Here is a 230,686-nt window from a genome sequence, read left to right as displayed (position 1 = left end):
ACCGTACATACGCCTGTTCCGGCTGGACATGACAGCTTCGATGAAGGATTATTCGGAAAATATATGGGAGAATTTCCTGCAAAATTGGGAATTTCATGGCAAGACTTGATGGATTTAGGAAGAGAAAATCCCGGGACGAACGAAAAATTCTCGATGAGTGTATTCGCATGTAATACTTGTCAGGAAGTAAATGGTGTGAGTTGGTTACACGGAAAAGTTTCCCAGCACATGTTCCAGCCTATTTGGAAAGGATATGCGGCCGAAGAACTTCATGTGGGGTATGTGACTAATGGCGTGCATTTTCCTACTTGGGCAGCTACCGAATGGAAAGAGTTCTATGTCGAGAAATTTGGACAAGATTTTCTTACACATCAAGGAGACCGTAAGATGTGGGAAAAAATATACGATGTACCCGATGAGGAGATCTGGAAGCTCCGTCAGACGATGAAAAATAAATTGGTGAATTTTGTAAAAGATGATTTTCGTGAAAATTGGCTGAAAAATCAGGGAGATCCGTCTCGTATTGTTTCTGTCCTTGAGCGTATTGATCCGAATGCTCTCCTTATCGGATTTGCTCGTCGTTTTGCAACTTACAAACGTGCGCACTTACTTTTCACCGATCTTGAAAGATTATCTAAAATCGTGAACAATCCTCAATATCCGGTACAATTCCTTTTCTCAGGAAAAGCGCATCCTGCGGATGGTGCTGGACAAGATCTTATAAAACGAATTGTCGAAATTTCACGTCGTCCTGAATTTTTAGGAAAGATTATTTTCTTGGAAAATTATGATATGAAAGTTGCCAAACGCCTGATATCTGGTGTAGATATTTGGCTGAATACTCCGACACGTCCATTAGAGGCATCTGGAACATCTGGAGAAAAAGCCGAAATGAACGGAGTTCTCAATTTCTCTGTACTTGACGGTTGGTGGTATGAAGGTTATAAAGAAGGTGCAGGCTGGGCATTAACGGATAAACGGACATTCCAGGATCAAGGTCATCAAGATCAATTGGATGCTGCAACGATTTATTCTATGCTTGAAAACCAAATCGTTCCTCTTTATTTTGCTAAAAATAGCAAGGGATATTCTCCTGAATGGATTCAGTATATTAAGAATTCCATTGCGCAGATTGCCCCTGAGTTTACGATGAACCGTATGCTTCGGGATTATATAGATCGTTTTTATAGCAAGGAAGCTAAACGTTCTAAGCTTTTAGTTGCAGACAATTATAAAAAAGCGAAAGAAATAGCCGCTTGGAAACAAGAAGTCGTGGCTAAATGGGATTCGATCGAAATCAAGTCGGTCAACTTGCCCGAAGCGATACTTTACAGTCCGCATGTAGGAGAAGAATATCCCATCGAGGTGGCTATTGATCCTAAAGGACTCGGAAACTGTATTGGAGTTGAGTTGGTTGTTACTCCTGTTGAAGACGGTCAGATGAAACCTTATCAGGTATATGAACTTAATGTAATAAAAACGACTTCGGATTCTACGGTTTTCCACATCGATTACCAGTTACGGGCAGCGGGAACATATAAATATTCATTCCGCATGTATCCTAAAAATCCGGATCTTCCTCATCGTCAAGATTTTGCTTACGTGCGTTGGTTCTGATCGTAATAAATGTTATCATAGAAAATCCGGAATGATCGAGATTCCGGATTTTTTTGTTTTTGAATGTTTAAGGAATTGGGCATGTAAAGATTTATTTTAAGAATTTGTATCTTTGTTCATAAAGACTCGATATCGATGAAATTTCAAGATTTACAACAATTAAATGCGCATTATGCTGATGAACTGAAAAAAGTTGCGTCAGAAGTAATAGACTCCGGTTGGTATCTGCAAGGGAAAAGAGTAGCTGCATTCGAGAATCGGTTGAGTGATTATTTGGGATGTCGCTATACGGTATCCGTAGGCAATGGCCTGGATGCGTTAAGGTTGATATTTAAGGCTTATCTCGAGATTGGGACGATGCGACCGGGAGATGAAATTATCGTGCCGGCTAATACGTTTATTGCTACGGTATTGGCAATAACCGATAATCAGTTGAAACCGGTGTTTGTAGATCCGGATATACAGACTTTTAATCTCGATATGGAAAAAGTCGAAATGAATATAACCGAACGTACCCGAGCGATTGTTGTCGTACATCTCTATGGCCGATGTTGCTGGAATGAGAAGTTAAAACAGTTAGCGAAAAAATATAACTTGAGAATTATAGAAGATAATGCTCAGGCGATAGGGGCGGTCAGTCGGGTAGAAGGATTTAACGGGACATATAAAACAGGAACATTGGGAGATGCTGCGGGGATCAGTTTTTATCCTGCAAAGAATTTAGGGGCGTTGGGAGATGCCGGAGCTGTGACGACGAATGATCCGAAATTGGCCAAGGTGATCCGTGCATTGGCAAATTATGGTTCTGCTGAAAAATATATAAGTGTTTATCACGGGCTGAATAGCCGTATGGATGAGCTTCAGGCTGCATTTTTGTCAGTGAAGTTAAAATATCTTGATGAGGAAAATCGAGCTCGCCGCCAGATTGCTCTTTGGTATGATACTTATTTAAATCATCCGGACATTATAAAACCTTGTGTGGAGTGCTCGGAGGATCATGTATGGCATCAATATGTGATCCGGACAACACGACGGGAAGAACTTCGATCTTATCTTGAAAGGCAAGGTATTCCGACAGTGATTCATTATCCTGTCCCTCCTCATAAACAGGTCTGTTATCATCAATATAAAGATTTAGACCTTCCTGTTTCTGTATTGCTTGGCCGTGAAGTTTTAAGTCTTCCTATTTCTCCGGTAATTACGGAGTCCGATGTTATTGAAATATCTTCATGTATAGCGAGATTTTAGAATCGGTACAGATTTTACACAGGTTAGATTTTAGAGTTTCTTTCGATGATGTTTTTCAGTCACGGAATATCATGATATGAGGTTTTGCTTACGGCTTTGATTCGGGTCTGTTATATTATTTTAAGTCACGATCCGAGTCGAAAGATTTCGTTTATTTCGATAGGAGAAGATACTGGACGTTCACTTTCCCAGCATATTTCCGGAATATTATATAATAAACATCGATTTTCTATATTTGACATGTCGTTTTTATATACAGGATTTTCTAAAACAGCTTGGGATAATTGAATCTTGGGATCTTCCAACTGTTTTTTTAGTGTAGAGACAAACTCTTTTAAACGAATCTGGAATGAGAGAGACACGACGATCAAAATTCCATCGATAAAAATAGTATTTGCCGTTTCATTAAAAAAAGGAACAATTTCGATTATTTCATCTTTTTCATTTAGAAAAAGAATGTGTTTATAATATGTTTGCTCTCTATAACAAATGCAATGTGCAAAAAATCCCCGTTTCATTTTATTCTGTTACAGTAGAATCATTTTCTATTGTTATTTCCGATCGTTTTATTTCTGACTTTTTATAACGGATACGGGTGAGAGAAATACTGTCGGCATAAGTTTTTATCCAATCGGGGCGTGACGGGACAACGATGTTTCCGTATATTTTGTTGATGGCAGACGAATCGGACTCGACACGGAATGTTGCCCATCCGTTATTACGGATATCGGAACTGATGAAACGTATCGAGTCGTTTTTATGCTTCACTGCTAATGTTACACGAGGATATTGTTCGTTCCTTCTGGGCAACATATTGAATTTCAGTTTTAAAATAAAAATATCTTTTTCTTGGTAATTATCGTCTGCGGGAATATCGAAAGTTAATATACTCCGTCCGATATAAGGTTCAAAGACATAGAACCGTTCTTTCGGCCATATATTAACGGAATCTCCGGGACGGGAGAGAGGTTGGGAATTGTTTTCGGCAATCAAAACTTTTACAGCCTCATCTTCTTCTTTGAGACGAGCTATAACGTTATCGTATATCTTGATGTATTTGGGTAAATGGTGTCCGTACCACATTAAAGAAGAATCGAATAATGCTTTATCTACTCCATGTTTTTTTAATACGGCGTTGCGCACCTCTTCTTTCTGTTCTATTGAACCGTATTTTTGATAGTTTTTTTCGATAATCGCTTCTGATTTATGAATATCGATTAAGAGATCTTCCATTGCTTTAGGCTTGATAATGTGATCGGGAGTTCGGTCACAAGCCGAAAGAAAGCAAAAAATTACACTGCATAAAGCTATATAAAATAACGATCTCATAAAAGATTGTTTAGTAGTTCTTCGACACAGATGCTAAATATTTTCGATAAAAAAGCAGCAATACGATTACTCCTATAGTAATAGCCGAATCGGCTATATTAAAAACCGGTCGGAAAAATTCAAAAGAATCGCCTCCGACAAAAGGAATCCAATCAGGCCAATAAAACCGGAATAGAGGGAAATAGAGCATATCTACGACTTTTCCATGAAATAATGACTGATAACCGCCGCCTTCGGGGAATAAAGTTGCGACGAATGGAGGGGTAGGGTTGTCGAATATAATACCATAAAAAACGCTGTCTATTATATTGCCGAATGCACCGGCAAGGATGAGAGCAATGCAAACGACATATCCTTTTTTGAAAGGACGATGTACTATTTTGTACAAATAGTAACCGATAAAAATGACAGCTGCAATACGAAACAGGCTGAGAAACAATTTACTGATGATTTCTATACCGAAAGCCATTCCATTGTTTTCGATAAATAAAATGTAGAACCATTTTGTGATTTCGATATCTTCTCCCAGATACATGTGAGTTTTGACCCATATTTTAGTAAACTGGTCGATAAATAATACTAAAAATATTACCAGTATAGCTATTTTCCCGTTTGTCAGTTTCATCCTCTTTTAGACTGTGTTTGATGTTATTTCTCCATATTACGGATGTCCGATAAAGACAATTCGACGCCTGTCCCGTATGCTTTTGCATATACGTCAAGTGTCGAATTGTTGTTTGTATCTCAGATTCAAAATGACCCGATTTTATTTCTGGTCTTTTTTGGCATTGATACTGAGTGTAGCGTGAGGGACAGCCCGTAATCTTTCTTTGGGAATCAATTCCCCGGTTTCCCGGCAAATCCCGTATGTCTTATTTTCGATTCTTACCATGGCAGCTTGCAGATGTTGTATAAACTTCATCTGTCGTTGAGCTAACTGGCCGGCTTCTTCTTTCGATAATGTCGTAGCTCCCTCTTCCAATACTTTGAATGTAGGAGATGTATCGGTTGTGTCATTACCGTCAGCATTCATTACCGCCGACTTCAGCAGATCATAATCCCGGTAAGCCTTGTCGAGCTTTTCTTGTATGATCGCGCGGAATTCTTCTAATTCTGCATCTGAATATCGTGTTTTTGTACTCATAGGTTTACGGTTTTTAAGTGAATAACCTTTTTTCTTATTTACTACATAACATAGTAAATGTTATATAGTTTGCAATATGATGCGAAAATAAGGAAATTACCCCAATATACAAAATTACTGGGGTAATAATACCGAATTTATGCTTTTGTTACAGATACTTGTAATTTGAATGAATCGAAATCCAAATCTGTATAATTTTCATCGGATATGGCATTTACTATTTCTATCGAGTCTGCAAGCACTTGTTTTGCTATGTAATCTTTATATTTGTTTATTGCAGAATCTGTTTCGGAATGACTGGTCAATCTTACAGTTATTTTATCTGTAATGTCAAAGCCGTTTGCTTTTCTGATGTTCTGTATTCGGTTAACCAATTCTCGGGCTATTCCTTCAAGACGAAGTTCTTCTGTAACTGTAATATCGAGAGCTACGGTCAACCTTCCTTCGTTGGCAACTAACCATCCGGGAATATCTTCAGAAATAATTTCCACATCATTCAATTCTATCGTAGCTTGCTGAGACTCGATATCGAACGTAAATTCTCCTTCGGTTTCGAAACGAGCTATTTCTTCTTGTTCCATTGATGCGATAGCTGCGGCTAATTGCTTCATGATTTTTCCATAGCGAGGTCCGAGCTTTTTAAAATCGGGTTTGATCCGTTTTATAAGTATTCCGGCCGTATTATCTACGAAATTCAGCTCTTTTACATTTACTTCATTTAATATCAAATCTTTAACCGATTCGATCTCCTCTTTTTGTTTTTCGTCTAAAACGGGCAACATTAATGCCGTTAGAGGTTGACGTACTTTGATATTTACTTTTCTTCGCAATGCAAGTACCATAGAAGTAATATCCTGAGCTATTTGCATACGTTCTTCTAAGGTCTTGTCGATATATTCCGGATGTAAAGTCGGGAAATCGCATAGATGTACCGATTTGTCAGAGCGTCCGGTTGCGGATGTCAGATCTCTGAACAACCGGTCTGCAAAGAACGGTGCTATGGGAGCCATGAGTGCGGCGACAGTTTCCAAACATGTGTATAGAGTCTGATAAGCAGACAGTTTATCTGTATCCATCGTTCCTCCCCAGAACCGTTTCCGGTTAAGACGCACATACCAGTTGCTTAGATTATCATTAACGAAGTCGGAAATGGCACGTCCTGCACGGGTCGGTTCGAAATTATTGTAATGTTCATCGACCTCTTTTATGAGAGTATTCAACAAAGAAATAATCCAGCGGTCTATTTCAGGACGTTCTGTTACGGGAATTTCCGGTTCGGAGAATGTAAATCCGTCCACATTTGCATATAAAGCAAAAAATGAATAGGTATTGTAGAGTGTCCCGAAAAATTTTCGGCGAACTTCTTCTATACCGTCTATATCGAATTTTAAATTATCCCATGGCGATGAGTTGGTGATCATATACCAACGCAATGGGTCTGAACCGTATTTCTCGATCGTAGAGAACGGATCGACGGCATTGCCTAACCGTTTGGACATTTTATTCCCGTTTTTGTCAAGCACAAGTCCGTTTGAGATCACAGCTTTATAAGCAACGCTGCCGAAAACCATTGTGGCAATGGCATGGAGGGTAAAAAACCATCCGCGTGTCTGATCTACTCCTTCGGCAATGAAGTCTGCCGGGTACACTTCGTGACTGTCGAGCAGCTCTTTGTTTTCAAATGGGTAATGTATTTGAGCATAAGGCATTGCACCCGAGTCGAACCACACATCGATTAAGTCGCTTTCTCGTTTCATCGGTTTCCCGTTTTCCGATACTAACACGATATCATCGACGTATGGCCTGTGTAAATCGATTTTGTCGTAGTTTTCTTTTTTATATTCGCCCGGTACAAATCCCTTTTCTTTGTACGGATTCGATTTCATGAATCCTGCAGCGATGGATTTTTCTATTTCGTTATATAATTCTTCTACCGATCCGATACATTTTTCTTCTCCCTCTTCCGAACGCCAAATAGGGAGAGGTGTACCCCAGTAGCGGGAACGACTCAAGTTCCAGTCATTCAAGTTTTCCAGCCATTTTCCGAAACGTCCTGTTCCGGTAGATTCCGGTTTCCAGTTGATGGTCTTGTTCAGTTCTATCATCTGATCTTTACAAGCCGTTGATTTGATAAACCAACTGTCCAACGGATAGTATAATACCGGTTTGTCGGTACGCCAGCAGTGCGGATAATTATGTACATGTTTTTCTATCTTGAATGCCTGATTATTGATTTTCATCATCATACAGATAGAAATGTCGAGAGTTTCGTCTTTATCGGTGAGGTTCGGGTCATACGCATTTTTTACGAAACGTCCGGCGTATTCTTTGTATAAATCGACGTTTACACATTCTTTTACAAATGTGTCGTCCAACTCATCGAGTGAATAGAACTTTCCGGTAAGATCTACCATCGGACGCAGTTCACCCTTTTTATTGACCATTTGTAACGGAGGTATTCCTGCAGCTTTGGCAACTTGAGCGTCGTCAGCACCGAAGGTCGGAGCAATATGCACGATACCTGTACCGTCTTCGGTTGTTACATAATCTCCCGAAATTACGCGGAATGCTCCTTTTCCCGGATTGACCCATGGGATCAGTTGCTCATATTCCATTCCTACCAAGTCCGGACCTTTATATTCGGCGATCACTTTATAGGGAATCAGTTTGTCTCCGGGTTTGTAATCTTCTAAAGCTAAGTCTGCCGCTTTCGGATTGAAATGAGTATTCAATAAAGCCTTTGCTAAAACTACTGTGATGGGTTTTCCGCTATAAGGGTTATAAGATTGTACGGCAACATACTCTATTTTTGGACCTACGCATAACGCAGTATTTGACGGTAGTGTCCAAGGTGTCGTCGTCCATGCAAGAAAATAAGGAGTTCCCCATTCTGCCATTTCCGGTTTCGGGTTCTTCATTTTAAACTGGGCGACTACAGTCGTGTCTTTTACATCTCTGTAACATCCCGGTTGATTTAGTTCATGTGAACTTAATCCAGTTCCTGCGGCCGGAGAATAAGGTTGAATTGTATATCCTTTGTAGAGGAGTCCTTTATTATAAAGTTGTTTCAATAACCACCACAGAGTTTCGATATAACGGTTATCGTACGTGATATAAGGGTCGTTCATATCTACCCAATATCCCATTTTATGAGTAAGGTCTTCCCATTCACGGGTATATTTCATCACGTCTTTACGGCATGCAGCATTATAATCAGCTACGGAAATCGTCTTCCCTATATCTTCCTTAGTGATTCCGAGTGCTTTTTCTACACCTAATTCTACAGGTAATCCGTGAGTATCCCAGCCGGCTTTGCGTTTTACATGAAACCCTTTCATTGTTTTGTAACGGCAAAAGATATCTTTAATCGATCGAGCCATTACATGATGAATACCCGGCATTCCGTTTGCAGAAGGTGGTCCTTCATAAAATACGAAAGACGGGCAACCTTCACGGACTTCCAGACTTTTGTGGAATACATTTTCTTCATCCCATTTTTTCAGTACCTCTTTGTTTATCTCGGATAAATCGAAGTGAGAATATTCGGTAAACTTTTTACTCATATCTGATAAAATATTACTGCTTTCAAAAATCGCCCCGAAGGTACGAAAAATCAATGAAAAACAGCTTTATTGTAATGATAAAATGTATGCAGATATTATTTTATTATTGTTTTATCGGTTTTTCTGTCAAAAGCGGGATATTTCGCTATATTTGTATATTTATGTATAATTAACGACAGAGAAATGTGCAATTGGGTAAATAAGTCGGGTATTGTTACGATTGTTCTGTTTATTTTCTGTGCAGGATTTTTTTCGTGTGAAGAAATCAGTTTCGGAAAAGATCAGGATACTGCTGAGATGTTATGTAATAGGGTCTGGGTGGATTTTTATGATGAAAACGATTATACTGAATGTCGTAGAGAGCTGTCTTTTTATTTGGACGGAGGAGGAATAATACGATACGATTATTATAATATATATACAGGAGATCTTTTAGATACGTTTTCTGAATATTTTTATTGGGACTGGAGTATTTACGGACATTCTATTGATATGGAATTTTCCGATGGTTACAGTTATTTCGATGATATTATAGTTAGCGGAAATTATCTTTCCGGCATTTTGGATGGTTATAAGGTAACGTTTACCGATGGCTATTTGCTTGATTAAATAAGGTACAACATTGGAGAAGTATTTACATAAAAATCGAACGGCCTTTTCGGTTTTTTGAAAATACTTTTGTTTATATTTTGATTGTTTGGAGTATTTTATATAAATTGCCACAGGGTGTCGGTATATTGAGGAGAAGATAATCCATGAATCTTTTCTTGTATGATGAGATAACAATATATTTATTGGTCGTAAGGGGGAATAAGCCGATAACCGGATTAAACCAAATCCGTTTTTAATCAGGAACTTTTAATATATAAATGAAAAGAAATGAGAGAGAGAAAAAAAATTACCCGGAGCGTATTGCTATGCGCTTTCGTATCGGCTTTTGTCGCTTGTAGCAATAAAGTAGATTACAAGGATTCGTCACTACCTGTCGAAACTCGCGTACAAGATTTATTGGGACGTATGACAATGGAAGAAAAGGCTGCTCAGCTTGATATGTTGTCGGCAAAAGAAATTGTCATAGACGAAAACACTTTATCCGATGAACAGTTGAAGCATTTTGTAGATAGCATGTGTATAGGAGCTGTTCATGATTTATATCCTGCTCATGCTGCAGTAGCTAATCTTATACAAAAACATGCGGTGGAAAACTCGCGTTTGGGTATTCCTTTGCTTTTTATAGAAGAAGGGTTGCACGGCTATCAAGGTGTAAAGGGTACAGCTTTCCCTATTCCTATCGGTAATTCTTCAAGTTGGGACACGACCATGCTCTATTCGATAGGGAGGGTCATTGCTACAGAAGCTCGTGCTCATGGCGTGCATTTCATATTGGGTCCGAATTTGGATCTTGCTCACGAAATAAGATGGGGACGTGTTGAGGAAACTTTCGGCGAAGATCCGTATTTGACTTCTCGATTAGGGGTTAATCTTGTAAAAGGTATGCAAGGCAATGATTTGAAAGATAATAATACTGTGGCATCAGAGCCTAAACATTTCGGTATTCATGGTATTCCGGAATCGGGGACAAATGCCTCATCGGTTAATATCGGCGAACGAGAAGCCCGTTCATTCCATTTATATACTTTCGAAAAAGCGGTGAAAGAGGGACATGCTCAAGGAGTAATGGCCGCTTATCATGATATTGACGGAATTCCTTGCGTTGCGAATGAATGGCTGTTGTCTAAAATCTTACGTGAAGAGTGGGGTTTTGACGGTATTGTAGTATCGGATTTAGGAGCTATAAGAAGACAGGTAAACGATCATCATACGGCTGTGGATACTGAAGATGCTGTTGTTAAATCTCTTAAAGCAGGATTGAATATGCAGTTTTACGATTTCCCTTATGATGATTTTCAAAAAGCTGTTGTCGAAGCAGTTAAAAACGGGACGTTGGATGAAGCAGTTCTCGATAATAGGGTTGCCGATGTATTAAGACTGAAATTCCGTTTGGGATTATTCGAGAACCCTTATACGGCTGACTCTCTGGCTACTCAAGCCGAAGATAATGCGGAACATAAGGCTTTGGCTTTGAGAGCTGCTCGAGAATCGTTGATTTTGCTGAAGAATGCAAAAAATACATTGCCGTTTAAACAGAACATCAAACGTATTACTCTTGTGGGAGAACTGGCAAATCAGTCGTTGTTGGGCGGTTATTCTCCGGCTCAGGCAAGAGGGATTACGGTATATGAGGCGTTAAAAGATAAATTCGGTAATGATGTCCGTATCGATTTTATAGAAAGTCAGATAGAAGATTCTTTCAAATCTATTCCTAATTCGGTCCTATATACGGAAGCCGGCGGTAAGAATGGAGTTTATGTCGAGTTTTTTAATGGAATAGATCTGAAAGGAACTCCGGCATATAAGAGTGTAGACCCTGAGATTTCGCATTATTGGCATAATTTAAGTCCGGTTCCGGGTGTGAACAGAGATATGTTTTCAGCTCGTTGGAAAGGGGTGATAAAAGCGCCTGTAACTGGAGAGTATGAGTTCAAAATGTCTGCAGATAATTGGAGCAAATTGTATTTAGGTGGAAAGCTGGTCGTCGATCAGTGGGATAATGGTAAAAATAATGGTACATATCGTATTCGTTTACAAGCTGGACAGATACTTCCGATACAGGTGGAATATGCGGAAATCGATGATAATGCATGGACTTCTATCGAATGGAGGCTTGTCGGTAGTGCGATGTCTGCCGATGCTTTATGTAATCGTGTTCTTGCTTCGGCACGCACGTCGGATATTACCATTGTCGTTGTAGGAGAATCGATGAATCTTGTCGGAGAGGGGAAAGACCGGCAGAATTTGAATATGAATGAGCGAGATGTCAAGCTGTTGCAAGCTGTGCGTGCATCCGGATGTCCGGCAGCTACGGTATTGATGCATGGTCGTCCGTTCGTAATGACTCCGGCAGATGAATATTCCGATGCTATATTAGATGCTTGGTATCCGGGAGAGTTTGGTGGAAAAGCCGTTGTGGAGGCTCTTTTCGGAGATATCAATCCTTCGGGTAAATTGACTGTCAGTGTTCCTCGTTCACAGGGACAGTTACCGGTTACTTATCTGAAAAAACGTTCTTTCAAACATTGGTACGTAGATGGAAATACGACTCCGTTATACGCATTTGGTCATGGACTTAGTTATACGACATTTAAGTATGGAGATATGCGGTTGTCTGCTGAAGAAATAAACAAGGATGAGAATCTTACTGTTTCTTTTACTGTTGAGAATACAGGTAAAGTACGAGGTACAGAAATATGCCAGTTGTATTTGACCGATAAGATTAGTAGTGTGTCGCTTCCCGGAAAAGCTTTAAAAGGATTTTCTCGTGTAGAATTAGCTCCGGGAGAAAAGAAAACCGTAGAGATTATTTTAACTCCCGAACATTTTTCATTGATCAATGCCGATATGCAGCGAGTTGTAGAGCCCGGATTGTTCGAAATATCCGTAGGTCCTTCTTCTGCTATGGTCGAACTGAAAGAGGAAGTAACTGTTAAATAACAGTTAGTGGTTAAACAAAAATTTTAAAAGCCTGTCTGATAAAAAAGTCGGACAGGCTTTTATATGAAGTTTACAATAAATTATGTCGCCTGTTTATTATGCGTTTTTCAGTTTTGGTAGTCTGTGAAAGAAATAGATTCCGGAAATAATTGCCATAGCGATTCCGATGCTCACAGATAAATTATACGGAAGGTTGATTCCGATAGGGTCATACAGAATATAGGTGATTGTAACTGTTGTCATAAAAAGGGCTGGGATAAGAGTGACCCAATATAATTTCTTTTTTTGTGCGAGATATACAGTAATAGCCCATAATGTGAATACGGCAAGTGTTTGGTTGCACCATGCAAAATATCTCCAAATCATTTCAAAACCGTCTTTATCGGCAAGACTATAGATAAGAATTCCGATTGCAAGTATAAATAAAGGAATACAGATTATTAATCGTTTGGTAATCGACTTTTGTTCTATTTTCATAAAATCTGCAATGATAAGTCGCGCTGAACGGAATGCGGTATCTCCTGACGTTATGGGTGCGGCGATTACACCGAGAATGGCTAAAAAACCACCGATAACTCCCAGCCATCCTTCAGAAATTTTTTGTACGATGATGGCGGCGCTTCCATTTATATTATCGGCATTTTCTCCCACTTCAAATATTGATTGACCTTCAGAGCTGAAAAAGTAAGTAGCTGCCGCCGCCCATATCAGGGCAACGATACCTTCGGTAACCATAGAGCCGTAAAATATAGAACGTCCTTGATTCTCATTCGTCATACATCGTGCCATTAGTGGAGATTGAGTTGCATGGAATCCTGAAATAGCTCCGCAAGCAATGCTAATGAACATCATTGGGAAGATTGGGGAATTTGCTGCATTCGGGTGTTTGTTTTGTAATCCGTCGGTGATTTCGGGTATGGCAGGAAATTGGATGAGTAATACGGCAAGTATTCCGATAGCCATAAAGAGCAGTGCGGCAGCGAAAAAAGGATATACCCGTCCGATTATTTTGTCGATCGGGAATAGTGTAGCGATAATGTAATAGATAAATACGATATAAATCCAGAATGTAGAATCCAGAGATTCGGGAGTCAACATTGCGAGTAATTCTGCCGGACCTGCAACAAAAACAGCGCCGACCAGTATCATTAAAATTACTGTAAAACCTCGCATAATTTGTTTTGTGGTAACTCCTAAATAACGTCCGATAGTTTCCGGAAGGCTCTCTCCATTATGCCGTAAAGAAATCATCCCGGAAAGATAATCATGTACCGCTCCGGCGAATATAGTACCGAATACGATCCATAAAAAAGAAGAAGTTCCGAATTTTGCTCCCATAATAGCTCCGAAAATAGGACCGAGTCCGGCGATGTTCAGAAATTGGATCATAAATATTTTCCAACGGGGAAGAGGTACAAAATCTACTCCGTCGGGGTTCTTGACTGCCGGAGTCTTACGGTCGGGTTCGATTCCGAAAACCCTTTCAATGAATTTTCCGTAAATAAAATAACCTCCGATAAGCACTAATAAAGCGATACAAAATGTGATCATGATATGTGGTTTTTGTAAAAGTTTTACATATATTGTGCTGCTGCTTCGGCGCAGCGTTCACCATCGATTGCCGCCGAAACAATACCACCTGCGTATCCGGCGCCTTCACCGCAAGGATATAACCCCTTAATGCGAACGTGTTGCATGTTTTCTTTATATCGAGGAATTCTTACCGGAGAGGATGTCCTTGTTTCTACTCCGATCATTAGTGCTTCTCTTGTAAGAAAGCCTTTCGATATTTTGCCGAAGTAAGAAAATCCTTCTCTAAGACGTGAAGTAATGAATTCCGGCATCCAAAAGTGGAGAGGAGAGGAGATAACTCCCGGTGTATATGACGATTTAGGCAGATCGAACGATACTTTTTTATTGACGAAATCTGTCATTCGTTGGGCTGGGGCTGTTTGTTTACAATTCCCATTCACATAGCACTGATATTCAAGTTCTTCCTGAAATTTTATTCCTGACAATACTCCGTACTGGGAATATTGATCGATATCTTCCGGTCTTATTTCTACAACCATCCCCGAATTAGCCCATACTGATCCTCGATTTGAAGGAGACATTCCGTTTACAACGATTTGATTAGGTCCGCTGGCTGCCGGAACGACAAAACCTCCCGGACACATGCAGAATGAATAAACACCACGTCCGTTTACTTGAGCTACGAAATTGTATTCAGCTGCCGGAAGATATTCTCCTCTACCTTTAGGATTGTGGTACTGCAATTGATCTATCAGATGTTGCGGATGTTCCAGACGTACACCTACGGCGAAGCCTTTGCTTTCCAGTTCTATCCCTGATTCGTATAAATGATAATATACATCTCTGGCAGAATGTCCGGTTGCCAGAATAACGGGAGCATGAAACTCTTTTCCGTTTTGGGTTACTATACCGATAATTTCATCGTTTTTTATTAAAAGCTTGTCCATTCGGGTTTCGAAATGTATCTCACCGCCCGATTTTTCTATTTGCTTCCGGATATTTTCGATAACGATTGGTAATTTATCTGTACCTATATGAGGGTGAGCATCTGCTAAAATAGATGTATTTGCGCCATGTTGACAGAAAATATTTAAAATGCGATCTACCGATCCCCTTTTTTTGCTTCGAGTATATAGTTTCCCATCTGAAAAAGCTCCAGCTCCTCCTTCTCCGAAACTGTAATTCGATTCGCTGTTTACGACTTGTTCTCGGCTTATACGGGCAATATCTTTACGTCGTTCATGAACATTTTTTCCTCGTTCTATGATAATGGGGCGGCGTCCGAGTTCGATCAGGCGTAAAGCCGCGAACAAACCTGCAGGACCTGCTCCTACAATAATGACAGGAGACTTGTCCGATACATTGCCATAGTAAGTATGTATATATTCATTGTCAGTAGGTATTTCATTAATATATACTTTTAATTGCATGTTGATCATAACCTGTCTTTGGCGGGCATCTATCGAGCGTTTCAATACTCGGATCGCTTTAATCGAAGATAAATCGATGGCGTATTCCTGTGATACGGCTTGTGTTATATTATATTCCGATGAAGCCTGTTTAGGTATTACTCTTATTTTTAATTCTTTGATCATATTGTTATTTTTTACCCGAATAGTTGTCGAAAAGCTTCTTCAACTTTACGGACGGGAACAATTTCTATATTCAGTTTTTTGTCATCGAATCCTTTGAGATTATTATATGGAATCAAAATGCGTTTGAACCCCAATTTTTCTGCTTCCAATATCCTCTGTTCAATTCGGTTGACAGGTCGTATTTCTCCAGACAATCCGACCTCTCCGGCCATACAGGTATGGTTTTCGATAGCCATGTCCATATTGGATGAAAGAATAGCGCTGATAATAGATAAATCCATTGCCGGATCGTTAACTTTCAATCCTCCGGCGATATTTAAAAACACATCTTTTTGTGCAAGTTTAAATCCGACTCGTTTCTCGAGAACAGCCAAAAGCATATTCATTCTTCTTAAATCGAATCCTGTTGCCGATCGTTGTGGTGTACCGTATGCGGCAGTGCTTACTAAAGATTGTGTTTCAATCAGAAATGGACGTATTCCTTCTATGGCCGCAGCTATGGCGACCCCGCTTAATCCCTCGTGATTTTGAGATAGTAGTAGTTCGGAGGGATTACTGACTTCCCGAAGCCCGTTTTGTCTCATTTCGTATATTCCCAATTCGGCAGTGCTCCCGAATCGGTTTTTAATAGATCTGAGAATTCGGTACATATAGTGTTGGTCTCCCTCGAATTGTAGCACGGTATCAACGATATGTTCCAAAACTTTAGGTCCGGCAATACTACCTTCTTTATTTATATGTCCGATCAATAGAACGGGAGTTCCGGTTTCTTTTGCGAATTTGAGGATTGATGCAGAACATTCTCGCACCTGAGATACGCTTCCCGGAGAAGATTCGATCGTCTCGGTCGATATGGTTTGAATGGAATCTATGATAACTAAATCGGGTTGTACGTTTTTAATATGCACGAATATTTCTTCTAAAGAAGTTTCACAAACGATATAACAATCAGGATTTTCACTTTTTTGTATTCGGTCTGCTCGTAATTTCAGTTGGCGAGCACTCTCTTCTCCTGAGACATACAATGTTTTTTTCCCATGTAAACCTAAAACCGTCTGTAAAATCAGAGTCGATTTTCCTATTCCGGGTTCACCCCCGATCAAGACTAATGAGCCGGGAACCAAACCACCTCCGAGAACCCTGTTCAATTCATTGTTCTGTACATCTATACGAGGTTCTTCTGCAATATTTATTTCATTCAGTTTAAGAGGTTTCGATTTGCTGTTTTCGGTCGAGTGATACGAGCTTTTAGCTGCTGAAGGCTTCGTGTTGATAATTTCTTCTACATAGCTGTTCCATTCTCCGCAAATAGGACATTTCCCTATCCATTTCGGAGAATCAGCTCCGCAATTGGAGCATATATATACCGATTTTGTTTTTGCCATAAAAGAATTGCATATTAATAGTTACAAATATATCGTTTTTTTTCTGTATAAACAGCTAAAAATATGATGGAGATATGGCAATATATTGTGATCTTATAATGATTTATCCTTTGTTTATTTACTGTTTAATAAAATACGCCGGACGATAAACTTTTTGTCCGGCGTATTGATATTTGATTGTTACTTTTGTGAAAGATTTTTCTTTCGATGCAGACGTTTATCCTGATCCTTTTTTCTTATTTCTTTTTTCTGTTCCTGTTTCCATTGATCATAAGCTGCTTTTTGAGAAGGGGTAAGGATCGAAATAAACTCGGCTTCTTGTGCTTTTCGTTGTTCCATACGTTTTTGGCGTTCGATTTTCTCTTTTTCCTTTTGTGCTATTTGTTCTTTTATCTGTTGCAGATTCCAAGTATAAACCTTGGCCGTTTGTTCATCGTTTAATTGCAACCGAATTTTCATTGTATCCGTGCGTTTCTGTGCTATTTGTTCCGGTGTAAAATTTTTCTTTACTCTTGTTTTCTCAACAGGTTTCTGGGCAAAAGCCATTACAGACATACACATTGCTATTAAAAGCATTCCGATTTTTGTTTTCATACTTCTTTTCTTTTTAATAATTACTTAAATAAATGGTAGAAACATTTTCTTATTGGATGCAGATACAATATGAAAGTTAAATCTCATAATTGTTTTTTGCTCATTATTAGATTATTATCTGCAATATATTTAGGTTTGTCTGTAATGACCTAAACAGGAATATTTACGTTTTATCTCGGCTGATGAGACTAAGTTGTTATTTTATGAACAGATTATATTATTCTTTTATGTTTGAAATATATATTTTTAACCAAAAATAATGTTATGAAAAATTCTGTTCAGGTACTGCTTTTTTTAATACTTTTCTTTTCATGTAAAAAGTCCGATATTGAACGCTCTTTAACTTTGGCAGGGGATAATGCTGTTGAATTAAGAAAAGTTTTAGATCATTATAGTAAAAATATCGATGATAGTCTTAAATATAAAGCTGCAGTTTTTTTAATAGAAAATATGCCTGGCCATTATTCTTTTGGAGGGAAATCAGTTGATAATTTTTATAGAGCTGTTGATTCTGTGTTATTGGTGGAGAAAAATAAAGAAGTTCTGAAGCAAAAAATAGATAGTATAGCTAAAATGAATAATCTCCCGAAGAGTGCAGAAAGATTTGAAGATATTAAATGTGTAACGGCAGAGTTTCTTATTAATAATATAGAACGGGCTTTTGAAGTTTGGCCTTCGGGAGGGTATGCCCATCACTTGAATTTCGATCAGTTTTGTGAATATATATTACCGTACAGGGTACGGAATGAACCAATAGAATTTTGGCGAGACTCTTTAGCGGCTATGTATAATGATATTCGTTTACATGGTTATAATGAAGGATGGCGATATTCTGCTTTTCATGCATGTTGTGAACTGAATAACCGTTTAAGGGAAGAAACTGGAGTGTATCTTTTACCTGTTTCAACTTTTCCGATAGAAAAATATTCTGTTTTAAGAAATATGTCTATTGGAACGTGTAGTGATTATTGTGCCCGGGCTATTTTTGCAATGAGAGCAAAAGGAATTCCGGTAGTGGAGGATTTTACACCGCAATGGCCATATAGAGCATTGGGACATACGTGGAATGTCGTATTTTCTAGTAATGGGAAAGAATTTTCTTTTGGAGGTGTGGATACGAATCCGGATGTTATTCATAAGCCGGATTCAAAGCTGTCCAAAGTGTACAGAAGAACCTATGCTTTGAATAAAAATTCTTTGGCAGCTCTTTGTCATAATGAACCTATCCCTAGCAATTTGAATAATTTATTTATGAGAGATGTAACAGATAACTATACAAAAACTTTTGATGTGAAAGTTGAGACTCTTGTTTCTCCTTTACAAAAGCGGAAATTTGTCTATTTGTGTGTATTTGATAATAGGCGATGGGTACCTGTTGCGCATGCTGGGAATAAAAGGGGTAGCATAACATTTGAGAATATGGGATATGATGTTATGTATTTACCCGGATATTTTATCAATGAAGGAATACAACCCGCAAATTATCCGTTTTTGTTAGATTTTAAGGGTAGGATACATTATTATAAACCAGATACATTAGATACTTATAATTTACGTTTCAAGCGTAAATATCCTTCTACTTTCAGAGTTATAGGTGTTACCAGACATATGATAGGTGGAGAAATACAGGCTGCAGATAATCCAGAGTTTGATAATCCGCAAATAATTCATCGTATAGAAAAAAATCCGAATGGCTTTTATGTTACAATCTCTCTCGATACTTTATCTCAATGTTATAAGTATTGGAGGCATGTGTCTCCTGTTGCAGGATATGGGAATATCGCAGAATTACAATTTTTCGGTTCGAATGGAGAATTGTTAAATAATAAGGGGAAGATAATAGGAACAGATAAAACTTGGGGTAATGATCCGAAACGATCTCGGGAGTCTGCATTTGACGGGGATCCTTTGACGTTTTTTGATTCTTCATTACCTGATTCGGCATGGGTAGGTCTTGAATTTCCAGAACCTGTTTCAGTAAAAAAGATTGTTTATTTACCTCGTAATGACGGAAATAATGTAACAATAGGTGATGAGTATGAATTATTTTATTATTCGCTTTGTGGGTGGAGAAGCCTTGGTCGGAAAATAGCAAAAGATTATTTTGTTGAATTTGCAAATGTCCCGAAAAATGCTGTTTTGTGGTTGCATAATCATACACGAGGTAATGAAGAGAGAATATTTACTTTTGATGGGCGACATACATTTTGGTGGTGATTATTGACTATGATAATTTAGTATATTATTATGAGAATATCTTTTGCTTGTATCATATTATTGTTTTTGATAGCATGTCATTCCGCATCTAATAAAAAAGAGATATCACAGATTGTTGAATGGATAGGAAAAGAACTTTTTATTCCTACTGATATTCCTGCTTTTTATAGTATGACAGATTCTTTGGACCATGAAAATTCGGACATGTTATATAAGGTATTGTTATATTGTGGTTCTGAGAGTGAAGAGAATATTAAATTGGAATTAATAAAGTGGTATTCGTTGATAAAAGAAGTGGAGAATTCATTATCGGGCAAAATTCAATTTGAATTTTATATTTGTTCTGAGAAAAAAGAAAAATTTTCTTCTTTTTTTGTAGATGATAAGTTTAATTATCCAGTGTATTTTGATAAAGAGGATAATATTGGTCGATTGAATCATTTCCCGAGAAATAATCAAGATTATTGTTTTTTACTTGATAGAAGTAATAAAGTCTTGGCGATTGGAAATCCGATATATGACCAGAGTATTCGGAATCAGTATAATCAAATTTTTACTGGTAAGATAAGAACTGCAATAGAAACAACAGTATGTGTGAAGTCAAATATAATTGAGCTTACAGCTATGAAAGTTAATGAGCAATCTGAAATAATATTTGTTTTACAAAATACGGGTACTTATCCACTTGTTATAAAAGATATTGTTGTAAATTGTGGTTGTACTGTTCCAATTTGGCAAGAGTATCCGGTTAAGTCTGGATCTGAAACGGAAATAAAAGTACTTGTAAAACCGACGCATACCGGTGCATTTTTTAAGACTGTACGAGTGTATTGTAATATAAAAGATGATTATATACAATTGAGAATAAAAGGATATGTCTATTAATGTCGCGTGATTAAGTTTTGTTAGTTTGCCCTATACCCGTAAATAACGGCATAAATAAAAAGATGCCGATAAATGACATAATTAAACCTCCTATACTTCCTGCTGCTAAAGGAAACCAAAAACCTTCTTTTTCTGCTCCTATTATAAAAGGTAAAAAGCCTAATATAGTGGAGACAATGGTAAGAAATATTGGACTTATTTTGGCATTCCATGCTTTAATATAGGCTTTTATTGGTGGAATTTTTTTTGTTTTTAATATATTATTATATTCATTTAAGATGTATATACTGGCATTTACCGTAAGTCCGCATAAAATAATGAATGCTGCGAATCCTCCCTGATCGAAATTAAGTCTGAACCAATAAAAGGTAAGGAAGATGCCAATAAAGGATATTGGTATTATAAAAATGATTGTAAAGGGTTGTTTAAGGGAGTTGAATAATATGCTGGTGGTAAAGTAGATAATGATAATAATAAGTATCATTGACCAATATTGTTTATTATTTTTTTGTCCCCAACTGATTTGGTTTTGCATTCCATTTTCAATACTATATCCTAAAGGCAATATTTTTTCAAAGTTATTTATTGTTTTGAGTAAGATATTATTTCCTTGTTTGGACGGACCTATATAATCGTATTGTAGACAAAGTCGATATTGTTGATTTTCTTTGGCTATATTTTGTGGACTTTGTCCTTTCTCAATATCGGCAAGTTCAGACAGTTTATAATTATTTTTATTGATTTGTCCCGGAAAATATTTTAATTTCCAAATATCATATTCATTAGCTTGTTTTGAGAATAGTTTTATTTCTTCTGATGATGAGCCAGATTTCCAGCGTTCCACATATATATCTTTCCCAAACATAGGATTGATATTATTGTAAAGTTGCATGGGGGTTATATTCTGTTCGATGAGTTTGTCTTTTTTTAAATTGAATGAGTATTCTTGGTAATCATTTTTAAAGTAACTGAATCTAGAGTTGATCGTGAATTTTTTTATTCGTTTGTTTTGCTGCAAAGAATCTTTGAATTGTTCTGCCAAAGCATGTAGATGATCATAATTGTATCCGAGCATTTTGACCCTATATGGCCCGGCATTATCTTTTATAGAGTTGTTAAATCCGTTTCCTAAACCTTCTATATTCCATGAACCTCCTCCCTGTTCAAGAGCTTTACTTATTAATTTTGATTTTAATAAGTGTGGAAATCCGCTGTTTTGGTGTTTGGGAACAAATTTTATATTAATGCTAGCTTGTAATGTGGAGACATTCGTTTCAAATTGTTTGATCTCTTTATATTGTTGTAGATAATTTTCTATTTGTCCGATGATATAGTTCGTTTGAGTAAGAGTACTTCCGTTTGGCATTGATAATCCAATAAATAGTGTCGTTTCTTCTTTATTTGACCAATAAGATCCGTTATATACTTTTTGAATAAAAAGACGTAATGTCCCGCCGAAAGCTATATCGACTATCGGTTTTATATTTTCTTTATAAAAGTTTGATCCTAAAGTTTTATTATAACATTTAGCTGCAAAAGTAGGATGTTTATCTTTGGAAGTATCGATTTGCGACGGTAACATAAAAATAGGAAGTCCGAATAATAAAATTAATAAAATGATGATAGTTGTCCGGAAACGAGATGTTATGATAATGAATTTCTCGTATCCTTTATTGAAAGAAATATTAAACTGTTTGCGTTTTTTCAATCTTTTTGCATATTGTTTTTTTTGTTTAATGGAGGGTGTGCCTATATGCAATTTTTCAATTAGTGCGGGAACTAAAAATAGGGCTATTAGTAGTGAAATTATTAAGTTTATGATTAAGACGTTAGCAAAATCTTGTAAATTAAGACGGATCTTTTCATCCATAAAGAAAATTGTTATTAATGAGGCTATTGTCGTGAGAGTTGCTGCTAGAATAGACATAAAAGCCTTTTTATTTTTTCGTCGGATAATTTGGTCCGACATTACTATCGTATTATCTATTACTAATGTTAAAGATATAGTAATTCCTATTAAAGAATATAATTGTATTTCCAATTGGAAAAGATAATATAGTATGGCGGCTATAAAAATGTTACATAAAAGAGAGAATAAAATTAGGATTAAATATTTTATATTTCGATAAATCAAAAAAACAAAACCTAAAAGAATAAGTATTGTGAGACCAGATCTGAAGTAAATCTTATTTAACTCTTTTTGTATGTATTCAGTAGCATCATAAGCTAAATGTATTTCATAATTAGGGGGTATAATATTATCTATATTGTTTATAACATCTTTTACTTTATTACAAACAGCTAATTGGTTGGCATCTTCTTTAGCTTTTACAGAAAGATATATAGAGTTTAAACCATTGATACGATAGTAACTATAAGGCTCGCTTTCGATATATTTTGCTGAAACGATTTGATCGAGCCTGATTATTTTTTTGTCTTGAGTTTTGATATCGATTTGGGAAATATCAAATGTTTTATTCGGAGTATTAGGAACAATAGCAAGACGTATCCACTGTTTTTCTTTATCTGAATTTTCAATAGTACCGATTCCTAAAAATTCGTTTTTAAGATGTAGTTGTATGGCTTCTTTAATGTCATCGACACTTATGCCGAGATTTTGTAATTGAAAATAATCATATTCGAGTTTCCAAATCATAGGGGTAGCTCCATTGATTTCTACTTTATCTATACCTTTGATTTGTAGTAAACGGGATTTTATATGGTTTTCTGCAAACTTTTGGATCAGAATGGGGGTAGTCGGTGCATTGATTGTATAGCTGATAAAAGGCCTTTCGAAATCGTCTTCTGGACGGTTCATTGTGATGCTCGGATAACTGACTCCCGGAGGTAGAGAGGGATATAGTTGCCTTATAATCGTTGAAATTTCAAAACGTACCATATCTAAATCGGTATGTTTATTAATACGTACAGAGACGTTACCCCAACCATTACCAGAATTAGATGATATATTTTCTATGCCTTTTATTCGGCTAAGCATAGATTCTATTTTTGAGGTGACCTCCATTTCTATGATACGGGATGATTGTCCCCACATATTGAAGTTGACGGTTATTTGAGGTAAGGTTTTCGAAGGTGATAACTTAACGGGAAGCATGGGAATAAAAAATAATCCTACAATCAGCAGACATGTAAAGATTAGTATTACCGAAAAAGCAGATATGTTTCTTTTTTGAGAAGATTTTAATAGAATATCTACATTTGCTGTTTTGTATTTATGTGTTTCTTTTTCTTTCATATAACTTATTCCCTTAATCTATAAACCAGTAATCTTTTCAAAAATGATTGATAGTGTTTCTTGTTTACTGAAATCATATAAGGTTTGTTGACGTATCGTATAATAGCTTATCCAGTATTGCTTTAAGGCGTTTATGTAATTGTTACGAGCAGATGTTTGACGGTTCAGAGATAAAGTTAGGCTGTTAATATCGGCTTTTCCGATCATAAAGCGTTGTTTGGTCGTTTCGTACACTGTGTTGGCGAGGGCAAGAGCTTCTTCTGCGCTAGCGATAAGATCTTGTTGCACGTTAAAATCATTTACGGTCATTAATATGTTTTCTTCTAATTCTTGTTCTTGCTGTTCTATTGTAAGTTTAGTAATATTTAGGTTATTTCGCGCCATATTGGCTTTCCCTTTTCGTACACCCCAGTCAAGTAAAGGAACACGTATACCGATAGAAATAATGTCCTGTTCCAGCGGTTTTCGGTAAGCACCAGCGAAATTAGAGGCAACTTGATTATACCCGATACTGGCATTAAAACTGGCGTCTAAGTTTGAGGTTCGTTTGGTTTTTTCTACTTCTTGTTGGGCTTCCAGTAGTTTTTGTCGATTACTTAGAAAGTCCGGATTATTTTTTCTGGCATATTGTAATGCGAGCTCTGGAGATAAGACTATGTTTTTAGGGCGGTCTGGTAATACTATTCTAATCTGAGAATGTTGGTCTAATTTTAAAAATGAAATAAGGCTGAACATAGCACGCTTAAGTTCTATTTCAGCGTTTTTCAAAGTATTTTTGGCATTAATGGCATCAAGTTTGAGAGTTAATAAATCGGATTGGGAAATGGATGTAATTTTTTGTCGCTCACGTCCGATATGATATAACGTGTCCGTTGATTCGACATTATCTTTTGCCATATCATAATTTATTTGTGCTATAGCTAGATTAAAAAAATATTGAGTAGAGGTAACCGAAATTTGTTCTAAATCTGATATCAATGTTTTTTTTGCTTTTTCGTATTTTAAAGGTTCGATTTTCTTTTGCCATTTAAATTCGTTGAATCCCAATACTGGTTGAGAATATCCGATACGGATAGGAATTGTAGAAAATTGATTATAAGTTGTTTCACCGAATAATCGCCGATATCCTAATTCTGAATCTACATAAAAAGTACCTCCGGTAATATCAAGGTTTTGTTCCAAAGATAATCTGGCAGAACTATATAATGATTGCTGTCTACGATATACATCTAGGTCATTTTCGGAATCATATCGGCTTGTGAAATCTCTGTTGTATTGCATGGGCGTCATGTCTAGCATCAGAGATGGCAAACGAGCTGCTTTAAAGGATCGGTAAGCCCAATAACTTGACATATATACATTTTTAGCTTTGAAAGCTTGTATTGAACTATCTTGAGCTATCGCAATGACACGTTCCAGAGTTAGTTCCATAATTTGAGCTTTTGTATTTATCCATATACCACAAAGGCAGGATACAATGCATATTTGTTTTATTTTCATGACTGTTTGGTGATATTGTATTTTATCTTGTTCCGGAAATGGAGATTTTATTTTCGGTTTTATGATAGATTCTCCAATATACGACAGGAATAACTAATAAACTGATGATGGTACCTATAACCATACCTCCTATTGTAGCAATTGCTAAAGGTTTTTCCAGCTCTGAACCCATATCATGGCTGAATAGCAATGGTGCCATGCAAACAATAGAAGTTAAACTGGTCATTAGTATTGCTTTTAATCTTCTGTGTCCGGCTTCATGAATAGCTTCCATGAGAGGCATTCCTTCTTTTCGCAATTGGTTCATGACATCTAATTTCAATATAGAGTCGTTTATAATAATACCGGATGTAACGACTAATCCGATGGCGGACATTAGATTTAAGGAATGACCTGAAATATAAAGCAGACCAATAGCTGCAGCTATATCTATAGGTACTTCTAATAATACAATTAATGGCTGAAGGAAACTTTCGAATTGTGCTGCTAGTATAAAATACATTAGAAGAACAGATATTAAAAGAATTAGCATGATTTCTCCAATCATTTTCTGATTTGAGAAAAAACTTCCGGAAAAATCGATTTCCCACATATCATTTGGGTTACTTTTTTGTGCTGCTGATATGATTTCTTCGGCTTTATCAGTATGATAAAAATTCATAGGAATAAATTCTCCGGATTTTCCACCCACAATAGTTTTCAAGTCTTGTGCTGGAGTAATGGTGACGAAATTGCTTAATGATAATTTATTACGAGTACCATCTATATTTTTTGATATTTCTATTAATTCATTGTCTAATATTTCTTGGATTGTTTTTTCTTTTCCGCCTAAAATGATAGGTAAATATTGTTGATGGGAGCGAAGTGTAGCGAACTGATTTTCTTTAAATGCAGTTTTCAGAGTTTGGTATATATCGTTATAAGAAACTTGGTATAATAATAATTTTTCATGGTCGATGCATAAATTTAATTGTTGAATAAAAGGTACATTTTCGGCCTTTTCTCCTGTGAGTTTATATAGATTTAGATTGAGTTCCTGTATGGTCTCCGGATTGAGAGATGTAAACTTATTTTTTGTATAGTATTCGACCACAAGATCAGGTTCTCCGGTTGAAAATATTTTTTCAAATACTGTGCCTACAGGCTCGTAAGATACAATTGCTTCAGGATATTGTTGTGTAATAAAATCAGAAATTTTTTTTCTGATTTTAGGTAACTCTTTATAACTTTTTGCTTTTAGATAGATTTCCGATTCAGTGGATGTAAGTTCTCTGTCACGATTTAGTAAAAACTGCTGCTGTCCTATGAAACTTGAGCGTGTAAGGGTAAGGGTATCTAAGAATTGAAGTATTTCCCGAGTACGGGTTTCGTTCTCTTTTATATGTATATTTTCATTCCATTCGATATATACAATCATTTCTTGTTGTTTGATATCTGGCATTTTTTCTTTTGGTATGGCTATAAATAGCCAATAGCCTATGGGAAATATTATAATCATTGTGATTGCGGTAAGGATTTTATGTCGGAATACCCAATTGACTCCGGCATGGTACCATTGTTCTATGACCATATTCTTTTCTGATCTCATATCGGACAGGTTATTTTTTGAAATTCTTCTCCATTTTTCTAATTTCCCGAAATTTATGTTATATACTAATTTATATAAAACCGGAAGAAACATAATGCCTGTAATAAAAGATACAAGAAGACCTACGGTTACAGAAAAAGCTTGATCGAAAAAAATAGCTCCTGCAATGCCACTTAAAAAAATCAGAGGGATAAATACTGAAATTGTAGTCAATATAGAGCTGAGCATAGGTGTAATAATTTCTTCGGTACCTTTTATACAGGCGTCTGTAATAGAATAACCTCGTTGTATAAACTGTCCGATATTATCTGTTACAATGATAGAATTGTCGATCATCATTCCCAGTGCGAGAATGAGCCCTGTTAAAGAAACAATATTCAGGGATATGTGACAAAGGTAAAAAAATAGAAGACTGATTACCAGTGATATAAACATGCTGAATCCGATGATAAGAGGAGATTTGATATCTTTCATAAATATCATTGATATTAGGCAGATAAATATGAATGCAAGGATAAGGTTTTGTTTTAAGTTTGAAATCGTGTAGTCTAACAACTCGGTTTGGTTTTCCGAAATATTGAATGAAATTTGGGGATATTCTTTTTCTAAATTATCAATGACATCGTTTAATGTTTTTTGCATATTTGCCATATTTTCTTCTGACTGTTTAATGATAGATAAAGTAACGGTACGTTTATCACCAAAAAGGGCCATACCTTTTTCTTTTTCAGAGGCAAAATTTATAGTTGCTAGATCTTTCATTTGGTATATACGATCGTTTTTGCGAATATATATATTGCGAATATCATCGATGGTTCTTAAAATAGAAGAAAAGCGAATATTATATTCGTAATGGCCATCTCGAATAATCATATTTCCGGCATCGAGATTGTTCGTATTCAGTGCATTTTCGATATCATTTAAAGACATTCCGTTTATTTCTAACTTATTATTGTCTGGAATAATAACGATTTGCCGATTCATAACGCCCGTCATATCGACCATTGCAACTTGTGGAAGTTGTTCGATACGTCTTTTTATGACAGTTTCTGCAAAATCGCTTAATTCCATAAATTTTTGACTATACTCATTATCATCTCTGTTTTCATCGTTTATTGTTAGGTTGAGGTTTAAAACAGGTATATCTGACGCACTGGCTTTAATAACCTTAGGCCTTTCGGTCTCTTTAGGCATATAATTCATTGCAGCGTCTATTTTTTCGTTTACTTCGATAAATACGAGATCTGTGTTGGCTCCATATTCAAAATTAAGTCGGATAATGGCATTTCCATCCCTCGTTTCACTGTGTAAATCTTTCAACATTCTTACTTGCATCAGCTGCTCCCGAATCGGGGCAACTAATGTATTTTCTAATTCACGGGCAGAAAAGTTTTTTCCTGATATTTGGACAGTGATTTCGGGTATGGAAATATCTGGTAATAATGAGACGGGAATATTTAGGTAGGTAATTATCCCTAAAATGAAAAAAGCCGTAAACGCCATAAAAACGGCAATGGGTCTTTCGATAAGGAATCGTATCATAATTATGAGCGTTTGTTGTTGATTAATTATTTTTGTTTGATCCTGATTTCATTTTTGCTGAAACAACAGGTGTTCCGTGTGCTAAGTTGATATTTCCTTTATATATGACGCTATCTCCAACAGACAAACCCTCAGAGATTATATAATTTTCTGAATTTTCCATTCCTGTTTTTACATAATTCCATTGAGCTCTGTTATTTTTTAATGTAAATACAATTTGTTTATTGTTGCGGAGTACGACGGCTTCTTTAGGGATCTGTAAATAATTTCCCATTTCTTTTTGTACCTTGACTTTTATGTTCATCCCGTCATAAAGTTTACCCTGTTTATTGCTTATTAAAGCTTTTACTCGTACCATTCCGTTTTTGTCGATAATCGGATTTATCTCTGAAATCTTGCCTTCGACAGAATAATTTTCAATTGAGAAAGGTGAAATGACTACTTTATCCCCATTTTTTATTATCGGAAGTTCTGATTCTAAAATCATAAATATAGCTTCCGGTTTTTGATTATCTATGATGGTACAGAATGGTTCTGATCCGGAAGGTATGTTATAAGGTTTGGTGAATAGGTTTGCTACAACCCCGGAGAAAGGAGCGTACAGTGTCGAAGCTTTTAGATTATATTCAGCTTCTTTGTAATTATTCAGACTTTGGTCATAATTACTCTTAATCTTCGCTATTTTCATGATTTTAGGGGGAATCTGAGAACTGTCTGCTAAACTGAATCCTTGTCCGATAAGTATATCCTGTAGTTCTAATTTTGCTTTTTCGAGATTATCTTTGGCATGAGCTAAAGCATTCTTAAGTTTGAACTGTTCTAATACGGCCAGTTTTTGTCCTTTTGTTACATAATCGCCGTTTTTTACAAATATTTCAGAAACGATTTCCGATGTCTGGAATCTTAAATCAGCTTTACACATGGCAGAGAGTGTTCCGTTCGAAATCAGTTCATAATAAAAAGGTTTATTTTCTGATATTTTAGTCTCTACTATGGTAGGAATGTCGATAGTAGTTTTTGTGAACTCGGGCTCACTTTTTTTTCTGTTTTCATTTGAGGTATTATTGCATGCTGCAAAAATTAAAGAGCAACTTATTAAAATAAAATGTCTTTTTAAGAAGGTAATCTTTATTATATTCATATGAATGTATATACTTTTTATTGTATTTAAATTAGTAAGTATTGATTTTATTAGATTATTTATATATTTCTTTGAATTTTGTTAGATCATGATTATTTTCATTATTCATTTCTAATATTTTCTTTATTTCAGTTCTCATCTCTTTTATAGCAGTAGAGGGCACTTTAGGTTCTTTCTGCAACAGGATAGAAGCGTATTTTTTACTTTTCTTTTCGTCTCCGATTTCCTTATATAATTTGACAAGTAAATAGTAGGGATATAGACGGTTAGGCACTGTATGAATAGATTGCAGATAATATTTTTCAGCTTTGTGGTAATTTTTCATAGCTTGGTAATTTTTTCCGGCAATATTATAAAATGCTGGGTCTCCACTGATTTTTATAGCCTCTTTTATTATTTCGTTACTTTGAAAATATTGTTTTGATTTTGAAAGACATTGTGCATATTCGAATAAAAATCTTTTATTGTCTTTTAACCATGGATAGAGTCGCTGATATTCAGGTATTATATCTTCATATATTCCCGCATTAAAATAGATCTTTTGTTTTTCCCATGCTTTATATGCTGTATAACTTCCGTAACTATCTTTTACTAAATATAGAGTAGATGAGAGCATTATTATTAAAAGAATAATGGATATTGAATTTTTTTGTTTTGTTCTTTTCCATTTTGGAGAATAATTTGAGGTATTGCACCATGCAACTAAGAAAGTGTAAACGATTAGAATGGGCAGCACTGAAAAAGGATAGGAAAATAGAGCAAATGTCAATAACGCCGTGATTGCTGCTATTGCTGGGTATTTTTTTGTTTGATATGCTTTATAAAGAGAATATCCATTCAATAAAATAAAAAAGAGTAAGGATATATATCCTGATTCGATTAATATTTGTATATATTCGTTAAATGCATAATCGGGAGCACCTGCAATTTTTATTTCGGTATCATTGTGTCCTTTTTCGGAAAAGTACTCTGATTGCATTTTTCCATATGTTCCTGCAAAATTTCCAAGCCCTACACCCCATGGGTATTTTACAGAATTTGTAATCGCAATTTTCCATATTAAAATCCGTCCGTTTGCTGAGTCTTGTTTCAAAAGATATGTGTTGAAACATATTATTGCTGTTATTATTACTATTATCGATAATGTAAATTTGTGGTATTTCAGGTATTTATGATAATATTCGTTTATTTTCTTTTTCTGTACACAACAATTTGTTATAGAAACGATACATCCTACAATAGTTGATATCCATGCTGCGCGACTCATGGAGGCAGGAAGTACTGTTAATGAAAGGAGTATGGAAAGAAATGATAATGTTGAGACGAAAATGAGTATGGTATATTTTCTATTGTTTTTTATGAATGATATTAAGGATTTTAAATTGTTGATTTCTGAAAAAGTTGTTTTGGAGTATAGGATATATATTCCGAAAATGGTAAATGAAAGCGCTAAAGGGAAAATGATGGATAAGTATCCTGCATAAGGTCCTGGATTAAAAAATGATCCTGTCAGTCGGAAGAGTGCATGATTTGAAAGACTCCAACCATAAAGTTGTTTTAGTCCTATTATTGTTTCTTCAAGAGTTGTAATTATGAGAAAAGTAATAAAAAGATAATGTATGTGTCGATATCTATTTATTATAAACCGGAATGAAAAATAAAGAATGCAACATAGAAAAAACAATCGGAGTTGTGTATTTATGGAACATTTGTTAATAAAAAATGAGGAGAACGCTACCGATCCTGTAAATAAAATTATCAATCCGTCACCCCAATTTATTCGAATATTTTTTCTGGATATTATATATAACAGTACAACAGTTAGGCAAGTCCATATGCAGCAATAATAAAACCAGAAATATTTTCCAGTGACAACCCCTTTAGGAAGTTCGGGCATAATAATAAAAACGGTCGATAGTATTAAGAGAAAAGGCAGGCTGAATATAATCTGGCTTCTAGTTATTCCTATGTGTTTTATTATACCCATTTATTAAGTTTTATTTTTTTACTATGAACTGGCGGTTTTTATAATAATCTGTCGGTTTTTATGTTTATCGTTTTATATCCTCGATTCTTATTCTATTTTTTTTAAGAAGCGATCCATTCTGATTTTTTTTGTTTTAGGGTTTATGGATTTCCATATTCTTACAGCTTTCCCGATAATGTAATCTTCTGGTAAAAGTCCCCAGTAACGGGAATCTCTTGAGTTGAGAACATTATCTCCTGCCATGAAATAATAATTTTGTTTAAATGTATATTTTGATATGCAATTTTTTCCTAGAAATAAAAGAGTATCGGATACTATTTTTGCAGGTATATTATTTTCATATTCAATCAGCCGCTGATATGATCGAATATTGGAGGGGGTAATCAAAACCGTATCCCCTGATCTCGGTATATAGAGAGGCCCCATATTTTTAATATTCCATTGTTCATGTCCTTCAAATGGAAAAGCCCTGAATATGTTTTCAGGGAAAAGTGTGTCGGGTAATTGTGACATGCGTGTTTGGTTTTCATAATGACCTAAAATGTTTTTATAGCCAGATACTTTATAAAATCCGTTAACAATAGAAAGTGTGTCACCGGGAATTCCTATACAGCGTTTCATATAAAATACGTTTAAGTCCATTCCCAAGTGATCCCATTCTTTGTAAGGGTAATTAAAGACTAATATATCATTGTGTTTTATTTTTCTCCACCCTTTCAAGCGAATGGTTTCTATTTTTCCGTTTTCCATAAAATGAAAATTTTTAAAAAGTCTCGGACCGAATACAAGCTTGTTTATTATTACATAATCTCCCGGTAGGATAGATGGCTCCATAGAATCACTGGGGATTTTGAATGATGCAAGTACGAAAATACGAAGACAAATCGTGACAAGAAGAGTTATCCCTACGATGAATACCCCCATTAATATATCATGTATAGTTTTTCGTATTTTCATTTTGATATGATGAGAATTATATTTTATTAATATATTCTGCAATAATATCTAAATATTCTTTATTCCTTTTTGGAAATGTCGGAGTATATATGTATAAATGTGTTGGCAGAAGAGTGGAGTCAACCGTATAGAAATGGGATTGTATGATCTCATTTCTGTTTTTTAAATACATATAATTATCGGAAGACAGAAAAATGTATTGGTATCTGTTTTGAAAACGGTTTCGAATTATTAGGCTGTCTCTGTTGTTATTGATCGATGCAATTATAATTATGTTATCAGCGTTGATTTTGTTTTCTGCTGTTGACAATTCGGCAACGGCATTGTCGATACAACTTTCACAATATTCAGGAGCTATTCGGAAAATAAGTTTTTTATTGTTTGATAATAGATTTAATAGTTTTGCTTTGGTTTTATCGTCCGTTTTGATAGAATGCCCGCTGAAGTTTTGTTGTTGAATTTCCGTAGTAAGTATTTTTTTTATAAGTTGATTTTCTTTTTCAATATTGGATATTGAATCTGTATTGTTGTTATATAAATTAAAGGTAATTATAAACGATAATATAGCTAAAATAGTGATACCGATCCAAAATATAATGTTTTTCATTTTATCGAATTTATTTAGTTATGCAAATAACTTCTTATAATATAGAAGTTTAAATATTTTTTATAATGGTAGCCATGTTATAAAAGATTTGATTTTCATTACTTTTTTAGATGTTGAATTTCTAGAACAGGATTTGCATTTTCCGGGTCAGGTACTTTTCTCAGAATTTCCTTTATTTCTTCACTTACCATTTTTGATTCCAATATTTCAGGTATTTGGTATCCGTAAATTACATTTAATAATTTGTTGGGGTCATTAAAATGTACCTCCAGAGATGGGATACCTGTAGTCAAGTCATTATTGAATTTGAATTTTCCGAATTCTAATTTTTGAGTTTTTTTTGAATATAAAGCCTGATATGCTTTTTCTTCATTGAAATCATACCATGTCGTTAAAATATAATTCTCTTTTTCCGTGATTTCCATTATTGGAGTCATAGGGAGTGTAGATTCAAAATCAATATTGGGATAATCTGTCGGACTTTTTCTGTTTGTAATATATGATATGAAACATTTTAAAGAATCTTTTTTGAAATGAAATATTTTATTGTAATCTCCTGCGTCGATAGTAACTGTACCATCAGATAACTTATTGAAATAGGATTCTGTTGCTTTTAATAATATAGGATATTTTTCCGAATTAAAATATACTTTATCAGGATTACCTAATGAGTCTAATTTGAAAATTCCTTGATATTCAATATTTTTTGTATAATCGGGAGTATAACATAAAAAATTACCATCTGGAAGATTTATAATATCTCGGATTATAACATTTTGTCCGAACTTGTTAATTTCTTTAATATATTTACCATTTAAGGTATAATATAATAATTTTTTTGAATCGGCATCATAGATTATTAGCTGTTTTTTTAATTCATCTATTAGAAATTTACTTAATGAAATATATTCTCCAGGTCCTTGTCCTTTTTTACTAATATTATATAGATGTTTTCCTTTTTCATTAAATACATTGATAGAATTTGTTTTTATATCATGAACAAAAAGAAGAGTGTCGATTGAATGTACTCGCGCTATTCTACTGATCAAACAACTATCATTGGTTTCTAATGGAACGAAAGTTACTTGATCTATAAAATCTTTTACATGAATTAAATTTGAATCATCGAAATCAATGTCTAGTAAAATTGAATTATTTAATTCCGTTTGGGTTGAATTTTGTTGGCAACTTGTAATGAAGATAAAAAATAGAAATATAAGTGTTATTTTTGTTTGCATAGTTGAGATTTTTATGTGATGTATAATAATGGGACATATTTATGCCCCATTATTTTTATAGGCTGTAACATTCATAATCCTGTACCTCAGCATTACAGGCATTATTATCTGATGAGTTTATACAACATCTAATATATCTATATATTATAACTCCGAAAATGTCTCTGTCTGGAATTTTTACGTCTCCTATTACTTTCCCTTTTACCCATCCTGCCCATTCATCTTGAGCCATAGCTACGGTCTCTAAATTGTTCAATGAAGTGTCAATGGTTTGTTCATTAATACTTATTTTGGTATTGAATCCTAAAAAGCCTGCGAAAATAACCAAAATGATTCCGCTAATAATTTTCTTTTTCATGATAATTAATTATTTATTTAAAAAACAAAATGCTTATCTCAATCTTTTTTACATTTAATATTTCTTGTATAATATCACCTCCTCTCTTATAAATAAAATTGAAAAATATATATTATTCCCTCTTAAATCAGTAAATAATATATTAACTGTTTATGAATTATAACATAAAATTTGTTTATTCAAAAGTATGTCTTTTTAATTTTGTTTCATATCAATAATCAACCAAAATATATAAATAATGTGTCATATTATTATTAAAATAATATAGATACCCTGATGTTTTTAATATATCCGAATGCATTTAGTCGTTTTATATACCAAGAATAAAGCTGCAATTGAATTTATTTTCAGACTGCATTAATTGATAAAAAAATAGGGAAGGGAAATATTTATAATCTGTTTCAAGACAGAAAATGCAGTAGTTTACTATGAGATGGATATAATAATCCTCTTACTTTTCGGCCCGATATTAGGGCTGTAAAGTAAGAGGAGTTATCGAGAAAGTCTTAACCTATATAATGATTTAGGTTAAGACTTTTAGAATTTATTTTAGAATAGCCTTTTTATTAATTCTGAAAAGGTTATTCTTCCAGCAGAATTTCAAGTATCTGACAAGCAGACTTGGCAACAGAAGATCCCGGACCGAAAATCGCTGCGACTCCGGCTTTATATAAGAAGTCATAATCTTGTGCAGGAATTACACCGCCTGCAATGACGATGATATCTTCTCGTCCGAGTTTCTTCAACTCTTCCATAACTTGCGGAATTAATGTTTTATGCCCTGCTGCCAAGGATGAAACACCTAATACGTGAACATCATTTTCAACCGCTTGGCGGGCAGCTTCTGCCGGAGTTTGGAATAGCGGTCCCATATCCACGTCGAAGCCGCAATCGGCATATCCCGTTGCCACAACTTTTGCACCTCGGTCGTGTCCGTCCTGTCCCATTTTAGCAATCATGATACGAGGCTGGCGACCTTCTTTCTTTGCGAATTTTTCTGACAATTCTGTTGCTCGTACAAAATCCGCATCTTTTTTCGTTTCTGATGAATACACTCCTGATATAGTTCTGATAATTGCCTTATAACGGCCTACGACAGCTTCGCAGGCATCCGATATTTCTCCCAAAGTCGCACGTACTTTTGCAGCTTTTACAGCAAGGTCGAGCAAATTGCCTTTTTGGGTTTTTACGCATTCTGTAATAGCTTCCAGTGCAGCTTTTACAGCCGTTTCGTCACGATTCGCTTTCAATTCGTTTAATCGGGCAATTTGCTGTTTACGTACAGCCGTATTATCTACTTCAAGAATATCGATCGGATCTTCTTTTTCCAGACGATATTTGTTTACACCGATGATTGTTTGTTTACCTGAGTCGATACGGGCTTGAGTACGTGCAGCAGCCTCTTCGATTCTCAGTTTCGGAAGGCCGGTTTCGATAGCTTTAGCCATACCGCCGAGTTTTTCAATCTCCTGAATATGTTCCCATGCTTTATGTGCCAATTCATTAGTCAAGGATTCCACATAATAAGAACCTGCCCAAGGATCGACTTCTTTTGTTACATAAGTTTCTTCTTGAATATATATCTGAGTATTACGGGCGATACGGGCAGAGAAATCTGTCGGTAATGCGATTGCTTCATCAAGGGCATTTGTGTGTAGTGATTGAGTATGTCCTTGTGCCGCTCCCATCGCTTCGATACAAGTGCGTCCGACATTATTGAACGGATCTTGTTCGGTCAATGACCATCCTGATGTTTGCGAATGGGTACGCAATGCAAGAGATTTCGGATTCTTAGGATTAAATTGTTTTACGATTTTTGCCCACAGCATACGAGCTGCTCGCATTTTTGCGATTTCCATAAAATAATTCATCCCGATAGCCCAGAAGAAAGATAAACGAGGTGCAAAAGAGTCTATGTCCATTCCTGCATTTACTCCGGCACGAAGATATTCCAAGCCGTCAGCGAGTGTATAAGCCAGTTCGATATCGGCAGTTGCTCCTGCTTCTTGCATGTGGTATCCCGAAATAGAGATAGAATTGAACTTAGGCATATATTGGGAGGTAAATTCAAAAATATCCGCAATGATACGCATAGAGAATTCCGGTGGGTAAATATAAGTGTTACGAACCATAAATTCTTTCAGAATATCATTTTGGATGGTCCCTGCCATTTCTTCCAATTTTGCCCCTTGTTCCAGCCCGGCGTTGATGTAGAAAGCCATAATAGGAAGTACGGCCCCGTTCATAGTCATGGAAACTGACATTTTGTTTAAGGGAATACCGTCAAACAAAACTTTCATGTCTTCCAGACTGCAAATAGAAACTCCGGCTTTACCTACGTCACCAACTACTCGTTCGTGATCGGCATCATAACCTCGGTGTGTCGCCAAATCGAATGCAACGGAGAGTCCTTTTTGTCCGGCTGCAAGATTACGGCGATAAAATGCGTTCGATTCTTCAGCAGTGGAAAAACCGGCATATTGGCGGATAGTCCATGGACGCATGGCATACATGCCGCTGTACGGTCCTCTCAAGAACGGAGGAATACCGGCTACATAATTCAGGTGTTCCATGCCTTCCAGATCGGCTTGTGTATAAATAGGTTTTACCGGAATCAATTCAGGCGTAATCCATTTGTCTTCAGGATTACAGGAGATGCTTCCTTTCCCATTTTGGGCAAAAGCATCGGTTGTGATATTTATGTTTTTGAAATTAGGTCTCATAATTTTACGATTTTCTTGATACGTTTTTAACGGTTAATGAATCGATAGTTTGGCATTGAAAGCTTTCAATGTATCCAGAACGTTGCTGCGTACGTTGATAAATTGGTCGATACCCTGAGCTTTCAGTTCTTCCATACATTCGGGTGCTCCTGCTACGACCAAAATGGCCTTATCACCCAATGCGGCTTTCGCTTCGGGAGCGAGAGTTGCATATTCATCGTCGCTCGAGCAAAGCACTACGATATCGGCTTTTGCTTCAATAGCAGCGTTTACACCTTCTTGTATGGTATTGAAACCTAAATTGTCCACTATTTTATATCCGGCACATCCGAAGAAGTTCCCGGAGAATTGGGAACGGGCGAGGCGCATGGCAAGATTACCGATTGTCAGCATAAATACGATCGGTTGTTTATCCGATTTTTCAGTTGCTAAACGTAGTGTTTCGAAATCGCTGGCTCCTCGTTCGAAATGTAATGTCTCATATTCGGGCTGACATTTATGCGATTCTCCTCCGCAACATCCGCAAGACCCTTTATCTTTGATTTTATCTGCTGCTTTTTCGTTGATATTCGGGTATTGGTTAGTTCCCACCAAAATTTCTTTTCTTCGTGCAATCGCCGTATGGCGAGCTTCGGCCGAAGCATTTACGGTTTGTTGAATGAAACCTTCTTTCAGTGCGGCATAGAATCCGCCTTTATCTTCAACCTCGAGGAATAATTTCCATGCTTGTTCTGCGATAGAGATGGTCAGGTTTTCTATATAATACGAACCTGCTGCCGGATCTGTAATTTTATTGAAATGAGATTCTTCCCGAAGTAGAAGTTGTTGATTGCGGGCGATACGTTCCGAAAATTCATCCGGTTGTTTATAGGTAATGTCAAACGGTGTAACGGTCATAGAGTTTACTCCGGCAAGAGCAGCGGACATAGCCTCCGTTTGCGATCTCAACAAATTGACATGCGCATCGTAAATCGTCATGTTAAACTCGGATGTTTTTGCATGAGTTTCCATTTTTGCAGCACATTCGCAAGACGGTTTATAGGCCGATACGATTTGTGCCCATAACATGCGGGCTGCTCTGAATTTGGCTATCTCCATAAAATAGTTGGATGATATACCGAAATTGAATTTAATGCGTTTGGCTACTTCATCTGTACTCAAGCCGAGATCTGTGACACTGGCTAACCATTCGTTTCCCCAAGCCAGAGCAAATCCGAGTTCTTGGGAAATATAAGAGCCTGCATTGTTAAGCATTACGGCATCGACAGCAAGTACTCTGAATTTGGGTAAAGCGGCAGCGGCTTTTATAATTTCTGCACCTTTCTGTGCATATTCTTTAAAATCTCTTCCTCGTTTCAAAATACGTTTGAACGGATCGAAATTGATAGAACCCTTTATATTTTCGGTATTGATGTTTTGCGATTTGAAATAATCTGATAGTGCCTCGATCAGTTTTAAACTGTTTTTAATGCACGAAGTGAAATTCAATTCGACATTTTCCACATCGATACCCGACAATAATATCGCTATATTTTCGGGAGTAATATTTTCAGCTTCGAGAGCGAAACCTAACGAAGTAATACCTTTGGTAAGCAGGTCTTTTGCTTTTGCATTGGCATCTTTTACGTTTTCGACGTGAATGTCTTGACGTACCAACCACTCATTATCGCATTTAGTCCCGCGAACATAAGGATATTCTCCGGGTAAAGAATTTGTAGTTTTTATATCCGCAATATCTTCTGCGCGATACATCGGTTTTACGTTGAACCCTTCATTGGTTCTCCATACGAGTTTTTTGTTGAAGTCGGCACCTTTAAGGTCTGCCGTGACTTTTTCCATCCATTCTTCCGTAGAAACAGGAGGAAATTGGTCGAACAACTTTTCTTTACAATCTGCCATAGTGTTTATCTTGCAGTTTTGATTTAAGTTAAACATTCCTTTTCCTTAACACAATACGAACGTTTTTTATCTGCGGTAAAAAACGTCCGGCTTTGCTTTTCAGCAAAGAGCTTTTACAAAAATACAACATTCCTTTTCAATAAAGAAAATTTTCTGTAATAAAATGGATAAGTCGTGTGTGCTAAAAATATAAAATATCATGGATGATCAGTTATGTCTCATGAGATTTACTCTTTATATTTTATCCATTTTATAATTTCTGTATAACTCGTTTTTTTTCCGTACATGAGAATTCCTATTCGATAGATTCTGCCGGATATCCATATACTACATAATGCTGAAATACCTAATATTAGGAAAGATACTATTATTTCCCATAGAGGTATGCCGAAAGGGATTCTCACCATCATGACGATGGGGGAGGTAAAAGGTATCATAGAGCACCAGAAGGCTAAAGGTCCTTCAGGATTTTGGGCACTATATATTCCTGCATAAAGAGCAAATAATATAATTATTGTAATTGGTGTCATAAATTGTTGAGTGTCTGCTTCGTTATCGACTGCCGAACCTATGGCCGCGAACAAAGAAGCATATAGCATATATCCTCCGCTAAAGAAAAGAGTAAACCATATCAGAAGTTCCGCGAAAGGATAATTTTGCATTTGGTTCAAAGATTCTATATTATCGGTCGCTGTGCCAAGAGACAGTTGGGAGGTAGTCGAAAGTAAAATTATGACAGATAGAATAAGCCAAATTACGAATTGAGTGAGGCCGGCTAATCCGATCGCTGTGATTTTTCCCATCATCAGTTCGAATGGTTTTACAGAAGAGATCATAACTTCAACGATGCGATTGCTTTTTTCTTGAGTTACGCTTTGCATGACTTGTACACCGTAAAGAAGCAAAAACATGTATATGATGAACGTGCAGGCTATTCCGATGACAGACGATATTTCAGTAGAATAACGATTCTTTGTCTCGTTTTCTCCGAATCTGATTTCCGGAATGTCGAGTTTAATTTGCAAATCGGCAATTATTTCCTGAATATTCGGTATTTGACAAGATTCCAATTTTTCGTTTTCGAGATAACGTTCGGCTTGCAGCGTGATATATTCTTTAAAGTTTTGACTGATCTGTTTTTCTGAATAGATAGCTATGGCTTTAGGATTTTGCAGCAGGTTGTCCGAAATGATTATGTAGGCATATACTTTTTCTGCATTGTCCGTTGGTTCACCGGTCATCCGATAATAGAATCGATATTGAGAAGTATCGGTAAACAAGTTTTTATATGATCCGGTATAATCCAATACGATTATATCATGAGTTTCGGTATCGTTTATTTTTGACATCCAATGAGGAAATGACATTAATGCGACAAATAAAAAAGGCATTAATAAAGTCATTGCAATAAATGACCGTTTTCTTACCCGGTTTAGATACTCTTGACGTATAATCAGATGCATTTTGTTCATACCGTTTAGATTTTAGAACGTTTTTTCTCTTTCGACCGTATTGATAAATATTTCGTTCATAGAGGGTAGTATCTCTTCAAATGCGGTTAACGAAAACTTTTCGGCAAGTTGAACTATCAGATCATTTATCGGAATATCATCTGTTTTTTTGAGGATGATTTCTGTTCCGTTAAAACTCTCTTTCTCAGAAATCAGTATATAACGATTATCGAAACGAGGAAATTTCCCGGAAGAAATCTTTACCCTGAAAAGGTCCTTTTTATATTGTTCCCGAATTTTGAATACTTCTCCTTGCAATACGACTTGAGAGCGATTTATGAGTGTTATTTCATCGCATAATTCTTCGACCGAACTCATATTATGAGTAGAAAAGATAATAGTTGCTCCCCCTTTTTTCAGTTCAAGGATTTCTTGTTTCAGTAATTCCGTATTTATCGGATCGAATCCGCTGAAAGGTTCGTCGAATATCAATAAACGGGGTTCATGAATTACCGTTGTTATAAACTGTATCTTTTGCTGCATCCCTTTCGAAAGTTCTTCAATTCGGTATTTTTCCCAACGGTCTATTTCAAATCGGGTGAGCCATTTTTTCATTCGTCTTTTGGCTTCATTGCGGGCGACACCTTTTAACTGAGCTAAATAGACAATATGTTCTCCGACTTTCATCTTTTTATATAATCCTCGTTCTTCAGGCAGGTAACCTATGTGTTTTACATCTTCTGCATTTAGAGGATGGTTATCGAATAATACAGTTCCGCTATCAGGGGCTGTAATATGGTTGATGATTCGGATGAAAGTGGTTTTCCCTGCACCATTAGGTCCGAGAATTCCGTATATGCTGTTTTCCGATATTTGTACGGAAACGCAGTTCAAAGCCCTGTGCCCCTCATATTCTTTGATGATGTCGAGAGTGTCTATAAGATACATTGTCTATTTTATTTAGGACTGACGATACGCTCGCCTAATTGTTTTGCCAAAGCCGCTTTCAATGCGTACAGTCCGTTTAGTTCAGACATGAGTTGAGTCGTTCGTTCCGGATTTTTCTCTTTAGCCGTTTTTTTGATTTCTTCTCGGATATGTTTTATGTTCAGGGATGTAATGGCATCCTTTAGTTCGAATAATGCACGAGGAATCAGATCTGCTAACTTTTCTTCTTCGCTTTCTATGGTCTGGAATTTTGTGTGTATTTTACTCAATTGATACTTTTCACTTACTAAATCGACGGCCAGACGACTGATTTCCTCATCGGGGTGAGCTAAAAAATAACGGGTCAAATGTTCTCCTTCTTGTTCGAATATGTGGTTGATTTCTGCTATTATTTTTTTATACAACGGATGTTGAAATTCTATTTCATCGTTTTGCAGATCAGCGAGAATATAGGGAATTACTTTCCACGTTTCTGTTTCTCCTGTCTCTTCATTTATTTCGGAAAATAAGTCATGAAATCCGTATCGTATCATATATCTCACCAAAGTCTTTTCGAATGGATCAAGAGGAGAGGGGGCTCTTTTCTCTTGTAAAATTCCTTGAGGAATACTCTCTGTTTCCGTTGATGTTCCCGTATCATCGTTCTGGGCACTTTCTGTCTGAGAATTTTGTTTGTCGGCAGAAGTCTCCGATAACGTTTTTTTGTTAGGCAGAGTTCCGTTTTGCAGTTGGTTCAGTTTTATTTTATTGATTTCGCGGAGCAGTACCTCTTCGCTGATCTCCATGAGACGACTGCATTCTTTGGTATATACCGAACGTACGATAGTATCGGGAATAATAGCAATACTTTGTACGATGTCCGATATTAATTCTGCCCGTTTAATAGGATCATTTCCTGCACTGTCTAATAATAAGTTAGTCTTAAAACGGATAAAATCGACTTCATGATTTTTGATATATTCCGTAAAAGATGAAGCACTTTGCTTTTTAGCGAAGGAGTCGGGATCATCTCCATCAGGAAGAAGTACGACTTTGATATTCATCCCCTCTTTCAAAATGAGGTCTATTCCCCTTAAAGAGGCCTTTATCCCAGCAGCATCACCATCATAGATAACCGTAATATTATTTGTGAAACGGTGAATCAGTCTGATCTGGCCCGGAGTAAGAGATGTCCCTGAAGAAGCCACTACATTTTCTACTCCGGCCTGATGCATTGATAAAACATCAGTATAACCTTCTACTAAAAAACAGTTGTCATTTTTTACGATAGACTGTTTTGCTTGGTAGATGCCGTAAAGCACATTGCTCTTATGGTAAACTTCCGATTCCGGAGAATTAACGTATTTGGCTAATTTATCGCTTTTCTTTAATACCCGTCCTCCGAAAGCAAGGACCTTTCCGGATAGACTGAATACCGGAAAAATTACTCTACCTCGGAAACGATCGCTTATGTAACCGTTTTGACCTTCCAGACAAAGCCCGGTTTTCAATAAATACTCTTCTTTATACCCTCTTTTTTTTGCTTCAATAGCAAGTGCGTCTCGTTGCTCGAGAGAGTAACCTAATGCAAATTTGTGAATAATATCGTCTCTAAATCCTCGTTCATGGAAATAGGCAAGCCCGACCGAACGGCCTTCGGAATGTTGGAATAATATATTACTGAAATATTCTTGAGCGAAAGAATTAACGATGAGCATGCTTTCCCGGTCGCTTTTTATCTGTTTCTCTTCATCGCTGAGCTCTCGCTCTTCTATTTCGATATTATATTTTTTTGCCAGATATTTCAGGGCTTCATAATAGGAGAGTTGTTCGTGTTCCATGATAAAATGTACCGCACTACCTCCTTTTCCGCAACTGAAGCATTTACAGATACCTTTAGAAGGAGAGACACTGAAAGATGGAGTTTTTTCATCATGAAACGGACATAACCCGACATAATTGACGCCGCGTTTACGCAATGTGACAAAATCGGAAACAACTTCCAGAATATTTGCACTGTCTATTATTTTATCGACAGTTGCCTGATCTATCATGTGTTCGAGTTTTTAGTGTGGCGAAGATAACTATTTATTATAAGGGTTGCAAAACAAAATTTGTAAAAACCGATAGACTCGAATCCTCTTTTATGATTCTAATTTAACGGAAAATTTTAGAACAATCGTTTTCATCGGATTGTTATAATTTAAGGCCTGCCTGAAGATATGATTTCTGTATCGTAAAATTTAGACAGGCTTTTAATAGATTCTGATGTTTTATTTAAACAAATAAGTATGAAATTACGGACTATTTTTCGCATGATCGCGTTATCGACATTGTTTTCTTTTGCGTATATCGTTTCGATAAAGGCTTGTACCAGAGCTGTCTATTTAGGTGAGGGAGGAATGGTTGTTACCGGAAGAACGATGGATTGGAAAGAAGATCCTCAGTCGAATATTTATCTTTTTCCGAGAGGATTGCAAAAGCGGGCGGCTCTTCCCGGAAATAAAAATACCGTAACTTGGACATCGAAGTATGGGAGTGTATCTACTGCGGGGTATGATATAGGGATATGTGACGGGATGAATGAAAAAGGTTTGGTTGCCAATCTGCTTTTTTTGACAGAATCGTCTTATTATAGGCCGGATGATAATCGTCCGGTAATGGGAATTAGTATTTGGACTCAATATGTATTGGATAATTTTGCTACGGTCGAAGAGGCTGTTGCCGGACTAAAAGATGATGCTTTCAGAATCGATGCTCCCGATTTGCCGAACGGAGCAAAATCTACGTTACATTTATCTGTATCTGATGCTACGGGAAATAGTGCGATCTTTGAATACATACAAGGACGACTGATTATTCATGAAGGGAAAGATTGTCAGGTGATGACTAATTCTCCTACTTATGATCAACAGATGACGCTAAATGATTATTGGAAACAGATAGGTGGGATGGTAATGTTGCCGGGAACAAATCGAGCTTCCGACCGATTTGTCAGAGCTTCATTCTATATCAATGTTATTCCTAAAACGTCAGATTTTAAATTAGCTGTTCCCGGAGTATTTAGTGTTATGCGTAATGTATCCGTACCTTTAGGAATATCTGTTCCCGATCAGCCGAATATTGCATCTACCCGTTGGCGTACGGTTTCGGATCAAAAAAATAAAGTTTATTATTTCGAGTCGACACTTAATCCCGATGTATTTTGGATCGACTTTAAAGATCTTGATTTTAGTGTGGGTGCACCGATAAAAAAGCTTTGGCTTACTAATGGAGAGATTTATGCGGGAAATGCTGCAGAACAGTTTAAAAACTCATTGCCGCTTCAATTTTTATTTGGAATTTAGAGACTGTTTCAATTTGCTTGGGTCTGGTCTGATAATTTCTTTTTAGGCTGTTTTTTGTTTTTATGAGGATGATAGCGGGTGCTATCCGATGAATGAAAACAGACAGAAAGAAAACACAAAGAAGACTTGACCCGATTACTTTACTTGAGATGATACGAAATTTTTTTTGAGTTTTGAAAATTAAAACCGAGTCATGACCTCAAGAACGATTTTATCTTGTTCCGATTCTTTAGGTATTCCGGAAGCTGAATAAAAATATTTTTCATAATTCAGTCTAATATCTGCGACGAACGGTTTTCCGATGCTGAATGTAAGTCCACCCGTTACTCGTTGTCTTTTATAATCATTTATTTTTAGTTTACCGGTTTCTTCGTCGGCATATCCGTCGCTGTGGTCGGTCATAAAATCATAGCGGGCGAGGAAAGACATACTTTTAAAAATTCGGGGCAGTGGTAATTCGTAACTCACAAAACTATTCATGGCATGAACATCCTTAAAAGCATTTTGCTCATATTGTTTATATAAATATTCACCCTCGATCAAGAATCTTTTATATCGGTATGAAAGACCGGCATCATACATATGAATACGGATCGACTCCGGTTTGATGGTTTGTGTACTGAATTCGATATTCAATCCTTTTATAAAAAGGAGTTGAGCCTTGACGGAATAGTTCATTTCTTTGCGCCATTCTTTCTGGTTAGTTAACCCTGTTCCATTAAAAATTCCGGCTTCAATGATGAACGGGAAAACTTCTTTCAATTGATAGCATACCGTCGCACCTACGTCTCTGACATTCCCTACCTGTTTGGCAATAAAAGAACGGTTGGCGAAATATTGTTGGTGGGGAGAACGATGTGCATCGATTGTGAAAGGTACTCGCATTTGCCCGATTGTGAAATTGAGGCTTTTAATAGGAAATAATCTGGTATAGGCATCCAGCATTTTAATGCTGCCTTCGTCCGATAAATCTATTTCTGCTTTGTAAGCGACAGACGGGTGAACGTTTCCCGTCAGGCTGAACCGAGCATTTCTCACTTCGAAACGACCGGCATTAATTTCCGGTTGATATTCATACTTTGCCCGAATCGTTCCATGAATTTCAGGAATATAATCTGTTTTTTCCATTTTCTTTTTTTCGAGCTTTATACCGTCTTCATTCGTCTCGTTTTGTCCTGTTCCTCGAAAGGGAATTAAAAGCACGAAAAGTAATATTATAGCTTGTTTCATTATTATTAAAGTAAACAGATGTATATATTGAAAATTTTTGCAAAAGAAACTTTATAATGTGACAAATATATTACAAATATATGATAATATTATGAAGTACGACAGTTGTTTCAAATTTGTGTCGAAGATATTTAAATGTTTTAAAATTGTTATTTTGTGAGAATTTGAAAAAATTGTTTAGCCTTTTGTCCGAGGTGGGATACAAATGTTTTGTGATTTTCTATAAAATTCAAATGAATTTCTTGGATTAAAATATAATTAATGTTAATATCTTTGTTTTTATGTCGAAAAATTATGTTTTAAAACATGTTTGTTTGTACATTTGCAATGTGTTTTTCATGGTATTTAGATTTAAGGTTAACGAAGATTGGTTGTCGAGATGACAACCATTTCTTTTATTACTATTTTTGTATAAAAAGAATCGGAGAAAGAATCAAAATAAGCAGGCTGTTTATTTCATTGAAAAAATCATTTTTATTTTTTGTAGAAAATTTGTAGAACTGATTAGTGATCAGAATACCCGGAGTTTTTACCCGAAATGTCTCTTTTTTGACGAAAAGAGTGGAATAATTGTTGAAAAGCTCCGATAAGAAGATTTGTCTATTGTAAAAACTTAGAGTTACCTGTATTTTTACTTCAAAAAAATTTACGACAGGCTCTAAGAATTATATTCGATAAATCTTAATTATATATGAAAAAAAATGTTTTTCTCATCTGTTCGTTGATACTATCAGGTATAGTATCGGCACAAACAATTTTGAAACCAGAGATTCCGGAAATTCGGTTTTCAGTGATCGATTATGGGGCGTCGGCATCAGCTATAGATAATACTGTTGCAATTCAGAAGACAATAGATATTTGTAGTGCTGCCGGAGGAGGATCGGTAATTATTCCGGCAGGAACGTTTATGTGTGGCCCTATTGTAATGAAAAGCAATATAAATCTTGTTTTGGATGATGGATGTATTTTAAAAGCTCTTCCTTATGGGAAAGGGAACGGCATTGTTGAAGGAAGTTATCCGAATAATGGCAAACCGGATCGTTATGCTCATCTTATTTCGGGTAAACGAGTTCAAAATATTAAAGTAAGTGGAAAAGGTATAATCGAAGGTGACGGAAGTGCATGGTGGACAGCTTTTAGGGCGAATAGGTCTATAAAGAGGGGTTGTCTGATTCGTTTCGATAATTGTAAGAATGTAGAAATAAGCGGTATCCGATTACAGAATGCACCGAATGTACATATAACGTTGGGGCGAGGAAGTTCGGATATAACAGTGAGGGATATTACGATTGAAGCTCCGGATGAAGCCCCCAACAGCGATGGAATTGATGTGTGGGCTCCGAACGTTTTGATCTATAATTGTAATATCACTTGTGGAGATGATAATATTGCAATGGATTCAGGAACAAAGAATATCACGATCCGAAAATGTAATTTTGGAAATGGACACGGATGTTCTATCGGAAGTTATACTACCGGTATCGAAAATGTTCTGGTAGATAGTTGTTCTTTTAAAAATACCGAATCAGCTATCCGGATGAAAAGCAATCGTTCGAGAGGGGGTGGAGAGAAGAATATCACATATTCGAATATTACTATTGATAATGTAAGAAAACCTATATTTATTACGAGTTATTACCCGAAGACTCCGAAAGATGTTACAGAAGATTCGGCTGAAGAGGTCTCAGCCACAACACCTTCATGGAGTAATATTTTTTTACGTAATATAGAAATATATAATTGTGAGTATGCCGGTATTATATGGGGTGTGCCGGAACTTCCTATTCGAAACGTTGTATTCGATAATGTAAAAATTCGGGCAACGAAGGGTATGGAAATAAATTATGCTTCAAATGTTTCTTTTATTAACGGCTCTTCAATATCTGTAAAAAAAGGAGATGCTGTAAAAGTTTATGAATCTGCTCCGGAAGGAATCGATTTTAGTTCGGGTAAACCTGTGAGTAAATAATTTTGTTTGAAAATATCGATAAAAAAGGATGTAATACCCGATTATTACATCCTTTTTATTTCTATCTATTACAAACTCTCTTCTAATATGATTAAGGTAATAAATGTGATACCGATAATAGTCATTATAATAGTACCTGCTACCTTTTTTAACTTGTCGAATTGAGGATTTCTGTATCCCCATTCATCATATTTCGAGAATCTGGATATTAATTTTTTCATTGTTATCAATCTTTTTTACTATAATGGTTAGAGATAATTTGATAACAATTTTTTCTCAGAAAAGGTTGTATGGTTAAAGCCTATTTTATATAGAATTAAAACAAGGTACGATTTATTTACCTATATAACTATGCCCGTATTGTTCTGAAGATTTTTTATTGATAAAATTGATAAATAACTGATTTATCTCAGAGTTATCGCCTTGATTTTGAACGAAGCAGAAATCTCTTTCGATTGCGAAATCTTGAAAATCGATAATTCTGAATTCTCCGTTCATCAGTTCTTTACTGACCGAATAAATAGAGAGTAACCCGACACAATCCGAATGTCTTAAAAATGATTTTATTCCTTCTGTCGACCCCATGTGCATAAGTACGTTAAGGGAAGAATATTTTATACCGTATTTTTGCAAATTTTCTTCTATAAATTGCGTTGTGCCAGATGTATGCTCTCTAAGTATTAGTGGTAGTTCTTTGATTTTAGAAAGAGGAAACGGGCTGTCTCCCCAACGGGCTACGTTTCTTACAATCGCAACTATTTCGTCTTTCAGAAATGGCGAATATTTTAAATATGGCTTTCTCGAAGGTCCTTCAATCAGTCCGATGTCAATCTTTTGTGCATGTAGCATATTTTCTATTTCAAGAGTATTATGCATCTGTAGATCGAGAGATATATCTGGATATTCTTGACAAAATTGAGCTAAAAATGCCGGAAGAATATATTGTGCGATCGTTAGGCTTGCTCCGATATGTATTTGTCCCACCTCTTTATTATTTAACTGATGCATTTTGTAATTTAGCTTACTGTATTCAGATAGAATGGTATCGCAATGTTTTAGTAAAATAATTCCGGCTGCCGTTAGTGCAATTTTGTTTCCGATACGGTCGAATAACCGAGTATTGTAAACTGCTTCTAATTCGCGGATGTGCTTGGTTACAGCAGGTTGTGAAATTTGTAGTTCTTGGGCAGCTTTGGTAAAACTAAGATTCCATGCGACGCGTTGGAATACTTTCAATCGAAAATCATACATATCGGACATAATTACATTAAATAAGGTGTTAAATATTTAGTGAGTAGGTAACCTCCTCCTAATAACCATAAAAATAATATTGAAGCTAATATAAAAGGCTTCAATCCGGCTTTTCTGAATTTTTCTATACTGGTTTCTGCCCCGAGAGCAGTCATTGCCATAGTTAATAAAAAGGTATCTAATCCATTAATGAAATCGATAAATGGTTCGGGTAGTAAATTAAACGAATTGAAGCCTATAACGGCTAAAAATCCGAAGGCGAACCATGGAACAGCAACTTTGGATGATCGGTTTGGGTTGTGTGCGTCTATCCCGACACGTCTCCTGATTTTTGCAATTGCTCTTGACATTGAATAACTTATAAACAGTAAAACCGGAACGAGCATGATGACACGTATCATCTTGACGATAATGGCAGAATCAGAAATTTCTTTCCCCATCGAATTTCCAGCTCCGGCGACATGGGCAACCTCGTGTAAAGTTGATCCTGTATAAATTCCCATCTGTTCAGGTGTAAGATTTATAACTCCATGATTATACAATGCCGGATACAGAAACATCGAGATAGTCCCGAAGATGACGACCGTAGAAACAGCGACAGCCGTTTTATATGGTTTGCTTTTTAGAGTAGCTTCTGCACCTAATACTGCGGCTGCCCCGCATATCCCACTGCCGACTGATGTTAAAAGGGCGATACCTCGATCTATTTTTAGAAGTTTTCCGATATAAATACCTCCGTAAATAGTTACGGTAACGATAATTGCATCGATGATAATTGCCGGAAGCCCTACTTCGATGATATTTTGAAATGTGAGTCTGAAACCGTATAGAATGATACCCAATCTGAGAAGACGCTTAGAGCTGAATAAAATACCGGGAACCCATGTCTCAGGTAACTGATTACGTAAACTGTTGGCATAAAGCATGCCTAAGATAATACCTATGATTAGCGGACTGAGTGAAAGTTTTTGGATAAACGGCATATCTCCTATATAAAATGCTGCACACGAAAAGAGTGCGATCAATAAGACTCCATGTAACATACTGCCTTTTTTTTCACTTAATTTCATTTTTTCTTCGATTTTTGATTTGTTAGACAGGTGCAAATGAATAAAGTTTTATTGAAATAACAGATATACATCCGTTTATCTTGAATAACTTTTTGTTATAGCTTTAAATGTTGGAAACTTTTAGATCCTTTTATAGAATGCTAAGATAAAGATTTTGAAGAATAACGAAAACTATATCGATAACTTTTATTTATTATTGGAAAATTCTTCTTACTTCGTTTTCGAGAAAAATATTAAACAGTATTTTTTTTACAGTTTTTCTGATTTCTCGATATGTCGGTTTAGAAAGTGATATTTTCTGAATTTTAGCGGATCGAAGAATATAAAAAAGACCTGAATCAAGTAAAATCAGGTCTTTTTTTATAGCAGTTATAGTAAGTCGTCGATATAAAAAACTCAGACTTGCGTAAACTAAGGACTCACAAGTGAATGAAGTTTTTAAGATCTTGGACGAGCTTCTTTTACGATCATAGTACGGCCTTCGAATTCAGAACCGTTCAATTCTTCGATAGCTTGTTTCGCTTGGGCGTCGTTGTTCATTTCAATAAAAGCAAAACCTTTTGATTTACCGGTTTCGCGGTCTTTGATAATTTTTACGGATTCAACAGCGCCGTATTCTTCAATCACTTGTTGCAAGTCTGCTTCCTTAACACGATAGTTAAGGTTTCCAATGTAAATGTTCATAAAAATAAAAAAATAAATTAGTGAAAAAATTTGAACAGTTGCGGGTCTGGAAAATAAAGCTTGTAGTCATGCAATAAGTTACATGAGCGATTCACTAAATAGTGCAAACCAACTCTTATTCGATTACAAAGGAAAATATAAATTTCGGATATGCAAGCAATTCGTCTTTAATTTTTTGAAATACTTCATTTTATCTGTGAATTATGCTTTTACTGAAAACTTTTTGTTACAAAATTGTAAAAGAAGTTTGATTATCGGAAGAATACAGTTACTTTTGCGCTGCCAAAATGTACACGATATTATTTGATAACAGTGTAAAGTATCGCACGTTTTAGCGATATGGCAAGATTAAAAAGTAAATTTTAATAATAATAATTCGTTAGGAATGAACGTTTCACAACAAAACATTGACAAAGTATCTGCTGTAATCAAAATTGAGATTACAAAAGCTGATTATCAAGAAAAAGTTGACAAAGCTTTACGCGCTTATCGTCAGAAAGCAAATATTCCGGGATTCCGTAAAGGTATGGTTCCGATGGGGATGATACAGAAAATGTTCGGAAAATCGGTATTGGCTGAAGAATTCAATAAACTCGTTTCTGAATCATTATTTAACTATATTCGTGAGAATAAACTCAATGTTTTGGGTGAACCTATGCCGGTTGCAGATCAGCCTGAAATTAATTTTGACGGGCAAGAAGATTTTACGGTTTCGTTTGATGTGGCTTTAGCTCCTGAAATTTCTGTGAATCTGTCTAAAGAGGATTGTGTGGATTATTATAATGTGACGGTTGACGATACAATGGTCGAAAAACAATGTGAGGCATTGGCAAACCGTTTCGGTACACAAGAACCGGTGGAAGTTGCTGGGGAAAAGGATATGATTCGCGGGAAATTTATAGAGTTGGATGAAGCTGGAAATGTCAAAGACGGTGGAATCGTTGTAGAATCGGGAATTATTTCTCCTAATTATTTCAAAAATGAAGATGAGAAATCAAAGTTTGCCGGTGCAAAAGTAGGTCAAAAAGTCATCTTCAACCCGGCAAAATCATGTGATAATAATGAGGTAGAATTGGCTTCGATGCTTCATATCAAAAAAGAAGAAGCGGCGAATATGAAATCTGATTTTGAAGTAGAAGTTACTAGTATTCTCGGATTTAAACCGGCAGAAATGGGGCAGGAGCTTTTCGATAATGCATTTGGTAAAGATGTCGTAAAGACAGAAGAGGAATACAAAGCGAAAGTGCGTGAGATGATCGAAAATCAAATGAAACCGGAGAGTGATTACAAATTCGGTCTTGATGCACGTAAAGTCTTAGAGAATAAAGTCGGAGATATACAGTTGCCGGATGCTTTGTTAAAGCGTTGGTTAGTGACTACTGGAGAGAAACGTACAGCCGAATCGGTAGAGGAAGAATATCCCAAAATGGTTCCTGATTTGAAATGGCAGTTGATTAAAGAACAAATCGTTAAAGATTTCAATATAAAAGTTGAAGATGCCGACATTTTGGATATGGCACGTAAAGTTACTCGTGTGCAATTTGCTCAGTACGGAATGATGAATGTACCTGACGATTTGCTCGACAAATATGCGACCGATATGTTGAAAGATAAAAAGATGGTTAGTAACGTTGCAGAACGTGCGACAGAAGAGAAAATCATTGCGACTATTAAAGGTGCTGTAACTTTGAATGAAATCGCTGTTTCTGCTGATGAATTTTATAAAATGTTCGAGACAAAATAGGTTGAATAAAGTATGATGAGAACCCGCCCGCCATCAGACGTGGCGGGTTTCTTTTATGTTGGTATGACTATGTTTTAAATAATATTATAAAGTTCATGGTCTTTTTTAATGTTATTCCGGATAAAATAAATTTGCGGAATACATGATTTTATTTATACCTTTGTTTGAAAACTATAAATTAATCAGGAAGGAAAACGTATGACAAACGATTTTAAAAATTATGCCACAAAACATTTGGGTATGAACGGACTTGCGTTGGATAAATATATAGATATAACCAGCAGTTATATTTCTCCGACAATTATAGAAGAACGCCAGTTGAATGTTGCTCAAATGGACGTATTTTCTCGTTTGATGATGGACAGGATCATCTTTTTAGGCACTCAAGTCGATGATTATACTGCTAATGTGATTCAAGCTCAATTGCTTTATCTTGATTCTGCAGATCCGGGTAAAGATATTTCTATATATTTAAATACACCGGGAGGAAGTGTGTATGCAGGTTTGGGAATATATGATACGATGCAATATATTGCGAGTGATGTTTCTACTATTTGCACAGGTATGGCTGCGTCTATGGGGGCGGTGTTACTTGTGGCCGGAACAAAAGGAAAACGCTTTGCATTGCAGCACTCGAGAGTGATGATTCACCAACCTATGGGCGGTGCTCAGGGACAGGCTTCGGATATAGAAATTACTGCTCGGGAGATACAGAAGCTTAAAAAAGAACTTTATACGATTATTGCTGATCATTCGGGGAATACTTATGAAAGAGTAGAAAAAGATTCTGACCGGGATTATTGGATGACTGCGGCAGAAGCGAAGGAATATGGAATGATCGATGATGTGCTTACTAAAGCGAAATAACGCGAAGAACAAGAACAAGAAATAGGAAATGACGAAACAAATAAACAAATGTAGTTTTTGTGGACGTTCTGAAAAAGAAGTTGAAATATTGCTTACAGGAGCTACAGGTTTTATCTGCAATGATTGTGTCGAGCGGGCGCATGAGATGATAGAGGAAATTCTCAAAAAGAATAAGACTGTCAATTCAGGATTAGGCTTTACTAAAGAAGATCTGCCTCGTCCTCAGGAGATCAAACGATTTTTAGATCAGTATGTGATCGGACAGGATGCCGCAAAACGCTATTTGTCTGTTGCGGTATTCAATCATTATAAACGGTTGTTGCAGAATGCCGATTCGAAAAAAGAAGATGTTGAGATTGAGAAATCGAATATCATTATGGTGGGGCATACCGGTACGGGAAAAACTCTTTTGGCAAAAACAATAGCTCGCATGTTGAATGTTCCGTTTACGATTGTCGATGCCACAGTTTTAACGGAAGCCGGTTATGTAGGAGAGGATATCGAAAGTATATTGACCCGTTTATTACAGGTAGCCGATTATAACGTTGAAGCGGCAGAACGAGGGATTGTATTTATTGATGAAATCGATAAAATTGCCCGTAAAGGAGATAACCCTTCTATTACGAGAGATGTTAGTGGAGAAGGTGTGCAGCAGGGGTTGCTTAAACTTCTCGAAGGATCGGTCGTTAATGTTCCGCCTCAGGGTGGACGGAAACATCCCGACCAAAAAATGATTGCCGTAAATACTAAAAATATCCTGTATATTTGCGGTGGAGCGTTTGATGGTATAGAGAAAAAAATCGCACTTCGGCTCAATACGCAAGTAGTGGGATACGGAGCAGATAAGAAACGTCAGGAGATAGACCGCAATAATATGTTGCAGTATATATCTCCTCAGGATTTAAAGTCGTTCGGTCTTATTCCGGAAATTATAGGCAGGTTACCGTTACTTACTTATTTAGACCCGTTGGATAAAGATGCTTTACGTAGAATACTTATCGAACCGAAGAATTCTATTATTAAACAATACGTCCGTTTATTTGAAATGGATGATGTGACATTGACATTTGATGACGATGTCCTTGATTATATTGTGGAAAAAGCGATTGAATTTAAGTTGGGTGCTAGAGGATTGCGCTCTATTGCAGAAACGATTATGATGGATGCGATGTTTGATATGCCTTCGTCCGATGAAAAAACGTTGCATATTACCCGAAAGTATGCAGAGGAAAAGCTGAAAAAGGCGAATATGCATGCTTTACATTAAAAAAGATTCAAATAAATTGGTTATTTTGCAGACTTGTTTATAAATTTGTTTACGCAGTTTCTCTTAATGAGAAAATTATGATTGTCTTCTGACTGTTAATCATTACATTATATGGCAACAAGAACAAATTTGGTAGAAGAGTTGAAGAAAAATTTCGGATTTGATACCTTTAAAGGAAATCAAGAGGCGATAATTCGGAATTTGCTTGATGGTAAAGACACATTTGTGCTGATGCCTACGGGCGGAGGTAAGTCTTTATGTTATCAGTTGCCCTCGTTATTACTCGATGGCACGGCTATTGTCATATCACCCCTTATCGCCTTGATGAAAAATCAGGTGGATGCAATGCGTAATTTCAGTGAGGAAGATGGTGTGGCGCATTTTATAAACTCGTCTTTGAATAAAGCTGCAATAGATCAGGTAAAAGATGACATTATGGCGGGGCGTACCAAGTTATTGTATGTAGCTCCCGAATCTCTTACCAAAGAAGAAAATATAGAATTTCTTAAACAAGTAAAAATATCATTTTATGCTGTGGATGAGGCGCATTGTATTTCGGAATGGGGACATGACTTCAGACCTGAGTACCGGCGCATACGTCCTATAATTAATGAAATAGGTTCTCATCCGTTGATTGCCCTTACGGCAACAGCAACGCCTAAGGTACAACACGATATTCAAAAAAATCTTGGGATGATTGATGCGGAGGTCTTTAAATCTTCCTTTAATCGACCTAATCTCTATTATGAAGTGCGTCCCAAAACGCAAAACATTGATCGAGACATTATCAAATATATCAAATCCCAATCAGGTAAGTCGGGAATTATTTATTGTCTGAGCCGGAAAAAAGTCGAAGAACTTGCCGAAACATTGAAAGTTAACGGCATAAATGCGCTTCCGTACCATGCCGGTATGGACTCTACTACTCGGACTCAGAACCAAGACGCTTTTTTGCTTGAGAAGGTCGATGTAATAGTAGCTACTATCGCATTCGGTATGGGAATTGATAAACCCGATGTTCGTTTCGTTATCCATTATGATATTCCGAAAAGCCTTGAGGGATATTATCAGGAAACCGGACGTGCCGGACGAGATGGCGGCGAAGGTCAGTGTATAACGTTTTATATTAATAAAGATCTGCAGAAATTGGAGAAATTTATGCAGGGAAAGCCTATTGCTGAACAAGAAATCGGGAAGCAGTTATTGCTCGAAACAGCAGCTTATGCTGAATCATCGGTGTGCCGGAGAAAATTGTTGTTGCATTATTTCGGGGAAGAATACGGAGAAGAAAATTGTGGAAATTGTGACAATTGTTTAAACCCTAAGAAACAAGTGGAAGCTCAAGATTTACTTTGTGCAGTTTTGGAAACTGTAATAGCTCTGAAAGAAAAATTTAAAGCCGATCATGTGATCGATGTATTATTGGGAAAAGAAACGACCGAAGTCCTTTCGTATCATCAAGAAGATCTTGAGGTGTTCGGATGCGGTCAAGGTGAAGAGGAAAAAACGTGGAGTGCAGTAATACGACAGGCATTGATAGCCGGATATTTGGATAAGGATATTGAAAATTACGGGCTGCTGAAAGTTACGAAAGCCGGACACGCATTTCTGAAAAAGCCGGTATCATTCAAGATTGTGGAGGATAACGATTTTGATGATGTTGAGGAAGAAGTTCCGATGAAGGGAGGAGCTACCTGTGCCGTAGATCCTACTTTATATGCTATCTTAAAAGATTTGCGTAAGAAAATAGCCAAGAAATTGGAGTTGCCTCCTTATGTTATATTTCAGGATCCTTCGCTCGAAGCTATGGCGACGACTTATCCCGTAACTATTGAAGAATTGCAGAATATACCGGGAGTCGGGGCTGGAAAAGCCAAACGTTACGGTGAAGAATTTATTAAAGTTATAAAGACGCATTGTGACGAAAACGAAATAGAACGTCCTGAAGATTTGCGTGTGAGAACGGTTGCCAATAAGTCTAAGATGAAGGTGTCTATTATCCAGGGTATCGACCGCAAGATCGCTCTTGATGAACTGGCCGAGTCTAAAGGTCTTGAATTTACCGATCTTCTCGATGAAGTAGAAGCGATAGTGTATTCGGGAACGAAAATCAATATCGACTATTTTTTGCAAGAAGTGATGGATGACGACCATATTTATGATATATTTGAATATTTCAAAGAAGCGGACAGCGATGATCTTGAAGCGGCGATAGAAGAATTGGGACGTGATTATACCGAGGAAGAGATCCGTCTGGTTCGGATCAAATTCCTTTCCGAATTGGGAAACTAAACAAAATCAGAAAAAAGTCACAATGGCCGGAGAGTCTGTAGTCAGAATCTTCCGGTCATTGTCGTTTGAAAAAACTTATTTTTAAAAACCATTAAAAAATAAAATCTTTACGTATAAATATCCATTGAAAATATTTATCTTTGTACGCAATAAATTTTAAGCCTACCTCATTATGTCATTTATTGCAGATAAAGTTGTTATGGATGGGTTGACATTCGATGATGTTTTGTTGATCCCCGCTTATTCGGAAGTTCTTCCTCGTACAGTTCAGTTGACAACCAAGTTCTCACGGAACATTCAGTTGAATATACCTTTGGTTTCCGCCGCTATGGATACAGTTACCGAAGCTCAAATGGCTATTGCCATAGCTCGTGAAGGCGGTATAGGAGTTATACATAAGAATATGTCCATAGAGGCACAAGCCAAGCAGGTGCATAGTGTTAAGCGTGCTGAGAACGGAATGATCTATGATCCGGTAACGATCAAGAGAGGATCGACCGTAAAGGATGCATTAGCTTTGATGAAAGAGTATCATATTGGGGGTATTCCTGTTGTTGACGATGATCGCCATTTAGTAGGTATTGTCACTAATCGGGATTTACGTTTTGAACGGAATCTTTCTCGTGCCATAGATGAAGTAATGACTTGTGAAAATCTGGTAACGACAAATCAATCTACCGATTTGCAGCAAGCTGCCGATATTTTGCAGAATCATAAAATAGAAAAGTTGCCTGTTGTCGATAAAGACGGCAAATTAGTCGGGTTGGTAACATATAAAGATATAACCAAGGCGAAAGACAAGCCTTTTGCCTGCAAGGATAAATTAGGACGGTTACGTGTTGCTGCCGGAATCGGAGTGACCGGAGACTCTCTCGACCGAGCCGCTGCTTTGGTGGATGCAGGAGTCGATGCCATCGTAATTGATACGGCACATGGGCATTCCAAATATGTAATCGATGTTTTAAAACAGGTAAAGGCAAAATTTCCTCAGATAGATGTTGTTGTCGGAAATATTGCTACGGGAGAAGCCGCTAAATATTTAGTTGATGCCGGGGCGGATGGTGTAAAAGTTGGTATTGGACCGGGATCTATATGTACGACTCGCGTGATAGCAGGAGTCGGTGTGCCTCAACTCTCTGCTGTTTATGATGTTGCGAAAGCTTTGGAAGGAACAGGTATTCCGTTGATTGCAGATGGAGGAATCCGTTATTCTGGCGATATCGTCAAAGCTTTGGCTGCCGGAGGATATTCTGTTATGTTGGGCGGATTGTTGGCAGGAGTAGAAGAATCTCCGGGAGAAACGATTATTTATAACGGACGTAAATTTAAATCATATAGAGGCATGGGATCGTTAGAAGCTATGGAAAAAGGTTCAAAAGATCGTTATTTCCAAGCTGCGGAGACGGATGTAAAAAAACTTGTTCCGGAAGGTATTGCCGCCAGAGTTCCTTATAAAGGATCTCTATATGAGGTAATTTATCAAATGGTAGGAGGGTTGCGTGCCGGTATGGGATATTGCGGTGCTGCCGATATAGCAGCTTTGCATCAGGCTAAATTTACTCGAATCACAAATGCCGGAGTAGCTGAAAGTCATCCGCATGATGTGACTATTACGAGCGAATCGCCGAATTATAGTCGAGGAGAATAAAGAAGTTGAAATCATAATAGATTCAGAGCCTGTCAAATCTTGCACAGGCTCTGAATTTTTATCGTAAGCTGTTTATATATACACTAATTTGGCGGGATCAATATAATTTTCTTATATTTGAGTCGTTAAATTAGTGTATTTCTATTATTTTAAGTGTAAAATTTAAAGAGAACTCGTCACAAAAGAGTTGCTTAAATAAAAAGATGAAACGATGAAAAACAAATGGTTATTATTATCCTTGTGTGCCGGTTATTCATTTGTTCTGTGTGCACAGAATCCAGAAAATGATCCTGTATTGATGAAGGTAAACGGAAAGAGCATAAAAAAATCGGAATTCGAATACATTTATAAAAAGAATAACCAACAACAGACTGATCCTAAGTCGTTGGATGAATATGTGGAGCTGTTTAAAAATTATAAGTTGAAGGTCGCTGAGGCTGAAGCATGCGGATTGGATACTACACGTTCTTTTCGTACGGAGCTTGCCGGTTATCGTGCACAGTTGGTACAGCCGTATTTAGTAGATAGAGAAATGGATGACCGATTAGCAAAAGAGGCTTATGACCGATTAAAAGAAAATGTTGAAGTAAGTCATATTTTGTTTAGGGTAAATCCGGGAATGACAGATGTCGAAAAAGAAAAAGTTTATCAAAAAGCAAAGTCTGTTTTGGAACGTATCCGTAAAGGAGAGGATTTTGGAAAGTTGGCAAGAGAGTATTCTGAAGATCCTTCTGTAAAACAAAATGGCGGATATTTGGGATATATTGGCGGATTTATGACTGTGTATCCTTTTGAAACGGCCGCTTATACGACTCCGGTCGGGGATGTTTCCGAGCCGGTTTTGTCCCAGTTCGGTTATCATTTGGTGAAAGTTTCCGACCGTCGTCCTGATCCGGGAGAAAGACTTACGGCACATATTATGTTGATGTTGCCTTCAAATGCTTCAGATGAAGTAAAAAAAGAAAAAGAAAAGCAGATACGAGAAATATATCAGCAGATAATTCAAGGAGCTGATTTTGCCGAGTTAGCTAAAGAAAAATCTGAAGATAAAAATTCCGGTCAACGGGGAGGAGAGCTTCCTTGGATATCTACCGGACGCATTGTAAAAGAATATGAGGATGCCGCCTATGCATTGAAGAATAAAGGAGATGTATCTCAACCTGTTTTGAGCCCTTACGGATGGCATATTATTAAGTTGTTGGATACAAGGGGATTGAAGCCGTTTGAAGAATTGAAGCCCGATATTATGAGACGGATAGGGCGTGATGAAAGATCCAATAAAGGTCAAAAATCTCTGATCGAAAAGTTGAAAATTGAATATGCATTTAATATGAATGTTGGAGAGAAAGCAAAATTGGAAAAGTTTGCGGCAGAAACGAATCCTATGGATACATTGTTCTTGAATAATATCAGTAAAGACCAATCTGTGTTGTTTAGTTTGGACGGGAGAGACTGGACTGTAGCCGATTTGGGGAATTTTATGAAAAATTCGAAGTCTGCACAAGGCGCATTTCATGGTGATAATGTAGCCTATTTAAATAAACAAATAGATGCATTTGTCGATAATGAAATATTACATTACGAGGATACTAAGCTTGAGTTGAAATATCCTGAATTCAGGAATCTAATGAATGAGTACCGTGACGGAATACTTTTATTCGATATAAGTAATCGTGAAGTATGGGAAAAGGCGTCCAATGATGTTGCCGGATTACAGAAATATTTTAAAGCTCATAAAAAACAATATACTTGGGATCAGCCTCGCTATAAAGGGTATTTAGTACAATGCGATGATAAGGCTTTGGTAAAAACGATCAAGAAGAGAATTAAATCATTGCCTGCTGATTCTGTTGTTTTTTATATCAATAAAGAGTTTAATACCGACAGTATTAAACATGTAAAGATCGAGAAAGGGCTTTTCCAAAAAGGAGATAATAAAAAAGTTGATAATTTGGCATTTAAGGAAGGTGAATTATCTGTAGATGAAAAATTTCCGGTCGTTTTTATTGTTGGTAAAATGCTGAAGAAAGGTCCTGAAGCTTATACTGATATGAAAGGTCAGGTAACGGCTGATTATCAGAATTATCTTGAAAAGATATGGGTACAAAATTTGAATAAAAAATATCCGGTTGAAATAAATAAAGATGTTCTAAAAACAGTTAATGTGCAATAGAGTAAGCAGATTTCGTTGTATTTTTACCGATCAATTAGCTTTCTATGTAATGGGAAAAAACTATGTGGCATAAAATCGCTTTATCCTTATGGACTATGGCCGTCGTGTTTCTGTTCTTTTGCTGTAAAAAGAACTCTTCAGAGGAAAACGAAAAGGGTACTGTATTAGTCCGGATAGGTGATAAGGTTTTGACTCGCGGAGATTTAGAAAGGGAAATCCCTGATCGACTGAAGTCTAAGGATAGTGCTTTATTTGCAGATAATTTTATAAAGCGATGGGTAGATGATCAGTTACTTTATGAGGTTGCTTCCCGTAATATTCCGGATAAAGAGAATATCGATCGCATGGTGGAGCGTTATCGGCAGGAACTTGTGATATTTGAATATCAAAAGCATTTACTGAACGAAAAGTTAGACAAAGAGATCTCAGAGGAAGATATGAGCGTTTATTATGAGAAAAATCGTGATAAATTTAAATTGCATTCAGCGATAATCAAAGGGTTATTTTTGAAAGTTCCGGAAAATTCACCGCAGATTGCCCGTTTGAAAAAATGGTATAAATCAGTTACGCCCGAAGCGGTGGAAAATATAGAAAAGTACGGACTGCATAATGCCGTAATTTATGAATATTTTTATGATAAATGGGTATCTTTTGATGAAATAATGGATAATATTCCTTATTCTGTAGAACGTGAGGCGGATTTTCTTCGTACGCATAAGAATATCGAATTGAATCATAAGGGATATTGGTATTTTTTGAATATCAGCGATTATCAGCTCAAGGGAGGACAAATGCCCTTTGATTTTGCAAAAGCCCAGATAAAGGAAATTCTCATAAATCAGAAAAAGATGGATTTTCTTAAAGAGGTGAAAGAAGAACTATATAGGGATGCTCTTAAGGAGAAAGAGGTCGAATATTTCAATTGATGAAATAAATAAATTAATTAAAAAGAAAACGATGCGAAAATTTAGTAGTGTATTGTTGTTGACTTTGTTTTTCAGTTTGATCGGTGTTTCACTTCAAGCTCAAAATAATATAATAGACGAAGTCGTTTGGGTTGTCGGTGATGAGGCTATACTTAAATCTCAAGTCGAGGAGCAATACCGAAGCATGCAGTATGACGGACAGAAAATAGATGGAGATCCGTATTGTGTGATACCAGAGCAGATTGCGATACAAAAGCTCTTTATGCATCAGGCAAAGTTAGATAGTATAACCGTTTCCGATTCTCAGGTTTTTCAAGAAGTAGAACGTAAACTGAACTATTTTATCGCTAATATCGGATCAAAAGAAAAAGTAGAAGAATATTTCAATAAACCGATGAGCGAATTACGAGAGGAGATGGCCGAGATGGTACGAGAACAAGGAATTGTTCAGGAAATGCAGCGTCAGTTGGTCAAGGATATAAAAATAACACCTTCGGAGGTTCGCCGTTTTTTCTCCGGATTACCTTCAGATAGCATACCTTATATTCCTACTCAAGTAGAAGTGCAGATAATAACTATAAATCCGAAAATCCCACAACAAGAAATCGATAATATCAAGGCTCGTTTACGGGAGTACAGCGAACGGGTTACTAAAGGCGATACGGAATTTTCTACTTTAGCCATTCTTTATTCTGAAGATCCGGGTTCGGCGCGTATGGGTGGAGAATTAGGTTTTATGGGAAGGGCACAACTTGTACCAGAATATGCAGATGTCGCGTTTAACCTGAATGATCCGAAGAAAGTTTCTAAAATTGTAGAAACAGAATTCGGTTATCATATTATCCAATTGATAGAGAAAAGGGGTGATCGAATTAATACACGACATATATTATTGAAACCTAAAGTTTCTGAAAAGGAATTGAACAACTCGATTGTACGTCTGGATAGTTTGAGAAATGACATTACTTCCGGAAAGTTTAAATTTGAAGAAGCTGCCCAGTATTTGTCACAGGATAAAAATACACGCAATAATCAGGGATTAATGGTAAATTCTGAAAATGGAACTACAAAATTTCAGATGAGTGAATTACCTCAAGAAATTGCAAAAGTCGTAAACACGATGAATGCCGGCGATATATCCCAGCCGTTTATTATGATGGATCAGAAAAAGGGAAAAGAGGTTGCCGTTTTAGTAAAATTGAGATCCCGAGTAGAAGGGCATAAGGCTAATATGTCTGATGATTATCAGGCTTTGAAAGCAATTGTCGAACAAAATCGAAGAGAAGATTTGATAGAAAATTGGATTCGAAAAAAACAAAAAGAAACGTATATTCGTATTAAAGACGGCTGGCGGAATTGTGACTTTAAGTATGACGGCTGGATTAAGAAATAAAAATTAGAATAATAAGCCGATTGATGTTTGGTAATAGAAAATATTCATGGGTAAACAGGCATAAAATACTGATTGGTGTTTTATGCCTGTTAACTCTTTGTGTTTGGGCGGGACATCGGCCGGATGATCCCCCTATTGTCGTTAAGAAGACTCCTATAAAATCTGCCGTAGATGATCCTCAGAAAGTTTATTTGGAGTATGCGAACGAGTTGCAATTCGATAAAGATATTCATCCGGATTTTCAGATACTCAGAGGAGACGTTCGTTTTCGTCGGGGAGGAATGTATATGTTTTGTGACAGTGCTTATTTTTATGAGAAAACGAATTCTCTGGATGCTTTCGGAAATGTACGTATGGAACAAGGTGATACCTTGTTTGTATATAGCGATGTGATGTTTTATGACGGTATTGTGCAAGTTGCCCGTTTGCGCTATAATGTTCGTATGGAGAATAGGGATGTCGTATTGTTTACCGATAGCCTTAACTACGATATGCAGCCTAATATCGGTTATTATTTCGATGGCGGTAAGATTGTCGATACTGAGAATGAACTCAGTTCTATTTATGGACAGTATAGTCCGGATACGAAACAGGCGGTTTTTAATTTTGATGTACAACTGGTTAATGAGGAATATACGCTCTATTCCGATACGCTGGAATACAATACGAATACAAAAATTGCCGATATTATCGGACCTTCCGTAATGGTTTCGGATAGTAACGTTATATATTCTAAACTGGGATGGTATGATACGCATAACAATACTTCGATGCTTTTCGACCGTTCTATTATCGTAAGCAAAAGCCAACAGCTTACAGGTGATACTATTTTTTATAATCGGGCAGAAGGTTTCGGAGAAGTATTCGGGAATATGATTCTGAATGATACAATCCGAAGAATAACGATGGAGGGAAATTACGGTTTTTATGATGAAATAAAAGAAGCTTCGATGGCGACAGATTCGGCGAGGGTTATCGATTATTCCCAACCCGACACATTTTATTTACATGCCGATACGTTACGTTCCTCCGTATTATTGGACTCGACGCGTTTGATACGTGCATATTACGGAACACGTTTTTTCAGAAATGATATACAAGGTGTTTGCGATTCTATGGTGTACAAGACCAAAGATTCTGCCGTGTATATGTTTAAAAACCCGATTCTTTGGAATCTTGATTATCAAATATTCGGGGATACGATAAAGGTATATATGAATGACAGTACCGTAAGGTGGGCGCATGTACCGGCTTTTGCTTTTGCTACACAACAGAAGGATACGGCTTTTTTCGATCAACTTTCCGGGAAAGATTTGAAAGCCTTTTTTAAAGAAGGGAGATTAGACAAGGTGGATGTCAGCGGAAATGTACGGACTATTTTTTATCCTCAAGAAAGAGATTCAACATTTACAGGGCTGAATTATGCGGAAAGTAGTTTTCTTACAATGTATCTGAAGGATCAGAAGATGGATAAGCTGATTATGTATAACAAAGTGGATGGATCACTGACTCCGATACCTAAAATAACTCCGGCACAACTTTATTTGCCAGATTTTCATTGGTATGAAGAGATCCGTCCGAGAGACCCTGCAGATATATTCAGGAAGATAATTCGTAAGAAGAGTGAGATTCCGAAAAAGAAACGTCGTTTCAGTAATGAAATGTAACAGATAACAAGAAAAAGAGGTTGATATGAGTGATGTAATACAATTATTGCCAGATTCTGTTGCCAATCAAATTGCTGCGGGAGAGGTGATACAGCGTCCTGCTTCTGTTGTAAAAGAGTTGGTTGAGAATGCCATCGATGCCGGTGCTACTTTGATACAGATTATAGTCAAAGATGCCGGTCGTACCCTTATTCAGGTAATAGATAATGGTAAAGGTATGTCTGAAACAGATGCCCGGCTTTCGTTCGAACGTCATGCAACTTCTAAGATCCGCCAAGCTGGAGATTTGTTTTCTTTGCGTACAATGGGATTTCGGGGAGAAGCGTTGGCATCTATTGCTGCAATAGCTCAAGTCGAATTACGCACTCGTCGTACCGAAGATGAAGTCGGTACTGCGATTGCATTGGCTGCTTCGGTTGTAGAGTCTCAGGAGTGCGTCTCATGTCCTGTGGGGTCGAATTTTGCTGTAAAAAATATTTTTTATAATGTTCCTGCCCGACGGAAATTCTTGAAATCGAATCAAGTAGAGCTAAGTAATATTCTCTCTGAATTTGAACGTATCGCATTAATTAATCCCGAGATAGCATTCGAATTGGTTCATAATGATAATGAACTTTTTAATCTTCCGATTTCTAATTTCCGCCAACGTATCATTTCACTTTTCGGAAAGGGGATGAATCAGCAGCTTTTAACGGTAGAGGTCGAGACGTCATTGGTAAAAATATCGGGTTATATCGGTAAACCTGAAGCTTCTCGAAAACGGAATGCATTGCAGTATTTTTTTGTCAACGGGAGGTATATGCGCCATCCTTATTTTCATAAAGCCGTGATGCAAAGTTATGAGCAGTTGATACCGGTAGGAGAGATGCCTAATTATTTTATCAATTTAACTGTCGATCCGGCCTCCATAGATGTAAATATTCATCCGACGAAAACAGAAATTAAATTTGAGAATGAACAACCGATTTGGCAGATATTATCGGCTGCCGTGAAAGAGGCTCTCGGTAAGTTCAGTGCTGTACCTTCTATCGATTTTGATATGGAGGGAGCTCCTGAAATTCCGGTTTTTCATAAAGGGGATGCGGTAAAGCCTCCACAAACGGCTTTTACTCCCGGTTATAATCCGTTTAAGAGCGCTTCTTCAGCAGGAACTAAACGCCCTGATTATGATTGGAGTAAACTTTATTCAGGATTTGAATCGGCGAAAGATATACCTCGAAACTCAACAGAAGAAGAACCTCAGATATTTTCTTCGAAAGTTAATCGGTCTGTTGTTCCGGATCTGTCTTCTGCAGAAACTGTCCCTTCTGAAACAATTGCATCGAAGATAAATGATTCTGTTACTACAACCGTCGGAGGACAGTATCTTCAAGTGAAAGGTCGTTATATTATTACTTCTGTTAAATCCGGAGTTGTGATGATTGACCAGTACCGAGCCCATGTTCGTATATTATATGATCGTTATATATCGCATCTTCAATCTGGTCAAGGGGTTTCTCAACGGGTATTGTTTCCGGAGATGATTCATCTGTCCGCTTCGCAGGGAGCTATCCTTTCTGAGATTAAAGCAGATTTATATTCTTTGGGTTTCGACTTATCGGATATGGGGGGAGGTGCTTTCTCTATAAGTGGAATTCCGGGAGGAATAGAGGGTGTAGATGTCGTTGGATTATTGAATAAGATGATCGAGACCGCTTCCGAAAAAGGTGGAGATGTGAAATCAGATATTCATGAAGCTATCGCATTGACTTTAGCCGAATCTGCGGCGATTCCTTATGGGCAGGTTTTGTCACCTCTCGAAATGGAGCAGTTGGCCGATGATTTGTTCGCTTCTGCCATGCCGGGTTATACTCCCGATGGAAAAGCGACATTGACGATTTTTTCTGTCGATGAACTTCAGAAGCGTTTCAAGTAATTATTTATCGTATATCTCACAAGTTTCAAGCAATATTTTTAGAATTTCTTCCCGGAGAGATTTTGGGGCGAGGACTTCGACTGTCGGTGCGTATGATAATATTTCTTGTACCAAATCAAAAGTTATTTTTAACCTATATTGAAATACGGAGTAATTAATTCCTTTGGTTATTTCTTTTTGTGAGATGTGTAAGGGTAATTCCTTGAAATATTTTACTTGATTGCCTTTTACCTTTAACAGTACGGTCTCCGTAATACTTTCTCCGTGAATGATTCCGAAACAGTCTTTGAAATATTCTTCCGGTAAAAAATTTTGAGGAAGTTCAAATGTTTTGTCGGTCATCTGCATTACTTGTATCCGGTCGAGAGCGTAAATACGGATCATTTCGTGAAACGTAGAATATCCGATAATATACCATCTCTGTTTAAACAGTTTTACAAAATAAGGCTCTATATCAAAAGTTTCCGGTTCATTCTTGGTAAAAGACTGATAAGTAACAGAAATTCTTTTTCCATCTCGCATTGCTTCTATGATCGGAGTTAGATATTTTTGTCCAGAGGGAACATTCTCTAATAAAATACGGTTTTGTAATTTATATTTCTCATTAATGAGATTGTTGACGGTAAAAGTATTCAGCAACCAGTTTCGCAATGTTCCTTTTGAGAGTTGGTCGGCATCTTCTATGTAATACTCATGAGTACTTTTGTTACACTCGATATTGATGTCGAACAAATCTTGTATGGCTTCTCGGTGATTATGAAATGTTCGAAGAGGAATTGGCTTTCCTTCCGAAAAATCAGTTTGCATCCATTTGCCATTAATCTCTTTAAAAGACAATTTTCCGTTTCTGTATATTGTATCTACCAGCCAGATATAACGGTTAAAAAGATTCTTAGCCATTGGTCGTCAGCTTATTTGTTTTCTCTGTTTTTCATTATCATCGGCATGTTATCGGTAGCCCAGTTGACCAGACCTTCTATGTGGGGAATTAAGCTGTAGCCTCTTTCTGTCAGCATGTATTCTACTCGGGGAGGAATTTCCGCATATATTTTTCTGGAAATTAATCCGTCTGTCTCGAGAGATCGAAGAGTTACGGTAAGCATACGTTGCGAAATATCCCCGATACTTTTTTGAATATCCGAGAAACGCATGGTTTTATTTGCATTCAAAGTTATCAATATTAAAGTTGCCCACTTGCTGCTCAAATGACTTAGTATGTCTCGTATCGGGCAAATACCGGTCGGATGAAAATTTTGCATTTTTTAATATTCTCTATTCGTTTGTTTTTCAATAATTGTTACATAAATGTAACTATCTAATTTATAGGTACGTTCTTGTCCTCTTAATAGATATTGCTTATTTTTACAAAACAAAAATAATAAACTTACTAATAATAACTATTGTATTATTTATAAATATTGATGATTATGAAGAAAAAAGTTGCAGTATTAGCGGTCGATCCGGTTAATGGAGCTGGTTTGTTTCAGTATCTTGAAACTTTTTATGAAAAAGGGATTTCTTATAAGTTATTTGCCGTGTCAGATAATAAGAATATACGCACAAATTCCGGAATTACTTTATTAACCGATGATTTAATTGCTAATCTGAAAGATCATGCTGAAGAATTTGATGCATTATTGTTTTCGTGTGGTGATGCTGTTCCCGTTTTTCAGCAGAATGCAAACCAAGATTATAATATTGATTTATTATCGGTTATCCGGGAATTTTCAGATAAGAATAAGTTAATGATAGGGCATTGTGCTGCGAGTTTGATATTTGAAATAGCCGGAATTACAGAAGGAAAGAGATTAGCCGTTCATCCATTAGCCAAACCGGCAATTCAAAAAGGTATAGCTACCGATGATGCCGTAACGATTGATGGGCACTTTTATACTGCGCAAAATGAACATGCGATACCGCAGCTTATGCCGAAACTTCTTGAAGTTTTACAATAAATTTTTTCATGGTAAAGGGGAGTAGATAATCAATCTGTCTCCCCTTTGTTATTTATAACTATATTATCTGTTTGCTAAAAATAAAAAAGGACTGTCGCCGCCCGATTGCGATGAAAGTCCGCCTTTAGTTGATTGAGAATTTTTAAATTGCAGTTTCCTGCTTTTGAGTTAATACTCGGAGCTTTGCATTTAATTCTTGACATTTAGCTCCATTTTTGACCGCTTGATAGCGTTGAATTTGATATCGCAACATAGCGATTTCTTCGTTTACAGATTTCATTGTTTTCATCTTTTTTTTGTCTTTCCGGATTGAAAGACGATTTTTTATTCTAATTTCTACATTGCAAATATACGAATAATAGTTTGATAAATATGTTTTATAACATAAAAATGATAGATTTATAATATTGTTTAACAGAATTGTTTATTTATTATAAGTTTATTCATTAAGAGATAAACTCAAAAAATAGATGAATATTTTTTGTGCAAAATTTTAGATAGCTTCTAAACAAATTCTAAAATAGATATTGGTATAAAAATATATTTCTCTTTTTTATATTGTCCTAATATGAATAAATAATTACATTTTTATGGTGTAAAACTCGCTATTTATGGTATTTTATTCATATAATATGATAAAATGTATATGATAAGTTTTGAGGTTAAGATAAAATGGTTACTTTTGCACAGTTTTTAATTAAGTGTGCAAAAGTAAAAAACATTTATATGTCTAAGACTCGTGAGATGTTGGTGGATGTGGCACGTCAATTATTTGCTAAGTCGGGGTTGGAAAATACTACGATGAATGACATTGCCATTGCATCTCGTAAGGGAAGACGAACTCTTTATACGTATTTCAAGAATAAGAACGAGATTTATTGGGCAGTAGTAGAATCGGAACTCGCACATTTATTGCAACGGCTTAAAGACATTGCCAATAAAGATCTTCCTCCTGAAGAAAAACTTACTAATTATATTCTTACCAGACTTGAAGCAGTCAAGGAAACCGTTTTGCGTAATGGTACTTTGAAAGCTGAGTTTTTCAGGGATATTTGGAAAGTAGAACAAGCTCGTAAGAATATCGATATGCACGAAGTTGTGTTGCTAAAGGGGATTTTGAAGGAGGGTGTCGATAGAGGAGATTTTAGAATTACCAGTGTTTCTGCAACAGCGACGATATTGCATTATGCTCTGAAAGGTTTAGATGTGCCTTATATACGAGATAATTTTACCGAAATGGGTTTGGAAAGGCTTCGGGTAAAAGAATATATCGCAGATCTTGTGTTGTATGGAATCAAGAAATAAAGCAACAAAATTAATAAATTACTAATTTAAAATTGTATGTATATTAATGCGACCGGGTATTATATCCCTACAGAAAGAGTGTCTAACGATCATTTTTTTGAAATTAACGGGTTAACCAGTGACTGGATATTACAGCGAACGGGTATAAATACGCGATCTAAAGCCGGAGAAGGAGAAAATTCCGATACAATGGGGTTAGAAGCAATACGTGCTGCCATACCGTATCTCCCGTATGATATAACGGATGTTGATTTGATTGTTTCTGCATGCTATTCTCCTCGTGATACGGTAGCTACTTTGGCCCATGTTGCCCAACGTGAATTTAAGATAGAAAAGGCGAAAGCTTTGTATATATCATCGGCTTGTTCCTCATTCAGTAATGCACTTGAGGTTGTTGAGGGCTATTTTGCTATGGGAAAAGCAACTAAAGCTTTGATCGTTTGTTCAGAGCATAATACATATTATAGTAATGAAAGTGATCCTAAATGCGGACATTTATGGGGAGATGCTGCAGTCGCTCTTTTTGTTTCTAAAGATTTGCAGAAAGAAGGCGAAGCAGAGATAACCAGTATTTATACTCGAGGTTTGGGGCATATCGGTAAAGGCCCGGATGCTGTGCATTTAAAACCGAAAGAGGACGGAATTACAATGCCTGAAGGTCGTGATGTGTTTATGCATGCTTGTAAATATATGGTTGAAGTTCTTGAGCATTTGACTTCGGATAACCAGATGTCGATTGAAGATTTGAATTATATTATATGTCATCAGGCAAATATGCGTATCGTAGCGAATGTTGCCCACCAGTTGAAGCTCGGGGAAGACCGTTTTCTGAATAATATCCGGGAATTGGGAAATACCGGTTCGGCAAGTGCTATGCTGGTTTTGGCGCAGCATATCCATGAAATGAAAAAAGGAGATAAGGCCGCTGTCACTGTTTTTGGCGGAGGTTATTCAAGTGGCGGATTTTTAGTGAAATTTTGATTTTAATCTATTTAATAAGATAACTTATGAAATTATTACAAGGAAAAGTTGCCGTTATTACAGGTGCGGCTCGCGGAATAGGCAAAGCAATTGCCATCAAATTTGCAAATGAAGGTGCAGATATTGCATTTACCGATTTGGCTATTGATGATAATGCAAAAGCTACCGAAGCTGAAATAGCAGCTTTAGGTGTAAAGGTAAAAGGGTATGCTTCGAACGCTGCGAATTTTGAAGATACACATAATGTCGTTACTGAAATTGTAAAAGATTTTGGACGTATCGACATTTTGGTCAATAATGCAGGAATTACCCGGGATGGTTTGATGATGCGTATGTCAGAAGCTCAATGGGATATGGTGATCAATGTGAATCTGAAATCTGCATTTAATTTTATACATGCGGTTTCCCCTATTATGATGAAGCAAAAGAGCGGAAGCATTATAAACATGTCTTCTGTTGTAGGTGTATCGGGCAATGCCGGACAATGCAATTATTCGGCGTCTAAAGCCGGTATGATCGGTTTGGCTAAATCCATCGCAAAAGAACTTGGTTCTCGCGGTGTCCGTGCCAATTGTATCGCTCCGGGATTTATTATTACCGATATGACGGGTGCGTTATCTGACGAAGTGAAAGAAGCTTGGGCAAAACAAATTCCTTTACGTCGTGGTGGCACTCCTGAGGATGTTGCCAACGTATGTACTTTCCTTGCTTCCGACCTTTCTTCATACGTTACCGGACAAGTTATTCACTGTTGTGGCGGTATGAATATGTAAAGAATATTTTACAACATATATTCAGAAGGTAAAAGAATCATTACGATTCTTTTACCTTCTGTTTTTTTATCCCTATCTTTGTTTCATATCTAATGTGTATTTTTATTTTATGACAGTATTGTATGAAGATAATCATTTGATTATTGTAAATAAAACAACATCGGAGATCGTACAGGGCGATAAAACCGGTGATGTACCTTTGTCCGAAATATTGAAGTTATGGCTGAAAGAGAAATACAATAAACCCGGAAATGTATTTGTCGGTGTAACTCATCGTCTCGATCGTCCGGTGAGCGGATTAGTAGTTTTTGCCAAAACAAGCAAAGCTCTGACACGGATGAATGAGATGTTTCGCAATAATGAGGTGAAAAAAAAATATTGGGCGATAGTAAAAAATCGTCCGCCGAAAGACTCGGATGAGATTACTCATTATATTGTGAGGAATGAGAAAATAAACAAGTCGGTCGCATGGGATAGAATGAAGCCCAATGCTAAAGAAGCTGTTCTTGCATACCGGATAGTTGCTCATAGCGATAAATATTATTTATTGGAAATAGATTTGAAAACAGGAAGACACCATCAGATTCGATGCCAATTGTCTAAGATAGGGTGTCCTATAAAGGGTGATTTGAAATATGGGGCCGAGCGATCCAATCCGGACGGAGGCATTAGTCTGCATGCTCGTCATATTAAATTTATTCATCCGGTATCTAAAGTAGAAATTGATATAACAGCCCCAGTTCCGGATAATAATCTTTGGAGAGCTTTTGAAGAGTTGGCAGAATCGTCTTCAAGATAAAAAGTATACACACACTAATTATTTTATATTATGAAAACACACTTTAAATTTACGATAATGTTTTTGATTATCGTATTCTCCTTTGCCGGATTGTCGGCGCAGACCTTTATCCATCCCGGTATCGATATGTGTCGGGAAGATCTTGAGTTAATGAAAAGTAAGACATTGGTCGGAGAGCAGCCTTGGCGGAGTGCTTTTGAGCGTTTGAAAACAGAAACACCGCTTTCTTTTGAAGTTAAGACTTATGCACATGTTATCAGTGGGCCGTACGGAAAACCGGATATTGGAGGATCTGATCTTTCTAAAGGAGCTGTGATGGCTTATAACTGTGCTGTTCTGTGGTATATTACAGAAAACAAGGCATACGCTGAAAAAGCGGTGGAAATTATAGAGAAATGGTCTGAATCATTGCGTAGTCTGGATGAAAATAATGCTAAGTTGCTGGTGGCTCTTTCCGGATATAAATTTTGTAATGCGGCTGAAATTTTAAGATATACTTATCCGGGCTGGAATGAAAATCACACGGCGGCTTTTACCGAAATGATAATGAGCGTGTATTATCCGTTACTGAGATTCTATTTCCCTCAGGCAAACGGAAACTGGGATGGCGCGATTATGCATACTTTATTGTCGATCGCTGTTTTTACCAATGATCGGCCTCTTTTCGATAATGCAATTTATCATTACTTGCATGGACGAGCAAACGGCAGTTTGATTAAGTATATTTTCCCGAATGGACAATGTCAAGAGACTACTCGGGATCAAGGACACGTACAAATGGGGCTTGGAGAATTTGCCGGAGCTGCTCGTATTGCCTATACACAAGGGGTTGATCTTTTTTCTGCTGGCGATAACCGTTTGGCATTAGGGTATGAATATACTTCTCGTTTTCTTTTAGGAGAAAATATTTTCTCTTACGGAGAACCTTCTCATCGTGATAAGGACTTACGAAACGATTACGGAATAGAATATGTCTATCAGCATTATAAAGCACAGGGAATAGATATGCCTTATACTCGGACTGTCTGTGACAAAGTACGAAATAAATCTTCATTAATATTACTTACGGCTTTTCGTGCGGCTTTTCAGGGAAGAACACCCGAACAGAGACCTTTAATGTACAGTGAAGTTGCTTATCCTGCGGGAGCGTTAAGAATATCGGATACTAAAATACCGGAAGATGCGATTATCGTATCACCCGGCGATTCGTTACAACAAATATTAGATGATGAGGCAGGACATAAATGCACCATTTTTTTGAAAGCCGGAGAATACATGATAGATAAAACTTTGAGAATACATTCGGGAACACGTTTGATCGGAGAAGGAACGAAAACCGTTCTTATGTTTACATCTTCTGTACGAACTGCGGCGATTATGGCTGCAACTCCTGATATGAGCGATGTCGTTATTGAAAATTTGATAATAGAAGGTGCTCGGGAACATGATGCCGGTTTTGATCCCAATTCGGGACGTTTTGAACGGCAGAAACGTTATGCAAATAATTTGGCCGGAATTTCTTTCCGTAGTGAAAAAAATTATAAACTTTCCGGGATAACATTGAGAAATCTTTCTGTAATTAATTTTTCTCGTACGGGAGTATATATTTCAGGCGCAAAAAATGTGAAAATAGAAGCTTGTGATTTTACTGAAAACGGAACATTCGTCGTACCGGGTCCGAGACTCCAGCATAATTTATTGTTGCAGCGTGTTGAAGGTGGAATTGTGCGAGACAGTCGTTTCGATACCTCTTTGCATGGAGCTGGTGTTGTGTTGGATCATTGCCGTTCATTAGATTTGAAAGATTGTGAAGTAGCCCGGAATGCATGGCATGGAATTTTATTGTCCGAATGTTCCGGCATAGATATTTCGGGAAATTTGATAGAAGGAAATGATGGCAGTGGAGTTTTATCGGAATTTTTATATAAAGGATCGAGCAATCTCAAAATTCGGAAAAATCAGATTCGTTATAATAATGGATACGGAGTTGAGGCTTTTGCCGTTAAGAAACTTTCTGTATCAGGGAATTGCTATGATCGTAATGGTAAATCGGAAGATCAGGAACATGTATGTCCGGATCTTACTTTGCAAATGGAAAAGATTTCGGCTGATTGAATAGAAAAATGAGTATAATATATGTTTAAACAAATTTTTAAAACCCGTCTAAATTTTGCTCTGGTTAGTTTTTAGAGTTTCTTTTGAGGATGATAGTGGGCTATCTGACGAGTGAAAATGGGAAAATAATCTGGTAATATTTTTTTATTGGAGAATTTAGACAGTTTTTTTAGAATAAGTATTTAAATTTTATTGCTATGAAAAAATGTATTTATATTTTATGTAGTTTGAATTTACTGTTTAATTTAGGTTGTACTATAAGGAATGCAACAAATAAGCTTATAAAAGTACCTATTCCTGAAAGAGCAGAAGGGCAGGCAGATGTATTGGAGTTAACAGCACCTAAATTGGATACAGTTCGTGTCGGTTTTATCGGATTAGGTATGCGTGGAATAAGTGCTGTTGAGCGTTTTATCCATATTCCTGGTACAAAGATTGTTGCTTTATGCGATATTCGCCCTGAGTGTGTTGATAAGTCACAGAAAGTTTTGATTGATGCTGGACTTCCAAAAGCTGTAACTTATACAGGAAATGAAGAAGCATGGAAAAAGTTATGTGAGAGGAATGATATTGATTTGGTGTATATTGCAACCGATTGGAAACATCATGCTCCGATGGCGATCTATTCTATGGAGCAGGGAAAACATGCTGCTGTAGAAGTACCGGCAGCTATGAATATGGAAGAGATATGGGATATTATTAATACTTCTGAAAAGACACGAAAGCATTGTATTCAACTGGAAAATTGCGTTTATGATTTTTTCGAGCTTACGACATTGAATATGGCTCAGCAGGGAGTTTTTGGAGATATTCTTCATGTAGAAGGTGCTTATATCCATAATCTTGAAGAATTTTGGTCGTTGTATTGGAATAATTGGCGTTTGGATTATAATCGGAATCATAGGGGAGATGTGTATCCTACTCATGGCATGGGACCGGCTTGTCAATTACTTGATATGCATCGAGGAGATAAAATGAATATTCTTGTAGCCATGGATACAAAAGCATTTGCTGCTCCTGCATATATAGAAAGAGAATCAGGGGAAAAGGTAGAGAATTTTAAAAATGGCGACCATACGATGACGATGATACGGACAGAAAAGGGGAAAACGATTCATATACAGCATAATGTTGTTAGCCCTCGTCCATATAATCGCATGTATCAACTTACCGGAACAAAAGGATTTGCCAATAAATATCCGGTTGAGGGTTATGTGTTGGAATCGGGACAGATTCTATCGGGTGTTGTTCCGGATCATGAAGATTTTTCTGGACACAGTTTTGTTTCGGATGAAGTAAAAAATACATTGATGCAAAAATATAAACATCCTATTCAGATCGAACTTGAGAGAGTTGCCAAAAAAGTAGGTGGTCATGGAGGTATGGACTATATTATGGACTATCGTTTGATATATTGCCTTCGGAATGGCTTGCCTCTTGATATGGATGTTTATGATTTAGCTGAATGGTGTTGTTTAATTCCTTTAACTGAAATTTCCATTGAGAACAACTCTGCTCCGGTAGAAGTTCCAGACTTTACCAGAGGAGGATGGAATAAAGTGAAAGGATTTCGCCATGCTTTTGTTCGTTAAAGTTTTTTATTTGAGAAAAATAATAAATCGTTCTTGTGTTTAGTAAGATTTGTATATCTTTGAAAATTCTATTCATTTTATTAAAATTAAATAGTCATGTTAAGTAAAAAGATTGAGGAAGCTTTAAATGCTCAGGTAAATGCGGAGTTTTGGTCTGCATATCTTTATTTGTCTATGTCCACCAATTTTGCAGTAAAAGGAAATCCCGGATTTGCGAATTGGTTTGAAACTCAGTTTAAAGAAGAGCAAGATCATGCGTTGATTTTTACCAAATACATTCTTTCTCGGGGTGGAAAAGTAACATTAGCTCCTATTGCTGAGGTAAAGACCGAATGGGATACTCCTTTGTCTGCTTTTGAAGATACTCTTGCTCATGAACAGAAAGTGACTTCTATGATCAATGATTTGTATGCTTTGGCTACAGCAGAAAAGGACTATGCGACTCAAAGTATGTTGAAGTGGTTTATCGATGAACAAGTAGAAGAAGAAGAAACGGCTCAAGGTATTATTGACAGTCTTAAAATGATTAAGGACAATGGATTCGGTATCTATACTTTAGATAAGGAACTCGGTGCTCGTACTTATACACAGGCTGCTCCGTTAGCCGGGAAATGATAAATTCGGTTAGGTTATTATAAAAGGGAAACAGATTTTTGTCTGTTTCCCTTTCTGTATTTATAGTGATATTTTTCAGTTCTGATTTTCATTTAAAAGAAGATTACATACATGTGTGACGATGTACGGTTTCCATTTCGCAAGCATTTCATCATAAGTTTCATTTTCTTCGAGTAAAATATTTTGACACATGTTTTTTGTTGAGAATGGCATTGTCAATAACGAATAAAATGTGAGAAACAGAAAGCGCATGGGAACAGTTTTGAGTTTCCCTTTTTTCATTTCGTTTTGCAATCCGTTTCTTATCGTATCGAAATAGTGGACAGAGTGCATTTCAGTTATAGTTTTAGAAAAGTAATCGAAATCGCGATGCATCTCTTTCATTATAAATATAGGTAGATTAGGATTGGCTTTAAATACTTCGTAGTAAGCATCTACGACTTTTCCTATACGTTCTCCGATCGGTGTGTCTTGTTGTAATATTATATCCTGAACTTTGGGTATCAAAGATTTTACAATCGATCCGAACACGGCTTGGAACATTTTATCTTTTGTCCGGAAGTAGTAATGCACTCCGGGTCGATTTATTCCTACCTTTGTCGCAATGTCGCTCATGCTGGTCTCTGCAAAGCCATTTTCAATAAACAGCTCTTTGGCAGCTTCTATTATTCTTGTTTCCAAATCTTCGATTTTTTTATTTTCTATCATGATTGTAGTTATTTTTTTAAATTATCAATAAAAAGGAGTATTCGGTTTCTTATGTTGACATCGCTGACGCCGCTATCGAAATCTAAAGATAAAAGATTTATTTCTGGATATAAATCTTTTATTCGTTTTTCCATTCCTTTTGCCACGATATGGTTGGCAATGCAACCAAAAGGTTGTAAACTTATAACATGTTTTACTCCTTGTTTGACCATTGAGAGAATCTCTCCGGGTAGTAACCACCCTTCACCGAATTGAGCGCAAAGCGATATCACTTTGTCGGCTTCTTCTGCTTTGGAAAAAATACTTTCGAATGACGTGAAATAACGGAATTGACGACTGACGGTATTTGCTCGATCTATTTGTTTTTTTACCTTATTATATATCCAATGAATAACAATATCCGGCAAAATTTTTTTTGAAAGTTTATTGTTTTGATTGACTTTTGTGTTTACAAAACTCTGCATAAAAAAATCTGTCAGAAGCGGAGGAATTATTTCTATACCCTGTTCTGTCAGCCATGACGTAATATTCTTTTGAGCAAACGGGTTGAATTTCAGATAAATTTCACCTACTATACCTATTTGAGCCGTATCCTTTTCTAAAATGATCTTATTGAAAGCTTGAGCTGCAGATGAAAGTAGATTCCAGATTTCATTTACACTGTTTTTTCGGATAGCTTTTGTAGCTGCATTCATGTAATGGTCGAGTAGGTGAGCTGCCATTCCTTTTTCTTTTTCGCGAATAACCGATGCATAGTAAAATTTTGCCAGACAGTCGCTGTATAACAATGATGCAACAACAATCGGGAGGACTTTTACCCAATTGATTTTAAAGCCGGGTTGGTTATTATTTATACCCGAATTGGCTGTGATCGATATGACCGGGACATCTTTAAATCCGGATTCTGTCAGTGCCCTTTTAATAAGAGAAATGTAATTGGATGCTCTGCATTGTCCTCCGGTTTGAGTAATTGCAACGGCTGTATTTTGAGGGTCGTATTTCCCTGTTTTGAATGCTTTTACAATATCTCCGACAATAAGTGTAGCAGGATAACATACTTCGTTATTGGCGTATTTTAATCCCCATTCACATGATTGTGAATCACTGACAGGAAGGTTATCGACATCATAACCGGCAAGCCCCATGAGTGGAGGTATTAGTGGCGAAATAAAAGGGGTGAAAAAAGGTGCTATGATTTTTCGGTATTTATCTTTTTTTCTGAATATGGGAGTTTGCATAAATGGCAACGTCTCGTTTTCCTGTGTTTTTTGCATCGAGAGCTTTAAACTCTCTATTACCGATCGTACACGTAATTTGAGTGAGCCGAGATTGCTCACATCATCGATCTTCAGTAATGTCAGAGTCTTTCCGTGACGTTTTAACAGATTGTGTGTCTCGTCGGTTAAAAAAGCATCCGGTCCGCATCCAAAAGAGGTCATTTGCATGAATTGGATGTGCTTATCTTGTTTTGCCGCCCATTCGGCAGCTTTTAAGATACGGTTGGTATACGCCCATTGAGAAATGAAATTTACATCGTTTATTTCAATGTCGAGACCTCGTACAATGTCTTCTGTTATCACATCAGCTCCCATTGCGGAGATCATATCCGAAAGCTTGTGTTGGATCAGCGGATCGGTATGGTACGGTCTGCCGGCAAGAAGAACGGTCAGCTTTCGTTTGTCTTTATTCTGTTCCAGTATATCCCTATTATATTTTGTTATTTCTGCCTCATATTCGTTCGATGCGGCTATTGCTTTTTCAAAAGCTTTTTTGATGACGGAACGGGTTATGCCGAATTGTTCCAGATATGCGGTACACTGTTTGAAGAGCAGCTGCTTGTTTTTGAAAGTTATTACAGGAGAATCTATCGGAATATTGTCATGTTGCGCCCCTTTTATGACTTCGGTATATCCTGACACGATGGGACAATTATAACTGTTTTGTCCCCCATCAAGTTTCTCATATACGACGAAAGGCATGAAAATCCGATTGACTTTTTGGGAAATTAGATTTTTGATATGACTGTGCGTCAGTTTTGCCGGGAAGCAGATATTATCGGACATGACCTGTTTTGCGCTTGCTTCATAATCGGCAAACGTGGAAGCGTCAGAAAGTATGACATTGATATTGCAGTGTGTAAAAAGTGTATACCAAAAAGGATACTCTTCATACATATTGAGACCACGAGGTATTCCGATTGTTGTTACGGGAAGGTCGACATTGACTTTACGGTCGAAGAGCAGCTCCAGTTTGCGTGTATATGCATTGACTCCGTGTTCGGCTTTTTGTCCCTTATTTGTAAATACCTTTTCGCAACGATTTCCGGAAAAATAATGATTGCCATTATTAAAACGATATATTGTGACTAAACATCGGTTTTCGCATCCGTGACATTGTTGTTGGTATGTAGTATAGTCAGAGTTGTCGATAATTTCTTCAAGAGGTATAGCATTATCCTGTTTTTGTTGTGCATAAAGAGCACAGCCTATAGCTCCCATCAATTCAGGATGATTGCAACGAAATACTTCGTGTCCCGTCAGTTTCTCAAATGCGTGCACTACTGAGTCGTTTTTCATAGTACCTCCTTGCACCACAATATGTTTGCCGAGTTCTTCCGTACTTTTTAAACGTAGGACTTTATAGAGACAATTTTTAACTACCGAATAGGATAGTCCGGCGGCTATGTCACTTATCGTAGCTCCTTCTCGTAAAGCTTGTTTTACTTTAGAATTCATAAACACAGTACAGCGAGTGCCGAGATCATAAGGTGATGTCGCTTCACAGGCTTTTCGAGAAAACTCATCTATACTGTACCCTAATGATTTTGAAAATGTTTCGATGAAAGAGCCGCATCCTGAGGAGCAGGCCTCATTTATTTCCATACGGTTTATTACACCATCATTGATAAATATCGCTTTCATGTCTTGCCCTCCGATATCGAGAATAAAGGATACTTTGTCTGTAATATGCCGGGCAGCCATGTAATGGGCAATAGTTTCTATAATACCGTAGTCGAGATGAAATGAAGCTTTTAGCAGATCTTCACCGTAGCCCGTTGAACAACTTCCGGTTATGACGATTTCTGCCTTAGCCTCTTTACATTTATCTTGAAACAATCTTAATCCATTCTGTACGGTAGCGATCGGATTACCATCATTGTTATGATAATAATGAAAGACTATCTCGCCATGATTATTCAGTGCTACGATTTTTGTAGTTGTAGAACCCGAGTCGATACCGAGTGTTACTTCTGTTTTACCATGAACTAATGTCGCTTCTTTTATTTCGTAACAAGACATTCTTGATTTCCAAGATTTATAGTCTTCTTCATCTTTAAATATCGGCTCTAACCCTTTGGCAATCGTAACAGTATTATTCAGTCCTTTTTGTATATTTTCAATTAGTAAAGATAATTTGATCGCTTTATTTTTATCTGCAGAAAGGGCAGCTCCTAACGCAGGAATTAAATGGCTGTCTTGCGGTATGACAATGTCGGCATCTGTTATTTTAAGGTAGTCTTTAAATGCTTGTCGCAGTGCCGGTAAAAAAGTGAGTGGCCCGCCGCAAAATAATACAGGCGTTTGTATATCGCATCCATGAGCCAGTGTGACAATGACCTGTACGGCTACGGCATGAAATATAGAAGCGGCAATATCTTCTTTGTTCACGTTTTTTGCTATCAGATTTTGTATATCGGTTTTACTGAATACTCCGCAACGTGAAGCTATCGGATAAACGTTCTTTGCTTTTATTGCCAGTTGGCTCAATTCTTCAGTGGGCACTCCGAGAAGGATTGCCATTTGGTCTATAAAAGCCCCTGTTCCTCCGGCACAGTTACCGTTCATTCTTAAATCTGTCGCTTTACCTTCGTTAAAGAACACGACTTTGGCATCTTCGCCTCCGATGTCTATCATTGATTTTACATCGGGATAGTATTTTTGTACGACTTTAGTTGCCGCTATTACTTCTTGTATGAATGGAAATGAACATTTTTCAGATACTCCCATACCTACCGAACCGGTAATATTAATCGTCACTTCTACATCATCGATTTGAGATTGTAAATTCTTCATGAACGATATAAGCAAATCTTTTACTTTGGCGTTATGCCGTTCGTATGCGGAAAATATAATTTTGTCATGCTCATCGAGTACGACAATCTTGGCCGTTGTAGAGCCTATATCTATGCCAATTTTAATCATTTGTGTTTTATATATTGTTTTACACTATTGTCAAACGCAAAAGTAAAACTAATATGATGAGATTAGAAAAATAGTTGAAAATAAATAACTATTATTGATGTTCTTTAATAAAATTCGGAATGTAGCAGGACGAAAATTGATGATTGAAAGTGCTGATAATCTTTGTTTGCTGTAAAATTTAGATAAACTCTTAAAAGGATTGTATAAATACCGTTTGAAGAGAATAGAGAAAAAATTGATATTGGATTTAAAAAAGGATGGTTTTGTAATATTGGTGGAATTGTTTTATAAAAATATTACATTACATCTTATTAGTTGATTCTATTTGTAAAATATACTTTATTCATTGATTAAGTTTATTATCATTTACTTGCATATATATATAAATTTTGCGAATATTGCGTATAGATTGTACATGTAGTAATCGGGTATCAGATTTCTATTTTGTAATTTTGCCGACAGATCAATTAGGATAATTTAATTCATTTATTTTTTTATGAAGATAGAAAATGATAAAATAGATGAGAAATCTTCTTTGGATAGGAGACAGTTTATTAAGAAAACATTGTTCTCTATACCTATACTTACCTCTATATCGATAACTACGCTGCTTACTTCTTGTGAAAAGGATACAGAAGATTTAAGTTCTGGTGGAGGTGGAAGCCATCTTGGTTGTAATAATTCATGCAGCTCCTCTTGTAGCGGAGATTGTTCTTCGGGCTGTGGTGGAGACTGTTCTAATATTTGTACGGCGACATGTGGTAATAATTGCACGAGTGGATGTATTGATGCGTGTACAGCAACATGTGGTAATTCTTGTTCTAATACCGGATTAAAAAGCAGTATAGAGCAGTTTGGTTGCGGGCTACCTCCGGGATGTAGCAGTTCTTGCAGTTCAGGATGTTCTAACGCTTGTAGTAAAGCTTGTAGTGTGGGTTGTATGGGGGCATGTAGCAGTAGTTGCGGCGGCGCTTGCTCGGGGACTTGTAGTACTCAGTGTTCGGGAAGTTGCAAAGGTTCTTCTACTTCCAGCGGCTGTAGTGGATGTTCTGCCACTTGTAGTGGGACATCAAGATCCAGCACATGTTCTACTTGCGGTTCGGGATGTGCGAATAGTTGCATAGCAGGATGTGGTGCTTGTGGAAAAAGTTGTACTACCGGTTGTGATAATACGTGCCGTTCGGGATGCGATACCCAGTGTTCACTTAATTGTGCTTTTTATTAATCAGTATGGTACAGGAAGAAAGCCAACGTGAATGGATAAAAGGGAATGCCCGGCATATAACTTTTATCGTAACGGAAAATTGCCAGTTGCGCTGTAAGTATTGTTATATAACAGGAAAAAACAGCATTAAGAAAATGTCGTTTGATATTGCTGCTAAATCTGTGGATATGATACTTGATATGCCGCAGTTGGTGTTTGGAAATGAGGGTGTCGTATGGGAATTTATAGGGGGAGAGCCTCTTATGGAAATCGATCTGATCGATCGTATCTGTGATTACATCAAAATTAGAATGTTTGAAATGAATCATCCTTGGTTCAATTCTTATCGAATAAGTATATCGACTAATGGACTGTTATATAGTTCTCCCAAAGTCCAAAAATTTATAGAGAAAAATAGCAAGCATCTGAGTATAGGTATATCTATAGATGGAAATAAGGAGAAACATGACAATCAGCGAATATTTCCGAACGGTGAAGGTTCTTATGAAGAAGTGTTGAGGAATGTGAAACTTTGGTTGGAGCAATTTCCTGAAGCAACGACAAAAGCTACGATTTCTCATGATGATCTTCCGTATGTCAAAGATAGTGTTTTGCATTTATGGAGTATCGGTATAAAGTATGTGAATATGAATACTATTTTTGAGAATTGTTGGGAAGAGGGCGATGATCTTATTTTTGAGAGGCAGTTAACCGAACTTGCGGACGAAATAATAGCAAATAAGTATTATAATAATTTTTATTGTTCTCTATTTGATCGGAGTTTAAGTGAACCGGTAATAAAAGACGGTAACGATTCGAACTGGTGTGGTGCAGGTAAAATGATTGCGGTGGGATGTGATGGCGGTTTTTATCCTTGTATTCGATTTATTGATTATTCTTTAAATAATAAACCCGGATTAAAGATCGGGGATTGTAAAACGGGTATTGATAGAAATCTGTTACGGCCGTTTGAAACATTACGAAAATCGACGCAAAGTAGTATGGAGTGTATGGACTGCGAAGATAGCAATGGATGCGCTTGGTGTCAGGGAGCTAATTATGATTTTGCTGATTCGGACACAATTTTTCAGCGAGCTACTTATATTTGTAAAATGCATAAGGCTCGTGTCCGGGCTAATAAATACTTTTGGAATAAACTGGACAGAATTGAAAATGGAAAATAGTAAGTTGGAATCTGTCGTTATTGTTACAGACGATATTGCTCCGTCTTTTTGTTATTACGATAGCAAAACAAAAATGACCGGATTGATGCCGATTGACGTATTGAAAGATAGTATAAATTTTTGTGAAGAGGCAGGATATGCGGCAACGGTCTTGTATAGTGCCAGAATATCAGAAGAACATTTGAAGCTTTTGGCTGGTTTTGCTCATATAAAAGTGCTGGATATAGATACTCTGAAGTTTTGTTTACCAGATCCGGAAAATGATATTATAATTGTTGAATTAGGAAAATTTCAAAAATTAGACACTCTTCAAGGTAAGAAATATAATATTATTTTGAGAATGGACCTTGAAGAAGCTAAACAGCTGCCAATGCTTATATATCAGTATCACCATTATTTTCGAAGGTTGAATGTTCTTTTTAAAAATGTTGGATCGGCAACGGAATCGGCTTTAAATCAGTTCAGGATAGATATAGAGCCGTTAAAAAATGTTATGTACGATTTGTTAGTATCAGGCAATGCATTTGAGTTTAATATGGTAACTGATAGGATGGTTTTAGATAGCGTAAATTCTTGTGATGCGGGGATAAAACACCTAACGATAGCTCCGAATGGTTGTTTTTATGTTTGTCCGGCATTTTATTATGAAGATGAGGATCATGCAGTCGGTTCTTTAAATACAGGTATCGATATACCTAATAGTCATTTATTGACAATACAATATTCTGCTTTGTGCCGTATTTGTGACTCATATCAATGTAGAAGATGTGTATTTTTGAATAAGAAGATGACTCATGAAGTCAATACTCCTTCTCATCAACAATGTGTATTGAGCCATCATGAACGGAATTTGTCTGGTATTTTATTGCAGAAGCTGCAAAGCAAGCATTTTTTCAGTCATATAAAAAATATACCGCCACTATATTATTTAGACCCGTTAGATTATTATCAAGATATAGTAAAATGAATAATGTAATAAAAAGATAGAAAATGGAAAGAAAGTTAATAGGTTCTGTGTCGGAGCAAGAAAGAGATGAGATTAGAACATTATTTGAAAGAAAAAATGGTCTTAATGAGTTATTTAAAGTTCTTGATGCGGAAAATGAGGCATTATATAATAAGTTGGTAGCAGATATGAGTATAACGGCAACCAAGTTTCAATCATGGTGGGATGAGAAAGCTCAGAAGTATCAATGGGACTCTTTGCCGGATCATAGGTGGGAAATAGATTTTGATACTTGTGAAATTTTCTTGGTTAAACGTTAGTCTTTGTACGTATATTTTATTAGAACAACAAAGAAATATAAATTCATTTTCTTTGTTGTTCATTTTTATACTCTGCAATTTATTTCGGAGCTTTTCGATAAAGATAAACAGCTATAATACTATATACGATATTGGGTAACCATACGGCAACACGCGGAGATGTCGCTCCGGATACGGCAAAAGTAGACGAAACGGTACTGAAAAGGATATAAGAAAAACTTAAAAGCAGGCCGATACCGATATTGACACCCATTCCTCCTTTGACTTTTCTCGAAGAAAGGGACATTCCGATTACCGTAAGGATAAAAGAGGCTGCCGTCATTGCAAATCGTTTCTCGTATTCGATCTCAAAGTCTTTGATGTTTGCTACACCTCGTTTTTTTTGTCTGTCGATGTATGTTTTCAGTGCACTGGTGGTCATTAATTCACTGTCATATCTGGATATGAGGAAATCTGAAGGTTCTATGGTAATAATAGAATCTAATCGGCTACCCCGAGTCAGTTCTTCCCGCATTCCGTTAAAATTTCGGATCATATAATCTTTTATAATCCAATGGTATGCCGAGTCATAAGTGACCGTTTGAGCAGTTAGTCTCGATTTCAGAATTTTCCCTTCGAACTTTTCTAAAGAGAAGCGATAACCGGTCTTTGTATTATTATCGTACCTACTCATGTAAGCAATTACACCGGGCTCTACCTGTAACTGTATATTGCTGGCATAATCTACTTTTTTGTTTTTTACATATTTGTTTTGAAACTCGATACGGGTGACATTGGCAGGAGGAATTACATAGCTATTAAGATAAAATGTAACACCTGCGATAATCGCTGCCGAGATCATATAGGGAATCATCAATCTTCTGAAACTTATGCCACTGGATAACATGGCGATAATTTCGGAGTTGTCGGCAAGTTTGGATGTAAAGAAAATAACGGCGATAAAAGTGAATAATGGACTGAATAAATTAGCGAAATAGGGGATGAAATTCAAATAATAATCTACGACTATGGCTTTTAACGGAGCGTTGAGGAACGAATCCAGTTTTTCGTTTATGTCGAAGACTACCGCAATCGATATGATAAGAGCGATGGCGAAAAAATAAGTCCCCAAAAATTTCTTGATAATATATATGTCGATTTTTTTTAGCATGCGATAATGTTTATAACCGGTGTGTAACCCGTATTATCATCTCGTCTTTCCAAGTTTTAAAAGTACCGTTCAGAATATGTTTTCGAGCTTCTTGAGTAAGCCATACATAAAAAGCGAGGTTGTGCACCGACGCGATTTGCATAGCGAGAATTTCGTTACTGATAAACAAATGCCTTAGGTAAGCTTTTGAGTATTGATGGTCTACATAAGATGTACCGTCCGGATCGATGGGTGAAAAATCGTCCGCCCATTTTTTATTCCGCATGTTCATGATCCCGTTTGCTGTAAATAACATTCCGTTGCGACCGTTACGAGTAGGCATTACACAGTCGAACATATCGACACCGCGTTCTATTCCTTCCAGAATATTTGCAGGAGTTCCTACACCCATGAGATAACGAGGTTTATCGGTCGGCAATATTTCGTTGACGACATCGATCATTTCATACATCTTTTCTGTCGGTTCTCCGACAGCCAGACCTCCGATGGCATTCCCGTCAGCCCCTAACTGAGCTACATGTTTTGCCGCATCTTTACGTAGGTCGGGATATACACATCCTTGTACGATCGGAAAAAATGTCTGTTTGTATCCGTATTTGCCCTCTGTTTCGCAAAAATGTTTCCATCCTCGTTCTAACCAGCGTTGCGTAAGTTGTAAAGATTTCTTTGCATAAGAGTAATCTGATTGTCCGGGAGGACATTCATCTAAAGCCATCATAATATCCGAGCCGATAATGCGTTGAATATCTACGACTTTTTCGGGTGTAAAAAGATGTTTCGAACCGTCTATATGAGAACGGAAATGTGCCCCTTCTTCGGTTAATTTCCGGTTTTCTGAGAGAGAAAAAACTTGAAATCCTCCGCTGTCGGTAAGAATAGGTCTGTTCCAACCGTTAAATTTATGCAGCCCTCCGGCTTTCTCCAAAGTATCGAGACCGGGTCTTAAATAAAGATGGTATGTATTTCCTAATATGATTTGGGCTTTTATATCCTCTTTCAGTTCATGCAGATGTACGGCTTTCACCGATGCGACAGTACCTACCGGCATAAATATAGGAGTGTTGATACATCCGTGATCAGTAGTTATTTTCCCCGCTCTGGCACGACTGCAAGGATCGGTATATTGTAATTCGAAGTCCATTCTTTTATTTAAAATTTGTCGCAAATATACTGCTTTTTAAAGATAGAATTGCTATCCGCAACAGATAGAATATCGAAAATTCTCTATGAAAAGATAAAATTTATCTTCAAGATAAGAAGTTTTGTCTTTAGATGTTTTTTTACAGGTGTTTTTTGTTTCTTATTGTTCAAGTAGGTTAATGAAAAATGATTTTCTCTTTTTCCCCGGATGATAAAATATATTTGCATAAAAATTACTCAATGTTATTATGACACAGAAGGCGGTACTTGTTTGGTCGTATTTTGTCGGACTGGTTTTATATCCGTCGTACATGTTTGCGCAAGAACCGCCCGTAGAGACTCCGAAATTACTTTTTGATGGAAACACATTTACTCTTCCGTTTGAAAAACCGGTATCGCAAAAGCGTCAAATTGCAGACACGCTTTTAGTAGGGATGCCGATAGAGGCATATATAGAACCGCTGAATCTTAAACTGTCGGAGTATAAGTTTGCCTTACCTAATAATCCTTCTCAGACAATAAAGCGGGCATTACTTATTCACATGGTAAATTCTAAAGGAGATGAGAAGCAAAACATATTAATGTTGAGAGCAAGAAATAATGTAGCTCAAATGCTGAATTTATCAGGAGCTAAACGAACGAAAAGTCTCGGCTTCAGTCTTGATCCGGTCTATTATATTCAGCGTCGGAAGGAGATTAAAAGTGCTGAGAGAGCACGGTTGATCATCCGGGATCTGAATAAATTAGATTCCAAATAAATCCTTTTATAAAATTAAATAGACTTTTGAAGAGGTATTGGTGTGCAGTTACCTCTTCTTTATTGTTTGTCGAACAAAGTAGAACTCGAATTGTTATAGGTGATATAGGTCAAAATGTCAGTTTATGGAACTGTTTAAGTGTAAATACATTTTTTTGTTGGGTAGGGTTTCCGTAATCTTTAATATGGTCATTTTGTCATTTTAACCGATTGGCTATTAGTATTTTTGTCTGTAAATTCATTTGGCATCCCTTTTGCGAATAACTTCTTGAATTTAACTAAAAAAGAATGGAAAGGAGAAAAAAATATGAACTTTAATAATTTTACAATCAAATCGCAAGAAGCTGTTCAGAAAGCAGTCGAGATAACTTCTGCCAATGGACAGCAGGCTATTGAGCCGGTGCACTTGCTGAAAGGTGTTGTTGATGTGGGAGAAAGCCTTGTCAATTATATTTTTCAGAAATTGGGCGTTAATGTTAATTTACTGAAAACAGCAATTGATCGGGAGATTGCGTCTTTACCTAAAGTGAGTGGAGGTGAACCTTATTTGAGTCGTGATGCAAATACGGTATTGCAAAAAGCTTCTGACTATTCTTCTAAGATGGGAGACCAGTTCGTTGCTTTAGAATCTATTCTGATGGCTCTGTTGCAAACCAAAAGTTCGGCATCGTCTTTTATGAAAGATGCCGGGATTAATGAAAAAGAATTGGGAGCGGCTATTGATGAATTGAGAAAAGGACAAAGCGTAAAGGATGCTTCTGCTGAAGATACTTATAATGCTTTGAGTAAGTATGCGATTAATTTAAATGAGCGTGCCCGTACCGGAAAACTTGATCCGGTGATCGGACGGGATGACGAGATCCGTAGGGTATTGCAGATATTAAGTCGGCGTACGAAAAATAATCCTATATTGATAGGTGAGCCGGGTACTGGTAAAACTGCCATAGCAGAAGGTTTGGCTCATAGAATTGTACGTGGAGATGTCCCTGAAAATCTGAAAAGTAAACAGATATATTCTTTGGACATGGGAGCTTTGGTTGCTGGAGCTAAATACAAAGGCGAGTTTGAAGAACGACTTAAAGCCGTTGTTAATGAGGTGACTCAGGCTGAAGGAGAGATTATTCTTTTTATAGATGAGATACATACTTTGGTCGGTGCGGGAAAAGGTGAGGGGGCGATGGATGCCGCTAATATCTTAAAACCTGCATTGGCAAGAGGAGAACTTCGCTCGATTGGTGCTACTACTTTAGACGAGTATCAGAAATATTTTGAAAAAGACAAGGCTCTTGAACGTCGTTTCCAAATTGTTATGGTCGATGAACCTGATGAGTTGAGTACGATTTCGATTTTGAGAGGTTTAAAAGAACGGTATGAAAATCACCATAAAGTGCGTATTAAAGATGATGCGATCATTGCCGCCGTACAACTGTCCGAACGATATATTACAGATCGTTTTTTGCCGGATAAGGCAATCGATTTAATGGATGAAGCTGCTGCAAAGTTGCGTCTTGAAGTAGATTCTGTTCCTGAAGCTTTGGATGAGATTTCTCGTCGTATCAAACAGTTGGAAATCGAACGAGAAGCAATCAAAAGAGAAAATGATAAAGATAAACTGAAAACGTTGAATGAGGAAATTGCCAATTTGAAAGAGGAAGAAACGAAGTTTAAAGCTAAGTGGGAATCCGAAAAGGAATTGGCCAATAAAATTCAGCAAAATAAAATCGATATAGAGAATCTTAAGTTCGAGGCCGATCGTGCGGAGAGAGAAGGCGATTATGAGAAAGTCGCTGAAATACGATATGCAAAAATTACGGCTAAAGAACAAGAAATAAAAGATGTTCAGGAAAAACTGAAAACTTTGCAAGGCGGTGCTGCCATGATCAAGGAAGAGGTGGATGCGGAAGATATTGCCGATGTCGTTTCCAGATGGACGGGAATTCCTGTCAGTAAAATGATGCAGAGTGAAAAAGAAAAACTGCTTCATCTGGAAGAAGAACTTCATAAACGTGTAGTCGGACAAGAAGAGGCTATACAGGCTGTTTCGGATGCTGTTCGTCGTAGCCGTGCGGGACTGAGTGATCCGCGTCGTCCGATAGGCTCATTTATTTTCTTGGGGACTACGGGTGTCGGAAAAACAGAACTGGCAAAAGCTTTGGCGGAATATTTGTTTGACGATGAAAATATGATGACCCGTATCGATATGAGTGAGTATCAGGACAAATTCAGTGTGACTCGTCTTATCGGATCGCCTCCTGGATATGTCGGATATGAAGAAGGTGGGCAGTTGACCGAAGCGATACGGCGTAAACCGTACTCGGTAGTGTTGTTCGACGAAATAGAAAAGGCTCATCCCGATATTTTCAATATTTTATTGCAAGTGTTGGATGACGGACGTTTGACCGATAATAAGGGGCGTTTGGTGAATTTTAAGAATACGATTATTATCATGACTTCCAATATGGGATCAAGTCTTATTCGGGAAAATTTCGAGAAAATTACACCCGAAAATAAAGATGAAATTACAGAAATGACCAAACGTCAAGTATTGGATCTGTTGAAACAATCTATACGTCCTGAGTTCCTGAATCGTATCGACGAAACGATTATGTTTACTCCTCTTAATGAAAAAGAGATCGAGCAAATTGTTGCTATGCAGCTTAAAGGAATTGAGAAATTGTTGGCTTCGAACGGTGTGAAACTGGATATTACACCGGCAGCTTTGGCCTTTGTCGCTAAAGAGGGTTATGATCCGCAATTCGGTGCTCGTCCGGTAAAGCGTATCATTCACCGGTATATATTGAATCAGTTGTCGAAAGATTTATTGGCTCAGAAAGTAGATAAAAGCAAACCTATTGTTATCGATGCTGATGAAAACGGGTTGGTATTTAGAAATTAATTGATATTTCTATAATAGAGGGGGAACTTTGCTGTCAAAAAGTAAAGTTCCCTTTTTTATTTGTAAGTCTTGAATTTTGAATCAAAATTGATCTTTTTTGAAATGTTTCTATTCCTTTCTTTCTTTTCGTTTCTCTTACATTTGCATTTAAAAAATCATAGTGTATATCTAATGCTGATTATATGAGAAATGTTTTTTTGAGCTTATTGTTTTTGATTGTATGTAATTCTTTTGTGATAGAGGCAAAAAATAGTTTAGTTAGTGATTTTGTGGTGTCAAGAGAGGAAAACGCAAAGAATATTGTTTGTAAACACGAGGTTTGCCATGAAGATAAATTTAATGTAAATGATAAAATTCGAAAAGATGAAACATCTCGGTCTTGTTTTGAAGTAGGAAAAGGAACTTTCCTCTTGAATGGTAAGCCTTTTGTCATAAAAGCGGCTGAGTTGCATTACCCTCGCATACCTAAACCGTATTGGGAACAGCGCATCAAGCTTTGTAAAGCTCTTGGTATGAATACGATCTGTCTCTATGTGTTTTGGAATTTGCATGAGCCTCGACCGGGAGAGTTTGATTTTACCGGTCAAAATGATTTGGCGGCATTTTGTAGGCTATGCCAGCAAAATGATATGTATGTCATTTTACGTCCGGGACCGTATGTCTGTGCCGAGTGGGAGATGGGCGGATTACCTTGGTGGTTACTTAAGAAAAAAGATATACGCCTGAGAGAAGCAGATCCGTATTTCATGGAACGTGTAAATATATTTGAACGAGAAGTTGCACGACAAGTTGGCGGATTGACCATTCAGAACGGAGGTCCTATCATTATGGTTCAGGTAGAAAATGAATACGGTTCTTATGGTGAAAGTAAAGAATATGTATCGCAGATACGAGATATTGTACGTACTAATTTTGGTGATGTAACATTATTTCAATGTGATTGGGCGTCAAACTTTACCAAAAATGCTTTGCCGGATTTACTTTGGACTATAAATTTCGGCACGGGTGCTAATATCGATCAGCAATTTGCAGGATTGAAAGAGCTTCGTCCCGATAGTCCGTTGATGTGCAGTGAATTTTGGAGCGGTTGGTTCGATAAATGGGGGGCTAATCATGAAACCCGACCGGCTTCGGACATGATATCCGGGATTGACGAGATGCTTTCAAAAGGTATATCGTTTAGTCTTTATATGACTCATGGAGGAACTAATTGGGGACATTGGGCAGGAGCGAACTCACCGGGATTTGCCCCTGATGTTACTTCTTATGATTATGACGCTCCTATTAGTGAATCTGGACAGACGACTCCGAAATATTGGGCGTTACGGAAAACATTGGGAAAATATATGAATGGGGAGAAACTGGCGAAAGTTCCGGCTTTGATCAAATCTGTTAGTATTCCGGCTTTTCAATTTACAGAGTTTGCTCCGCTATTTGCAAATTTACCGGTGGCCAAAAAAGATAAGAATATTCGTACTATGGAAGAATATGATCAGGGATTCGGTTCGATTCTTTATCGTACGGTTTTACCGGAAATAACCTCTTCTGCACAGCTTACAGTAAATGAGGCGCACGATTATGCACAGATCTTTATCGATGGTAAATATATCGGAAAATTAGATCGTCGTAACGGAGAAAAACAGCTTACTTTACCTGCATGCCCGAAAGGAGCACAGCTCGATATTCTTGTAGAAGCTATGGGACGCATTAATTTCGGACGCGCAATTAAAGATTATAAGGGGATCACTGAGAACGTAGAGCTCTCTATAAATATAGACGGGTATCCTTTTATTTGCGATTTAAAGAATTGGGAAGTTTTCAATATTGAAGATTCCTATGAGTTTTATAAAAAAATGAAGTTTCATCCGATCCTATCGTTAAAAGATAAATACGGTCAGCGTATTCCGGGCTGTTATCGAGCGACGTTTCAAATGAAAAAAACGGGTGATACTTTTTTGAATTTCGAGACGTGGGGCAAGGGGTTGGTTTATGTTAATGGCCATGCATTAGGACGTATTTGGGAAATCGGTCCGCAACAGACGCTTTATGTTCCGGGTTGTTGGCTGAAAAAAGGAGAAAATGAAATTCTTGTTTTTGATATTATCGGTCCTAAAGATGCGAAGTCTGAAGGTTTGGATAAGCCGCTTTTGGATCAACTGCTTGTTCAAAAGCCGCTTACGCATCGTAAAGAGGGAGAAAACTTGAATCTTTCGGATGAACGACCTGTTTTTTCAGGATGTTTCAAAGCGGGAAATGGCTGGCAAGAAATGAAATTCGATAGACCGGTCACCGGTCGTTATATTTGTTTAGAAGCATTGAATGCCCAAGATGGGAAAGAACTTGCTTGTATTGCAGAAATGCATGTATTGACCGAAAATGGTGAACGGCTTTCTCGTGAACCGTGGATAGTAGCTTATGCCGATAGCGAGGATGTGTCGCATGTTAATCGTTCGGCAGATAAAATTTTCGATTTGCAGGAATCTACTTATTGGAGTACTGTTAAGGGAGTTAATTATCCTCATTCCATAGTCATTGACTTAGGAGCGGTTTATACATTAACCGGAATTCAGTATTTGCCTCGTATGGAGAGTGAAGTTCCCGGCGGAATCAAGGATTTTAAAATTTATGTAAAGTCTCATCCTTTTAAATTGTGATCTCATGAATTGGATGTTGTTTTTGTTGTTGAGATTTATGGATTAATGTTGCGAATCACTTTTTGTTTTATTTCATACTAAAAAATACGGAGGATATTAAATATTATTCTTCGTATTTTTTAGTGTAATGCTGTGTTTAATCTGTTTAAATTTTTCGATAAAATATATATTCAAAATTTTTATATAATTCTGGAAAACTTCTGTTAGTGCCTTATACAAAAGACTTTAGGAGAATTACCCGATTTTGAGGTAATGAATTAGCAACTGTGCCATATGCTATGTTCTGCCTTGAATTGCATTCAAGTAACTCTTTATTATTGCAAAGGTATAAAAATTATTTGGCAAGCAATAAAAATAGGATATATTTTGTCTCTTGTCAAATAATTCTATTGATGTATTTTTATAACTTTCCATTTACCCTGTCCAGCATATATAACATCGGCAGTAACATAGCAGTCTTTCGTGATATTATACTCACAAAGAACAGAATGATGAACGTAGTAATCACCAATAAATGCAAAATCAGGAGAATCATCCCAAGAACCATTTTTATATTTTAATTCTAAGTGACCTTGAATTGTCTTTATTGCACTTGTGTTTATTTCTGCAGTTTCTTCTACATTAAGTACAATAGGCCTTTTTTCACCTTTCCTGTCTTTTGTTACACAATAGAATATTTTCAAGCATTGTCCTACTTCGGGACGAAGATCCGTATCATTAAAGAATACGATACCTCCAATTTTTCCTTGACCGAAAGTGTAATGGAATAATTTTTTTTGTATGTTTATATCGTCAACGACCACAATACCAGAATTAAAATTCGGTAAAGCAGTTTCTTTATTTACTTTTTCTACATTAGCAATAACTACTTTGTTTTCATTCTTTTTTATAATAGTATATTCTCTGAAACTGACAAAATCCCCTTTTGAAATAGTGCCCCATTTTTCTTTAAAAGCTTGAAATATTTGCTGGGAATCTTGCGTTACAATATGTAGAATTTTCTTCTCTTCATTCAAATATTCTACATATCCAAACTTTTGGGGAAGTCCCATCCATAGCCTTGTTTCACTCTTATGCATGCAAAGAGGTATATATTTAGCTTCTGTCACTTTTGTTTTATTCCAAGAGAAGCAACTTGTCTGAATTTGCTTTTCCTCTTTATCTACATGACACTTTACTCTAAAAACAGAACCAAATATCGCATTCGTCAAAAAAGGAAACCGCTTTACATTCACTTGAAATATAACGTCTACCCCATTTGTGAGAGTGCAATAAGTTTTTCCGTCTTTTTCCCATCTATCCACCAGCGTAACCTCTTTTGCTTCAATTTCTGAAAAAGCGTACTCTTCAGCAATGGTGGCATATCTATTATACAATAGCTTATTATTATTGGGCGGAATAACTGATATGTCGACTCGTTCAATATATTCTTGGTATTTCCGGGAAGTGTTTTCATGAAATTTCTTATATATATTCAATTCGCATAAGGCTTCAGATGTTAGCTCTTCCTTTATAAGCAGGTCGGCTAAAGTCAAATGAATAGAGCCGAGAAAATCTTCATTTCGTTCAACAAGTAAAGCCTTAGAAAGCAATGCTATCTTTAATTCATTACTATCTTGTATACAATCTGCCAATTCACTCCATACATAGTATTTTTCACTCATTTCAAGTAATAAAGATTTGTACACATTGATAGCAAGGTCATATTGCTGTTGCCATGTATATATTATTGCTCGTTGTCTTAATATCCATTCATCTTTTTTAGCACGTTCAATAAGAACATTATACAATGAATCTAACCAAGATACTAGTTCTGCATCTCTTGGGTGTGATTCTTTGAGATATTCATAACACTTCTTTGCTGCTTTAACAGCCAAAGGTTTATAAGTGTTACCATTATTATCTGTTTCTTCTTTCCAATCAGCATCCATGAGGTTTTCATATCTCCAATCTCTAAAAAAGTAAATAAATCTCCATGTTTCTTGACCATTCATGTGACGCTCTGCAATTTTCAACACTTCAGAATGCCAATGAGAAGCACCATAAACGGCGTTTCTTTTATTATAGACAGTAAAAGCTTCAAACATCTCACGCATTTTACCTTCTTTATGAAGATTCATAATTTCCCAAAACTGCGGTTCACGTAACAGGTCAAGTGTTTCTGTTTTTGGGAGATTTATCTTTTCACACAGCATCTCGACATCAATATCCTCGCCGCTATTTACAATTTGACGACATATACGAGAAATAAGCGAGGGAATTTCACTACCATTGTAATAGCCCTTGTTCAAATCTTCATAACGTAAATTTTCTGGTTCCCAGAGCATAAAGAAACGGTAAAAACTAAAATCAGAATGTTCTTTTGAGAAACTCAAAGCAAAGTTCAATATTTGAGAATGAAGCATTGAAGGACGTTCATTCCTAAGATACATATAGTCTTTTAGCAACGTTCTTATTTCCAACGATGTCAAATTTGAAATTTTAGCCTTGATATAACGATAAATTATCCAGCCTAACTCTTCATGCAAAGCTGAATCTACATCATTTGCAGAGTCAATATAATTCTTTACCTGAACATAAGCATTTGAAGGATCATTTTTTGATAGCTCGGATGCTTTTGAAATAGCATCAGCGTTAGGTTGCAATCGTTTATACAAATTAGTATAAGCTCTTTCTCCTGCGCCACTATCATCCACCATTGTAGGAAGTAATGAAGACATCTCTTTCAAGCAAATTTTAGCTTTATCTATGGCGTTTCTATTGCATAGTTGCTGACATATATCACGCAGAACCCAAAAGAGAGACATTTGTGCCCATGGGTTATTCCTATCTTCTTTCAGATCATCTATGGCCATCTTATATGCTTCTTTTAGATTACCACTTTTACGCAATAATGTTACTTCTTTTACAGACATTAGTATTCTTCTATTATGTTAATTTTTCTATGAGTTGTGACAGTTTAATATCAGCTTCTCCGATATCAGAAAGTGGAGCAGCATAGTTAATAAACCCTTTCCCATTAAAGAAAAAAGTTATAGCAGCATAATTACCAGAAGCTTTCATATAATATACGAGTTGGTAATGTTCTTCCACCACATTTGTTAATATGATACCACATTCATCACACAAAGAAATCATGCGACTATGTAGCATCTTTAATGACTCCAAAGATGGATGATAGTCTATTTTATATTTGATATTTTCATCATTCTGGAAGAAAAACAACAACTCAGTGTCATTGGCATCTGTTTCATATTTTGTAAACAGACCTGCTCCATTATATATTGCATCAATTCTTACTATACCGGTTGGTGTATTTACTTCATAAATATCTCTCCAAGGTTTACAGATAACGTTCTTTACTGAATATAGAGTTCCATTCATATTCTTTACAACAGACCAATATTTACATTTTACTGAAGGTAATATTGATGAAGGATGAAAAGGTGTATCCTCTATATTATCAAAAGATAAAGCATTAACAGCTGTTTTTGCAGTTTTATTGATAGGGGTTATTTTAAGAGATGTAATAGGTGTTACATCAGGAAGATTAATACACCATAACATCTTAGAAGCTCGAGTTATCGCTGTATATTTCCAACGAAGGCTATCCACATCAAGCCCTGTGCGTCTTGAAAAATCTACATAAACTGTATTCCATTCACCACCCTGTGATTTATGGCATGTAAAAGCATAACCGTACTTTACATGAAGAGCATTGTAGAAAGGGTCTCCCCACATTGCCTTAGTAAATTCTTCAGATTTAGGATTAGTCAATCCTTTCTCCGTACGCATACGCATTACCATATTGATATAAAGAGCCTTCATTTCGTCAATTGTCAGTGAAGGTCGCTTGTTTTGGAGTAATGTATCAATAATATAGCGTTTATAAATATTACCATCTTCTACTTGAAAACTTATTTCTCTGAAATCAAGCGTAATGATTTCTTTTACTTTTCTCCCATTTTTTTCAGTCCAAATAGGTGCAGACTGAGAGATAATATCATTTGATGTTTCTACTACAGTTATGATATCACCATTCAATAATTCACATTTATCATAATAGTAGCTATTGCATACTACCATCAATTTATCTCCTACCGCCACATGATTCGTTTCAGGAAATATTATATTACGAATAGCCGTATTATAATCAGCTGCTTGTTGATTTGAGAAACAAACTATAGCAGACGATTGTTCTGGATCTTCACAATATTTCTTAGCAACTTCCATTGCTCCAATATCCATTACTTCATGTTCCTTTTTCTTGAACACAAGGCGATTTCGTTCTTTTTTCCGAATCAACTCACGAAGTATTGTAGCATTAGCCAAAATACAACTATTCTTATCTTGACGAACAATGTCTGTGAGCTCATAAGAATATACATTCATTTCTAGTATATCAAAATAAGTTTCATCTAATGCAACAGAACAATCATCACCTACGGGAGGCAACTGCATAGGGTCACCAACAAAAATTACCTTTCCACCGAAGTTTAATCTTGCATAACTAAGTAAATCTTTTATTAATACTCCTGTACCAAATTGGAAAAGTTCATTCTTTGATTCACGAGAACTAATCATGGAGGCTTCGTCAATAATATAAATACACCTCTCGTGGTTATCTTTAAGTGGAAATATATATTTAAGTGTTCCTTCAGATTCTTCCACTATTAGATGAGAAAAATTATAGATTCCCCTATGAATAGTAGAAGCACCATAATTTGGTAATTTAGAACGTAATATTTTTGCAGCACGTCCGGTCGGAGCCATTAACTGAATATGTAAAGATTGAGTAGATAAATAATCTGCAATACTACGAATCAATGTCGTTTTACCTGTACCTGCATATCCTTTCAAAATAAATACTTGGCTATCTTTATCTGCAATGAACTTTTCAATCATTATCATTGCTTGCTTCTGTTGTGCAGTTAATATCATTTATATTCCATTTTATGTTATTCATATTTGTCACCATAAGGCTAAACTAAAAAGCGTGGAACTGTATGCCACACTCTTTACTTGAAGGTCGTAGGAAACCATAGATGCAGATGTAACAATAGCAGCCCACGCTATATGCGTGAGAACCACTATGCTATCCTTGCATCTAATTGAAAATTTCCTACGTTTTCAAGTACAAGATGAGCATAACGCTTCTTCTATTTTCATATGTCTTTGGACAGAGTTGTCTCAATCCATTTGCAAAAGTATAAAAAAGCCGTGATAATCCGCTCAATACAGGCAGATTATTACGGCCGTTCCTTTGATTTATAGTTTTATACCTCTATCTTGTTTCTGCTTAGGTATTCCCATGGCTTCCCTAAACTCATTCATCTTCTTTCTGAACCAGTTCACATGTGAAACCCCGTCTATCTTGAAATCGAATTTACCGCTTTCATCCTGTTTGATGGAGCAGACAGAATGTCGGGTATCAAAACTTCGGTTAAACTCGGAAGAATAGAGTTTACCTTTTATTCCGACCTCCTTGAACTCGCACAGTCTTCTGATTATTCCGTCATTGAAACCCAAACGTTCACGTAGGAAGTTTACCACAGGTATAAGCTTCTCCACATACGGAAAGTAGCGTCTGACAAAATCTGTAAACTCCGACAGCTTACGGTGCTGTTGCTCGTAAGCGTTTCTTATCTCCTGTATCTGTTCGGCTTGTTGCCGTTCCCGTTGTCGGGCTTCGTCTTCAAGTTCAAGGATGCGGTCTTGCAAGTCCTCGTTCCTACGTTCCAATGATTTCATTTTTCCACTTCCGAAAAGAGAACCCACACTGCTTGCAAGGGCGGTTGCCGTATCGGTGGCTGCGCTTTTGAACTTGTCGGTGCGGATTTCCGCTTTTACCTGTCTCAACTCCTCCTGCGCTTTGGTCTTCTTCTCCTGCAATAGTCTGGTTTCGGTTTCAAGGGTTTCATTCTTCTTTTTCAAGTCCCGATAATACTGCATGGTGGTAGTGTGCCGTGCTTCCGAGCCCCGTACCCCACGTTGCAATCCGTATTTCGTCATCACCCTTGCGTAATTGTCGTGGTAGGCAATCAAGGTCTGGCGGTTGAACAGGTCATCGGCACACAAACGGACGGAATTTGTTTTCTTGCGGTACTTGCGCTTGCCGTCCGTCTGTTCTTTCTTGGCTTTGCGCCTTTCACCTATTACGATGGGAACAACGGCTGCGTGGATGTGTGGAGTCTTCTCGTCCATGTGCAGATGGGCAGCAACCACATTGTCTTTGCCAAATGTGGCTTGAAGCCATTGGATGCTGTCGTTGCACCATTCATCAAGCTTTCCTTTTTCCTGTATGTTCATCATGTCCTCGTGCGTACCCGATAAAACCACCCGGACAACACGGACTTGGTCGTGTGTGATTTTCCGTCTGATGCCTGCCGTGTTCAGCCTGTGGGCAATCGCTTCATCCCTGCCGTGAACGCCATCGGGGTATTCGACAAGCACCCTGTTCAGATGTGTTCTTGTCGGGTCTGCGTTTTTAGGTATTATCTTTCTCTCTATATGGTCGGACTGCGTGGTGTCCGATGTCCCCTTTGCTTTCTTTATGTCCAATGAAAAATATCCCATATTATTTCTATTTTTGCGGTTATCGTTATGTTTCTTCTCTCTGCCTGTGGCATCGGTTCACAGGGTTTATTATGCAAATGAGTCCTTGCTGCACTCGTTTGCACAGGGTTTCCAAAGGGATTTCCCTTTGGCTCGATAGGGTGTTTTTAGCGTTACGGAGTAATGCGTGAAGAAAACGCCCTATTGAGCTATGGTATTTCTGTCTAAATACCTTTGGGAAAGCGAACGTGCATATTACAGATGAAATCCCCCTTTCTTTTTCGGTGGCTGCATCATCCGCCTTGCGAATTGGACTTGCTTCTTCTCCTTTATCGGCTCTGCCGATTGGGACAAGGGCTTACCGCACAGGTAGTCGTTCAAGTCCTTATACTCACGATAGTACATTGACTTGTCAAGCAGGCGTTCCCCAAACTTCTCTTTCAGTTTCGTGCAGGTGTTCCGTCCTGCCGTGTCGTTGTCAAGGAAACAGCCGACTTGGGTGTAGGTCTCCAATATGCTTTCCGCTTTTGCAAGATTGGAAACGGAGTTCAATATGATATAGTCCTGTGTGTCCAATCGCGGGTGTTGCGGATTGTTTTCTACTCGGATGGTAAGGAATGAAAGGTAATCCATGAACCCCTCAAACAGGTAACACATACATCGTTGTCCGCCCTGCTGTCGGATATGGGTGATGTCTTTCGGGGCGACACATCCCTTGAAGTATCTGTTGCGCACTTCATATCCTCCTGCCATGTTCGGAAAGCCGATGGCAAAATAGGGTTTGTCGGCATTCATAAACCGAAGCTCCCTGCATTCTCTTTTGGCAAGTCCGATGTTTATTCCCCTTTCTTGCAGATAGGCGATAAGAGCAGGAGAGGACAACTCACCAACCCTTAATCCCTGATAAGGCTGATTGTCGGAATGCTGTCTGCCAAAAGAGAACGATGCAGGGCGGATGTATGCTGTCCGCTCCTCTATGCGTTTCAGCAGATAGGCTACATCTCCCGAATGGTAGAGTTCCGCTGCCAATGCAATGATATTACCGCCTTTGCCGATGCCGAAGTCGTACCATTTTTCAAGCTCGGTGTTTACCTTGAACGATGCGTCCGTTTCTTCCCGTAACGGTGATTTGTACCACAGGTTCCTGCCTTGTTGCTTTACAGGCGTATAGCCCAGACTTTGCAGATAGTCTGCCAGTTTGATTTGCTTTACATCTTGGATTGTCATATTACATACGGTTTTGAAGTTGATGAAAATTTGTTGATTTGATGAACTGTTGATGTAATATGTTTATATACAGCCTCGTAACCTCTCAACATCTTCTCAACAAACCGCTCACCAAAAGAGAAATCCACAAACGGGTGTCGGTGGTCTCTCAACTTCTCTTTTGGCTTGTTGAAATTTTGTTGAGAATGTATATCGTTTATTGTCAGTGTATTTATACCCATATTCAACAATTCAACAGAAAAATGATAGTATTACAGGGATTCGAGTTGCTCCCTTGTGACGGTGTAGAAGCGTCCCACCCTCTTTATCGGCTCATAGTGACAACTTCTGTTGTAATTGCCCTGATAAGTGGTGTAGGTAAGCCCGTTTGGTGCAGGTGTTAGTTTCCAGCACTCCTGCACCACCTTACGCACTTGGTGCTTTTCCGCCTTTACCTGCGAGTGCACCAGCAGTACGACAAGGTCGTTAAGGCAGAATGAAACGCTATCCACATCCATTGCAACCATAATGTCAAGCAGCAGTTCCGACATCTCTATCTCCAGCCGATTGCGGTTGCTACGGATAATCTTCTGCAAGGCTTCTGTATGCAGCAATGTGGGGTTGAACCACATCCGGCTTTCCTTTTCGGTGGACAGTTTTCTGTGTTGCAGGAAATGGAGAAAGGCGGGTATCTCCGCTTTCAGCTTTTGCAGGAAGTCGGTATCATCGGACTGCAAGCGGTTTATCTTGCGCACCCAATAGCGTGTTTCCCCTGCGTCTATGATTACGGGCAGATGCTCGTTGTTGGAACACAGCACGAATTTGGCGAAGAACGCAATCTCGTCACGGTCTTTGCCTTTGGCTTCCACCTTATAGGAAAGTGTGGTGCTGAGGTTCTTCAACCGCTCGCTATCCTCCCTGCGGTTGAGCAGCACCTCATCCACCACGATAAGCAACTTGCCAGCCCAGTCGGAATTGAACTGGCTGCGGAAATCCTCGTTGGTGTTGAAAGTCACATTGTTCTGAAAAAGGGCTTTCAGAAAGTTCAGGAAGGTGCTTTTGCCCGTGTTGCGTTCTTCCGACACCAACAGCAGGATAGGCAACTTCTGAATCGGTTGCAGGTAAAGCAGTTGTAGATAGTCCATCCCCAACTCGTATTGTTCCCCGAAGATGTGCTGTACCAAAGATTGGATATGCGATAAATCGCCCTCCTGCGGTCGGTGGTCTATCGGTTCGTAAAGGTTAAGGAACTTGCCGACCACGGAACGGTAGCCGATGTGTTCGGGTACGGTGCAGAAGCCGTCATACTTGGGAACGCTGCCGATGTAATCCTTGCCGTAATCCTGTCGCAGGGTCTCGTTGTTCCATGCGATGCGTTTCTTCACATACCCTCCGTTCAGTCTCGGTTGCTCCACAATCTTGTAGAGCGTTGTCCCGACACGGATAAATTCTTCCTTTGCCATGCCGCCATCCGATGGCGATCTGTGGCTGTCTTGTTGTTCGATAGCTGACATAATCAAATGGTTTTAAGTTTGAAAATTACCAGCTGCAAAAATATAATCAATTATCGGATAGGTTGTTATGCAAAACACGGCAGAATGGTGACAAATAGCCCCCGAAACAAAAACGTTCAATGGCTTGGGGCTGTGCAAACGGAAAAACTCCCGAAAAGCAAATGTCGGATTACGCTTTTCGGGAGAAAAAATCAGAGCGTCTGTCGTTCTGTCGTACTGACTTAATGAATTACTGACTTACCGAGTGAATAATGTCAGGCATTCAGCTACGAGAAGTATTCGGATTTGGATATACCGTTGGTATTCAGCGAGAAGAAGATGCTTGTTTTCTCTTTTCGCAGGTACAGTCTTTCAAGAACGGCATTGCGTACCCGTTCCGCTCCGAATGTGCCGATATGGAAAGCGAGGGTAACTATCGCTTCAAGGTTGTAAACCTCCATACAGCAATTATCGGATACCCGTATGCTTCGCCTTATCCCGTATTCCCTTAAAACTCCGCTCTTGCAAAGAGCCTTCAGCCCTGCACGGAATGTCGGGGCGGTTACTCCGAACAGGTCGCAAAGTTCCCATTCGCTCATGGCGGTTGCGCTAATGTCGGTCGGCAAGGTGATGTTGCCGTTGCCGTCCGTTGTGATGATGCTTCGTTTCATGGCTATGCTTGGTTATGGGGTTACACTTCCGAACGATGCGTTCAGCTTGTTGCCGAACATCGTCAGGTCATTGTCAAGTTTCTGCGTGGTTATCTTCGCATAGATTTGAGTCGTGACAATGTTCGTGTGTCCCAGAACACGGCTCACGCTTTCAATGGGCATCCCCTTGCTAAGAGCCAGTGTTCCAAACGTATGACGTGCGCAATGGTAGGAGATATGCTTCTCTATTCCGCATTCCGCCATTACCTTTTTCAGCTGTTTGCACATCGTCCAATAGTTGATTTTCCCGAAAACCAGCTTGTCTTCCGACAGATACTTGTACCGTTCGATTATCTGCAAGGGAATATCCAGCAACTTCACTTGGAACGGGACATTTGTCTTGTGCCGTTTCGACAATATCCATTTCTCACCATTCACCTCCACTATTTCATCCGTTGTGAGTTCTTTCATATCCACGAAAGACAAGGCGGTGAAGCAGGCGAAAATGAACAGGTCTCGCACCAATGCGAGGGTGGGGTTGTCAAACTCGTGCGCCATGATTCTTTTGATTTCGTCCTCTGTCAGATACTCCCGTTCCTTAACATTCGGGCTGATATGGAACTGCGCAAACGGATTTCTCGGTATCAGTCCGTTATAGTGCGCACGCATGACCACGCCTTTCAGCCACATGCAGTTCAGCCAGATGGTGGCGTTTTTCAGTCCCCGTTCAGCTGTAAGATAAGCCGCAAACTCCTTGATGAAGTCGGGTGTAAGTTCCAGCATGGACATGTCTGTCCGTTTGTAGAATGACTTGATAAAGGCTGCGACATAGTTCCTTGCCCTTACCATGACCTTGTACGTGCCGATGCTGCGGTCTTTACCGACACGTTTCAGAAAGTTGGCGCAATCCTTGTCAAAAGCCTTTATCAGTGTCTCATACTCGCTTCCTACCCCTTGGTAGGCATTGCGCACCATTTCAGCCGTTACGTATGCCTCTCGGTCGGATATGCGCTGATAGTGCTTGATGATTTGCGCCTTGATGTTGTCCAATGCCAGATTGACGTTCCGTGCTTCGGCACTCTTGCCTTTGGCTCGGTTGCCTTTCGCATCCCAAAGGGTTTTCGGGATGGTCTGCTTGCAACTGAACTGCGCCACAGTACCGTTGATTGTCACTCGTCCCATGATGGGGACAATACCGTCTTTCTCCTTGCTGCCGTTCACGTAGAACAGCACTTTGAATGTACTTCTTGTCATACTCGTTTTTTGTTTGCAAAGTTAAATATCAACGAGTTAGACCTTGATACGCAAATCGGTGACAAACGGTGCAATAGCATCTCTCATATGTTAAATCTTACTCTTTCACGGGTAATGATTTGCAAACCATTCTTCTTCTTAAATCCGCTTTTCTTTGCGTTTCCCGATTTTTCGGCTTGTCATCATTTGACACCGTAACAACTCTGATATTAAGTCGTTTAGCGTCATTTCTCCCGTTTTTCGAGGTTATTCCAGAGATTTTTGATTTTTTTGCTCTGTTTTCCTGTTTCTATCCTTATATTCTTTATCGGGAACAAAAACACCCTTGAAAACGGTTCTCAAAAATATTTGCGCAGAATTTAGGTAGACAGATGTGGTGATTTTAGATAATTGTTCAAATAAATAACCAACCGCAAATTATTCTCTGCGATTGGTTATTTTATCATGTCTTATTTCTTATTCTAATAAAATCAAGATTAAACAATTACGTTCCGGATCGAATAAGTTTATTGCTTCTACTCTTGATTTGCAATTTATTTTATTGTATGTTCAGTTTCCCTCTAAATTGTTTTTCTTCATTTTGTATGTGAATAATATATATACCCGGAGTAAGTCCTGATTTTATATAGTTCGTATCTGTTTTTGCAGAATAAACTTTTTTCCCTTCAAGATTATAAATCGATATTTTATTGATGCCGGAGAATCCTTTTAAATAAATATTCCCGTTTGTACAATAAACATTACCCTCGTTTTGAGTATATGTTTCTATTCCGGTTTCTGTACTATTGTAGATTACTTTTAATTCATATATCGACCAATAATTTGTTTTGGTATCTCCGGTTTGTATTATTTTAAAATACCGGGCTTCTTGTGTCGGCATATTAATAATCGTCAGTGTTCCTCCGCCTACACCGCTTGCAACGGGTTCTCCCCATGTAAGGTCGTCATTAGAAACATACAGCTCATATTTTGCCGGAGAGTCATTCGGGCTTTTCGATGTATCGAGAATAATCGTATTGAATTTTTGAGGACTCCGCATGTCTATTTTAAACCAGTCTCCCGGTTCTTTTTGCGGTCCGCTGGTCCATCGGGTATCATCTTTTCCATCTATAGCGTTTTTTGCATCTCCGTTATTCTTAGATCCTGAAGCGATCCATCCGCTCCTGTCCAACATCTCGACATCGGCCAGTTCGGGCGTATTCGCTAAATTATTTTTCCAGAGGATACAGTTGTCTGTGTTACTGTTGTAAGGATCGACAACAGAAGATTGGATCGAAAGATGTGTTTCGCTGCCATTTGTCAATAACGGATTTTGGGTAGATATACTTGAGTTGACGATATTTACAGTTCCTCCTTTCAAATCGGCAAAATGATTCTCTCCGGGAGATTGAAACCATGCGTTATATAGATTTATTGTCCCGTTTTCTGCCAAAATACTTTGTTTAGCACTGCCCCAATAGTCGGAATTGAATAAAGTCGCTTCTCCACCGGTGAAATCGCTTGAGAGTTCGAGATATTTTGTGTTTGAAAGATCAGACGAGCCTTTAGCGACTGCTACTACTTGCGTGTTTATAAGTTCAAATCCTTCAGAAGACATTCCTCCAAAATACATACTTCTGCGTGCTCCGTCGATTCCTAATCCGACACTTGTCCCTTGAGGCCCTTTTCCATTATCCTGAATGAATACTACTCCTCGTTGTCCTCCGAAAGCAAAATCATTGTATAACAGTTCGTTTTTACAATCGCCTAAAACCAACCAGTCGAAATTATCGAAACAATAATTTCCGGCAATGTCTCCATATTCTTTTACGGAATTTGGGAAACTGCCGAATTTCGATTCATAACCGTTTGTATAGCAGATCGGATTGTATTGTAGATTGCATATCTTTCCATTTTCCGATCCTCCGCCTACACGAATTCCGGTATTGAATGAATGCCCTGAAATATAGTCGATATAATGATTGTCGCATTTGTATGTAAATAGATCGAATCCTCTGTAAGCAGCGCGAATGGCAATATTGACAATATACACATCTTCTCCTTGTACTTGTACCGTATAAGGATATTTTAATATATTATCGGGCAGGAGAGAGGATTTTTGTTCCGGATAGTTAATGGTAACTCCTCGTAAACCGCTATTTTTTTGCATGGTGATAAATGGAGTTCCATTTTCATCGCCTTTACCGTTATATACTTGTATAATGCTACCTCCGCCTACGGGAGTGGTACTATTATCGATTGCTCCTTTTAGTTCTACTCCCGAAGGAATATTTAGGTTGCCGTTAAATCGGTAAGTTCCCGGAGGCAAAAATACAATACCTCCTCCTTCTGCAGCCGCTTGATCTAATAATTTTTGAAGTCCGGAGGTACAATCTGAATTTCCGGAAGGATCTACGCCGTTTTTCATCTCTGCTTTATACAACGTCAATCTTTCCGGTTTTTGTTTTTGTGTATCGTGACTAATCTGAGGAAATTCAGGTAATGGTTTTACCGTAATCGGAGAATGATCGATATACCCTTTAAAAAGAGATTTATTATCGATATTACAAGCTTCTTTAAATCTATTTCCTGTAATAATATATTGAGCATTGGTACCTATATGTATTTGTGGAGAACTATTATTAAAATCGCAACTGGTGCAAGATAAGATACCTCCGTTTATATTTATTTCGCCATCTTTTATTTCACAACTTTGCATCATGACACGTGTAGATGCTTCTTTATCTGTCGTGATTGCATTTTGATTTGTCGAGATGTCGCATCCCATCATGTGAAGCGTTGCTCCGACACCCGGAGAAATGACAAATCCATTGTCACAATCATCGATATGTATTTTTGAAAATAAAATTCCGGCATTGGAAATAGCGTCTATTTTTACGGCGTTTTTGCAGTTTTTGAATGATAACTCATAATTATGCCCGTTAGGGAATGATCCCGGACTCGCAGTGGAAGGTGCGGCATTGAAACCGGTATTATAACCTTCGATGTTGACATAACAAGTGTAAGACCAGTCATTACGTCGCATCATAATACCGGTTCCGTTTTCATAAATCCATTGTTCGTGCGGTCCTCCTATCTGTGGAGAACCCTCTAATCCTGAACCGCTCCAGTAAGCCGGAGAAAAATCGACACGGTCTATACGTCCTACATCAGCGATGTTGTCAAATTCTATACCGACCGAAAGGGGAGTTCCGTATATATCGTAAAAAACAGGACAGCCGGCAGTCTGTTCATCGAAAATTTCTATTCCGAAATAACTGTTCACCAAGGTAACGTTTCTGACATTGCAGAAATTGTTTCCGAAAATCCCATTTCGTCCCATTCTTATAGAAACCGGATACGGAACGATATTGTCTGCAGTTTGTTCCGGATACCAGATTGCCATATCCCGAAAACCGGCAGCCGGTTCTAATGTGATCAGAGGAGTTCCGGCGGCATCATCTCGTCCGTTGTATGCCATTAGAATAGTCCCTTCTATCGGTTCTCCTTTTACCGGTTTTTTCCATTCTCCCCGAAGTGTGACTCCTTTGGGAATTGTTAGATTACCTTTAATGACATATTTTCCCGAAGGAACAAAAACTGTACCTCCAAAACGGGTTGCTACGTTATTTATAAGTTTTAATTTATTTAATGCTGTTTGAAATGCTTCTGTGTCGTCAGTTATGCCATCGCCTTTAGCCCCCATCTCCTTTACATTAAAAGCATAAACAAATGCATCCGGTGTAGGGTATTTGGGTGTTGCCAATTCCCATGTGATGGTTGTCGGGACAGGTCTCTGACTCCAGACTGTTGTTATACAGCAAAAAAGAAATAAAAATGAAATAATAGGTATTCTTTTTCTCATGGTGTATTTTATTTTATTAATGATAAACAAAGATATGGGCGATGTATTATGAATTTTCTTATTTTGGAATAAAAAAGGAATTAAATTATGATTAAATAGATCGAAATTAATTGTAGAAAGATGCAAATGCTTATTTTAAAGAAAAAATAAGGATATTCCCATGTATAACGGAGATATCCCTATTCTTTTTCACGTGATAAAATATTATATTGATATTAAATCGAACGAGTTTTGATAAAAGATTTATTGAACAACTACTTTCTTACAGAAACTATGATTTTGATTGTTGACATGAACAACATATATTCCTTGTTCCATCGGAACTTGCACTTGTCGTGATTCCGATTGGCAAGAGAAAACTTTTTCTCCGTTTATTCGAAATATGTTTATTTCTGATTTTCCGGAAAATCCTTTTAAACAAATATTACCGTTAGCATAAAAAATGTTCGAGTCCTTTTGAGAAGTCGATTTTACGGCATTTTCATAATCATCGTTAATGACATATGCTTCGTGTATCGACCAATAGTTGGTTTTCGTATTACCCGTTTGTACAACTTTAAAATAGCGGGCATTTTGTGTAGGAATACTGATGATCGTCATCATGCTGCTACCTTCTCCTGTTGCGATAGGTTCTCCCCAGTCAAGGTCGTCATCAGAGACATACAGTTCATATTTTGCCGGAGTATCATTGGGGCTGCCTGTCGTGTCGAGAATGATGAGATTGAATTTTTGCTTGTTTCGCATATCTACTTTAAACCAGTCTCCCGGTTCTTTTTGAGAACCGCTGGTCCATCGGGTATCCTCTTTTCCATCTATGGCATTATTGGCACTGTTGCTGTTTTTTGAGCCGGAGGCGATCCAGCCTGTTCTGTCCAGTACACTGGACTGTGGTATCGCCAATGTCGGAGTGTTACTCATGTTATTTTTCCAGAGTTCACATTTTGAAGTCGTTATTCCTTTTCCGTCCAAAATGGAAGATTGGGCTGAAAATCGGGACTCGTTGTCTGAGTTCAATAGCGGGTCTTTCAGTGTAATGTGAGATGCCGTAATATTCAACTTACCTCCGATAATATTGGCAAATCTGTCTTTTCCCGGTTGTACGAAGCTGGCTGCAATCAGATTGACTGTCCCGTTTTCCACTTGTACCCCTTGTAGAGCGCTGCCCCAATAGTCGGAGTTATGTAAAGTTACTCTTCCGATAAAGTTTGCTGTTGTTTCGATATATCGAGTATTCGGTTCTCCCGTAGATACAATCTGATTATTAATAAAGTCGAACCCTTTACTGTTTAATGCATCGAAACAATATGCTCTTCTTGCTCCGTCTATCGCCATTCCTACACTTATACCGTTCGAAGCGTTTTCGGTGTTATCGCCGGTGAACAATAATCCGCGTTGAGCACCAAAAGCGAAGTTATTGTATAACCATTCGTCTTTGCAATTTTCAACCACTAAAAAGTCGAAGTTCTCATAACCATAGGTATATACCATATCTTTATAAGCTTCTATGGAATTGCTGAAACTGCCGAATTTTGTTTGGTAACCGCAAGCATAGACGATGAGATTATATTGTAGATTGCAGATTTTTCCGTTTTCCGATCCTCCACCTACTTTTATTCCGGTTTTTAGCGAATGTCCCGAAATATAATCAATATAGTGGTTATCACATTTATATGTAAATAAATCGAAACCTTGATAAGCAGCTCGAATGCCGACATTGACAATATATACATCCTTTCCTTGTACTTGAACGCAGTACGGATAGGCGATAGGATTGGGAAGGTCTGAGGTTTTTTGTTCAGGATAGTCGAATACGACACCTCTTAATCCGCTATTTTCTTTCATTGTCATAAAAGGCTGGGCGTTTAAATTTCCTTTCCCTGAATATACTTGTAAAATACTTCCGGGTCCGACAGGAGCAGAGCTGTTATCCAAAGCACCTTTTAGTTCTACTCCTGAAGGAATGTTCAGATTTCCTAATACTTTGTATTTTCCCGGTGGAAGATAAACGATTCCTCCACCTTCAGCAGCAGCTTTATCTAAAGCCTTTTGTATAGCTTGAGTGTTATCGGTATTCCCGTCAGGATTTGCACCGAATTCAGGGTCTGTTGCCAGGTACAAATATTCTCTGTCCGGTTTTTGTTTTTGATTTTCTAACATTGCCATGGGAAATTCCGGAAGTTTTTCCAATGAAACAGGAGTGTGGTCTATAATACATTCCAATAAAGAATGATTCTCTATATTTACGTTTTCTTTGAAACGATTTCCCGTAATTATGCTTCTGGCATTTCTTCCGAGAACGATTTGTGGTGCGGGATTATAAAAATCGCAGTCGATAAAAGTCAAAATAGCCCCATTGATATTGACATTCCCCTTTTGAATTTGATTTTGAAGAATCATAATACGGGTAGAGCTTTCTGCATCTGTGACAAAAGCGTTTTGAGTTGCATCTATTTCGCAAGTATGAAAATGCAATGCACCTGCAGTGCCTTTATTTACGACTACACCGTTTTCACAGTTTTTTATGATGCTTCGTGTAAATTGTATTCCTGAGTTGGCAATAGCATCGCATTGGATACCCGTTTTACAACCGATAACTTTCAATTGGTAATTTTGTCCGTTGGGCTTAGACCCTTCATTCGTAATCGATGGAGCTGCGTTGAACCCTACTTTATAACCTTCTACAGTGACGTTGGTAGTATATGACCAGTCGTTTTTACGCATCATGATACCAGTTCCGTTTTCGTAAATCCATTTATCGAATGATCCACCTGCTGTTGGAGAGCCGGGAAGCCCCGATCCGCACCAATAAGCCGGAGAAAAATCTACGCGATCTATACGTCCTACATCTGCGATGTAGTCGATTTCTATACCGATAGATAAAGGACTTCCGTATATGTCATAAAAGACCGGACATCCTCCTCCGTTTACTCGGGAGATTGCAATACCGATATAGGAATTGATTAATGTAATATTTTTAACATTACAATATTCATTTCCGAAATGTTTGGGCTTACCCATCACGATAGAAGCGGGGTAGGGTACGATATTATCCGGAGTTTGTTCCGGATACCATATAGCTAAGTCCATAACTCCGGCTGCCGGCTCCATTGTAATCAACGGGGTAGCATTCTCATCTCCTCGTCCTGCGTATGCCATAAGAATAGTCCCTTCTATCGGTTGCCCTTTTTCCGGTTTTTTCCATTCACCGCGAATTGTCACTCCTTTAGGAATATTGAGATTTCCTTTGATGACATATTTTCCGGCTGGTACAAATAGTATTCCTCCATTGACTTTCGATGGACCGACATTGGTTAGGCTGTTAAGCCCTTTCTGGAAACTTTCGGTATCGTCTGTTATGCCATCGCCTTTCGCTCCGAAGTCTGTAACCGAGTATCCCGCTACGAAAGCGTCTTTTGTCGGGTAGGTGGGTTTTATGAGCCGCCAATTTTGGGCGTACAGCGAACTCAGGCCTATGACTGTCATAAGAAAACAGGTGCAAATTTTTCTCTTCATTTCTATTTTATTTTCAAGTTTAGAATCTGTTTGACAATTTATTGAAAGTGGAGCAAATCGTTAAAAAGTATTTTTATGAGATTTAAATGGGCTCTTAAAATTAAGTTTTAACAAAAATAATTTTACATACTTATTTTATCGCTTGATTTATTATTAATTGAGAATTAATATTTGTTTATAGGAGGGAATTAATTTGTTTTTATTTCCTCTATTTTTAAAATACTCAAAAAAGAGTGTATGAGTTTGGATATGCCGATAAGGTTGCTTACTTTTACCCGATAAACTTTATAAATTTATCTTTATGAGCCAACAAGATGATTTGCAATATGACGAAGATGACGCCGTGAAATTTATTCGGAATTTTCTTCCTGGAGAAGTCGCTTCTAAGTTTTCTGATGATGATATCAACTATGTAATCGATCTGATATATGAATTTTACGAAAGTAAAGGATATATGGACGAAAACAATGATAGTGAAGTCGATATCATAGAAGATGAACTGACCGAGTATGTGATAACGAATGCTCGTAAAAACGGATTTACACGGTTTGATGCGGATGATGTCTCTATGGTAGTTCAGGGAGAACTTGAATATTGCGATTCCATAGGAATGTTCGAATGATTGTTACTTTTATGATTGTATGAAAAGGAATGATATTTGTATATCTTTCCGTTTTTTTGTGAGAGTTTATCTCCAGTACCGCATAGCTTGTTTTTAATGAGAACCAAGATTTATATTATATATTTGTTGACTTTATTGCTATCTTGTCCTTTTTCTATAAAGGCACAGGATACTCAACCCGTAAAAGAGAAAAGTCGTATATCCCGTTGGATAGATTCAGGAAAACGTTTTTTTACGAAGAAAGAAAAGAAAGATGAGGTGCATATAAACCTTCATGAGCTCACTTTAGAAGAAAACATAAAAATACCACTACCGGCAAGTTCGGCTATTAATAATTTAAAAACCGCTTTGTCTCAAGAAGTACGTCGTTTGAGCCGGATAAAGCATGCCCAATTATCTACACCTCGTAAAGGAGAAGTTATAAAGGTCGTTATCCCGATGGATCAACTTTTTCAACCTAATGATACGCTTTTGTGGGATAGAGCAGAACTAATTTTGCGTCCGTTTGTCAAGTATGTAGAGAATCCCGATTATTATCATATTTTGTTGGCGGCATATACCGATGATACAGGCAGTGACGCTTATACACGTAAGCTATCCGAATCTCGAGCACGTGCAGTAGCCGGGTGGTTACAAGAACATGGAGGAGTATCGGATTATATTGTTCCGTATGGTATGGGGAATTCTGATCCTGTAATGCCGAATACATCGGATGCCAATAGAACCGAAAATCGGCGTATGGAAATTTATCTTGTCCCGGGTGAGGCTTTGTTAAAGTTGGCAGGAAAAGGAAAGATTACATATTAGTTATAAATGTGCATTGCTATATTGATTTTCAATAGTAAAAGCATGAAATAATTCCGCTTTTTTATAATTTTGCATCTCGAAATCAAAATTAGGATTATAAAAATATCATAAATACATGGCAAAAGAACTGAAAGACCTGACAAAACGCAGTGAAAATTATTCTCAATGGTATAATGATTTGGTAGTGAAAGCCGATTTGGCGGAACAATCGGCAGTAAGAGGATGTATGGTTATAAAACCTTACGGATATGCAATATGGGAGAAAATGCAACGTCAGTTGGATGATATGTTTAAGGAAACCGGACATGTTAATGCCTATTTCCCGTTATTGATCCCTAAATCTTATTTAAGCCGTGAGGCGGAACATGTCGAAGGTTTTGCCAAAGAATGTGCGGTTGTGACTCATTATCGGTTAAAAAATGCTGAGGATGGTTCTGGAGTTATTGTCGATCCCGCTGCAAAGTTGGAAGAGGAGTTGATCATACGTCCTACCTCTGAGACGATTATTTGGAGCACTTATAAAAATTGGATACAGTCTTATCGTGATTTGCCGATTCTTTGCAATCAGTGGGCGAATGTAATGCGTTGGGAGATGCGTACAAGACTATTCTTGCGTACGGCAGAGTTTCTTTGGCAAGAAGGACATACGGCTCATGCTACTCGTGAGGAAGCGGAGGCAGAGGCTCAACGGATGTTGAATGTGTATGCCGATTTTGCTGAAAACTATATGGCTATGCCGGTAATAAAGGGGGTTAAGTCGGCAAATGAACGGTTTGCCGGTGCTTTGGATACCTATACTATCGAAGCCTTGATGCAAGACGGTAAAGCTCTGCAATCGGGAACATCTCATTTTCTCGGACAAAATTTTGCAAAAGCTTTTGATGTGCAGTTTGTTGATAAAAATAATAAATTAGATTATGTTTGGGCGACTTCATGGGGAGTTTCTACTCGTTTGATGGGGGCTTTGATTATGTCTCATTCTGATGATAACGGATTGGTATTGCCTCCCAAGTTAGCTCCGATTCAGGTCGTAATAGTTCCTATTTATAAAAATATGGAGCAACTGGCTGTCATTGATGAAAAAGTTGCTGGTATTGTGACTAAATTAAAAGAATTGGGAATATCGGTCAAATATGACAATGCCGACAATAAACGTCCCGGATTTAAATTTGCCGATTATGAATTGAAGGGAGTGCCTGTTCGTTTGGTTATGGGAGGACGAGACCTTGAAAACAATACAATGGAGGTAATGCGCCGGGATACGTTGGAGAAAGAAACTGTTTCTTGCGATAATATCGAATTGTATGTGAAGAAATTATTAGATGAAATTCAGTCTAATATTTATAAAAAAGCTTTTGATTATCGTGCTAAACATATTGTCGAGGTCGATTCTTATGATGAATTTAAAGAAAAGATCGAGGAAGGCGGTTTCATTCTTGCTCATTGGGATGGAACGCCAGAAACGGAAGCTCGCATTAAAGAAGAAACTAAGGCGACGATACGCTGTATTCCTTTTGACGGAGATACAACGCCCGGTGTTTGTATGGTAACTGGTAAGCCTTCTGTTCGACGAGTTTTATTTGCCCGTGCATATTAAAAACAGACGGTATAGCAGTCAATAAGGAAACTTTGGAAAAGGTTTCCTTATTTTTTTATCATTGATATAGTAAAACGAAACTTTTATTATTTTTGGTTGTTCTAACACAAAAAATATTATGATTAGTGATTGGGCTTTAGTTTTAGAGGGTGGTGGAATGAGAGGAGTCTTTACTTCCGGAGTTTTAGATTATCTTATGGATAAAAATATCTATTTCCCATATACGATAGGTGTATCGGCAGGAGCTTGTAATGGATTATCGTATGCGTCGAGACAACGGGGACGAGCTAAAATTTCGAATATAGACTTATTGGATAAGTATCATTATATAAGTCCTAAATTTTTTTTGAGTAATAAAAGCATATTGAATATGGACTTTTTATTTGATGAGATGCCCAATAAGGTTCTTCCCTATGATTTTGATACCTATTTTGCATCACCGGATCATTTTATTATGGTTACTTCGAATTGCAAAACCGGAAAAGCCGAATACTTTGAAGAAAAACGATCTCCGAAAAGACTGTTGCAGATATGTCGGGCTTCCAGTAGCTTGCCGTTTGTTTCTCCGATTGTATGGATAGATGGTAAACCTATGTTGGATGGAGGAATTTGTGATCCTGTACCTTTTCGAAAAGCTTGCGAAGATGGGTATGATCGGATGGTTTTGGTCTTGACACGTAATAAAGGATATAGGAAAGATGAAAAAGAAATGAAACTCCCTTCATTTTTTTATCGTAAATATCCAGCATTAAGAAATCGGCTTTGCCATCGTATGTGTGAATATAATAAGGCGATGGACGAGATTGAATCGATGGAGAAAAATAGTCGGGCAATTGTTATACGTCCTCAGAAGCCGTTGGAAGTCGGTAGGATAGAACAGAATATAAAAAAATTGACCGATTTGTATGAAGAGGGCTATCAATGTGCAGAGTCGGTTTTTTCAGGTATTAATTTATGAGTCTGTGTTAACTTTGTTCAGGCATTTTAGAGGCTTTGTTCGAAATGTCCGGATTATAAAATTTTCTTATTGAAAGATTTAGGCAAGCTCTAAAAATGAGTGTAAAAAAACGATTAAAGAAATCCGTATGTTACGATAATGTTTTAATTTTGCCGACTGAAAAAATTTTAGAGATATGAAAAAAAGTCTTATAGCATTGGCATTCGGTACTTTAGGTTTGGGGATTGCTGAATTTGTAATGATGGGAATATTACCGGATGTCGCAAAAAATTTGCACATAAGTATTGCAACGGCAGGACATTTAATATCTGCCTATGCATTAGGAGTATGTGTTGGTGCACCGATGCTTATTTTGGCAAGAAAATTTCCTTTGAAACGTATTTTGATGGGCTTGGTTGCAATTGTTATGATAGGAAATATATGTGCATCTTTAGCTCCGAATTATTGGGTGATGCTTGTTGCTCGTTTTATATCCGGATTACCGCATGGAGCTTATTTCGGTGTTGCGTCTATAGTAGCTGAAAAGTTGGCAGATAAAGGAAAGGGATCGGAAGCGGTTTCTATTATGATTGCGGGAATGACTATTGCAAATTTGTTTGGAGTTCCTTTGGGGACGTCTTTGAGCGCGTCGATATCTTGGCGGTTGACTTTCCTTTTGGTAGGAGCATGGAGCGTTATTATTATGTATTATATTTGGCGGTGGGTTCCTCAAGTCGAGAACTTGCCGGATACGGGGTTGAAAGGACAATTTCGTTTTCTTAAGTCTCCAGCACCATGGTTATTATTAGGTGCGACTATGCTGGGAAATGGAGGAGTGTTTTGTTGGTATAGTTATGTAAACCCTTTGTTGACACATGTTTCAGGATTTTCGCCTCATTCCATTACATTCTTTATGGTTCTTGCCGGATTTGGTATGGTCGTGGGTAATTTGACAGGAGGAAAGATGTCTGATAAATATACACCGGGAAGGGTAGCGGCTTTTGCACAGGGGAGTATATGCATTGTATTGCTCATGATTTTCTTTTTTGCAAAAGTTCCTTGGTTGTCAGTCCTTTTAATGTGCCTTTGTACTGCCGGTCTATTTGCCGTTTCAAGTCCGCAGCAAGTATTGCTGATTCGTTATTCTAAGGGGGGAGAAATGTTGGGGGCGGCAAGTGTCCAAGTCGCATTCAATTTGGGGAATGCTATCGGAGCTTACTGCGGCGGATTGCCCTTGCAGGTGAATATGGGTTACCAATATCCGGCACTGATCGGAGCTCCTTTTGCCTTATGCGGTTTTATTTTGTTGACGATCTTTTTCAAGAAATACGAGTCTCTGAAAGTTTCGTCTTTATCCTGACAATTCATAGAGAAGATTGAATATCGATTATTTTTTGTATAAGAAGAGCTGCATCACGACCATCCGCAAGTCCATGGTGTGCACTGATAGAGATAGGAAGAGTATATTTCTTTTTTTCTTGTATTAATTTTCCCGTAGAAATTTTAGGTACAGAATCTCCGGTCCTGATAGAATCTGCGTGTTTCATGTCGGAAAAAGCAAACCAAGGTAAAGCTGAATAGCGTATGAGATCTTTTCTTCCTGTATTTTCAGAGAAAGATAATCCAGTGCTATTTTTTACTCTGTTTATCTCTTTCCCAGCGTTTTGCATAAAAATATTGAAGTCTGTACTATATTCGAAAAAAGCGAATCCGAAAGTTCCGTCTTCTCTTCCGATTGTGGGAGAAATATTGATTTTATCGTATTTTACGACATTTTCACCTTCTATTCGCAGTTTAAAAGCATCTATATCATTGATACATTTTAATAGAAAATGTATAGAATAAAGAAAAAAAGGTTTTTCTAATTCTTTGCTCAGCAAATAGATTTTGGTAAAATCAACGGTTGTAGTAATACCCCAGAAAGGATCATCGAGTTTTGAAAAGAAATAAAAATGTTCTTTTCTATTCCAAGAGTTTATGTCGATAATTTGTTTCATTTTTTCAAATCCGTATTTTTATTGTATATTTTAGAAAGGACCTTAATATCATTATTGAATAATGAAATATGAAAATTCAGCAGGTTGATCAGATTCTCCGCAATGAATAAGTCCGGGACGGGCGACTCTGTCCCAGCGATCTAATTGGTTATATCCGTTCTTGTCTGTATTTATTATATGCCAATCTTTTTGATTCTTACTCCAGAAAAAAGAACAATTGCATCCTTCTGTTATTTTTATTTTCAGATAAGGTTTATTTGTCGGTAAATTCATTTTTCTTATGATATTTTCTTTTCCGTCTTTTACTTCCTTTAAAATTAACTCGTTATTTTGGTATCCCAATATAACCAGATTTTTGTCATCGCCATAAAAAGTAAGGCCTTTCAAACTTTTGTTCGAGTTTGTTACTTGGGTTTCAAATGAATAATTCGGTTTTATGGATCGTACACATAAGGCAGTTCCGTTTTGACTGTTATTTTTTTGAGTACCGCTGAGCAATAGATATCCATTACCTGTTTTTGTATCTATATCTGAATAGAGGTAATTCCAGCACCAGTCATTTTTAAGTTTTTTACTTTTGAAATTGTCACGAAATTCGTTTATGATTTTTTGCTTTGTTCCGGGAAATGGTACGGGTTGTTGAAGTTGAGCTATATCTCCAGACTTGAATCGAAGCCATTGATCTTTATCTATGGTCAGCTCTAATAAAATAGGCTGCCTTCCTGTAAAAAATCCCGCTCCATTTAAATAAGCATGACAAAGATAAAACATGCGTCCATCCGGAGTTGTCGTCACAGTACCGTGTCCACAAGAAAGAATGTCGTTACTTCCTGTAAGAATCGGGTTACCCTCATATTTCTCATAAGGGCCTTTTAGTGTTTTTGAGCGGGCGACATAAACCTGATAATCGCTTTTAGGACCGCAACAGTTATTCGTTGCATACATTAAGTAATAGTAGTCGCCTTTTTTAAACCAATATTGACCTTCCATTAAAGTGTGGTCGTCATCCCGTAGAAGGGTAAAAGGTTCTCCTTCGAGCCGTAATCCGTCTTTAGACATTTTGTTACACAATAATTCTATCGGGCGTTTGTCAAGACCGTAAGCTTTCCAAGTGATATATAAATCTCCGTTATCTTCCATGACAAAAGCGTCGATAGCTTCTTTTCCGAACTTGACTAATAATCCATGATCCGTAAACTCTTTTTCCGGATCATCGGAAGTCGCAACACCTATATACGAAACGCTGTTCTTATCTCGAGCAGTATAATAAACATAAACTTTGTTATTATGGTAAAACAATTCGGGAGCCCAGAACGAAGAGAGTGTCCATTCGGGTTGTTTATTGAATATATGTCCGGTCTGTTTCCAGTTGATCAAGTCGTTTGACTTAAACATCGGATAATACGGAGCCCATTCTGAGGATGTCCCTGTCGCATAATAAGTGTTGCCGATTCTGATAATCGTAGGGTCGGCCAGATCGCCCCGAATTACCGGATTATTGTATGTTTCGACTCGCTGTCCTGATGTAAAATGAATGCATGATATACAAGCGAATAATAGTAATAATTTTTTCATGTGTGTGTAGTTTGTGTGGTGAATTATTATTTTAGATTTTCATCGGTTAGACTTAACCGATGATAAATAAACTTTTAGTGAATTATTTGAAAAATAAAAGGTAACGATTTAGCGACCGTGCGAATTTCAGTGTTTTGAATTGTTATGCTGTCTAATAACTCTTCTAACTACAAAAATAAAACAATCACTTAAAAGAACAAAATTTTGGGCATATTTTGTAATCAAGGATTTGTTATAATAAGGTTGCTTGGTCGTTCTTTATAGCTGTGTTTAACAGCTATAATGGTATTCTTGTTTAACAGAGTGACCTCTATCATCGTAATATTTTTGATAGCATCCTTTATCTTTATCATCATCCAATCATTAGAGTTATCATAAGGCAAATAGAACCATCGGGCTAATCCTATAAAACCAATTCGATATTGTCTATTTTCTTTATCATCTATAATTTGCGTTGGTATCCATTCCATAACACTGAATTGAGGAAGTAGTGCTCCAGTCTTATCTATATAGAACCATTTATCACTCTCCCAATAATGATATTCCCCTTTAGAATTTGGTACTACTTTTTTTTCTCCTTTATTTGTAACTTTCGCTCTTCCATTTTTAAAAGGAAAACCAAAAGCAAATTGAGGTTTAATGATAATTGTCCCCTTTTCATCTATATATCCTATACGCCCCCGCCTATCTACAATGCGACGCATTCCGTCTTGTATATAGTCTTCACCATTATCAATCTGATAGACTGTATAACATTTATTTGATATACATCCGATAAATAACAATAAGATAAAAAGCCCGATGTAATATTTCATAATAAGATATACTTTATCGTTTTCTCTTGATAAACTATGTTGGGTTACAAATATAAGAAAAAGAGGCCATCTCAAATTGTATTTTGAGACAGCCTCTTCTGGATTTTTGTAAGGAGATTATCCTTTGCGATAAAATTCTAAATCTTCAACATTGAATTTATTGATAAATTCAGCCAGTTTTTTTACTTCAGCTTCTCCGAAATGAATATATACTTCTGCTGAATTGCGGAATGAATCGCATCGGGTCGTATCTAATAGCAATAAATGTCCCATAATGATGTGACCGGCCATTTCTACCATGCGACGTGCATGAAAATCAATATATTCGTTGTCTTTAGTTTCGACAACCGAAGCCACTGTTTTTTCATAAATTTCAGTCATGGCTTTTAACCGGTTTTGTAAAGGAATTAGTTCCGGACAGATTGTTTCCTGTTCATAAAATTTCATCATGTTAAGGAATGTTCCGGTAGTTACGTGACGAATGGCAGCGACGACTTGCAGTTGTGTTGTCCCTTCATAAATAGAAGTAATACGTGCATCTCGGTAAATGCGTTCACAAGCATAGTCTTTCATGAATCCCGAACCTCCGTGTATCTGTACGCAGTCATAAGCATTCTGATTACAGAATTCACTGCTCATTCCTTTGGCAAGAGGGGTGAAAGCATCTGCTTGTCTTTGATATTTCTTCATTTCGTCACGTTCCTCTTTTTCGAGTTTACGTTCTTTTGAAATATCTTCATAAACCTTATACATATCCACAAAACGGGTTGTCTCATAAAGTAGTGAACGTGATGCATCGAGTTTTGCTTTCATCAGCGATAACATTTCATAAACAGCAGGGAATTCGATGATTGCTTTACCGAACTGTCGCCGTTCTTGCGCATAGGTAAGAGCTTCTCGATAGGCTGCTTCAGATACTCCGACCGATTGTGCTGCAATTCCCAGACGAGCACCGTTCATCAATGCCATGACATATTTGATCAACCCCATTTTACGATCTCCGCAAAGTTCGGCTTTGGCATTTTTGAATACCAGTTCACAAGTAGGAGAACCCTTGATTCCCATTTTGTTTTCTATGCGTCGAACGGTTACGCCACCATCATTTTTATCGTATATAAACATTGATAATCCACGACCGTCTTTAGTTCCCTCTTCCGAACGAGCCAGAACAAGGGCTATATGTCCGTCTCCATTTGTAATGAATCGTTTTACACCATTCAAATACCAGCATCCGTCTTTTTCACTGTAAGTTGCTTTTAACATAACAGCTTGAAGATCTGAACCAGCATCCGGCTCGGTCAAGTCCATAGCCATAGTTTCTCCGGCACAGACACGAGGGAGATATTTCTGTTTTTGTTCTTCGTTAGCAAATTCGTAGATAGTCTCAGCACAATCTTGCAATCCCCAAATATTAACAAATCCAGCATCAGCGCGACTTACCATATCGGCTGCCATGATATACGGTACAAGAGAAAAATTCAATCCGTTGTATCGGCGAGGGATAGAAATGCCCATTAAACCGGCTTTTACAAGGGCGTCCAGATTCTTTTCTGTTCCGGAAGCATATTTAACCCGTCCGTTTATAACTTGAGGGCCTTCATGATCTACACTTTCAGCATTAGGAGCAACGATGTCTCCGCATATTTCACCGGCGATTTCAAGAACTTTTTCATAACTGTCCATAGCGTCTTCAAAATCGATAGGAGCATAGTCATATTTTTCGGCATCAGTATAGTTCCGTTCTTTAAGAGCTACCAAACGCTTCATTAGCGGGTGGTTCAAGTGATGTTTAAGGTCACTGTTATCTAAATAAAAATTAGCCATATTCTTTTTAATTGTTTTGTTTTGTTATTATCTATGATAAAGAAAATTAGTTTTCGTTGAAATAAAAAACGATTGGGATGTTAAGACTGCTTTTTCGAGGTTCTCCATATTTTGTTGCCGGAATCCAAGGATTCTTTGCAGACTGTTTCATCAGTTTTCTCGCTAATCGCACGGCTTCTTCATCCATTTCTTTTTCAGCATGGTCTTTAATTCTGAAATTCGTGATATGCCCTTCTTTGTCGATGAAAATTGTAAGTACGACTTTTCCTTCGGAATATTTAAATAAAGATTTTCGAGGATATCGTATATTTTTCTTCACAAATTGAGACAAAGCTTTATTTCCATCAGGATATTCTGGAAGTTTGAAAACTTCTGAAAAAGGAATTTTTTCCCCTTCTTTATCATAGTACTCACCAGAAATGAAAGTTCCGTTATGGTAAATTTCTTTTTCTTTCAGATTACCATTTTCATAATAGATAATTTGTTCACCGTCTTGTTGGTTCATTTTCCAATGATTTATTTTGTGTATTTTGCCATTAGGAAAAAGTAAGACGGCTTTCCCGTTTCTTATGCGTCGGTCTTCTTCATAAAGTGCATATTCTGCAGTCCATGTAGGAATTCCTTCCATAGTATAGAAATTTACGACTTTTTTACCTATTTCCCAGTGGGCGATAGCAAATTCTACAGCCTTATTTTTAGGACACCACCGATAATTTTTATCGATAAAAATTGTATCCTGTGCAAATATTGGAGAAGCGAAGAAGATTGCTATAATGGGTAAAAGACGGACTTTCATGATAAAAGATGATTTATTTACTATTCTTCTTATAATATTTGATCATTTTCGGAAGAATATCTTCTACTGTTCCGGTAATTACATAGTCTGCTATCGTATTGATCGGCGCATTCGGATCATTATTGATTGCGATGATCATAGAACTGTCTTGCATGCCGGCTATATGTTGTATTTGTCCGGAGATGCCACAAGCGATATACAATTTCGGACGTACGGTAACCCCTGTTTGGCCGATTTGCCGTTCATGCTCTGCATAGCCTGCATCGACAGCGGCACGTGAAGCTCCTACTTCTGCACCGATAGTAGCAGCGAGATCATAAAGCAATTTGAAATTTTCTTTTGATCCTACTCCATAACCTCCGGCAACGATAATCGGTGCACTTTTGATATTGACTTTTGATTTTTCTATCTGCCGTTCAATTACAGAAACAACAAAATCCTCATCCGAAACATATTTGGACGCATCCAGCTTAACTACTTCGCCTTTATATGTAGGAGAAACGATCTCTTTTTTCATTACTCCTTCGCGAACTGTTGCCATTTGAGGACGACACTCCGGATTAACGATGGTTGCGACGATATTTCCACCGAAAGCCGGGCGGATTTGGTATAATAAATTTTCGTAAGATTTTCCTGCTTTTTTATCTTCGTGAGATCCTATTTCGAGAGCAGTACAATCTGCTGTCAATCCGCTGTGCAAGGCTGAAGAAACACGAGGCCCTAAATCCCGACCGATGCTGGTTGCACCCATAAGGCAAATTTGAGGTTTTTTTTCTTTAAACAGGTTAATAAGAACAGATGCATGAGGTTGTGACGTATAAGGATAAAGCCTTTTGTCATCGACAAGATAAACCGTATCAGCTCCGTATGGAAAAATTTGTTTTTCTACTCCGTCTAAATTGTTTCCGATAACGAGAGCCTCAAGTTTACAATTCAATTGATTGGCCAACGAACGGCCTTTAGTAAGCAATTCCAAGCTTACATCGGCGATGATGCCGTCTTCTATTTCGCAATATACAAATAAGTTATTCATACGATTTTCTTTTGGAGAGTTAATGATTTTTTATCACGTATCTGATTATTATCCGATTGTGTGGTTTACTATTAACTCTTTCATGAGTTCATCTATTTCTGTGTCGTTTCCGGATAATTTTTTACTTTCTTTAGCCTGAAAAACGACATTCTCGATTTGTTTTACCTTTGTCGGAGATCCTGCCAGTCCTACTTGATTCAAGTCTGCATCGACGTCGGACACACTCCATTCCGTTAGATTCAGATAAGGGCGGTTTTCGTATAAATTGCTGAAATAGTCATTATCCTGATTTTGTCTTTCACTTATGGTCTTGGCATATTTATACCGCTGTATCAGTTTTGCATTGCGCGGACGGCAATCATCTGCACTTCCATTAACGGTTATAACTACCGGATATTTGGCTTCTACAACTTCGACACCTCTTTCCAGACGTCTTTTGACTTGTATTTTGCCGTCCTGAACTTTTAAGATTTTTTCTGCATAAGTAATTTGTGGCAAACCAAGTTTTTCTGCGACTTGAGGACCTACTTGGGCTGTGTCCCCGTCAATTGCTTGACGGCCTCCGATAATAATATCGTAGTCTTTCATTTTCTTGACGGCGCAAGCCAATGCATAAGATGTTGCTAATGTATCAGCACCGGCGAATGCCCGGTCGGTAAGTAATACTCCGCCATCAGCTCCTCTGAACAAGCCTTCTCGAATAATGTCGGCGGCGCGAGGAGGTCCCATAGTCAGTAATGAGACGGTTGATCCGGGGTGCTGTTCTTTTAATTGCAGAGCCTGTTCGAGTGCATTCAGGTCTTCTGGATTAAAAATAGCGGGTAATGCTGCTCGATTTACCGTTCCGTCGGCTTTCATGGCATCTTTACCTACATTTCTCGTATCCGGTACTTGTTTGGCAAGTACAATAATTTTTAAACTCATAATTGATAGAGATATTAGATTTGAAATATTGTTATCTAAAAAGCATTTTTCAACGCTCCACAAATTTACTGAAAGCTGTTAATCTGACAAGTATTTTTATTGAAAATTTGATGTTCCGAAAGATGTTCCGAACGAATTCTTAAGGATAAAAGCAATTTTTTTAGATAGGCTTTTGTGCTTGTTACTGTTGTTTGATTCATATCTGTTTTATTATCTTTGAATCGTAAAAATATGATTTATGAAACAGGAGAGCGATAGTTTTCAGTTTGAGAATACAACAGAGTGGGAGAGTGCCGGAGTTGGAGTCATCCGTCAGATTATGGCTTATAATAAGAATATGATGATGGTTAAGGTTAAGTTCGAAACAGGAGCGGAAGGTGCACCTCATACACATCCGCATACTCAGGCTACGTATGTTGTAAGCGGAATATTTGAATTTACCGTAGGAGGTGAAACCGAGATTGTTCGTGCCGGAGATGGCGTTTATATGCGCTCGGGAATATTGCATAGTTGCAAATGTATAGAGACCGGTATTTTAATCGATACATTTACTCCTATGCGGGAAGATTTTATAAAATGATTATTGGGGCAAACTTTTTATCGTTCTTTTGACGAGGAGTTTAAATTATTTTTCTTGTTTAGTAGATATTGTCGTATGGCTATCGAAATAAATAATACCCACATTAATATCATGCCTATGTTATTGATTTTAGGAGTGAATTTGTTTAACTGAACAGGTAATAGTATCCAAATAAATAAAAACAGAGCTAAGCAGGTCTCTATACTGGATAATTTGCTGTTTGCGGATAATAACATGATCAATAACGGAAAAATATAGATACCGTTGTAAACAAATGCTTGCTGGGGAACTAATACACAAATCATAGCCGCTAAACTAAAACGTATTAAAGAAGATTTGGTTTTAAAGAATAATCCTGTGGAAAGCAATCCCAAGATATAAGTTAGATATTTACCCGTTTCGTAAAGTATAGATTGATTTTCTATGTTCAATGTTTTTCCTAATTGTAGAAATAAAGGAATGATCCCAAACCGATATACCGAAAACGACATTCCGTAAATGGCTGTTTGTTCTTTTACATTTTCATATAATTGACCGATATTTCCGAATCCGTTTTTAAAAAACAAGAAAGGTAAAAATATTAATAATAAAGTAAGAATTGCATATTGGAAAAATGTTTTGTAATCTTTCTTGTATAAATAATATAAGCTGAATATAGCTGGAAATATTTTTAAAACGGAGGCGATAGCCAGACAAATTATTCCATACCATTTTTTTTCGTTTTGATCTTTCACATATACGAAGTAATTGATGCAAGCTGCTGAGATCATAATTTCGTTTCCACGCTCCAAAGTGTAAAGATTGATAGATGAAAAAAATATGATAAACAATATGATCGGAGAACATTTATATTTTTTACACAAAAGATATAGAGAATGAAATAATAGGAAAAGCGAGAGTAATGTAAAGAAAAAGCAGCTCAATACGGCTATTTGAGAATTCCAACAATCTTCGAGCGATATTGAAGAGTAGTTGGTAAGCAAAGTAAACGGATATAAGATCATGTAAGAGAACGGTAAATAATTTTTGTTACAAGTACCGTTCAATTCATTATAATACGGGTTCTTATCGGCAATATAGATTAGCGTATTATAGAAATCGGCAAAGAAATTATCTAATTTCAGAAAAAATACATGAAGTTGGTGTGAGGGATCTGCAAACAATAGTATGATCCAGGTACAAGCTAATAAAAAAGTAAGTCCTGTGAATATTTTTTTGATTTTACTTTGATCCATAATGCATTACTTGAATATCCTAAAAAACAATGTAATGCAAATATATATTATATATTTAAAGAAATAAAAAACCTTGTTTGATTATTTTATAATATTTTCTGGGATTGCATGTTTATAGAAATGAGATTGTTATAATATAAAAAATAAAGTGCCCCTAAAAGTTTTCATCGAACTTTTAGGGGCACATCGTTTTTTTAATCGGTTATTATTCATAACTACTTCCGTCGAAGCAGTGCGTACAAATACATTCTTTAGGTAAACCTATCGATTTAACGAGCGTTTCCAATGGATTGAATTTCAAAGTCGTAATATTCAGATCTTTTCGAATGCAGTCCACCATTTTGCAATACTGGGGAGAATTTGTAGTTGCATAAGCCGGGAGATTTTTAGAACAATCTCCTTCAAGATTTTTTATAACCCTTCGTGTGATGAGTTCCAACTCCGATTTTGATCCTGTAAAGTTCAGAAATTTACAAGGATAGATTAACGGAGGACAACTGATGCGCATGTGTACCTCTTTAGCTCCATAACGATATAAATCATTTACATTGTCATGAAGTTGAGTTCCCCTGACAATAGAGTCATCACAAAAAACGACCTTTTTATCTTTCAATAATTTTTTGTTAGGAATCAGCTTCATTTTTGCTACCAGTTCTCGCATTTCTTGTGTAGGAGGAGTAAAACTTCTCGGCCATGTCGGAGTATATTTAACGATCGCTCTTTTATATGGAATTTGTTTTCCGACGGCATATCCCAAAGACATACCTACTCCGGAGTCGGGAATACCTGATACGAAATCTGCATCGATATCATCATTTTTACCCATTTCCACACCGCAGTCGAAACGCATCTCGTCAACATTCTTCCCTTCATATTCGCATACGGGATAACCGTAATATACCCAAAGGAAAGAACATATTTGCATTTTTTTATTAGGTTTTCGCAATTGTGTAAAACCATCGGCTGTGATTTGAACGATTTCTCCCGGTCCTATATTATAATCCATTTCATAACCCAGATTCGGAAAACTGCAGGTTTCGGATGATACTGCATAGCAGTTTTTTCCCTTTCCTATCATGATAGGAGTTCGGCCATATTTATCTCGTGCCGCAATAATTCCGTTTTCTGTAAGAAGAAGCATCGAACAAGAACCTTTCAATCGATTATAGACATTCTCTATCCCTTCGACAAAAGTTTTACCTTCGATAATAAGCATAGCAACTAATTCCGATTGATTGGTAATGCCGTTACTATGTTCGCAAAAATGGTTTCCTTTTGCCAAAAGTTCCTTTTCGAGCTCCGGTAGATTAGTTACTTTGGCAACTGTCACTACGGCAAACTTTCCTAAATGAGAATTGATGATAATCGGTTGAGCATCGGTATCGCTGATAACGCCTATTCCTGAATTTCCTGAAAAAGAGGGAAGATCAGCCTCGAATTTTGTACGGAAATAAGAATTCTCGATATTATGAATCGAGCGAGTGAAATTTCCGTTATTCAAAGTTACCATACCTCCACGCTTTGTTCCCATGTGAGAATTGTAATCTACCCCATAAAAGAGGTCGGCTACACAATTTTCTTTTTTTATAGTTCCAAAAAAACCGCCCATATTGTTTATTGAATATAATACTTAGTTGTAGATGTGATGTATTGACGTTAAAAAGAACGGGAACGTTCGGTATATACCCGTGCGCTCCCGTTATAGCATTATTATTTTTTATGCTGTTCTACCCATTTGCGGGCATTTACGAATGCCTCTATCCAAGGGGTCACCTGATCTTCGTTTTTACGTTTAGTCGGATAATATCCCCATTGCCATGGGAAAATCGCACGTTCGAGATGAGGCATCATAGCCAAGTGCCGTCCGTCGTTTGTTGCGATACCTGCGACAGCAAAAGGTGACCCGTTCGGATTAGCCGGATAAGCATCATAGCTGTATTTTGCTATGACATTATATTTGTCGATATCATAAGGTAATTCGAATTTTCCCTCTCCATGGGCTACCCATACTCCTAATTTGCTGCCTGACAGAGACCCGAACATTACCGAATTATTTTCAGGGATAGTCAAACTGGTAAATTCGGACTCGAATTTATGTGAATCATTATGTCGCATTTTGGGTTTCTTTTCGTGATCCGGAGTCAATAGCCCCAATTCTACCATGAGCTGACAACCGTTACAGATACCTAAACTTAGAGTATCCTTGCGTGTATAGAATTTGTCCAAAGAGGCTTTGGCCTTTTCATTCCAAAGGAATCCTCCAGCCCAGCCTTTGGCAGAACCTAATACATCCGAATTGGAAAAACCTCCGCAATAGACGATCATGTTTATATCTTCGAGTGTTTCTCGTCCGCTGATCAGATCGGTCATGTGAACATCTTTAACGTCGAATCCGGCTAAATAGAGAGAATATGCCATTTCCCGATCTCCGTTTACGCCTTTCTCTCGAATAATGGCTGCTTTTATGCCGCTCGGTTTTCTGCGGTCGGCACTGATTCCGTATTGTGCCATTTTTCCGGTGAAATCGTCATTAAATTTAATTTGTAAAGGTTGTTCCTTGTAATTGTTGAATCGTGCGGCAGCAGATTTTTCTCCGCTTTGCTTGCGATCGAGCAGATAAGAGGAAGAAAACCATACGTCACGCAAGTAATCGATTCCGAACTGATATTCTGCATTGTCTTTCTTGACCAGAATGTGACGTTCTTTGCAAGGCCGTCCGATTTTAGAAAATCCGATACCGTTATTTTGCAGAATCTTTTCGACGCTATCCTTGTCTTTTACCTGAATCAAAACTCCCGGATTTTCACTGAAAAGGATTTTTATAATATCTTTTTCTGCGATTTTATCGAGATTTACATCCAAACCGCCTTCCGAATTTCCGAAATTCATTTCGAGCAAGGCAGTAATCATACCGCCGGCCGAAATATCATGACCTGCCAGAATAAGGTCTTTCTCGATTAATTCTTGTATTGTATTGAATGCTGAAGCGAAATATTCTGAATCTTTTACGGTAGGTGCTGTTTTACCGATTTTTCCGAGCGATTGTGCAAAAGCCGATCCTCCGAGTTGAAAATTATCGAATGAGAAATCTATATAGTAAATAGCCGTATTGCGATCGAGAATGAGTACAGGAGAAACGACTTTCTTTATGTCCGACACTTCACCTCCTGCCGAGATGATAACAGTTCCCGGAGCGAAAACTTTTTCGTCACCGTATTTTTGTGTCATAGACAGACTGTCTTTTCCTGTGGGAATGTTGATTCCCAGATCACAAGCAAATTGACTGCAAGCCTCCACTGCTTTATATAGACGAGCATCTTCACCTTCATTTTTACATGGCCACATCCAGTTGGCACTTAATGAGACACTTTTCAATCCTTCCGTCATTGGTGCCCATACGATGTTGGTAAGAGCTTCCGATACGGCAAGTATAGAACCGGCAGCCGGGTCGATCATGGCTGCTTGCGGTGCATGTCCGATAGAAGTGGCGATACCCGATTGCCCTCGATAATCTAAAGCCACTACGCCACAATCGCTGAGAGGTAATTGTATTTCTCCCTGACATTGTTGGCGGGCTACTTTGCCGGTTACAGAGCGATCTACTTTATTGGTCAGCCAATCTTTGCAAGCTACCGCTTCAAGCTGTAATACATTTTCCAGATATTCATGTATCTTTCCGGTTTCGTAGGCAACGTCCTGATAATTCTCTTCAACCGTGTGATCTTTCATAAAAGTGCGAGGCGCTTTGCCGAACATATCTTCCATGGCGAGATCTATCGGTTTTATTCCGTCTTTTTGTTCAAAGACAAAACGCATATCCCCGGTGGTTTCTCCCACGACATACATAGGGGCACGTTCACGGTCTGCGATCTTTCGAACATGTTCGATGTCTTTTTCACCGATAAGCATTCCCATGCGTTCCTGACTTTCGTTTCCGACGATTTCTTTTGCGGATAGGGTAGGATCTCCTATAGGTAATTTATCCATTTCGATTTTACCACCCGTCGTTTCTACCAGTTCCGACAAGGCATTTAAATGCCCTCCAGCTCCATGATCATGAATCGAAACAATAGGGTTATTGTCCGACTCTGCAAGTGCGCGAACCACATTCGATACACGTTTCTGCATTTCAGGATTAGCGCGTTGTATGGCATTTAGCTCGATTGCATTGGCATATACACCGGTTTCTACAGACGATACAGCTCCGCCCCCCATTCCGATACGGTAATTATCTCCGCCCATAACGACGACTTTCTCACCGGGCTTAGGAGTTCCTTTGAGAGCATCTCGCATAGTTCCGAAACCAACACCGCCTGCTAACATGATAACTTTGTCGTATGCAAATTTTTTATAGTTTTCGGCATGCTCAAAGGTAAGAAGCGATCCGCAGATCATCGGCTGTCCGAATTTGTTCCCGAAATCCGATGCTCCATTTGATGCTTTTACTAAAATTTGTTCAGGAGTTTGGTAAAGCCATTTCCGCTCAGGCATGGCTTTCTTTTCCCATTCGCGCCCCTTTTCCGTTCTGGGATATGAGGTCATATATACTGCTGTGCCGGCAATGGGCAAACTCGCTTTTCCGCCGCCTAATCGGTCGCGTATTTCTCCACCTGTTCCGGTTGCAGCTCCGTTAAACGGTTCTACGGTAGTCGGGAAATTATGTGTTTCCGCTTTTAGGGAAATAACGGTTTTTATATCTTTAATTTCAAAAAAATCGGGCTTGTCTTGTGATGCCGGAGCGAATTGTTCGATTACCGGTCCTTCGTTAAAAGCAACGTTGTCCTTATATGCCGATACTAATTTGTTCGGATTTTCTTCGGATGTTTTTTTTATTAATTTAAATAAAGAACTTTCTTTTTCTTGTCCATCAATAATAAAAACACCGTTGAATATTTTATGCCGGCAATGTTCTGAGTTGACTTGGGAAAATCCGAATACTTCACTGTCGGTAAGTTTACGTCCTATTTTTCCCCCTAAATCGTTCAAATAATTTATTTCGTCTTCGCTCAGTGCAAGCCCCTCCTGTTTGCTGTATGAAGCGATATCGTCTATATAGACGATAGGATCGGGCAATTTGTTTATCTCAAAAATAGACTGGTTTAGTCCGTTATACATTCGTTGGAGCATCGGGTCGTGATCAGCCTTTTCGTTTTTTACAGGGAAATATTCTTCGATGCGGGTTATTCCTTTTAATCCCATATTTTGAGTAATTTCCACAGCATTGGTACTCCATGGGGTAATCATTTCTTTGCGAGGTCCGACGAACCAGCCGTCAATAATTTTGTCGTTTAGTACTTCGGCCTCACTGAAAAGCCAGCTCAGTTTCTCTGTTTCATGGGACGAAAGAGTGTGATCGGTATCGACTGCTATCACATTCCGGGAAGGTGTTTTGAAAAAAAGAACCATTATAGTCTATTTAAATTATGAATTATTTTGACTGTTATTATTGTTCTTGATAATATCTTTAATTCTCTTATCTTTTTCCTGATAAGATATTTTGAAAAATGTTCGCACTTTGCATCCGAAATATAAAAAAGAGATATTATCCTTTCTCAGATTTCGTCTGCAAAATTAATCAAAAGCTGCGTTCTTTAAAACAATAAAGCCAAAACAATTGACGGAAATGTAACATTTATGACTTATATTTGCATTTCGGAAACAGATTAACTGTAAATAGGGGAATAGTGGATTTGGTATTATATACGATTATAAGAGGTTTAGCTATCGGTATTTTGGTATCGGCACCCATGGGACCTATCGGAGTGTTATGCATACAACGCACTTTGAATAAAGGACGGTGGTCGGGCTTTGTTACCGGGCTGGGCGCTTCCGTTTCGGATTTGGGTTATGCGGTATTGACAGGTCTCGGCATGTCTATTGTGATAGATTTTATAGAGACGAATGAGTATTTGATACAAATATTGGGAAGTCTCGTGTTGGCCGGATTCGGGGCTTATCTGTATCGTCAAAATCCTGCAAAGAATATCAAAAAACAAAGTGCTAATAAAAATACTTTTACGCAAGATTTTGTGACGGCGTTCTTCCTTACATTGTCAAATCCGTTGATACTGTTTCTGTTTATAGGATTGTTCGCCCGACTTAATTTCTTTGTTCCCGAATCTACTTTATACCACTATATTCTCGGCTATATCTCTATTATTATAGGAGCTGTTTCATGGTGGTTTACAATAACGTTTTTTATAAATAAGGTGCGTACTCGTTTCAATTTGCGTAGCTTATGGTTGATTAACCGCTGTATTGGAGGCGTTATTATTATCATGTCTTTAGTGGGTTGTTTTATGGGTATGTCAGGATATTTCAATCATTAATTTTTTTTACTATGAAAAAAGTTTTGTCAGTACCTTTTATTCCGGGTTTGAAAGATCAACCATTGGAAAAAGCGTGTGAGTTACTTGAAGAGAAAGCTGCACGGCAAAGTGTGGAGTGTGTAAATTGGCCGGAACAATTTCCGTATAAGCCGATTACTATATTTGATATAGCCCGAAGCGAAACGGCTCTTTATATTAAGTATTTCGTCAGGGGAAATTGTCTGTTGGCATTGAATAGCGAAGATAATTCTCCGGTATGGCAAGATAGCTGTGTAGAGTTTTTTGTACAAGTTCCGGGTGAAACCGAATATTATAATTTTGAATTCAATTGTATCGGTACTGCGTTGGCGTCGAAGCGTCAAAGTCGGGAAATATGCACCCATTTCTCTCAGGAGAAGATGGCGCGTATAGGGCGTTATGCTTCAGCCGGACATAAACCGTTTCAGGAGATGCAAGGAATATTTGCATGGGAATTGCTTGTTTCCATACCTTTCGATCTGATAGGGGTTAACCCTGAATCGCTGCCCGAAAAATTATATGCCAATTTCTATAAATGTGCAGACAATTCGAGTTTACCTCATTACTTGAGTTGGAGTCCTATTGAGACGGAAAATCCGGATTTTCACAGACCTGAATTTTTTGGAGAAATATATTTTCGATAACAAAACAGCGAGGTATTGAAACACCTCGCTGTTTTGTCTTTTTTGAGACTTCTTTCTATCTCTTACAGATTGCAGCAAAATCGCAGTATTCACATATTTGAGTATTTTCGGTTTGTTTAAAGGGTATTTCTGTATTAAAAATTTCTTTGATACATTTATTGAATGTATCTGTAAATTCTTGAATATAAGGGGCGAAGTCGTATATAGGTTGTTCGACTCTCTTCTTATCCATTTTTATTTCATGGATGATAGACCAGTCGAATTGTATTTTGAATAAATCTCTGAGATGGTAGATTCCGGGACAAAGTGATTTCGGATGATTTATTTGAGAATATATCATAGCATACATGAATACTTGCATAATAGCCTTAGGTCGGTCTTTTTTTTGCGGGTCGAATAGGTCGGACATAGTTTTGAAGGTCGTTTCTCCTTTTCCTGTTTTGTAATCGATAATTCTTGTAGTACCGTCTTTTTCATCGATTCGGTCGATAGATCCTTTTAAGCGGATTTGGCGTATTCCGTCGAATGTATGAGTGGTGTCGATGGGAAATTCGGAATGGAGATAGATGAACGGAGTGTGCTTTCTGTCTGTTATTAAAGTTTGTTTGACATATTTACGGATAATCTCTCCTGTCAAATAATTTTGTCCTGTCAAAGGTCGTATTCGAGAAGTCTGAAAATAATATTTGGCGAACATGGTTTCTATTAAGCTTGTTAATAGCTTGTCGTCTTTTTGAATCTTTTCGAGTAAGTCTCCTGTAACGAGCTGCCCCTGCATCCGTTGGTAAATATTTTCCATTACTCCGTGGTAGATGCTTCCGAATGTGCTGGCCTCGATGCTTTCTGCAACTTCGTCTTCTGAAGATACCCTTTCGACATAGCCTAAATAAAATTTTAAAGGACAATCGATGTAGGTATTGACAGCACTTGCCGACAAAGCCCGGTCTCCTCCGGACAGAAATCGGTTTAGCTGTTTTTGAACAAATTCATTTTTAGGTATTTGAATAACCTGATTTTCTTTAACCGTAATATCGTAACTCATGACCTTTTCTTGGATAGGCACTTGGTAATGATATTTTAGTTGGTAGATGTATCGGCTCATTTCGCCGGTTTGTAATCCTTCGGTACGGGTGTCATATAATAAATAAAGTCTTTTTGCCCGATATATCATCCTATAAAAATAATAGGCATAGATGCTGTCTTGATGTTCTATGGTCGAAAGTCCGAATCCCTTGCGTAAATTATGGGGAATAAATGTATTGGCAACTTTTGTCATCGGAAATATTCCTTCATTCATAGATAGGATGATCAAGTTCTCGAAGTCGAGAGCTCTGGTTTCCAGAACTCCCATTATCTGTAACCCGGAAAGAGGTTCACCTCTGAAAGGAATGGAGATACTTCCTGCCATTTTACCGAGTAGTCGGAAAAATGTAGAAACATTCATTTGTATGTTTTCGTCCTTAATAACATCCTTCAGCCTTTTTACTGTTATATAATAGTGGAATAAAAACTCTTTTTCTATTTCGGAAAATTGTACAGTATGTTCTTCCTCTTCGGAATCATTTTGATCATTTGGGAAACCCTGCTGTAAATATTCCAAAATGTTGATCAGATAGTCGGCAGCTTGATTCGCAGTTTCTAAGCTTGCGAAAAGCAGCTTCAGTAATTCTGTTCTTCCTAATTCCGAAACCGGAATAAATACTTTATTATATTGTTTTATCTCTTTTGATAATAGATTTATTTCATTTTCTCCGGAAGATAGTATATATCGGTGACTGAGAATAGAAAGAACTTTTCGATGATAAAATTGGACCTCACCTTGTACCATGCGGTAATGCTTCTGCAAATCGAATATAGATTCCATAAGGCCTGCAACCGGAGTATTAGATAAGGTATATCCCATGGTCACGTTGATCGGGTCGATCGTTTCCGGTATGGAATATAACATCGGGAGTAATAAATGCTCGTCAGGCAAGACGATTGCCGTATTGATTGCTTTTGACGGATCAGGAATAGCTCCGGATGAAATCAATCCATTCAGGATTTCTTGTGTCTGTTTAGCTTGCCCTACGGCAGACGGAATACCGATCAATTCTATTTCCGGCCAAGTTTCTTTTCCTTTGTCGTTAGCTAATAATAATTTCGAAGGGAACGCTTTACGATTGCGAGAAAGAAAGAATGTTGCCTTATTATATTCATCTTTTAGAGTCGGAGCATCATAATCCCAATAAAAATCGGCAATATCTAATTCTTTTAGTCGATGCATTAGCATTTCTTCAGAAGTACTTAAAACATTTAAGCCGATAAAAACTACCTGGTTGTAAGGAATGTGCAATTCCTCCCGTTGTTTTGCTTTCTCCGCTACCTCTCGGAATATCATACCTTCGTATGCGATTCCTTTGGTTTTTAGTTCATCCCGAAGAGCCTTATAAAGAGGATACAGGATTTTCCATAAGGCAACGAACTGCATTTTTTTTTCGCTTTCCATTGCCGGTATAAAATGATCCCAAAATCTGCGGATAAACTCTATTTGAGTCTCAGATAATATATCCGAAAATCTGTTCTCTATCTCTTTCAAATCCTGAATATTGGTGAATAATTCTTTTGCATTTACCACATATTTATCAACATCATCGAAATCATTGAGAAGCATTTCTCCCCAAAAGACGAAATTATCGAAACTTTCATCGGAGTTACTCAAAGCAATATAATGACGGTAAAGAATAAAAAGCATTTGAATTTTATCTGCCGGTTGATAAGATGTCAGACGAATAAATAAGTCGTTAATTGTCATTATCGGAGGAGAGAATAAAGGATGTCCGGCTACTTCTGCAAGATATTTTTGAAAAAATATTCCGGCACGGCGATTGGGGAATACGAACGCTAAATTCTGTATTTCCTTACCATATTTTTTATAGAAAGTTTGAGCTATAAGATATAAAAACGGCTTCATATATGACGATGTAAAATAAATTCTTACAAGTTTACGGAATTTCTGCGGAATAATCGGTAAATCATAGAGAATAACTTTGGTTACATTTAAAAGACTATTTAAATTTTACACAAACATTTTTGAGCGATTGTGATAAATTTATTAGCTTTATCCATTCAAAAAGTAATCGTTAGAGAGATTGTTATGAAAAAGAAAATTTCATTATTAACTTTGATTGTTGTTATAATAGCATTTGCTTCTTGCAGACAGGCAAGTAGAAATGGCAATGACAATCAACAAGAAAATTCGACAGCAATGAAAGACTCAGTTAAAACTGTTCCTGTAACCGATGCCGCTGTGATTGTGCTTCTTGCACATCCCGACATTAGTAAAAGTCACATGAATGCCGCGCTTTCTCAGGCAGTAGCCGGAGTAGAGGGTGTGCAAGTAATCAATATTTACGACTATCCTGTCGCTCCTGATGTTTACCGAGATGTTGTGAAGCAGGCAAAAGGTATAGTTTATGAGTTCCCGTTTTATTGGATGAGTGCACCCCATTTGTTGAAACAATGGACAGATGAAGTATTCATGGTATTTACACAAGAAGGATTGATAGAAGGCAAGGAGTTCATGGTGGTTACCACAACCGGATCTGAAGAGGCCGCTTATCAGCATGACGGACGCAATAAATATACGATGGTTGAGTATTTGCGTCCTTATGAAGGTCAGGCTAATCACTCGAAAATGATTTGGAATGATCCGCTTGTCGTTTATGGTAATCCGCAAGATGCTACTGCTGCAGAAGAGAATTTACGGAATGGCAAAGAAGAATATGAAGCACGTCTGAAAGCGATGGTAGAAAGAGTTAACACCAAATAAGTAATGCACAATAATGACTGTTGAGGATTTACGTGACTATTGTTTGTCACTGCCGGGGGTAACGGAGAAAATGCCTTGGATAGGTTATAAAGTTTATAGCGGCGGCTTATGCTTTTATATATGTGGCAAATGGTTTTGTTTTTGTGATGTAGATAATTTTGATTTTATCAACATCAAGTTGCCTTCGGAAATGGGAGAGGAGCTCCGGTCTGAATATGATGCTGTCCGACCGGGTTGGCATATGAATAAGAAATACTGGAATAGTATTTATCCGGGCAGAGACTTGTCTGATGTCCGGATTAAAGAATTGATACGGATTTCTTATGATACGGTAGTTGCATCATTACCGCTCAAAGACAGAACCGGATTAATGCCACAGGAATCGACCTAAAATCGATACAGGTTCTTAATATCGGAATATTTTGTAGAAGTATCGGCTATCGAAGTCGGTACTTTTGCTGTTTTTAAGGATTAACCCGTTGTTCGGTATTGTTGAATTTCTTTGTGGAAGTCTTCGTATTAAGATTTGAACGGTCATTTTATAGAAGTATGCTTATAAAGATTCGGTGATTTAAAATTCGTTGTAGTGGACGTTTTTTTTTACATTTGCACTTTCATGAAGTAATTATAACCAATTATGATTTCAATAGAAGGGTTATCGGTGGAATTTGGCGGAAATCCGCTTTTTGATGATATAACCTATGTGATAAATAAAAAAGATCGAATTGCTCTGGTCGGGAAGAACGGTGCAGGAAAATCTACTATGTTGAAAATTATTGCCGGGTTGCAACAGCCTACATCGGGGATGGTGAATATTCCTAAAGATATGACAATCGGGTATTTGCCTCAGCAGATGCAAATATCCGATTCGCGTACGGTAATGAAAGAAGCAGAACAAGCCTTTGCCCATATATTTGAACTTCGGTCACGTATCGACCGTATGAATCGGGAGTTGTCAGATCGAACCGATTATGATAGTCAGGATTATCATGATTTAATAGAGCGAGTTACAGATGCGAATGAGCAGTTGACGATGATCGGTGCTGCAAATTATCAAGCGGAAATAGAGAAAACATTGATGGGATTGGGATTTGTCAGAGAAGATTTCGATCGCCCGACATCTGAATTCAGCGGTGGATGGCGCATGCGTATCGAATTGGCGAAATTGCTTTTGCAGCGTCCGGATGTGTTGTTGCTTGATGAGCCCACCAACCATTTGGATATAGAATCGATTCAGTGGCTGGAAAATTTTTTGGCGACAAGAGCGAATGCCGTAGTATTGGTCTCTCACGACCGGGCATTTATAGATGCGGTGACAACTCGTACCATAGAAATTTCATTAGGTCGCATTTATGACTATAAAGTAAATTATTCCAAATATGTCCAGTTACGAGCCGAACGTTTAGAACAGCAGCAACGGGCTTTTGAGAATCAACAGAAGCAAATACAAGATACGGAAGCTTTTATCGAACGTTTCAGGTATAAAGCTACAAAAGCCGTTCAAGTGCAATCTCGTATTAAACAGTTGGAAAAAATAGATCGAATCGAAGTTGATGAAGTCGATACCTCTCGTCTTAATTTGAAGTTTCCTCCTGCACCTCGTTCCGGAGACTTTCCGGTCATAGGACAAGGTGTCGGCAAAACTTATGGCGATCATGTCGTTTTTTCGAATGCTGATTTTACGATTCGGCGGGGTGAAAAAGTGGCTTTTGTCGGAAAAAACGGAGAAGGAAAATCGACATTGGTAAAGTGCATAATGGGAGAGATCGACTATGACGGAATATTGAAAATCGGTCATAATGTCAAAATCGGGTATTTTGCGCAAAATCAAGCACAGTTGTTAGATGAAAATCTGACGGTTTTCGATACGATAGATCGTGTGGCGGTAGGGGATATACGTACCAAAATACGGGATATTTTGGGCGCTTTTATGTTTGGGGGCGAAGCATCCGACAAAAAAGTAAAAGTTTTGTCGGGAGGGGAAAAGACTCGACTGGCTATGATCCGGCTTTTGCTTGAACCGGTGAATCTTCTGATTCTCGATGAGCCTACCAACCATTTAGATATGAAGACTAAGGACATTCTGAAGCAGGCGATAAAAGATTTTAACGGCACGGTAATTGTAGTTTCTCATGACAGGGAATTTTTAGACGGTTTAGTCGATAAAGTCTATGAGTTCGGGAACAAGAGAATAAAGGAGCATCTGGGTGGCATTTATGATTTTCTGCAACGAAAAAAAATGGAAACGTTGCAAGATTTGGAGCGTAATAGTAACGTTGATTCGAAATCTGTCTTGAATAATTCCGGAGATAAGGAAATTTCGGGGACGAGGTTGTCGTATGAAGAACGAAAAGAATTTCAACGTCAGATAAAAAGATTGGAAAAAGCTGTTGCGGATAATGAAAAGCGGGTTGAACAAATAGAGGCGGAAATACAGTCTGTTGAAGAGCAATTGGCTTCTCCTGAAGGTGCATCTGATACTCAGCTTTATGAAAAACATGGAGCGTTGAAGAAGGCTCTGGATGAAGTTATGGAGAATTGGACAGAACACAGTGAGCAACTTGAAAAGTTGCGGTTACAAGATTTATAAACGTAATAATTAAATAATAATGAAACAACTATTGATTTTACCTTTGGTCGCCGGAGCTTTGGCTACCGGTTGTGCTCCTAAGCCCGGGGCGGAGAAGAGTTTGGCCATAGATCCGTCTAATATGGATACGACTGTGGCTTGTGGAGATGATTTTTATGAGTATGCTTGTGGAGGGTGGATTAAAAAAAATCCGTTGAAGCCTGAATATGCTCGTTATGGCTCATTCGATGTTTTGGCCGAAAACAATCAGAAACAAATGCGCGAGTTAATTGATGAGTTGGAGAAAGCTGAAAATGAACCGGGATCGGTTGCTCAAAAAGTCGGAGATTTATATAAAATGGGATTAGACAGCGTTCGTCTTAATAAAGAAGGCGTTTCTCCTATTTCGGAAGCTTTGAAAAATATAGCTTCTTTGGATGATAAGGCTGCTTTTGCATCTCTCGTTGCTCAAATGCATAAAGAAGGATCGTCTCCTTTCTTCCAGTTATATGTAGGCGCTGATGAAAAAAACAGTTCGATGAACATTGTTAATTTATATCAGAGCGGTATGAGTATGGGAGACCGGGATTATTATTTGTCCGAAGACAGCGCTAACGTAAAAATTCGGGATGCATATAAAAAATATATTAATGAGCTGTTTACATTGGCAGGTTATTCTGCAGAGAAAGCTGCTGTTGCCGAAAAGAATGTTATGAATATAGAAACGGCATTGGCTAAAGTTGCATTTTCTCGTGAAGAAACCCGGAATCCGTTGAAAAATTATAATAAAATGCCGATGTCGGATTTTCTAAAACAAATGAACGGTTTTGATTGGAAATCTTATTTTTCAGCTTTAGGTTTGGACTCTTTAAACGAAATCAACCCTAATCAGTTACCTTTTATAAAAGGTATGGATGCCTTAGTTGGAGGTTTGACCTCTGAAGAAATCCGGGATTATTTGATTTTTAAGCAAATAAATACGGCTTCATCTTATTTGAGTGATGATTTTGTTCAGGCGCGTTTTGACTTTTACGGTAAGGTTCTTTCCGGACAGCAAGAATTGAAACCTCGTTGGAAGCGTTCGTTGAGTGTAACGGATGGAGCTTTGGGCGAAGCGTTGGGTGAGATGTATGTAGCAAAATATTTTCCGCCTGAAGCAAAAGAACGAATGCTTAAATTGGTAGAAAATTTACGAATTTCGTTAGGTGAACATATTGACAGTTTAGAATGGATGAGTGCTGAGACTAAGGCTAAGGCAAAAGAAAAACTTGCTGCTTTTTATGTAAAGATCGGTTATCCCGATAAATGGCGTGATTATTCCGGATTAACGATCGATCCGAAAAAATCGTATTGGGATAATGTACGTGAAGCTGCTATATTCGAGTCTGATTATATGTTGAGCGATGTAAATAAACCGGTCGATAAAACCCGTTGGTTGATGAGTCCGCAGACAGTGAATGCTTATTATAATCCGACAACGAACGAAATTTGTTTTCCGGCAGGTATTTTGCAGCCGCCGTTCTTTTATATGGATGCCGACGATGCTGTGAATTATGGAGGCATAGGCGTTGTAATCGGGCATGAAATGACTCATGGGTTTGATGATCAGGGTCGTCAATATGATAAAGATGGAAATCTGAAAGATTGGTGGACGGCAGAAGATGCGAAACAGTTCAATTTGAGAGCAGACAAATTGGCCGATCAATACAGCAGTATTATTGTTTTGGATACAGTGCATGCAAACGGACGCTTTACATTGGGTGAGAATATTGCCGATCATGGAGGATTGCGGGTCTCTTATACTGCATTTAAAAATGCGACGAAGGGACAGGATTTGGAACCGATCGACGGATTTACTCCCGACCAGCGTTTTTATTTGGCTTATGCAGGATTATGGGCGCAGAATATCCGGGATGAGGAGATATTGCGATTGACTAAGATCGATCCTCATTCTTTAGGCAAATGGCGTGTGAATGCTGCGTTACGTAATTTGGAAAGCTTCTTTCAGGCTTTTGGAATCACAGAAAAAGATCCGATGTATATGAAGCCTGAAGACAGGGTAACGATTTGGTAAATGATTTTATTTATATAAATCGAGCCGGGATTTTATTAAAATCCCGGTTTTTTATGACGATACACAAAAATACTCCGGTAAAAATATTATAATTCTTACCGGAGTTTCCTGTTTATTTTAATCAAATCTTAGGACTTGTCTCAATTTTACTCGGGTCAGTTTTGAGAGTTTCTTTTTCTGTTTTTACAAGGAGGGTAGCGGGCTATCTGATAAGTGAAAACGGGAAAAAAGACCGGAAGTAAACACAAAAACGACCTGATAATATTTTTGTCGGAAAATTTACGACAGGCTTTTAAATAATGTCTTTTATCTCTTCAAGATTTTTTGCTACATCTTCGTCCGTTACTTCGCAATTTATAAGGTCTCCTGAGAAATATTGGTCATAAGCTGCCATATCGATGAGTCCGTGTCCCGAAAGGTTAAACAATATTGTTTTCTTTTCTCCTGATTCTTTAGCTTTCTGTGCTTCTTGTATTGCTGCGGCAATAGCATGAGATGATTCGGGTGCAGGAATAATACCTTCGGTACGAGCGAAAAGAGTTGCCGCCTCGAATGTATCTAATTGTTTAATATCTACAGCTTCCATGAGATTGTCTTTTTTCAATTGGCTGACAATCGATCCGGCACCATGATAACGAAGACCTCCGGCATGTATATTCGCAGGTGCGAAGTTGTGTCCGAGAGTGTACATCGGAAGTAATGGGGTATATCCCGCTTCATCTCCGAAATCATATTGGAATCTGCCGCGTGTCAATTTAGGACAAGAAGCCGGCTCGGCAGCAATAATTCGTATATCTCTACCTTCTGTCAGTTTATGACGTAAGAAAGGAAAAGATATTCCGGAAAAATTTGAACCTCCACCGAAACAACCTATGACGATATCGGGATATTCTCCTGCCATTTCCATTTGTTTTTCTGCTTCGAGACCTATTACGGTCTGGTGCAACATAACGTGGTTTAAAACACTCCCTAACGTATATTTGCAATTCGGGGTTTGCAGAGCTAATTCGATCGCTTCTGAAATAGCAGTACCCAGACTGCCTTGATAGTTAGGGTGGTCGGTCAGTATTTTGCGTCCTGCCTTTGTTGACATACTTGGGGATGCAATTACCTGTGCGCCGAATGTTTGCATAATAGAACGGCGATAAGGCTTTTGATGATAGCTGACTTTTACCATATATACGGCCAATTCGAGTCCGAATGTTTTGGCAGCATAAGAAAGTGCAGCACCCCATTGTCCTGCTCCTGTCTCGGTCGTAATGTTGGTTACACCTTCTTTTTTACAGAAATAAGCTTGAGCTATCGCCGAGTTTAGTTTGTGTGAACCGATAGGACTTACACTTTCGTTTTTGAAATAAATATGTGCGGGCGTATCTAAAGCTTTTTCTAATCCGTAGGCACGTACCAGCGGAGTAGGACGCCAAACTTTATACATATCCCGTATTTCATCGGGTATTTCTATCCATGCGTCGGTTGTATTTAGTTCCTGATGAACCAGTTCTTTTGCAAAAATCGGATAGAGATCTTCCGGCTGCAGTGGTTTTTTTGTTCCGGGATGGAGAGGTGGCATAGGTTTGTTTTTCATGTCCGCCACTATGTTATACCACGCTCTGGGGATGTCGTTTTCTTGTAGTAAAAATTTTTTTGTATCCATAATAAGAGTTAGTTATGGTATTATTAGTTGAGTTTTTTATCAGATGTTTTTTGTAAAATTATCTCAAACAAAAGAATTTTGAAACAAAGGAACAAATAATAATTAAAAAATCAAACAAAAAGAAAGGATAATTCAAAATTGATAAACAAATCGATCAAAAAATAATTTTTCGGTGAAATGATAGAGCCTGTTTAGAATCTGTCTGAATTTTGCACGAATGTTTTTTGATACTTGTTTTCGATAGCGTTTTTTAGTTTTGTGTCGAAATGAGCCGTATATATAAAAAGCAAAGAGAGGGACTACTCACGTAGTATTCCTCTCTTTTAGAATTCATCACATTATGCTTATTTTAAAGTGCTAGAAAAGTTACGCATCACGCGCGACTATTTGAAAAGTGCGAATTAATCAATATCTCTCTTCAACTACTTTCCAATCGACGATATCCCATAGACCATTCAAATGATCGGCTCTTCGATTTTGGTAGTCGAGGTAATAGGCATGTTCCCAGACATCGAAGGTGAGAAGCGGCGTATATCCTTTTGTCATTGGATTGCCGGCATTTCCTTCTTTAATGATGTCCAGTTTGCCTTCTTTGTCTTTTACCAGCCATACCCAACCTGATCCGAATTGGGCGACTCCTGCATCGACAAAGGCTTTTTTGAATTCTTCAAAAGAACCCCATTTTTCATCGATTGCCTTTGCTAAAGCACCTTTCGGTCCTTCGCTTTTGTGGGGAGTAAAGCTGAAAAAGTAAAATATATGATTCCATGCTTGAGATGCATTGTTGAATAAAGCTCCGTCAGCTTCTTTGATAATAGTTTCGATCGGTGTATCTTCATAAGGTGTACCCTTAGTCAGATTATTCAGATTATTAATATAAGTCTGTTCATGTTTGCCATAATGAAACTCTATCGTTTTTTTACTGATAGCAGGTTCTAATGCATCATATTCGTATGGTAATTTGGGCAATTCGTATTTCATAATTCTATTTTTTTTATCGCTGTTTATTAGTAAAACAAACTAACAGCAGAAAAGTTCTGTAATTGTTGATTTTTTAATCTTTTTTTGCAAATAAAATCTTAAAGCTCTTTTAGACAGTATTATTATATTGTTGGAAAAGCCCTTTTTTATTTGCTTTACTTAATAAACAGCCGTTGTCGGTAAAAGTTCTGTGAAACGGAAAAAAAATAATTACATTTGCATAAAAGAATGTATAGTGTGGAAGAGTTTTTGAAAGATCTTAATCCGAGTCAGCGGGAAGCTGTTTTATATAATGATGGTCCTTCACTTGTTATTGCCGGTGCAGGATCGGGTAAAACCCGTGTACTTACCTATAAAATTGCATATCTGTTGCAAACAGGCTATGCTCCTTATAATATATTAGCATTGACTTTTACCAATAAAGCGGCACGGGAGATGAAAGAGCGTATTTCCCGAATAGTAGGGGAAGATACTGTATCTCGTTTGTGGATGGGCACTTTTCATTCGGTGTTTTTGCGGATTTTGCGAACCTATGCCGACCGTATCGGTTTTAATTCTAAATTTACAATTTATGATACTGCTGATTCTAAGAGCTTGATAAAAACTATTATAAAAGAGAAAGCTTTGGATGACAAGCTTTATAAGCCGGCGACGGTTCAAGCTATTATCTCAAATGCTAAAAATGCCTTGATTACTCCCATTGCTTATGCAGCTTCAAAAGAGTTGATAGAAGCGGATATCCGTTCTAAAAAACCGCTTATAAAAGATATATATGCAGAATATTGGAATCGTTGTGCTCGTGCGGGGGCGATGGATTTTGATGATTTACTGCTTTATACCAATATTCTGTTTCGGGATCATCCCGATGTTCGGGATCATTACAGGAATATATTTCGGTTTATCTTGGTAGATGAATACCAAGATACCAATTTTGCACAGCATCTCATTGTGCACCAATTGGCAAAAGATCACAATCATATATGTGTAGTAGGAGATGATGCGCAAAGTATTTATTCGTTTCGGGGAGCGAATATCAGCAATATTTTAAATTTGCGGACAGATTATCCCGGTTGCCGAACTTTTAAATTAGAACAGAATTACCGTTCTACACGCATGATCGTAGCTGCTGCAAACAGCTTGATCGAAAAAAATAAAGAACGGATTCCCAAACATGTATTTTCGGATAATGACGAGGGGAGTAAAGTTGCTGTGTTGAATGCGTATTCCGATTTTGAAGAGGGATATATGGTGGCGAACCGTATTTCCGAAATGCGTGCCATTTCGGGATTTTCGTATAGCGATTTTGCTATTCTTTACCGGACAAACGCACAATCCCGAATTTTTGAAGAAGCATTGCGGAAGAAAAATATTCCTTATAAAATATATGGGGGATTGTCATTCTATCAAAGAAAGGAGATTAAAGATATTGTCGCCTATTTTCGTATGACGGTCAATCCGCATGATGAGGAAGCTTTGAAGCGGATTATCAATTATCCTTCTCGGGGAATAGGAGATACGACTCTTCGCAAAATAGGAGAATGTGCTACAAAATATGAAGTAAGTCTGTGGCAGGTGGTTTCCGATCCGCTTGCTTATGCTCTTTCTGTCAATAACGGCACATTGGACAAGTTAAAGAAATTCAAAGAGTTGATCGACTCTTTTAGGGAAGCAGCGGAGGAGAAAAATGCTTTTGATCTGGCAGAGCAGATAGTCAAACAGTCGGGAATTTTTGCAGAGGTATTTTCTGACCGTACTCCGGAGAATTTGAGCCGTCAAGAAAATTTGCAGGAGTTGATGAATGGGGTGCAGGAGTTTTGTTCTTTACGTGAAGAAGAAGGAAACGAGTCGGTTTCATTAATCGATTTTTTGAATGAAATATCTTTGGCTACCGATCAGGATAATGATAAAGAGGAGAATAACGATAAAGTTACGATGATGACCGTTCACGCGTCAAAAGGTCTTGAATTTACGAATGTGTTTGTCGTAGGTCTTGAAGAAGACCTCTTTCCGTCGGCGATGTGTAAGAGTAGTGAACGGGAAATAGAAGAGGAGAGACGGCTGCTTTATGTCGCGATTACCCGTGCGGAAAAAAATTGCATACTTTCGTATGCGGGTACTCGTTATCGTAACGGAAGTCCTACAGCTATGCCTCCCAGCCGTTTTTTAAAAGACATGGATTCTCGATATTTATCTTTGCCTTCTGCCCTCGATGGCGACGAAAGACCGGAAAGACGGGAGGTGAATCGTTTCTCTTCGAGAAATGTATTCAGTCGTGTACGTAGTCGTCAATGGTCGGACGAACCGGATTCTGTAAACTTGAAAGCCAAGAAGTCAGCCCTTTATAATCCGGAACAGTACAGGCCGCTTACACGAATGGAACAAGCTGTTTCCAAAGAGATGTCAGGAACATTGAAACAGATCGGAAACATACAGGTAGGAAGTGTGATACGGCATGACCGTTTCGGACAAGGAAAGGTTATCGATATTTCAGGAGATGGAGATAATGCTAAAATCGGAGTTGAATTTGAAAATGTCGGTAAGAAACAATTACTGCTTAAGTTCGCGAAGTTTACCGTAGTTGAATGATAGAAAATAAGATTATGGATATAGAAAAAATACCGTCGCCTTGTTACGTGTTGGACGAGGCGTTGTTTCGTAAAAATTTAGAACTGATCCGTTCGGTTAAAGAACGTGCGGGAGTAAATATCATATTGGCGTTTAAGGCTTTTGCTTTATGGAAAGCATTCCCCATTGTACGGGAATATATTCCGTATTCAACGGCAAGTTCCGTATTCGAAGCCCGGTTGGCTTATGAAGAAATGGGAAGTCCTGCACATACTTATTCTCCGGCATATACCGATGCCGATTTTCCGGCTATTATGAGTTATAGCAGTCACATAACATTCAATTCTCTCAGTCAGTTTCAGCATTTTTATCCTCAAATTTTAGCTGCCGGGAATAAAATATCTTGCGGATTACGTATCAATCCTGAATATTCAGATGTAGAGACAGATCTTTATAATCCGTGTGCTCCCGGTTCTCGATTGGGAATTGTAGCTTCTATATTAGGTAACGTATTGCCGCAGGGAGTCGAAGGTTTGCATTTTCATACACTTTGTGAATCGTCATCGTATGATTTAGAAAAAACATTGGAACAGGTAGAAAAAAAATTCGGACATTTACTGTCGCAGGTTAAATGGTTGAATATGGGGGGCGGACATCTAATGACTCGAAAGGATTATAATGTAGAGCATTTGATAGACGTATTGAAAGCCTTCAAAGAACGACATCCCAATTTGGAAATTATTATGGAACCGGGTAGTGCATTTGCTTGGCAGACCGGGATTTTGGTCTCTTCTGTTGTAGATATTGTTGAAAATCAAGGAATAAAAACCGCAATTTTGGATGTTTCGTTTACGTGTCACATGCCTGATTGCCTGGAGATGCCGTATAAACCGGTTGTTCGTGGAGCGACAGATCCTGTTCCGGGAAAGCCGACATATCGTTTAGGTGGAAATTCTTGCTTGAGTGGAGATTATATGGGAGATTGGTCGTTCGATAAAGAATTGAAAGTAGGTGATAAGATCGTGTTTGAGGATATGATTCATTATACAATTGTCAAAACGAATATGTTCAACGGAATTCCACATCCGGCATTAGCATTATGGACAAAGGATGAAGAATTGAAAATATGGCGTACCTATACTTATGACGATTATAAAAATCGGATGGCATAATATATTGGATAAAGGGGAAATTTTTTGTAAAAAAAAGTTTTGTAAAAGCTTTTTGGATATATAAATATTTAATTATAGTTAATATATTGCATTTTGTAGAATAATAGTATTGCATATATAAATAATGTTCGTATATTTGCAATGTGTTTTTCATGGTATTAGATTTAAGGTTAACGAAGATTGGTTGTCGAGATGACAACCTTTTCTTTTTTATATACATTTTTCTCATGAAATAGTCTTAGTATATGTCTAAATTTTCCGACAAGGAAACATTATCAGGTCATCTTTGCGTTTGCTTACGGTCTTTTTCCCGTTTTCACTCATCAGATAATCTATCATACTTTTGTGAAAATAGAAAGGTAGATCAATGCTGGTTGAATTATTAGATAATAAGCTTTTTTATTTCAGGATATTTTTGAAAAGTTTTTCCGTTATATCGTTTTTGTAGAAAAATATAGCGGGATTTTTTGTGTTAATGCTGATTTAAATCGAGCATATTGCCTGTTTTATAAATAATCGAAGTAATATCGTGGAGGATAAAAATCTCATAGGATATAGAAATATTCTCAATAAAAAATGATATGTTTTTAATTTGTTTAACAATAATGGATAGTGAACTTTCTCTTATTTTGAGTCCCTAAATAATAGAATAGTTAAATATATAAATTCATTTGTATGAGTAAATCTGCAATAGATATTGACAAAATATTTAAGTGCTATTATCGTCCATTATGTTTATATGCATTACATTATGTTCATAATACTGATATTTCTGAAGACATAGTACAAGATAGTTTTTTTTCTTTATGGGAGAGAATAAATAGTGTTGAAATAGAGAATGTCAAAGCATATCTTTATAAAACAGTACGAAATCGTAGTTTGGATTATCTGAAGGAGAATTTGATTTATGAGACAAACCTTTCTCCATTTGATTTGGAAGATATTCTGACCGATGAAGAGGCAGAAGAACGTTCGCTCGCAGAAGCTCGAATGTGGACGATTATTGATACTCTTTCAGAACGTTGTCGAGAAGTATTTTTATTGAATAAGCGTGATGGCATGAAGTATAAAGAAATTGCAGACAGACTACACATTTCTGTAAATACGGTAGATAATCATATTAGTAAAGCTCTTCGGCTGATACGCGAAGGTGCGCAAAAGATCTATATTTTCTTATTTAACTAATCTTTACTATTCCTTTATAGTGAATTTTTTTATTGTAACAGTCATAGTTACGAAAAATAAAATATTGAAAAGTATGGGAAATTTAGAAGAAAAATGTCTTCGCTTTGTTTTGCATTATTATCAGAAAAATAAATTGGATACGCAAAAAGCATTAAAAGATTTTAAAGACAAACATCAAATATCGGCGTGTAATAAAAATACCGTACGCTTTTGGTGGGTATTTACCGGTGTTGCAGCCGCAATATTCATAGTGATTTTTATGCAATATCGATTTTATGAGGAAAAAGAATGGACAGAAGTAACAGCCGATTCTCATTCAGTAGTTTATCTTCTTCCGGATAGTTCTTCCGTTATTTTATTTCCTCATTCTTCTATTCGTTTTTATTCTGAAAGTTATCGGCTTTCTTGTCGTGAGGTACAAATGAGAGGAAGGGTATCGTTTTCTGTCAAACATGATATTTCACGTCCGTTTACCGTAAAAGGGGAACTATCTCAAGTTAAAGTTTTGGGTACTTGTTTCACGATAGATGAAAGTCGGATTGATACGGCATTTATTCGGGTTGATTCAGGAAAAGTTCAATTTTCGGTTATCGGACAACCTGATACACTGATATTGACGGAGGGGATGACAGTGGAGGCTGTTAAAGGTCAGCATAAGCTGCAAGTGATGAAACGCTCGATGACAGGTAACTTTGTATTTGATAACACACCGTTATCTGTGGTACTTGACGAGCTATCGAGATACTATAAAGTACAACTGACTGTTGACTATCCGAATAAGTGGCTGACTGCCGATTTTAAAGCAAAAAGTTTGGATGAGATTATTGAGATCATAGAGAAAGTATTGAACGTGAATATTGAAAAGGTAAAATGATGAAGCTCATAATGACTGTGATTTTATTGTATGTGTGCCTGAGTATAAATGCCCAACAAAATACGACGGAAATGAAAAAAATCATAGATGCTATGCAAGATATGTATCATGTAAATTTTGTGTATGATTCTTCTTTGGCAAATATTAAACCGAAAAGCGCTCCTTTATCAGGTAGTTCGTTAGTTGAAAATTTAAAAAGAGTATTCAGTGGTATTGGCATACAATGGGAAATTCGGGATGAATATGTTTTACTATTCCGCCAAGATAGTTATACTTTTTCTGGATATGTATGTCAGGAAAATGGAGAAACACTCATCAATGTGACGATCTTTGACATGAATACGAAAAAGGGAACGTTAAGTAATGAACATGGTTTCTTCAGTATAACATTGCCGAGAGGAAAACATAATATACGTTTTTCTTATATAGGTTATCAAGATGTTATAAAGGAATTGAATTTAAATTCAAATTATAACGGCATTGTTTATATGAAAGAAGGTGTTGCTTCATTGTCCGAAATAGAAGTAATAGGAGATTTGAATTTACCTTTTCATACGACACAAACAGGAAAAGTGTCGCTGACCTCAGAACAATTGAATGCAGAATTTTCGTTATTAAGTTCTCCTGATCTTGTGAAAACTCTTCAAACTATCCCTGGTGTATCTGCCGGAACAGAACTCCTTTCTGGAATGTATGTACATGGCGGTAAAAACGATGAGAATCTTTTTTTGCTTGACGGAACGCCCCTTTATCAAATTAACCATTTGGGAGGTCTGTTTTCGGCCTTTAATACGGATATTGTCAAGAATGTAGATTTCTATAAAAGTGGTTTCCCTGCCCGTTATGGAGGCAGGTTATCTTCTGTAGTCGATGTTCGTACCAAAGAGGGAGACATGAAAGAATTTCATGGGAATTTTTCTCTGGGTTTACTTGATGGTAGAATTCAATTTGAAGGTCCTATAATAAAAAACAAGACATCGTTTAATGTTGCTATGAGAAGAAGTTGGACAGATCTTTTTACTGCTCCTATATTTTTTGTACTTAACCGTTCTAATCCTAAAGACAAGAAGAATTTGCGTTATGCCTTTCATGATATCAACGGGAAAATTACTCACCGATTTTCGGATAGGAACAAACTTTCGCTCAGTATATATTCCGGCAATGATTTATTGAAAGTAAAAGCTCGGCAGATCTTTGATGGGAGTATTATGAATGCAGATAAGGAGCATTATAATTCAGATTTTAAAGTGACATGGGGGAATTTGACTGCTGCTTTGGCTTGGAACTATCAGTTCACTTCTAAATTGTCAGGAAATTTTACCGCTGTATATGCACGTAATACTTCTATGTATGACTATGTAGAAGATGATCGCTATTTTAGTGATAAGGATCAGATTTATATGAATCGAAGAGAGCGATTCAATCATTCTTCGATAAATGATATCGGTTATCGTATGGAGTTTGATTATCGTCCCGGAGTGAATCATCATATCCGTTTTGGTAATAATTATTTATACCATATTTATCATCCTCAAAATATAGCGTCTCGAAATCTGACAGAAAAATATTCGGATATTGATACTATATCGCTGGAAAGTGCAAGTCGTTATAGAGGTGGTGAAGTTTCTTTCTATATTGAAGATGAAATGCGACTGACACAAAGGATAAAAGCCAATGCCGGCTTGCATTATGCGGTCTATCAGACAGATGGGAGGTATTATCATTCTTTCGAACCGAGAGTAGCTATGAGTTATCAATGTGCAGATCGAGTTGCTGTAAAGGCATCTTATGCTGAGATGAGCCAATTTGCACATCAATTATCGAATACTTATCTTAATCTTCCGACTGATAGTTGGGTACCATCTACACGAAAAGTGCCTCCTATGCATTCAAGACAACTTGCTGCCGGAGTGTATGTGGAATTGCCTTTACATATTAGTTTGAACATAGAAGGGTATTATCGTGCTACAAGCCAATTGCTTGAATATGATGGCGGAAATAGTCTGATGCTTCCGGCCGATAATTGGGACAATTTAGTGAAAACGGGTAAAGGAAAGTCTTATGGTATGGAACTGTCTTTGGAATATAGAAACCGGAATAATATTATTGAAGCTGGATATACATTATCATGGAGTAAACAAAAATTTGAAGATTTTTGTCCGGATTGGTATTACAGTAAGTTTGACAATCGTCATAAATTTAATATCTTATTCCGTCATAAATTTAGTGGTCATATAGATATTTATGCCGCATGGACATATCGTAGCGGAGATAGAGCTACTGTTCCTACTCAGTATGTGAATGGTCCGTCTTTTCCGAATGTCCCCGGTTCGAGTGAACCGGAACTGATTTATGAAAGGCCGAACAATATCACATTGCCGGCATATCATCGTCTTGATCTGGGTATGAACTTCCACCATATAACAAAAAGAGGATTTGAGCGTATTTGGAATATCAGTGTTTACAATGCTTATTGCCGAATGAATGCATTTTATACTCGAATAGAACGTTTACCGAGTGGTGGTTTCAGAGGCAAGGCGATAGGAATCTTTCCTATAATCCCTTCATTCAGTTACACATTAAAGTTTTAAACGCATGAGGTATTTATATTTTGTCATATTATTTTTTTGTGTATTTCTGTTTTCATCTTGCACATATCACTTTAAGTTGGATGATATTATGGAGTCTCCTAAATTGGTACTATATTGTTATCCGGGAAGTGGCGATACGACTATTGTACATTTGTCACGCAGCCATCCTGTTAGTCAGAAAGGAGAACTTAGTCAAGGATTGAAAGCTGCGAATGTCCTTATTTCGGTAAATGATGAGACAATGCATTTTTCGTGGACGAATGATTCTATACCGGGTATTCCGGCTCAAAGTTATTATGTGGTAAAGAAATACAAAGATGGGGATAAAATAAATATAACGGCATCTGCCGACGGTATGAAGACTGTCTCTGCTGCAACGATTATTCCGAAACCATTTCCTTTAAAGTCGGTCGATTTGATTAGAAAAGAAACTGATATGGATAAACTTCAGTTTCAGATACATTTCGATGACGATGCAAGCACCAAAGATTATTACGCTATGAGAATTGAGTATAAACAGATGTATTGGAGTAATGGAAATTATTCAGAGTCGATTAGCCCGATAGTGTTTGATTTGGATGATGAACCTTTATTGAATAACTCTTCGGGATTGGATGATATACTGATGAATGAGAATGATTTTTATCAAAATCTATATTATTGGGATGATACTAAAATTCAGGGTAAAAGCTATACATTTAGGTTAAATACCTATTATATGGCAGACTATGAGGATGATTTCATTACTCCCGACGGATATGAACATATTGTTTGTAAAACGAAATATCGGGTCATTTTATATAGCCTTTCTGAAGAGTTTTATAAATTTCTGAGATCGCTAAATGAACAGAAGAATAATGGACTGGGACATTCTGAGTTAGCTCCCATACGGGCTACTTATACAAATGTTATAAATGGTATAGGAGTCGTGGGTGGTTGTAGAATTCTCCGAACGCAATGGATCGACAATTTAAAAGATGATTGAATAGAATGTTTTACAGTAAGAGTCAGATGTTGTCATTAGATATAATTAACTATTTTTCAGTGAAAATTTAGATCTATCTGAGGATTTGGATTCGGGAAGTTTAATTTGAATGGATATATTCTTTATGTATTGGAAAATATTTATATGTTTGATTATAGCTCTTTTTCCGGGTATTAGCAATGTTTGTTCTTATAGCCAAGAGGTCAGAGTGCATGATTCGGTAATGGTTATTCAAAAAGGTAATTTTTGTTTAAGTAATGATCGTGTTATATTTGAAAAGGGTATGAATGTAAAGGTAGATACTCTTCTTTTTGGAATTTCTCGTTCGAATAAATTTGCATTTAATAACGGATATTCTTATTGTTCGGAGTTCTATGCCAATAAGTCTTTTTTACATACAGGAGAATACAGCGTGTCAGGTGTCATAAAGCACTATCCGTATGGCCGTTTTTATGGTATGGGTAAACAAATTAACTTTATCGGTTTAGGACAAATGAATTATGCCGGTATTGGATTGTATTCTATGAACCGTTGTTCTTTAAATATCTTTGCATATGCAGTAAAATGGCATATACCGAGATATGAAAGTTTGTTGTTCGGATTGTTCGGTAGTTTATCTTACTCTGTTAATGAGAAAGTTAAATTAAATACATTTGCTTCGTACTCGCTTATATTTTCTTCTTCTTTCAGAACTATTAATTATGGAGGTTTTGTTACTTACGATATGCATCCTAATTGGGGGATGGATATTGGAGTTAAGCGTTGTTGTGATTTCCGGTTGCGTAACGAACAAACAGTACCTATAATTGCACCTTATTTTCGATACAAAGGAAATAAACTTAGTGTTGATGTAGGCAGTGGACTCTTCCGGTTGTTTAAATAATGTTGTTGGATAATTTTTTCTATCTCTCTGCCGAGTAGTGTCACGCTTATTTAACTTGATCTTTATATATTTTTTGTATGTTTATCGAGATGTAATTATTTAGTAAAAATTTTTCATGTTATTGAGAATGTTTAATTTTGCATCGTAGTTAAGAGCTTGTCTCAATTTTGCTCGGGCCAGGTTTGGAAGTTTCGTGAAAAATGGTTTAACGATAGGGTATGGAAAAAAAAGAATCTATAATTCGTCTGATTTATCCGCAGTGGCAAGGAGGAAATATTGCCAAATGGATTTCGGAAATAAAGAATCCGGCAGATGCCTCACGAGGATATTTTTTAGGAGCTCGATTGCTTGATTTTCTTGCACCGGATAATGGACAGGAGAAGTTGGTCGTTCCCGTATCGACTGAGGTTGTTGAGCGTAAAGAGAAGGATGGAGTCCTTGATAAAGATATTATAATACGTCAAACAAGGGCTGCATTAAGTATGTTGCGAGTTAGCAATCCTGATAAAATAGTAACGCTTGGAGGTGAATGTTCGGTTAGTGTTGTACCGTTTACCTATCTTGCTGAAAAATACGATAATGATGTAGCCGTTATTTGGATAGATGCACATCCTGACATTACATTGCCCGGTGATGTTTATTCGGGATATCATGCAATGGCGGTTACGGCATGTATGGGATACGGAGATAAAGAGATTATTGCAGAACTTCCTTCCCGGATTGCATCATCGAGAATATTGTTTGTCGGATTACGTAATTGGGAACGCGAAGAGATTATTGTTCGGCAAAAACAATATGGAATTCCTCATCTTGCTCCAAGAGATGTGGCTCAAAATAGCGATGCGGTCAAGTGTTGGCTGAAAACTTGTGGCGCATCTAAAGTATTGATTCATTTTGATATGGATGTTCTTGATCCTTCGGAGATTGTTGCGGCAGTAGGGACAGACCCGGATGGAATGAAAATGGAGGAGGTTATTCGTGTAATAAATGATATTGCTGAAGAAAAAGAAATTGTCGGTCTGACCATTGCCGAACCTATGCCTCGTACAGCGATCAGAATTAAAGACATGTTAAACCGTTTGCCTTTATTGAAATAAATATAGATGCAGGTAATACTGATAAAAAGATAAAGTGTAAGAGCTGGTTTATGTTTTCCGATAAGGAAATTTTATCAGATCATCTTTGTGTTTTTTCCGGTCTGTTTTTATTTTAGTATATTTATTGGTCGGATATTGTGATTTTTACTTGTTCTTTTTGCAGATACCATTATATTGTGCCTATAAGCTAAACAGGCCAAAATGAAATATACGGCACATTGTATCCATAAAATGATATATTCTTGTCGTATGTCGGCAATGGTTGCACCCATTGAATTTATTTTTACAAAAGCTAATGTGCCCGGAGCTGCCGGGAAAATAAAATGAGATGCTTTCCAGTACCATGGCATGAGTTCTAACGGGTAGGATACTCCGGACAAGAAGATGAGCCCGACCGAAAAAAATGCGATCATTAACAACGGAGTCTCTGAATCGGTGTAAAATACCGAAGCTGCCAATCCGAAGAAGCTGGTGGCAAGCAGATACGGAATCATTAACATAACTATTTCATATTTATTCCCTATATTCGGTAAACTGAATACTACGGGCATTAATCCTAATAAAAACAGAGAGAAAAAGGCATATAGGAAACAATAGACAAAAGTTTTACTAATGATAATTCCGGACATTCTGCCAAAAGAAGATCCTTTGCCCGGAAGTTGCGAAATAGATCCGGAGTCTTTTTCATCACCGCTGATCATTCCGATTACCATTAATAAGGTCTGAAAGATTATAACCATCAGAACTGCCGGAATTAAATAACTCCCGTATCCCTCTGTGTGGTTATACAGGGCTGTTCCTACAACAGTTATTGCTTCGGATTGTGTTATCTGTTGAGTATCTTGTTGAGGTAGAAAGACAAGCATTTCAGGGCGATATTTTTTATTTAATTCCAGCATAGCTCCTGCCGAAGATTCTTGCATCGCCAGATAATAGAGAAATGCGTCGGTTGTCCCATACATGACGAATATCGATTCATCTCCACGATTTACTCTTGTTTCGAAATCTTCGGGAATGTATATAATGCCGATAACCTCATTCTTTTTCATTAGCTCTTTAGCTTCTGGAAAATCGTCTCCGTTACAATATACTTTTACTTGAGGTGCGGCATCGATCAGACGGGTGTATTCTCGACTCAAAGCGCTATGAGATTGATCTACGACTGCAATAGGAGCATCTCTGATCAAATTCGGTTCATACATATAATTATAGAGAAGCCCATATACGAAAATTCCTCCCATCAGCACGAGTAATATGGCATAGCTTGTGCCGATTGTTTTGAATTCTCGCATTATTATTGTTGCGATGTCTTTAAACCAAGATGATATTTTATTTGATATTCTCATATTTATGACTTAATATAGCTTTTTTCAGATGCGGTAATATAAGGATAGCCGGCAAGATAAATAAAAATAGAGCGCTTATGTTCTGCCATGTATAGGCAAATCCATAGTCTCCGTACAACAAGTTTTGATTGATCTCAACAAAATGGCGAACAGGGAATAAAAATGAAGCGTAATATACTGCCGGAAACATAAATGGAGCAGGGAATGTCACACCCGACAGAGTTGCACCTAATGATCCGACCATAGATACGATACTGATGATAATACTGATTGCCGGGAATAGGGAGAATAAAAATACAGCTAAAGCTTGAGTAGCTATGACAAATAATATTGTTGTTAGGTTTAAGGGGGTGAATCCGCAAGAAAAAGGAATTTGCATAACACCGAACATGATATAATTAGAAAATATTCCTATAATGATAAACAGGATGGTGTAGGGTAATAATTTCCCGGTTATGGCTGTAAATATATTCATATCGGCGCACTTCAACCATTCGTCTGCCGTATGGAATTTAATCTCGCTTCCTATTGTATATACGGTTACTAACAGAATGATAACTTGAAATAGAATAAAGAAAAAAGGATTACTTAGATATACCGAATAATCCAGATCGGGATTGTAAAGAGGATGTCCTTGTTCATTGACTGGAACAAGAAAGTCTTCGATTTGATTTTCACTGATTCCTAACGCTGTTGCTTCATTTATAATGGGCGTTATGGCTAACGGTTGCAGTACGGTTTCAAAAGCTCCTTGTATTTCGCTACCTACGCTTAACAAAGCATAGTGGTAGTAATAGGAGAGTGTTGTGGTTTTACCCGAAAGAACATTCTCTTCAAAATTTTCAGGAATAACTAAATATCCGTAAATTTTTTTTTGTTGAGTTGCTGTCCGTGCAGAAATATCGTCAGAGTAATGAGCGATTACGTTAAAGGTAGGTACTGCTTCGATTGTTCTGGAAATATTTCTTGAAGTTGCTGTTTGATCTAAATCGACGATTCCGATGGGGAGGTTCTCCATTTGTCCCGATCCGAATATCGTTGCCATAAAAAAGACGCAAAATAGAGGCAATACGATACATACCCCGAAATATAATCTCCGAGATGTCATGCGTGTTATTTCCCTTTCGAATACAGAGAAAAAAGATCCTTTTTCAGAATGGATACTCATTCTATTGTTCATTAAGGTTTACCAATACCGACATACCTGGGCGCAAATCCTTGACTGGAGAAGTAGGTAAGGCATGCAATTCGAAGGTTCTCAGATCATAACTTCCGGTCTGCTTGGTAGATCTCCATGTTGCATAACTACCCAAGGGACTGATATAATTTGTTTTAAATATTATTTCTTTCTTATTCAAAGCGGGAACACTGCCTTTGAATGTTTTTCCTATCTTGAAATAAGGGAGGAAATCTTCTCTTACATTCAGTACGACATGAGCATCATTCAGTACTACAAGGCTCATGATAGGTGTGCCTGCACCGACTAATTCACCACGTTTGGGATAGATAGAGGCTATCTGTCCCGATTCGGGAGCTGTAAGTTTGGCATCCTGCAATAGAGCCTCGACTTCATTGACTGTTCCTTTTGCTGCGTTGACCAATGACCGGGCACTTTCTTTATCTTGTTTTTGAGCTCCATCCAAAGCCATCAAATATTGCTGGTATGCAGCTTTCTCATTAGCTATCGCTGCTTTATAGATAGCCTCGACTTCATCTTTCCTTTGTGAGGTTACGACACTGTCTTTATATAATGTCAGAATACGGTCATAAGTCGTTTTTGCCAATTGCAGATCAGATTTAGCCTTGCTCCATATTTGGAACATCGTTTCGATAATTTGGCTGCGAGTACCTTCATCAATTTTTTGGTTTTGATATTTCGCGACGTTTTCCAATGCATTTACCTGTTCATATTTTGCTCGAGCTTCAGGGCTATTGATAATTACCAAAGTGTCACCGGCGGAGACATTTTGGCCTTCTTTGACTAAGAATGTATCGATCCGTCCCGGTAATTTCCCGGATATACGTATTTCGGTAGCCTCTATTTGTCCTTGCAGAATTGTCGGTTTATTCTCGAGTAATATCATTCCTAAGAAAGAGATGAGAGCGACGATTATTAAAACAGATATGAAAGCCGTTATCAGATATTTTTTTGTTCTGTCCATAGTTATGTATAATTAATATCTTGAAAATAAATTATAGAGCCTGTCCGGATTTTGCTCTGGTCGGATTTGAGAGTTTCTTTCGAGGATTTTTTGTTGTCTTTGCGAGAATGATAGCGGGTTATCTGACGAGAGAAAACACAAAGATGACCTGATAATATTTTTTATCGGAAAATTCAGCCAGGCTCATAAAAAGGTTCGTTTTTTCCCTCTTTGCTATATTGGTAAAATGTGTCGGGAATACCACATGCCGATAATAGATTTATCAAGGCAACGTCATATTGATAATAAGCAAGTAAAGAGGCTATTTGTACTTTTGACAACATTACTTCGGCATCTATTACTTCTGTTGAAGTAGCCATACCTTCTGTAAAAGATTTTTTACGTATGCGAACTAATTCCCTACTCATTTCTATAGTCGTGTTTAGAGCCGAAACATTATTCAACGCATTTTGTATCTGGCTGTAAAATTTTTCCAGAACTACATTTAAGTCATCAATAGCTTTATCCTTTCCCAAAGCCAATGTTTGTTTGGTGATTTTGGCTTGTCTGATTTTTTTCTCTCTATCCAGCCCGTCGAAAATGTTCCATGAAAATCCTACGCCGATCATGCTGCGGGGAAGTAGGTTCTTTTCGATACCGTGTGCATATAGAGTTTGTTTACCGAATAAGGCGATGTTTGGAATGTAACCCGTACGTCCGATTTTCAATTCATTGTTGGCGATGTTTTCTTGTAGTCGCATTTGGTTTATAAGATAGTTATTACTTTCTATCAAACTTTTGAAATAGAGAATTGTCGGTAGAGAATCATTGATGAAAAGGGGAGAGATAGGACGAATATTACCATCCGTTTCCATTTTGATCAATGTCTTTAGTGCGCTTTGGGCGACATCTAAATCTTTCTTTGCAGATTCTAATTCTCGTTTAGCTTCATCCATATTTACTTGTACGAACAATCTCTCAGCTTTATTTATCATTCCGTTTGCTTCAAGTTTTAATGCATTCTGATAATGTTTTTTCAAAGATTGAAATGTCTGCTCTCTTACCTCGACGACTTTTTGTCCTAGTCGTACTCCGAAATAACTTTCGACAAGAGCTATACGAGTATTAGCGCTGATCTGTTCTTTATTCACTTCAGCGATAGAAACCATTGCTTTTCCTATTTTTCCGGCATAAATACGTTTTCCACCGGTAAAGATAGGCCATGTAATATTGGCGTCGATAGTTGTCAGATCTTGTGGGGCGAGAGGAAAACTGAGAGAATAACTTCCTATTTTGTCTAAGATAGAAGATATAATCTGGTCATCCGGAATGATAGAATGAATAAAATCTTTTGCCGGATCGGTAAATTGGTTCAGTGATTCTTTCACTTCTATTTTATTTGCCATGTGTACGTATGCCCCTGTTGCATTGATTGCCGGATACCAGAAAGCATTCAGACGCTGGTGTTCGCTTCTTGCCCATTCAATTTCTTTATCTGCGATTTGAAGGCTCTGATTACCTTTGTCGAGTAGTTGTATAGACTCTTCAAAGCTGAGACTTATCTCTTGATTTTGTCCGAAGAGGATCGGTGATGAGATGAGAAGTAATATACTGCATGATATAAAATACCTGAACATATACCTTTTTCGTTATAGATTTCTATTTTTCTATAAACGGGGAAGTCGGGAGGTTTGTTCGATAAAATATTAAAGAAAAAAGCAAATACTTTTATGCAAAAGAAAATAAATGAATATTGCAAAAAGTATATTTAGGTTGGATATGAATTATTGATTGTTAATAATGAAAATATATGTGTGAAAATAACCTTAAATACAGCACATCTGTTTGTATGAATAAAAAAATGTAATTATATTTGCAGCATATTTTTTCATGGTATTAAATTTAAGGTTAATAGAAGATTGGTTGTCGGGATGACAACCATTTTTTTTATCTGCACTTTTGGTTGTTATAATCGAAATAAACTGTAAAAATGTTTTCGTGAAACGAAAAAGCTAAATATATATTGGTAGGGTATTGAGAAACTTAAAGTTCGTTTGAACAGATTTGAGAGCTTCTTCCCAGTATGTTTTTCTATTTTTATGAGGAGGATAGTGGGATATCTGACAAGAGAAAACGCTGTCAGTATTTTTTATTGGAAAATTTAAATAGGTTCTTGAAGTCAGCTTTTATTTGTGTAATAAGATCTTATCATTATTTTATTATATGATTTTAGGATATATTACCGAAAAGGATTAAACGTAATGTATTCTTGATTTGTTTCTTTATATAAAGAGTTTGAAACTAAAATCATAGAGAAGATGAAAAAGATTTTTTTATTAGCGGCTGCAGCCGCAGCAGTAGGGGTGACATTGTATTTATCTTGTAACCAAAACGCTCGGTGTAATTTAAAAAGAAAAGTTCGTGAAGGACGCCGGTCTATTGATAGAAATATATCGAAAGCTTCACGTAGAATCGAGAAATCTGTAAATAAAGCAATTGATAATTTAACTGAGGCTCAAGAGAAACTTCAGCAAAAAGCTGATGAGCTAAATACGAAGCTTCATAAATCGACTGCTGAATAAGATATGAAATGATATTTTTTATTTGCAAACAGACTTTGTATTCATTTTTAGTAGAGTGTTTGATATTTTTAGAGCCTGTTTAAATTTTACCCGGTGTCAGGTTTGAGAATTTTTTAGAAGTTGTTTTTTGTTTTTATAAAGATAATATCGGGTTATCACGAATGAAAGTAGAAAGCAGACTGAAAGAAATGCAAAGATGATCTGATAAAATTTCTTTATCGGGAAATTTAAACAGGCTATTAGACACTCTGTTTCACTATATTATTTCTTTGGTTTATTCTTTTATCGTAGCATTTATTACGCGTTCGAGCAAAACCGTTTTCTTATTCCAATGATAAGGTTCGTATTCTGTATTTTTCAGGATTTTATTATTTTTAAAAATTAATCCGTTAACAGATTTTGCATATAATATAGGAATATCGAATGTTTCGAAAATATTATCTGTAATGATTATTTTTTTATTTTTCCCTCCATGAAAATATCCTTTTTGTCCTTGTAGGTCAGGAATCTCAGGGTAAATAGAGATAATAGCATTTGTAAATTGAAACATGCTGGTAAGAGCATTGATAAATCTGTTTTTTCGTATGATGACATTTTTACAAGAACCTGTTTCATACCAACCATTACAATCACCGCATAACAGAATTGCCGTGCCGGATATGTGGTCGAATAGATTTTTTTCAACTACGGTTTTACGCGGAGTACTGAATAAAGCTCCCCGTGCACGGTTATTGCGGATGATATTTTCGGAAAATACGACTTCGGGAGTCCATGTCAGGTTCTCAATACCGAAATCTATATAATCGTTTATACTTGGGGCTATTTTGTTTTTAAATTTGATCATAAACTCCCGGCTTCCCTTTTCTTTCTTTTTATCGTGGGAATAAATAGCCGTTATTTGGTTTTCATATCCTACAGTATCCATAGTAGATGAGCGGATAAATTGAACTTTGTCACCGGCTTCTCCCCACTTAAAACCCCAACTTTGTTCGTGCATATAGCGTCCTATAAGGGTATAATCATCCAATCTTTTTATAATTTTCAGATAAGTTCCGTGAATATTTATGGCATCATCCATCATATTTTCGTATAATCCGTTTTTTGATATGATTTTACCTTTACATCCCGAAAAGTGTGTCGCATCTGCTTGTGTTGTAAAATATCGTGGATCGTTATCTCCTTTCAGGCAGACGCAGAATTTGTTTAACGTGATGTTTTCGCAAAGTTGGGCAAGTAGTCCCATTCCTTCAGCATAATGGATTTTGACATTCTGTATCGAGGTGTTTTTGTTTTGTGAGAGAAAAATTCCCGGAGTCGGGCGGTGATAGGTACGCATCGCTATGACCGTACCCGGAATAAGCCTCTCGTCTTTCCACAAAGGAGCTTTTAAAATACGAGGTGCAATTTCGATAATACCTTTTGTAGAATATTGAAGGTCACTGGTTCGATATACGATTCTCTTTGTATTTTTTTCGAATGCAATTCCGGTACTCGGACATGCACTCCAGTTATTGCCGTATATTTCAAAAAGCGAATCTTTGGATGTGCGATAATGCACCCAAGGAGCTACTTCAAAAATTATTCCATCTGCGATATTATTGCGGATAATTTTAATTTGCGCTATGTGCGGGTTTTCGAAATCGATGCTGAAGTTTTTTAGTTGGCAATCTGAAGAACGGATTAGAGATATAGGAAGCATTCGTCCGTGGAATATAAATTCAGCTCCTTGTCCGTCTAAAATCAGATTATGCATATTTTCTATAGCGATACCCACTTTTTTCGGATTGTCTTGATCATGATTTGAGATATAATATTCTCTTTTCAAAGCGTTGTCATCATAAAAATTATAACGTCCCGGAGCAAAACGAAGAATTTTCTTTTCTCTGTCTTTGGTATTTAACTTTATTGAATCCAAAACTTTTTGTATAAGAGAAGATGTCTCGATTTGAGTATCCGGATAGATTCCGAATCGGGTCATGTCATAAACTTTATGCTTGGCATATAAATCGGTACAAAATAGGCAAATCAAAAATGTTAGCCAAAGGTTTACTTTCTTTTTCATAGCTTTACAAAGATAAATATTTTATTGGTATTTTCAAATCAGAGTTTGACTTTACGTTGGGGAAATCTGAAATAAAGAAATGACCGGATTATTTGAGTTTTAAAAGGTATGAAAGATTCGACGGTCATTTATTTTGGGTAGAGCAGATAATTGAAGATTTAAGCAACAAAAGGCTTACATACTATAAGCCTTTTTGTCACCTATAATTCTAAAATAAATATTGCTGTATTTATTTATATCTTAGTATTAATTTTCAATATTGTAATCATTCATAACGAAGACGTTAGGAATTATACTGGGTTCGATGATCCCAGGCTCTCCTTTTATAGCTAAAAAAGCAAAACCGATTACAGGCAAAAATGTAACCCCTAAGCCTACACCTAAACCGATTGCAAGACCTTTGTTATCTTTACCGGTTGCACTTGAGCTTCCTTCCAGTAATATTGTTTGTCCGTCAACTGAAGTAGTAGATATGCACTTTAATTCTACGAATCCTGCCCGACCACAACCTTTTGCTTTTTCTCGTTTTATAGAAGTCTGAACAGGTGTTCCTCTTTTTATTAAAATTTCACCGTTCTTTCCTTTTACATCATTATCTACTATTGCAGAAACCGAATCTTTAGAGTTACTTTTTACAGTAGAAAGTAATCTTACTATAAGCATAGTGCCTCTATCGAGAGGTGCGGCTGCCAAAAGATTTAAATTCAACATAGAGAACGCTAATACTACACTCAAAATTTTCTTAATCATAATACCAAATTTTAATAATTAATATTTTTGTAACCAAATCTCATTTAATGTACGATCATCAATTGTCATTTTTTGTGAGAAAGATGTTTCTAAAAACATAAGAAACCACAAATAAACAATGCTTTTTTATATCGAGTAAATTTTGATAATTTTTATATTGTGAATCGGTCTGAAATTTTCGATAAAAAATAAAATATATATTCAAAATTTTGATTCTCTTTTTTGTTCGTTTTTCGGTTTCTATATGTCATGTAACACATTATATTGTCCCTTATCGGAATAAAAAATTCCTTAGGAAATACCTCTCAAGATGTTTGTGTAAAATTTATATAAGGTTCTTAGCACCTTTTTGCAAATATAGGAACAATTTATAGATAATGTCAAATATGCGATTCGAAATCTATTTATAACAATTTAATTTATTATTTATATTATACTTTTCAAATAATCAATATATTTAATTGCTCCTATCAAAGAATAGTTTGGATATATTTGTACCAAGTGATTTATAATTTTTGTAATATTGAGTTATGATTAGGAGGGTAGAGTTACGAGACAGCAAAGCTATCGCAGATATTTATAATGAATATATCATGCATAGCGTGGCTACTTTTGAGACGGAATCTTTAGAAGAGGAAGAAATGCGTTCTCGTATAATCGAGATTTTTACCAGTTTTCCTTATTGGGTTTATGAGACGGATGGTAGAGTGGTGGGGTATTGTTATGCTCATATGTGGAAACAGCGGGCTGCATATAAATATACGCTTGAAACAACAGTTTATGTGTCGTCCGGTTATGTGGGAAAAGGTATCGGGAAAGCACTTATGCAAAAATTGATTGATGAATGTCGGGAAAGCGGCTATCATGCGTTGATTGCTTGTATTACATCAGGTAATGAAGTTAGTAGTTCTTTACATTTAAAACTCGGATTTAAGCAAGTTTCTTTTTTTGAGCAGGTAGGATCAAAATTTGGTCGGTGGTTGGATGTTGTAGACTATGAACTATTATTGACTTAGAGCCTGTCTCAATTTTACTCGGGTCAGGTTTGGGAGTTTCTTTTGAGAATGTTTTGTCGTTTTTACGGAAAGGATACGGGATATCTGAGTTGTGAAAACGGGAAAAAAGACCGGAAGAAAACGCAAGAATGATCTGATAATATTTTTTTGTCGGAAAATTTAGATGGGCTTTTATTGCATATAAAAAGAAAAGCCGGCTATTTTTAATCAACCGGCTTTTCCCATAGTTAAGGTTAAAGATTCTACTTGATATGTATGAATGAGCTGTTTTCTTGAATTTTCTCTGAGTTTGTGTTCAGACTTTTCTCTTTGTCATATTTGAGATTGTACGTTTTTTCTCCTCCGAATGTATTGACTTTTATTTTTAGACCTGACAAGTTGCTTTCTTGTGGAGCTAAATCTTTTAATCTGAATGATGCAACCCCCCAAAGTCTTCTGTCTATTTTCGGATCGCCTTCCATATTATGACGGAATTCTAATTGCATATAATTATCCTTGTCGGGATTGTCCGAAAGAGAAAAATCTCGCACAACATTTACCATATGTTTTTTCTCTCCTGCACCTTGCATTTCAAATTGTACGGTCAAGTATTCGTCACTCGTCCACATGTCGATGATATTTACAGGATCATTACCGATACTGTCTGCGGTTTCAGGTGTAATAGGAATGATATTTTTAACCAAAACAGTGTCTATGTCATTAATGGCAACATAATAATCATATCCCATATAATTTTCCTGCAGTAGAGAAAAATTGATGATTACGCGTCGTCCGTCTTCTAAGAAAAAAGACGGGATAGAAGTGTTGGCTGGTAACATAGTCCTTTTGCTGTCTAATTGCAGATAAGGAGATTCTCCGTCTTTTACAACCATGTCCCCGATAGCGTATGCATACGAGGTGTAATAGTAAACATCGTCGTCATCATCTTTACAAGATTGCAGAATAACCGATGAGATCGCTGTTGCTAATCCTATCAGAAAAATAGAAAATTTTTTCATAAGTCATCCCTTTTTAATTTATTGTTTTTTTATTTGGTTTGTCTCTTTTGTAATGTAAATGGCAGTTTGAAAAGAATACTGCATCGAAAAATGTTAAAGAGTTAAAAAGATATTTTCTCTTTTGTTCGGTGCAGTATTTTTACACTTTTTGCATTTATAAAATAAAGAGTGATTTAAAAACAGGAATGAGGGAGGAAGAACTGGTTGAACATTGTAAGCAAAAAGATAAATCTGCACAAAAACGATTGTATGAGTTGTATGCAGGTGCTTTATTTGCTCTTTGTATTCGTTATTCCGGGAATCGGGAAACTGCTAAGGATATTTTGCATGATGGTTTCCTTCGGATATTTACGTCTTTCGACAAGTTCGATTATAGAGGAAAAGGTTCTTTAAAGGCATGGTTAAGCCGAGTAATGGTCAATACGGCATTAGAGTATATCCGTAAAAATGGAGAAATAAATCGGGTATTGACTTTGGATGAAGTTCCGGAAATTATTGATCCTGAGAGTGAGGATGAAGATTTGGAAAAAATACCTCAGGCTGTGCTGATGAAATTTGTATCGGAATTGCCTTCCGGGTATCGAACGGTATTCAATTTATATACTTTCGAAGAAAAATCTCATAAAGAAATTGCCGATTTATTGGGAATCAATGAAAAGACTTCTTCTTCACAGCTTTTCCGGGCTAGGGCAATATTGGCGAAAAGAATAAAAATGTATTTAACGGGAACGGTATGAAACAAAAAGATGATAAATGGGCTGTAAGATTCCGCAAACGGATGGAAGGATATGCCGAACTTCCTCCTTCTGATGTTTGGGAAAAATTGGACGATGAGTTATCTTTTAGTAGTAGGAAACGACATCGTTTTTTCAAAATTGCCGTAGTAGCAGTTGCTTTATTATTTATATCGGTAGGCCTTTATTTTTTTACTTATACTACGAATAATGATGAAATTATTACTGTGGATATCCCTTCTCGTATATTTGAGCATTACAAGACCGATGAATTTTTTCAGCGGGCGATTGTATCCGATAGTAATAGAATAATTATCCGTACTCCGATTTATACTGAGACTATAAAACAGAAAGCGGAAAACGACATTTTTGAGGAAGAAGACACAGCTGTTACACAGTCGGTAGATACGATTCCGATCTCATTGAGAGAGAAGACTGCCCCGTCCGAACAGAAAAATAGATTACAAAAAGAAAAGACTCATTTTTCTCATACTTTCTCTGTTGGTAAAGGGTATGAGGTGAAAAAGCCGATCAAGAAAAATAAAGGTTGGTCTGTGGGTATTTCGGTCGGTAATAACATGATCGCTTCTGTAGAAGATCATTATGGGTTTAGTAATCTTGATCGTTCGGGAATAATGCCTCGAAGTATGAATGTGTTGGAGGTTGGGCAGGATGAAATGTCTGAAGAACGGAAAATTACGGCAGCCTATCAACAGATTATGCTGAAGAATATTAATTTAGAGACTACAACTAATATTAAACATCGTTTTCCTATCACATTTGGTTTTTCATTGCGTAAAGATCTTTCAAATAGCTTTTCTTTAGAAACAGGGTTGACATATACCTTACTATCTTCCGATTTGATGGCTGGAAATGATATTTATTATTCTCAGGAACAGAAACTTCACTATTTGGGTATTCCTTTAAAGGCAGGTTGGTATTTTGTAAAGAAAAAGCGTGTTTCTTTATATTTATCTGCCGGAGGGGCGATAGAAAAATGTGTTAAATCTCAATTGAAAACACATTATGAAATGCAGAATGAGTTATCTTTTGTCGGAGATGACCATTTGGATGTGAAGAAGTTGCAGTGGTCTGTCCTTGCATCGCTCGGAGCTCAATTTAATATAACGGATCATTTCGGAATTTATGCCGAGCCGGGAGTGATATATTACTTTGACGACAGGACAAATATCTCTACAATTCGGAAAGAGAAGCCTTTTAATGTCAATTTGCAAATAGGATTGAGATTCGGATTTTGAGGTTGTTACTGTTTTATATATTCGTGCCGTATTTTGGGAAATAGAGTTTATCTAAAGTGTAATGATTAGGTTAAGTAAAAAGAAAACCGTTATTCTTTGAATTTAGAACAACGGTTTTCTTTATTAGGTTAAAAGATTTATTGTTTCAATTTTGTTGCTATAGCTTTTGCTAATTCTTGACATTGGACTATCTTTTCGGGAGTAATGCCTTGTTTCATTTCTACGGGGTTTCCGGTTACGTCCCATTTTATTCGTTCTGCAAAAGCAGAAAGTCGTTTTACTGCAGCTCCAGCCCATGAGAATGAACCGAAATATCCGAATATACGGTTTTTCATATCCCGGCTTTCTAATTTGGAAATTAATGATTCGATATTAGGAAATAATTCATTGGTATATGTCGGGCTTCCGATAATAAGTCCTTTGTATTTGAATATGTCTCGTAAAACGTATGACATGTCCGATTTCGATACGTTATGCATGACTATGTTCTTGATACCTTGAACTGCTAACTCTTGGGCTATAATTTCCGCCATTCTTTCAGTATTACCGTACATGCTTCCGTATGCGATTACAACACCCTCTTCTCCTTCATATAAGCTTAGTTTATTATATATACTTATGACTTTTTGTATTTCTTCTTTCCAGATAGGACCATGAGTAGAGCAAATCATCTGTATGTCTATTCCCGAAAGTTTTGCAAGAGCTTTTTGTACTGGAGCTCCATATTTCCCTACTATATTAGAATAATACCGGAACATTTCATCCCAATATTTTTCGGTATTCATTTGATAGTCTATGATTCCGCCGTCCAATGTTCCGAAACATCCGAATGCATCTCCGGAAAAGAGAATTTTATCATCTTCACAATAAGTCATCATGGTTTCAGGCCAGTGTACCATGGGAGTCATATAAAAAGTAAGGTTCTTTTCGCCTAAAGATAAGCGGTCGCCGTCTTTTACTTCATGGAATTTATCGAAGATTCCGTAAAATCCTTTAATCATTCCGATGGTTTTGCTGTTTCCGATAATTTTAATATTCGGATATACATGACAAAGATCGCTTATCGAAGCCGAGTGGTCAGGCTCCATATGATTTACTACCAAATAGTCGATCGGGCGCTCGCCCAGTATGTTTTTTATTTTTTCAAAAAACAGGTCGGTATAACAATGATCTACAGTATCAATCAAAACAACACTTTTATCGACGATCAAGTATGAGTTATAAGAGACTCCGAGAGGTAAAGGCCATAATCCTTCAAATAGATGTTTTGTACGGTCATTTACTCCTACGTAATGGATATTTGTACTGATTTCTGTAATAATCGACATATTATTTTCTCTTTATTTATTTTCAGTTACAAAGTTACAAAAATGTATCTTTTCAAGAAAAGAGAAAACGGTTTTTCACTAAAAACGAACTGTATTTTATAAGTTTTGACAGGCTGACAAGAACAGGAGAACAGACCGGAAGAAAACACAAAAATGACCTGATAGTATTTTTATTGGAAAATTTGGCCGGCTCTAAGTAGACTCTAAATTAAGTATAAAGATATTTACGATCTATCTTTCACGAAAAAAACAGACAATGCTGCTATCAGTAAAAATATTCCGGCTGTCGATAGGGCATATATGGCTTCTCTGTTATAAATATGTTCGACGATAAAACCGTTGAAAATTCCATTTATAATTTGAGGAATTGTAATGAAAAAATTAAAAATTCCCATATACACTCCCATTTTGGAGGCCGGGATGGCTCCGGCCAATATAGCGTAAGGCATAGCCAAAATACTGGACCAAGCAATACCGATACCGATCATTGACCAGACAAGCATGTGTGCATCGGTAAATATTTCGAAAGATAAAAGCCCCAACCCTCCACATACCAAAGCCAAAGCATGAGTTCCGCGTCTTCCTATATATTTTGCTATTACGGGAAGAAATAATGCAAAAACCATTGCTACCGCATTATAAATACCGAAAAGCACTCCGACCCAGTTGCCTGCCTCTTGAAAAGCGTTACTTGACGAGTCTGTCGTTCCAAAAAAACGTTCGGCGACAGCAGGAGTTGTATATACCCACATAGAAAATAACCCGAACCAAGAAAAAAATTGTACTATGCCCAATTGTGCCATTGTTTTAGGCATGTGTATAATGTCTTGAAATATATTGAAAAATCCTTTCTTTTCAGTAGTTTCCGTTGTATTTTCATGATTAAATCGGGTATGAATTTCCGGAGGATATTCCTGTGTATGGAAAATTGTCCATAGAACAGTCACTAACAGTACGGCAGCACCTATGTAAAATGAGAAAATTACATTATCTGGTACTTTCCCGGCCTCTGCTGTTCCTGATATTCCTAACCAGTTTGCAAGAATATAAGGAAACCATGACGCAACGACAGCTCCGACACCTATTAAAAATGTCTGAATTGAGAATCCGAGTGTACGTTGTTCAGAAGGCAGTAGATCTGCCACTAAAGCCCTGAACGGTTCCATCGCTACGTTGATAGAAGCATCCATAATCATTAGCATACCCGCACCGATAAACATCGGAGGAATGAGACCAGATAAAGATCCTGAATTTGGCATGAAGACAAGAGCGACAGATGTTAGGATCGCTCCGGCTAAAAAGTAAGGTTTTCTTCTTCCTAATCGAGTCCACGTACGATCAGAATAATAACCTATAATCGGTTGTATAATCATTCCGGTCAGCGGGGCTGCTAACCAAAACCAAGAAAGATGTTCTACATTAGCCCCGAATGTTTGTAAAATACGACTCGCATTTGCATTTTGTAAAGCAAATCCGAATTGTATTCCTAAAAATCCGAAACTCATGTTCCATATCTGGGGCAAACTTAATCGAGGATGTTTCATGAATCTATGTTTATTCGGTGAAAAATCTTTATTTTAAACAAATATCTTCGATTAAAGTTTGTTGTATAATGGTGTGTATGATGAGAAAGAGGAGGATATAATTCGATTGGTGTGCGTACCAAACGGTATTTTTATAAATCATGAAAATACCCTGTCGAAACCATTATGGCATCGGCAGGGTATGATATTTGATGAGAAAGATAAAATTCGTATTAATCGATAAAACGTTTAATTATGTTTCCATACTCATCGATTCTTCGATCTCTTAAGAATGGCCACCAGCGGCGAACATTTTCTGATCGGTTCAGGTCTATTTCGACAATGAGATTCTCTTCTTGACTGTCGGATGCTTGAGCTAAGAACTCACCTTGTGGTCCGGCGACGAAACTGCTTCCCCAGAACCGGATACCTCCAGTTTGACCTGATGGATCTGGCTCATAGCCTGTACGATTTACAGAAACTACGGGTAGTCCATTGGCTACTGCATGTCCTCGCTGCGATATGATCCATGCATCTCGCTGTCGATTTTTCTCATCTTCAGTATCACTGCTTTCCCAACCGATTGCGGTCGGATAGATAAGAATATCTGCTCCTTTTAGCGCCATAAGGCGGGCAGCTTCTGGATACCATTGATCCCAGCAAACCAATACTCCGAGTTTTCCTATTGATGTCTGTATCGGCTCAAAACCGAGATCTCCCGGAGTGAAATAGAATTTTTCATAATATGCCGGGTCGTCGGGAATATGCATTTTTCTGTATTTTCCGGCAATATTCCCGTCTGTGTCGAATACCACTGCCGTATTGTGATATAGTCCCGGAGTCCTTTTTTCAAATAAAGATGTGACCAGTACGATTCCGAGTGATCGTGCTATATCTCCAAAAAAACGGGTAGATGGACCTGGAACACTTTCGGCAAGATCAAATAACCGTGTATCTTCTGTCTGGCAAAAATAAAGGCTGTTATGCAATTCTTGCAACACAATAAGTTGAGCTCCTTTTGAAGCACAATCTTCTATATTGGTCTTTAACCGTTGCATATTTGCACGTATGTCATTTGTATTGGACTGTTGAATAAGTCCGACTTTTATTTTTTTCTCCATAATACGCTGTTATTATTTTATTACGTTTTTCGGGTATTGCATGGTTACACAATGTAAAGACCCGTGCTGCTTGATTAAAGCACGGCAGTCTATCCCGATAATTTGATGTTCAGGAAAAGCTGTTGTCAATATTTCAGCAGCCCGGTTATCGTTTGTCGGTTGATTATAAGTCGGGTATAGAACAACGCCGTTTATAATTAAAAAATTAGCATATGTAGCGGGTAATCTTTCATTGTCGAATACAATTTCATCTGCCATGGGTAAGGGAAGGAGTCTGAAAGGCTTATTATCTTGTGTCCGAAAGCCTTGCAGTTGTAACTCCATATCTTTTAATGCTTCATAATGCCTGTCCTTCGGATTATTGCATTGTACGTAAGCAATTGTATCATTCGGGCAAAATCGAGCTAATGTGTCGATATGGCTGTCGGTATCATCTCCTTCTAAAAAGCCATGGTCTAACCATAAGATCCGGGATATTCCCAAGTTTTCTTTCAGATATTGCTCTATCAAATCTTTGTTCCATGCTCCGTTGCGGTTGGGAGATAACAGACATTCGCTTGTAGTGAGCAAAGTTCCTTTCCCGTCCGATTCGATAGATCCCCCTTCGATAACGAAATTCAGGCGATTTATATATTGGGCGTTAAATAACCCGGAGCGGAAAATTTTTTCAGTAATGAGATTATCTTTATTGGCTGCGAATTTCAATCCCCAACCGTTAAATTTAAAGTCGATAATTCCTGCATTGCCGTTTTTATCCAGAATAGAAATTCCTCCATGATCTCGAGCCCAAGTATCGTTTGTTTCACATTCGAAAAAACGAATATTATCTGTATTTACTTTTTTGCAGATTTGTTTTTTTACATTTTCAACATCGGGTGCGACGATCAGTAGTTTTTCTCTTTTAGAAATTTCTTTAGCGATTTCTATAAAACAAGATTGGACTTCTTTTAACATGTGTGCCCAATCTGTTCCCGCATGAGGCCATGTCAGTTGCACCCCCGATTGTTCTTCCCATTCGGCAGGTAAATAGAAATTTTGTTTCACTTTGTTTCTGTTTCTTTAGGTTTTCTGTCAAAAAAAGGATTTTTAGAAGATGCACTGATCGGTATCCCGATAATTTGATGGCATCCTTTCATCCAGCCGATTCGCTGAGCAGCCCATCCGGCAGAAAACATTACTCTGCTGTCCACTCTTAGGTCGGATGCTTTTGAGCAAGCTGATCCGATAGCGATACCTACATCTATAGAATTAATGGCACATGGTGTGTTTTGCGGTTTTTCCGCACATGTGGGAAAGCCGCAATACCCGCAATTTAAAGCCTGTTTTTGTTCTTTTGTTCCGATAAGTATCAACGCATCGGCTGAAAGAATATTTTCCGAATCACGCATTAAAAACTTCAGACCGGTTTCTTCTGAAAGTTTTTTCATTTCTTGAGAAAGTATTTCTATTTCTCGTTCGGTAATCGTTATAATCTCGAGAATATCTATACCTTTCCCTTTAGGGGCGGTACGGGCAGCTGTCATTATCTGCTTGGCCGCATCCAGCATGTAAGATTGTCTCGATATCCTTTCGTCAATAATCATAATACTTTTATAGTTTTTAGGTATCGACAAAGGTAATGAAACTCTTTTGTAAAATGTAATTTTTATTTTTGCTTTTTTCAAATACAAAACAAAATGAAATTTTCATTTGTTTTTAGACAGGCTCTTAGTTTTAATTGAAATAAAACAAAAAATTGAGATTATTGTTTTATACAAAAGACTAAAACCATACATGGTGAAATTGTGTTATTTGTAATAGAGATTTTCGAAAAAAAAATTATATATTTGAGAATCTTATGATACGGTTAACAAATTGAGAAATTGCTTAAACTCTTGTATTATGGATGGAGATATTGAAGAATTATTTGAAAGTTTGATTAAGAAATATCGTGAACAAGACACCGCTTTTGATGAATTGAAATTGATGATGGATGAAGATGAAGAGTTAAAAAAATCATACGAAGAATGGTGTGCTGCTATGGGATGTTCCGAGAAAAAAGGGTTTGGAATATTTTATCAAGAATATATAGAGGGTGATGATTCTATATGGGATAGTATATTCCCGAATAAAGAAGAATATGATGGATATGATAGCTGATTTAGACTATTGACCGATTGATCGGATAAATAAAAGCTGTATATTATCTTAATTATTATAGTAAAATCTATATAATTATTAATATATGGCTTTTGTGTATATAAAATGAAAGAGAAGTGTGCTATTTTTGCATACGAAACTATGAAAAATCAAGATACTATGAAACGTAATTGGTGTATTCTTATCTTTTTATTTGGACTTAATCTCATTTGTTTTTCTCAAATTAGAAATGAAGTTTTATTAAAGGAAGGGTGGAAATTTACTCGAGACGATAATCCGGAGTTTGTTGATCCTGATTTTGACGATCGTGCATGGCAGCCTGTAGTCGTTCCCCATGATTGGGCTATATATGGTCCGTTCAGCTCTCAAAATGACAAGCAAAATGTAGCGATTACACAAGATGGACAAAAGGAAGCGCTAGAACATGCCGGTAGGACCGGAGGTTTACCTTTTGTCGGAGTAGGCTGGTATAGAATCGAATTTGAAGTTCCCGATTTTGCTCCGGATAGACAGTCTTTTATTTTATTCGACGGTGCGATGAGTCAGGCGAATGTCTATATCAATGGACAGAAAGTCGGAGAGTGGCCTAACGGTTACAATTCGTTTTATTTCAATATTTCTCCCTATTTGGTTTCAGGCAAGAAAAATGTATTGGCTGTTCGTTTAGAGAATTTACCGGAATCGTCCCGTTGGTATCCGGGGGCAGGGTTGTATCGGAATGTCCATATTATAACAACGTCGGATGCATATATTCCGATTTGGGGCACTTATATAACTACTCCGGTTATTCATAAAGATTTTGCAAAAGTTAATATCCGTACAAAAGTCTGTTTGCCGGAAAATGCCGATCCGGGACGTTATGCGATAGAAACTGTTATTTTTGATTCGTCGCATAAGGAGATACAGAAAACTAAAACTTCGCTTGCCTCTTTACTCTATGGAGATATTTCACAAGAAATAGTTGTTAAGAATCCTGTTTTGTGGTCTCCTGATCAGCCGGTTTTATATACTGCTAAAACGTTTTTATATGAAGGAAATACGTTGAAAGACCAGTATAATACCCCATTCGGAATTCGTTCGATAGAAATAATTCCGGAGAAAGGATTTTTTCTAAATGGAGAAAAGACTGTTTTTAAAGGAGTCTGCAATCATCATGATTTAGGTCCGTTGGGAGCAGCGGTGAATGATGCTGCCATTCGTCGTCAAATACGACTATTGAAAGATATGGGGTGTAATGCAATAAGAACTTCTCATAACATGCCGGCTCCGGAGTTGGTAAAAGCTTGTGATGAAATGGGTATGATGCTTATGGTAGAGAGCTTTGACGAGTGGAATACTCCCAAATGTAAAAACGGGTATAATCTTTTTTTTGATGAATGGGCGGAAAAAGATCTGGTAAATCTGATATGGAATTATCGCAATAATCCGAGTGTCGTTATGTGGTGCATCGGAAATGAAGTTCCTAATCAATGGACTGAAGGTGATTGTAAAATTGCCAAACGATTGCAGGATATTTGTCATCGTGAAGATCCGTCTCGTCCGGTAACTCAGGGTATGGATGCTCCTGATGCAGTAGTAAATAATAATTTTGCCGCGGTGATGGATGTTGCCGGATTTAATTATCGTCCTTTCCGCTATCAGGTTAATTATAAAAAATTGCCTCAAGGAATTATTTTAGGAAGCGAAACGGCTTCGACTGTCAGTTCTCGAGGTGTATATAAATTCCCGGTGGAACGAAAGGCGATGCAACGCTATGAAGACCATCAAAGTTCGTCTTATGATGTAGAGCATTGCGGTTGGTCTAACCTTCCGGAAGATGACTTTATACAACATGAAGATCTTCCTTATTGTATAGGAGAATTCGTTTGGACAGGTTTCGACTATTTGGGAGAACCGACTCCTTATTATACAGATTGGCCTAGCCATAGTTCTCTTTTCGGAATTATAGATTTGGCAGGTATTCCCAAAGACCGTTTTTACCTTTATCGAAGTCATTGGAATAGGGAAGAAGAGACTTTACATATATTGCCCCATTGGACGTGGAAAGGACGTGAGGGAGAAATTACGCCGATATTTGTATATACTAATTATCCTTCGGCCGAATTATTCATTAATGGAAAGAGTCAGGGGAAAAAAACAAAAGACCTGAGTATCGGTATAGACAGTACTTATACAGATGCCGCTCAAAAAAGTTTCGAACGGCAGAAACGATATCGGTTAATGTGGATGGATACTCGTTATGAACCGGGAACGGTTAAAGTGGTTGCTTATGATAGTGAAGGAAAAGCTGTTGCCGAAAAAGAAGTACATACGGCAGGGAAACCGCACCATTTAGTGTTGACGGCAGACCGAGACCGTTTGGCGGCAGATGGAGAAGATCTCTCTTTTATTAATGTAAAGGTTGTAGATAAAGATGGAAACTTATGTCCGGATGCTACGTCTAAAATTAAATTCAAGGTAAAAGGTGCTGGTGTTTTCCGTGCTGCGGCAAACGGTAATCCGGCAAGTCTCGAGTCATTCCAGAAACCGGAGATGAAACTTTTCAGCGGTCAATTGACTGCAATTGTGCAAACAATATCGAAGGCCGGTACAATTATTTTTGAAGCATCATCACCCGGAATAAAAAGCGCATCTATTAAGTTGATAAGTGAATAAAACTGTAAATATTGAGGAGAAAAGTCTGGCTTACATCGGCCGGACTTTTTTTGTGATGTATTATAATCTCTTTTCTTAGATCCTGTCTCAATTTTACTCGGGTCAGGTTTGAGATTTTCTTTCGAGGATGTTTTTGTTGTTTTTATGAGGAGGGTAGAGGATTGTCTGACGAATGGAAATGTAAAGATAACCCGATTGAATTCTTTTATTGAAAAATAGAAACAAGTTCTAAACATTTGCCGTGCTAAACCGTTAAATAATAAATCGGTAATTTAGAACTTGCGGTTAGATTATGAGTTTAAAAGAACAATATTTTAAGTATTCGATTATTATCCTGATTCTGGGTTTGGGTATTGTTATTTTTTTCGAACTTATTCCTTTTTTAGGTGGTTTGTTAGGAGCATGCACTATATATGCGTTGATTAGAAATCAGATGAAACATCTTGTTGAAAAAAGAAAGATGAAACGTTCTATTGCCGCATTTCTTTTAATCATGGAAACCGTACTTTGTTTTTTGATCCCGATCTCTCTCGTTGTCTGGTTTTTGATAATGAAAGTGCAGCATATCAATCTCGATCCTCAGGTGGTACTTGCACCGGTAGAACAAATATCCGTATTGATAAAGCAAAAGACAGGTTATGATATTTTGAATACGGATAATTTAAAATCTGTAATATCATGGGCTCCTCAAGTCGGTCAGATGTTAATGGGAGGAATTACAAGTTTGGCACTGAATATTTTTGTTTTGATTTTTGTCCTTTATTTCATGTTATTGGGAAATGACAAAATGGAAAATTATATAATGGATATACTTCCTTTTACAGAAAAGAATAAATTGACAATTTTGCATGATGTAAATATGGTAGTAAAATCCAATGCCATAGGTATCCCGTTATTAGCTGTGATACAGGGAGCAGTAGCCATGTTGGGATATTATATATTCAATGTTCCCGATTTATTATTGTGGGGAATATTGACATGTTTTGCGACAGTGATTCCTATCATCGGTACGGCGTTGATATGGTTTCCTTTAGTCGTCTATTTTGTTATTATAGGCGATTGGTGGGATGCCGTAGGACTATTGATTTATGCGGGGCTTATCATTACGCATGTCGATAATCTGATACGTTTCGTTATTCAGAAGAAGATGGCGGATATACACCCGTTAATAACAATATTTGGAGTTATCATCGGTCTTCCGTTATTTGGTTTTATGGGAGTTATTTTCGGTCCGTTATTATTATCTATATTTCTTCTTTGTGCCGATATTTTTAAACGTGAATACTTAGAGAACAATAATTCTTCATCTGAGACATATATATAAGGTTTGCGGGCAGATAAGCCGGATGATTGATGGTTGTCGAAATTTATATCTATTCTTCTTTGATGCTTGGATATACAAGGTTTTTTTCTTCTATAATGTCCAGAACCTCTTTCAAGTATTTATCTGCTTCATATTTGGCCATAGGAAGGTCGTGTAACAGATAATTTCCGCAATCTTGAGGTGCAGCTCCCGGAATTTTGCCTTCGAAGTCTCGTATGAACTGAAATGTTTCACGCATAAGTCCAATAATATCTTTTGATTCTAAATCTCCTTGTACCAAGAAATAATTTCCCGTACAGCATCCCATAGGACCCCAGAATACGATTTTGTCTCCCCATATTTTATGGTTTCTTAAATAAGTTGCAGCTAAATGTTCGATTGTGTGTAAAGCTCCGTATCCGAGTGCAGGTTCACGGTTCGGTTCTTTCATTCGTATATCGAATGTTGTTATCGTGTGGTCTCCCATATAATCTTTACGTGAAACATAAATGCCACGTAATAAGTGAATATGATCTATTGTAAAACTGGGTATCTTTTTCATAATTATTTTTATAATATATCGGTTAGTTGTTTTATTATTTCAAATGATTTTTGAGGAGCTTCTTCCCAAAAACGATTATATTGAGTAATATGGTCTTCTATTCCGGGAGTATCGCTGATAATACGGAAACTCAAAAATGGTATTTTATTCATGTAACAAACATGGGCTATGGAAGCTGATTCCATATCTACGGCAAGACCGTCGGGAAAGGAGGCTTTTATTTTGTCTAATTCTTCACGGTTGGTAATAAATTGATCACCGCTACAAATTAAACCGCTGTATATCCGTATCGATGTTTTCAAGGACATAGCTTTCTCTAAAAGTTTAGGATCGGAGTGAAAACGAGCGGGAAATCCTTGAATTTGTCCCGGCATATTTCCATCTCCACACCATACGTCGTGATAAACAATCTCTTTTCCGGCCACGATGTCGAAAACTTGAGTAGATGTATCTATCCCGCCGGCAACTCCTGTATTGAGTATGTAGTCAGGACCGTAACGGTGTATCATGTTCATAGTTCTTACAGCAGAACATACTTTACCTATACCGCTCTGTGCCAAAATAAGAGTGTTGTTTCCCCGCTTTCCGATATAATAAACGGCTTCTCCATCCGATTCTTCACGGCAGTCGGTAAGCAAATCTTTTATACATGCCAGTTCTGAAGGCATGGCTACTATGATCCCTATATTCATTATTATTTCTATTTGTCGGCAAATATACGATTTGTGCCGGAAATATAAAATTGAAAGCGTGTCTCTCCCGAATAAATAGGACAAACACGCTTTTTACTGGGAATTTTTATCGATTATTTCAGTTGATCTGCGACTTTCCTGCCGGCTGCTAAAGCTTTAAGATTCATTTCTACTATATTTTCACCCTTACGTCCGAATATATCTCGTATTCCGGTTTCTATTTGTTCATAGGGAATTCCTAAAAATGGAGAAGCAGCTCCTAACATGACTATATTCGCTGTTCTGGGTGAACCGCTTTCTTTTGCAATCGTATCTACGTCCAAGATAATTTTATGGGGCATTTTATTAATTTCTTTTATGACATTTTCCGGTTCTGGATAGTTCGGAATATTGATGAACGGAGTTGAATTGGTTACGATCCAACCGTCTTTGGCAAGGTACGGAAGATAACGTAAAGCTTCCATCGGTTCGAGAGAAATAATAAGATCAGCTTTTCCTAAAGGGATGAGGTCTGAAGCTATGGGCTTATCCGAAATACGTAAATTGGATTGTACATCACCTCCTCGTTGGCTCATACCGTGAACTTCAGCCTGTTTCATATATAGTCCGTTGTGTATAGCGGCTTCGCCGATTACTGCAGCGATAGATAGAATACCTTGACCGCCTACCCCCGAAAGAATTATATCTGTTTTCATATTTGTCGGATTTTATTTTTGACGTTTTTTTCTGCTTAAGGTCTGGATACATTCTCGGCGGGGAATCAATACGGAAACACCTTTATATTCTATTTCTTCCCGTATGACCCGTTCCATTTCTTCCATATTCTTTTTTAGAGGAATCAGTACGCGTATGTGTTCAGGATCAACGCCTATACCTCTACATATAGCCTCTATTTTCCCTGTTCCGGCAGAATCTTGTCCTCCGGTCATAGCGGTAGTTTCGTTATCGGATATTACAATAGTAACATTTGCATTTTCATTGACGCAATCGAGTAATCCGGTAATTCCCGAGTGCGTGAATGTCGAGTCTCCGATTACGGCAATAGCCGGAAATAATCCTCCGTCGGCAGCACCTTTAGCCATAGTAACAGATGCTCCCATATCTACACACGAGTGTATAGCTCTGAAAGGTGGGAGTGCACCTAATGTATAACATCCTATATCGCTAAATACACGAGCATTTTTATACGTTTGGACAACATTATTGAGCGCTTCATACATATCGCGGTGTCCACAACCTTGGCAAAGGGCCGGTGGACGCATGGCTACAATATTCGGTATTTCAAATTCTGCACCTGATTTCAGTCCCAAAGCTTTTGCTACACGATCGGGATTTAATTCTCCGTCACGATTCAGTGTTCCGTCAAGTTTCCCTTTTATTGTTTTAGAAGGAATAATACCTTTTATTTTTTCCTCAACGAATGCATACCCATCTTCCAAAACCAGTATCTCATCACATGTGTCGAATAATCTTTGTAACATTTTCAACGGTAATGGATATTGAGATAATTTGACAACCGGATAATCGCATCCCTCAGGATAATTCTCCATCAAATAATTATAAGCTATACCGCAAGCGATAATCCCCATTCTTTTGTTCGGACCGTCAATATAACGGTTGAAAGATGAGTTTTCAGACGCTTCTGTAAAGTCTTTTTGTTCGTTTAACAACGTTCTGAAACGACGTCTGGAGTTTGCAGGTAATAAGATAAATTGTCCGGTATTATCCGGAAACGAAATCTCGTTTTGATCTTTTATATTTGATGTTGTCGTTACGCCTGCACGAGAATGTGCCAGTCGGGTGGTAATTCTCAACAACACCGGAATTTTGAATTTTTCAGATAGACCGAACCCTGCTGCCATCATGTCGTATGCCTCTTGTTGGTTGGAAGGCTCGAACATCGGAACAAATGCAAAGTTCCCATAAAAACGAGAATCTTGTTCATTTTGAGATGAATGCATGGACGGATCATCTGCCGCTACTACAATGAGTCCACCGTTGACTCCGGTCATTCCGGCGTTGATAAATGCATCGGCGGCAACGTTCATTCCGACATGTTTCATACAAACTAACGCCCGTTTACCTATATAAGACATACCCAAAGCTGCTTCCATAGCGGTTTTTTCATTCGTACACCAACGGGTATGTATCGTATTGTTTTTTGCTTCAGGAGAAGTTTGTATATACTCGGTTATTTCGGTAGAAGGAGTGCCGGGATATGCATAAACTCCCGAAAGACCTGCATCGAGTGCACCTTGGGCTATAGCTTCGTCTCCTAAAAATAAATGTTTGTTCATTCTTTTATACTTTGACGGTTATTAGACTTATAAATTTATGTGTGTTCCTTTCAAAAAGATATCTGATAATTCTGTAAAGATTCTTTTTGTTATGATTTAGTTGCAAATATAAGAAAATATTTATCGGAATATTGTATTATCGGATGAATTTACATATTTTCGTAAATCATTCTGTGTTCGGAACAATGATATGTTTTTAGGAAAAGCAGGGTCTGTTTTGAATTTGGAACTTCAGGATTAAATCTAAAAAATGTAATACTATGAAATTTAAAAGTTTAGCTTGTACCGGGATCTCTTTCTTTTCATTATTGCAACCTGTTGTGTCGTTGTCAGCAACTAAACGACCTAATATCCTTTTTTTTATGGTAGATGATATGGGATGGCAAGATACATCGGTGTCTTTTGCTGATGAAAAAACTCTTTTTAATAATTTATATGAAACACCTAATATGGAGCGACTTGCAAGAATGGGTGTGAAATTTACGAATGCTTATGCAGCATCGGTTAGCTCGCCTTCAAGATGCAGTCTTATGACGGGGGCGAATGTTTTGCAGCATAAAGTTTCGAATTGGACTTTGCATTATGATACTCCTACCGATCGAGATAATGAATATTTCGATTTTGAGTGGAATTGGAATGGGATATGTCCGTCAAATGCTGTCGTCCAAAATTATTCCCACATGTTTTATGCTAAAATGTTACCCCAGATTCTGAAAGAAAACGGTTACTTGACCTATATTGTAGGTAAAGCCCATTTCGCATCTCGAACAACCATTGCTGCTGACCCGTTAGCTTGTGGTTTTGATGTCAATATAGGAGGACATGCAGCTGGAGCGATGGGTAGTTATTTAGGTTGCCGGGGATATGGCTCTGACCGGGAAGATGCGGAGATATGGCAAGTGCCGATGCCTAACATAGATTATTATTGTAAAGAAAACATATTTCTTACCGAAGCATTGACTATGGAGGCGAAAAAATTAGTAAATAAAGCGTTGGAATCGGATCGTCCGTTTTTTATGTATTTATCTCATTATGCCGTTCATGCTCCGTTCGAGAAAGATATACGTTTTTATGATAAATATATAAAAAAGGGGATGTGCGATCGTGAAGCACAATATGCCTCTTTGATAGAAGGAATGGACAAAAGTTTAGGAGATATGATGGATTTATTTGAGGAAAAGGGGATTGCCGAAAATACCATTATTATTTTCATGTCTGATAACGGAGGATATTCTTCATCATACCGTGAGCCGAACAGAAATGCCCCTTTACGGTCGGGAAAAGGTAGTCTTTATGAAGGGGGAATTCGTGAACCGATGTTAATTTATTGGCCGGGAATAACTCGACCGAACAGCGTTAATCGTTCCAATGTGATTATTGAAGATTTTTTTCCGACGTTACTTGAGATGGCACAGATAGAAAATTATTCTGTTCCTCAGCATGTTGATGGAATCAGTATGGTAAAACTGTTGAAATCAGGAGAAATAGAAAAAAACAGAGCACTTTATTTTCATTATCCGAATGACTGGGGAGAACGGGCTGGTGATGCCGGACGTCCGTCAAGCGCTATTATAAAGGGTGATTGGAAGTTATTATTTGATTATGAAACACGACGCACAGAATTATATAATTTGGCGAATGATATCAGTGAAAAACATGATTTGAGTGAAAATTCTCTTTATAATGAAATAAAAGAAAATCTTTCTAAAGATTTAAGCAATCGTTTACGTGAAGCGAAAGCGAATATGCCTGTTTATAAAGTTTCTGGAATACCGTGCGGTTATCCTGATGAATAGATTATTTTAATATATTACGTTTGTTTAGGGCTTTATGGTATTTTATCGCATTATTTTGGTGTTCTGCGTATGTCGTTGCAAAATTGTGCCGTCCTGAAAAATCTTCTTTGGCGCACATATATATAAACGGATGGTGACGATAATTCAGAACTGCTTTTATTGCGGCTTTTGAGGGAATGCGTATAGGGCCGGGAGGTAATCCGGTATTTTTATATGTGTTATAAGGAGAGTTAACGGTCAGATGTTCATGGAGAATACGTCGTATCGAAAAATCTCCTACTGCATATTTTACAGTGGGATCGGCTTGCAAAGGCATCCCTTTTTTTAAACGGTTTAAATATAGTCCGGCTACCATATTCATTTCGTCCGGAACTTTAGTTTCTTCTTCTACGATTGAAGCTAAAGTCGATACTTCGATCGGGGAGATACCGATTTGTGTTGCAAGCATTCTACGGTCATCAGTCCAGAATTTGTCATATTCTTGACGCATTTTTTCCATTAGTTTGCGAGGTGCAATAGTCCAGTAAACCTCATAGGAATCGGGAAGAAAAAGTGCCGGTATCGTATATGTATCGAATCCCATGTCCGTACAAAAAGCCGAATCGTTTAACAATTCGAGGACTTCCTGTTTATCCATTTTTAGTTGTTTATCGATAGTCTCGGCAAGATCATCTTTCGTACGAATATTGTTAAAAGTAAATCTTATCGGAGTTTGGCTTCCGGTAGAGAGTTTACGATAAATACGGATTGCGTTCATTTCCGGATCTATTCGGTATGCTCCGGGTTTGTTCCATGGAGTATATCCGTTTAATTTAGAGAGTCGTCTTATTTTGTTGACATCACTTTTTTCTAAATATTTTTGAAGGTCTTCGGTAACACTATCGAGAGAACTGTTTTCATCGATGTATATAAAAAATGAAGTATCTGTGACTTTATCTAATACATATCGTTTGAATATAACGCCGATACTGATAAAAAATATTGCAGTTACGGTCATGATAATGTATAGAATATTTTTTTTAGATACGGATGTCTTTTTTTTCTTACGTCTTGATATCTTTGTTGCCATATTTATAAATTAAAAGACATTTGTGAAATTTGAGAGCGTCGGCAAAGATAGGTATTTAATAGAAATATTGTTTTTGCTGATTGTAAAATAATATTAGAGCCCGTTCTAAGAGATTGTTAAAATTCTGTACAGGCATTTTTTGAAAACTGTTTGTTTTAATAAGGAATGTAGCGGGTTGTGTTATGTATAGAGACGGAGATACCTACCGAAGAGAAACTTAAAAAATTTTTATCGGAAAATTTTAAACAGACTCTTACTAACAGTGATTAAGGTATAAATAACCGTAATTTATGTACTTTTTAAATTCACAGATCAAACTATTTTTGTTTCGAAAATGAATATGGATATATGAAAATATTGAAAAAAAGTAAGATTAGTATGGCGGTATCGGTAATATTGGCGGTTATTGTAGTATTGTTTACTCTCGTTTGTTTATTTCTCAATCAACCGAGTTTTGGAAGATTGCCGCGTGGGGAACGATTGGAGAGGATTGAACGTTCTCCTAATTTCAAAGGAGGAGAATTTAAAAATGAATGTGCAACTCCGATGTTGACGAATGATGAAAATCGGATTAAGAGTTTTATAAATTTTCTTTTTAAGAAAGATCCGGGACTGAGACCGGATACGGCATTGCAGGTCGTCAAATCAGATATTCGGCACATAGAGAGAGATTCGGATTTTTTAATTTGGTTTGGACATTCTTCTTATTTCATGCAGTTAGAAGGAAAACGAATACTTGTCGATCCGGTTTTCTATGTCGCGTCTCCTGTTTCGTTTATCAATAAACCTTTTAAAGGAACTGATGTCTATTATCCTGAAGATATGCCGGATATCGATTATTTGATTATAACACATGATCATTGGGATCATTTAGACTATAAAACGATTGTTGAATTGAGGCCTCGTATCGGGAAAGTCATTTGTGCTTTAGGTGTTGGAGAGCATTTTGAATATTGGAAATTTGATAAAAAGAAGATCGTAGAGCTCGATTGGAATGAGACTGAATCTCTCGATCCCGGGTTGACAGTCCATTGTTTGCCTGCCCGCCATTTTTCGGGGCGGGGACTTACTCCTAATCGAACGTTATGGGCTTCATTTTTATTGGAAACTCCTTCTCAAAAAATTTATATAGGAGGAGATGGTGGGTATGATTCGCGTTTTGAAGTTATAGGTGAACGTTTCCCGGATATAGATCTCGCGATTTTAGAAAACGGGCAATATAGTGATAATTGGAAATATATTCATTTAATGCCGCAATATATGTCTCGTGCGGCAAAAGATTTGAAAGCAAAGAAAATATTGACTGTGCATCATTCTAAATATGCGTTGTCGAAACATCGTTGGGATGAGCCGTTGCAAAATGCTCGAAATATGCAAGCAGATTCATTGGATGTTTTGATTCCTCGTATCGGGGAAGTTGTGAATTGGCATGAGTGATTTATATACAGGCTCTTAGTAGTATTGTTTAATAACTTGTTTTGAATTATCTATATGAACAGGGTGCAAATACGCTTATAAAATAATGTCGGGATATTTGAATATTTTAAAGATTTGACCCATCTTTGCGGTCGAAAATAGAACCAATGAGCGTTTTGTAATCCTCATCGGAGGCAAGTAGATGCCGGATAAGATGACTGGGTAAAACCAATCAACTTATCCGGTATTTTTTGTTTAGAGTCTGTCCAAATTTATATGGGTCAGCTTTGAGAGTTTTTTTGAGGGTGTTTTCTTGTTTTTATGAGGATGATAGGGAGTTATCTTAGGGAAACAGACCAGAAAAAATGCAAAAATGACTTGATAATATATTCTTATTGGAGAATCTTGACAGGCCTTTAGGTATGAAAATAAACAATAATGTAAAAATGACTATATTATGAAAAGAGATGCGATTGATTTGAAAACAGTAAATGTGTTTACTCTATTCAGAAGGTATTTCATCCCTACTTTATTAGGCATGTTGAGTATGTCTGCTGTGACGGCAATAGATGGCATATTTGTCGGACATGGTGTAGGCAGTGATGGTATTGCGGCTATTAATATTTTAATTCCGGTATTGATGTTCTTTACCGGAGTCGGATTGATGGTCGGTGCTGGTTGTTCGGTTGTCGCTTCTATACATTTATCTCGAGGCAAACAAAATGCAGCACGTATTAATGTGACGCAAGCTTTATTTTTTGTTACCATTATTGCAGCGTTACTTTCGTTTTTAATGATGGTATTTCCAGATGATACGGCTTATTTACTCGGTGCTTCGGAACATCTGCGTCCTATGGTAACAGACTATCTGCTTTGGTTTGTACCATCGTGGATATTTCAAATTTGGATTGCTGTTTCTTTGTTTATTATCCGTCTTGACGGAGCACCGAAACTGGCGATGTTTTGTAGTCTTGTAACAGCGGTAATTAATGTCGTACTTGACTGGATTTTTATCTTTCCTTTCGGTTGGGGAGTAATGGGTGCTGCTTTAGCAACATCTATAAGTATTATTTCGGGTGGGATAATTGCTATTTTATACTTGTTGTTTTTTGCCCGTCGGTTACGCCTGTATCCTTTGAAGTGGAGTGTGAAGAGTTTTCGTTTATTTCTCAGGAACATTGGCTATCAATGTCGCATAGGTTCTTCGGCTTTATTAGGAGAAGCTACATTAGCGGTATTAATGTTTGTTGGCAATCAGGTGTTTATGCATTATTTGGGCGACGATGGTGTAGGAGCGTTTGGTATTGCTTGTTACTATATTCCTTTTGTGTTTATGGTCGGAAATGCTGTTGCTCAGTCGGCACAGCCGATTATCAGTTATAACTTTGGGCTTGGATATAGGAAACGAGTGACGGAAGCCGTAAGAATAGCATTGTTAACGGCGGTTTTATGTGGCATGGTAGTAACGGTCGTATTTGTGGCTTGTCCGGATTTTTTGGTAGGTCTTTTTATTGATAAAGATAATGTCGCAGCCCGTATAGCAATCGAAGGTTTTCCTTATTTTGCGATAGGATTTGTATGTTTTATTTTTAATTTGACGGCTGTCGGTTACTACCAGAGTGTCGAACGGGCGAGACCGGCAACGTGGTTCGCTTTGTTACGTGGTTTTATATTTCTTGTTCCGAGTTTTCTTATATTACCCGACTTATTGGGAATTGAAGGAATATGGCTGGCTTTACCTTTGTCGGAGATTGTGACGACTGTCGTTATAATCGTGTTTTATCATTATCGTAAAAAGAATGATTGATTAGAGGGAACAGGCCGAAAAGAGATTCAAAAAGCTTGAAGGTATGTTTTGATCGGAAAATTTACGACAGGTTCTAAGGGAAAATGAAAAGATCGATATAATAAATATTTTGTAAATCTGTAATTTTGGTTATATTCTCTGTAATTTGTTTACAGATTTTTTGAGCTATCATATTTAAATTTGTACAGTTGATTGATAATAAATTTATACATGAAGAAATTATTGTTATCGTTGTTATTCGTTTTTTCTGTTACGGCATTAGTGGCAGCACAAAACAAAAATGAGAAGTTTGTTGAGAAAAGTATGAATAGAGTGGATTTATGTAAAGAAAATTATACAAAGTTATTTGGAGGAGAGGCTTTGACTGGGAAAGGTACAGATCCGGAATTGATGGATATTTTGCAAAAGTTTATTTTCGGTGAAGTTTTTAAAACCGGTAGTCTTGATATAAAGACTCGAGAAATGATTACTTGTGTCGCTTTAACCGCAATGCAAACTTTACCTCAGTTGAAAACTCATTCTATGGCTGCATTAAATGTGGGTGTTACACCGATAGAATTACGTGAGGCTGTTTATCAATGTGCGCCGTTTATCGGTTTCCCGAGAACATTGAATGCAGTAGAAACGCTTAATGAAGTTTTTAAGGAGAAGGGGATTGCCTTGCCGTTAGAAACTCAGGGAACGGTCTCCGAATATGACCGTTACGAGAAAGGAAGCGGTATTCAGACTCCGTTATATGGAACGGAGATAAGAGATGCGTTAAACTCTCTTCCTCAAGGAATGGGGGAGGATGTTTCCCGTTTTTTGACGGAAGTATGTTTTGGCGATTTTTATACTCGTGGTGTTTTGGACATTAAAACTCGCGAATTATTATCTATTTGTATATTAGCGACATTGGGTGCAGGTAATCAGATTTATTCCCATGCGATCGGTAATTTGCGGGCAGGCAATAATAAAGAGACATTGTATGCGGCTATGATACAGTGCCTCCCTTATATCGGTTTCCCGAATGCTCTGAATGCCATTAATATCATAAAAACGGTAGATGTTCCGGAATGAAAAAAATCCATCTTGCAAATTAAATAATTCTTTTGATATGTTACGAACAGTCAGAGTATCGGCAGCTATAATCTGTTTCTCGCTTATCTCACTATTGTTTCTTGATTTTACGGGAACATTGCACATTTGGTTCGGATGGCTTGCCAAAATACAGTTTTTACCTGCATTATTGGCATTAAATGTGGGGATAATATTATCTCTTGTACTCTTAACATTATTATTCGGGCGTATTTATTGTTCCGTAATTTGTCCTTTAGGTGTATTTCAGGATATAATTGCATGGTTCGGAAAACGAAAGAAAAAGTTACCATATACCTATTCACCTGCACGCACAGGATTGAGGTACGGGATATTGGCGGTATTTATTATCGCTGTTTTGGCAGGTGTCGGGTCGTTTGTCGCTCTAGTGGCACCTTATAGTTCTTATGGACGGATAGTATCTAATTTATTTACGCCGTTGTATCAGTTGGGAAATAATTTGCTTGCTTATTTAGCAGAACGGGCAGATAGTTATGCCTTTTATGAAGTAGATGTGTGGGTAAAGAGTTTTTCCACTTTTATCATCGCTTTAATTACATTCGGCGTATTAGTCGTGTTGGCATGGCGGAATGGGAGGACTTATTGCAATACAATTTGTCCGGTAGGAACATTTTTGGGGATTATTGCTAAATATTCCTTTTTTAAACCGGTAATTGATGTTTCTAAATGTAATAGCTGCGGGCTGTGTGCACGGCATTGTAAGGCAGCGTGCATTGATTCTAAAAAACATAAAATAGATTATAGCCGTTGCATCGTATGTTTGGACTGTTTAGATAAATGTCGGCATGGAGCGATAAAATATATTCGGCGTTCTGTCGAAACGGATAAGGTGAAAAGTCCGGTTGTAACTCAAGATCAGATCGATAGTGCTCGTCGCAATTTCCTTTCGGTATCGGCTCTTTTTGCAGCTACGACGGTTATAAAAGCGCAGGAAAAAAAAGTTGACGGAGGTTTGGCAGTAATAGAAGACAAAAAAATTCCGGATCGTACGACAGCATTGACTCCTCCGGGTTCGTTGAGTGTTCGTAATTTTGCAAAACATTGTACGGCATGTCAGTTATGTGTTTCGGTATGTCCTAATCAAGTTTTACGGCCTTCGGGTAACCTGATGACATTGATGCAACCGGAGATGTCGTATGAACGGGGATATTGTCGTCCTGAATGTACGAAATGTTCTGAAGTTTGTCCGGCGGGAGCAATACGTCCTATTTCTGTTTCTGATAAATCTTCTATCCAAATCGGACACGCTGTGTGGATAAAAGAAAATTGTGTAGTTCTGACCGATGGTGTTGATTGTGGAAATTGTGCTCGTCATTGTCCGACAGGAGCTATACAAATGGTCGCTTCCGATTCTGAAAATTATGATTCTCCTAAAATTCCGGTTGTGAATGTCGAGCGTTGTATCGGATGTGGTGCTTGTGAGAATTTATGTCCTGCTCGTCCGTTTAGTGCTATTTATGTCGAAGGACATGAAATACATAAAACCGTTTAAAAAGATGGTTATGAAAAAAAATAATAAATCTGGTATAGATCGCCGGAAATTTTTTAAAGTTTTTGGAACTGGGGCTGCGGTGTCGGCAGCCGCATTTTACGGATGTAAAAATAATGCGGAAAGTTCTGTTGCTGGAGGAGAGGGTGAAATACCTACAGATAAAATGACTTATCGGACTTCTCCGACAACGGGAGATAAAGTTTCTCTTTTAGGCTATGGCTGTATGCGATTGCCGACAATATCCCAGCGCGGTGCAGGGGACAATAGTGACGACATTGATCAGGATATGGTCAATAGACTGACCGATTACGCAATAGAACATGGCGTGAACTATTTTGATACATCTCCGGCTTATTGTAAAGGTCGTTCAGAGCATGCCATGGGTATTGCTCTTAGCCGTCATCCTCGTGATCGTTACTTCATTGCGACTAAGTTGTCTAATTTTTCATCCGAGACGTGGAGTCGTGAAGCATCTATGGCAATGTATCGTGATTCGTTGAAAGAATTGCAAGTAGATTATATAGACTATATGTTGCTTCATGGAGTCGGGATGGGAAATGGTATGGACGAGTTTGAAAAACGTTATATCGATAATGGTATATTGGACTTCTTGGTAGCGGAACGTGAAGCTGGGAGAATCCGCAATCTCGGATTTTCATATCATGGCGATATTAAGGTTTTTGATTATTTGCTTTCGATACATGACACGATGAAGTGGGATTTTGTACAAATTCAGCTTAATTATCTTGATTGGAAGTATGCTAAAGAGATCAATCTTCGAAATACGAATGCGGAATATTTGTATAATGAACTGCAAAAAAGAAATATTCCGGCAATTATTATGGAGCCTTTATTAGGAGGACGTCTTTCGAATGTTCATGACCATATCGTCTCGCGTCTGAAACAGAGACGGCCTGAAGATTCTGTCGCTTCTTGGGCATTTCGCTTTGCCGGATCTTTTTCGGGTGTATTGACCGTATTAAGTGGAATGACTTACATGGAACATCTGCAAGATAATCTTCGGACGTATTCGCCATTGAAACCTTTAACCGATGAAGAGTTCGATTTTTTAGAACAGACGGCCGCACTTATGATGCAATATCCGACAGTGCCTTGTAATGATTGTAAATATTGTATGCCCTGTCCCTATGGTATCGATATACCGGGAGTATTGTTACATTATAATAAATGTGTAAACGAGGGAAATATTCCTGAAAATATAGGAACGGAAAATTATAGAAAAGCCCGTCGTGCGTTTCTTGTGGGATATGATCGCAGTGTACCGAAATTGAGGCAGGCAAATCATTGTATAGGATGTAACCAATGTTCGCATCATTGCCCTCAGGGTATTGATATTCCGCAGGAGTTGCATCGAATAGACAGTTTTGTGGAAAAGCTAAAACAAAATGTTGTATGATGACCTCTCTTGTAAATTTGTTACATAAGGAGAATTATTCTTGTGTTATATTCGGCCTCAATGAAACACGGACTTTTAGTCGAAGAGGTGTTATGGATTTATATGATTTGTTACTTAATAATCGAGCCTTCTTAAAAGGAGCGTTGGTTGCAGATAAAGTTGTCGGGAAAGCTGCGGCTTCGTTGATGATACTTGGAGAAGTCGGAGAGTTACATGCAGATGTTATCAGTACACCGGCACTGTCTCTATTGAAGGATGCGTCCGTAAAGGTAAGTTTCGGTTGTCAAGTCCCCTATATTAAAAATCGTACTCAAGACGGTTGGTGTCCTTTGGAATCAGCTTGTTTTGAAACTGTTTCTGCAATATCGTCTTTTAGGATTATACAGGATTTTATACAGAAGCGAAATGCAAAATAATGAAAAATTATTCTTATAAATCTGATTAAATTGAGTTTGGAATGAACAAAACTCATGTTTTCAAGGTAATTATAACTGAATTAAAGTATTTAAAAATATGAAGGAAACAACTCTTAATCTTTATGCTCTCGATTATCGAGATATGAGAACATATATGGCGGCGATGTTATTTATATTGGGAAATATGGTATTACCCCAATTATGTCATCTTATACCTCAAGGAGGTATTACTTGGTTGCCGATCTACTTTTTTACTCTTATAGGAGCGTATAAATATGGTTGGAAAGTAGGTCTGTTGACAGGTGTGTTATCTCCGATATTGAATTCTCTGTTTTTCGGTATGCCTTTTCCTGAAGTATTACCCGGTATTCTTTTTAAATCCGTTGTACTGGCTGTAGCGGCAGGTTATGCTGCAGATCGCTTTAAACGTGTATCTATACCTATATTATTAGCTGTTGTTTTAACTTATCAGTTTCTTGGAACATTGGGAGAATGGGCGATTTCTGATGATCTTTATCTTGCGATACAGGATTTTCGTATCGGATTACCGGGAATGTGTTTTCAGGTCATAGGAGGATATTTATTTATTAAATATCTGATATATAAATAATCGATAAGAAAAATTTAGAATCTGTTTGAATTTTTATTCGAGATACGATGAGAATTATATAGTTAAAATTTTAGATAGATTTTTATGTAGATGAGAACATTTTTCTTTTATCAAGGGAAATGTTCTTTTTATTTGTGTTGAATGGTTGACTATTTATAAATCAGCATAATATATTTTTTTAAACGTTTTTAAGAATTACCACTTGGAAATTAAAGAGCCTACATACCGTAGACTCTTTAAAATTGATTCATTATCGGTCTTCATTTAATTTATATCCGGATATTTAATTCTGTCGGTATTCAAGAACTTCGGCAAGTCTTTCCAGTCCATCGATAAGAAGTTTTCTGGGACAGGCAATATTTAAACGGATAAATCCTTCTCCACCGGAACCGTATAATGTTCCGGAATTAACCATTAGTTTCTGTTTGTTTTGTAAATATGAAGTTATATTGTCTGATCCGATTCCGGCAGCTCGGCAATCGATCCAGACCAGATATGTTCCTTCAAGTGGAAGTACAGGATATTGCGGCAAATGTTGTTTAAAGAAGTGACGGATATATGTGTAATTTTTCCAAAGATATTTTCGTAAGGCATCGAGCCATTCTTCACTTTTCTCATAGGCCGCTATTGTGGCGATGACACCGAATGGGTTGACATCGCACACTTCGTTGTCGTTGATTGCTCGGTCTATCCGTTTGCGGATGTTACTGTCGGCTGCCACGATATTCGCAATCTGCAAACCGGCGAGATTAAAAGCCTTGCTGGGTGAGATGCAGGTTGCGGAATGCGATCGGAATTCTTCGGAAAGAGATGCGAAAGGTGTATAATTGTGACCTTCATATGTCAGCTCACAATGTATTTCATCTGCGATTATAAATACTCCGTTTCGTAGACAAATATCTCCGATACGCCGTAATTCTTCCGGTGTCCAAACTCGTCCGACCGGATTGTGCGGATTGCACAACAACAGAAGTTTTACTTCAGGATCGGCAGCTTTGAGTTCGAGATCATCGAAATCAATTGTGTAGCATCCCTCTTGATAAATAAGCTTGTTAGCTATCATCTTACATCCGTTATTACGGATTGATGAATAAAAACAGTTGTAGACGGGTGTTTGGACGATTATTTTGTCACCGGGCATGGTCATAGCCTTGATTATAGCCGAAATTGCCGGAACTACTCCGCTTGTATAAATAATCCATTGGGGATCTATTTCCCATTTATGGCGGTTTATAAACCATTTGACTACTGCATCATAATAGTGTTGCGGTACTTTGGTATACCCGAAGATTCCGTGTTCTACTCTTTGTTGTAAAGTATCGATAATTGCCGGAGCTGTACGGAAATCCATATCGGCTACCCACATCGGCAGTACATTCTCTTCTTCAAGAGTATCCCATTTATAGGAGTTTGTCCCGCGACGGGGGATTATTTCATCAAAATTGTATTTCATAATTTATGTTTTTATTCGTACTTTATAAATCCATTTTCCTTGCCATAATCTGAAAAGAAATATTACGCCACGGAAACAAAGTTCGATACACATAGCAAGCCACACACCCCGTAATCCCATTGTCGGGGCGAGTAAAGCCGCCAGTGTTAGTCTGATACCCCAAATGCTTCCGAAATTCATCAAACTGGGAATAAAAGTATTACCCACTCCGACAAATACACCATAGCTCACGATAGAAGCTGCAAACATGGGTTCGGCAAAAGCTTCTATCCTTAAGATATCGACTCCCAATGTCCTGATTTCTTCTGTCGGAGTCATCACGCCGATAATTTGCGGAGCTGCTATATACATCAATGTACCCATGATTCCCATAATCGCCATTCCCGACCATACGGTTATATTTGCGAAACGCCGAAGTAATTTTAATCGGTTTGCGCCAAGACTTTGTCCGACTAATGTTGTAGCAGCCTCTGAAATGCCGTATCCGGGCATATAGCAGAGACTCTCGGCAATGATAGCAAACGAGTTGGCGGCAATGGCTACGATACCGAGCGGTGCTACGATAACTGTTGTCATGATCTGAGCGCCACAAATAGCTATATGTTCAAATCCCATTGGCAAAGATATGCGGACAGCATTTCGTAATGTATCTTGTCGAATTGAGAAACGTCCTCGTTCTCCGGATAATTTCAGTATAGGCGAACGGCGGCAGAGATACCACATCATTCCTCCGGCAGTTATCAACTCGGCAAGTACTGTTCCCAATGCAGCACCTTTCACACCTAAGCCGGCACCATAAATATCGATATTTAGATTCATGATTTCTATTTGCCTTTTCGGGAAAATCAAAAAAAAGTTGAATACTACGTCGAGCAAACACATCAGTATATTTAATATGCTGGGTATATGCATATTTCCACTGCACCGTAACATCCCGCTGGCAAGAAAATTCATTTGCAATACCGGTAAAAAGAGCGAAAAAATCAGGAAATAGATGGATGAATCGTGTCTGATTATCTCATCTCCGCCTAACCATCCGGGAAGAGCGTCACTGATGAAAACTCCGATAGCAGCTAATGAAGAGCCGAATAGCAATGTTGCGGTAATGGATTGGCGTAGAACCTTTCTTGCTCCGGTAAAATCACCAGCTCCTATAAGATGTGCCACTTGCACGGAAAAACCTGTTGCCGCTGCTGCACATAGTCCCCAAAACAACCATGTCGTTGTCGATACCAGTCCGATAGAAGCTGAAGCATTTGCTCCTAAACTTCCGACCATCGATGCATCTACGTATTGCATGGCAATAGAAGATAATTGTGCCATAATAGCCGGAACGCTAAGATATGCAGTTAATTCTAACTGCTGTTTCAGCGTCATTTTCTTACCTTCCCGAATGAGAGATAAAAGGTAGTCGGTTTTATTTTCCCTTGTTCTCATCGACAAACAGAGAGATTATTAATCAGAAAAGCAAGTCCTTTCGTCCCAAAGGTTCAATTTACAATCAGCCGGAGACTTAATATTTTTGTCAAGAATGATTTTACCATAATTGTCGGCGATTATACTGCCGGTACGGGGATTCTTTATGCTGTGTATCGGACTCTTGATCGTGGCATTTACATTGCTGTACTCAAAAGCAAGGTCGCAATCATCGGCCATGACACAGTTTTCCAATATTAGGTTTTCGGCATAGCATAAAGGTTGAGTACCAGAAATTTTGCAATTTACCAGACGAAGATTGCGTGAATGCCAACCCAAATATTCACCGTTTAATTCAGAATCGTAAACTGTTACATTTTCCGTTTCCCACAAAGCATCTTTCGTAGTAATTTTTGCATTGTGCAGTTCTAAATTTTTCACGTATTGGAATATATATTTGCTGTCACTTTCCAGTCCGTCAATATAAATATCGTTACAAAACATAAATGGGTAAGTTCCTCCATGTAGTTTCAGATTCTTTATATTCAGGCGGTTGCATCTCCAAAATACTTCATCGGCATCTGTCATCTCTACATTATTTATCTCGATGTCGTGCATCTCACGAAACATTTTAGGTGCATCGATCCGAGTATTGGTCATTTTTAAATGGTCGGAATACCACAAGGCAGAACGTCCTCCAACATCGAAAAAACATCGGTCGATGGTAAAGCCGTGAACATGCCAAAAGGGATAATTCCCTTCAAATTTGCAATTTATGGCTTCTATATTACTGCATTCTTTAATAGCCGATTCTCCGGCATGAATAATCACATTTTCTAAACGAAGGTCATGCGACTCGAATAAGGGGCGTTCACCTCCGAATTCCGTATTTGATATAATTTTCATTGTTTATCGTAATTCAGAATTATTTATTTTCGATTGATTTAATGAACCGTGCAGGAACACCACCGACAATTGTATTGGCCTCTACATTTTTTGTCACGACCGCTCCAGCTCCGATAATGGCATTATCTCCGATACTGACATCTTGAAGGATAGTTGCATTAGAACCTACCCATACATTCTTGCCGAGTGTAATAGGTGCGGGATAAGTAGTTTTACGGTCTTCTGGAGCTAATCCGTGATTGAGCGTGGCAAATACGACGTTATGCCCGATTTGACAACCGTCACCGATTGTTATTCCTCCGTGATCTTGGAAATGACAACAAGCATTGATGAATACATTTTCGCCCACAGAGATGTTTTTCCCGAAATCCGTGTAGAATGGAGGGAAAACACGGAGTGATTGCGGAACAGAATAACCGAATAGTTCGGAAAGTAACTCTCTGACTTTGTCGGGAGTATGGTATGTTGTATTCAGTCGGAATGAAACACGTCTCGCTTCATTGCTCATATCATCCATGAAATGATGAATTTCTTCTGTGTTAAAAGCCTTGCGCGCTTTTACGTACTCTTTGAAGGTTTCGATAGTCATATCAATTATCATTTTAATATTGTTCTATTTTTACTGGTATATCTCCGTCGATGCTTAAAGCCTCGATGCCATTACCGTTTATGTGGCCTATTTTTATCAGATCATTACTGTGTGACCAACTTTTGCAGAAAATGGCGACGTTTCCCCATGGTACATAAATGGTAATATCTCCGGGTGTAGGGGTACAACCGCGAGTAACACCTTCGGTTGTCAAAGCCGGAGAAGGGTAAAAAATTTTTTCAGTTATATTGTTATAGTCTTTTAACGTTATTTCCAGTGGCAGGCGGGAAAGAAAATCTCGAGCAGCAGCATTATTTTCCATTGTAGCGGTAATGGTACGGTCGCCGATCTTGATGTTTATATTTAGAGAAGAATTCTCGGGTGCATCCGATTCCTCCCGATCAGCACCTATTCTGTCGAGCCATTCTGTAATACGGCTTTCCATCTGCGGAAGAGTTGAAGAGGTCAGCAATAATGACTGTTCGATAAAGATGGACTCGGAACAGATCGATTGCGCTTCGCTGACTGAGGTAGCGATACCGCTGCTGCCGCTTGTGGCGAATAAAGCCATCTGTTTCCCGGAAAGTTTTGAGGCATGTTTATGCAAGAAACTCTGCATCGGTGTTGCCATACTGCTGTACCAGATCGGATAGCCTATGAATATAATGTCGTAGTTGTCAAAATTATCGATGGAAGTTTTAACCTCAGGATAATTACCTTGACGGATTTCTTCTAATTCTTTTTGTGCCCGACCGAGCATGGAATTATAATCGTTGTCGTAGGGTATTTGAGGCTCAACCTCTAAAATATCACAATTGAGTATTGTTCGAATCGTTTGTGCTACTCGCTCGGTATTATTTGTGCGAGAACAGTAAAGTATTAAATAACGTTTGTCTCCACCGGAAGTGGGAGTATCGGATTTGTCGTTATTCTCATTTTTGCTTTCCGTTTGTTTCGGAATAAACGGGTCTTCGGATTTTCCGCAAGCTGTTATCGACAGAACAATAAGCAGCAGAAATAGAATTAATAGATTCCTTTTCATTGTTTTATTTTTGTAATTAATATTCGGCTTTTATGATTATTTCGATCAGAATTTTTAGAAGTTATTTATCCGTTCGCTATTGTATAGCAAAAATAGAGAGTCTTAAAAAGATCTTTTGTAGATAAATTCTCGGTTTATTTAACCAAATTACGGATTATGATCTTCGATATAATAATAACTCCTGTAACTTTTAAATTACAGGAGTTATATATAAACATGTTGTTTGAAGATAACCTTTCTTATGTTTAGGCAGGCTCTTATAGATTATTCTGATTGGTCGAGTTTTTCGTATTCTTCATCTGAGACGGGCTCAAGCCATTCATTAGAAGTGTCTGTGCCGGGAACTTCAAATGCGAGATGGGCAAACCAGCTGTCAGATGCAGCACCGTGCCAGTGTTTGACATTTGCAGGAATATGAATGATTGTTCCGGGAAGAATTTCTACTGCCGGTTTTCCTGCTTCTTGATACCAGCCGCGTCCGGCTACTCCGATGAGCATTTGTCCACCACCGTTTGTTGCACGATGAATATGCCAGTTATTACGGCAACGAGGTTCGAATGTAACGTTGGATATATTTACCTGTTCACGTGAAATAGGAGCGAGATAGCTGTTCCCTATAAAATATTGAGCGTATGCAGTGTTCGGTTCTCCGATAGGGAAAATCATTTCACGTTGGAACATGGCTTTTGCGTCGTTACCGACAGAATCCTTTGCCCATACCTCTTTTGCGAGGTTGAAGGCAGCCCAAGCTTTTGGCCAGCCTGCATAAAAACCGATATGAGTGATAATTTCGGCAATTTCAGTTCGTGTAATTCCATTTTTCTTTGCTGATTGAAGATGAAAAATCAGAGAATTATCCGTAATTCCTTGACTGATAAGGGAAGTGATCGTAACCAGACTCCGGTCACGTAGTCCGAGTTTGTCGGTACGACTCCACACTTCACCGAAAAGGACATCGTCATTAAGCTCTGCAAATTTAGGAGCAAATTCTCCCAATTGGTCACGTCCGGCCGTTTGTTTGATTTTTTCTTGTGCCATAATAAAAGGGATATTTATAACTAATGCAATAAACGTGTATAAAATTTTATTTCTCATAATAATTCTTATTTAATTATTTACTGTTATAAGTTCAGAAAAAATTAGTATAATATTTTTGCAAGAGTGCGAGAAGAGCTTAGTAGCTGTTTCGGTTATATATGAAACATCGTTTGCTCCTTTTTTCAAAAAAAATTTGTGATCCATAGCTTTGTATTTTTTGTTAAGATTTCTAATTACAAAATTATTATGATAAGACAAATGGAGTTGTATATGATTTACGGATAATTGTACCCGAATCCCTGGTTCTGAAACGAAATATATTTATTTTAGGAGCGATAGAATCTTTTTATTTGAAAATTAGTTATAAAGATTTTGCAAATATGGGGGAAGATAGAGATGTTGTTCGAAATTAAGAACAGATCAATATAACAGATCTTTTAAATATATTATCCAAATAAATTTCGAATCGACTATGGGGCGCAAAAGCTCGTCTTTTTGTGACCTTTTTATGTCTTAGGTCATGGATTTATATAAAGAAAAAATATGTATTTTTAAAACATAAAACCTATATTTGCAACGATGAGAGTGATTTATTTATCCGAATGCGAGCAAATTATTTATGTACAGTCTTCAAAAATTACTACAACTACTTAATTTAATTAAGAACCCTGTACATAGAGAAAAGCTCCATTTGTCCCCTAAGTATAATTAAGCCTTTCTTTTTAGAAAAGCGGCATATTTTATTTATAGGGGGCGGGCTGACTTCTTTGGGGTTTAAGGTCGTAGCAAGCCTTGGAGACGACAGATGTTCGGCTTCCGCCCCTTTTTTATGAATACCGAGCAAATATTAAATAACCTACCTCTCTAAAATTGTCCGGTATAACCCTAAATTTATGGTAACGAAAGAAGATTCGATACCATACTTCCTAAGTGGAAAGATTACAAAACGTAGTAGGGGAAAACTGTAAAAATAAATAAAATCGTACCGGGAAAAATGAAAACGTTAAACTAAAAAAATAGAGTGTATGAATATTAATGATTTTATGGAAACCAAGATTCCCGAAATAAAAAATATTATTTCGAATCTAAGAGATGAATTCAGTTCACATCAATTTATTCAAAAATTTTCCAAACAATTTGAACCAGAATATATTGATATGCTCATGGAATATAGAGGTTTTGGAGCTTTTAGAGCAGTTCATTCTCAAATTGCAACCTATCTTAGTAAGAATATGGACAAACTTGATATTGAGAAAATTGAACCTAAAAAGGAAAGCATAAATATTTTTGGTGATACTGATATAATCCAGTGGTGGAAGAAGTAGAAACAAAACAGGGGACGAACGAGGTTGACACCCTTCTGTCTATGTGCTGCTTTTCTTTGGTGAGTGTCGTTAGTTAGCCGATGAAAGCACTGTTAGTCTGTTGTTTTCAGTCCTTTAAATAGCTTTGTTATAGGTAATCTTATCACTTTAAAGTGACAGACTGTGGTAACAAATTTCAAACTGCTTTTCGACATCAAGAAAACAGAAGTAAAAGCCGATAGTATTTACTCGATTATGGGACGTATCTCCATCGGAAAAACGATGGTGCAATTCAGTACCAAACAGATCGTTACTAATACAATACATGGGCAAACCGTATGTTTGGGAAAAGTACAATAGCAGTAGCCGTTAATCCGGGCATTGGATAAATTGAGCATTTCGATTAACTCACACTATCGGAAATTAATCCAACTGAATGGCTCGGCAACAGCTAACGAGGTAAAGAACGCCATTATTTCTTTGTTGGAGCTACCCAAACAGATTATTGAGAAATACAAGGGTATTGCCAAAGATGGCAAACTGCTCCCGATGCTTAGTTGTGGTAGATTGAACGAGAACCTACAAGTAATCTATGCGACTGGAATCTTCCTGTCATAAGGTGTTCCAATTGAGCGTGTTATACGAATGTTGAGACATCGTGATTTAGCTATTTTCTGCTACCTACTAAAAAAATAAATCCCTGATAATGTTTGATTATCAGGGATTTGCTTGATTTTTTCTCTGTTTTCCGTGATCCGCCTGGGGCTCGAACCCAGGACCCCAACATTAAAAGTGTTGTGCTCTACCAGCTGAGCTAGCGAATCATCACTTGCATTTGCTTTTTCAAATGCGTTGCAAAGGTACGCTTTATTTTCGTTTCTGCAAATTCTATATATACTTTTTTGAATTTTTGTTTTTAACTGTCTAATTTACAATAATGATAGAACTACTCTAAATTCTTCATTGGGAAAATATATGTTCAAATTTTTAGACCGACTCTTGATTCTTGCTAATATTTTTTTTCTTCTTAAATCATGTTTTGATAATCTGTTATAAAATATTCCATTTTAATTTATGTTTCATATAAATTGTTGCTATAATATTTTAAAATATAATCGTTCGTTTCCCTTACAAATATTTTTTATATTGATTTTTTACTTCTGTTATTTCATAAAGAAATAAAATAATACATTTGTGAAACATTTTGCTAATATTATTGCTTATATTAAAACAAAATGATTTTTATAATGGAAAAAGTGGATCAAATTAATATTGAAAGAGGTCTGTATGATGCTTCTTATGAGCATGATGCTTGCGGTGTCGGGATGTTGGTAAATATTCATGGTGGCAAATCTCATGATTTGGTCGATTCGGCTCTTAAGGTTTTAGAGAATATGAGACATAGAGGAGCTGAAGGTGCTGATAATAAAACAGGGGATGGTGCAGGAATTTTGCTTCAGATTCCTCATGAGTTTATTTTATTACAAGGAATTCCAGTTCCGGAAAAAGGGAAATACGGTACGGGGTTGATATTTCTTCCTAAAGATATAAAATTGCAAGACATGATATTGAGTATCATGATTGATGAGATAGAGCGGGAGGGATTGACATTGATGCATTTGAGAAAAGTTCCGGTAGATTCGTCTATATTAGGCCGTGAGGCTTTAGCAACAGAACCTGATGTGCGTCAAGTGTTTATTACCGGATGTAATGATCAGCAAGAGTTGGAGAAAAAGTTATATCTCATTCGTAAGCGGATTGAAAAGAAAATACGTTTGTCGGACGATCCGATACAAAAGGATTTTTATATCGTGTCGCTTTCTTCCCGAAGTATTATTTATAAAGGTATGCTTTCCTCTTTACAGTTAAGGCATTATTATACCGATCTTACTAATCACTATTTCACGAGTGGCTTGGCATTGGTACATTCTCGCTTCAGTACCAATACTTTTCCGACATGGAGTTTGGCACAACCGTTCAGATTATTGGCTCATAATGGTGAGATCAATACAATACGGGGAAACCGGGCTTGGATGGATGCTCGGGAGAGTGTTTTGGAATCTCCCGTGTTGGATAATATAGGAGACATTCGTCCTATCATACAGCCGGGTATGAGTGACAGTGCTTCATTGGACAATGTGTTGGAATTTTTAGTGATGTCGGGATTGAGCCTTCCGCATGCAATGGCTATTCTTGTACCGGAAAGTTTCAATGAAAAAAATCCTATATCCGAAGATCTTAAGGCTTTTTATGAGTACCATAGCATTCTTATGGAACCGTGGGATGGTCCGGCTGCACTTTTATTCTCGGACGGACGTTATGCCGGTGGAATGCTCGATCGGAATGGGCTGCGTCCGGCTCGTTATCTTATTACTAAAAATGATATGATGGTGGTAGCTTCGGAGGTCGGCGTTATGGATTTTGAGGCGAACGAGATAAAAGAAAAGGGGCGGTTACAGCCCGGTAAAATATTATTGGTCGATACCGAAGAGGGGAAAATATATTATGATGGAGAGTTAAAAAAACAATTGGCAGAGGCGTTTCCTTATCGAACATGGTTGGCGGCTAACCGGGTTGAACTTGATGAGTTGAAGTCCGGACGTAAAGTTGAACATCGTGTGACCGACTATGATCGTATGTTACGAGCATTTGGTTATACGCGAGAGGATATAGAGCGTGTTATCATACCGATGAGTGTGAATGGTGCAGAACCTGTATCTTCGATGGGAAATGATACTCCTTTGGCAATATTGTCTTCCCGTCCGCAGTTATTATATAATTATTTCCGTCAACAATTTGCACAAGTGACTAATCCTCCGATCGATCCTATAAGGGAAGAGCTGGTTATGAGCCTGACAGAATATATCGGAGCTGTCGGTAACAATATTCTTGTTCCGAGCGAGTCGCACTGTAAAATGGTAAAGCTTAATTATCCCATATTGAGCAATACTCAGTTGGATATCCTGTGTAATATTCGTTACAAAGGGTTCAATACGATAAAGTTGCCTATGCTCTATGAGGTAGCTAAAGGAAAGGACGGTATGCGTGATGCCCTTGATCATTTGTGCAAGAATGCCGAACAAGCAGTCGATGACGGGGTAAATTATATTGTATTGAGTGACAAAAATGTTGATAGAGTACATGCGCCTATACCTTCATTATTGGCTCTTTCGGCGGTACATCATCATTTGATTTCTGTACAGAAGCGTGTTCAGACGGCATTGATTGTCGAGACCGGAGAAATGAGAGAAGTTATGCATGCGGCTTTATTGTTGGGATATGGAGCGAGTGCCATTAACCCTTATATGGCTTTTGCCGTGTTGGATGAATTGGTTCGAAAACAAGAGATACAGTTAAATTATGAAACGGCAGAAAAGAATTATGTAAAAGCTATATGTAAAGGTCTTTTCAAAGTGATGAGCAAGATGGGTATTTCTACGATCCGAAGTTACCGGGGAGCTAAAATATTCGAAGCGGTAGGTTTATCTGCCGAGTTGAGCAAGAGCTATTTCGGTTCTACAGCTACGCCGATAGGAGGCATTCGTTTAGATGAGATAGCTTCTGACGTGGCGGCGTTTCATCGGGATGCTTTCGGAGGAGAAGTAGAAACTTTCCTGCCGAATCGAGGGATTTATTCATATCGCAAAGATGGAGAAAAGCATGCATGGAATCCGGAAACGATATCTACTTTGCAATTAGCTACACGTTTAGGTAGTTATAAGAAGTTTAAGGAATATACACATAGTGTTGATGAAAAGGAAGATCCCGTATTTTTACGCGATTTTCTGACGTTCAAAAAAAATCCTATTCCTATCGAAGATGTAGAACCCGCTTCGCATATTATGAGGCGTTTCGTTACAGGTGCAATGAGTTTCGGGTCTATCAGTAAAGAAGCTCATGAGACGATAGCTTTGGCAATGAATAAGATTGGCGGACGTAGTAATACGGGAGAAGGAGGAGAAGACCCCGTTCGTTTCGTTCCTTTGGAAAACGGACTTTCCATGCGTTCGGCAATAAAGCAGGTCGCTTCCGGACGTTTCGGTGTTACGACAGAATATTTGGTGAATGCCGATGAAATACAAATAAAAGTGGCACAAGGGGCTAAGCCCGGAGAAGGCGGACAATTGCCCGGTTATAAAGTGAACGAAGTCATTGCAAGGACGCGTCATTCCATTCCCGGTATTTCCCTTATTTCTCCGCCACCGCACCATGATATTTATTCGATTGAGGATTTGGCTCAGCTTATATTCGACCTGAAAAACGTAAATCCCAAAGCTGAGATAAGCGTTAAGTTAGTTTCAGAGAGTGGTGTCGGAACAATTGCTGCCGGAGTTGCTAAAGCCAAAGCCGATCGAATTATTATTTCAGGTGCTGAAGGAGGAACGGGAGCTAGTCCTGCCAGTTCTATCAGATATGCCGGTATGCCTCCTGAGATCGGGTTAAGCGAGACTCAGCAAACGCTTGTATTGAACGGACTTCGCGGACAGGTGAGGTTACAAACCGACGGACAATTGAAAACCGGAAGGGATATTGTCTTAATGGCTCTTCTCGGGGCGGAAGAATTTGGCTTTGCAACTTCAGCTTTGATTGTTCTCGGGTGTGTTATGATGCGCAAGTGTCACATGAATACATGTCCGGTAGGAGTAGCTACACAAGATGAAGAGTTACGCAAACGTTTTCACGGGCGTCATGAATATTTGGTGAATTTCTTTACGTTCCTTGCAGAAGAAGTTCGGGAATATCTTGCAGAAATGGGATTTACAAGTTTAGATGAAATTATCGGACGTGCCGATTTGTTGGAAAGAAAAGATATACGTAGTAACCCAAAATATGACCTGCTCGATTTTTCACGATTGACTTATTTCCCGGAACAAGCTGCAATGACGGCAATCCGGCAGATAAAAAGTCAAGATCATCATATCGATCATGTAAAGGATAGGGAGATAATTCAACAAGCCGCAGCGGCAATCGAATCTCGGAAAGAAATATCTTTAGACTATACGATTGCCAATACCGATCGTTCTGTAGGAGCTATGTTGTCGGGACATATTGTTTCTTTATATGGAGGAGAAGGTTTACCGGAACATACGTTGAACGTAAAATTTAAAGGTTCTGCAGGACAAAGTTTCGGTGCTTTTTTGGTAAATGGAGTTCATTTCAAGCTCGAGGGTGAAGCGAATGACTATCTTGGGAAAGGGTTGAGCGGAGGCCGCATCAGCCTGATGCCTCCGATACGTTCTACATTTGTCGCTGAAGAGAATACAATTGCTGGAAATACCTTACTTTACGGAGCTACATCGGGAGAGGTGTTTATAAATGGACGTGTCGGAGAACGTTTCGCGGTTCGTAATTCTGGCGCGATAGCGGTTGTTGAAGGGGTAGGCGATCACTGTTGTGAGTATATGACCGGAGGAAGAGTCGTTGTTTTGGGTACTACCGGACGAAATTTTGCTGCCGGAATGAGTGGCGGAGTCGCTTATGTTTGGAATAGAAATAATGATTTCGATTATTTCTGTAATATGGAGATGGTAGAGCTCTCTTTGATCGAAGAAAGTTGTTATCGGAAAGAACTACACGAACTGATCCGCATGCATTATTATTATACGGGGAGTAAATTGGCTAAAGTCATGCTTGACGAGTGGGATAAATATGTAGATCAATTTATTCAGGTAGTTCCTATTGAATATAAGAAAGTCTTACAGGAAGAGCAGATGCGTAAGTTGCAGCAGAAGATCGCTGACATGCAAAGAGATTATTGATACTCTTTCGGTGTTTTAATTTTTAGTTGTTTATTAGATAAATTGTTAAAAAATCGATATAATGGGAAATCCGAAAGCATTTCTTACTATACACCGGCAAGAAGCCGGATATCGTCCGGTACATGATCGTATCGAAGATTTTAGTGAAGTGGAACAAACATTAAATAGCGCTGATCGGAAAAATCAGGCATCTCGTTGCATGGATTGCGGTGTGCCGTTTTGCCATTGGGCTTGCCCTGTCGGGAATAAACAACCCGAATGGCAGGACTTGCTTTATAGGGGAAAATGGCGGGAGGCCTATATGATATTGGCGGAAACTTGTGATTTTCCGGAATTTACAGGACGCATCTGTCCCGCATTATGTGAAAAAAGCTGTGTGTTGAAATTAAGTGCAGACGAGCCTGTCACGATCCGGGAAAACGAGGCTTCTATTATGGAAGCTGCTTTTAGGGAGGGATATGTAAAACCTGCCTCTCCGAGACGTAACGGGAAAAAAGTAGCTGTGGTAGGTTCGGGTCCTGCAGGACTTACCGTTGCGAATCGGTTGAATCATAAAGGGTATGAAGTTACCGTATATGAAAAACATGAGTTACCGGGAGGTCTACTTCGTTTCGGTATTCCGAACTTTAAATTGAGTAAGGTCGTAATAGATCGCCGTATTCGCCTGATGAGGGAAGAAGGAATCGATTTTGTCTTGAATACGGAAATAGGGAAAGACATTCCGGCGAAAGATTTGATCGAAAAGTACGATGCCGTGTGTATCGCAATCGGTGCGGAAGTCCCGAGAGATTTACCGATTGAGGGACGAGATCTGAAAGGTATATATTTTGCACTGGAATTACTTGGGCAGCAGAATCGGGTATTAGAAGGTATTATCCCGCAATCCAAAGACTTGATTTCAGCTAAAGGGAAAAAAGTATTGGTCATAGGAGGAGGAGATACCGGTTCGGATTGTGTCGGCACATGCAATCGTCATGGAGCTGCGAAGATAACGCAAATAGAAATTATGCCGAAACCTCCGGTACATGATAATCCGGCAACACCTTGGCCTATGTATCCTATGGTGCTGAAAACAAGTAGTTCGCATGAAGAAGGATGTGAACGGCGTTGGCTATTGAATGCCATCAGATTTATCGGTGAAAAGAACAAGCTAAAAGCCGTAGAGGTAGAAGAAGTGTCTTGGACACGGGATGAAAATGGTCGTATGCAGATGCTTCCGACAGGCAAAAAAGAGGTCATTGATGCCGATTTGGTATTTTTGGCGATGGGTTTTGTACACCCTGCGTTGGAGGGAATTGTTTCTGAATTAGGACTTGCTGTGGATGCTCGGAAAAATATTGCTGTCGATTCTTTGCAGAAAAGCAGTGTAGATAAGGTTTTTGCTTGCGGTGATGCGACTACCGGAGCAAGTTTGGTAGTAAAGGCGATGGCTGCTGGAAAGAAGACAGCTGAAGCCATAGATCGGTATTTAGGATAATCAAATAACAATAAATAATTATGTGTGGAATAGTAGCAGTATTAGATATAGCTTCCGGAGATGTAACTGAATTACGTTCTCAGGTTTTGAAAATGTCCGACAAATTACGACATCGTGGTCCGGATTGGTCTGGCATTTATACCGGAAAGAAAGCGATTCTTGCACATGAGAGGCTTTCGATCGTAGACCCTCAGTCAGGAGGACAACCGCTTAAAAGTAAAGACGGAAAAGTCATTTTGACGGTGAATGGTGAAATTTACAATCATTTGGCGATTCGTGAACAGTTAAAAGGTGAGTATGAATTTCAGACGGGTTCCGATTGTGAGGTGATACTTGCTTTGTATCGGAAGAAAGGAATTCATTTTCTTGAGGATCTGAACGGGATATTTGCTTTTGTGTTATATGATGAGGAAAAAGATGAATATTTGGTTGCCCGTGATCCGATAGGGGTTATTCCTCTCTATATAGGTACGGATAATGCTGGACATATTATGGTAGCTTCAGAATTGAAAGCATTGGAAGGATATGCTGCTCATTATGAACCTTTTTTGCCGGGACATTATTATTACAGTAAAGAAAAAAAACAGGTGCGTTGGTATGTTCGGGACTGGATGGAGTATGATGCTGTAAAAAATAATCCGGCCGATATTCCTGATTTAAAGACGGCTTTAGAAGCTGCTGTACAACGGCAGTTGATGAGTGATGTTCCTTATGGAGTTTTATTGTCCGGAGGATTAGATTCTTCTATCATTTCGGCTATTGCGAAAAAATATGCGGCAAAACGGATAGAGAATGATAGTAAGACGGATGCATGGTGGCCACAACTGCACTCTTTCGCTGTAGGTTTGAAAGGAGCTCCGGATCTGAAGGCCGCTAAAAAAGTCGCGGACTATATCGGGACGGTTCACCATGAAATCAATTATACGGTGCAAGAAGGATTAGATGCTATACGGAATGTTATTTATTATATCGAAACTTATGATGTGACTACGGTAAGAGCTTCGACACCGATGTATCTTTTAGCTCGAGTTATCAAGTCAATGGGGATTAAGATGGTGTTGTCCGGAGAAGGTGCGGACGAAGTATTCGGGGGGTATCTCTATTTCCATAAAGCACCGGATGCAAAAGCGTTTCACGAAGAAACTGTACGAAAAATCGGTAAATTGTATTTATATGATTGTTTGCGCGCTAATAAATCCTTATCGGCTTGGGGAGTTGAGGGGCGTGTGCCTTTCCTGGATAAAGAGTTTCTTGATGTTGCCATGAGATTAAATCCCGAAGCTAAAATGTCACCCGGAAAAGTTATTGAAAAGAAAATCTTGCGGGAAGCCTTTTCCGATATGTTGCCGGATGAGGTTGTGTGGAGGCAGAAAGAGCAATTCTCGGATGGTGTCGGATATAGTTGGATCGATTCGTTGAAACAGTTGACGTCAGATTTAGTTTCGGATGAAGAAATGGCTCGTGCAGCCGAAAGATTTCCTGAACAAACACCGATGAATAAAGAAGAATATTATTATCGTTCGGTATTTGAAGAGCTGTTTCCGAGTAGGAGTGCTGCGTTAACAGTTCCGTCCGTTCCATCTGTTGCTTGTAGTACGGCTGAAGCATTGGCCTGGGACGAGGCATTTAGAAATTTGAACGAACCTTCCGGTCGTGCAGTAAAAGGAGTTCACGCCGATAGTTATTGATCCTTTTCAATATTTATGGTTGATGTGTTGAGAGACTATCTTAAAACGAGATAGTCTCTCTTGTGTTTACTTTTGTAATTAGAATTATCGATTATGAGATCGTACCGAATTTATAGTTATTAGAAGAGAACACTACTTATTGCTATTTTGTAATAATGCGTTTTACTTTTACTTCAAAAAATTACTATTTCATTATTACAGTTTTCAGATCATTGTTAAATAGATCGTATTCGTTTTTTGTTATCTTTCTTTTTGTTGATAAAACTATTAAAGAATGTCCTTCAAATTCTTTTCTGTATGCCGGGTGAATATGATGGTAGTCGTTAGAGTAGAATCCGCATTTTTGATAAAATCTTAATCGTGCAGCAGAAATCTTGTCTGTAATGGGATCGATTTCCAGTATGATGATTTTGGAATGTCCCCCAATAAACTTGTTCAAAAGGTTGCTGCCTATTCCGTTCCCTCTTAATGATTGGTTCACGGCAAAATGTTCGATGTATATGTAAGCAGGAAATTCCCAGTAAGAAATGAAGCCGATAAATTTGTTTTCTTCGGCGTAAGCAATTAGATGGTACTGAGGATGTAAAAAAGCGATCTTTTGTTGTTCTTCAGTTCTCTGTTCGAAAATTGGGAAACTGGTTGAATATAAGCTTTTAAATTCAGAATAGGATATATGCGATTGATTATTTATGATGATACTATTCATTAGGAAACAAAAGACAATTACGATTATTTCAAGTTGAACATATATGACAATGCGACGGAAATAGTCTGATTAGATGATGCTGAGAAATAATCGACTTTACGATTTTTGAAAAAGTCTCCTAACCCGAAATAGTATCGCCCTTCGAGTATGAAACTGTTTTTCTTGGCTTTGATCTCGATCCCGGCTCCTCCGCAAATACCATAATCAAATTTATGTGCAATGGGCATGTTGTATTGTGTAGATTCCCATGTTTGAGAAAATTGAGGAAGTTCTTTCAAATTGAAACTGCTTATTTCTTTATCCGATATAAGGAAGCCCACTTGCGGTCCTAAGTTTACAAATCCGCGAAAAACTCTGTTCCCAAAAAAGATATGAGTCATGAATGGCAGTTCTATATAATTTAATTTTCGGCTATAACTATAATCTCCTTCATCGCTGAAATTTTCTTTCCACCCATGCTGTGTAAAATTTAGTTCGACAATAAAACCGAAGTATTTTTCTTCGATATATCGTGCAGATATTCCTCCCATATAGCCCATTTCATAATTTTGCCGCACACTCGGACGAAGAGTTACTCGAGAAAAAGTAGTCCCGAATTTTCCGCCGACAGCAAATTCTCGTTTATAATTTCTTTGTGCCGAAATCGTGGCGATACAAAAAAGCAAAATAAAACTGCTTATAATGATCTTTTTCATGCTTTTATCTTATTACCCGTTTTTCGATGATGTATGAAGGCTTAAAATAGACGAAATAAAAACTCTTGTTTATAAATCCGCTCCAGTTATTGATCCTTTGGAATTTAAAGTCGGTTTGTATACTTGACGATTCTATTTGATTAAGGTGGTTTTCAAAATTTTTCCCGTATTGTTTTAATGCATTCAGAAAATACATACCTGTATCAAACCCTAATAGTCCGTATTTGGGATTGGCATTGATCATGTCTTTATTATACCAGAAATAAAAATTTTTTTGGAATTCTTTCCAATCATAGTCTGTCGGATTTGTGTAAAATCGAGTAAATATAACCGTATTTAGTTTATGAAAATTATTCAGATACTCTTTTGTATATGTTTGCCATTCGGGATATCCGAACAGTGTAATAGAAAGGTCGGTGCGATCATCTTTTAATTTGGTTAAAGGCGCAATGATTTTTCCGACAGAATTTTTTGTAGAAGAATTGCTGATCACCAGAATGTCCGAATTTTCCGGTAAGGAGCTGTTCAGCATTGTAAGTTCAGGATCTGAAGCGATATGAAAATCTTTGAATTGAATATTTTTATGTCGCAATTCCGCTTTTACAGAGTTGATGAAATCTTTCTTTTCATCCGCATTGTTATCATCAAGTAAAAATATGACTTGCTTGTTTCCAAATTGGCGTACCAATTCGGTTGCAGCTTCAGCATATAGATAAGAGTGCGGTATATTAGTTTGCAGAACATGAGTATTGTGATTTGCTTCGTCGTTTTTCAAAGAAAATGCATTTACCATGTTAATATTGTTCCTAAGTGCAAATTCTGCCGTTTTCTGTATCAGGTTATTATCGGCAGGCCCGATAATCAGATCCATCGATTTCATTTCGGGTTTTGATAAAATATTGTCGAGAGTAGAACTTTTCCCCTCTGTGTCATAAGCATATACATTAATGGATGTCCCCTGCTTTTTCAGGCTGTCCACAGCCAAAAGAAATCCCTGATAATATTCAAGATAAAGGGCAGATCTGGCATCTTCTTTTTGAGAAAGCATAAAGGGAAGTAAGACGGCAACGTTGACTTTCCCGTCTTTTTCTATTGAATAAAGGTCATTGTATATTTGATTAATATCTTCGTGAGTCGAGGCTTGAGAAATATCGGTCGGAGATTCTTTTACCGGAATATTTATCGTATCGTTTTTTTTGATCTCTCCGATTCCCGGATTACAAGCTCTGATATCGTCTATTGTAATGTCAAATTGTTGGGCGATACTATATAAGGTCTCTTTTTTCTTTACTGTGTATAAAAAAGTTTTAGGAATATTGTTTTTTTGAACCCTTTCGTTATTTTGTTCAGGAATAATTCGTATTACTTTCCCGATTGCGAAGTTCGAAGGCGATAGACCGGGATTTTGTTTTAATACGGATTCTACAGAAATGCCATATTTTCGGGAAACGGAAAATAATGTCTCTTTAGGAGCAATCGTGTGAAAAATATATTGGTTTCGAGTATTATTGGGCATTGAAGAATCGGACGATGTATTCGAGTTAGTTTGAGGAATCTTTAATTTTGTTCCTATTCGTATTCCCTTTTCCGATCCCGGGTTTAAAGCTACTATGGAGTCTGTACTGATATGGTACATACGAGATATCGCATATAGTGTTTCTCCTGCAGATACGGTATGAACGAAATAAGACGGTTCTGCTTCCGGAATTACCGTTTTTACTCCTTTAATCGGAATCAATAATTCTTGTCCGCTTTTTAAACCGTATTTAGCCGACGGATTAAATTGTATGATTTCCTCTTTAGAGACATCGAATTTTTTGCAAATAGAATAAAACCCTTCTGCACGATTTACTTTATATAAGTAGAACCCTTTACCGTCTATCGATTTTTGCGGGAAGTTATCGGCATATAATGATAAATATCCGATAAAAAAAATGAAAAGTAAGAAAGATATTTTTTTTAGAATCATGCGATCAGATTATTTGTTTTTATTGTTATCCGTATGTGATATATAGAAAACAAAGGTATAAAATTTTCCTTGTTGTGGCAATGCCTTAGAAAAACTTCATGATTATGAGAGTCTGTTTAAATTTTGTTCAGATATTTTTGAAGGTTATTTCGAGGATATTTTTTTGTCTTGATTCTATCTTGTGACATGTAAAAACCGTAAAATAAACTCGAAAAGGCAGAGAGACACTTTTACCGGAAAATTTAAACAGGTTCTAAAATCCTTTTTTGATTTTTTATTTATTTCTTTCTTTGAAATGCAGTATCTTTGACGATTAACTATTTGGGAGAGTTAGGAATGAAAAGATTCTGTATTTTATCATTATATATATTCTTCGTATCTCTTTTATATGCGCAAACTGTAGAAGTTGACGGAGCTTATCGCTGGACAGGTGTAAATAAATCGAAAACGGGGTTGGATTATGTTTTTGTAATTCCTTCGTCGTCTCAAGCTACAATTCGGTTTAATTCTACGTCGGGATCAACTGTCAATTGGTATAAATTTGATCGTACGGGGATTGGTAATAAATCATTTATTTATAGCGGTAATATATTGACTGCCGCAGAGAAAGATTGTGGGTATGTCATCGAACAAGGAGATGTTTCTGTTTATCTTTGGTTATCGATTTATAAAGAAGTATCTTCTTTGTATCCGGATGAGGAGTATGCGAATCAGTGTGAAGATGTCCGTTTGGCCGGAACAGGTCTTGATATTGCCTACTATACGGTCGATGGAAAGTGGATGGGAATAAATCGTGCGGTCGCTTATAAAACTTGGAAATGGGATGACACATTGAAAGATTTGAAAATGGTGGAGGATACTGTACAAGGTCTCGTTTCAAAGAGTGGGGAAACCGTCAGTTTGTATGCTCCAGCACCGTATGAAAAAACATTGTTTACGGTAATTGATTCTATCCCGTATAAGGGTTGGAACGGTGCTATAAAAACGTTTTCGACATCTGACGAGTACGAACCTCGCGCTATATTGGTAAAAGCTATTGTTAAACCGCTTCGGGAGAATGCGATAAATGAATTGAAATCCGATATGGAGGAAGGTGTTTTCGGTGGTTCAGCTCCAGTGGAAATGGAATTTAAAGCTTATGTAAGCGGAGATAACTATTATGCATGGGAGTTTATGCAGGAGAATCCGAGTGAGGTGGATGATCCTATGGTGGATGCTATATATCCGGATAAAATATTGCGATATACGTTCAAGGATGAGGGAACGACTTATGTCCGGCTTAAAGCAACCAATTCATATTGCAGCAGAGATACCTCTTTTACTATAACGGTAGGCGAATCTCGCCTTGAAGCTCCGAATATTTTTTCTCCCGGAACAAGTCCCGGTGTGAATGACGAGTGGAAAGTCGCCTATAAATCGATAGTTCAGTTTAAGTGTTGGATATTTAATCGATGGGGAGTTGAAATTTTCCGTTTTAGTGACCCGGCACAAGGTTGGGATGGGAAGTATAAAGGGAAATTAGTCCCACCCGGAGTTTACTATTATATTATAGAAGCAAAAGGGGCTGATAACCAGAATTATAAATTAAAAGGAAATATAAATATTTTAAGACCTCGTAATTAGAGTCTGTTTCTTTTCTCATCGAAAAATTTAAATAGGTTTTTAGAATCGGGTATATTGGGTAAAAAATGAAAAAAAAGTATATTTACATGTCGGTAGTTGTGATTATTCCGCTATTGACGATATTATCAATCGTTTCTTTTAAAACTCCGCAAAAAGATCTGCTTACATCATCTCTTATCGTTAATATTATACCGGATTTTCCTGCAAAAGTAGAGTGGGGAGGCGAGAGAGTCGATTTGGACAGATTCGATATGAGAGAACGGTATGATCGGGAGCTGACAAGTTTTTGTTATATGCATTCGAATACGCTCTTGATTTTAAAACGGGCTAATCGTTATTTCCCCCTTATCGAACCGATTCTTAAAAAGAACGGTATTCCTGAAGATTTCATTTATTTGGCAGCTATTGAGAGTTATTTAAATCCTCGTGCAGTTTCTCCTGCAAAAGCTGCGGGACTGTGGCAACTGCTACCTTCTACAGCAAAAGAAGCAGGACTCGAGGTGAACGATTATGTCGATGAACGGTTTAATATTGAAAAGTCGACAGAGGCGGCTTGTCGTTATCTGAAATCGGCTTATGCCAAATATGGTAGTTGGACTACTGTTGCGGCCTCTTATAATGCAGGAATGGGGAGAATTTCGAAAGAACTGGCGAAGCAACAACATGATTCTTCATTTGATCTTTGGTTAAATGAAGAAACCTCCAGATACGTTTTTCGGGCATTGGTATTGAAAGAAATTCTCGAAGACCCGTATCGGTTTGGGTTTGCCGTAAGAAAGCATCAGTTATATCATCCGGTGCGTGTGCGAGAAATAATGGTAAATACACCGATCGAGGATCTTGCTACATTTGCAAAAAATCATGGTATTACCTATGCCCAATTAAAAGAATTTAATTCATGGTTGAGAGATCGCAGCCTTCCGAACAAAAACGGAAAAACATATAAGATATTGATTCCTGAAAAGAAAGATTTGTATTATAGTACACGTCAGATACCTGTATATAATAAGAAATGGACAATAGACTGATGTTGCCGGATTGTTTTGTTTGCTATTTTTTAAGGATTTGAGAAAACGATGATAAAAAAAGACGATAAAATAGAGGTACTCGGAGCTCGGGTACACAATCTTAAGAATATAGATGTAGAAATACCTCGAAACAGTTTCACTATTATCACCGGTTTAAGCGGGAGTGGGAAATCTTCATTGGCATTTGATACTATATTTGCCGAAGGTCAACGTCGTTATATCGAGACGTTTTCGGCTTATGCCCGTAATTTTTTGGGGAATATGGAACGTCCGGATGTCGATAAAATAACCGGATTGAGTCCGGTAATATCCATAGAACAGAAAACAACGAATAAAAACCCTCGTTCTACGGTAGGAACAACGACGGAGATATATGATTTTTTAAGGCTTTTATATGCTCGAGCAGGAGAAGCTTATTCTTATATCTCAGGGGAAAAGATGGTCAAATATACCGAAGAGCAGATTATAGCTTTGATTCTTGATAGATATAAGGGACGGAAAACTTATGTTTTAGCGCCATTGGTGAGAAATCGGAAGGGGCACTACAAGGAACTTTTTGAACAAGTCCGTAAAAAAGGATATTTGACGGTTCGAGTTGACGGAGAATTACGCGAAATTCTACACGGAATGAAGCTTGATCGTTATAAAAATCATAGTGTAGAACTGGTGGTAGATAAATTGGTCGTTTCGGAAAAAGACGAACGACGTCTGAAAGAGAGTGTACAAATCGCCATGAAACAAGGCGATGGATTGATAATGATTCTGGATGCGGAGACCGGAGAGGTACGTCATTATAGTCGTATGTTGATGGATCCGAAAACCGGACTTTCATATAGTGAACCGGCTCCGCATAATTTTTCATTTAATTCTCCGCAGGGCGCATGTCCCAGATGTAAAGGATTGGGTTATGTCAATGTCATAGATAAAAGTAAGATAATTCCTGACCCGAACCAGTCGATATATCAGGGAGGGATCGTTCCGTTAGGTAAATATAAAAATACCCTTTTATTCTGGCAGATAGAGGCTATTTGTGATAAGTATGGAGTTACGCTGAAGACCCCTCTGAAAGATGTCCCGGAGGAGGCTTTGGATGATATTCTGAACGGAACGGACGAACGATTGAATATCAAGAACCAATCACTGGGAAATTCTAATTATTTTCTCTCCTTCGATGGTTTGATAAAGTATATCGAGATGCAACAGCAGAATGAGGCTACAGCCCAGGCTCAGAAGTGGGCAGGTCAGTTTGTAAAAACAGTTATTTGTCCTCAGTGTAACGGTCATAGATTAAATGAGGAGGCTTTGCATTATCGTATTCAAGGAAAGAATATTGCTGAACTGGCGGAGATGGATATTTCTGAACTTTCGGATTGGTTAGATGGGATAGAAATGCAAATGTCTTCAAAGCAAGCTGCGATTGCAAAAGAAATTTTGAAAGAGATACGCTCCAGATTGCATTTTTTGGTAGATGTCGGGTTGGAATATCTTAACTTGAATCGGGCTTCGGCAACTCTTTCTGGAGGAGAAAGTCAACGCATACGTTTAGCTACACAAATCGGGTCGCAGTTGGTCAATGTCCTTTATATTTTAGACGAACCGAGTATCGGATTACATCAGAGAGATAATACGCGTTTGATACGTTCGTTGAAACAACTTCGAGATGCCGGAAATTCTATTATCGTTGTTGAACATGATAAGGAAATGATGTTGGAGGCAGATTATGTCATAGATATGGGACCCAGAGCCGGGCGTCTTGGCGGAGAAGTGGTTTTTGCCGGAACTCCGAAAGAAATGTTGAAGACAGAAACATTGACAGCAGCATATCTGAATGGTAATATGGAAATTCCGCTGCCCGAAACGAGAAGAAAAGGAAATGGTAAATCTATTATTTTACAAGGAGCAACGGGAAATAATCTGAAAAATTTGACTGTTGAATTTCCATTAGGAAAATTCATTTGTGTGACAGGTGTCTCCGGTAGTGGAAAATCAAGTTTGATTAACGGTACATTACAACCGATAATTAGTCATTTGTTTTATCGTGCACAACGAGATCCGCTTCCTTATAAAAATATAGAAGGATTGGAATATATCGATAAAATCGTAAACGTTGACCAGTCTCCATTAGGTCGTACGCCTCGTTCGAATCCAGCGACTTATACGGGTGTGTTTTCTGATATACGGAATGTTTTTGTTGATCTTCCGGAAGCCAAGATACGAGGATATAAACCGGGGAGATTTTCTTTCAATGTTGCCGGAGGACGATGTGAAGTGTGTGGCGGAAATGGTTATAAGACTATTGAAATGAATTTTTTACCGGATGTATTAGTCCCTTGTGAGGAATGTCATGGGAAACGATATAATAGGGAAACATTAGAGGTTCGTTTCAAAGGAAAATCTATTGCGGATGTCCTTGATATGACGATTAATCAGGCTGTTGAGTTTTTTGAAAATATTCCGGCAATTTTGAATAAAATAAAAGTTCTTCAAGATGTCGGGTTAGGCTATATTAAATTAGGACAACCGTCTACTACATTATCGGGTGGAGAAAGCCAACGTGTGAAGTTAGCTACCGAATTGTCTAAAAAAGATACGGGAAAAACTCTTTATGTATTGGATGAACCGACCACAGGTTTGCACTTTGAAGATATTCGTGTTTTGTTGAATGTTCTCAATCGTTTGGTGGATAAAGGAAATACGGTTCTGGTTATAGAACATAATTTGGATGTTATAAAGTCTGCTGATTATATTATAGATATGGGACCTGAGGGAGGACAAGGAGGAGGGCAAGTTCTTGCTACCGGTACGCCGGAAGAAATATGTAGAACAAAAAATACTTATACAACACAATATCTGAAGGAAGAACTTAATTTGTAACTTTTCTGTTTATTATATAGATATGGTCTTCGTTTTGCTATCGGCATTATGAGGTAGAAATATAAGAACGAAATATACTCAAATAAAAAATTCTATTTGAGTATATTTCGTATAAAGCAGAATTTTTTATATTTGGAATTAATGATTGTAACCTGTAAATCGAAGTAATTTTTTATTTCTTGAAAAATTTTTCAAGTGAAAATTCCTCTTTTTGCAGATCGGACTAAAAATTTTCTATTTTTTCTTCTGAATCTTTTTCTGGAGAATTATTTTTGATATATGTCATAACCTCATTAAGTCCTGATGTGAATTTGTCGAAATCTTCTTGGTATAAAAAGATTTTATGTTTTTCAAATTGGACTATGGGATTATTGTCTTCACCGGAAATAATTTTTTTACTTTCTGTAATAGCTAGAAAAAATTCATCCTTTTTATTCTTCTTGACATCTAAATAATAGATCCTTTTTCCAGCTTTCAGTGTTTTTGTAAATACTATATCATTTTCCTTTTTATTGAGTGTGTCTTCCTTCCTCAGATTTTCCATATTAAGTAATGTTCTTGTGCGTGATGAAATATTTTATTAATTATGTATTCAAATGCAAATATGCTACTTTATTTTGAAGAAACAAATATTTTGAGATAACATTTTAGAAATATAATGAAGTTCGTTTCTTCTTGTGTCGATTTTTCAGAAAAAAATAGGCATTTAAGACGGAGTACAATGAAAAAAGTAATACCTTTGCAGCCGCATAATACAAAAAGGATCTTTAAAAAATGGTGAATCGAATTTTAATCCGAATCAAAGTTGTACAAATAGTATACTCTTATTTGGTAAATAAAGATAAGAGTATAGATACTTCAGAGAAAGAATTGTTTTTCAGTTTGGAAAAAGCTTATGAGTTGTATCACCGTTTGTTACTTCTGATGATCGAATTAACAGATGCCCAAAGTAAACGCATAGAAAATGCCCGTTTTAAATATACAGCGACTGCAGCAGATAAAAATCCGGATACGCGTTTAGTAAATAACCGTTTTATCGCACAATTGCGAGAAAACAAAATGTTAAAAGAGTATGTCGATCGTCAATCTGTTTCTTGGGTGAATGAGCCGGATTTTATTCGTATTTTGTTAGATCGTATATTAGCATCGGATTTTTATAAAACGTATTTGGCATCAGAAGAAGATTCGTATGCCGTTGATCAAGATTTTTGGAAAAAGGTGTTTAAACATATCATTGTTGATGATGAAGATCTGTCCGAGATTTTAGAAGCACAAAGTCTCTATTGGAACGATGACATGGAAACAATTTCTACTTTCGTGTTGAAAACGGTTAAGCGATTCGACCAAAGCAAAGGTTCAGAACAGGAGCTTTTGCCGATGTTTAAGGATGATGAGGATGCTGAATTTGCTAAAATGCTTTTTAGAAAAACTCTCATGAATGTCGATGCTAATAAGGCTCTGATAGATCAACATACGAAGAATTGGGAGATTGACCGGGTGGCATTTATGGATATAGTCATTATGTTGGTCGCTATTACGGAAATAAAATCATTCCCTACAATTCCCGTTAAAGTAACATTGAATGAATATATAGAAATAGCTAAGTCATATAGCACCATAAAAAGTGGACACTTTATAAATGGTATCTTAGATGCTGTCGCTTCTCAGTTAAAAAAAGACGGCTCTTTAGTAGGTAAAGTATAGGAGTATTCGAAATTTTTGCGATCTTTCTATAATAAAAAATTGAGTCTATACAAAGAATCCCGTATAGACTCAATTTTTTGTTGTTCATATTTTTTTCTTTATATAGCGACTATTTTAAGAATCTATTTAAATCTTACACAGATGTCTTTTTGAAAGTTGTTTTCGAGAATGTTTTTTGTTTCGATAAAGAGTATGGTTGGCTTAGTGATGTACAGAAACAGGAAAACATACCGAAAGAAAACGGGAAAAAAGAGTTGTCCGGATTACTTTATTAGAAAATTTAAATAGGCTCTTCTATATATTTTTTTCTCTATCTCACTTTTTTGTCATATCTTTGTTATTAAATAAAACAGTTGTATCTGTAACTGTATCTTTAATTGTTTAACAAATAAGTTGAAATTATGACATTATTGACAATTTTACTGCAACAACAAGGACAAGGCGCTGGATGGTCAAGCATAATTATGATGGTGGCCTTAGTTGCTATTTTTTATTTCTTTATGATCCGTCCTCAGACGAAAAGACAAAAAGAGATTCGTAAATTTCGTGAAGCATTAAGCGTCGGAGACAAAGTTGTTACCGCCGGGGGAATTTATGGAAAGATTAAGGAAATTAAAGATAATATTATCGTTCTTGAAATTGCGGATAATGTACGTATTCGTATTGATAAATCTTCTATTTACGCTACTGCTGCTGATTCGACGACTACAAATCAAGCTTAGTCGGTCTGTCTTTTTGTAGAAGATCTTATCAAAAGATCATTGAAGATAAAGTTTTTTGTTTGTAATTCTATTTCAAATAAAAAACTTTATCTTTGTTTTATTAGAGCTATTGTTTAAATGAAAAAAGTTACAGAACGCTATATTCAAATCAACCTGAAAAAATGGTTGCATAATGCAAATGTTTTTTTTCGCAGTGAAAGAAGCAAAGAAGTTATTACTTTTTTGTTATTTCTCGGTTTGTCGTTTCTTTTTTGGGTATTGCAATCATTAAATGAAGATGTAGAAGCATCATTCAAGATTCCTATACGCTTCACGAATGTACCGGATAAAGTAATGATTACGAACGAATATCCTCAATATTTGGACATTCGTATAAGGGATAACGGTACGACGATGATGAACTATATGATAGATCGTTTTGTCCCTGTCGAGATAGATTTTAATCAGTATCAGAATAAGCGCGGACAATTTACTATTTCATTGGCGAAGTTGAGCGCATTGGTTCGTAAACAACTTAAAAATACTACGGGCTTGGTTTCTATCTCTCCAGATTCTTTAACATTGTATTATTCCCAAAATAAAGGCGCGAAGTTTAAGTTGCGTTTGGTCGGTTCTGTATCTACAGTTCCGCAATGTGTTATTAACGGGGAAATATCTTCAGGGACAGATTCAGTTACGGTGTATGCTCCTTCTTATATTTTGAATTCTATTAAAACGATAGAAACAGATTCTTTTATTTTGAGAAATTTGTCGGACACAACGGTTTATGATCTCCCTTTGAAAAAAATAAGAGGGGCTAAGATTGTCCCGGATAAAGTAAAAATTATAGTTCCTGTTGAAGAGATAACAATGAAAAAGATGACACTTGCAATTAAGATAGAAAATATTCCGGACAATATGACGATGCTCCTTTTTCCCGCTACTGTGGAAGTTAGCTATATGCTTCCTATCAGTCATTTTTCAAAAGTCGCTGTTGGAGATATAGAAGTAGGTGTGGATTATGGACAAATAAAAAGCAATCTGGGGAATAAATTGGCTGTGAAAGTTTTGAAACAACCCTCTTTTGTTAAACATTTGCAAGTAGTACCTGACAGCGTAGAATATATTTTGGAGGAAAAAGTGTTATGAGGTCAGTAGGAATAACTGGTGGTATCGGAACAGGGAAATCGGTGGTGAGCCATTTCCTTCGTATATTGGGATTACCTGTATATGACAGTGATTCTGAAGCGAAAAGATTGATGAATACTCATCCGGAAATACGAAATAAACTTATCGAAATGTTTGGCTCTGATATATATGTAGAGCAAGAATTGAATAGAGTTTTATTAGCCCGTTATATATTTGCAGATCTGTTGTTGTTGCAGAAAATTAATGAGATTGTCCACCCGGTTGTCCGAAAAGATTTTAAATCTTGGTGTATGCGTCAGAAAACGGCATTTGTTTTTATGGAATCCGCTATTTTATTCGAATCAGGATTTGAAAATTCTGTTGATGAGGTTTGGGTGGTTACTGCGCCGGAAGACATACGCATTTATCGTGTGATGGCAAGGAATAATTGCAGTGAAGAAGAGGTAAGACAGAGAATATCAGTGCAGTTAGATGAAGCTGAAAAATGTAAAAAGGCAGATCATATCATTCAAAATGATAATAAAAATCCTCTGATACCACAAATTTTGAACTGTCTGAATTATAAGGGGAAACTCGAATGTTAAGAATCTTTTGATACAAAAAAGAGTATAACGATTGATAAATTGAATATTGAATATTACATTTGTGCCGATTTAATCTTTAAAAATATTACGATATTATGTTGAAAACAATCCTTTCTATATCTGGAAAACCCGGGTTATATAAATTGGTATCACAAGCAAAAAATATGTTGATTGTAGAGTCTGTAATTACAGGAAAACGGATACCTGCATACGCCCATGATAAAGTTATATCATTAGGAGATATTGCTATTTTTACGGAAAGTGGAGAAGTTCCATTGAGAGAGGTGATGGCGAAGGTAAAGGAAAAAGAAAACGGAGCAGTGGTTTCTATAGACTTAAAATCGAATTCGGATGCTTTAAGAGAATATTTTGCGGAGATTTTGCCCGATTTTGATAAAGAGCGGGTATATCCCACCGATATAAAAAAGCTGCTTAGTTGGTACAATCTGCTTGTAGAAAAAGATCTGGCCGATTTTTCAGAAGAGAAAGAAGAAAAAATAGAAAAATAAATATTTAAATATAAAAAATAGCCCCCTGATTATTAATACAAAATTATTTCTTGTTTTAATAATCAGGGTATTTTGTTTAGAGTATTAAGGCTTTTAGACAACTTCAAATTCTAAAGATGAAACAGTTAGTAGATATTGATAATTGGAGAAGGAAAGAAAACTATCTTTTTTTTAGAAACTTTGCAAATCCGTATTATACGGTAACATCGGTTGTAGATGTCTCGAAAGCTTATGATACATCTAAACGTTTGGGAATAAAGTTTTCTCAATTGCTTATGTATGCTTCTTTAAAAGCTGTGAATGGAATTGAATCTTTGCGATATAGGCAAATAGACGGGAGGGTATGGCTTTTTGATTCGATCAGGCTTAATACGGCAGTATCGCTTCCTGATCATTCTTTTATCTCGGTAATAGTCCCTTATAAAACATCTTTAAGAGAATTCGTGGTATCGATACAGGAACAGGTAGATTTGGCTCAAAAAGGTTTAGGTGATGCATATGGGCTCGATTCGGAAAAAGACGTTATTGTCATTAGCATTAATCCGTGGTATAGTTTTACCGGAATGCAGTTTCAATTTCCGGAGAATGCAGGAGAGAATATGCCGCTATCTATTTTCGGGAAAGTAACGGAAGATAATGGAATGAAGAAAATGCCGGTTGCGATGAGTTTTCATCACGGTTTTGTTGACGGATATTATGTCGGGCAATATTGGGAAAAATTCCAGCAAAATTTAAATGCCTCTTATGATTAATTAAGCTACAATAAGCTTTCGGTAAATGAGCGCAGAAAAACGAATCGGGAAAAAACTCAAAGAAGACCTGACAGAATTGCTTTATCAGAAAATTTAAGTGCTATTATTTGAAATTTACTCGAATTACTACTATAAAGTCATAAAATCGGGAACTTTTGAGAAATCTCATTTGTTTTGTCTGTAAATAATATGATTATGAGTAGGCGTACAGAACTTGAAAAAGAAATCGAAATAGTGCAGTCTCGAATAAACGATGCTTCCGAAAATACACCTAAAGAAATTTTGGAAGCGTGGGAAAAAGAATTAGACAGTCTTTCTTTTGAATTGAATAATTTGTACGATGATAATGAACTTGAAGATTCTTGATTCGTAAAATACGGATTTATGTATTGATTCAATTTTATAAAGTTTTGAAACTTAAAATTTTCAGAGTATGGCGAATCGGCAGAAAAGTTATTCGTTATGCTCTGTTTTTGTATAATACTTGATTACGTATTTGTTTATTAGTTTTTAAAGTGCATTATTTAATCGCTGTTTAAAACCTTATCCGGCATTATTAGAACGGAAATAAAAATGTTTCGGTAAAATAAAGACAGACGCTCAGTTTTTTGAAATATTTGAATAATATAAAAGAATCTGTAACTTTGTTACAATATTTACACATACTTTTAATTCATTGTATCATGAAAAATTTGATTTCGATTGTCATTTTGACAATATCATTGTGTGCATGTACACAGCACCGGAGTCCAGCAGTCGAGTGGACAAGCACTACGGCCGATTCGCTTTTTGTTTCTCATCCGGATATTTTTATGTCAGAATCTGCAGATAGTGCAGATGTTGAAGTTTTTGTAAATAATCCTATGCAGGAAATTGACGGATTTGGGGCATGTTTTAATGAGTTGGGGTGGACTTCATTGTCTGAATTGAATAGTAAAGATAGGGAGAATATCATAAAAGACCTTTTTAGTAAGGAGGGTATGAATTTTTCTGTCGGACGAATGCCTTTAGGTGCAAATGATTTTTCTCGAGATTGGTATTCCTATAATGAAACGGATAAAGATTTTGAAATGAAAAATTTCTCGATAGCCAATGATGAGGAGACTTTGATCCCATTTATTAAAGCAGCTTTGGCAGTACGACCTGATTTAAAACTTTGGGCATCTCCTTGGTGTCCGCCTACATGGATGAAATACAATAAACATTATGCATGCATGTATCAAGATCCTGAGACCGTACAAAAGAATATGAGACAGTTGGGAGTCGATGATAATATAACTACGGTCAATCATCTAACACCTGATCAGCAAGGTGCAGAAGGGGCGGATATGTTTATTCAAAAACCGGAATATCTGAAAGCTTATGCTCTGTATTTTAAAAAATTCATTGAAGCATATCGGTCGGAAGGCATACACATTGACATGGTTGCACCGCAAAACGAATTCAATTCTTGTCAAGTATTTCCTTCATGCATTTGGACAGCTGAGTCTTTGTCTCGTTTTGTCGGAGCATATTTAGGACCGGAAATGCAGAGGTTAGGAGTGAAGATATTATTTGGAACGATGGAGCGGAAAAATGATCTGATGATAGATACTGTTATGAAAAGTGAGGCGGGTAAATATATTTCAGCTATCGGTTTTCAATGGGCAGGGAAAGGAGCTGTTAAGGCCGTTCATGAAAAATATCCTGAATTAAAACTGGTACAGACCGAAAGCGAATGTGGGGATGGAAAGAATAGTTGGGATTATTGTTTTTATACTTGGAATCTGATGAAACACTATCTCAGTAATGGAACATCTGTTTACATGTATTGGAACATTTCATTAGAAGAAGATGGATTAAGTCATTGGTTCTGGCGTCAGAATTCCTTAATATCGGTTGATAAGGATACAAAAACATATAGATATACTCCCGAATATTACTTAATGAAACAGTTCAGTCATTTTATACACTCTGGAGCACGAAGAATTGAAACATCAGGGAAATATGATAATCTGTTGGCATTCAGAAATCCTGATAATTCGATTGTTGTTATTGCGGTAAATGAAGAAAGTTTTGAACAACCTTTGAAAGTCAGAATAGGGAAATTTATATTACCGATAAATTTAGCGTCTCGGTCTATAAATACGTTTGTAATACCCAAAAGATAAATTTACGGTGAATGAGAAAAATGGGCAGGCAAGTTTTTGTCTGCCTATTTTTTTGAAATAAAGAAAACAATATTAAGCTAAAAACTGTTGTGTAAAATATATTATAAATATTGTATTGGAGTTATTTATAAAGAACGAATTATGGCGATAAAGAAATTGTTTTTTTTGATGATACTGTTTGTGATGACAAGTATATCTGAAATTAATGCGGAAACGAAAGATTCTTTGTGGACTACCTCAGGATATGCAGGTCTTAAGTTGACTCAAGTCAGTTTTACGAATTGGGCGACAGGAGGAGATAATGCTTTTGCCTTTGATTTGCAAGGAACATATCAAGCGGATTATAAACATAATAAACATGTATGGAAAAATAGGTTGGAGTTGGCTTATGGATTGAATAAAACAAAAGGAGATGGATTAAAGAAAACCAGTGACAAAATTTACATAAATTCCAATTACGGATATGAAATATATAAAAACTTATATGCAAGTGCCATTTTGAATTTTCAGTCACAATTTACGAGAGGATATGATTATGCGATTAGCCGAGACATTTCTGTTTCTGAATTTATGGCTCCCGGATATTTGATGACCGGACTTGGTGTGACGTGGATTCCCAATAAATACTTTACGGCAGTATTTTCACCTGTAGCATGGCGCGGAACATTCGTTTTAAATGAACGCCTTTCCGATGAAGGTGCATTTGGTGTGAAGCCGGGTAAAAAACTCTTGTCCGAATTAGGAGCTAATCTAAAGCTGGAAGGTAAATATGAATTTTTGAAAAATATGATAGTTTATTCTCGGTTAGATCTATATTCCGACTATTTGCGAAAGCCTCAGAATGTTGATGTGAATTGGGAAGTTCAATTAAATATGGTTATTAATAAGTGGTTCTCTACAACATTAACGACAAATCTGGTATATGACGATGATGTACTTATCGGATTGAGTGACGGTCGCAAAGTAAAACGAGTTCAATTTAAAGAATTATTGGGGGTTGGGCTTCAATTTAATTTTTAGAACTTGTCTAAATTTTCCAATAAAAAATATTATCAAGTTATTTTTGCATTTTCTTCCGGTCTTTTTTCTTGTTTCCTCTCGTCAGATAGCCTGCTATCTTTCTCGTAAGAACAGAAAATATTCTCAAAAGAAACTCTTAAATCCAACCTGAGCAAAATTTAGACAGGCTCTTAGAATATAATAAAAGGCAGATTTTTTAATCCGCCTTTTATCATTGTTAGAGTATTATTGTTTACTTAGTTCAAATCCGATCAACATGCCGTCATAACCTTCGGCAACAGTACCGATTGTTTTGATTGTCGAACTTTTGGATGCTGAGGATAATTTAGTCAATATCTGTAATAATTTATCAGCATTAAACAGTAATTTGATATTATTACCTGATTTCTCTATTTTAGCTGCAGATTTTCCGATATTTATCAATCCGGCAATTTGATATTGCAGGTTCAGTTCCTGATTTTCTGCATCGAACGTGTATGTCCCTTTATAATTGCGTCCCATAAATTTATTTACAAACGTACTATCGGCAAATGTATATCCGAATTTTTCTGGACTGATCCCTACTTTTGTGTAAATACCAGCCAGTTTTTCACTGACTTCATTAGCGACTATTGCGCCACCAGCTTTTTTCAGAAGGTCTTCACTGGTAAATGAACATGCAGGACTTGCGTATTTCCAAGTACCTTGTAGATCGGATTGTTTAACACCACTGATTCCCGATACAATATTTGATACGGCATCTTTTACATTTGAAGAATTAAGAAAGTCTTTCAGACTTTGTGCATAAGATGAAACGGTTGTGGTAAGCAATAAAACCACGGCGAGTAATACAACTTTTCTTTTCATGATGAATTAATTATTTAAAAATTATTTTGATTATCCCAATTTTAGTTTAATGAATTTTTTGATAAAAAGGGCGGTTTCTTCTGATCCTAAAATTGAAGAGTCTATTGATAAATGATAAGAAGCTGCATCTCCCCACTCTTTATCAGTATAAAAATTGTAGTAGGCAGCACGATGCTTATTTACTTTTTCGGCTTTTTCCAGAGCTTCTTTTACATCGATAGGTTCTGTTCTTGTAATTCTTTCGATCCGGCTTTGCATAGGTGCATGAATAAATATATTGAAACAATTGGGAACATCCCTCAATATATAGTCGGCACACCGTCCTACAATTACACAAGAGTGTTCTTGTGCTATCCGTTGAATGACATCAGATTGATATTTAAAAATATTCTCGTTACAAAGAGAACCGTCGCTACCGAATGTACTGCCTAAAGATGCCCAACTCATAGAAAGCATGTGCCGTAAAGAACCGGGGGCTTTTTCATCTGCTTTTTCAAAATATTCTGCATTAAGGCCGCTTTCTTTGGACGCTTCTTTGATAAGCTCTTTATCATAATAAGCAATATTAAATAACTGAGCCAGCCTTTTCCCGATTTCTCGTCCGCCGCTCCCATATTGGCGACCTATAGTTATAATAAATTTTTGTTTCATGATTGATCAAAATTTTAGATTCTGTTTATTATTCGTTCTAAAAAACAGAAACAAATTTACAAAGTTTAATCGGAAATGATTCTCTTGACCATGTAAATTTTTATAGGTAATTATATACGAATTAACCTAAGAAACTTTGCTAACAAAATCAGTCCGAAAA

General features: G+C 37.4%; 172 protein-coding genes and 1 tRNA gene (1 of these 173 cut by a window edge). 87 read left to right on the top strand and 86 right to left on the bottom strand.

Going from position 1 to position 230,686, the window contains the following annotated elements:
• Positions 1-1,617, top strand: the 3' portion of a protein-coding gene (gene glgP / locus Q0093_RS02580; protein WP_297928334.1) for an alpha-glucan family phosphorylase. It extends 939 nt beyond the left edge of the window; the window shows 1,617 of its 2,556 coding nt (coding positions 940-2,556); the start codon falls outside the window, past its left edge; it ends in the stop codon at positions 1,615-1,617.
• A 135-nt stretch (positions 1,618-1,752) separates the two neighbouring features.
• A complete protein-coding gene (locus Q0093_RS02575; RefSeq protein WP_297928333.1) occupies positions 1,753-2,865 on the top strand; it encodes a DegT/DnrJ/EryC1/StrS aminotransferase family protein in 1,113 nt (370 codons plus the stop codon).
• A 125-nt stretch (positions 2,866-2,990) separates the two neighbouring features.
• Here the strand turns inward: Q0093_RS02575 and Q0093_RS02570 are convergent, their stop codons facing one another.
• From Q0093_RS02570 to ileS, 5 genes are all read right to left on the bottom strand, one after another.
• Complete coding sequence (locus Q0093_RS02570; protein WP_294176185.1) at positions 2,991-3,383, bottom strand: hypothetical protein; 393 nt, start codon at positions 3,381-3,383, stop codon at positions 2,991-2,993.
• 1 nt (position 3,384) lies between these two features.
• Positions 3,385-4,194 carry a DUF4296 domain-containing protein gene (locus Q0093_RS02565; protein ID WP_294176183.1) on the bottom strand — a complete coding sequence of 270 codons (810 nt, stop codon included), beginning with the start codon at positions 4,192-4,194 and terminating at the stop codon, positions 3,385-3,387.
• A gap of 10 nt (positions 4,195-4,204) precedes the next feature.
• Complete coding sequence (locus Q0093_RS02560) at positions 4,205-4,819, bottom strand: lipoprotein signal peptidase (RefSeq protein WP_294176181.1); 615 nt, start codon at positions 4,817-4,819, stop codon at positions 4,205-4,207.
• A 141-nt stretch (positions 4,820-4,960) separates the two neighbouring features.
• Complete coding sequence (locus tag Q0093_RS02555; protein WP_294176176.1) at positions 4,961-5,338, bottom strand: TraR/DksA C4-type zinc finger protein; 378 nt, start codon at positions 5,336-5,338, stop codon at positions 4,961-4,963.
• A gap of 137 nt (positions 5,339-5,475) precedes the next feature.
• The gene (ileS, locus tag Q0093_RS02550; RefSeq protein WP_297928332.1) at positions 5,476-8,901 is read right to left on the bottom strand and encodes an isoleucine--tRNA ligase; all 3,426 of its coding nucleotides are present in this window, start codon (positions 8,899-8,901) and stop codon (positions 5,476-5,478) included.
• Between the two features lie 183 nt (positions 8,902-9,084).
• On the opposite strand from ileS, the gene Q0093_RS02545 reads away from it, so the two are divergent.
• Together Q0093_RS02545 and Q0093_RS02540 are read left to right on the top strand one after the other, a co-directional pair.
• On the top strand, positions 9,085-9,510 hold the full coding sequence (locus Q0093_RS02545; protein ID WP_297928331.1) for a hypothetical protein: 426 nt from the start codon (positions 9,085-9,087) through the stop codon (positions 9,508-9,510).
• A 270-nt stretch (positions 9,511-9,780) separates the two neighbouring features.
• On the top strand, positions 9,781-12,453 hold the full coding sequence (locus Q0093_RS02540; protein WP_297928330.1) for a glycoside hydrolase family 3 N-terminal domain-containing protein: 2,673 nt from the start codon (positions 9,781-9,783) through the stop codon (positions 12,451-12,453).
• Positions 12,454-12,549: 96 nt separating this feature from the next.
• Here Q0093_RS02540 and Q0093_RS02535 read toward each other — a convergent pair whose 3' ends face one another.
• The 4 genes from Q0093_RS02535 to Q0093_RS02520 form a co-directional block, all read right to left on the bottom strand.
• Positions 12,550-14,004 (bottom strand): carbon starvation protein A, encoded by a 1,455-nt coding sequence (locus Q0093_RS02535; RefSeq protein ID WP_297928329.1) that lies wholly within the window; start codon positions 14,002-14,004, stop codon positions 12,550-12,552.
• 23 nt (positions 14,005-14,027) lie between these two features.
• The gene (locus Q0093_RS02530; RefSeq protein ID WP_297928328.1) at positions 14,028-15,581 is read right to left on the bottom strand and encodes an NAD(P)/FAD-dependent oxidoreductase; all 1,554 of its coding nucleotides are present in this window, start codon (positions 15,579-15,581) and stop codon (positions 14,028-14,030) included.
• Positions 15,582-15,592: 11 nt separating this feature from the next.
• Positions 15,593-16,966, bottom strand: coding sequence for a DNA repair protein RadA (gene radA / locus Q0093_RS02525; protein WP_297928327.1), 1,374 nt, complete (start codon positions 16,964-16,966; stop codon positions 15,593-15,595).
• A 180-nt stretch (positions 16,967-17,146) separates the two neighbouring features.
• A complete protein-coding gene (locus Q0093_RS02520; protein WP_297928326.1) occupies positions 17,147-17,560 on the bottom strand; it encodes a hypothetical protein in 414 nt (137 codons plus the stop codon).
• A gap of 264 nt (positions 17,561-17,824) precedes the next feature.
• Here Q0093_RS02520 and Q0093_RS02515 point away from each other — a divergent pair, with 264 nt between their 5' ends.
• Both Q0093_RS02515 and Q0093_RS02510 read left to right on the top strand, forming a co-directional pair.
• Complete coding sequence (locus tag Q0093_RS02515) at positions 17,825-19,777, top strand: hypothetical protein (protein WP_294176161.1); 1,953 nt, start codon at positions 17,825-17,827, stop codon at positions 19,775-19,777.
• Between the two features lie 30 nt (positions 19,778-19,807).
• The gene (locus Q0093_RS02510) at positions 19,808-20,662 is read left to right on the top strand and encodes a DUF1573 domain-containing protein (protein ID WP_297928325.1); all 855 of its coding nucleotides are present in this window, start codon (positions 19,808-19,810) and stop codon (positions 20,660-20,662) included.
• Between the two features lie 10 nt (positions 20,663-20,672).
• On the opposite strand, the gene Q0093_RS02505 is transcribed toward Q0093_RS02510, so the two are convergent.
• From Q0093_RS02505 to Q0093_RS02485, 5 genes are read right to left on the bottom strand one after another with little or no spacing between them, the layout of a single operon-like run.
• The gene (locus Q0093_RS02505; RefSeq protein WP_297928324.1) at positions 20,673-23,918 is read right to left on the bottom strand and encodes an efflux RND transporter permease subunit; all 3,246 of its coding nucleotides are present in this window, start codon (positions 23,916-23,918) and stop codon (positions 20,673-20,675) included.
• A gap of 18 nt (positions 23,919-23,936) precedes the next feature.
• Complete coding sequence (locus Q0093_RS02500; protein WP_294176154.1) at positions 23,937-25,418, bottom strand: TolC family protein; 1,482 nt, start codon at positions 25,416-25,418, stop codon at positions 23,937-23,939.
• 22 nt (positions 25,419-25,440) lie between these two features.
• On the bottom strand, positions 25,441-28,548 hold the full coding sequence (locus Q0093_RS02495; RefSeq protein WP_297928323.1) for an efflux RND transporter permease subunit: 3,108 nt from the start codon (positions 28,546-28,548) through the stop codon (positions 25,441-25,443).
• A 22-nt stretch (positions 28,549-28,570) separates the two neighbouring features.
• A complete protein-coding gene (locus Q0093_RS02490) occupies positions 28,571-29,689 on the bottom strand; it encodes an efflux RND transporter periplasmic adaptor subunit (RefSeq protein WP_297928322.1) in 1,119 nt (372 codons plus the stop codon).
• A gap of 55 nt (positions 29,690-29,744) precedes the next feature.
• Positions 29,745-30,956 (bottom strand): O-antigen ligase family protein, encoded by a 1,212-nt coding sequence (locus tag Q0093_RS02485; RefSeq protein WP_297928356.1) that lies wholly within the window; start codon positions 30,954-30,956, stop codon positions 29,745-29,747.
• Positions 30,957-30,987: 31 nt separating this feature from the next.
• Here Q0093_RS02485 and Q0093_RS02480 point away from each other — a divergent pair, with 31 nt between their 5' ends.
• Entirely contained in the window at positions 30,988-31,173 is a 186-nt protein-coding gene (locus Q0093_RS02480; RefSeq protein WP_297928357.1) for a hypothetical protein, read from the top strand.
• Positions 31,174-31,763: 590 nt separating this feature from the next.
• On the opposite strand, the gene lepB is transcribed toward Q0093_RS02480, so the two are convergent.
• The 8 genes from lepB to dnaG all read right to left on the bottom strand — a co-directional run bounded on the left by lepB (position 31,764) and on the right by dnaG (position 43,890).
• A complete protein-coding gene (gene lepB, locus Q0093_RS02475) occupies positions 31,764-32,600 on the bottom strand; it encodes a signal peptidase I (protein WP_297304549.1) in 837 nt (278 codons plus the stop codon).
• A 738-nt stretch (positions 32,601-33,338) separates the two neighbouring features.
• Positions 33,339-34,478 carry a 6-bladed beta-propeller gene (locus Q0093_RS02470; protein WP_294176147.1) on the bottom strand — a complete coding sequence of 380 codons (1,140 nt, stop codon included), beginning with the start codon at positions 34,476-34,478 and terminating at the stop codon, positions 33,339-33,341.
• 55 nt (positions 34,479-34,533) lie between these two features.
• The gene (locus Q0093_RS02465) at positions 34,534-34,836 is read right to left on the bottom strand and encodes a hypothetical protein (protein ID WP_122303791.1); all 303 of its coding nucleotides are present in this window, start codon (positions 34,834-34,836) and stop codon (positions 34,534-34,536) included.
• 581 nt (positions 34,837-35,417) lie between these two features.
• Entirely contained in the window at positions 35,418-37,559 is a 2,142-nt protein-coding gene (gene scpA / locus Q0093_RS02460) for a methylmalonyl-CoA mutase (protein WP_297928321.1), read from the bottom strand.
• Positions 37,560-37,592: 33 nt separating this feature from the next.
• Positions 37,593-39,458, bottom strand: coding sequence for a methylmalonyl-CoA mutase small subunit (mutA, locus tag Q0093_RS02455; protein WP_297928320.1), 1,866 nt, complete (start codon positions 39,456-39,458; stop codon positions 37,593-37,595).
• Between the two features lie 227 nt (positions 39,459-39,685).
• Positions 39,686-40,930: an ABC transporter permease gene (locus Q0093_RS02450; protein WP_297928319.1), complete on the bottom strand. Its 1,245-nt coding sequence runs from the start codon at positions 40,928-40,930 to the stop codon at positions 39,686-39,688.
• A 12-nt stretch (positions 40,931-40,942) separates the two neighbouring features.
• On the bottom strand, positions 40,943-41,857 hold the full coding sequence (locus tag Q0093_RS02445; protein WP_297928318.1) for an ABC transporter ATP-binding protein: 915 nt from the start codon (positions 41,855-41,857) through the stop codon (positions 40,943-40,945).
• 8 nt (positions 41,858-41,865) lie between these two features.
• Positions 41,866-43,890 (bottom strand): DNA primase, encoded by a 2,025-nt coding sequence (dnaG, locus tag Q0093_RS02440; RefSeq protein ID WP_297928317.1) that lies wholly within the window; start codon positions 43,888-43,890, stop codon positions 41,866-41,868.
• Positions 43,891-44,151: 261 nt separating this feature from the next.
• Here dnaG and Q0093_RS02435 point away from each other — a divergent pair, with 261 nt between their 5' ends.
• The gene (locus tag Q0093_RS02435; protein WP_297928355.1) at positions 44,152-45,183 is read left to right on the top strand and encodes a linear amide C-N hydrolase; all 1,032 of its coding nucleotides are present in this window, start codon (positions 44,152-44,154) and stop codon (positions 45,181-45,183) included.
• Between the two features lie 180 nt (positions 45,184-45,363).
• Here Q0093_RS02435 and Q0093_RS02430 read toward each other — a convergent pair whose 3' ends face one another.
• Positions 45,364-46,413: a porin gene (locus tag Q0093_RS02430; protein WP_294176135.1), complete on the bottom strand. Its 1,050-nt coding sequence runs from the start codon at positions 46,411-46,413 to the stop codon at positions 45,364-45,366.
• Positions 46,414-47,104: 691 nt separating this feature from the next.
• On the opposite strand from Q0093_RS02430, the gene Q0093_RS02425 reads away from it, so the two are divergent.
• The gene (locus Q0093_RS02425) at positions 47,105-48,382 is read left to right on the top strand and encodes a glycosyl hydrolase family 28 protein (RefSeq protein WP_297928316.1); all 1,278 of its coding nucleotides are present in this window, start codon (positions 47,105-47,107) and stop codon (positions 48,380-48,382) included.
• 68 nt (positions 48,383-48,450) lie between these two features.
• Here Q0093_RS02425 and Q0093_RS02420 read toward each other — a convergent pair whose 3' ends face one another.
• The 4 genes from Q0093_RS02420 to Q0093_RS02405 all read right to left on the bottom strand — a co-directional run bounded on the left by Q0093_RS02420 (position 48,451) and on the right by Q0093_RS02405 (position 51,387).
• Complete coding sequence (locus Q0093_RS02420; RefSeq protein ID WP_009319402.1) at positions 48,451-48,603, bottom strand: hypothetical protein; 153 nt, start codon at positions 48,601-48,603, stop codon at positions 48,451-48,453.
• A gap of 112 nt (positions 48,604-48,715) precedes the next feature.
• The gene (locus Q0093_RS02415) at positions 48,716-49,633 is read right to left on the bottom strand and encodes a LysR family transcriptional regulator (protein ID WP_297928354.1); all 918 of its coding nucleotides are present in this window, start codon (positions 49,631-49,633) and stop codon (positions 48,716-48,718) included.
• Positions 49,634-49,644: 11 nt separating this feature from the next.
• Positions 49,645-50,676, bottom strand: a complete 1,032-nt coding sequence (locus Q0093_RS02410) for a YeiH family protein (RefSeq protein ID WP_294176230.1) — start codon at positions 50,674-50,676, stop codon at positions 49,645-49,647.
• A gap of 465 nt (positions 50,677-51,141) precedes the next feature.
• On the bottom strand, positions 51,142-51,387 hold the full coding sequence (locus Q0093_RS02405; protein WP_009319405.1) for an RNA-binding protein: 246 nt from the start codon (positions 51,385-51,387) through the stop codon (positions 51,142-51,144).
• Positions 51,388-51,772: 385 nt separating this feature from the next.
• Here Q0093_RS02405 and tig point away from each other — a divergent pair, with 385 nt between their 5' ends.
• The 10 genes from tig (at position 51,773) to mutL (ending at position 67,279) form a co-directional block, all read left to right on the top strand.
• Entirely contained in the window at positions 51,773-53,131 is a 1,359-nt protein-coding gene (gene tig, locus Q0093_RS02400) for a trigger factor (RefSeq protein ID WP_297928315.1), read from the top strand.
• Between the two features lie 198 nt (positions 53,132-53,329).
• The gene (gene clpP, locus Q0093_RS02395; RefSeq protein ID WP_294176117.1) at positions 53,330-53,998 is read left to right on the top strand and encodes an ATP-dependent Clp endopeptidase proteolytic subunit ClpP; all 669 of its coding nucleotides are present in this window, start codon (positions 53,330-53,332) and stop codon (positions 53,996-53,998) included.
• A gap of 28 nt (positions 53,999-54,026) precedes the next feature.
• Positions 54,027-55,265, top strand: a complete 1,239-nt coding sequence (gene clpX / locus Q0093_RS02390) for an ATP-dependent Clp protease ATP-binding subunit ClpX (protein ID WP_297928314.1) — start codon at positions 54,027-54,029, stop codon at positions 55,263-55,265.
• 111 nt (positions 55,266-55,376) lie between these two features.
• Positions 55,377-57,557, top strand: a complete 2,181-nt coding sequence (gene recQ, locus Q0093_RS02385; RefSeq protein WP_297928313.1) for a DNA helicase RecQ — start codon at positions 55,377-55,379, stop codon at positions 57,555-57,557.
• Between the two features lie 172 nt (positions 57,558-57,729).
• Positions 57,730-59,205: an IMP dehydrogenase gene (gene guaB / locus Q0093_RS02380; protein WP_297928312.1), complete on the top strand. Its 1,476-nt coding sequence runs from the start codon at positions 57,730-57,732 to the stop codon at positions 59,203-59,205.
• Between the two features lie 211 nt (positions 59,206-59,416).
• Positions 59,417-61,378: a peptidylprolyl isomerase gene (locus tag Q0093_RS02375; RefSeq protein ID WP_297928311.1), complete on the top strand. Its 1,962-nt coding sequence runs from the start codon at positions 59,417-59,419 to the stop codon at positions 61,376-61,378.
• A gap of 62 nt (positions 61,379-61,440) precedes the next feature.
• Positions 61,441-62,304 carry a peptidyl-prolyl cis-trans isomerase gene (locus tag Q0093_RS02370; RefSeq protein ID WP_297928310.1) on the top strand — a complete coding sequence of 288 codons (864 nt, stop codon included), beginning with the start codon at positions 61,441-61,443 and terminating at the stop codon, positions 62,302-62,304.
• 31 nt (positions 62,305-62,335) lie between these two features.
• Entirely contained in the window at positions 62,336-63,697 is a 1,362-nt protein-coding gene (locus Q0093_RS02365; RefSeq protein WP_297928309.1) for a peptidylprolyl isomerase, read from the top strand.
• Between the two features lie 23 nt (positions 63,698-63,720).
• Entirely contained in the window at positions 63,721-65,364 is a 1,644-nt protein-coding gene (locus Q0093_RS02360) for an OstA-like protein (RefSeq protein WP_297928308.1), read from the top strand.
• A 25-nt stretch (positions 65,365-65,389) separates the two neighbouring features.
• Positions 65,390-67,279, top strand: a complete 1,890-nt coding sequence (gene mutL, locus Q0093_RS02355) for a DNA mismatch repair endonuclease MutL (RefSeq protein WP_297928307.1) — start codon at positions 65,390-65,392, stop codon at positions 67,277-67,279.
• On the opposite strand, the gene Q0093_RS02350 is transcribed toward mutL, so the two are convergent.
• On the bottom strand, positions 67,280-68,179 hold the full coding sequence (locus tag Q0093_RS02350) for a WYL domain-containing protein (protein WP_297928306.1): 900 nt from the start codon (positions 68,177-68,179) through the stop codon (positions 67,280-67,282).
• An 11-nt stretch (positions 68,180-68,190) separates the two neighbouring features.
• Positions 68,191-68,538 (bottom strand): helix-turn-helix domain-containing protein, encoded by a 348-nt coding sequence (locus Q0093_RS02345; protein WP_294176104.1) that lies wholly within the window; start codon positions 68,536-68,538, stop codon positions 68,191-68,193.
• 168 nt (positions 68,539-68,706) lie between these two features.
• On the opposite strand from Q0093_RS02345, the gene Q0093_RS02340 reads away from it, so the two are divergent.
• Positions 68,707-69,234 (top strand): DJ-1/PfpI family protein, encoded by a 528-nt coding sequence (locus Q0093_RS02340; protein WP_297304544.1) that lies wholly within the window; start codon positions 68,707-68,709, stop codon positions 69,232-69,234.
• Positions 69,235-69,376: 142 nt separating this feature from the next.
• Here the strand turns inward: Q0093_RS02340 and Q0093_RS02335 are convergent, their stop codons facing one another.
• Positions 69,377-69,523 carry a hypothetical protein gene (locus Q0093_RS02335; protein WP_022601575.1) on the bottom strand — a complete coding sequence of 49 codons (147 nt, stop codon included), beginning with the start codon at positions 69,521-69,523 and terminating at the stop codon, positions 69,377-69,379.
• Positions 69,524-69,954: 431 nt separating this feature from the next.
• Here Q0093_RS02335 and Q0093_RS02330 point away from each other — a divergent pair, with 431 nt between their 5' ends.
• From Q0093_RS02330 to Q0093_RS02300, 7 genes are all read left to right on the top strand, one after another.
• On the top strand, positions 69,955-70,539 hold the full coding sequence (locus Q0093_RS02330; RefSeq protein WP_031258025.1) for a TetR/AcrR family transcriptional regulator: 585 nt from the start codon (positions 69,955-69,957) through the stop codon (positions 70,537-70,539).
• 36 nt (positions 70,540-70,575) lie between these two features.
• A complete protein-coding gene (locus tag Q0093_RS02325) occupies positions 70,576-71,520 on the top strand; it encodes a 3-oxoacyl-[acyl-carrier-protein] synthase III C-terminal domain-containing protein (protein WP_294176101.1) in 945 nt (314 codons plus the stop codon).
• A 26-nt stretch (positions 71,521-71,546) separates the two neighbouring features.
• Complete coding sequence (gene fabG / locus Q0093_RS02320) at positions 71,547-72,293, top strand: 3-oxoacyl-[acyl-carrier-protein] reductase (RefSeq protein WP_294176100.1); 747 nt, start codon at positions 71,547-71,549, stop codon at positions 72,291-72,293.
• Positions 72,294-72,402: 109 nt separating this feature from the next.
• Positions 72,403-73,092 (top strand): RluA family pseudouridine synthase, encoded by a 690-nt coding sequence (locus Q0093_RS02315; protein ID WP_294176099.1) that lies wholly within the window; start codon positions 72,403-72,405, stop codon positions 73,090-73,092.
• Positions 73,093-73,122: 30 nt separating this feature from the next.
• Positions 73,123-75,207, top strand: coding sequence for a right-handed parallel beta-helix repeat-containing protein (locus tag Q0093_RS02310; RefSeq protein ID WP_297928305.1), 2,085 nt, complete (start codon positions 73,123-73,125; stop codon positions 75,205-75,207).
• A 197-nt stretch (positions 75,208-75,404) separates the two neighbouring features.
• The gene (locus tag Q0093_RS02305; RefSeq protein ID WP_294176097.1) at positions 75,405-76,799 is read left to right on the top strand and encodes a Gfo/Idh/MocA family oxidoreductase; all 1,395 of its coding nucleotides are present in this window, start codon (positions 75,405-75,407) and stop codon (positions 76,797-76,799) included.
• Between the two features lie 96 nt (positions 76,800-76,895).
• Complete coding sequence (locus Q0093_RS02300; protein ID WP_009316803.1) at positions 76,896-77,414, top strand: ferritin; 519 nt, start codon at positions 76,896-76,898, stop codon at positions 77,412-77,414.
• A gap of 75 nt (positions 77,415-77,489) precedes the next feature.
• On the opposite strand, the gene Q0093_RS02295 is transcribed toward Q0093_RS02300, so the two are convergent.
• Together Q0093_RS02295 and Q0093_RS02290 are read right to left on the bottom strand one after the other, a co-directional pair.
• Positions 77,490-78,122, bottom strand: a complete 633-nt coding sequence (locus tag Q0093_RS02295) for a TetR/AcrR family transcriptional regulator (protein WP_294176094.1) — start codon at positions 78,120-78,122, stop codon at positions 77,490-77,492.
• An 8-nt stretch (positions 78,123-78,130) separates the two neighbouring features.
• Positions 78,131-82,324: an acyl-CoA dehydratase activase gene (locus tag Q0093_RS02290; protein ID WP_297928304.1), complete on the bottom strand. Its 4,194-nt coding sequence runs from the start codon at positions 82,322-82,324 to the stop codon at positions 78,131-78,133.
• A 496-nt stretch (positions 82,325-82,820) separates the two neighbouring features.
• On the opposite strand from Q0093_RS02290, the gene Q0093_RS02285 reads away from it, so the two are divergent.
• From Q0093_RS02285 to Q0093_RS02270, 4 genes are read left to right on the top strand one after another with little or no spacing between them, the layout of a single operon-like run.
• Complete coding sequence (locus Q0093_RS02285) at positions 82,821-83,549, top strand: hypothetical protein (RefSeq protein ID WP_297928303.1); 729 nt, start codon at positions 82,821-82,823, stop codon at positions 83,547-83,549.
• A gap of 5 nt (positions 83,550-83,554) precedes the next feature.
• Complete coding sequence (locus tag Q0093_RS02280; protein WP_297928302.1) at positions 83,555-84,712, top strand: radical SAM peptide maturase, CXXX-repeat target family; 1,158 nt, start codon at positions 83,555-83,557, stop codon at positions 84,710-84,712.
• Positions 84,702-85,679, top strand: coding sequence for a CXXX repeat peptide maturase (locus Q0093_RS02275; protein WP_297928301.1), 978 nt, complete (start codon positions 84,702-84,704; stop codon positions 85,677-85,679). Before Q0093_RS02280 ends, Q0093_RS02275 begins: the two co-directional genes overlap by 11 nt.
• Positions 85,680-85,702: 23 nt before the next feature.
• Positions 85,703-85,978 carry a CXXX repeat peptide modification system protein gene (locus Q0093_RS02270; protein WP_009316809.1) on the top strand — a complete coding sequence of 92 codons (276 nt, stop codon included), beginning with the start codon at positions 85,703-85,705 and terminating at the stop codon, positions 85,976-85,978.
• A gap of 79 nt (positions 85,979-86,057) precedes the next feature.
• Here the strand turns inward: Q0093_RS02270 and Q0093_RS02265 are convergent, their stop codons facing one another.
• Complete coding sequence (locus tag Q0093_RS02265; RefSeq protein WP_009316810.1) at positions 86,058-87,128, bottom strand: LptF/LptG family permease; 1,071 nt, start codon at positions 87,126-87,128, stop codon at positions 86,058-86,060.
• Positions 87,129-87,138: 10 nt separating this feature from the next.
• Positions 87,139-88,269: a tRNA guanosine(34) transglycosylase Tgt gene (gene tgt / locus Q0093_RS02260; protein WP_297928300.1), complete on the bottom strand. Its 1,131-nt coding sequence runs from the start codon at positions 88,267-88,269 to the stop codon at positions 87,139-87,141.
• 247 nt (positions 88,270-88,516) lie between these two features.
• Here tgt and Q0093_RS02255 point away from each other — a divergent pair, with 247 nt between their 5' ends.
• From Q0093_RS02255 to Q0093_RS02245, 3 genes are all read left to right on the top strand, one after another.
• Positions 88,517-89,026: a hypothetical protein gene (locus tag Q0093_RS02255; RefSeq protein WP_297928299.1), complete on the top strand. Its 510-nt coding sequence runs from the start codon at positions 88,517-88,519 to the stop codon at positions 89,024-89,026.
• A gap of 306 nt (positions 89,027-89,332) precedes the next feature.
• Positions 89,333-91,921 (top strand): ATP-dependent chaperone ClpB, encoded by a 2,589-nt coding sequence (gene clpB / locus Q0093_RS02250; protein WP_297928298.1) that lies wholly within the window; start codon positions 89,333-89,335, stop codon positions 91,919-91,921.
• 182 nt (positions 91,922-92,103) lie between these two features.
• Complete coding sequence (locus Q0093_RS02245; RefSeq protein WP_297928297.1) at positions 92,104-94,575, top strand: beta-galactosidase; 2,472 nt, start codon at positions 92,104-92,106, stop codon at positions 94,573-94,575.
• Between the two features lie 386 nt (positions 94,576-94,961).
• Here the strand turns inward: Q0093_RS02245 and Q0093_RS02240 are convergent, their stop codons facing one another.
• From Q0093_RS02240 to Q0093_RS02200, 9 genes are all read right to left on the bottom strand, one after another.
• Complete coding sequence (locus tag Q0093_RS02240; RefSeq protein ID WP_008142063.1) at positions 94,962-97,490, bottom strand: lipopolysaccharide assembly protein LapB; 2,529 nt, start codon at positions 97,488-97,490, stop codon at positions 94,962-94,964.
• A 13-nt stretch (positions 97,491-97,503) separates the two neighbouring features.
• Positions 97,504-99,516 carry an ATP-dependent RecD-like DNA helicase gene (locus Q0093_RS02235; RefSeq protein ID WP_009018055.1) on the bottom strand — a complete coding sequence of 671 codons (2,013 nt, stop codon included), beginning with the start codon at positions 99,514-99,516 and terminating at the stop codon, positions 97,504-97,506.
• A gap of 327 nt (positions 99,517-99,843) precedes the next feature.
• Positions 99,844-101,151 carry a MobV family relaxase gene (mobV, locus tag Q0093_RS02230; RefSeq protein WP_008142057.1) on the bottom strand — a complete coding sequence of 436 codons (1,308 nt, stop codon included), beginning with the start codon at positions 101,149-101,151 and terminating at the stop codon, positions 99,844-99,846.
• A gap of 234 nt (positions 101,152-101,385) precedes the next feature.
• Entirely contained in the window at positions 101,386-102,357 is a 972-nt protein-coding gene (locus tag Q0093_RS02225; protein WP_032944028.1) for a toprim domain-containing protein, read from the bottom strand.
• Between the two features lie 251 nt (positions 102,358-102,608).
• On the bottom strand, positions 102,609-103,850 hold the full coding sequence (locus Q0093_RS02220; protein ID WP_032944020.1) for a primase-helicase family protein: 1,242 nt from the start codon (positions 103,848-103,850) through the stop codon (positions 102,609-102,611).
• Positions 103,851-104,116: 266 nt separating this feature from the next.
• Entirely contained in the window at positions 104,117-104,500 is a 384-nt protein-coding gene (locus Q0093_RS02215) for a hypothetical protein (protein WP_007760057.1), read from the bottom strand.
• A 12-nt stretch (positions 104,501-104,512) separates the two neighbouring features.
• Complete coding sequence (locus Q0093_RS02210; RefSeq protein ID WP_297928296.1) at positions 104,513-105,733, bottom strand: site-specific integrase; 1,221 nt, start codon at positions 105,731-105,733, stop codon at positions 104,513-104,515.
• 538 nt (positions 105,734-106,271) lie between these two features.
• Positions 106,272-109,577 carry a glycosyl hydrolase family 28-related protein gene (locus tag Q0093_RS02205; RefSeq protein WP_297928295.1) on the bottom strand — a complete coding sequence of 1,102 codons (3,306 nt, stop codon included), beginning with the start codon at positions 109,575-109,577 and terminating at the stop codon, positions 106,272-106,274.
• A 243-nt stretch (positions 109,578-109,820) separates the two neighbouring features.
• Complete coding sequence (locus tag Q0093_RS02200; protein ID WP_297928294.1) at positions 109,821-113,090, bottom strand: discoidin domain-containing protein; 3,270 nt, start codon at positions 113,088-113,090, stop codon at positions 109,821-109,823.
• Positions 113,091-113,391: 301 nt separating this feature from the next.
• On the opposite strand from Q0093_RS02200, the gene Q0093_RS02195 reads away from it, so the two are divergent.
• The 5 genes from Q0093_RS02195 (at position 113,392) to araJ (ending at position 118,413) form a co-directional block, all read left to right on the top strand.
• Positions 113,392-113,712, top strand: coding sequence for a hypothetical protein (locus Q0093_RS02195; protein WP_009316818.1), 321 nt, complete (start codon positions 113,392-113,394; stop codon positions 113,710-113,712).
• A 96-nt stretch (positions 113,713-113,808) separates the two neighbouring features.
• The gene (locus Q0093_RS02190; RefSeq protein ID WP_294176072.1) at positions 113,809-114,519 is read left to right on the top strand and encodes an OmpA family protein; all 711 of its coding nucleotides are present in this window, start codon (positions 113,809-113,811) and stop codon (positions 114,517-114,519) included.
• A 115-nt stretch (positions 114,520-114,634) separates the two neighbouring features.
• Entirely contained in the window at positions 114,635-116,116 is a 1,482-nt protein-coding gene (gene proS / locus Q0093_RS02185; protein ID WP_297928293.1) for a proline--tRNA ligase, read from the top strand.
• A 118-nt stretch (positions 116,117-116,234) separates the two neighbouring features.
• Positions 116,235-117,074 (top strand): patatin family protein, encoded by an 840-nt coding sequence (locus Q0093_RS02180; RefSeq protein ID WP_297928292.1) that lies wholly within the window; start codon positions 116,235-116,237, stop codon positions 117,072-117,074.
• A 175-nt stretch (positions 117,075-117,249) separates the two neighbouring features.
• Positions 117,250-118,413, top strand: a complete 1,164-nt coding sequence (gene araJ / locus Q0093_RS02175; protein WP_297305441.1) for an MFS transporter AraJ — start codon at positions 117,250-117,252, stop codon at positions 118,411-118,413.
• 4 nt (positions 118,414-118,417) lie between these two features.
• Here the strand turns inward: araJ and Q0093_RS02170 are convergent, their stop codons facing one another.
• The 7 genes from Q0093_RS02170 to Q0093_RS02140 all read right to left on the bottom strand — a co-directional run bounded on the left by Q0093_RS02170 (position 118,418) and on the right by Q0093_RS02140 (position 126,017).
• Positions 118,418-119,050 carry a chloramphenicol acetyltransferase gene (locus tag Q0093_RS02170; RefSeq protein WP_297928291.1) on the bottom strand — a complete coding sequence of 211 codons (633 nt, stop codon included), beginning with the start codon at positions 119,048-119,050 and terminating at the stop codon, positions 118,418-118,420.
• Between the two features lie 51 nt (positions 119,051-119,101).
• Positions 119,102-120,625, bottom strand: coding sequence for a family 43 glycosylhydrolase (locus tag Q0093_RS02165; RefSeq protein ID WP_297928290.1), 1,524 nt, complete (start codon positions 120,623-120,625; stop codon positions 119,102-119,104).
• 221 nt (positions 120,626-120,846) lie between these two features.
• Positions 120,847-121,440 carry a WG repeat-containing protein gene (locus tag Q0093_RS02160; RefSeq protein WP_297928289.1) on the bottom strand — a complete coding sequence of 198 codons (594 nt, stop codon included), beginning with the start codon at positions 121,438-121,440 and terminating at the stop codon, positions 120,847-120,849.
• 117 nt (positions 121,441-121,557) lie between these two features.
• Complete coding sequence (locus Q0093_RS02155) at positions 121,558-123,264, bottom strand: acyl-CoA dehydrogenase family protein (protein ID WP_297928288.1); 1,707 nt, start codon at positions 123,262-123,264, stop codon at positions 121,558-121,560.
• Positions 123,265-123,310: 46 nt separating this feature from the next.
• On the bottom strand, positions 123,311-124,060 hold the full coding sequence (locus Q0093_RS02150; RefSeq protein ID WP_294176059.1) for a TonB family protein: 750 nt from the start codon (positions 124,058-124,060) through the stop codon (positions 123,311-123,313).
• Between the two features lie 13 nt (positions 124,061-124,073).
• Complete coding sequence (locus Q0093_RS02145; protein ID WP_294176058.1) at positions 124,074-125,093, bottom strand: electron transfer flavoprotein subunit alpha/FixB family protein; 1,020 nt, start codon at positions 125,091-125,093, stop codon at positions 124,074-124,076.
• A 48-nt stretch (positions 125,094-125,141) separates the two neighbouring features.
• Positions 125,142-126,017 carry an electron transfer flavoprotein subunit beta/FixA family protein gene (locus tag Q0093_RS02140; protein WP_297928287.1) on the bottom strand — a complete coding sequence of 292 codons (876 nt, stop codon included), beginning with the start codon at positions 126,015-126,017 and terminating at the stop codon, positions 125,142-125,144.
• Between the two features lie 238 nt (positions 126,018-126,255).
• On the opposite strand from Q0093_RS02140, the gene Q0093_RS02135 reads away from it, so the two are divergent.
• The gene (locus Q0093_RS02135; protein ID WP_022599413.1) at positions 126,256-126,597 is read left to right on the top strand and encodes a cupin domain-containing protein; all 342 of its coding nucleotides are present in this window, start codon (positions 126,256-126,258) and stop codon (positions 126,595-126,597) included.
• 17 nt (positions 126,598-126,614) lie between these two features.
• Here Q0093_RS02135 and Q0093_RS02130 read toward each other — a convergent pair whose 3' ends face one another.
• The 3 genes from Q0093_RS02130 to purL all read right to left on the bottom strand — a co-directional run bounded on the left by Q0093_RS02130 (position 126,615) and on the right by purL (position 133,238).
• Positions 126,615-127,832 (bottom strand): glycosyltransferase 87 family protein, encoded by a 1,218-nt coding sequence (locus Q0093_RS02130; RefSeq protein WP_297928286.1) that lies wholly within the window; start codon positions 127,830-127,832, stop codon positions 126,615-126,617.
• A gap of 205 nt (positions 127,833-128,037) precedes the next feature.
• Positions 128,038-129,441, bottom strand: a complete 1,404-nt coding sequence (locus Q0093_RS02125) for an amidophosphoribosyltransferase (RefSeq protein ID WP_294176052.1) — start codon at positions 129,439-129,441, stop codon at positions 128,038-128,040.
• Between the two features lie 101 nt (positions 129,442-129,542).
• Positions 129,543-133,238: a phosphoribosylformylglycinamidine synthase gene (gene purL, locus Q0093_RS02120; protein WP_297928285.1), complete on the bottom strand. Its 3,696-nt coding sequence runs from the start codon at positions 133,236-133,238 to the stop codon at positions 129,543-129,545.
• Positions 133,239-133,516: 278 nt separating this feature from the next.
• Between purL and Q0093_RS02115 the strand changes: the two genes are divergently transcribed.
• Positions 133,517-134,161 (top strand): LysE family transporter, encoded by a 645-nt coding sequence (locus Q0093_RS02115; protein ID WP_294176049.1) that lies wholly within the window; start codon positions 133,517-133,519, stop codon positions 134,159-134,161.
• An 11-nt stretch (positions 134,162-134,172) separates the two neighbouring features.
• Positions 134,173-134,823, top strand: coding sequence for a carbohydrate-binding family 9-like protein (locus Q0093_RS02110; protein ID WP_294176047.1), 651 nt, complete (start codon positions 134,173-134,175; stop codon positions 134,821-134,823).
• Positions 134,824-134,878: 55 nt separating this feature from the next.
• Here the strand turns inward: Q0093_RS02110 and Q0093_RS02105 are convergent, their stop codons facing one another.
• Positions 134,879-137,776, bottom strand: coding sequence for a PD-(D/E)XK nuclease family protein (locus tag Q0093_RS02105; RefSeq protein WP_297928284.1), 2,898 nt, complete (start codon positions 137,774-137,776; stop codon positions 134,879-134,881).
• Between the two features lie 183 nt (positions 137,777-137,959).
• Between Q0093_RS02105 and Q0093_RS02100 the strand changes: the two genes are divergently transcribed.
• The 4 genes from Q0093_RS02100 to Q0093_RS02085 all read left to right on the top strand — a co-directional run bounded on the left by Q0093_RS02100 (position 137,960) and on the right by Q0093_RS02085 (position 143,277).
• Positions 137,960-138,634, top strand: coding sequence for an NAD(P)H-dependent oxidoreductase (locus Q0093_RS02100; RefSeq protein ID WP_297928283.1), 675 nt, complete (start codon positions 137,960-137,962; stop codon positions 138,632-138,634).
• Between the two features lie 13 nt (positions 138,635-138,647).
• Complete coding sequence (locus tag Q0093_RS02095) at positions 138,648-139,025, top strand: MmcQ/YjbR family DNA-binding protein (protein WP_297928282.1); 378 nt, start codon at positions 138,648-138,650, stop codon at positions 139,023-139,025.
• Between the two features lie 246 nt (positions 139,026-139,271).
• Positions 139,272-141,224, top strand: coding sequence for an ABC-F family ATP-binding cassette domain-containing protein (locus Q0093_RS02090; protein ID WP_297928281.1), 1,953 nt, complete (start codon positions 139,272-139,274; stop codon positions 141,222-141,224).
• A gap of 19 nt (positions 141,225-141,243) precedes the next feature.
• The gene (locus tag Q0093_RS02085; protein ID WP_297928280.1) at positions 141,244-143,277 is read left to right on the top strand and encodes a M13 family metallopeptidase; all 2,034 of its coding nucleotides are present in this window, start codon (positions 141,244-141,246) and stop codon (positions 143,275-143,277) included.
• A 292-nt stretch (positions 143,278-143,569) separates the two neighbouring features.
• On the opposite strand, the gene Q0093_RS02080 is transcribed toward Q0093_RS02085, so the two are convergent.
• Together Q0093_RS02080 and Q0093_RS02075 are read right to left on the bottom strand one after the other, a co-directional pair.
• Positions 143,570-144,931: a TrpB-like pyridoxal phosphate-dependent enzyme gene (locus tag Q0093_RS02080; protein ID WP_009316843.1), complete on the bottom strand. Its 1,362-nt coding sequence runs from the start codon at positions 144,929-144,931 to the stop codon at positions 143,570-143,572.
• 405 nt (positions 144,932-145,336) lie between these two features.
• Positions 145,337-145,939: a Fe-Mn family superoxide dismutase gene (locus Q0093_RS02075; RefSeq protein ID WP_307766680.1), complete on the bottom strand. Its 603-nt coding sequence runs from the start codon at positions 145,937-145,939 to the stop codon at positions 145,337-145,339.
• Positions 145,940-146,149: 210 nt separating this feature from the next.
• On the opposite strand from Q0093_RS02075, the gene Q0093_RS02070 reads away from it, so the two are divergent.
• The 8 genes from Q0093_RS02070 to Q0093_RS02035 all read left to right on the top strand — a co-directional run bounded on the left by Q0093_RS02070 (position 146,150) and on the right by Q0093_RS02035 (position 157,264).
• The gene (locus Q0093_RS02070; protein ID WP_297928279.1) at positions 146,150-148,498 is read left to right on the top strand and encodes an ATP-dependent helicase; all 2,349 of its coding nucleotides are present in this window, start codon (positions 146,150-146,152) and stop codon (positions 148,496-148,498) included.
• A gap of 11 nt (positions 148,499-148,509) precedes the next feature.
• A complete protein-coding gene (gene nspC / locus Q0093_RS02065) occupies positions 148,510-149,649 on the top strand; it encodes a carboxynorspermidine decarboxylase (protein WP_297928353.1) in 1,140 nt (379 codons plus the stop codon).
• 675 nt (positions 149,650-150,324) lie between these two features.
• Positions 150,325-150,834: an RNA polymerase sigma-70 factor gene (locus tag Q0093_RS02060; protein ID WP_297928278.1), complete on the top strand. Its 510-nt coding sequence runs from the start codon at positions 150,325-150,327 to the stop codon at positions 150,832-150,834.
• A 73-nt stretch (positions 150,835-150,907) separates the two neighbouring features.
• Positions 150,908-151,708, top strand: coding sequence for a FecR family protein (locus tag Q0093_RS02055; protein ID WP_297928277.1), 801 nt, complete (start codon positions 150,908-150,910; stop codon positions 151,706-151,708).
• A complete protein-coding gene (locus Q0093_RS02050; protein WP_297928352.1) occupies positions 151,708-154,299 on the top strand; it encodes a TonB-dependent receptor in 2,592 nt (863 codons plus the stop codon). The genes Q0093_RS02055 and Q0093_RS02050 overlap by 1 nt, the downstream gene beginning before the upstream one ends.
• A 4-nt stretch (positions 154,300-154,303) precedes the next feature.
• A complete protein-coding gene (locus Q0093_RS02045; protein ID WP_297928276.1) occupies positions 154,304-155,284 on the top strand; it encodes a DUF4249 domain-containing protein in 981 nt (326 codons plus the stop codon).
• A 109-nt stretch (positions 155,285-155,393) separates the two neighbouring features.
• A complete protein-coding gene (locus Q0093_RS02040) occupies positions 155,394-156,167 on the top strand; it encodes a hypothetical protein (RefSeq protein ID WP_297928275.1) in 774 nt (257 codons plus the stop codon).
• 218 nt (positions 156,168-156,385) lie between these two features.
• Entirely contained in the window at positions 156,386-157,264 is an 879-nt protein-coding gene (locus tag Q0093_RS02035) for an arginase family protein (RefSeq protein ID WP_297928274.1), read from the top strand.
• A gap of 107 nt (positions 157,265-157,371) precedes the next feature.
• On the opposite strand, the gene Q0093_RS02030 is transcribed toward Q0093_RS02035, so the two are convergent.
• The 4 genes from Q0093_RS02030 to Q0093_RS02015 form a co-directional block, all read right to left on the bottom strand.
• A complete protein-coding gene (locus Q0093_RS02030; RefSeq protein ID WP_297928273.1) occupies positions 157,372-158,610 on the bottom strand; it encodes an ABC transporter permease in 1,239 nt (412 codons plus the stop codon).
• On the bottom strand, positions 158,594-159,778 hold the full coding sequence (locus Q0093_RS02025) for an ABC transporter permease (RefSeq protein ID WP_297928272.1): 1,185 nt from the start codon (positions 159,776-159,778) through the stop codon (positions 158,594-158,596). The genes Q0093_RS02030 and Q0093_RS02025 overlap by 17 nt, the downstream gene beginning before the upstream one ends.
• 1 nt (position 159,779) lies before the next feature.
• Positions 159,780-160,772: an HlyD family efflux transporter periplasmic adaptor subunit gene (locus Q0093_RS02020; RefSeq protein WP_297928271.1), complete on the bottom strand. Its 993-nt coding sequence runs from the start codon at positions 160,770-160,772 to the stop codon at positions 159,780-159,782.
• 173 nt (positions 160,773-160,945) lie between these two features.
• Positions 160,946-162,388, bottom strand: a complete 1,443-nt coding sequence (locus tag Q0093_RS02015; protein ID WP_297928270.1) for a TolC family protein — start codon at positions 162,386-162,388, stop codon at positions 160,946-160,948.
• Between the two features lie 681 nt (positions 162,389-163,069).
• Between Q0093_RS02015 and Q0093_RS02010 the strand changes: the two genes are divergently transcribed.
• Complete coding sequence (locus Q0093_RS02010; protein WP_294176018.1) at positions 163,070-163,333, top strand: hypothetical protein; 264 nt, start codon at positions 163,070-163,072, stop codon at positions 163,331-163,333.
• Between the two features lie 274 nt (positions 163,334-163,607).
• On the opposite strand, the gene Q0093_RS02005 is transcribed toward Q0093_RS02010, so the two are convergent.
• Both Q0093_RS02005 and Q0093_RS02000 read right to left on the bottom strand, forming a co-directional pair.
• Positions 163,608-165,395, bottom strand: coding sequence for an alpha-1,3-galactosidase B (locus Q0093_RS02005; protein WP_297928269.1), 1,788 nt, complete (start codon positions 165,393-165,395; stop codon positions 163,608-163,610).
• A 246-nt stretch (positions 165,396-165,641) separates the two neighbouring features.
• A complete protein-coding gene (locus Q0093_RS02000; RefSeq protein ID WP_294176011.1) occupies positions 165,642-166,145 on the bottom strand; it encodes a hypothetical protein in 504 nt (167 codons plus the stop codon).
• A gap of 530 nt (positions 166,146-166,675) precedes the next feature.
• Between Q0093_RS02000 and Q0093_RS01995 the strand changes: the two genes are divergently transcribed.
• Positions 166,676-167,161, top strand: coding sequence for a GNAT family N-acetyltransferase (locus Q0093_RS01995; protein ID WP_297928268.1), 486 nt, complete (start codon positions 166,676-166,678; stop codon positions 167,159-167,161).
• A 242-nt stretch (positions 167,162-167,403) separates the two neighbouring features.
• On the opposite strand, the gene Q0093_RS01990 is transcribed toward Q0093_RS01995, so the two are convergent.
• A complete protein-coding gene (locus Q0093_RS01990; protein WP_294176007.1) occupies positions 167,404-168,159 on the bottom strand; it encodes a NigD-like protein in 756 nt (251 codons plus the stop codon).
• A 185-nt stretch (positions 168,160-168,344) separates the two neighbouring features.
• Between Q0093_RS01990 and Q0093_RS01985 the strand changes: the two genes are divergently transcribed.
• Positions 168,345-168,896 carry a sigma-70 family RNA polymerase sigma factor gene (locus Q0093_RS01985; RefSeq protein ID WP_294176003.1) on the top strand — a complete coding sequence of 184 codons (552 nt, stop codon included), beginning with the start codon at positions 168,345-168,347 and terminating at the stop codon, positions 168,894-168,896.
• Positions 168,893-170,152 carry a porin family protein gene (locus Q0093_RS01980; RefSeq protein ID WP_297928267.1) on the top strand — a complete coding sequence of 420 codons (1,260 nt, stop codon included), beginning with the start codon at positions 168,893-168,895 and terminating at the stop codon, positions 170,150-170,152. The genes Q0093_RS01985 and Q0093_RS01980 overlap by 4 nt, the downstream gene beginning before the upstream one ends.
• Positions 170,153-170,289: 137 nt before the next feature.
• On the opposite strand, the gene Q0093_RS01975 is transcribed toward Q0093_RS01980, so the two are convergent.
• From Q0093_RS01975 to Q0093_RS01955, 5 genes are all read right to left on the bottom strand, one after another.
• The gene (locus tag Q0093_RS01975) at positions 170,290-171,480 is read right to left on the bottom strand and encodes an FprA family A-type flavoprotein (RefSeq protein WP_297928266.1); all 1,191 of its coding nucleotides are present in this window, start codon (positions 171,478-171,480) and stop codon (positions 170,290-170,292) included.
• A gap of 224 nt (positions 171,481-171,704) precedes the next feature.
• Entirely contained in the window at positions 171,705-173,024 is a 1,320-nt protein-coding gene (locus tag Q0093_RS01970) for an MFS transporter (RefSeq protein ID WP_297928265.1), read from the bottom strand.
• Positions 173,025-173,236: 212 nt separating this feature from the next.
• On the bottom strand, positions 173,237-174,124 hold the full coding sequence (locus tag Q0093_RS01965) for a carbon-nitrogen hydrolase (RefSeq protein WP_297928264.1): 888 nt from the start codon (positions 174,122-174,124) through the stop codon (positions 173,237-173,239).
• Positions 174,125-174,136: 12 nt separating this feature from the next.
• Positions 174,137-175,168: an agmatine deiminase family protein gene (locus Q0093_RS01960; RefSeq protein ID WP_297928263.1), complete on the bottom strand. Its 1,032-nt coding sequence runs from the start codon at positions 175,166-175,168 to the stop codon at positions 174,137-174,139.
• Positions 175,165-175,707, bottom strand: a complete 543-nt coding sequence (locus Q0093_RS01955; RefSeq protein WP_039927679.1) for a ferredoxin domain-containing protein — start codon at positions 175,705-175,707, stop codon at positions 175,165-175,167. Before Q0093_RS01955 ends, Q0093_RS01960 begins: the two co-directional genes overlap by 4 nt.
• A 298-nt stretch (positions 175,708-176,005) precedes the next feature.
• Between Q0093_RS01955 and Q0093_RS01950 the strand changes: the two genes are divergently transcribed.
• The 3 genes from Q0093_RS01950 to Q0093_RS01940 all read left to right on the top strand — a co-directional run bounded on the left by Q0093_RS01950 (position 176,006) and on the right by Q0093_RS01940 (position 180,242).
• Positions 176,006-176,263: a hypothetical protein gene (locus Q0093_RS01950; RefSeq protein ID WP_294175989.1), complete on the top strand. Its 258-nt coding sequence runs from the start codon at positions 176,006-176,008 to the stop codon at positions 176,261-176,263.
• Positions 176,264-176,422: 159 nt separating this feature from the next.
• Entirely contained in the window at positions 176,423-178,918 is a 2,496-nt protein-coding gene (gene galB / locus Q0093_RS01945) for a beta-galactosidase GalB (protein ID WP_297928262.1), read from the top strand.
• 292 nt (positions 178,919-179,210) lie between these two features.
• Positions 179,211-180,242, top strand: coding sequence for an AI-2E family transporter (locus tag Q0093_RS01940; RefSeq protein ID WP_297928261.1), 1,032 nt, complete (start codon positions 179,211-179,213; stop codon positions 180,240-180,242).
• A 49-nt stretch (positions 180,243-180,291) separates the two neighbouring features.
• Here Q0093_RS01940 and Q0093_RS01935 read toward each other — a convergent pair whose 3' ends face one another.
• From Q0093_RS01935 to Q0093_RS01920, 4 genes are all read right to left on the bottom strand, one after another.
• A complete protein-coding gene (locus Q0093_RS01935) occupies positions 180,292-180,783 on the bottom strand; it encodes an S-ribosylhomocysteine lyase (protein ID WP_294175985.1) in 492 nt (163 codons plus the stop codon).
• An 8-nt stretch (positions 180,784-180,791) separates the two neighbouring features.
• The gene (locus tag Q0093_RS01930; protein WP_297928260.1) at positions 180,792-181,475 is read right to left on the bottom strand and encodes a 5'-methylthioadenosine/adenosylhomocysteine nucleosidase; all 684 of its coding nucleotides are present in this window, start codon (positions 181,473-181,475) and stop codon (positions 180,792-180,794) included.
• Positions 181,476-181,588: 113 nt separating this feature from the next.
• On the bottom strand, positions 181,589-182,170 hold the full coding sequence (locus Q0093_RS01925) for an indolepyruvate oxidoreductase subunit beta (RefSeq protein ID WP_294175983.1): 582 nt from the start codon (positions 182,168-182,170) through the stop codon (positions 181,589-181,591).
• Between the two features lie 12 nt (positions 182,171-182,182).
• A complete protein-coding gene (locus Q0093_RS01920; protein ID WP_297928259.1) occupies positions 182,183-183,772 on the bottom strand; it encodes a thiamine pyrophosphate-dependent enzyme in 1,590 nt (529 codons plus the stop codon).
• A 260-nt stretch (positions 183,773-184,032) separates the two neighbouring features.
• Between Q0093_RS01920 and Q0093_RS01915 the strand changes: the two genes are divergently transcribed.
• Entirely contained in the window at positions 184,033-185,568 is a 1,536-nt protein-coding gene (locus tag Q0093_RS01915; protein ID WP_297928258.1) for a sulfatase, read from the top strand.
• Position 185,569: 1 nt separating this feature from the next.
• Here Q0093_RS01915 and mltG read toward each other — a convergent pair whose 3' ends face one another.
• The gene (gene mltG / locus Q0093_RS01910) at positions 185,570-186,637 is read right to left on the bottom strand and encodes an endolytic transglycosylase MltG (protein ID WP_297928257.1); all 1,068 of its coding nucleotides are present in this window, start codon (positions 186,635-186,637) and stop codon (positions 185,570-185,572) included.
• A 348-nt stretch (positions 186,638-186,985) separates the two neighbouring features.
• Between mltG and Q0093_RS01905 the strand changes: the two genes are divergently transcribed.
• The 7 genes from Q0093_RS01905 to Q0093_RS01875 all read left to right on the top strand — a co-directional run bounded on the left by Q0093_RS01905 (position 186,986) and on the right by Q0093_RS01875 (position 194,893).
• A complete protein-coding gene (locus tag Q0093_RS01905) occupies positions 186,986-188,074 on the top strand; it encodes an MBL fold metallo-hydrolase (protein WP_294175979.1) in 1,089 nt (362 codons plus the stop codon).
• 436 nt (positions 188,075-188,510) lie between these two features.
• Complete coding sequence (locus Q0093_RS01900) at positions 188,511-189,860, top strand: MATE family efflux transporter (RefSeq protein WP_297928256.1); 1,350 nt, start codon at positions 188,511-188,513, stop codon at positions 189,858-189,860.
• Between the two features lie 210 nt (positions 189,861-190,070).
• Entirely contained in the window at positions 190,071-190,919 is an 849-nt protein-coding gene (locus Q0093_RS01895) for a carboxymuconolactone decarboxylase family protein (RefSeq protein ID WP_297928255.1), read from the top strand.
• A gap of 37 nt (positions 190,920-190,956) precedes the next feature.
• Positions 190,957-192,450, top strand: coding sequence for a 4Fe-4S binding protein (locus Q0093_RS01890; RefSeq protein ID WP_297928254.1), 1,494 nt, complete (start codon positions 190,957-190,959; stop codon positions 192,448-192,450).
• Between the two features lie 10 nt (positions 192,451-192,460).
• Entirely contained in the window at positions 192,461-193,867 is a 1,407-nt protein-coding gene (locus tag Q0093_RS01885) for an aldo/keto reductase (RefSeq protein WP_297928253.1), read from the top strand.
• Entirely contained in the window at positions 193,864-194,283 is a 420-nt protein-coding gene (locus Q0093_RS01880) for a DUF1893 domain-containing protein (protein ID WP_297928252.1), read from the top strand. Before Q0093_RS01885 ends, Q0093_RS01880 begins: the two co-directional genes overlap by 4 nt.
• 97 nt (positions 194,284-194,380) lie before the next feature.
• Positions 194,381-194,893, top strand: coding sequence for an ECF transporter S component (locus Q0093_RS01875; RefSeq protein WP_297928251.1), 513 nt, complete (start codon positions 194,381-194,383; stop codon positions 194,891-194,893).
• Between the two features lie 283 nt (positions 194,894-195,176).
• On the opposite strand, the gene Q0093_RS01870 is transcribed toward Q0093_RS01875, so the two are convergent.
• The 6 genes from Q0093_RS01870 to Q0093_RS01845 form a co-directional block, all read right to left on the bottom strand.
• A complete protein-coding gene (locus Q0093_RS01870) occupies positions 195,177-196,346 on the bottom strand; it encodes a MalY/PatB family protein (protein ID WP_297928250.1) in 1,170 nt (389 codons plus the stop codon).
• A 3-nt stretch (positions 196,347-196,349) separates the two neighbouring features.
• A complete protein-coding gene (locus tag Q0093_RS01865) occupies positions 196,350-197,783 on the bottom strand; it encodes an MATE family efflux transporter (RefSeq protein WP_297928249.1) in 1,434 nt (477 codons plus the stop codon).
• 18 nt (positions 197,784-197,801) lie between these two features.
• Complete coding sequence (locus Q0093_RS01860; RefSeq protein WP_294175966.1) at positions 197,802-198,668, bottom strand: DUF3737 family protein; 867 nt, start codon at positions 198,666-198,668, stop codon at positions 197,802-197,804.
• 19 nt (positions 198,669-198,687) lie between these two features.
• Positions 198,688-199,257: a sugar O-acetyltransferase gene (locus Q0093_RS01855; RefSeq protein ID WP_294175965.1), complete on the bottom strand. Its 570-nt coding sequence runs from the start codon at positions 199,255-199,257 to the stop codon at positions 198,688-198,690.
• Positions 199,258-199,270: 13 nt separating this feature from the next.
• A complete protein-coding gene (locus tag Q0093_RS01850) occupies positions 199,271-200,299 on the bottom strand; it encodes a cyclophilin-like fold protein (RefSeq protein WP_297928248.1) in 1,029 nt (342 codons plus the stop codon).
• Between the two features lie 264 nt (positions 200,300-200,563).
• A complete protein-coding gene (locus Q0093_RS01845; protein ID WP_294175961.1) occupies positions 200,564-201,394 on the bottom strand; it encodes a carboxymuconolactone decarboxylase family protein in 831 nt (276 codons plus the stop codon).
• Positions 201,395-202,362: 968 nt separating this feature from the next.
• Between Q0093_RS01845 and Q0093_RS01840 the strand changes: the two genes are divergently transcribed.
• Together Q0093_RS01840 and Q0093_RS01835 are read left to right on the top strand one after the other, a co-directional pair.
• A complete protein-coding gene (locus tag Q0093_RS01840) occupies positions 202,363-202,662 on the top strand; it encodes a hypothetical protein (protein WP_294175960.1) in 300 nt (99 codons plus the stop codon).
• A gap of 162 nt (positions 202,663-202,824) precedes the next feature.
• Positions 202,825-203,001: a hypothetical protein gene (locus tag Q0093_RS01835; RefSeq protein WP_294175959.1), complete on the top strand. Its 177-nt coding sequence runs from the start codon at positions 202,825-202,827 to the stop codon at positions 202,999-203,001.
• Positions 203,002-203,392: 391 nt separating this feature from the next.
• Here the strand turns inward: Q0093_RS01835 and Q0093_RS01830 are convergent.
• Positions 203,393-203,465, bottom strand: a tRNA-Lys gene (locus tag Q0093_RS01830).
• Positions 203,466-203,888: 423 nt separating this feature from the next.
• Here Q0093_RS01830 and gltB point away from each other — a divergent pair.
• From gltB to asnB, 3 genes are all read left to right on the top strand, one after another.
• Positions 203,889-208,400 (top strand): glutamate synthase large subunit, encoded by a 4,512-nt coding sequence (gltB, locus tag Q0093_RS01825; RefSeq protein WP_297928247.1) that lies wholly within the window; start codon positions 203,889-203,891, stop codon positions 208,398-208,400.
• 61 nt (positions 208,401-208,461) lie between these two features.
• Complete coding sequence (locus Q0093_RS01820) at positions 208,462-209,877, top strand: glutamate synthase subunit beta (RefSeq protein ID WP_294177303.1); 1,416 nt, start codon at positions 208,462-208,464, stop codon at positions 209,875-209,877.
• Between the two features lie 20 nt (positions 209,878-209,897).
• Positions 209,898-211,565: an asparagine synthase B gene (gene asnB, locus Q0093_RS01815; RefSeq protein ID WP_297928246.1), complete on the top strand. Its 1,668-nt coding sequence runs from the start codon at positions 209,898-209,900 to the stop codon at positions 211,563-211,565.
• 184 nt (positions 211,566-211,749) lie between these two features.
• On the opposite strand, the gene Q0093_RS01810 is transcribed toward asnB, so the two are convergent.
• Genes Q0093_RS01810 through Q0093_RS01800 form a run of 3 tightly spaced genes read right to left on the bottom strand, consistent with a single transcriptional unit; the run spans position 211,750 to position 214,935 of the window.
• Complete coding sequence (locus Q0093_RS01810; RefSeq protein WP_297928245.1) at positions 211,750-212,271, bottom strand: GNAT family N-acetyltransferase; 522 nt, start codon at positions 212,269-212,271, stop codon at positions 211,750-211,752.
• A gap of 23 nt (positions 212,272-212,294) precedes the next feature.
• Positions 212,295-212,966, bottom strand: coding sequence for a porin family protein (locus tag Q0093_RS01805; RefSeq protein ID WP_294177307.1), 672 nt, complete (start codon positions 212,964-212,966; stop codon positions 212,295-212,297).
• Between the two features lie 4 nt (positions 212,967-212,970).
• The gene (locus Q0093_RS01800) at positions 212,971-214,935 is read right to left on the bottom strand and encodes a LysM peptidoglycan-binding domain-containing protein (protein ID WP_297928244.1); all 1,965 of its coding nucleotides are present in this window, start codon (positions 214,933-214,935) and stop codon (positions 212,971-212,973) included.
• Between the two features lie 336 nt (positions 214,936-215,271).
• Between Q0093_RS01800 and Q0093_RS01795 the strand changes: the two genes are divergently transcribed.
• The 3 genes from Q0093_RS01795 (at position 215,272) to uvrA (ending at position 220,460) form a co-directional block, all read left to right on the top strand.
• Positions 215,272-216,558 carry a gliding motility-associated C-terminal domain-containing protein gene (locus Q0093_RS01795; protein ID WP_297928243.1) on the top strand — a complete coding sequence of 429 codons (1,287 nt, stop codon included), beginning with the start codon at positions 215,272-215,274 and terminating at the stop codon, positions 216,556-216,558.
• Between the two features lie 65 nt (positions 216,559-216,623).
• Complete coding sequence (locus tag Q0093_RS01790) at positions 216,624-217,586, top strand: lytic transglycosylase domain-containing protein (protein WP_294177312.1); 963 nt, start codon at positions 216,624-216,626, stop codon at positions 217,584-217,586.
• A gap of 48 nt (positions 217,587-217,634) precedes the next feature.
• The gene (uvrA, locus tag Q0093_RS01785) at positions 217,635-220,460 is read left to right on the top strand and encodes an excinuclease ABC subunit UvrA (protein WP_297928242.1); all 2,826 of its coding nucleotides are present in this window, start codon (positions 217,635-217,637) and stop codon (positions 220,458-220,460) included.
• 223 nt (positions 220,461-220,683) lie between these two features.
• Here the strand turns inward: uvrA and Q0093_RS01780 are convergent, their stop codons facing one another.
• Positions 220,684-221,004 carry a DUF3276 family protein gene (locus tag Q0093_RS01780; protein ID WP_297928241.1) on the bottom strand — a complete coding sequence of 107 codons (321 nt, stop codon included), beginning with the start codon at positions 221,002-221,004 and terminating at the stop codon, positions 220,684-220,686.
• A gap of 230 nt (positions 221,005-221,234) precedes the next feature.
• Here Q0093_RS01780 and nusB point away from each other — a divergent pair, with 230 nt between their 5' ends.
• From nusB to Q0093_RS01730, 10 genes are all read left to right on the top strand, one after another.
• Positions 221,235-222,164: a transcription antitermination factor NusB gene (gene nusB, locus Q0093_RS01775; RefSeq protein ID WP_297928240.1), complete on the top strand. Its 930-nt coding sequence runs from the start codon at positions 221,235-221,237 to the stop codon at positions 222,162-222,164.
• Between the two features lie 149 nt (positions 222,165-222,313).
• A complete protein-coding gene (locus Q0093_RS01770; RefSeq protein ID WP_297928239.1) occupies positions 222,314-222,439 on the top strand; it encodes a hypothetical protein in 126 nt (41 codons plus the stop codon).
• A 126-nt stretch (positions 222,440-222,565) separates the two neighbouring features.
• A complete protein-coding gene (gene yajC, locus Q0093_RS01765) occupies positions 222,566-222,886 on the top strand; it encodes a preprotein translocase subunit YajC (RefSeq protein WP_022390048.1) in 321 nt (106 codons plus the stop codon).
• Between the two features lie 117 nt (positions 222,887-223,003).
• Positions 223,004-224,014 carry a YbbR-like domain-containing protein gene (locus Q0093_RS01760; protein ID WP_297928238.1) on the top strand — a complete coding sequence of 337 codons (1,011 nt, stop codon included), beginning with the start codon at positions 223,004-223,006 and terminating at the stop codon, positions 224,012-224,014.
• Positions 224,011-224,598 carry a dephospho-CoA kinase gene (gene coaE / locus Q0093_RS01755; RefSeq protein ID WP_294177325.1) on the top strand — a complete coding sequence of 196 codons (588 nt, stop codon included), beginning with the start codon at positions 224,011-224,013 and terminating at the stop codon, positions 224,596-224,598. The genes Q0093_RS01760 and coaE overlap by 4 nt, the downstream gene beginning before the upstream one ends.
• Positions 224,599-224,693: 95 nt before the next feature.
• Entirely contained in the window at positions 224,694-225,107 is a 414-nt protein-coding gene (locus Q0093_RS01750; protein WP_294177327.1) for a DUF5606 domain-containing protein, read from the top strand.
• 116 nt (positions 225,108-225,223) lie between these two features.
• Positions 225,224-225,859 carry a CatA-like O-acetyltransferase gene (locus tag Q0093_RS01745; protein ID WP_294177329.1) on the top strand — a complete coding sequence of 212 codons (636 nt, stop codon included), beginning with the start codon at positions 225,224-225,226 and terminating at the stop codon, positions 225,857-225,859.
• A 195-nt stretch (positions 225,860-226,054) separates the two neighbouring features.
• Complete coding sequence (locus Q0093_RS01740) at positions 226,055-226,225, top strand: hypothetical protein (RefSeq protein ID WP_294177330.1); 171 nt, start codon at positions 226,055-226,057, stop codon at positions 226,223-226,225.
• Positions 226,226-226,542: 317 nt separating this feature from the next.
• Positions 226,543-228,009: a glycoside hydrolase family 30 protein gene (locus Q0093_RS01735; RefSeq protein ID WP_297928237.1), complete on the top strand. Its 1,467-nt coding sequence runs from the start codon at positions 226,543-226,545 to the stop codon at positions 228,007-228,009.
• A gap of 141 nt (positions 228,010-228,150) precedes the next feature.
• Positions 228,151-229,029, top strand: a complete 879-nt coding sequence (locus tag Q0093_RS01730; RefSeq protein WP_297928236.1) for a DUF3078 domain-containing protein — start codon at positions 228,151-228,153, stop codon at positions 229,027-229,029.
• 225 nt (positions 229,030-229,254) lie between these two features.
• On the opposite strand, the gene Q0093_RS01725 is transcribed toward Q0093_RS01730, so the two are convergent.
• Positions 229,255-229,875 (bottom strand): DUF4923 family protein, encoded by a 621-nt coding sequence (locus Q0093_RS01725; RefSeq protein ID WP_297928235.1) that lies wholly within the window; start codon positions 229,873-229,875, stop codon positions 229,255-229,257.
• A gap of 30 nt (positions 229,876-229,905) precedes the next feature.
• Positions 229,906-230,526 carry an AAA family ATPase gene (locus tag Q0093_RS01720; RefSeq protein WP_297928234.1) on the bottom strand — a complete coding sequence of 207 codons (621 nt, stop codon included), beginning with the start codon at positions 230,524-230,526 and terminating at the stop codon, positions 229,906-229,908.
• Positions 230,527-230,686: the final 160 nt, after the last annotated feature.

It is taken from the genome of uncultured Coprobacter sp. (assembly GCF_947855755.1).
Lineage (GTDB): Bacteria > Bacteroidota > Bacteroidia > Bacteroidales > Coprobacteraceae > Coprobacter.
Note: the sequence above shows the minus strand (reverse complement) of the source record. Positions and strands in the feature narration are given on the sequence as shown.

Coding starts and splice junctions, on each gene's coding strand:
- Q0093_RS02575 (WP_297928333.1), top strand. CDS start 1,753: ATGAAATTTCAAGATTTACAACAATTAAATGCGCATTATGCTGATGAA.
- Q0093_RS02570 (WP_294176185.1), bottom strand. CDS start 3,383: ATGAAACGGGGATTTTTTGCACATTGCATTTGTTATAGAGAGCAAACA.
- Q0093_RS02565 (WP_294176183.1), bottom strand. CDS start 4,194: ATGAGATCGTTATTTTATATAGCTTTATGCAGTGTAATTTTTTGCTTT.
- Q0093_RS02560 (WP_294176181.1), bottom strand. CDS start 4,819: ATGAAACTGACAAACGGGAAAATAGCTATACTGGTAATATTTTTAGTA.
- Q0093_RS02555 (WP_294176176.1), bottom strand. CDS start 5,338: ATGAGTACAAAAACACGATATTCAGATGCAGAATTAGAAGAATTCCGC.
- ileS (WP_297928332.1), bottom strand. CDS start 8,901: ATGAGTAAAAAGTTTACCGAATATTCTCACTTCGATTTATCCGAGATA.
- Q0093_RS02545 (WP_297928331.1), top strand. CDS start 9,085: ATGTGCAATTGGGTAAATAAGTCGGGTATTGTTACGATTGTTCTGTTT.
- Q0093_RS02540 (WP_297928330.1), top strand. CDS start 9,781: ATGAGAGAGAGAAAAAAAATTACCCGGAGCGTATTGCTATGCGCTTTC.
- Q0093_RS02535 (WP_297928329.1), bottom strand. CDS start 14,004: ATGATCACATTTTGTATCGCTTTATTAGTGCTTATCGGAGGTTATTTT.
- Q0093_RS02530 (WP_297928328.1), bottom strand. CDS start 15,581: ATGATCAAAGAATTAAAAATAAGAGTAATACCTAAACAGGCTTCATCG.
- radA (WP_297928327.1), bottom strand. CDS start 16,966: ATGGCAAAAACAAAATCGGTATATATATGCTCCAATTGCGGAGCTGAT.
- Q0093_RS02520 (WP_297928326.1), bottom strand. CDS start 17,560: ATGAAAACAAAAATCGGAATGCTTTTAATAGCAATGTGTATGTCTGTA.
- Q0093_RS02515 (WP_294176161.1), top strand. CDS start 17,825: ATGAAAAATTCTGTTCAGGTACTGCTTTTTTTAATACTTTTCTTTTCA.
- Q0093_RS02510 (WP_297928325.1), top strand. CDS start 19,808: ATGAGAATATCTTTTGCTTGTATCATATTATTGTTTTTGATAGCATGT.
- Q0093_RS02505 (WP_297928324.1), bottom strand. CDS start 23,918: ATGAAAGAAAAAGAAACACATAAATACAAAACAGCAAATGTAGATATT.
- Q0093_RS02500 (WP_294176154.1), bottom strand. CDS start 25,418: ATGAAAATAAAACAAATATGCATTGTATCCTGCCTTTGTGGTATATGG.
- Q0093_RS02495 (WP_297928323.1), bottom strand. CDS start 28,548: ATGATACGATTCCTTATCGAAAGACCCATTGCCGTTTTTATGGCGTTT.
- Q0093_RS02490 (WP_297928322.1), bottom strand. CDS start 29,689: ATGAATATAATAAAGATTACCTTCTTAAAAAGACATTTTATTTTAATA.
- Q0093_RS02485 (WP_297928356.1), bottom strand. CDS start 30,956: ATGAGTCGCGCAGCATGGATATCAACTATTGTAGGATGTATCGTTTCT.
- Q0093_RS02480 (WP_297928357.1), top strand. CDS start 30,988: ATGGAAAGAAATGATAATGTTGAGACGAAAATGAGTATGGTATATTTT.
- lepB (WP_297304549.1), bottom strand. CDS start 32,600: ATGGGGGTATTCATCGTAGGGATAACTCTTCTTGTCACGATTTGTCTT.
- Q0093_RS02470 (WP_294176147.1), bottom strand. CDS start 34,478: ATGCAAACAAAAATAACACTTATATTTCTATTTTTTATCTTCATTACA.
- Q0093_RS02465 (WP_122303791.1), bottom strand. CDS start 34,836: ATGAAAAAGAAAATTATTAGCGGAATCATTTTGGTTATTTTCGCAGGC.
- scpA (WP_297928321.1), bottom strand. CDS start 37,559: ATGAGACCTAATTTCAAAAACATAAATATCACAACCGATGCTTTTGCC.
- mutA (WP_297928320.1), bottom strand. CDS start 39,458: ATGGCAGATTGTAAAGAAAAGTTGTTCGACCAATTTCCTCCTGTTTCT.
- Q0093_RS02450 (WP_297928319.1), bottom strand. CDS start 40,930: ATGAACAAAATGCATCTGATTATACGTCAAGAGTATCTAAACCGGGTA.
- Q0093_RS02445 (WP_297928318.1), bottom strand. CDS start 41,857: ATGTATCTTATAGACACTCTCGACATCATCAAAGAATATGAGGGGCAC.
- dnaG (WP_297928317.1), bottom strand. CDS start 43,890: ATGATAGATCAGGCAACTGTCGATAAAATAATAGACAGTGCAAATATT.
- Q0093_RS02435 (WP_297928355.1), top strand. CDS start 44,152: ATGATCGCGTTATCGACATTGTTTTCTTTTGCGTATATCGTTTCGATA.
- Q0093_RS02430 (WP_294176135.1), bottom strand. CDS start 46,413: ATGAAACAAGCTATAATATTACTTTTCGTGCTTTTAATTCCCTTTCGA.
- Q0093_RS02425 (WP_297928316.1), top strand. CDS start 47,105: ATGAAAAAAAATGTTTTTCTCATCTGTTCGTTGATACTATCAGGTATA.
- Q0093_RS02420 (WP_009319402.1), bottom strand. CDS start 48,603: ATGAAAAAATTAATATCCAGATTCTCGAAATATGATGAATGGGGATAC.
- Q0093_RS02415 (WP_297928354.1), bottom strand. CDS start 49,633: ATGTATGATTTTCGATTGAAAGTATTCCAACGCGTCGCATGGAATCTT.
- Q0093_RS02410 (WP_294176230.1), bottom strand. CDS start 50,676: ATGTTACATGGAGTCTTATTGATCGCACTCTTTTCGTGTGCAGCATTT.
- Q0093_RS02405 (WP_009319405.1), bottom strand. CDS start 51,387: ATGAACATTTACATTGGAAACCTTAACTATCGTGTTAAGGAAGCAGAC.
- tig (WP_297928315.1), top strand. CDS start 51,773: ATGAACGTTTCACAACAAAACATTGACAAAGTATCTGCTGTAATCAAA.
- clpP (WP_294176117.1), top strand. CDS start 53,330: ATGACAAACGATTTTAAAAATTATGCCACAAAACATTTGGGTATGAAC.
- clpX (WP_297928314.1), top strand. CDS start 54,027: ATGACGAAACAAATAAACAAATGTAGTTTTTGTGGACGTTCTGAAAAA.
- recQ (WP_297928313.1), top strand. CDS start 55,377: ATGGCAACAAGAACAAATTTGGTAGAAGAGTTGAAGAAAAATTTCGGA.
- guaB (WP_297928312.1), top strand. CDS start 57,730: ATGTCATTTATTGCAGATAAAGTTGTTATGGATGGGTTGACATTCGAT.
- Q0093_RS02375 (WP_297928311.1), top strand. CDS start 59,417: ATGAAAAACAAATGGTTATTATTATCCTTGTGTGCCGGTTATTCATTT.
- Q0093_RS02370 (WP_297928310.1), top strand. CDS start 61,441: ATGTGGCATAAAATCGCTTTATCCTTATGGACTATGGCCGTCGTGTTT.
- Q0093_RS02365 (WP_297928309.1), top strand. CDS start 62,336: ATGCGAAAATTTAGTAGTGTATTGTTGTTGACTTTGTTTTTCAGTTTG.
- Q0093_RS02360 (WP_297928308.1), top strand. CDS start 63,721: ATGTTTGGTAATAGAAAATATTCATGGGTAAACAGGCATAAAATACTG.
- mutL (WP_297928307.1), top strand. CDS start 65,390: ATGAGTGATGTAATACAATTATTGCCAGATTCTGTTGCCAATCAAATT.
- Q0093_RS02350 (WP_297928306.1), bottom strand. CDS start 68,179: ATGGCTAAGAATCTTTTTAACCGTTATATCTGGCTGGTAGATACAATA.
- Q0093_RS02345 (WP_294176104.1), bottom strand. CDS start 68,538: ATGCAAAATTTTCATCCGACCGGTATTTGCCCGATACGAGACATACTA.
- Q0093_RS02340 (WP_297304544.1), top strand. CDS start 68,707: ATGAAGAAAAAAGTTGCAGTATTAGCGGTCGATCCGGTTAATGGAGCT.
- Q0093_RS02335 (WP_022601575.1), bottom strand. CDS start 69,523: ATGAAAACAATGAAATCTGTAAACGAAGAAATCGCTATGTTGCGATAT.
- Q0093_RS02325 (WP_294176101.1), top strand. CDS start 70,576: ATGTATATTAATGCGACCGGGTATTATATCCCTACAGAAAGAGTGTCT.
- fabG (WP_294176100.1), top strand. CDS start 71,547: ATGAAATTATTACAAGGAAAAGTTGCCGTTATTACAGGTGCGGCTCGC.
- Q0093_RS02315 (WP_294176099.1), top strand. CDS start 72,403: ATGACAGTATTGTATGAAGATAATCATTTGATTATTGTAAATAAAACA.
- Q0093_RS02310 (WP_297928305.1), top strand. CDS start 73,123: ATGAAAACACACTTTAAATTTACGATAATGTTTTTGATTATCGTATTC.
- Q0093_RS02305 (WP_294176097.1), top strand. CDS start 75,405: ATGAAAAAATGTATTTATATTTTATGTAGTTTGAATTTACTGTTTAAT.
- Q0093_RS02300 (WP_009316803.1), top strand. CDS start 76,896: ATGTTAAGTAAAAAGATTGAGGAAGCTTTAAATGCTCAGGTAAATGCG.
- Q0093_RS02295 (WP_294176094.1), bottom strand. CDS start 78,122: ATGATAGAAAATAAAAAAATCGAAGATTTGGAAACAAGAATAATAGAA.
- Q0093_RS02290 (WP_297928304.1), bottom strand. CDS start 82,324: ATGATTAAAATTGGCATAGATATAGGCTCTACAACGGCCAAGATTGTC.
- Q0093_RS02285 (WP_297928303.1), top strand. CDS start 82,821: ATGAAGATAGAAAATGATAAAATAGATGAGAAATCTTCTTTGGATAGG.
- Q0093_RS02280 (WP_297928302.1), top strand. CDS start 83,555: ATGGTACAGGAAGAAAGCCAACGTGAATGGATAAAAGGGAATGCCCGG.
- Q0093_RS02275 (WP_297928301.1), top strand. CDS start 84,702: ATGGAAAATAGTAAGTTGGAATCTGTCGTTATTGTTACAGACGATATT.
- Q0093_RS02270 (WP_009316809.1), top strand. CDS start 85,703: ATGGAAAGAAAGTTAATAGGTTCTGTGTCGGAGCAAGAAAGAGATGAG.
- Q0093_RS02265 (WP_009316810.1), bottom strand. CDS start 87,128: ATGCTAAAAAAAATCGACATATATATTATCAAGAAATTTTTGGGGACT.
- tgt (WP_297928300.1), bottom strand. CDS start 88,269: ATGGACTTCGAATTACAATATACCGATCCTTGCAGTCGTGCCAGAGCG.
- Q0093_RS02255 (WP_297928299.1), top strand. CDS start 88,517: ATGACACAGAAGGCGGTACTTGTTTGGTCGTATTTTGTCGGACTGGTT.
- clpB (WP_297928298.1), top strand. CDS start 89,333: ATGAACTTTAATAATTTTACAATCAAATCGCAAGAAGCTGTTCAGAAA.
- Q0093_RS02245 (WP_297928297.1), top strand. CDS start 92,104: ATGAGAAATGTTTTTTTGAGCTTATTGTTTTTGATTGTATGTAATTCT.
- Q0093_RS02240 (WP_008142063.1), bottom strand. CDS start 97,490: ATGTCTGTAAAAGAAGTAACATTATTGCGTAAAAGTGGTAATCTAAAA.
- Q0093_RS02235 (WP_009018055.1), bottom strand. CDS start 99,516: ATGATATTAACTGCACAACAGAAGCAAGCAATGATAATGATTGAAAAG.
- mobV (WP_008142057.1), bottom strand. CDS start 101,151: ATGGGATATTTTTCATTGGACATAAAGAAAGCAAAGGGGACATCGGAC.
- Q0093_RS02225 (WP_032944028.1), bottom strand. CDS start 102,357: ATGACAATCCAAGATGTAAAGCAAATCAAACTGGCAGACTATCTGCAA.
- Q0093_RS02220 (WP_032944020.1), bottom strand. CDS start 103,850: ATGTCAGCTATCGAACAACAAGACAGCCACAGATCGCCATCGGATGGC.
- Q0093_RS02215 (WP_007760057.1), bottom strand. CDS start 104,500: ATGAAACGAAGCATCATCACAACGGACGGCAACGGCAACATCACCTTG.
- Q0093_RS02210 (WP_297928296.1), bottom strand. CDS start 105,733: ATGACAAGAAGTACATTCAAAGTGCTGTTCTACGTGAACGGCAGCAAG.
- Q0093_RS02205 (WP_297928295.1), bottom strand. CDS start 109,577: ATGAGAAAAAGAATACCTATTATTTCATTTTTATTTCTTTTTTGCTGT.
- Q0093_RS02200 (WP_297928294.1), bottom strand. CDS start 113,090: ATGAAGAGAAAAATTTGCACCTGTTTTCTTATGACAGTCATAGGCCTG.
- Q0093_RS02195 (WP_009316818.1), top strand. CDS start 113,392: ATGAGCCAACAAGATGATTTGCAATATGACGAAGATGACGCCGTGAAA.
- Q0093_RS02190 (WP_294176072.1), top strand. CDS start 113,809: ATGAGAACCAAGATTTATATTATATATTTGTTGACTTTATTGCTATCT.
- proS (WP_297928293.1), top strand. CDS start 114,635: ATGGCAAAAGAACTGAAAGACCTGACAAAACGCAGTGAAAATTATTCT.
- Q0093_RS02180 (WP_297928292.1), top strand. CDS start 116,235: ATGATTAGTGATTGGGCTTTAGTTTTAGAGGGTGGTGGAATGAGAGGA.
- araJ (WP_297305441.1), top strand. CDS start 117,250: ATGAAAAAAAGTCTTATAGCATTGGCATTCGGTACTTTAGGTTTGGGG.
- Q0093_RS02170 (WP_297928291.1), bottom strand. CDS start 119,050: ATGAAACAAATTATCGACATAAACTCTTGGAATAGAAAAGAACATTTT.
- Q0093_RS02165 (WP_297928290.1), bottom strand. CDS start 120,625: ATGAAAAAATTATTACTATTATTCGCTTGTATATCATGCATTCATTTT.
- Q0093_RS02160 (WP_297928289.1), bottom strand. CDS start 121,440: ATGAAATATTACATCGGGCTTTTTATCTTATTGTTATTTATCGGATGT.
- Q0093_RS02155 (WP_297928288.1), bottom strand. CDS start 123,264: ATGGCTAATTTTTATTTAGATAACAGTGACCTTAAACATCACTTGAAC.
- Q0093_RS02150 (WP_294176059.1), bottom strand. CDS start 124,060: ATGAAAGTCCGTCTTTTACCCATTATAGCAATCTTCTTCGCTTCTCCA.
- Q0093_RS02145 (WP_294176058.1), bottom strand. CDS start 125,093: ATGAATAACTTATTTGTATATTGCGAAATAGAAGACGGCATCATCGCC.
- Q0093_RS02140 (WP_297928287.1), bottom strand. CDS start 126,017: ATGAGTTTAAAAATTATTGTACTTGCCAAACAAGTACCGGATACGAGA.
- Q0093_RS02135 (WP_022599413.1), top strand. CDS start 126,256: ATGAAACAGGAGAGCGATAGTTTTCAGTTTGAGAATACAACAGAGTGG.
- Q0093_RS02130 (WP_297928286.1), bottom strand. CDS start 127,832: ATGGATCAAAGTAAAATCAAAAAAATATTCACAGGACTTACTTTTTTA.
- Q0093_RS02125 (WP_294176052.1), bottom strand. CDS start 129,441: ATGGGCGGTTTTTTTGGAACTATAAAAAAAGAAAATTGTGTAGCCGAC.
- purL (WP_297928285.1), bottom strand. CDS start 133,238: ATGGTTCTTTTTTTCAAAACACCTTCCCGGAATGTGATAGCAGTCGAT.
- Q0093_RS02110 (WP_294176047.1), top strand. CDS start 134,173: ATGAAAAAAGTTTTGTCAGTACCTTTTATTCCGGGTTTGAAAGATCAA.
- Q0093_RS02105 (WP_297928284.1), bottom strand. CDS start 137,776: ATGAAGCCGTTTTTATATCTTATAGCTCAAACTTTCTATAAAAAATAT.
- Q0093_RS02100 (WP_297928283.1), top strand. CDS start 137,960: ATGAAAAAGAAAATTTCATTATTAACTTTGATTGTTGTTATAATAGCA.
- Q0093_RS02095 (WP_297928282.1), top strand. CDS start 138,648: ATGACTGTTGAGGATTTACGTGACTATTGTTTGTCACTGCCGGGGGTA.
- Q0093_RS02090 (WP_297928281.1), top strand. CDS start 139,272: ATGATTTCAATAGAAGGGTTATCGGTGGAATTTGGCGGAAATCCGCTT.
- Q0093_RS02085 (WP_297928280.1), top strand. CDS start 141,244: ATGAAACAACTATTGATTTTACCTTTGGTCGCCGGAGCTTTGGCTACC.
- Q0093_RS02080 (WP_009316843.1), bottom strand. CDS start 144,931: ATGGATACAAAAAAATTTTTACTACAAGAAAACGACATCCCCAGAGCG.
- Q0093_RS02060 (WP_297928278.1), top strand. CDS start 150,325: ATGAGTAAATCTGCAATAGATATTGACAAAATATTTAAGTGCTATTAT.
- Q0093_RS02055 (WP_297928277.1), top strand. CDS start 150,908: ATGGGAAATTTAGAAGAAAAATGTCTTCGCTTTGTTTTGCATTATTAT.
- Q0093_RS02050 (WP_297928352.1), top strand. CDS start 151,708: ATGAAGCTCATAATGACTGTGATTTTATTGTATGTGTGCCTGAGTATA.
- Q0093_RS02045 (WP_297928276.1), top strand. CDS start 154,304: ATGAGGTATTTATATTTTGTCATATTATTTTTTTGTGTATTTCTGTTT.
- Q0093_RS02040 (WP_297928275.1), top strand. CDS start 155,394: ATGGATATATTCTTTATGTATTGGAAAATATTTATATGTTTGATTATA.
- Q0093_RS02035 (WP_297928274.1), top strand. CDS start 156,386: ATGGAAAAAAAAGAATCTATAATTCGTCTGATTTATCCGCAGTGGCAA.
- Q0093_RS02030 (WP_297928273.1), bottom strand. CDS start 158,610: ATGAGAATATCAAATAAAATATCATCTTGGTTTAAAGACATCGCAACA.
- Q0093_RS02025 (WP_297928272.1), bottom strand. CDS start 159,778: ATGAGTATCCATTCTGAAAAAGGATCTTTTTTCTCTGTATTCGAAAGG.
- Q0093_RS02020 (WP_297928271.1), bottom strand. CDS start 160,772: ATGGACAGAACAAAAAAATATCTGATAACGGCTTTCATATCTGTTTTA.
- Q0093_RS02015 (WP_297928270.1), bottom strand. CDS start 162,388: ATGTTCAGGTATTTTATATCATGCAGTATATTACTTCTCATCTCATCA.
- Q0093_RS02010 (WP_294176018.1), top strand. CDS start 163,070: ATGAAAAAGATTTTTTTATTAGCGGCTGCAGCCGCAGCAGTAGGGGTG.
- Q0093_RS02005 (WP_297928269.1), bottom strand. CDS start 165,395: ATGAAAAAGAAAGTAAACCTTTGGCTAACATTTTTGATTTGCCTATTT.
- Q0093_RS02000 (WP_294176011.1), bottom strand. CDS start 166,145: ATGATTAAGAAAATTTTGAGTGTAGTATTAGCGTTCTCTATGTTGAAT.
- Q0093_RS01995 (WP_297928268.1), top strand. CDS start 166,676: ATGATTAGGAGGGTAGAGTTACGAGACAGCAAAGCTATCGCAGATATT.
- Q0093_RS01990 (WP_294176007.1), bottom strand. CDS start 168,159: ATGAAAAAATTTTCTATTTTTCTGATAGGATTAGCAACAGCGATCTCA.
- Q0093_RS01985 (WP_294176003.1), top strand. CDS start 168,345: ATGAGGGAGGAAGAACTGGTTGAACATTGTAAGCAAAAAGATAAATCT.
- Q0093_RS01980 (WP_297928267.1), top strand. CDS start 168,893: ATGAAACAAAAAGATGATAAATGGGCTGTAAGATTCCGCAAACGGATG.
- Q0093_RS01975 (WP_297928266.1), bottom strand. CDS start 171,480: ATGTCGATTATTACAGAAATCAGTACAAATATCCATTACGTAGGAGTA.
- Q0093_RS01970 (WP_297928265.1), bottom strand. CDS start 173,024: ATGAAACATCCTCGATTAAGTTTGCCCCAGATATGGAACATGAGTTTC.
- Q0093_RS01965 (WP_297928264.1), bottom strand. CDS start 174,124: ATGGAGAAAAAAATAAAAGTCGGACTTATTCAACAGTCCAATACAAAT.
- Q0093_RS01955 (WP_039927679.1), bottom strand. CDS start 175,707: ATGATTATTGACGAAAGGATATCGAGACAATCTTACATGCTGGATGCG.
- Q0093_RS01950 (WP_294175989.1), top strand. CDS start 176,006: ATGGATGGAGATATTGAAGAATTATTTGAAAGTTTGATTAAGAAATAT.
- galB (WP_297928262.1), top strand. CDS start 176,423: ATGAAACGTAATTGGTGTATTCTTATCTTTTTATTTGGACTTAATCTC.
- Q0093_RS01940 (WP_297928261.1), top strand. CDS start 179,211: ATGAGTTTAAAAGAACAATATTTTAAGTATTCGATTATTATCCTGATT.
- Q0093_RS01935 (WP_294175985.1), bottom strand. CDS start 180,783: ATGAAAAAGATACCCAGTTTTACAATAGATCATATTCACTTATTACGT.
- Q0093_RS01930 (WP_297928260.1), bottom strand. CDS start 181,475: ATGAATATAGGGATCATAGTAGCCATGCCTTCAGAACTGGCATGTATA.
- Q0093_RS01925 (WP_294175983.1), bottom strand. CDS start 182,170: ATGAAAACAGATATAATTCTTTCGGGGGTAGGCGGTCAAGGTATTCTA.
- Q0093_RS01920 (WP_297928259.1), bottom strand. CDS start 183,772: ATGAACAAACATTTATTTTTAGGAGACGAAGCTATAGCCCAAGGTGCA.
- Q0093_RS01915 (WP_297928258.1), top strand. CDS start 184,033: ATGAAATTTAAAAGTTTAGCTTGTACCGGGATCTCTTTCTTTTCATTA.
- mltG (WP_297928257.1), bottom strand. CDS start 186,637: ATGGCAACAAAGATATCAAGACGTAAGAAAAAAAAGACATCCGTATCT.
- Q0093_RS01905 (WP_294175979.1), top strand. CDS start 186,986: ATGAAAATATTGAAAAAAAGTAAGATTAGTATGGCGGTATCGGTAATA.
- Q0093_RS01900 (WP_297928256.1), top strand. CDS start 188,511: ATGAAAAGAGATGCGATTGATTTGAAAACAGTAAATGTGTTTACTCTA.
- Q0093_RS01895 (WP_297928255.1), top strand. CDS start 190,071: ATGAAGAAATTATTGTTATCGTTGTTATTCGTTTTTTCTGTTACGGCA.
- Q0093_RS01890 (WP_297928254.1), top strand. CDS start 190,957: ATGTTACGAACAGTCAGAGTATCGGCAGCTATAATCTGTTTCTCGCTT.
- Q0093_RS01885 (WP_297928253.1), top strand. CDS start 192,461: ATGAAAAAAAATAATAAATCTGGTATAGATCGCCGGAAATTTTTTAAA.
- Q0093_RS01880 (WP_297928252.1), top strand. CDS start 193,864: ATGATGACCTCTCTTGTAAATTTGTTACATAAGGAGAATTATTCTTGT.
- Q0093_RS01875 (WP_297928251.1), top strand. CDS start 194,381: ATGAAGGAAACAACTCTTAATCTTTATGCTCTCGATTATCGAGATATG.
- Q0093_RS01870 (WP_297928250.1), bottom strand. CDS start 196,346: ATGAAATACAATTTTGATGAAATAATCCCCCGTCGCGGGACAAACTCC.
- Q0093_RS01865 (WP_297928249.1), bottom strand. CDS start 197,783: ATGAGAACAAGGGAAAATAAAACCGACTACCTTTTATCTCTCATTCGG.
- Q0093_RS01860 (WP_294175966.1), bottom strand. CDS start 198,668: ATGAAAATTATATCAAATACGGAATTCGGAGGTGAACGCCCCTTATTC.
- Q0093_RS01855 (WP_294175965.1), bottom strand. CDS start 199,257: ATGACTATCGAAACCTTCAAAGAGTACGTAAAAGCGCGCAAGGCTTTT.
- Q0093_RS01850 (WP_297928248.1), bottom strand. CDS start 200,299: ATGAAAAGGAATCTATTAATTCTATTTCTGCTGCTTATTGTTCTGTCG.
- Q0093_RS01845 (WP_294175961.1), bottom strand. CDS start 201,394: ATGAGAAATAAAATTTTATACACGTTTATTGCATTAGTTATAAATATC.
- Q0093_RS01840 (WP_294175960.1), top strand. CDS start 202,363: ATGAATATTAATGATTTTATGGAAACCAAGATTCCCGAAATAAAAAAT.
- gltB (WP_297928247.1), top strand. CDS start 203,889: ATGGAAAAAGTGGATCAAATTAATATTGAAAGAGGTCTGTATGATGCT.
- Q0093_RS01820 (WP_294177303.1), top strand. CDS start 208,462: ATGGGAAATCCGAAAGCATTTCTTACTATACACCGGCAAGAAGCCGGA.
- asnB (WP_297928246.1), top strand. CDS start 209,898: ATGTGTGGAATAGTAGCAGTATTAGATATAGCTTCCGGAGATGTAACT.
- Q0093_RS01810 (WP_297928245.1), bottom strand. CDS start 212,271: ATGAATAGTATCATCATAAATAATCAATCGCATATATCCTATTCTGAA.
- Q0093_RS01805 (WP_294177307.1), bottom strand. CDS start 212,966: ATGAAAAAGATCATTATAAGCAGTTTTATTTTGCTTTTTTGTATCGCC.
- Q0093_RS01800 (WP_297928244.1), bottom strand. CDS start 214,935: ATGATTCTAAAAAAAATATCTTTCTTACTTTTCATTTTTTTTATCGGA.
- Q0093_RS01795 (WP_297928243.1), top strand. CDS start 215,272: ATGAAAAGATTCTGTATTTTATCATTATATATATTCTTCGTATCTCTT.
- Q0093_RS01790 (WP_294177312.1), top strand. CDS start 216,624: ATGAAAAAAAAGTATATTTACATGTCGGTAGTTGTGATTATTCCGCTA.
- uvrA (WP_297928242.1), top strand. CDS start 217,635: ATGATAAAAAAAGACGATAAAATAGAGGTACTCGGAGCTCGGGTACAC.
- Q0093_RS01780 (WP_297928241.1), bottom strand. CDS start 221,004: ATGGAAAATCTGAGGAAGGAAGACACACTCAATAAAAAGGAAAATGAT.
- nusB (WP_297928240.1), top strand. CDS start 221,235: ATGGTGAATCGAATTTTAATCCGAATCAAAGTTGTACAAATAGTATAC.
- yajC (WP_022390048.1), top strand. CDS start 222,566: ATGACATTATTGACAATTTTACTGCAACAACAAGGACAAGGCGCTGGA.
- Q0093_RS01760 (WP_297928238.1), top strand. CDS start 223,004: ATGAAAAAAGTTACAGAACGCTATATTCAAATCAACCTGAAAAAATGG.
- coaE (WP_294177325.1), top strand. CDS start 224,011: ATGAGGTCAGTAGGAATAACTGGTGGTATCGGAACAGGGAAATCGGTG.
- Q0093_RS01750 (WP_294177327.1), top strand. CDS start 224,694: ATGTTGAAAACAATCCTTTCTATATCTGGAAAACCCGGGTTATATAAA.
- Q0093_RS01745 (WP_294177329.1), top strand. CDS start 225,224: ATGAAACAGTTAGTAGATATTGATAATTGGAGAAGGAAAGAAAACTAT.
- Q0093_RS01740 (WP_294177330.1), top strand. CDS start 226,055: ATGAGTAGGCGTACAGAACTTGAAAAAGAAATCGAAATAGTGCAGTCT.
- Q0093_RS01735 (WP_297928237.1), top strand. CDS start 226,543: ATGAAAAATTTGATTTCGATTGTCATTTTGACAATATCATTGTGTGCA.
- Q0093_RS01730 (WP_297928236.1), top strand. CDS start 228,151: ATGGCGATAAAGAAATTGTTTTTTTTGATGATACTGTTTGTGATGACA.
- Q0093_RS01725 (WP_297928235.1), bottom strand. CDS start 229,875: ATGAAAAGAAAAGTTGTATTACTCGCCGTGGTTTTATTGCTTACCACA.
- Q0093_RS01720 (WP_297928234.1), bottom strand. CDS start 230,526: ATGAAACAAAAATTTATTATAACTATAGGTCGCCAATATGGGAGCGGC.